Annotated in this window: 201 protein-coding genes, 4 pseudogenes and 1 riboswitch (2 of these 206 only partly in view); of the genes and pseudogenes, 103 read left to right on the top strand and 102 right to left on the bottom strand. The window is 45.8% G+C overall.

Going from position 1 to position 230,686, the window contains the following annotated elements; all coding sequences use genetic code 11:
- The 3 genes from fabV to F0U83_RS08555 form a co-directional block, all read left to right on the top strand.
- Window positions 1-793, top strand: partial view of an enoyl-ACP reductase FabV gene (gene fabV, locus F0U83_RS08565; protein WP_138987378.1) — the 3' portion only. The gene continues 404 nt to the left of window position 1, outside the view; 793 of the gene's 1,197 nt are visible here — the last part of the coding sequence; its start codon lies beyond the left edge, outside the window; it ends in the stop codon at window positions 791-793.
- A 222-nt stretch (window positions 794-1,015) separates the two neighbouring features.
- Window positions 1,016-1,456 (top strand): META domain-containing protein, encoded by a 441-nt coding sequence (locus F0U83_RS08560; RefSeq protein ID WP_170221788.1) that lies wholly within the window; start codon window positions 1,016-1,018, stop codon window positions 1,454-1,456.
- Between the two features lie 86 nt (window positions 1,457-1,542).
- Complete coding sequence (locus F0U83_RS08555) at window positions 1,543-3,753, top strand: YgiQ family radical SAM protein (RefSeq protein WP_138987376.1); 2,211 nt, start codon at window positions 1,543-1,545, stop codon at window positions 3,751-3,753.
- Window positions 3,754-3,776: 23 nt separating this feature from the next.
- Here F0U83_RS08555 and F0U83_RS08550 read toward each other — a convergent pair whose 3' ends face one another.
- Window positions 3,777-4,664 (bottom strand): LysR family transcriptional regulator, encoded by an 888-nt coding sequence (locus F0U83_RS08550; RefSeq protein ID WP_138987375.1) that lies wholly within the window; start codon window positions 4,662-4,664, stop codon window positions 3,777-3,779.
- A gap of 103 nt (window positions 4,665-4,767) precedes the next feature.
- On the opposite strand from F0U83_RS08550, the gene F0U83_RS08545 reads away from it, so the two are divergent.
- A complete protein-coding gene (locus F0U83_RS08545) occupies window positions 4,768-5,523 on the top strand; it encodes a DODA-type extradiol aromatic ring-opening family dioxygenase (RefSeq protein ID WP_138987374.1) in 756 nt (251 codons plus the stop codon).
- 38 nt (window positions 5,524-5,561) lie between these two features.
- On the opposite strand, the gene F0U83_RS08540 is transcribed toward F0U83_RS08545, so the two are convergent.
- Together F0U83_RS08540 and F0U83_RS08535 are read right to left on the bottom strand one after the other, a co-directional pair.
- The gene (locus F0U83_RS08540; RefSeq protein ID WP_138987373.1) at window positions 5,562-6,032 is read right to left on the bottom strand and encodes an LEA/WHy family protein; all 471 of its coding nucleotides are present in this window, start codon (window positions 6,030-6,032) and stop codon (window positions 5,562-5,564) included.
- A gap of 144 nt (window positions 6,033-6,176) precedes the next feature.
- On the bottom strand, window positions 6,177-7,514 hold the full coding sequence (locus F0U83_RS08535; protein WP_170221785.1) for an NAD(P)/FAD-dependent oxidoreductase: 1,338 nt from the start codon (window positions 7,512-7,514) through the stop codon (window positions 6,177-6,179).
- Window positions 7,515-7,741: 227 nt separating this feature from the next.
- Here F0U83_RS08535 and F0U83_RS08530 point away from each other — a divergent pair, with 227 nt between their 5' ends.
- A complete protein-coding gene (locus F0U83_RS08530) occupies window positions 7,742-8,953 on the top strand; it encodes a UbiH/UbiF/VisC/COQ6 family ubiquinone biosynthesis hydroxylase (protein WP_138987371.1) in 1,212 nt (403 codons plus the stop codon).
- Between the two features lie 116 nt (window positions 8,954-9,069).
- On the opposite strand, the gene F0U83_RS08525 is transcribed toward F0U83_RS08530, so the two are convergent.
- Window positions 9,070-9,522, bottom strand: coding sequence for a phasin family protein (locus tag F0U83_RS08525; RefSeq protein ID WP_138987370.1), 453 nt, complete (start codon window positions 9,520-9,522; stop codon window positions 9,070-9,072).
- A gap of 361 nt (window positions 9,523-9,883) precedes the next feature.
- Here F0U83_RS08525 and F0U83_RS08520 point away from each other — a divergent pair, with 361 nt between their 5' ends.
- The 5 genes from F0U83_RS08520 (at window position 9,884) to F0U83_RS08500 (ending at window position 17,081) form a co-directional block, all read left to right on the top strand.
- Window positions 9,884-12,799: an insulinase family protein gene (locus F0U83_RS08520; protein WP_138987369.1), complete on the top strand. Its 2,916-nt coding sequence runs from the start codon at window positions 9,884-9,886 to the stop codon at window positions 12,797-12,799.
- Window positions 12,800-12,831: 32 nt separating this feature from the next.
- Entirely contained in the window at window positions 12,832-13,698 is an 867-nt protein-coding gene (locus F0U83_RS08515; protein WP_246077719.1) for a DMT family transporter, read from the top strand.
- Between the two features lie 917 nt (window positions 13,699-14,615).
- Window positions 14,616-15,707 (top strand): hypothetical protein, encoded by a 1,092-nt coding sequence (locus F0U83_RS08510; protein ID WP_138987367.1) that lies wholly within the window; start codon window positions 14,616-14,618, stop codon window positions 15,705-15,707.
- A gap of 190 nt (window positions 15,708-15,897) precedes the next feature.
- The gene (locus F0U83_RS08505) at window positions 15,898-16,614 is read left to right on the top strand and encodes a hypothetical protein (RefSeq protein ID WP_138987366.1); all 717 of its coding nucleotides are present in this window, start codon (window positions 15,898-15,900) and stop codon (window positions 16,612-16,614) included.
- Complete coding sequence (locus F0U83_RS08500) at window positions 16,611-17,081, top strand: hypothetical protein (protein WP_138987365.1); 471 nt, start codon at window positions 16,611-16,613, stop codon at window positions 17,079-17,081. Before F0U83_RS08505 ends, F0U83_RS08500 begins: the two co-directional genes overlap by 4 nt.
- 10 nt (window positions 17,082-17,091) lie before the next feature.
- Here F0U83_RS08500 and F0U83_RS08495 read toward each other — a convergent pair whose 3' ends face one another.
- Together F0U83_RS08495 and F0U83_RS08490 are read right to left on the bottom strand one after the other, a co-directional pair.
- Window positions 17,092-17,316 (bottom strand): hypothetical protein, encoded by a 225-nt coding sequence (locus tag F0U83_RS08495; RefSeq protein WP_138987364.1) that lies wholly within the window; start codon window positions 17,314-17,316, stop codon window positions 17,092-17,094.
- 19 nt (window positions 17,317-17,335) lie between these two features.
- Entirely contained in the window at window positions 17,336-18,961 is a 1,626-nt protein-coding gene (locus tag F0U83_RS08490) for a methyl-accepting chemotaxis protein (RefSeq protein WP_138987363.1), read from the bottom strand.
- 309 nt (window positions 18,962-19,270) lie between these two features.
- Here F0U83_RS08490 and F0U83_RS08485 point away from each other — a divergent pair, with 309 nt between their 5' ends.
- The 12 genes from F0U83_RS08485 (at window position 19,271) to F0U83_RS08430 (ending at window position 32,060) form a co-directional block, all read left to right on the top strand.
- The gene (locus tag F0U83_RS08485; protein WP_138987362.1) at window positions 19,271-20,914 is read left to right on the top strand and encodes a fatty acid--CoA ligase; all 1,644 of its coding nucleotides are present in this window, start codon (window positions 19,271-19,273) and stop codon (window positions 20,912-20,914) included.
- A 127-nt stretch (window positions 20,915-21,041) separates the two neighbouring features.
- Window positions 21,042-21,264, top strand: a riboswitch (cobalamin riboswitch).
- A 131-nt stretch (window positions 21,265-21,395) separates the two neighbouring features.
- The gene (locus F0U83_RS08480) at window positions 21,396-23,195 is read left to right on the top strand and encodes a TonB-dependent receptor domain-containing protein (RefSeq protein WP_138987361.1); all 1,800 of its coding nucleotides are present in this window, start codon (window positions 21,396-21,398) and stop codon (window positions 23,193-23,195) included.
- A gap of 29 nt (window positions 23,196-23,224) precedes the next feature.
- Window positions 23,225-23,791 carry a hypothetical protein gene (locus tag F0U83_RS08475; protein ID WP_138987360.1) on the top strand — a complete coding sequence of 189 codons (567 nt, stop codon included), beginning with the start codon at window positions 23,225-23,227 and terminating at the stop codon, window positions 23,789-23,791.
- A 2-nt stretch (window positions 23,792-23,793) separates the two neighbouring features.
- On the top strand, window positions 23,794-24,417 hold the full coding sequence (cobO, locus tag F0U83_RS08470) for a cob(I)yrinic acid a,c-diamide adenosyltransferase (RefSeq protein ID WP_246077717.1): 624 nt from the start codon (window positions 23,794-23,796) through the stop codon (window positions 24,415-24,417).
- On the top strand, window positions 24,417-25,736 hold the full coding sequence (locus tag F0U83_RS08465; RefSeq protein WP_138987359.1) for a cobyrinic acid a,c-diamide synthase CobB: 1,320 nt from the start codon (window positions 24,417-24,419) through the stop codon (window positions 25,734-25,736). Before cobO ends, F0U83_RS08465 begins: the two co-directional genes overlap by 1 nt.
- A gap of 17 nt (window positions 25,737-25,753) precedes the next feature.
- Window positions 25,754-26,644 (top strand): CobD/CbiB family cobalamin biosynthesis protein, encoded by an 891-nt coding sequence (locus F0U83_RS08460; protein WP_246077715.1) that lies wholly within the window; start codon window positions 25,754-25,756, stop codon window positions 26,642-26,644.
- Window positions 26,629-27,663, top strand: a complete 1,035-nt coding sequence (gene cobD / locus F0U83_RS08455) for a threonine-phosphate decarboxylase CobD (protein WP_138987357.1) — start codon at window positions 26,629-26,631, stop codon at window positions 27,661-27,663. Before F0U83_RS08460 ends, cobD begins: the two co-directional genes overlap by 16 nt.
- Window positions 27,660-29,150, top strand: coding sequence for a cobyric acid synthase (locus F0U83_RS08450; RefSeq protein ID WP_138987356.1), 1,491 nt, complete (start codon window positions 27,660-27,662; stop codon window positions 29,148-29,150). Before cobD ends, F0U83_RS08450 begins: the two co-directional genes overlap by 4 nt.
- Entirely contained in the window at window positions 29,147-29,680 is a 534-nt protein-coding gene (gene cobU, locus F0U83_RS08445) for a bifunctional adenosylcobinamide kinase/adenosylcobinamide-phosphate guanylyltransferase (RefSeq protein WP_138987355.1), read from the top strand. The genes F0U83_RS08450 and cobU overlap by 4 nt, the downstream gene beginning before the upstream one ends.
- Window positions 29,677-30,744, top strand: coding sequence for a nicotinate-nucleotide--dimethylbenzimidazole phosphoribosyltransferase (cobT, locus tag F0U83_RS08440; protein WP_138987354.1), 1,068 nt, complete (start codon window positions 29,677-29,679; stop codon window positions 30,742-30,744). The genes cobU and cobT overlap by 4 nt, the downstream gene beginning before the upstream one ends.
- A 19-nt stretch (window positions 30,745-30,763) precedes the next feature.
- Window positions 30,764-31,324 (top strand): histidine phosphatase family protein, encoded by a 561-nt coding sequence (locus F0U83_RS08435; protein ID WP_138987353.1) that lies wholly within the window; start codon window positions 30,764-30,766, stop codon window positions 31,322-31,324.
- Window positions 31,317-32,060, top strand: coding sequence for an adenosylcobinamide-GDP ribazoletransferase (locus F0U83_RS08430; protein WP_138987352.1), 744 nt, complete (start codon window positions 31,317-31,319; stop codon window positions 32,058-32,060). Before F0U83_RS08435 ends, F0U83_RS08430 begins: the two co-directional genes overlap by 8 nt.
- Window positions 32,061-32,076: 16 nt before the next feature.
- Here the strand turns inward: F0U83_RS08430 and F0U83_RS08425 are convergent, their stop codons facing one another.
- The gene (locus F0U83_RS08425; RefSeq protein WP_138987351.1) at window positions 32,077-32,574 is read right to left on the bottom strand and encodes a DUF2867 domain-containing protein; all 498 of its coding nucleotides are present in this window, start codon (window positions 32,572-32,574) and stop codon (window positions 32,077-32,079) included.
- A gap of 129 nt (window positions 32,575-32,703) precedes the next feature.
- On the opposite strand from F0U83_RS08425, the gene F0U83_RS08420 reads away from it, so the two are divergent.
- Window positions 32,704-33,225 carry a TetR/AcrR family transcriptional regulator gene (locus F0U83_RS08420; protein ID WP_138987350.1) on the top strand — a complete coding sequence of 174 codons (522 nt, stop codon included), beginning with the start codon at window positions 32,704-32,706 and terminating at the stop codon, window positions 33,223-33,225.
- A 249-nt stretch (window positions 33,226-33,474) separates the two neighbouring features.
- On the opposite strand, the gene F0U83_RS08415 is transcribed toward F0U83_RS08420, so the two are convergent.
- From F0U83_RS08415 to F0U83_RS08400, 4 genes are all read right to left on the bottom strand, one after another.
- A complete protein-coding gene (locus F0U83_RS08415) occupies window positions 33,475-34,191 on the bottom strand; it encodes a hypothetical protein (RefSeq protein WP_138987349.1) in 717 nt (238 codons plus the stop codon).
- Window positions 34,192-34,354: 163 nt separating this feature from the next.
- Window positions 34,355-35,215, bottom strand: a complete 861-nt coding sequence (locus F0U83_RS08410) for a delta-class carbonic anhydrase (RefSeq protein WP_138987348.1) — start codon at window positions 35,213-35,215, stop codon at window positions 34,355-34,357.
- A 754-nt stretch (window positions 35,216-35,969) separates the two neighbouring features.
- A complete protein-coding gene (locus F0U83_RS08405; protein ID WP_138987347.1) occupies window positions 35,970-36,818 on the bottom strand; it encodes a hypothetical protein in 849 nt (282 codons plus the stop codon).
- Between the two features lie 138 nt (window positions 36,819-36,956).
- Window positions 36,957-39,596: a glycosyltransferase gene (locus F0U83_RS08400; RefSeq protein ID WP_170221783.1), complete on the bottom strand. Its 2,640-nt coding sequence runs from the start codon at window positions 39,594-39,596 to the stop codon at window positions 36,957-36,959.
- A gap of 196 nt (window positions 39,597-39,792) precedes the next feature.
- Here F0U83_RS08400 and F0U83_RS08395 point away from each other — a divergent pair, with 196 nt between their 5' ends.
- The 5 genes from F0U83_RS08395 to F0U83_RS08375 all read left to right on the top strand — a co-directional run bounded on the left by F0U83_RS08395 (window position 39,793) and on the right by F0U83_RS08375 (window position 47,008).
- The gene (locus tag F0U83_RS08395; RefSeq protein ID WP_138987345.1) at window positions 39,793-40,524 is read left to right on the top strand and encodes a response regulator; all 732 of its coding nucleotides are present in this window, start codon (window positions 39,793-39,795) and stop codon (window positions 40,522-40,524) included.
- A 94-nt stretch (window positions 40,525-40,618) separates the two neighbouring features.
- Window positions 40,619-41,926: an ATP-binding protein gene (locus F0U83_RS08390; RefSeq protein ID WP_138987344.1), complete on the top strand. Its 1,308-nt coding sequence runs from the start codon at window positions 40,619-40,621 to the stop codon at window positions 41,924-41,926.
- A 93-nt stretch (window positions 41,927-42,019) separates the two neighbouring features.
- A complete protein-coding gene (locus F0U83_RS08385; protein ID WP_138987343.1) occupies window positions 42,020-42,766 on the top strand; it encodes a MipA/OmpV family protein in 747 nt (248 codons plus the stop codon).
- A 61-nt stretch (window positions 42,767-42,827) separates the two neighbouring features.
- The gene (locus tag F0U83_RS08380; RefSeq protein WP_138987342.1) at window positions 42,828-43,934 is read left to right on the top strand and encodes an efflux RND transporter periplasmic adaptor subunit; all 1,107 of its coding nucleotides are present in this window, start codon (window positions 42,828-42,830) and stop codon (window positions 43,932-43,934) included.
- A complete protein-coding gene (locus F0U83_RS08375; protein WP_338036372.1) occupies window positions 43,931-47,008 on the top strand; it encodes an efflux RND transporter permease subunit in 3,078 nt (1,025 codons plus the stop codon). The genes F0U83_RS08380 and F0U83_RS08375 overlap by 4 nt, the downstream gene beginning before the upstream one ends.
- A 46-nt stretch (window positions 47,009-47,054) precedes the next feature.
- Here F0U83_RS08375 and F0U83_RS08370 read toward each other — a convergent pair whose 3' ends face one another.
- The 3 genes from F0U83_RS08370 to acnB form a co-directional block, all read right to left on the bottom strand.
- Window positions 47,055-47,474 carry an Hsp20 family protein gene (locus tag F0U83_RS08370; RefSeq protein WP_138987341.1) on the bottom strand — a complete coding sequence of 140 codons (420 nt, stop codon included), beginning with the start codon at window positions 47,472-47,474 and terminating at the stop codon, window positions 47,055-47,057.
- Between the two features lie 124 nt (window positions 47,475-47,598).
- The gene (locus F0U83_RS08365; protein ID WP_138987340.1) at window positions 47,599-48,024 is read right to left on the bottom strand and encodes an immunity protein Imm33 domain-containing protein; all 426 of its coding nucleotides are present in this window, start codon (window positions 48,022-48,024) and stop codon (window positions 47,599-47,601) included.
- A gap of 105 nt (window positions 48,025-48,129) precedes the next feature.
- The gene (gene acnB / locus F0U83_RS08360) at window positions 48,130-50,730 is read right to left on the bottom strand and encodes a bifunctional aconitate hydratase 2/2-methylisocitrate dehydratase (protein WP_138987463.1); all 2,601 of its coding nucleotides are present in this window, start codon (window positions 50,728-50,730) and stop codon (window positions 48,130-48,132) included.
- A gap of 322 nt (window positions 50,731-51,052) precedes the next feature.
- Between acnB and F0U83_RS08355 the strand changes: the two genes are divergently transcribed.
- Window positions 51,053-51,562 carry a hypothetical protein gene (locus F0U83_RS08355; RefSeq protein ID WP_138987339.1) on the top strand — a complete coding sequence of 170 codons (510 nt, stop codon included), beginning with the start codon at window positions 51,053-51,055 and terminating at the stop codon, window positions 51,560-51,562.
- 369 nt (window positions 51,563-51,931) lie between these two features.
- On the opposite strand, the gene F0U83_RS17410 is transcribed toward F0U83_RS08355, so the two are convergent.
- Entirely contained in the window at window positions 51,932-52,435 is a 504-nt protein-coding gene (locus F0U83_RS17410) for a histone H1-like repetitive region-containing protein (RefSeq protein ID WP_150036821.1), read from the bottom strand.
- A 993-nt stretch (window positions 52,436-53,428) separates the two neighbouring features.
- On the opposite strand from F0U83_RS17410, the gene F0U83_RS08345 reads away from it, so the two are divergent.
- From F0U83_RS08345 to F0U83_RS08325, 5 genes are all read left to right on the top strand, one after another.
- Complete coding sequence (locus tag F0U83_RS08345; RefSeq protein ID WP_246077713.1) at window positions 53,429-54,058, top strand: hypothetical protein; 630 nt, start codon at window positions 53,429-53,431, stop codon at window positions 54,056-54,058.
- Window positions 54,059-54,101: 43 nt separating this feature from the next.
- The gene (locus F0U83_RS08340; protein WP_138987336.1) at window positions 54,102-54,464 is read left to right on the top strand and encodes a roadblock/LC7 domain-containing protein; all 363 of its coding nucleotides are present in this window, start codon (window positions 54,102-54,104) and stop codon (window positions 54,462-54,464) included.
- A 12-nt stretch (window positions 54,465-54,476) separates the two neighbouring features.
- Window positions 54,477-54,920: a PAS domain-containing protein gene (locus F0U83_RS08335; RefSeq protein ID WP_138987335.1), complete on the top strand. Its 444-nt coding sequence runs from the start codon at window positions 54,477-54,479 to the stop codon at window positions 54,918-54,920.
- Between the two features lie 3 nt (window positions 54,921-54,923).
- On the top strand, window positions 54,924-55,670 hold the full coding sequence (locus F0U83_RS08330) for a phosphate/phosphite/phosphonate ABC transporter substrate-binding protein (protein ID WP_138987334.1): 747 nt from the start codon (window positions 54,924-54,926) through the stop codon (window positions 55,668-55,670).
- A gap of 128 nt (window positions 55,671-55,798) precedes the next feature.
- Window positions 55,799-56,407, top strand: a complete 609-nt coding sequence (locus F0U83_RS08325) for a MiaE family protein (protein ID WP_138987333.1) — start codon at window positions 55,799-55,801, stop codon at window positions 56,405-56,407.
- A 12-nt stretch (window positions 56,408-56,419) separates the two neighbouring features.
- On the opposite strand, the gene F0U83_RS08320 is transcribed toward F0U83_RS08325, so the two are convergent.
- Together F0U83_RS08320 and F0U83_RS08315 are read right to left on the bottom strand one after the other, a co-directional pair.
- Window positions 56,420-57,145 carry a UDP-2,3-diacylglucosamine diphosphatase gene (locus tag F0U83_RS08320; protein WP_138987332.1) on the bottom strand — a complete coding sequence of 242 codons (726 nt, stop codon included), beginning with the start codon at window positions 57,143-57,145 and terminating at the stop codon, window positions 56,420-56,422.
- A gap of 3 nt (window positions 57,146-57,148) precedes the next feature.
- Window positions 57,149-57,661: a peptidylprolyl isomerase gene (locus tag F0U83_RS08315; protein ID WP_138987331.1), complete on the bottom strand. Its 513-nt coding sequence runs from the start codon at window positions 57,659-57,661 to the stop codon at window positions 57,149-57,151.
- 196 nt (window positions 57,662-57,857) lie between these two features.
- Here F0U83_RS08315 and F0U83_RS08310 point away from each other — a divergent pair, with 196 nt between their 5' ends.
- A complete protein-coding gene (locus F0U83_RS08310) occupies window positions 57,858-59,552 on the top strand; it encodes a glutamine--tRNA ligase/YqeY domain fusion protein (protein WP_138987330.1) in 1,695 nt (564 codons plus the stop codon).
- A 107-nt stretch (window positions 59,553-59,659) separates the two neighbouring features.
- Here F0U83_RS08310 and F0U83_RS08305 read toward each other — a convergent pair whose 3' ends face one another.
- Both F0U83_RS08305 and F0U83_RS08300 read right to left on the bottom strand, forming a co-directional pair.
- Window positions 59,660-61,474 (bottom strand): autotransporter domain-containing protein, encoded by a 1,815-nt coding sequence (locus F0U83_RS08305; protein ID WP_138987329.1) that lies wholly within the window; start codon window positions 61,472-61,474, stop codon window positions 59,660-59,662.
- 109 nt (window positions 61,475-61,583) lie between these two features.
- Complete coding sequence (locus tag F0U83_RS08300) at window positions 61,584-61,859, bottom strand: HlyU family transcriptional regulator (RefSeq protein ID WP_138987328.1); 276 nt, start codon at window positions 61,857-61,859, stop codon at window positions 61,584-61,586.
- Window positions 61,860-61,971: 112 nt separating this feature from the next.
- Between F0U83_RS08300 and F0U83_RS08295 the strand changes: the two genes are divergently transcribed.
- Window positions 61,972-63,657, top strand: coding sequence for a GGDEF domain-containing protein (locus F0U83_RS08295; RefSeq protein WP_138987327.1), 1,686 nt, complete (start codon window positions 61,972-61,974; stop codon window positions 63,655-63,657).
- A gap of 202 nt (window positions 63,658-63,859) precedes the next feature.
- On the opposite strand, the gene F0U83_RS08290 is transcribed toward F0U83_RS08295, so the two are convergent.
- Window positions 63,860-64,228, bottom strand: a complete 369-nt coding sequence (locus F0U83_RS08290; RefSeq protein WP_138987326.1) for a hypothetical protein — start codon at window positions 64,226-64,228, stop codon at window positions 63,860-63,862.
- A gap of 107 nt (window positions 64,229-64,335) precedes the next feature.
- Window positions 64,336-64,815, bottom strand: coding sequence for a MarR family winged helix-turn-helix transcriptional regulator (locus F0U83_RS08285; RefSeq protein WP_138987325.1), 480 nt, complete (start codon window positions 64,813-64,815; stop codon window positions 64,336-64,338).
- A gap of 203 nt (window positions 64,816-65,018) precedes the next feature.
- Between F0U83_RS08285 and F0U83_RS08280 the strand changes: the two genes are divergently transcribed.
- Together F0U83_RS08280 and fahA are read left to right on the top strand one after the other, a co-directional pair.
- Window positions 65,019-65,561: a VOC family protein gene (locus F0U83_RS08280; protein WP_138987324.1), complete on the top strand. Its 543-nt coding sequence runs from the start codon at window positions 65,019-65,021 to the stop codon at window positions 65,559-65,561.
- 86 nt (window positions 65,562-65,647) lie between these two features.
- Window positions 65,648-66,958 (top strand): fumarylacetoacetase, encoded by a 1,311-nt coding sequence (gene fahA / locus F0U83_RS08275; RefSeq protein ID WP_138987323.1) that lies wholly within the window; start codon window positions 65,648-65,650, stop codon window positions 66,956-66,958.
- A 40-nt stretch (window positions 66,959-66,998) separates the two neighbouring features.
- Here the strand turns inward: fahA and F0U83_RS08270 are convergent, their stop codons facing one another.
- Window positions 66,999-67,856 carry an SDR family oxidoreductase gene (locus F0U83_RS08270; protein WP_138987322.1) on the bottom strand — a complete coding sequence of 286 codons (858 nt, stop codon included), beginning with the start codon at window positions 67,854-67,856 and terminating at the stop codon, window positions 66,999-67,001.
- 32 nt (window positions 67,857-67,888) lie between these two features.
- Entirely contained in the window at window positions 67,889-69,640 is a 1,752-nt protein-coding gene (gene ggt / locus F0U83_RS08265) for a gamma-glutamyltransferase (protein ID WP_138987321.1), read from the bottom strand.
- 205 nt (window positions 69,641-69,845) lie between these two features.
- On the opposite strand from ggt, the gene F0U83_RS08260 reads away from it, so the two are divergent.
- Genes F0U83_RS08260 through F0U83_RS08250 form a run of 3 tightly spaced genes read left to right on the top strand, consistent with a single transcriptional unit; the run spans window position 69,846 to window position 74,927 of the window.
- Window positions 69,846-70,706, top strand: coding sequence for a hypothetical protein (locus F0U83_RS08260; RefSeq protein WP_138987320.1), 861 nt, complete (start codon window positions 69,846-69,848; stop codon window positions 70,704-70,706).
- Window positions 70,707-70,732: 26 nt separating this feature from the next.
- On the top strand, window positions 70,733-71,866 hold the full coding sequence (locus F0U83_RS08255) for an exonuclease SbcCD subunit D (protein WP_138987319.1): 1,134 nt from the start codon (window positions 70,733-70,735) through the stop codon (window positions 71,864-71,866).
- A gap of 1 nt (window position 71,867) precedes the next feature.
- Entirely contained in the window at window positions 71,868-74,927 is a 3,060-nt protein-coding gene (locus F0U83_RS08250) for an AAA family ATPase (RefSeq protein WP_138987318.1), read from the top strand.
- A gap of 14 nt (window positions 74,928-74,941) precedes the next feature.
- Here F0U83_RS08250 and gap read toward each other — a convergent pair whose 3' ends face one another.
- On the bottom strand, window positions 74,942-75,946 hold the full coding sequence (gap, locus tag F0U83_RS08245) for a type I glyceraldehyde-3-phosphate dehydrogenase (protein WP_138987317.1): 1,005 nt from the start codon (window positions 75,944-75,946) through the stop codon (window positions 74,942-74,944).
- A 173-nt stretch (window positions 75,947-76,119) separates the two neighbouring features.
- Between gap and F0U83_RS08240 the strand changes: the two genes are divergently transcribed.
- From F0U83_RS08240 to F0U83_RS08225, 4 genes are all read left to right on the top strand, one after another.
- On the top strand, window positions 76,120-76,938 hold the full coding sequence (locus F0U83_RS08240; RefSeq protein ID WP_138987316.1) for a DNA-binding protein: 819 nt from the start codon (window positions 76,120-76,122) through the stop codon (window positions 76,936-76,938).
- Window positions 76,939-76,973: 35 nt separating this feature from the next.
- Window positions 76,974-77,411 (top strand): hypothetical protein, encoded by a 438-nt coding sequence (locus tag F0U83_RS08235; protein WP_138987315.1) that lies wholly within the window; start codon window positions 76,974-76,976, stop codon window positions 77,409-77,411.
- Window positions 77,412-77,486: 75 nt separating this feature from the next.
- Window positions 77,487-78,152 carry a response regulator gene (locus tag F0U83_RS08230; RefSeq protein ID WP_138987314.1) on the top strand — a complete coding sequence of 222 codons (666 nt, stop codon included), beginning with the start codon at window positions 77,487-77,489 and terminating at the stop codon, window positions 78,150-78,152.
- Window positions 78,153-78,226: 74 nt separating this feature from the next.
- Window positions 78,227-78,427 carry a hypothetical protein gene (locus tag F0U83_RS08225; RefSeq protein WP_138987313.1) on the top strand — a complete coding sequence of 67 codons (201 nt, stop codon included), beginning with the start codon at window positions 78,227-78,229 and terminating at the stop codon, window positions 78,425-78,427.
- A gap of 848 nt (window positions 78,428-79,275) precedes the next feature.
- Here F0U83_RS08225 and F0U83_RS08220 read toward each other — a convergent pair.
- Both F0U83_RS08220 and F0U83_RS08215 read right to left on the bottom strand, forming a co-directional pair.
- The gene (locus tag F0U83_RS08220; protein WP_138987312.1) at window positions 79,276-81,153 is read right to left on the bottom strand and encodes a UvrD-helicase domain-containing protein; all 1,878 of its coding nucleotides are present in this window, start codon (window positions 81,151-81,153) and stop codon (window positions 79,276-79,278) included.
- Window positions 81,146-83,602, bottom strand: coding sequence for an ATP-dependent nuclease (locus F0U83_RS08215; RefSeq protein ID WP_211343649.1), 2,457 nt, complete (start codon window positions 83,600-83,602; stop codon window positions 81,146-81,148). Before F0U83_RS08215 ends, F0U83_RS08220 begins: the two co-directional genes overlap by 8 nt.
- A gap of 316 nt (window positions 83,603-83,918) precedes the next feature.
- On the opposite strand from F0U83_RS08215, the gene F0U83_RS08210 reads away from it, so the two are divergent.
- Window positions 83,919-84,308, top strand: coding sequence for an MbcA/ParS/Xre antitoxin family protein (locus tag F0U83_RS08210; RefSeq protein WP_138987311.1), 390 nt, complete (start codon window positions 83,919-83,921; stop codon window positions 84,306-84,308).
- Between the two features lies 1 nt (window position 84,309).
- On the top strand, window positions 84,310-84,993 hold the full coding sequence (locus F0U83_RS08205) for an RES family NAD+ phosphorylase (protein WP_138987310.1): 684 nt from the start codon (window positions 84,310-84,312) through the stop codon (window positions 84,991-84,993).
- On the opposite strand, the gene F0U83_RS08200 is transcribed toward F0U83_RS08205, so the two are convergent.
- From F0U83_RS08200 to F0U83_RS17395, 12 genes and pseudogenes are all read right to left on the bottom strand, one after another.
- Window positions 84,983-86,485, bottom strand: coding sequence for a sensor histidine kinase (locus F0U83_RS08200; RefSeq protein ID WP_211343648.1), 1,503 nt, complete (start codon window positions 86,483-86,485; stop codon window positions 84,983-84,985). The two genes, F0U83_RS08205 and F0U83_RS08200, sit on opposite strands and share 11 nt — an antisense overlap.
- Window positions 86,478-87,179 (bottom strand): response regulator transcription factor, encoded by a 702-nt coding sequence (locus F0U83_RS08195; protein ID WP_138987309.1) that lies wholly within the window; start codon window positions 87,177-87,179, stop codon window positions 86,478-86,480. The genes F0U83_RS08200 and F0U83_RS08195 overlap by 8 nt, the downstream gene beginning before the upstream one ends.
- Before the next feature lie 65 nt (window positions 87,180-87,244).
- Window positions 87,245-87,943: a spondin domain-containing protein gene (locus F0U83_RS08190; RefSeq protein ID WP_138987308.1), complete on the bottom strand. Its 699-nt coding sequence runs from the start codon at window positions 87,941-87,943 to the stop codon at window positions 87,245-87,247.
- Between the two features lie 11 nt (window positions 87,944-87,954).
- Window positions 87,955-88,653 (bottom strand): spondin domain-containing protein, encoded by a 699-nt coding sequence (locus F0U83_RS08185; RefSeq protein WP_138987307.1) that lies wholly within the window; start codon window positions 88,651-88,653, stop codon window positions 87,955-87,957.
- A gap of 99 nt (window positions 88,654-88,752) precedes the next feature.
- Window positions 88,753-89,592 carry a DUF4198 domain-containing protein gene (locus tag F0U83_RS08180; protein ID WP_138987306.1) on the bottom strand — a complete coding sequence of 280 codons (840 nt, stop codon included), beginning with the start codon at window positions 89,590-89,592 and terminating at the stop codon, window positions 88,753-88,755.
- Between the two features lie 11 nt (window positions 89,593-89,603).
- Window positions 89,604-90,122, bottom strand: coding sequence for a DUF2271 domain-containing protein (locus tag F0U83_RS08175; RefSeq protein WP_138987305.1), 519 nt, complete (start codon window positions 90,120-90,122; stop codon window positions 89,604-89,606).
- Window positions 90,122-90,733 carry a PepSY-associated TM helix domain-containing protein gene (locus tag F0U83_RS08170; RefSeq protein WP_170221781.1) on the bottom strand — a complete coding sequence of 204 codons (612 nt, stop codon included), beginning with the start codon at window positions 90,731-90,733 and terminating at the stop codon, window positions 90,122-90,124. Before F0U83_RS08170 ends, F0U83_RS08175 begins: the two co-directional genes overlap by 1 nt.
- 56 nt (window positions 90,734-90,789) lie before the next feature.
- Window positions 90,790-92,736 (bottom strand): TonB-dependent receptor domain-containing protein, encoded by a 1,947-nt coding sequence (locus tag F0U83_RS08165; RefSeq protein ID WP_138987303.1) that lies wholly within the window; start codon window positions 92,734-92,736, stop codon window positions 90,790-90,792.
- Between the two features lie 90 nt (window positions 92,737-92,826).
- Window positions 92,827-94,248, bottom strand: a complete 1,422-nt coding sequence (locus F0U83_RS08160; RefSeq protein WP_138987302.1) for a sensor histidine kinase — start codon at window positions 94,246-94,248, stop codon at window positions 92,827-92,829.
- Entirely contained in the window at window positions 94,242-94,427 is a 186-nt protein-coding gene (locus tag F0U83_RS17405; RefSeq protein WP_420813355.1) for a winged helix-turn-helix domain-containing protein, read from the bottom strand. The genes F0U83_RS08160 and F0U83_RS17405 overlap by 7 nt, the downstream gene beginning before the upstream one ends.
- Window positions 94,428-94,588: 161 nt before the next feature.
- Window positions 94,589-94,691 (bottom strand): annotated as a pseudogene (locus F0U83_RS17400) (DNA-binding response regulator); the annotation flags it as partial.
- Window positions 94,671-94,973: pseudogene (locus F0U83_RS17395) on the bottom strand (response regulator); the annotation flags it as partial. The pseudogenes F0U83_RS17395 and F0U83_RS17400, both read right to left, overlap by 21 nt.
- Window positions 94,974-95,143: 170 nt before the next feature.
- On the opposite strand from F0U83_RS17395, the gene F0U83_RS08150 reads away from it, so the two are divergent.
- Together F0U83_RS08150 and F0U83_RS08145 are read left to right on the top strand one after the other, a co-directional pair.
- Window positions 95,144-96,625: an alginate export family protein gene (locus tag F0U83_RS08150; protein WP_138987300.1), complete on the top strand. Its 1,482-nt coding sequence runs from the start codon at window positions 95,144-95,146 to the stop codon at window positions 96,623-96,625.
- Window positions 96,606-97,928, top strand: a complete 1,323-nt coding sequence (locus F0U83_RS08145; RefSeq protein WP_138987299.1) for a serine hydrolase domain-containing protein — start codon at window positions 96,606-96,608, stop codon at window positions 97,926-97,928. Before F0U83_RS08150 ends, F0U83_RS08145 begins: the two co-directional genes overlap by 20 nt.
- Window positions 97,929-97,949: 21 nt before the next feature.
- Here F0U83_RS08145 and F0U83_RS08140 read toward each other — a convergent pair whose 3' ends face one another.
- On the bottom strand, window positions 97,950-98,714 hold the full coding sequence (locus tag F0U83_RS08140; RefSeq protein ID WP_246077711.1) for a substrate-binding periplasmic protein: 765 nt from the start codon (window positions 98,712-98,714) through the stop codon (window positions 97,950-97,952).
- 61 nt (window positions 98,715-98,775) lie between these two features.
- Here F0U83_RS08140 and F0U83_RS08135 point away from each other — a divergent pair, with 61 nt between their 5' ends.
- Together F0U83_RS08135 and F0U83_RS08130 are read left to right on the top strand one after the other, a co-directional pair.
- Complete coding sequence (locus F0U83_RS08135) at window positions 98,776-101,847, top strand: AraC family transcriptional regulator ligand-binding domain-containing protein (RefSeq protein WP_138987298.1); 3,072 nt, start codon at window positions 98,776-98,778, stop codon at window positions 101,845-101,847.
- A gap of 42 nt (window positions 101,848-101,889) precedes the next feature.
- Window positions 101,890-102,945, top strand: a complete 1,056-nt coding sequence (locus F0U83_RS08130; RefSeq protein ID WP_138987297.1) for a response regulator — start codon at window positions 101,890-101,892, stop codon at window positions 102,943-102,945.
- Window positions 102,946-102,983: 38 nt separating this feature from the next.
- On the opposite strand, the gene F0U83_RS08125 is transcribed toward F0U83_RS08130, so the two are convergent.
- The 5 genes from F0U83_RS08125 to F0U83_RS08105 all read right to left on the bottom strand — a co-directional run bounded on the left by F0U83_RS08125 (window position 102,984) and on the right by F0U83_RS08105 (window position 112,268).
- On the bottom strand, window positions 102,984-103,187 hold the full coding sequence (locus F0U83_RS08125; protein WP_138987296.1) for a hypothetical protein: 204 nt from the start codon (window positions 103,185-103,187) through the stop codon (window positions 102,984-102,986).
- 71 nt (window positions 103,188-103,258) lie between these two features.
- A complete protein-coding gene (locus tag F0U83_RS08120; protein WP_138987295.1) occupies window positions 103,259-108,052 on the bottom strand; it encodes an NAD-glutamate dehydrogenase in 4,794 nt (1,597 codons plus the stop codon).
- Between the two features lie 42 nt (window positions 108,053-108,094).
- Complete coding sequence (locus F0U83_RS08115; protein WP_138987294.1) at window positions 108,095-108,526, bottom strand: universal stress protein; 432 nt, start codon at window positions 108,524-108,526, stop codon at window positions 108,095-108,097.
- Between the two features lie 58 nt (window positions 108,527-108,584).
- Window positions 108,585-111,203, bottom strand: coding sequence for a TRAP transporter permease (locus F0U83_RS08110; protein ID WP_138987293.1), 2,619 nt, complete (start codon window positions 111,201-111,203; stop codon window positions 108,585-108,587).
- A gap of 72 nt (window positions 111,204-111,275) precedes the next feature.
- On the bottom strand, window positions 111,276-112,268 hold the full coding sequence (locus tag F0U83_RS08105; RefSeq protein WP_138987292.1) for a TAXI family TRAP transporter solute-binding subunit: 993 nt from the start codon (window positions 112,266-112,268) through the stop codon (window positions 111,276-111,278).
- 314 nt (window positions 112,269-112,582) lie between these two features.
- Here F0U83_RS08105 and F0U83_RS08100 point away from each other — a divergent pair, with 314 nt between their 5' ends.
- Window positions 112,583-114,163 carry a sensor histidine kinase gene (locus F0U83_RS08100; protein ID WP_138987291.1) on the top strand — a complete coding sequence of 527 codons (1,581 nt, stop codon included), beginning with the start codon at window positions 112,583-112,585 and terminating at the stop codon, window positions 114,161-114,163.
- Here the strand turns inward: F0U83_RS08100 and F0U83_RS08095 are convergent, their stop codons facing one another.
- On the bottom strand, window positions 114,164-115,144 hold the full coding sequence (locus F0U83_RS08095) for a TAXI family TRAP transporter solute-binding subunit (RefSeq protein ID WP_138987290.1): 981 nt from the start codon (window positions 115,142-115,144) through the stop codon (window positions 114,164-114,166). It abuts the gene before it with no gap.
- Between the two features lie 187 nt (window positions 115,145-115,331).
- Here F0U83_RS08095 and F0U83_RS08090 point away from each other — a divergent pair, with 187 nt between their 5' ends.
- Entirely contained in the window at window positions 115,332-115,886 is a 555-nt protein-coding gene (locus F0U83_RS08090; protein WP_138987289.1) for a hypothetical protein, read from the top strand.
- 36 nt (window positions 115,887-115,922) lie between these two features.
- Here F0U83_RS08090 and F0U83_RS08085 read toward each other — a convergent pair whose 3' ends face one another.
- Window positions 115,923-117,191 carry an HD domain-containing phosphohydrolase gene (locus tag F0U83_RS08085; RefSeq protein WP_138987288.1) on the bottom strand — a complete coding sequence of 423 codons (1,269 nt, stop codon included), beginning with the start codon at window positions 117,189-117,191 and terminating at the stop codon, window positions 115,923-115,925.
- A gap of 117 nt (window positions 117,192-117,308) precedes the next feature.
- Here F0U83_RS08085 and F0U83_RS08080 point away from each other — a divergent pair, with 117 nt between their 5' ends.
- The 5 genes from F0U83_RS08080 (at window position 117,309) to F0U83_RS08060 (ending at window position 122,387) form a co-directional block, all read left to right on the top strand.
- Complete coding sequence (locus F0U83_RS08080; protein ID WP_138987287.1) at window positions 117,309-119,000, top strand: GGDEF domain-containing protein; 1,692 nt, start codon at window positions 117,309-117,311, stop codon at window positions 118,998-119,000.
- Window positions 119,001-119,068: 68 nt separating this feature from the next.
- Window positions 119,069-119,878 (top strand): ion transporter, encoded by an 810-nt coding sequence (locus F0U83_RS08075; RefSeq protein WP_420813348.1) that lies wholly within the window; start codon window positions 119,069-119,071, stop codon window positions 119,876-119,878.
- A 133-nt stretch (window positions 119,879-120,011) separates the two neighbouring features.
- Window positions 120,012-121,082, top strand: coding sequence for an alpha/beta hydrolase family protein (locus F0U83_RS08070; RefSeq protein ID WP_138987285.1), 1,071 nt, complete (start codon window positions 120,012-120,014; stop codon window positions 121,080-121,082).
- A 55-nt stretch (window positions 121,083-121,137) separates the two neighbouring features.
- Window positions 121,138-121,728 (top strand): GNAT family N-acetyltransferase, encoded by a 591-nt coding sequence (locus F0U83_RS08065; protein ID WP_138987284.1) that lies wholly within the window; start codon window positions 121,138-121,140, stop codon window positions 121,726-121,728.
- Window positions 121,729-121,754: 26 nt separating this feature from the next.
- On the top strand, window positions 121,755-122,387 hold the full coding sequence (locus F0U83_RS08060; protein ID WP_138987283.1) for a TetR/AcrR family transcriptional regulator: 633 nt from the start codon (window positions 121,755-121,757) through the stop codon (window positions 122,385-122,387).
- A gap of 273 nt (window positions 122,388-122,660) precedes the next feature.
- Here the strand turns inward: F0U83_RS08060 and F0U83_RS08055 are convergent, their stop codons facing one another.
- Window positions 122,661-123,695: a hypothetical protein gene (locus tag F0U83_RS08055; RefSeq protein WP_138987282.1), complete on the bottom strand. Its 1,035-nt coding sequence runs from the start codon at window positions 123,693-123,695 to the stop codon at window positions 122,661-122,663.
- Between the two features lie 157 nt (window positions 123,696-123,852).
- On the opposite strand from F0U83_RS08055, the pseudogene F0U83_RS08050 reads away from it, so the two are divergent.
- Window positions 123,853-124,206, top strand: a pseudogene (locus F0U83_RS08050) (IS110 family transposase); the annotation flags it as partial.
- A 647-nt stretch (window positions 124,207-124,853) separates the two neighbouring features.
- On the opposite strand, the gene F0U83_RS08045 reads toward F0U83_RS08050, so the two are convergent.
- The 4 genes from F0U83_RS08045 to F0U83_RS08030 all read right to left on the bottom strand — a co-directional run bounded on the left by F0U83_RS08045 (window position 124,854) and on the right by F0U83_RS08030 (window position 129,144).
- Complete coding sequence (locus F0U83_RS08045; protein ID WP_138987281.1) at window positions 124,854-126,860, bottom strand: AAA family ATPase; 2,007 nt, start codon at window positions 126,858-126,860, stop codon at window positions 124,854-124,856.
- 102 nt (window positions 126,861-126,962) lie between these two features.
- Window positions 126,963-127,676 carry a hypothetical protein gene (locus F0U83_RS08040; RefSeq protein ID WP_138987280.1) on the bottom strand — a complete coding sequence of 238 codons (714 nt, stop codon included), beginning with the start codon at window positions 127,674-127,676 and terminating at the stop codon, window positions 126,963-126,965.
- A gap of 132 nt (window positions 127,677-127,808) precedes the next feature.
- Complete coding sequence (locus tag F0U83_RS08035) at window positions 127,809-128,237, bottom strand: DUF7832 domain-containing protein (RefSeq protein ID WP_138987279.1); 429 nt, start codon at window positions 128,235-128,237, stop codon at window positions 127,809-127,811.
- Window positions 128,238-128,514: 277 nt separating this feature from the next.
- Window positions 128,515-129,144 carry a glutathione S-transferase gene (locus F0U83_RS08030; RefSeq protein WP_138987278.1) on the bottom strand — a complete coding sequence of 210 codons (630 nt, stop codon included), beginning with the start codon at window positions 129,142-129,144 and terminating at the stop codon, window positions 128,515-128,517.
- A gap of 148 nt (window positions 129,145-129,292) precedes the next feature.
- On the opposite strand from F0U83_RS08030, the gene F0U83_RS08025 reads away from it, so the two are divergent.
- The gene (locus tag F0U83_RS08025) at window positions 129,293-129,772 is read left to right on the top strand and encodes a thioesterase family protein (protein WP_170221779.1); all 480 of its coding nucleotides are present in this window, start codon (window positions 129,293-129,295) and stop codon (window positions 129,770-129,772) included.
- Window positions 129,773-129,847: 75 nt separating this feature from the next.
- Here the strand turns inward: F0U83_RS08025 and ahpF are convergent, their stop codons facing one another.
- From ahpF to F0U83_RS08010, 3 genes are all read right to left on the bottom strand, one after another.
- On the bottom strand, window positions 129,848-131,422 hold the full coding sequence (ahpF, locus tag F0U83_RS08020; RefSeq protein ID WP_138987276.1) for an alkyl hydroperoxide reductase subunit F: 1,575 nt from the start codon (window positions 131,420-131,422) through the stop codon (window positions 129,848-129,850).
- A 90-nt stretch (window positions 131,423-131,512) separates the two neighbouring features.
- Window positions 131,513-132,082 carry an alkyl hydroperoxide reductase subunit C gene (gene ahpC, locus F0U83_RS08015; protein WP_138987275.1) on the bottom strand — a complete coding sequence of 190 codons (570 nt, stop codon included), beginning with the start codon at window positions 132,080-132,082 and terminating at the stop codon, window positions 131,513-131,515.
- A gap of 126 nt (window positions 132,083-132,208) precedes the next feature.
- Window positions 132,209-133,117 carry a LysR family transcriptional regulator gene (locus F0U83_RS08010; RefSeq protein ID WP_138987274.1) on the bottom strand — a complete coding sequence of 303 codons (909 nt, stop codon included), beginning with the start codon at window positions 133,115-133,117 and terminating at the stop codon, window positions 132,209-132,211.
- A 220-nt stretch (window positions 133,118-133,337) separates the two neighbouring features.
- Between F0U83_RS08010 and dctP the strand changes: the two genes are divergently transcribed.
- From dctP to F0U83_RS07995, 3 genes are all read left to right on the top strand, one after another.
- Entirely contained in the window at window positions 133,338-134,354 is a 1,017-nt protein-coding gene (dctP, locus tag F0U83_RS08005; protein WP_138987273.1) for a TRAP transporter substrate-binding protein DctP, read from the top strand.
- 83 nt (window positions 134,355-134,437) lie between these two features.
- Window positions 134,438-135,106, top strand: a complete 669-nt coding sequence (locus F0U83_RS08000) for a TRAP transporter small permease (RefSeq protein ID WP_138987272.1) — start codon at window positions 134,438-134,440, stop codon at window positions 135,104-135,106.
- Window positions 135,103-136,404 carry a TRAP transporter large permease gene (locus tag F0U83_RS07995; RefSeq protein ID WP_138987271.1) on the top strand — a complete coding sequence of 434 codons (1,302 nt, stop codon included), beginning with the start codon at window positions 135,103-135,105 and terminating at the stop codon, window positions 136,402-136,404. The genes F0U83_RS08000 and F0U83_RS07995 overlap by 4 nt, the downstream gene beginning before the upstream one ends.
- 72 nt (window positions 136,405-136,476) lie before the next feature.
- Here the strand turns inward: F0U83_RS07995 and F0U83_RS07990 are convergent, their stop codons facing one another.
- The 4 genes from F0U83_RS07990 to F0U83_RS07975 form a co-directional block, all read right to left on the bottom strand.
- Window positions 136,477-136,869, bottom strand: a complete 393-nt coding sequence (locus F0U83_RS07990; protein WP_138987270.1) for a hypothetical protein — start codon at window positions 136,867-136,869, stop codon at window positions 136,477-136,479.
- A gap of 261 nt (window positions 136,870-137,130) precedes the next feature.
- Window positions 137,131-138,621, bottom strand: a complete 1,491-nt coding sequence (locus F0U83_RS07985) for a CoA-acylating methylmalonate-semialdehyde dehydrogenase (RefSeq protein ID WP_138987269.1) — start codon at window positions 138,619-138,621, stop codon at window positions 137,131-137,133.
- A 36-nt stretch (window positions 138,622-138,657) separates the two neighbouring features.
- A complete protein-coding gene (gene aptA, locus F0U83_RS07980) occupies window positions 138,658-140,004 on the bottom strand; it encodes an omega-aminotransferase AptA (RefSeq protein ID WP_138987268.1) in 1,347 nt (448 codons plus the stop codon).
- Between the two features lie 136 nt (window positions 140,005-140,140).
- Window positions 140,141-141,124 (bottom strand): YeiH family protein, encoded by a 984-nt coding sequence (locus F0U83_RS07975; RefSeq protein WP_138987267.1) that lies wholly within the window; start codon window positions 141,122-141,124, stop codon window positions 140,141-140,143.
- Window positions 141,125-141,229: 105 nt separating this feature from the next.
- Between F0U83_RS07975 and F0U83_RS07970 the strand changes: the two genes are divergently transcribed.
- The 9 genes from F0U83_RS07970 (at window position 141,230) to F0U83_RS07930 (ending at window position 149,473) form a co-directional block, all read left to right on the top strand.
- Window positions 141,230-142,096, top strand: a complete 867-nt coding sequence (locus tag F0U83_RS07970) for a LysR family transcriptional regulator (protein ID WP_138987266.1) — start codon at window positions 141,230-141,232, stop codon at window positions 142,094-142,096.
- Window positions 142,097-142,206: 110 nt separating this feature from the next.
- Window positions 142,207-142,986 carry a DeoR/GlpR family DNA-binding transcription regulator gene (locus tag F0U83_RS07965; protein WP_138987265.1) on the top strand — a complete coding sequence of 260 codons (780 nt, stop codon included), beginning with the start codon at window positions 142,207-142,209 and terminating at the stop codon, window positions 142,984-142,986.
- Window positions 142,983-144,047, top strand: a complete 1,065-nt coding sequence (locus F0U83_RS07960) for an ABC transporter ATP-binding protein (RefSeq protein ID WP_138987264.1) — start codon at window positions 142,983-142,985, stop codon at window positions 144,045-144,047. The genes F0U83_RS07965 and F0U83_RS07960 overlap by 4 nt, the downstream gene beginning before the upstream one ends.
- A complete protein-coding gene (locus F0U83_RS07955) occupies window positions 144,040-145,323 on the top strand; it encodes an ABC transporter substrate-binding protein (protein WP_138987263.1) in 1,284 nt (427 codons plus the stop codon). The genes F0U83_RS07960 and F0U83_RS07955 overlap by 8 nt, the downstream gene beginning before the upstream one ends.
- A 76-nt stretch (window positions 145,324-145,399) precedes the next feature.
- Window positions 145,400-146,266: a carbohydrate ABC transporter permease gene (locus tag F0U83_RS07950; RefSeq protein ID WP_138987262.1), complete on the top strand. Its 867-nt coding sequence runs from the start codon at window positions 145,400-145,402 to the stop codon at window positions 146,264-146,266.
- Between the two features lie 8 nt (window positions 146,267-146,274).
- Window positions 146,275-147,111, top strand: coding sequence for a carbohydrate ABC transporter permease (locus F0U83_RS07945; RefSeq protein ID WP_138987261.1), 837 nt, complete (start codon window positions 146,275-146,277; stop codon window positions 147,109-147,111).
- Between the two features lies 1 nt (window position 147,112).
- Window positions 147,113-147,946, top strand: a complete 834-nt coding sequence (locus tag F0U83_RS07940) for an endonuclease/exonuclease/phosphatase family protein (protein ID WP_138987260.1) — start codon at window positions 147,113-147,115, stop codon at window positions 147,944-147,946.
- Window positions 147,946-148,782 carry an HAD-IIB family hydrolase gene (locus F0U83_RS07935; RefSeq protein ID WP_138987259.1) on the top strand — a complete coding sequence of 279 codons (837 nt, stop codon included), beginning with the start codon at window positions 147,946-147,948 and terminating at the stop codon, window positions 148,780-148,782. The genes F0U83_RS07940 and F0U83_RS07935 overlap by 1 nt, the downstream gene beginning before the upstream one ends.
- A gap of 37 nt (window positions 148,783-148,819) precedes the next feature.
- The gene (locus F0U83_RS07930) at window positions 148,820-149,473 is read left to right on the top strand and encodes a cupin domain-containing protein (protein WP_138987258.1); all 654 of its coding nucleotides are present in this window, start codon (window positions 148,820-148,822) and stop codon (window positions 149,471-149,473) included.
- A gap of 19 nt (window positions 149,474-149,492) precedes the next feature.
- Here F0U83_RS07930 and F0U83_RS07925 read toward each other — a convergent pair whose 3' ends face one another.
- From F0U83_RS07925 to panD, 9 genes and pseudogenes are all read right to left on the bottom strand, one after another.
- Complete coding sequence (locus F0U83_RS07925; RefSeq protein WP_138987257.1) at window positions 149,493-150,545, bottom strand: sensor domain-containing diguanylate cyclase; 1,053 nt, start codon at window positions 150,543-150,545, stop codon at window positions 149,493-149,495.
- Window positions 150,546-150,652: 107 nt separating this feature from the next.
- Window positions 150,653-152,809, bottom strand: coding sequence for a catalase/peroxidase HPI (gene katG / locus F0U83_RS07920; protein ID WP_138987256.1), 2,157 nt, complete (start codon window positions 152,807-152,809; stop codon window positions 150,653-150,655).
- Between the two features lie 119 nt (window positions 152,810-152,928).
- A complete protein-coding gene (locus tag F0U83_RS07915; RefSeq protein WP_138987255.1) occupies window positions 152,929-154,008 on the bottom strand; it encodes a serine hydrolase domain-containing protein in 1,080 nt (359 codons plus the stop codon).
- 26 nt (window positions 154,009-154,034) lie between these two features.
- Window positions 154,035-154,346 carry a cupin domain-containing protein gene (locus tag F0U83_RS07910; RefSeq protein ID WP_138987254.1) on the bottom strand — a complete coding sequence of 104 codons (312 nt, stop codon included), beginning with the start codon at window positions 154,344-154,346 and terminating at the stop codon, window positions 154,035-154,037.
- An 18-nt stretch (window positions 154,347-154,364) separates the two neighbouring features.
- On the bottom strand, window positions 154,365-154,832 hold the full coding sequence (locus F0U83_RS07905) for a glutaredoxin family protein (RefSeq protein WP_138987253.1): 468 nt from the start codon (window positions 154,830-154,832) through the stop codon (window positions 154,365-154,367).
- A 43-nt stretch (window positions 154,833-154,875) separates the two neighbouring features.
- Window positions 154,876-155,265, bottom strand: coding sequence for a 1-pyrroline-5-carboxylate dehydrogenase (locus F0U83_RS17390; protein WP_138987252.1), 390 nt, complete (start codon window positions 155,263-155,265; stop codon window positions 154,876-154,878).
- 147 nt (window positions 155,266-155,412) lie between these two features.
- Window positions 155,413-157,482 (bottom strand): 3-hydroxybutyrate oligomer hydrolase family protein, encoded by a 2,070-nt coding sequence (locus F0U83_RS07895; protein WP_138987251.1) that lies wholly within the window; start codon window positions 157,480-157,482, stop codon window positions 155,413-155,415.
- A 258-nt stretch (window positions 157,483-157,740) separates the two neighbouring features.
- Window positions 157,741-159,639: pseudogene (locus F0U83_RS07890) on the bottom strand (propionyl-CoA synthetase); the annotation flags it as partial.
- A gap of 294 nt (window positions 159,640-159,933) precedes the next feature.
- Complete coding sequence (panD, locus tag F0U83_RS07885) at window positions 159,934-160,368, bottom strand: aspartate 1-decarboxylase (RefSeq protein WP_138987249.1); 435 nt, start codon at window positions 160,366-160,368, stop codon at window positions 159,934-159,936.
- A gap of 241 nt (window positions 160,369-160,609) precedes the next feature.
- Here panD and metH point away from each other — a divergent pair, with 241 nt between their 5' ends.
- The 3 genes from metH to F0U83_RS07870 all read left to right on the top strand — a co-directional run bounded on the left by metH (window position 160,610) and on the right by F0U83_RS07870 (window position 166,838).
- Window positions 160,610-164,317, top strand: coding sequence for a methionine synthase (metH, locus tag F0U83_RS07880; RefSeq protein WP_138987248.1), 3,708 nt, complete (start codon window positions 160,610-160,612; stop codon window positions 164,315-164,317).
- Between the two features lie 347 nt (window positions 164,318-164,664).
- A complete protein-coding gene (locus F0U83_RS07875; protein ID WP_138987247.1) occupies window positions 164,665-165,690 on the top strand; it encodes a diiron oxygenase in 1,026 nt (341 codons plus the stop codon).
- A gap of 104 nt (window positions 165,691-165,794) precedes the next feature.
- A complete protein-coding gene (locus F0U83_RS07870) occupies window positions 165,795-166,838 on the top strand; it encodes a 2Fe-2S iron-sulfur cluster-binding protein (protein WP_138987246.1) in 1,044 nt (347 codons plus the stop codon).
- A gap of 36 nt (window positions 166,839-166,874) precedes the next feature.
- Here F0U83_RS07870 and F0U83_RS07865 read toward each other — a convergent pair whose 3' ends face one another.
- Window positions 166,875-168,491 (bottom strand): sensor histidine kinase, encoded by a 1,617-nt coding sequence (locus F0U83_RS07865; protein ID WP_138987245.1) that lies wholly within the window; start codon window positions 168,489-168,491, stop codon window positions 166,875-166,877.
- Between the two features lie 115 nt (window positions 168,492-168,606).
- On the opposite strand from F0U83_RS07865, the gene F0U83_RS07860 reads away from it, so the two are divergent.
- The gene (locus tag F0U83_RS07860) at window positions 168,607-169,422 is read left to right on the top strand and encodes a substrate-binding periplasmic protein (RefSeq protein WP_138987244.1); all 816 of its coding nucleotides are present in this window, start codon (window positions 168,607-168,609) and stop codon (window positions 169,420-169,422) included.
- A gap of 27 nt (window positions 169,423-169,449) precedes the next feature.
- Here the strand turns inward: F0U83_RS07860 and F0U83_RS07855 are convergent, their stop codons facing one another.
- On the bottom strand, window positions 169,450-171,711 hold the full coding sequence (locus F0U83_RS07855; RefSeq protein ID WP_246077709.1) for an FdhF/YdeP family oxidoreductase: 2,262 nt from the start codon (window positions 171,709-171,711) through the stop codon (window positions 169,450-169,452).
- A 15-nt stretch (window positions 171,712-171,726) separates the two neighbouring features.
- Window positions 171,727-172,473, bottom strand: a complete 747-nt coding sequence (locus tag F0U83_RS07850) for a formate dehydrogenase accessory sulfurtransferase FdhD (RefSeq protein ID WP_170247529.1) — start codon at window positions 172,471-172,473, stop codon at window positions 171,727-171,729.
- A gap of 154 nt (window positions 172,474-172,627) precedes the next feature.
- Between F0U83_RS07850 and F0U83_RS07845 the strand changes: the two genes are divergently transcribed.
- Window positions 172,628-173,692: a substrate-binding domain-containing protein gene (locus F0U83_RS07845; protein WP_138987242.1), complete on the top strand. Its 1,065-nt coding sequence runs from the start codon at window positions 172,628-172,630 to the stop codon at window positions 173,690-173,692.
- Here F0U83_RS07845 and F0U83_RS07840 read toward each other — a convergent pair whose 3' ends face one another.
- Together F0U83_RS07840 and F0U83_RS07835 are read right to left on the bottom strand one after the other, a co-directional pair.
- A complete protein-coding gene (locus tag F0U83_RS07840; RefSeq protein WP_138987241.1) occupies window positions 173,693-175,531 on the bottom strand; it encodes an ABC transporter ATP-binding protein in 1,839 nt (612 codons plus the stop codon).
- A gap of 56 nt (window positions 175,532-175,587) precedes the next feature.
- The gene (locus F0U83_RS07835) at window positions 175,588-176,877 is read right to left on the bottom strand and encodes an NAD(P)/FAD-dependent oxidoreductase (protein ID WP_138987240.1); all 1,290 of its coding nucleotides are present in this window, start codon (window positions 176,875-176,877) and stop codon (window positions 175,588-175,590) included.
- Between the two features lie 273 nt (window positions 176,878-177,150).
- Here F0U83_RS07835 and F0U83_RS07830 point away from each other — a divergent pair, with 273 nt between their 5' ends.
- Window positions 177,151-178,548 (top strand): FAD-dependent oxidoreductase, encoded by a 1,398-nt coding sequence (locus F0U83_RS07830; protein ID WP_138987239.1) that lies wholly within the window; start codon window positions 177,151-177,153, stop codon window positions 178,546-178,548.
- Between the two features lie 25 nt (window positions 178,549-178,573).
- Here F0U83_RS07830 and F0U83_RS07825 read toward each other — a convergent pair whose 3' ends face one another.
- From F0U83_RS07825 to pdxR, 9 genes are all read right to left on the bottom strand, one after another.
- Window positions 178,574-179,485: a multidrug transporter gene (locus tag F0U83_RS07825; RefSeq protein WP_138987238.1), complete on the bottom strand. Its 912-nt coding sequence runs from the start codon at window positions 179,483-179,485 to the stop codon at window positions 178,574-178,576.
- 70 nt (window positions 179,486-179,555) lie between these two features.
- Window positions 179,556-180,386: a phosphonoacetaldehyde hydrolase gene (gene phnX, locus F0U83_RS07820; RefSeq protein WP_138987237.1), complete on the bottom strand. Its 831-nt coding sequence runs from the start codon at window positions 180,384-180,386 to the stop codon at window positions 179,556-179,558.
- 11 nt (window positions 180,387-180,397) lie between these two features.
- Window positions 180,398-181,516 carry a 2-aminoethylphosphonate--pyruvate transaminase gene (locus F0U83_RS07815; RefSeq protein WP_138987236.1) on the bottom strand — a complete coding sequence of 373 codons (1,119 nt, stop codon included), beginning with the start codon at window positions 181,514-181,516 and terminating at the stop codon, window positions 180,398-180,400.
- Between the two features lie 79 nt (window positions 181,517-181,595).
- On the bottom strand, window positions 181,596-183,308 hold the full coding sequence (locus tag F0U83_RS07810; protein ID WP_138987235.1) for a putative 2-aminoethylphosphonate ABC transporter permease subunit: 1,713 nt from the start codon (window positions 183,306-183,308) through the stop codon (window positions 181,596-181,598).
- Window positions 183,305-184,375, bottom strand: a complete 1,071-nt coding sequence (locus F0U83_RS07805; RefSeq protein ID WP_138987234.1) for a putative 2-aminoethylphosphonate ABC transporter ATP-binding protein — start codon at window positions 184,373-184,375, stop codon at window positions 183,305-183,307. Before F0U83_RS07805 ends, F0U83_RS07810 begins: the two co-directional genes overlap by 4 nt.
- Before the next feature lie 66 nt (window positions 184,376-184,441).
- Window positions 184,442-185,467, bottom strand: coding sequence for a putative 2-aminoethylphosphonate ABC transporter substrate-binding protein (locus F0U83_RS07800; RefSeq protein WP_138987233.1), 1,026 nt, complete (start codon window positions 185,465-185,467; stop codon window positions 184,442-184,444).
- A gap of 99 nt (window positions 185,468-185,566) precedes the next feature.
- A complete protein-coding gene (locus F0U83_RS07795) occupies window positions 185,567-186,277 on the bottom strand; it encodes a UTRA domain-containing protein (protein ID WP_138987232.1) in 711 nt (236 codons plus the stop codon).
- A 133-nt stretch (window positions 186,278-186,410) separates the two neighbouring features.
- A complete protein-coding gene (locus F0U83_RS07790; RefSeq protein ID WP_138987231.1) occupies window positions 186,411-187,034 on the bottom strand; it encodes a LysE family translocator in 624 nt (207 codons plus the stop codon).
- A gap of 56 nt (window positions 187,035-187,090) precedes the next feature.
- The gene (gene pdxR, locus F0U83_RS07785; RefSeq protein WP_138987230.1) at window positions 187,091-188,560 is read right to left on the bottom strand and encodes a MocR-like pyridoxine biosynthesis transcription factor PdxR; all 1,470 of its coding nucleotides are present in this window, start codon (window positions 188,558-188,560) and stop codon (window positions 187,091-187,093) included.
- A 99-nt stretch (window positions 188,561-188,659) separates the two neighbouring features.
- On the opposite strand from pdxR, the gene F0U83_RS07780 reads away from it, so the two are divergent.
- Window positions 188,660-189,250, top strand: a complete 591-nt coding sequence (locus tag F0U83_RS07780) for a pyridoxamine 5'-phosphate oxidase family protein (RefSeq protein WP_138987229.1) — start codon at window positions 188,660-188,662, stop codon at window positions 189,248-189,250.
- Between the two features lie 35 nt (window positions 189,251-189,285).
- Here the strand turns inward: F0U83_RS07780 and F0U83_RS16960 are convergent, their stop codons facing one another.
- Window positions 189,286-189,459 carry a hypothetical protein gene (locus F0U83_RS16960; protein WP_170221777.1) on the bottom strand — a complete coding sequence of 58 codons (174 nt, stop codon included), beginning with the start codon at window positions 189,457-189,459 and terminating at the stop codon, window positions 189,286-189,288.
- A gap of 243 nt (window positions 189,460-189,702) precedes the next feature.
- On the opposite strand from F0U83_RS16960, the gene F0U83_RS07775 reads away from it, so the two are divergent.
- Window positions 189,703-191,010, top strand: coding sequence for a sensor domain-containing diguanylate cyclase (locus F0U83_RS07775; RefSeq protein ID WP_138987228.1), 1,308 nt, complete (start codon window positions 189,703-189,705; stop codon window positions 191,008-191,010).
- On the opposite strand, the gene F0U83_RS07770 is transcribed toward F0U83_RS07775, so the two are convergent.
- Complete coding sequence (locus F0U83_RS07770) at window positions 191,001-192,821, bottom strand: PHA/PHB synthase family protein (protein ID WP_246077707.1); 1,821 nt, start codon at window positions 192,819-192,821, stop codon at window positions 191,001-191,003. The genes F0U83_RS07775 and F0U83_RS07770 overlap by 10 nt on opposite strands.
- A 171-nt stretch (window positions 192,822-192,992) precedes the next feature.
- Here F0U83_RS07770 and F0U83_RS07765 point away from each other — a divergent pair, with 171 nt between their 5' ends.
- A complete protein-coding gene (locus F0U83_RS07765) occupies window positions 192,993-194,219 on the top strand; it encodes a TMEM143 family protein (RefSeq protein ID WP_138987227.1) in 1,227 nt (408 codons plus the stop codon).
- Window positions 194,220-194,223: 4 nt separating this feature from the next.
- Here F0U83_RS07765 and F0U83_RS07760 read toward each other — a convergent pair whose 3' ends face one another.
- The gene (locus F0U83_RS07760; protein ID WP_138987226.1) at window positions 194,224-195,123 is read right to left on the bottom strand and encodes an HDOD domain-containing protein; all 900 of its coding nucleotides are present in this window, start codon (window positions 195,121-195,123) and stop codon (window positions 194,224-194,226) included.
- A 64-nt stretch (window positions 195,124-195,187) separates the two neighbouring features.
- The gene (locus tag F0U83_RS07755) at window positions 195,188-196,645 is read right to left on the bottom strand and encodes a two-component system sensor histidine kinase NtrB (RefSeq protein ID WP_138987225.1); all 1,458 of its coding nucleotides are present in this window, start codon (window positions 196,643-196,645) and stop codon (window positions 195,188-195,190) included.
- Window positions 196,646-196,928: 283 nt separating this feature from the next.
- Between F0U83_RS07755 and F0U83_RS07750 the strand changes: the two genes are divergently transcribed.
- Window positions 196,929-198,644 (top strand): proline--tRNA ligase, encoded by a 1,716-nt coding sequence (locus F0U83_RS07750; protein WP_138987224.1) that lies wholly within the window; start codon window positions 196,929-196,931, stop codon window positions 198,642-198,644.
- Window positions 198,645-198,725: 81 nt separating this feature from the next.
- Here F0U83_RS07750 and F0U83_RS07745 read toward each other — a convergent pair whose 3' ends face one another.
- Window positions 198,726-199,112 carry a DUF2306 domain-containing protein gene (locus tag F0U83_RS07745; protein WP_138987223.1) on the bottom strand — a complete coding sequence of 129 codons (387 nt, stop codon included), beginning with the start codon at window positions 199,110-199,112 and terminating at the stop codon, window positions 198,726-198,728.
- 397 nt (window positions 199,113-199,509) lie between these two features.
- On the opposite strand from F0U83_RS07745, the gene F0U83_RS07740 reads away from it, so the two are divergent.
- Together F0U83_RS07740 and F0U83_RS07735 are read left to right on the top strand one after the other, a co-directional pair.
- On the top strand, window positions 199,510-200,313 hold the full coding sequence (locus F0U83_RS07740) for a hypothetical protein (RefSeq protein WP_138987222.1): 804 nt from the start codon (window positions 199,510-199,512) through the stop codon (window positions 200,311-200,313).
- Window positions 200,314-200,479: 166 nt separating this feature from the next.
- Window positions 200,480-200,986 carry a hypothetical protein gene (locus F0U83_RS07735; RefSeq protein WP_138987221.1) on the top strand — a complete coding sequence of 169 codons (507 nt, stop codon included), beginning with the start codon at window positions 200,480-200,482 and terminating at the stop codon, window positions 200,984-200,986.
- Window positions 200,987-201,066: 80 nt separating this feature from the next.
- Here the strand turns inward: F0U83_RS07735 and F0U83_RS17235 are convergent, their stop codons facing one another.
- The gene (locus tag F0U83_RS17235; protein WP_246077705.1) at window positions 201,067-201,648 is read right to left on the bottom strand and encodes a group II intron maturase-specific domain-containing protein; all 582 of its coding nucleotides are present in this window, start codon (window positions 201,646-201,648) and stop codon (window positions 201,067-201,069) included.
- Between the two features lie 158 nt (window positions 201,649-201,806).
- On the opposite strand from F0U83_RS17235, the gene F0U83_RS07725 reads away from it, so the two are divergent.
- From F0U83_RS07725 to F0U83_RS07705, 5 genes are all read left to right on the top strand, one after another.
- A complete protein-coding gene (locus F0U83_RS07725) occupies window positions 201,807-202,403 on the top strand; it encodes a thermonuclease family protein (RefSeq protein WP_211354940.1) in 597 nt (198 codons plus the stop codon).
- A 101-nt stretch (window positions 202,404-202,504) separates the two neighbouring features.
- The gene (locus F0U83_RS07720; RefSeq protein ID WP_138987219.1) at window positions 202,505-202,843 is read left to right on the top strand and encodes a hypothetical protein; all 339 of its coding nucleotides are present in this window, start codon (window positions 202,505-202,507) and stop codon (window positions 202,841-202,843) included.
- 306 nt (window positions 202,844-203,149) lie between these two features.
- Entirely contained in the window at window positions 203,150-203,971 is an 822-nt protein-coding gene (locus tag F0U83_RS07715) for a hypothetical protein (RefSeq protein WP_138987218.1), read from the top strand.
- Between the two features lie 158 nt (window positions 203,972-204,129).
- Window positions 204,130-204,654 (top strand): hypothetical protein, encoded by a 525-nt coding sequence (locus F0U83_RS07710; RefSeq protein ID WP_138987217.1) that lies wholly within the window; start codon window positions 204,130-204,132, stop codon window positions 204,652-204,654.
- Window positions 204,655-204,734: 80 nt separating this feature from the next.
- On the top strand, window positions 204,735-204,920 hold the full coding sequence (locus F0U83_RS07705) for a hypothetical protein (RefSeq protein ID WP_138987216.1): 186 nt from the start codon (window positions 204,735-204,737) through the stop codon (window positions 204,918-204,920).
- 507 nt (window positions 204,921-205,427) lie between these two features.
- Here the strand turns inward: F0U83_RS07705 and F0U83_RS07700 are convergent.
- Together F0U83_RS07700 and F0U83_RS07695 are read right to left on the bottom strand one after the other, a co-directional pair.
- Window positions 205,428-205,700, bottom strand: a complete 273-nt coding sequence (locus tag F0U83_RS07700; protein ID WP_138987215.1) for a Txe/YoeB family addiction module toxin — start codon at window positions 205,698-205,700, stop codon at window positions 205,428-205,430.
- A complete protein-coding gene (locus tag F0U83_RS07695) occupies window positions 205,681-205,953 on the bottom strand; it encodes a type II toxin-antitoxin system Phd/YefM family antitoxin (RefSeq protein WP_138987214.1) in 273 nt (90 codons plus the stop codon). Before F0U83_RS07695 ends, F0U83_RS07700 begins: the two co-directional genes overlap by 20 nt.
- A 198-nt stretch (window positions 205,954-206,151) precedes the next feature.
- Here F0U83_RS07695 and lepB point away from each other — a divergent pair, with 198 nt between their 5' ends.
- The 3 genes from lepB to F0U83_RS07680 all read left to right on the top strand — a co-directional run bounded on the left by lepB (window position 206,152) and on the right by F0U83_RS07680 (window position 207,812).
- Window positions 206,152-206,949 (top strand): signal peptidase I, encoded by a 798-nt coding sequence (lepB, locus tag F0U83_RS07690; RefSeq protein ID WP_170221773.1) that lies wholly within the window; start codon window positions 206,152-206,154, stop codon window positions 206,947-206,949.
- 334 nt (window positions 206,950-207,283) lie between these two features.
- Window positions 207,284-207,535: a type II toxin-antitoxin system Phd/YefM family antitoxin gene (locus tag F0U83_RS07685; protein WP_138987212.1), complete on the top strand. Its 252-nt coding sequence runs from the start codon at window positions 207,284-207,286 to the stop codon at window positions 207,533-207,535.
- On the top strand, window positions 207,525-207,812 hold the full coding sequence (locus F0U83_RS07680; protein WP_138987211.1) for a type II toxin-antitoxin system RelE family toxin: 288 nt from the start codon (window positions 207,525-207,527) through the stop codon (window positions 207,810-207,812). Before F0U83_RS07685 ends, F0U83_RS07680 begins: the two co-directional genes overlap by 11 nt.
- A 65-nt stretch (window positions 207,813-207,877) precedes the next feature.
- Here the strand turns inward: F0U83_RS07680 and F0U83_RS07675 are convergent, their stop codons facing one another.
- Window positions 207,878-208,156: an acylphosphatase gene (locus F0U83_RS07675; protein WP_138987210.1), complete on the bottom strand. Its 279-nt coding sequence runs from the start codon at window positions 208,154-208,156 to the stop codon at window positions 207,878-207,880.
- Between the two features lie 24 nt (window positions 208,157-208,180).
- Complete coding sequence (locus F0U83_RS07670) at window positions 208,181-209,401, bottom strand: YihY family inner membrane protein (protein ID WP_138987209.1); 1,221 nt, start codon at window positions 209,399-209,401, stop codon at window positions 208,181-208,183.
- Window positions 209,402-209,508: 107 nt separating this feature from the next.
- On the opposite strand from F0U83_RS07670, the gene arsC reads away from it, so the two are divergent.
- Genes arsC through F0U83_RS07650 form a run of 4 tightly spaced genes read left to right on the top strand, consistent with a single transcriptional unit; the run spans window position 209,509 to window position 212,532 of the window.
- Entirely contained in the window at window positions 209,509-209,859 is a 351-nt protein-coding gene (gene arsC, locus F0U83_RS07665; protein WP_138987208.1) for an arsenate reductase (glutaredoxin), read from the top strand.
- Window positions 209,860-210,459 carry an NAD(P)H:quinone oxidoreductase gene (gene wrbA / locus F0U83_RS07660; RefSeq protein ID WP_138987207.1) on the top strand — a complete coding sequence of 200 codons (600 nt, stop codon included), beginning with the start codon at window positions 209,860-209,862 and terminating at the stop codon, window positions 210,457-210,459. It abuts the gene before it with no gap.
- Window positions 210,459-210,860, top strand: a complete 402-nt coding sequence (locus F0U83_RS07655) for a DUF2069 domain-containing protein (RefSeq protein ID WP_138987206.1) — start codon at window positions 210,459-210,461, stop codon at window positions 210,858-210,860. The genes wrbA and F0U83_RS07655 overlap by 1 nt, the downstream gene beginning before the upstream one ends.
- Window positions 210,853-212,532: a SufS family cysteine desulfurase gene (locus F0U83_RS07650; RefSeq protein WP_138987205.1), complete on the top strand. Its 1,680-nt coding sequence runs from the start codon at window positions 210,853-210,855 to the stop codon at window positions 212,530-212,532. The genes F0U83_RS07655 and F0U83_RS07650 overlap by 8 nt, the downstream gene beginning before the upstream one ends.
- 1 nt (window position 212,533) lies before the next feature.
- On the opposite strand, the gene F0U83_RS07645 is transcribed toward F0U83_RS07650, so the two are convergent.
- Window positions 212,534-213,070 carry a DinB family protein gene (locus F0U83_RS07645; protein WP_138987204.1) on the bottom strand — a complete coding sequence of 179 codons (537 nt, stop codon included), beginning with the start codon at window positions 213,068-213,070 and terminating at the stop codon, window positions 212,534-212,536.
- 145 nt (window positions 213,071-213,215) lie between these two features.
- Here F0U83_RS07645 and F0U83_RS07640 point away from each other — a divergent pair, with 145 nt between their 5' ends.
- Window positions 213,216-214,133: a LysR family transcriptional regulator gene (locus F0U83_RS07640; RefSeq protein ID WP_138987203.1), complete on the top strand. Its 918-nt coding sequence runs from the start codon at window positions 213,216-213,218 to the stop codon at window positions 214,131-214,133.
- A 1-nt stretch (window position 214,134) separates the two neighbouring features.
- On the top strand, window positions 214,135-215,253 hold the full coding sequence (locus F0U83_RS07635) for a GNAT family N-acetyltransferase/peptidase C39 family protein (RefSeq protein ID WP_138987202.1): 1,119 nt from the start codon (window positions 214,135-214,137) through the stop codon (window positions 215,251-215,253).
- A gap of 6 nt (window positions 215,254-215,259) precedes the next feature.
- Here F0U83_RS07635 and F0U83_RS07630 read toward each other — a convergent pair whose 3' ends face one another.
- The 4 genes from F0U83_RS07630 to F0U83_RS07615 form a co-directional block, all read right to left on the bottom strand.
- Window positions 215,260-215,748: an MgtC/SapB family protein gene (locus F0U83_RS07630; RefSeq protein ID WP_138987201.1), complete on the bottom strand. Its 489-nt coding sequence runs from the start codon at window positions 215,746-215,748 to the stop codon at window positions 215,260-215,262.
- A gap of 34 nt (window positions 215,749-215,782) precedes the next feature.
- Complete coding sequence (locus tag F0U83_RS07625) at window positions 215,783-217,240, bottom strand: RimK family protein (protein ID WP_138987200.1); 1,458 nt, start codon at window positions 217,238-217,240, stop codon at window positions 215,783-215,785.
- Window positions 217,241-217,263: 23 nt separating this feature from the next.
- On the bottom strand, window positions 217,264-218,352 hold the full coding sequence (locus F0U83_RS07620) for a peptidase M42 (protein ID WP_138987199.1): 1,089 nt from the start codon (window positions 218,350-218,352) through the stop codon (window positions 217,264-217,266).
- 81 nt (window positions 218,353-218,433) lie between these two features.
- Window positions 218,434-219,273 (bottom strand): LysR substrate-binding domain-containing protein, encoded by an 840-nt coding sequence (locus F0U83_RS07615; RefSeq protein ID WP_138987198.1) that lies wholly within the window; start codon window positions 219,271-219,273, stop codon window positions 218,434-218,436.
- A 100-nt stretch (window positions 219,274-219,373) separates the two neighbouring features.
- On the opposite strand from F0U83_RS07615, the gene F0U83_RS07610 reads away from it, so the two are divergent.
- The 5 genes from F0U83_RS07610 to phaC all read left to right on the top strand — a co-directional run bounded on the left by F0U83_RS07610 (window position 219,374) and on the right by phaC (window position 224,467).
- Window positions 219,374-220,573: a YbfB/YjiJ family MFS transporter gene (locus F0U83_RS07610; protein WP_138987197.1), complete on the top strand. Its 1,200-nt coding sequence runs from the start codon at window positions 219,374-219,376 to the stop codon at window positions 220,571-220,573.
- Between the two features lie 22 nt (window positions 220,574-220,595).
- Complete coding sequence (locus F0U83_RS07605) at window positions 220,596-221,459, top strand: DMT family transporter (protein WP_246077703.1); 864 nt, start codon at window positions 220,596-220,598, stop codon at window positions 221,457-221,459.
- 26 nt (window positions 221,460-221,485) lie between these two features.
- Complete coding sequence (locus F0U83_RS07600; protein ID WP_138987196.1) at window positions 221,486-222,355, top strand: LysR family transcriptional regulator; 870 nt, start codon at window positions 221,486-221,488, stop codon at window positions 222,353-222,355.
- 68 nt (window positions 222,356-222,423) lie between these two features.
- On the top strand, window positions 222,424-223,416 hold the full coding sequence (locus tag F0U83_RS07595) for a poly(R)-hydroxyalkanoic acid synthase subunit PhaE (protein ID WP_138987195.1): 993 nt from the start codon (window positions 222,424-222,426) through the stop codon (window positions 223,414-223,416).
- A complete protein-coding gene (phaC, locus tag F0U83_RS07590) occupies window positions 223,397-224,467 on the top strand; it encodes a class III poly(R)-hydroxyalkanoic acid synthase subunit PhaC (RefSeq protein ID WP_138987194.1) in 1,071 nt (356 codons plus the stop codon). Before F0U83_RS07595 ends, phaC begins: the two co-directional genes overlap by 20 nt.
- A 57-nt stretch (window positions 224,468-224,524) precedes the next feature.
- On the opposite strand, the gene phaR is transcribed toward phaC, so the two are convergent.
- From phaR to serS, 6 genes are all read right to left on the bottom strand, one after another.
- Entirely contained in the window at window positions 224,525-225,016 is a 492-nt protein-coding gene (gene phaR / locus F0U83_RS07585; RefSeq protein WP_138987193.1) for a polyhydroxyalkanoate synthesis repressor PhaR, read from the bottom strand.
- Between the two features lie 59 nt (window positions 225,017-225,075).
- Window positions 225,076-225,333 (bottom strand): DUF6489 family protein, encoded by a 258-nt coding sequence (locus tag F0U83_RS07580; protein WP_138987192.1) that lies wholly within the window; start codon window positions 225,331-225,333, stop codon window positions 225,076-225,078.
- A 78-nt stretch (window positions 225,334-225,411) separates the two neighbouring features.
- Window positions 225,412-226,566 (bottom strand): MFS transporter, encoded by a 1,155-nt coding sequence (locus F0U83_RS07575; protein ID WP_138987191.1) that lies wholly within the window; start codon window positions 226,564-226,566, stop codon window positions 225,412-225,414.
- A gap of 15 nt (window positions 226,567-226,581) precedes the next feature.
- Window positions 226,582-228,870 (bottom strand): bifunctional diguanylate cyclase/phosphodiesterase, encoded by a 2,289-nt coding sequence (locus F0U83_RS07570; protein ID WP_138987190.1) that lies wholly within the window; start codon window positions 228,868-228,870, stop codon window positions 226,582-226,584.
- Entirely contained in the window at window positions 228,857-229,891 is a 1,035-nt protein-coding gene (locus F0U83_RS07565; protein WP_138987189.1) for a polyamine ABC transporter substrate-binding protein, read from the bottom strand. The genes F0U83_RS07570 and F0U83_RS07565 overlap by 14 nt, the downstream gene beginning before the upstream one ends.
- Before the next feature lie 144 nt (window positions 229,892-230,035).
- Window positions 230,036-230,686 carry the 3' portion of a serine--tRNA ligase gene (serS, locus tag F0U83_RS07560; protein ID WP_138987188.1) on the bottom strand. 624 nt of this gene lie beyond the right edge of the window, so only the last 651 of its 1,275 coding nucleotides appear in the window; the start codon falls outside the window, past its right edge; its stop codon occupies window positions 230,036-230,038.

The following is a 230,686-nucleotide window of genomic DNA, read 5'->3' as shown; positions in this document are numbered from 1 at the left end:
TATTTATTCTTTAGCATCTCCTGTTCGTAAGATGCCAGATACCGGTGAAGTGGTACGTTCTGCATTAAAACCAATTGGTGAACCTTACCGTTCGACGGCTATCGATACCAATAAAGATGTCATTATCGAAGCTGAAGTAGAGCCCGCAACAGAAGAAGAAATTGCCAACACGGTCACGGTTATGGGCGGCGAAGATTGGGAGCTTTGGATTAACGCACTGAATGAAGCGGGTGTTTTGGCACAAGGCTGCAAAACCGTTGCATACAGTTACATCGGCACAGAAATTACTTGGCCGATCTATTGGGATGGAGCATTAGGCAAAGCGAAGCAAGATTTAGATCGTGCTGCTAACGCATTGAACAACACCTTGTCCACCCAAGGTGGTCAAGCGAATGTTGGGGTGTTGAAGTCTGTTGTTACTCAAGCCAGCTCTGCTATTCCGGTGATGCCTTTATACCTTTCTATGGTATTTAAGATTATGAAGGAACAAGGCGTACATGAAGGATGTATGGAGCAAATTGATCGGCTCTTCCGTACAGGCCTTTATGGCGATAGCGGTTTGATTGATGAAGGTAACCGCTTCCGTATGGATGACTGGGAGCTGCGTGACGATATCCAGGACGAGTGTAAGGCGCTGTGGAAAGAGATCACTACGGATAATCTCTTTGAAAAAACAGATTATGCATACTACAAAGCGGAGTTCCTTAAGCTGTTTGGCTTTGGTGTCGACGGTGTTGATTACGATGCAGATGTTAGCCCGCTCGTTGAGTTTGACGTTATAGAGCTGTCGTAATATTACCGAGTACAGTAGGTATCAGTGATTTAAAGGCGGCTTTGAAATAAGCCGCCTTTTTTATCTTTGAGAGAAGGTAGTAATAGGTTTAATCAGATTAAAGTCCAGCGGGTGTATAGCAAAAAATAAACTAAAAATATCCACTCAAACCCAAAGGTTTATTGTTTTAATTTTTATATGTTCTATATTGTCTCTAACCTTTAACAAGACAGGATGTTCCCTATGCTAAGGACAGTTCTCATATCGTTATCAACTTCATTGTTGCTTGGCTGCCAGCCCATGCACAAAGGTGAGACTAATCCGGTGGCAGAACCGGTATCTTCATCGGTCTTGGCGGGTTCTGATTGGTCCATTCAAGCTATCGCTGGTCGTCCTGTTATGGCGTCTACGAGCTTGTCCATTCACTTTGAGCCTCAAGGCAAGTTATCAGGATTTGCTGGGTGTAACCGATTTATGGGCCGGTATGAATTATCAGGTACAAAACTGACAATCGGACCTCTAGCAACGACGCGTAAACTGTGCGCAGGACCGGCAATGAGTCAGGAGCAGTTGCTTTTGCTTGCCTTGGAGGAACCATTGGAAGTTCGCCATAACCCCTCTAAAAGCGGGGTTATTTCCCTGATTTCCGCGGAAAACGAGCAAACTTTGCTAGTTCTCAAATAAATTTCATTGTATTTGCGGCTTATTGACTAGGCCGCTCGGTCGGTTTCTGGGAGAATAGCAGGTTAACTAACCAGCTAGTGTTATCCATGATCAGAACTGCCCCCAATCTGTTTTCTTATACCCCTTATTGGGCCGAGTGCTATGGCACGGCTCCTTTTCTTCCGACTACGCGCGAGGAGATGGATCAACTCGGCTGGGATAGCTGTGATGTGATTTTGATCACGGGTGATGCGTACGTAGATCACCCCAGTTTTGGCATGGCTGTAATGGGGCGAGTTCTTGAAGCTCAGGGATTTCGTGTAGGTATCATTGCTCAGCCTGATTGGCGTTCAACAGCAGACTTCTCGGAGTTAGGTAAGCCTAATCTCTACTTTGGGGTAACGGCTGGTAATATGGACTCTATGATTAACCGTTATACGGCTGATCTTCGAGTTAGACATGATGATGCTTATACCGCTGATGGTGAGGAAGGGAAACGTCCAGACCGTGCTGTCATTGTTTACTCACAGCGTTGTCGGGAGCTTTATAAGGATGTGCCGATTGTTATTGGTGGTATTGAGGCAAGCTTAAGGCGCATAGCTCAGTATGATTATTGGAGCAATAAAGTTCGACGCTCTGTTTTATTAGATTCTGGCGCTGATATTCTGCTTTACGGGAATGCTGAGCGGGCTATTGTTGATCTAACTCACAGGCTTGCTCTGGGTGAATCTATCCGTTCGATTATTGACCTTCGCGGTACAGTGGTTGTACGCGAGCAGTTGCCTGATGGCTATGTCGAAGTCGATTCAACCCGAGTGGATTGGCCGGGCCATATTGATAAAATTGTTAACCCCTACGAATATATTCCAGAGCCTGCTAAGTGCGCTGAAGATAAAGCGAAGGCTGACCCTAACGCAGTTCAACCGATTCGCATTATTCCAGAGCCACTCAAAGGCAAGCAGCGTTTGGATGGGAATCGTACTTACATCCGGCTACCCGCTTATGAGCGGGTAGCAAAAGACCCTGTTCTTTATGCTCATGCTTCACGTATTCTGCATTTGGAATCTAACCCTCATAATGCAAAAGCTTTAGTGCAGAGGGATGGTAAAAAGGAAATTTGGGCAAATCCGCCTCCCATTCCGTTAGATACACCGGAGATGGATGCTGTTTTTGGGTTGCCATATCAACGTATACCGCATCCTCGCTATGGCAATAAGAAGATCCCAGCCTATGATATGATCCGTTTTTCGGTAAATATCATGCGTGGCTGTTTTGGTGGTTGCACGTTTTGTTCGATTACTGAGCATGAAGGTCGCATCATCCAGAGCCGTTCCCAAGAGTCGGTTATTAAAGAGATCGAAGAGATACGCGATAAAGTTCCAGGCTTCACTGGTATGATTTCTGATTTAGGTGGGCCAACATCGAATATGTACCACCTGAACTGTAATGACCCTGAAATACAAGCGTCTTGCCGCAAGCTATCCTGCGTTTATCCGGTCATTTGTCAGAACCTGAAAACTGATCATAGTGAGACGACCCAGTTATACCGTAAGGCGCGTAAGTTGGAAGGTGTACACACTGTTGCCATTGCCTCTGGCCTTCGCTATGACTTAGCGGTTGAAGATCCTGAATATGTTAAAGAGCTGGTGACTCATCACGTTGGTGGTTATCTGAAAATAGCACCTGAGCACAGTGAAGAGGGAACATTATCAAAAATGATGAAGCCGGGTATGGGAACCTATGACCGCTTCAAGAAAATGTTTGATAAATACTCTAAAGAAGCCGGTAAAAAGCAATATCTGATACCTTACTTTATCGCGGCACACCCTGGCTGTGAAGATGAAGATATGCTTAATCTTGCTCGTTGGTTAAAAGAACATAAGTTCCGAGTGGATCAGGTACAAACTTTCTATCCTTCACCGATGGCACTCGCGACGGCGATGTATCACTCTGGGCGCAACCCGCTTAAAAAAGTCAGCTATAAGAGTGAAAAACTCTATATCCCTCGAGACCTTGAACAGCGCCGTACCCAAAAAGCACTCCTGCGTTACCATGATCAGGATAATTGGCCAAAGCTGAGAAAGGTGCTTCAGGAGATGGGGCGTGACGATCTGATTGGGAGTGCTGAGTGGCAATTAGTACCTGCTGAAGAGAAGAAGAAATTTTCTAAACCTGCACCTGCCAAAACCGCTCCTGTAGCGCAACGAGCTGCCAAACCTTCGATGTCTAACAGACCGACCGCGTTAGCACGTAAGAAAGCAGCGGCTAAATCATCCAAACAAACACGCCAGAAAAGTGTCAAGAAGCGTGCTAAATAGCCTTTCTCCGAAGCAATGGGAGACTACTCGTTGGCAAAGCTGTCAGCGAGTGTGTCGATGAGTAAGCGGATTTTGGCGGGAAGGTGTTTCTTGTGCTGATATACAGCGTAAACACCCAAAGGCGGATTTTGAAACGTTTCTAAAAGGGGGACCAAGCGTCCCTCTTCTATGTCTTTATCTATGACAAATGAAGGTAGCATGCTAATACCTTGGTGGCTAACGAGTAATTCGCGGATAGCCCGTGCACTATTGATCTCTAATTGGCACTTAGGGGTAACAGTGTGCTTTCTTCCGTCGAGCATGAATGACCAACGTTTTTCATCCCTGCTGTTACTATCAAAAAAGCAGGTATGCTCTGTCAATTTATCGGGATGATTCGGTATTCCGTGTATTTTTAGATAGTCAGGGCTGGCGCAAAGAATCAATTCAATCTGTGTGAGCTTTCTCATCACTAAAGAAGAGTCCTCTAGCTGGCCTATTCGAATGGCGATATCAGCTTGCTCGTCCAATAAGTTTACAAAGTGATCAGATACATCTAACTGGATTCTAATCAGAGGGTGATCTATTAGAAACTGCTGGAAGACTGGCATAAGTTTTATCTCTGTAAATGAGACAGGCGCGCTAATCTTTAACAAGCCTCGTAGGTTTTCTTGCGCGTCCTTAAGGGAGTTATCCAGATCATCTAGATCTTGGATAAGGGTTTTACAGCGTTGGTAATAGAGTGCTCCACTATCGGTGATGGTTACTTGGCGAGTAGTTCGTTGGAGTAGGCGGGCGTTCAGATCGTTTTCTAAAGCGCTGACATATTTGCTTACCAGTGCTTTGGATATTCCACAGGATTTTGCAGCGGAGGTAAAGGTACCCGCTTCGACAACGGCAATGAATGTGCGTATGCAGGTTAGCTTATCCATATTGTCAACATTATGTATACAGTATTTAAATAATACAGGAGATTGTTCTTTGAAGTAATGCCAAAGATACTAAGCACATATTTAATGATTGAGGTATCTAATAATGCAGCCCTCTATTTTTGTTAGTCATGGCGCACCGGACTTACTTATTAGTGATGATTCTATATTAACCTTCTTTCGTGACTTTGGATTGGCACATCCTGCTCCGAAAGCGGTTGTCGTTGTTTCGGCTCATTGGGTTTCCACCACGGTGAAGATAGCGAGCCAAGCAGAATATGATCTTATATATGACTTCTCTGGATTTGCGGATGAACTTTACCAGACTAATTATCCCGCCAAAGGAGATAGCATACTGGCAAACCATCTTAAGTCGAGATTGGCGAATTTAGGGGTTGCCGTGCAGTGTACCTTTAATCGAGGCTTAGACCATGGGGCATGGGTTCCATTAAAAGTGATCTATCCGGATGCAAATGTCCCCATTATCGCTATCTCGTTACCTGATCAGTGGGACAATTGCATCGCCTTGGGGGACTTCTTAGGGACTCTACGGAAAGAGGGTATCATGGTCCTTTGTTCGGGTGGGAGTGTGCATAATCTAAGAGACCTGAATAGGCAGGGGGTCACTGAAGCGTGGGCTAAGACATTTACACAACATTTAACTACCGCTGTTGAACATGGGGGAACGCAGAAGCTTCAAGAGTTGATGACTGCAGAGCCATTACTTTTTAGAGCCCATCCAACATTAGAACACCTAACCCCTTTGTTGGTGGCCGCGGCGGCAGGTCAAGGTTGCCCGGGACGACTAGTTTATGACAGCTATACTTATGGAAATCTGGGTATGGCTTGTTATCAGTTCTAGTATCTGAAGGGGGTTATTCCCCCTCGTTAATCAGCAGGTTATCTTGGCGGGGTGAGCGTGATCTCTCCTTTTTCGCTGATCCTGATATCCGGTGTGAGCGTTCCAAGGTCCAACTTGGCATCTAAGGTATATGTCAATTTATCTGAGTTTTTCTGCATAAGCGAAGTAATTAATCTTATGCTATTCAAAAGGTTAGCACTTGCTTTTAAGGTGATATCCCCTTCGCCATAAGCCTCAATAACCGGTAGTTTATTCGAGACCCCAGTAAGTATTTTTTTATCTTCAACGCTCACACTGTAAGCGACTCCCTTAAGCGGTAATGAGATGCTGTTAGGATTGATGATATGTAAACTGATCTCAAACTGTGGTGCTACCCCTTCACTGGGTATAACGCGAACGGAGTTGACGGTAACGCTTGGGTCTTCAAAGTCTAGCGGTTTCAGTGTTGAGCAGGCTGATAATATGAAAAAAGATAAGCAAAAAAATAGAAAACGTAATGAGGGGTGCATAAAGGTCTCCAATAAGAAGCTGACAACAATGTAACCTGTCTTGGTCGGGATTGTAAGCATCCATAGAAGCACAGAACCTGAACAAAAAGCCCTCGGCAGAGCCGAGGGAAGCTTCCGGAGTGGAGTAACTTTAAAAGGAGTCGTTTAGCCCCGCAGAGCAAACTCAGGGAGTTGACCGTTAATCATTGCTGTATAGAGAGGGCCTAGTAGGTCGGTTTCCATTCGCCACCAGAGCCAGCGCTCTGTATTGGGGTCGCCAGGGAACGTTGGTGTAGGTACTTTCTCATAGCCAAACTCCCACAGCAGAACCTTTCCAATGCCTAGGATCATTGGGCATGAAGTATAACCATTCCACTGTTCATAAGGTGTTTTACCTGCAATGACCGCAGTAAGGTTATAGGCAACGATAGGAGCTTGGGTTTTCGCGCTTGCCGCTGTTTTGCCGATGGGTGTGCCAACTACGTCACCGATGCCAAAGACATTGGGATAGGTTTTATGTTGAAGTGTATATTTGTCGACATCTAGCCAGCCGCTATAGCTTTCTTGAGCTAATTCGCTTTCTCGGATGGCATCCGGTGCACTCATGGGGGGCACGACATGGATAAAATCGTAATCGGCCGTGACTGAGCCATCGGGGGTGTCAAAAGTCGCTTTGCGGGCATCCATATTGATACCACTTAGCACGTGAGAATAGTGAGGCATGATGTTACGACGTTGCCACCGCTTTTTAAGTTCTTGGTCAAACGCCGGTACACTGAAGAGTGTATTGTCATGAGCAAAATAATCCACCTGAATATTTTGGCGATTATTGATGAGCTGCGCATGATGCTCAGTTAGGTTTGTAACTTTCATGGGAGCGCCAGCACACTTCATATCGGTGTTAGGGCGAGTGAATACACCCTTGCCACCTTCTTTAATAAAGGTCTGTATCGCAGCCCACGTTGCTGCAGCGCCTTGAGGGCCTGCATAGACACTGCCGATACCGTTGATACCGATACGGGATATATCCAGCCCTTCAATATCCTGGTAATTGAGTTGGCATCCGGGTGCGATGATTAGAAAGTCGTAACTGACAGTATCGCCTTTGCTGAGGATAAGTTGATTCTTGTCGGGGTTAAAAGACACGACGTTATCTTGTATCCATTTTGCATTATCCGGCATGTGATCTTTGTTGTTAGAGATCACTTTATTGGGGCTTTTGTACACACCCGAAGCGACAAGCGTAAAGCCTGGTTGGTAATGATGCTCCATCTTTTTATCAATGATGGTCAGCGAGTGGCCGCTTAATAGCTTATTGAGCAGATGGGAGACAGCAAGTCCGCCAGCTCCGGCACCGATTACCACAATGTGTGCGTTAGTAGAAAGCTGGGTCGCCTGCGCTGTTTGGCTTACAGAAACCGCTGCAGCCGCAACGACAGAACTCTTTAAAAATGCGCGTCGGGTTAGTGTTTTTTTCATAGGCCTTTTTTCTTTATTGATCATACAAACCTCTTTCTTGTTTGCTTTGCAAACAGCAAATTTCATGCCTTAAATAAGAAGTTGCTAATATTTATAAGAAAATATAGTTGATTGCTGCACTAAAAAGCCTATTAAGAGAAAATTTGTCTGATAATTGTGTCATGTGTATGACATATGTGTCAGCTGGTGATTGAGTGGGTAACTTTACGCAACTCCGTTATAATGCAGCAAAATATGCGAAGAGAGTGGATATGCAGTCTTGTTATGATGTGGTAATTGTTGGTGGAGGCATGGTTGGCAGTGCGCTTGCTGCTGCACTCGGCAGCAGTGGACTAAGTGTTGCTGTGATTGAGAGTCGTCTACCCCAAGAGATTTGCCCGGATGAAGAACATGATTTGCGGGTATCAGCTTTAAGTGTGGCTTCTGAAAGAATCTTAAAAGCGATCGGTGCTTGGGAAGGCATAAAGCAACGTCGCTGCTGTCCTTATCGCCGTATGAAGGTGTGGGAATTTAGTGAAGAAAGCGCAGCAACACTTTTTGATTCGCAGCAGATTAACTATGACCATCTTGGGTATATCGTTGAAAATCGGGTAATCCAATTAGCTTTGCTCGATTCCCTTCGAAACCTAGATAATATCGAGCTAATCACACCTGCCATGACGAAAAATATCGATTTTTCTCCAGGCTCTACTCTGATCGAGCTGGATAATGGTCGCCAATTAGTTGCAAGACTGTTGGTGGCTGCCGATGGCGGGTACTCTAAAGTTAGGCAATCGGTAGGCATGGGTGTTCATGGTTGGGACTATGAGCAACATGCCTTAGTAGCTTCTGTTATTACCCATTACCCGCAGCAAGATATTACTTGGCAGCAATTTACGCCAACAGGCCCTTTGGCGTTTCTCCCGCTGACGGGTAATCGAGCCTCTTTGGTATGGTATAACACTCCCAGTGAGATAAAGCGCTTGAACGCGCTAGATGACCAAGCCTTTATGTCTGAATTAGTTGCGACGTTTCCTGATACGTTAGGCCGGATCGAAAGCTTACTGGAGCGGGGGAGCTTTCCGCTGCGTCGCCAGCATGCTCAAGCTTATGTAAAAGAAGGGGTTGCACTCATTGGTGATGCTGCACATATGATCCATCCGTTGGCCGGGCAAGGCGTTAACATTGGCTTATTGGATGCCGCAACACTAGCTGAAGTGTTAGCAGATGCTATGGTTGAGGGCCGATCGATCACCTCATTGGAAACCTTAAAAAGATATGAGCAACAGCGTCGTCAGCATAACTTTGTCATGATGCAGAGTATGGATTTGTTTTATCGAGTATTTAGTAATGATATTTTGCCCTTAAAAATCATTCGAAACATTGGCTTAGGGCTGGCGGGTAAAGTGACGCCTGCTAAAAACAAAGTCATGGCGTTTGCTATGGGGCTTGAGGGTAAGTTGCCTAAATTGGCAAAAGAGTGATGTAAAAAAGCCACACAGAGTGTGGCCAAAAGAAACTTTGGTTTAGGACTACAGATACGACTAAACCAGAGTAGAGAGTAAGGAGGCAGGAGACGCCTCCTTAACAGAGCGCTCGATTACGCAGCAGTTGTTTTGCGTGCTGGTTTAGCAGCAGGCTTAGCAGCTTCTGGCGTGAAAGCTTTAGTAGCCTCTTCAATTTTCTCTTGAGTAGACTGCATGAATTTAGTCATTTCAGTTAGCGCAGGTGCTTCAGCTAATTCAGAAACGCTTTTTTCAACGATTTCAGTTAACTGTTCTTTAGCCGCTGTCAGAGTAGCGATCTCTTTTTCAGCAACGTTAGTCAACTTAGCTTCCAGATCTTTAAAGTATTTGATCTGAAGTTCCATTGCCGCTTTTGGCTCTTTAACTTCTGTCAGGGCTTTCATTTGAGCCAAGCCAGAGTTGAATAGGTCAGTCAGGTACTCAGACTGTAGGGCAATTAGCTTTTCAGCAGTAGACTTGTTAACTTCAGCCATATCAGTAACTGGCTTCATTTTGTCCTGCATATCTTTCATCATATCTTCGTACATTTTAACGTCCTCGGTCAGCAGCTGTTAATTCAATGCTTTGTTGCATCGCAACATTTGGGGTTAATATAGTGTTCATAAAATGATCTGTCAATGCTTTTTTTGTGCGTTGCACAAAAAAATACTAAAAAATATTAAACCTAAATAAACGTAAGATTTTTAATGACTTTTCGGTCAAAAAAACACACCTTAAAATTGATCTGCGTCAATATATAAAGGTGAGTGACTTTCAATAACGCAGATGCATAATGAAGATTTTGGATACGCATCTGCTCATTAAGTGGTTACAATTCACGTATGCTTCAATAATATTCTGTACACACCTTGTGACAGAGTAATGACGACAAAAGGAATCAGAGCAAATATGTCTTCAACCCCATGCCACGCTAGTTTTGAATTTATCAGGGTAGAAACGATTGAGTCGTTGAACATCGATGTGGCTGAATATCGCCATAAAGAGACCGGCGCTATGCATTACCATATCGCAGCCGATCAAGACGAAAACGTCTTTCTTGTGGCGTTTCGTACGGTGCCGATGGATTCAACCGGCGTAGCGCATATCCTTGAACATACGGCTCTGTGCGGTAGTGAACGCTATCCAGTACGCGATCCATTTTTCATGATGACGCGTCGCTCGCTTAATACCTTTATGAATGCCTTTACCAGTTCAGACTGGACAGCGTACCCATTTGCCAGCCAGAACAGCAAAGACTTCTTTAATTTGCTTGACGTGTATTTGGATGCAACATTTTTCTCGCGATTGGATCCGTTGGACTTTGCCCAAGAAGGCCATCGCGTGGAGTTTGAAGAGGCCAATAATCCGAATTCGTCGCTGGTTTATAAAGGGGTAGTACTTAATGAAATGAAAGGGGCGATGAGTTCCCCAGTTTCTACCTTGTGGCAAACAGTGACAAAGCACCTCTTCCCGACGGTTACATACCACTTTAATAGTGGCGGTGATCCTGATGCAATAACGGATCTGAGCTATGACGATCTACTAGCGTTCTACCGTAGCCATTACCATCCGAGCAATGCAGTTTTTATGACTTTTGGGAATATTCCGGCGGATACCTTGCAAGAAAGGTTCGAAGCTCAAGCGCTCTCACGTTTTGAAAAGCTGGATGTCCACATCGAAGTGCCTGATGAAAAGCGTTATTTCGCACCGGTACGAGTTGAAGAAGCTTATGCGCTAACAGAAGAAGACACCACGGGGAAAACCCATCATGTTATGGCGTGGTTGCTAGGTCACTCTATTGATCTGAAAGAGCAGCTTAAAGCGCACTTACTTTCTCGTGTTTTACTAGATAACAGTGCTTCGCCTTTGCGTTTTGCATTGGAATCTTCCGACTTGGGAGCTGCCCCGTCGCCTTTATGTGGCTTAGAAGATTCTAACCGCCAGATGTCCTTTATGTGTGGATTGGAAGGCAGCGAGCCTGATAAAGCGATGGCGTTTGAGAACCTTGTGCTAGATACACTACAGCGTGTTGCAGAAGAGGGTATTCCTCAAGATATGATCGATGCCCAGTTGCACCAGTTAGAGTTAGGGCAGCGTGAGATTAGTGGGGATGGTTATCCTTATGGGCTGAGTCTGATCATGGCGTCAATATCATCCGCGATCCACCGCGGTGACCCGATTGCGTTGTTGAATCTGGATCCGGTGCTAGAAGAGCTACGTCAAGAGGTCAAAGACCCTGATTTCATCCCTTCCATGATCAAAGCGTTGCTATTGGAGAACTCCCACTATGTTCGCTTAACCTTGCGCCCAGATAGTGACATGGAGAAACGCAAAGAGCTGGATGAAAAAGCCCGACTGGAAGCGATTCACCAATCACTCAGTGAAGCAGAGCAGCAAGCGATTATTGAACAAACCGCAGCATTAGAAGCGCGCCAGCTGCAAGAAGATGATGAATCTATTCTGCCGAAAGTGACTTTGCAGGATGTACCTGCCACTATGCATATCCCTGAGAGTGAAATCAGTCAGATTGCTGCTCAGACCGTTGACTGGTTTGGTCAAGGGACGAATGGCTTATTGTACCAGCAAGTGGTAATTGACCTTCCTGAGCTAACGGAGGATGAGCAGCGCTTAATGCCGTTGTTTAGTCACTGTATGACAGAGCTTGGATGTGGTGAGCGTAGCTATCAGGAAAACCAGCAATATCATGTGCAAGTCTCAGGTGGTATTCATGCCTATACCACGGTTAGAGGGGCTACGGATGATGAGCAAAATGTCGCTGGCTATTTTGTGATCTCAGGTAAAGCATTGTTACGTAATGAGTCAGCCTTAACGGATCTGCTGTACGAAACCTTGAATGATGCTCGCTTTGATGAAGTTAAACGTATTCGGGAAATTATCTCACAAAGCCGTAGCCGCAAAGAGCAGAGCATCACAGGACAGGGACATAGCCTAGCCATTATGGCGGCGGCTGCAGGGCTGAGTCCTAGCGGTAAATTGGCTCATATGACTCGTGGCTTGGAGAGTATCAAGTTTATAAAAGAGCTTGATAAGCAAGTCAGTAGCGATGAAGGCTTAAGCAAAGTATCGGATATCCTAAAAGGTATTCATAACAAACTGAAACAAGCTCCGCGCCGTTTCCTTTTGATTGCTGAACCAGAACAGAAGCAGGCATTACTTGAAGCGTTACAACAACGCTGGGTGGATGCGCCGTCAGCATCGATTAGCCCAATGAGCTTAGCGCCTACGCGCGAATCGGTACGTCAGCTTTGGACGACCAGCACACAAGTGAGCTTTTGTGCGAAAGCCTACCCGACCGTGCCGGTCGATCATGAAGATGCAGCCGCTTTAACCGTGCTCGGGGATTTCTTACGTAACGGTTATCTGCATCGAGCCATCCGCGAAAAAGGTGGCGCCTATGGATCAGGAGCAGGGCAGGATAGCGGTGAGGCAGTATTCCGTTTCTTCTCCTACCGTGATCCTCGCTTGGGAGAAACCTTAGAGGATTTCGACCGTTCAATCGACTGGCTGCTGGAAACCGAGCATGACCCTGCCAAATTAGAAGAAGCGATTCTTGGTGTTGTCAGCTCGATTGATAAGCCAGGCTCGCCAGCAGGCGAAGCGAAAGGCGCTTATCACAGCGCATTGTTTGGTCGAACGGCTGAGCAGCGCCAGCAGTTCCGTCAGCGCATTTTGGCTGTCACTTTGGATGACCTAAAAACGGTTGCTAAGCACTACTTGCTACCCGAGAACGCCAGTATTGCGGCAGTCACCAGTGTTGAGAAAGCTCAAGCACTGAAAGACCAGTTCGAGGTTATCAGCCTGTAATCCGTTAGCTTAAGGAGTGAAAAGCACCCACTATGGGTGCTTTTTTATCGATGCAAGAAAATTTGATCAAAGGCGCTTTGTTGATCCTACTGTCCGAGCTTTTTTTAGTACTTTCAGGGACGGTGATTAAACAAATCGCGACGGAATTACCTACGGAGAGTATCGTCTTTTTCCGCAATCTATTGGGGCTTGTAATTTTGCTGCCTTGGTTAATGCGGGTAGGCGTGCAAGGCATTAAAACAGATCTATTGCGTTTCCACTTTATGCGGGCAGCGGTAGGTGTAACCGCCATGAGCTGTTTGTACTATTCGTGGGCACATCTGCCATTGGCGATGGCTGCGTTGTTAAAACAAACTGCACCTTTCTTTATGCCATTAATCGGCTATTTCTGGCTATCCGAGCGCTTAGGGCTCCGTACGCTACTGGCGATTTTTGTGGGCTTTATCGGTGTGTATGCCGTGTTGAATCCGCAAGAGGGCAGTCTGAATATGGCTGTCCTGATTGCGATCTTTGGGGCGGCGCTGGGTGGGCTAGCCAAAGTAACGATTCGGCGTATGAGTGGCAGCGAAAGTCCACAACGCATCGTATTTTACTTTGCGCTGTTCAGCACCTTGCTGGCAGCCATTCCTGCACTCAGGGTGTGGATGACGCCCGACTCTACCCAGCTGATGTGGTTGGCGCTATTGGCGGGCACCTCTACGCTGGCCCAGCTGCTGCTTAGCAAAGGTTACAGTTTTGCACCGGCTGGGCAGTTAGGTGCCTTTACCTATGGCTCAGTAGTGTTTGCAGCCTTACTGGGGTGGTGGTTATTTGCCGAAACCCCAGCGTTGCATACTTGTATTGGTATTGTGCTGATCAGTTGCGCGGGCATCTTTGCTATTCGAGCGCGAGGGCGCTGAGCAAAAGTGTTACCTGTTTGAACAAAAATGTAATTGCTGAATCACCTAAAACGTGTCGAAATAGGTGGATATACCTATTCTGGGAGAGCATCACAGGAAGGCTTTTTAGTAGACATTATAAAAACAACAGACAGGTCTTAAGATGAAAACACGTATTCTCGAATCCGCGAAATCGTCTACAGCGATGTGATGCGCTACAACTACCGGACGTTGAACGAGCGTATTTTCGGGTTAGCCAATGTGTTAGCCCATTTTCTCATGCAGTTGAACTTATTCGCTTTAGTTTATATGGGCAGCTGAATGTGACTTCACTGTTGTTGTATTAGCAGGATTTACGGTGTTCTTTTACCTTGCTGTTTTGGGATACGACCCACAGAAAGGGGCTGTATCTAAGAGAAAAAATAGTTAATGTAATTTTTTCAAAATGTTAGCAAAGCTTTTTAATGTGAAGTGCTTGTTTTACTGTCTTTGTTAACGATGAGGTTGGCCGCCTTTTGCACTGTTTTCGGATTCATCCTTTGCCTTCCTGTGGGCTAGGGCTTTTGCTCAATCACAGAAGCTGCAGAGGTCCAATCTTTGTAGTTGCGTTACATTAATAAAGTGTCTTATGTGTTTGAACGAATGAATACACTATAATACGTGCGGTGAGAATGTTCAGGGAGTGAATCGATGCTAAAACACCTTTTAGCGAAATTTAGCACAACCCTCTATATGCAAATGTGGGAAGACCGTTTAAAAGTGGTAGATGTCGTAACAGGAGCTAAGGCTCCTTTCGTAGCGATTGGGAGTAAAGCACAATTCCTTCCTTCTAACAGCCGTCTCCAAGTGGTTAACCCCTTTCTGCCCCCCCGAGCGCTGATAAATGCTTGTTTATTGATTGTATTTTATGTTTTTTACGTTGCAATGGAATGTGGCATATGTGGTTTTTATTCGGAATAATTTCTTTAGTTGTATATTCGGCCTATAAAATCTATAAAAACTTGGATGTTGCTTGGGAGGGAGAGTATAGGTTCTATAAAAATATAGACTATAAAATTGCATACAGTAATGTCCTTTTGATAGGGATAGATTCTAAAAATGGTTACGATTATCGTCTTAAAAGAGAGGTTTGGTTTGATCGTCTTTGTAAATATTTAGGTCTTATTGTTGAGTTTCAGGTGGGTGATCGTAAGTTTGATGATCTTGTATTTATCATGTCAGATAACGAACAGCTGCATCGCCAACTCGCCGAAAAAGAAAAAATCATACCGCTCGTTCTAGATATTTATTCGGCTGTTAATCAATACACCTTTTATGTTAAGGAAATACGACATAATTCTGGTCTTCTTTGGATAAAATTTACGACCTATAGTGTGTTTGATGAGCATGACATACAAGCGCTAGTACCTAAAGTTGTTCCACTATTGAATAAGCTGTCTAATGAAATAGAGAGTATCCCTGACAAAAAGGACGCTTCATGGACGGATCCTTTCACTTACAAAGCTGCAGCTCTTTTGGGCATAAGCTCAGCTTTAGGAATCTTCGGCTATTATCAGTTTGAGCGCCTAGTGGCGTTTGATTCATCTGTACTCATTGATGAGGCTACGCTTTTTTATGATGCGCTTTTATTAGGTTCTTTACTGCTAGCAATGTTGATAGGGAGTGTTTTATTGCTGTTGCGGCGCAGCTCTCGAAGACATCTGGTGTTATTGGAGGCGTTATTAATCGGAGGTTTTGGCTGTTTTGCTACCAGTTTTTTTGAGCTCAAAGATTATAATGCTGACTTTGATACGGCTGAACCGAAAATTTTTGAAGTATCTGTTTTCGATAAAAGATCATCTAGTAGTAGGAGGCGTGCAACTAGTTACTATTTGTATACTGAGGATTGGCTCAATGAGGGCACTCAAAGATCTATTCGTGTTGACTCAAGTATATACGTAGGAGCTTCGTCAGGAGATAAAGTTTATGTGTCACAAAAGTCAGGGGCTCTTGGTTACCGGTGGATTGAGTCGGTTGAGTTGAAACACTGATTTGATGGCAGTCCTCATCGTTTTGGTGAGCTTGTTTGATTTAAAATGAGCCTTACTGTCAATGGTATGAGAGTGGGGCGCTCTGCTAAGCGTCCACCTCACTAGGCCTACCAGCCTCCGCTCGGCTTTAGTCCAGCTGTCTTGACGTGTATCATGGGCTTTTAAGGTAACTCGCTGAATTTGAAGGAATATGAACACAAACTACCAAGCTTTGCCCGCAAAGGTGAAAAAACTGCTGCGCCCTATGGCTGATGGCTCTGGCATCAGCCTACATACTAAAAAGGGCATGATGATTAAGCTGGGCGGTGCATTTGTGCTGTTTTTATGTGCTCAAGCGCTGGTGCTAGGTGTGATGTTAGAAGGGAGTGAGGCTACTTTTTACCGTGTGCTGGCGATGATCAGCGCAGCGGTGGGACTATATCTGTTCTGCCAGTCGCATCGGCTGGTGTTTGATCGGGCAACCAATCGGGTGCTTGTGCAGCGCTCTGCTTGGTGGCGTGCTCCACAGCGGGGCGATACACAGCGCGCAGATACCGTAGAGGTCCTGCTAACCCGAATTGACAATAATCGCCGGTTGCAAGTAGGCCTGTTGAACCAGCTGTATGTGTTTGACCAGCCCAGTGATGCGCAGGCGTTAATGGCTTACCTGCAGCAGCAATTTCGTGTGGTAGCGCTTGAGCAAGTCAGCGATTGGCCCAATAAGCATCCTTGGCAGGCCGAAGATACACCCTCTGTTACTGCTAAATCAGTGCCTGCAAACACACCGGTAGACGTTGCAGAAACGCCGATGTCTGAACTCGGTTTAGTGGTTCCTATCTGGTCGCGTGGTGCGCTGTTAAAGCTTGCTCTGCCTATCCCCGTATTCTGTGTGCTGGCGGCACTGGTAGAGTATGGAGTGTTGTTATGATCTTGAAAGTGCACTCACCCAAGCGCGCCACCTATCGGCAATATCTGCTTTCGCATGTCCTACTCAGTGGGCTGGGTGTCATTATTTTGTTGGTAGGCGTGTTGAATATCTATTTTGCTGCAAGCCCCGGCGGTTTGCCATTTTGGGCGATTGGTTTAATTACCACATTGGGATGGCATGCAACCTTTGCTGGTTACCGAGTTAGGTTTGATCTTGATGCTCGCAAAATTGTACTGAAAGCCTCTAGTCTCTATCCGATTTTTAACCGCACTTATGACTTAAACGAGGTGTTAGGCTTTCGCTTGATAAGCCGAGGCGCTAAAAACTTGCCTTATCAAATTGTTATGGTGTGTGAAAACGGCGAGCAGGTCGCCTTAAGCAATATACGCTACCCCTCACATGCCAAGTACATTGCCCAGCAGTTTGCAGATTTTACTGGTTTGCCATTAACGGTGGATATGGTCTAAACCTTACCCCTCAGTGTTGCTTGGCGAAGTTTACAAAGGCTTGTAGGTACTCAAGCTCGCTGTCTTCTTCACGGATGCCTAAATGCAGTGTTTCTTGTTTCAGCAGTTCAGGAGTAATGTCGTTTAGCTGGCAGTGTTTATTGCTGTTGTGAATGATTATTCTACCTAAAAGAATAAAGTGCATGATCTCTAAGGTCATAGCGATCACCACCTCCATAGGAGGTGGTTTGGACATTGAAACAGAGTGTCTTTCTTTAAGTTTTAAAGTGCTCAACACTACCTTTTAGATCATTTGTATTACGTAGCATCTGCTCAGCCAGCGGCGTCAAATCAGATACGCTCTCCTCGATATTGACTGATAATAACTTGATCTTACTAATGTTCTCACTGATCTCATTGCTCACACACAGTTGTTCTTCTGTTGCTGAAGCCACCGTTGTGTGTAGTTTATGTATGTCAGTTACCGACAATTGAATAGCTCTTAGTGCATCGCCAGCTGTCTCTATGTTTTGTCGGGTGCCTTTCATCTTAAGTGTGCTGCTTTGAATTGTGCGGGTAGATAAGTGTGCCTTGTCTTGCAAGGCAGAGATCATAGACTCAATTTCTACCGTAGACTCCTGTGTTCTTTGTGCTAAAGATCTGACTTCGTCAGCAACAACCGCAAATCCTCGGCCTTGCTCTCCGGCTCTGGCTGCTTCTATGGCTGCATTCAATGCGAGTAGGTTAGTTTGTTCAGCTATGGCTTTGATAACCTCTAATACGTTACTAACGTTATTACTTTCATTGGCTAGTTCGGCAATGATTGAGGTTGTCTGCTGAAACTCGTTATCCAGTATTTCGAACTCGTGTTGGGTTTTGTTAAAGACTTCCAGTCCAGAGTTAGCTTCATGCTCGCTCTGACCCGCATGACTCTCAGCCTGACAAGTGCTTTCGGAAACACTGGCTAAAGCGGTTGTCATCTCCTCCATGGCCGTGGCAGCCATCAATAACTCATCGTTTTGTTGAGAGGACATTTTGGAGCTAGTTGAACTGACGCTTTTTATATTGCCAGCGATTTCAAATATTTCTGTATTGACTGAGAGAATTTTTTGAATCGTTTGGCGATATTGCTCCAGCAAATTGTTAATAGCCGTACTGATGGAGCCCACTTCATTTTTGCTCTCTGAAGGTAATCTAATAGAAAGGTCATGGCTATGATCAATATCGCCTAGTACCTTTGAAATATCAAGAATAGGCGCTGTTATCATTCGTGCAACAATAAAATAGCCTGCGACAGCGGTAAGCAGTACTAAAATCATGAGAATACTACCAAGCAACACATAGTTCTTTACTGCTTCAGTTGCTTTGTCCAATTGATCCTGTGTTCTGTGCTCAAGTTTCACGAAGAACTCATCTATAGGCTTCATGATTTTCGCTTTCTCGCTGTGATACTCGTTACTGTGTAGAAGCGCTATAGCCATGTTAGAGTCAGGATCTCCTCTGACTTCGTATTTACCACTTGAATTTGGGTAGATGCCCTTGGCTGCATTCATAGCCTTAACTTCCATATTGACCAGCCCATCGGAGTTAGCCTGTGCTTGAGCTAAAAATTCAAACTCTTCAGCCGAAAAGCCTAGTTCTTCCATGGTGGTTTTGAGTGCAATTGCCTCTCCATCAGGCTTTGGTTTATCACCGTAGTTTAGTACCAAGTCCCAATATATTGAGTGGTAATTTTCGGGGCGAGGTTTATCGCCATTTCGAATGGCAAGTATGTCCATATACATTTTTTCATATTTATCATCCCCCGTAACAACATAAGTTCGTCCTAAGCGTGTTAAATCATCGGAGCTTTGCCGTAACTCATCAGCCGTCTGATAAGACTGGTAACGAATCTTAGACATATTGTCCATGTTCGTAACGAGCGAATTAAGCTGGTTTATGTATGGCGTCCGTATCCGTCATACATCATCGATTATCAATCCTAGTTTTAATCTAGTAGATAACTTCGGTCTTATCTAATAAATAGCAGATATAACGCAGAGGTTATCAATGCGGCTCTAATATTAGCTTGACGCCTTTTGTTACTGTTCTGCACATATTTGTTATTGTGCATTGATTGAAAAAGCCGCCAGAATGAGGGAGTTTACTTAGAGGATGGTGACCCTTCAGGTCATGCTTACCTGCACAATAACAAAAACAGGCCATGGAACATGAAAACAAAAATACTACCTCCCGCAGAAGGTGCGCACTCATACCCGCTACTGATTAAAAGTTTGCTGCTTTCAGGGAAGCGTTATGAGCCTGATAATGAGATCGTATACAGTGATGTCATTCGTTACGATTACCGCACCCTTTACCAACGTATCTGTAAACTGGCGAATCTCTTAACGGAGTCAGGAATAGGTCCGGGTGATACGGTTGCTGTGATGGATTGGGATAGCCACCGCTATCTAGAGGCGTATTTTGCAGTCCCTATGATAGGTGCCGTGATACATCATGTTAATATTCGTCTAAGTCCCGAGCAAATTGTCTATACCATGGATCATGCCGAGGATAACTTGGTTTTGGTGCATGATGACTTTTTAGTGTTAGCCGAGCAATTACAAGGCAAGGTGCCAAGTATTCGTGGTTACATTCAGTTGTCTGATGATACGCAACCGGCTAGTACGGCTTTACCGGTATTGGGTGAATACGAAGCGCTGTTAGCGGCGGCATCAGATCAATACGATTTTCCGGATTTTGATGAGAACTCGGTAGCCACGACCTTTTATACGACAGGTACAACCGGTAACCCTAAAGGTGTTTATTTCTCCCATCGCCAATTGGTTCTACACACGCTGAATATGGCTGCAACGTTAGGGTGCTATAAAGGTCAACCGTTACTGCGTTCGGACGATGTTTACATGCCTATGACGCCAATGTTCCATGTCCATGCATGGGGCGTGCCTTATGTGGCAACAATGATGGGTATCAAACAAGTATATCCGGGACGTTATGAGCCTAATAAATTGGTGCAGCTGTTTGAAAAAGAGAAGGTGACGTTCTCCCACGGTGTGCCGACGGTGTTGCAGATGATTCTTGGTTGTGAGGCGGCTAAAACGGCTGATTTAAGCGGCTGGAAGATGTTGACTGGCGGAAGTGCACCAACCTTAGGTATGGCAAATCATATGGCAGAGCGTGGCATTCTCTTTTATACCGCCTACGGTATGTCAGAAACGTGCCCATTACTGACGGCTACCTACATGCATGATGATGAACTAGCGCAACCGATGTTGGATCAGATGCCACGCCGTATAAAAACCGGTGTGCCTGTGGGGCTGGTGGATCTGAAGATTGTCGATCCTGCTGGAAATGAAGTCTCGCAAGATGGTGAAGCCATGGGGGAAGTGGTCGTTCGGGCACCTTGGTTGACCCAAGGTTATTATAAAGAGCCTGAAAAAGGCGCAGAGCTGTGGCAGGGCGGTTGGTTACATACGGGAGATGTGGCATCTATCTCACCTGATGGCACGTTGGTGATCAAAGACCGTATCAAAGATGTGATTAAAACGGGTGGCGAGTGGATTTCATCCCTCGCGTTAGAAAACTATATCAGCCAGAGTGAAGTGGTATCTCAAGTGGCGGTTGTTGGTGTACCTGATGAACAGTGGGGTGAGCGTCCATTTGCGATGATTGTACCCGCCGAGGGTGCTCAGGTTGATGAAGTCGTTATTAAACAGCATTTACAGCAATATGTAGATAGCGGTGAGATAGCTAAGTGGGCGATCCCAGAGCGAATTAGCATTGTGGCGGATATCCCCAAAACCAGTGTGGGTAAAATCAATAAGAAACTTATCCGCGAGCAAGTACCTAACTAGGCTGCATAGCGATGCTCATCTAAGGAGAGCGGCGATTAACGCTGAATACTGTTTAGATGAGCGTGATTAATGTTTCCTGCGAATATTATTCAAGTGAATTCATGTTGACCCTGCCTAGCCAGGCACCTAGAATGCAACGGCTTTTGGTAGCTTACTGTAATAGTAAGTTTTAAACGGGAAGTTGGTGAGCAAAGTGTAAAGCACACTGCAATGCCAACACTGCCCCCGCAACGGTAGACGAGTAAAGCATCCTCAAACGCCACTGTGACCCGTTCATGGGAAGGTGAGCATGCTGGAGTTCAATAACTCAGCTCGTAAGTCCGGAGACCGGCCTTAAGCGTGAAGTCGGCATAGCGGTGGGCTATCGGAGCGGCGGTCATTTAGTCAGTCTTTCGGCTGGCCTTTCCCTGTTCTGTGTCTCATGTATGTGCCGTTTAATTTTAATTAGACGTGCGGCGGGCGCGTGCAGGAACCCCTATAAATGAAAACCTTTTCCCATTCTATTTTGGCAACGCTATGTTGCTACTCTACATTGGCCTCAGCTCAACAAGAGGCGATCAAAGAGATCGTTGTTACGGCGGCTCGCTCTGCACAAACCGTTGACGAAACCCTGGCCTCAGTTACTGTAATTGATCGGCAAGATATCGAACGCTCGCAAGCTACGACTGTAGCGGAAGTCATTCAAAAAACCCCCGGCGTCTCGATTACCAATGCTGGTGGGCTAGGCAAAAGTACAGGCGTTTATCTGCGAGGCACCGCAGCGAAAGATCTTTTGGTCTTGATCGATGGTATACGTGTTGGTTCGGCTACGCTGGGACAAGTTGCTTTTGAGGAGCTTAACTTGAGCCAAGTTGAACGTATCGAGATCGTACGTGGTCCGCGCTCCTCTTTATATGGCTCCGATGCCGCAGGCGGTGTAATCCAGATCTTTACCCGCAAAGGCGCAAAGAAATTTACACCATCACTTAGTGTTTCGGCCGGTAGTGATCAAACGCGATCTGCCAACCTTAATGTCCGTGGCGGCAACGAAACACTGTGGTATAGCTTAGGTGCTTCAGCGGTTTCTACCGATGGTTTTGATGCAAAAATAGGTGATGATGACGATAAGGATGGCTACAAAAATCAAGGGGCACATTTTCGTGTAGGTACTTATCTGGAAGGCGGTCATCAGGTTGAAACCTTCTTTAGCATGACAGATTCCGACAACGAGTATGATGGTTGGACTAACCAAGCAGACGCTCTTAGCAAAGTATTGGGTGTTCGAGGCTTGGTCAGTTTGACCGATAACTGGGCACTGAATGTCACAGCAGGTCGGAGCTGGGATAAAACCAAAAACAGCAGCAATGGCGTTTTCTCCAGCGCATTTAATACCCAGCGCGATAGCATCTCTCTACAAAATGATATCCACTTAGGCAGTAATCTGTTGGTTGCTGGGGTCGATCTGCAAAGAGATAAAGTGGAATCCAGTAACGATTATGCAGAAGACTCTCGTCTTAATAAGGCGATCTTTGCGCAATATATGTTAATGGCTGGCTCCTCAGATGTTGAGTTCAGCTTGCGCGCGGATGATAACGAGCAGTTCGGTACTCACACCACAGGTGGCGTCGCATGGGGAATCCCTCTCAATGACCGCATCCGCTTTGCAGCGAGTTATGCGACCGCTTTTAAAGCCCCATCCTTTAATGATCTTTACTACCCATACGGCGGTAATCCTGACCTAGTGCCTGAAGAGTCAGATACTTTTGAATTGAGTCTTAAAGGTGAATATGCACAGGTCAACTGGCAAGCGGCACTGTATCAGACCCGCTTTGATAACATGATTGCATGGACTCCTGATGCAGGTGGCAATTGGACGCCGTCCAATGTTAATGAGGCGCGTATTCGCGGGCTCGAGTTGGAAGCAGGCTACCAACTTAATGACTGGTTATTCAGCGGTAACGTTGCTCTGTTAGATCCCGAAGTCTCTTCAGGTATCAATAAAGGTAATCGTTTACAGCGTCGTGCCAGCCAGATCCTGAATTTAAATGTTGATCGCCAATTGGGAGCATTCTCATTTGGTGCAACCCTGCATGCTGAGAATCGCCGTTACACCAGTAATGCCAATACTGACCACTTAGGTGGTTTCGGTACAGTTGATCTGCGTGCTGCATATCAATTGACACCAGAATGGTTGGTTAAGGCTAAGGTGGCAAACCTGTTAGATAAAGGCTATCAAACAGTGAAGGGTTACAATCAGCCAGGTACTGAGTTCCTGTTAACGCTGGCTTATCAGCCACGTTGATATTCGATAGCTAACAGGAGAATCAGAAGATGCTGACACTACAATCTAAATCCCAAGCATGGATCGGCCTTGCTTTAATCCTGCTGATGGCGGTAACTCGTGGTCATCACTTTGCGTCGATTGATCATCTGCCGAGTGCCTCGTGGGCAGTGTTCTTTTTAGCGGGTGTTTACCTAAAGCCGCTTTGGAGTCTTCCGCTGCTTTTATTGGAAGCCTTTTTGCTGGACTTTGCCGCCGTTACTTGGGGAGGTGTCAGTAACTTTTGTATCAGCCCTGCTTATGTGATGTTAGTGCCTGCGTATGCTGCGCTGTGGGGGGCAGGTCGTTTTTATGCGCGCCTGCACCAGTTGCAATGGCACACGATCTTTCGCTTAGCTGCTTGCGTACTAGTGGGGGCTTTGGTTTGTCAGGTGATATCCAGCGGTAGTTTTTACTACTTCTCTGGCCGCTTTGCTGAGCCTACCTTAATGGAGTTTATCGAACGGCTCGTTAAATACACGCCCAGACAGCTTGAAGGTATCAGCTTCTATATCGCGATAGCTTATGCTTTGCAGATGATGTTTGGTCGTGCAATTACTCTCCAGAAAAGGGCTTAACGATGACAGACGCAAATCTGACAGAGGAGCAACAAAAGGAAGCGCGCCATAAAGCACGGATGCAACGTAAAAAAACGCTTATTGACGAAAAAGTTGCCAAAGCGGATCAGGATAAGGGTGTGTGCCTTGTTCTGACCGGTAATGGTAAAGGTAAAAGCAGCTCGGCTTTTGGCATGGTAGCAAGGGCACTCGGCCATGGTTTTAATGTGGGCGTGGTGCAGTTTATAAAAGGCTCATTTAGTACCGGAGAAGAGGCTTTTTTTCGTCGCTTTCCTGAGGTGGATTATCATGTCATGGGTGAGGGGTTTACCTGGGAAACTCAGGATAAGGAGAAAGACATTGCAGCGGCCCAGAAAGCGTGGGCACAAGCAAAGCACTTTTTAGAGGATGAGTCGGTCACTTTGGTGGTGTTAGATGAGCTGAATATTGCCATTAAGCTGAACTATGTTGATATAGATGAGGTAATTCGTGCGGTGGAGAACCGCCCGATAAATCAGCATGTGGTGATTACCGGCCGAGGTGCACCCAAACCTTTGGTTGAAATCGCTGATACTGTTACCGAAATGCAAGTGGTTAAACATGCTTTTCAGGCTGGAATTAGAGCGCAAAAGGGTGTCGAGCTGTAATGCAAATCTCCAGGCCTGCGCTATTCATCAGTGCGCCCGCATCCGGGCAAGGTAAAACAACGGTTACAGCTGCGCTAGCTCGTCTCTATACTCTAAGGGGGATGCGAGTCAGAGTGTTTAAAACCGGCCCCGACTTTCTCGATCCTAAAATTTTAGAAGTTGCTTCCGGTTTCCCCGTTGAGAATCTTGATCTTTGGATGGTGGGAGAAGAGGCTTGTCGACGCTTATTAGCAGAAGCAGCGCAAAGTGCAGATATTCTGCTAATTGAGGGTGTGATGGGGCTGTTTGATGGGGAGCCTTGCAGTGCAGACTTGGCGCAGCGCTTTGGTATTCCTATTTTGGCGGTGATTGATGCATCTGCTATGGCGCAAACTTTTGCAGCCATCGCCTATGGGCTTGTCAATTATCGGCCCGACCTTAACTTTGCAGGCGTATTAGCGAATAGAGTAGGCAGTGAGCGCCATGCTGAGATGTTAAGTGATGCCTTGCCTAATGACATTCCATGGTATGGCGCTATCCAACGAAGCGAAGAAGTTGTCTTGCCGTCCCGGCATTTGGGATTACTACAGAGCAGTGAAATTACCGACCTAGATCAGCGACTGAATGCCGCGGCGGCGATGATAGAGCAAACGGCAGGATCACACCTACCTGCCACCAGTTTGTTCTCATTGACGGCAAGTCAAACTAACGAAGAGGATCAGCATCTTGTCGCACAGCAACCATTAAAAGGCGTACGTATCGGTGTCGCCAGAGATGAAGCCTTTTCTTTTATCTACCCAGCTAATTTACGGGCGCTGCTCAATTTGGGTGCACAACTGGTCTTTTTCTCGCCCCTGTGCAGCACCTCGTTAGAGGATGTAGACGCGCTCTATCTGCCGGGAGGGTACCCAGAGTTATACCTTAAGACGCTTTCAGACAATGTTGCGCTGTTAGCGGCGATTCGAACACATGTAGCGGCGCAAAAGCCGCTGGTCGCTGAATGTGGTGGAATGTTGTACCTTTGCCGCTCTTTAACTGATAAAAACAAGCAGCGATACTCCTTAGTCGGTGCTTTAGCTGCCGATGCCTATATGCAATCGCGTTTATCGGCGCTGGCGTTTCAGTCGGTCACACTCGAAGAAGGGACATTAAGGGGGCATACCTTCCACCACTCCGTACTCGAAGCCGATGAAAATGAAACCGTTGCCCTTAGAGGCGTGTGTCCCAACGGCAAGCAGACAGCGGAAGCGGTGTATCGAAAAGATCGGCTCTATGCGAGTTATATCCATCATTATTTCCCATCATCGCTAGCGGCGACGGCTGCTCTGTTTAAACCCTGATGATATTGTCGGCGGTGGTGAGCGGAGCAATTATACTCGACTGGCTAACCGGCGAACCACAGCGGTTCCACCCTTTGGTGGGCTTTGGCATTGTGGCAGGAAAGCTTGAGTCCTCTCTGAACTCGGGTTCACCTAGATGGCGTAAAAGTAAAGGACTGGTAGCGCTGCTGATACTTGCCGTGCCCTTACCCTTGCTCTGGTACATCTATCAGCCTTATTCGTGGAGTTGGCTGGGCGATCTGTTGTTACTCTGGTTTTCGGTCGGGCATCGTAGTCTATATGATCATATACAGCCTATCGCAACAGCCTTAGACGCGGGTGATCAAGAGGTGGCTCGCACCTTAACCAGTCGTGTTGTGAGCCGTGATAAAGAAGCCCTCAATATTGAAGTTTCAGCCGTCGAGTCCACGTTAGAAAATGGCAATGATGCGGTGTTTGCTGCGCTGTTTTGGTTTGTGCTATTGGGTGGAGCGGGTGCTCTTTTCTATCGTTTTGTTAATACACTGGATGCCATGTGGGGGTATCGTAATCTGCGTTTTAACGATTTTGGCCGCTTTACTGCTCAGCTTGATGACCTCTTGAACTTCGTCCCTGCACGTTTAACCGCACTCTCTTTTGCGCTACTGGGGCACACTCGACAAGCATTGAGCTGTTGGCAAAACCAAGCCCACTTACTGGCAAGCCCTAACGGAGGCCCGGTGATGACTAGCGGAGCTGGAACATTAGGTGTGCTATTGGGTGGTGCAACCCGCTACCAAGGCCAATGGCAGGATAAACCTTATTTTGGGGCGGGGGAGCCGCCGGTTACTCAGGATATTCGACACGCATTGCGATTGGTTAGCAAAACGCTAGCGCTTTGGGTGGTGATCTTGTGGTGTACGGAGGGTTTTGTATGGCTACAAGCATGATGAGCGCTCCTGCACATGGAGGTCGGGTATTAGACGCCGCTGCCTATTTTGGGATACCTGAAGAAGAGTGGCTGGATCTATCAACGGGGATTAGCCCCTTTAGCTATCCCGTGCCACCGTTGCCTGTAACGGCTTGGCAATGTTTGCCTGACCATCAATATCGAGCGCTGCTATGTGTTGCATATGATTATTATGGCTCGCAGTCACTCTTGGCGGCACCGGGAAGTCAGTTTTTTATCGAGACGTTACCCCTTTTACGGCCAACATCAAAAGTGGCGATTCTATCCCCGACCTATCAGGAGTACGCCTATCAGTGGTCTCGACATGGTCATCACGTGCTAGAGCTGACTCAAGAAGCGATTGAGCTGGATCTCGAACAGTATGATGTCTTGGTGGTCGTACGACCTAACAACCCTACCGCAGAGCAGATAGACCTTACTCAGTTAAGAGATTGGCACCAACGCTTAGCCAAAAGAGGGGGCTGGCTGATTGTTGATGAAGCGTTTATCGAGCCGCTACTAGCAGATGGCGAGCCTTCGCTGATAACGCCTGAGCCGCTTGATGGTTTAATAGTACTGCGCTCAGTTGGTAAATTTTTTGGGCTAGCGGGTATACGCTTGGGCTTTATCTGGAGTACCTCTGAACTACTGGCGCAAATTGAGGCTAAGCAATCGCTCTGGTATCTATCTGGCCCTACGGTTTGGGCCGGAATTCATGCATTGCAGGATAGGTGCTGGCAAGCTGACACTTGCCAAAAGATCAAAACTGCCAGTACACGATTGCAAAGTTTGTTACAAAATAAGGGCTACAACGTGCACAACGGTGGCCTATATTGCTACATCCCTTATCAACAAGCCCGAACAGTGTACGAATATTTAGCCCAACGAGGTATTTTGGTTCGCTTATTTGAGCAGCCTGCAGCACTGCGGATTGGCTTACCAGCACAAGAAGCCGACTGGCAGAGATTAGACACGGCATTATCAGCGTTAAGTATACCGAATGTAGCGAGCGTGAAATGAATAACCAACAGCAAACCTTAATGGTCCAAGGCACCACCTCTGATGCAGGCAAAAGCACCTTAGTAGCAGGCATCTGCCGCGTACTATGGCGAAAAGGCGCAAGAGTGGTACCTTTTAAGCCGCAAAATATGGCCCTGAACAGCGCTGTCACACAAGATGGCGGTGAGATAGGTCGAGCGCAAGCTGTACAAGCACTGGCCTGTGATCTTGAGCCGCATACGGATATGAACCCCATTCTGCTTAAGCCCAATAGTGACACCGGCGCGCAGGTCATCATACAAGGCCGGGCAATCACTAATATGGAAGCCGCTGCCTATCATGATTACAAGCGTGTGGCGATGGAAGCGGTGTTGGATTCCCATCAGCGTCTTGAGGCGCAGTATGACTATGTCATTGTGGAAGGCGCTGGCTCACCCGCTGAAATTAACCTCAGAGAAAACGATATTGCCAATATGGGGTTCGCGGAGGCAGTGGATTGCCCTGTGATTATTATTGCTGATATTGACAAGGGTGGCGTATTTGCCCATCTAGTTGGCACCCTTTTACTGTTATCGGACTCTGAGCAGCAACGGGTAAAAGGCTTTGTGATTAACCGTTTCCGTGGTGATATCGCTCTTCTGCAAAGTGGTTTAGATTGGCTCGAAGAGCGCACAGGTAAGCCGGTCTTAGGCGTTTTGCCTTATCTGCATGGTTTTCATCTTGAGGCTGAGGATGCGGTTTCTGTCGAGCAAATCATAACCGATGCGCAGTCGACGCTTAAGGTGATTGTGCCAGTGTTCCCGCATATCAGTAACCATACCGATTTTGATCCATTACGGCTACATCCCTGTATTGACCTTCAGTTTATTGGCCCTGATCAAAAGATCCCGTCAGCTGATCTGATTATTCTGCCAGGCTCTAAGTCGGTGCGTAGCGATTTGTCATGGATGCAGGCTCAAGGATGGAATCAAGCGATAACGCGACACTTAAGATACGGTGGCAAGCTACTGGGTATCTGTGGCGGTTTCCAGATGCTAGGGGTGTCTATTCAGGACCCTGATGGCATAGAGGGGATCGCCGGTGACTCATCGGGGTTAGGTTTGCTAGATATGACAACTGTGCTTTATCCAGAAAAGCAGCTTACTCAAAGAATGGGAAGTCTTCGTTTTACAGAAGGAGAGGCAGCCGAGGTGTTCGGTTATGAGATTCACTGTGGCCTATCAAGCGGTGAGGCTTTACAGCACCCCTTAATCGCTTTTTCCGAGGGCGAATATGATGGCGCTATATCTCATGATAGACAGGTAGCTGGCACCTATCTGCACGGCTTATTTGAATCCACCGCCGTTATAGAGCAGTTGTTGGCTTGGACAGGCTATGAAGCAGAACCTCCTGAGTTTGATTACCGAACACATCGTTTAGAGGCCTTAGACCGTCTCGCCGATACGTTAGAAGCGCATATGGATATCGATACCTTGATGTCACTTTTTCAGCCGGAGACTGCAAGATGATTCGGCTGATTCTAGGTGGAGCACGTTCAGGCAAAAGCCGTTATGCCGAACAGATTGCCAGCGCATCGCAAAAACCTGTTTGCTATGTGGCCACAGCGAAAGCGCAGGATACGGAGATGCAAGCTAGAATAGAGCATCACCGACAATCCCGCCCTCCTAAGTGGCAGACACGGGAAGTGCCGATTCATTTAGGTGAGGTATTATCTGATAACAATCTCCTAACTTATTGTATTTTAGTGGATTGCTTGACGCTATGGGTCACCAATCTTCTATGTGAAGGGGAGAATATCGCTGAGTCTAGAAGTGATTTATTGGCGACGCTGCAACGCCTGCAAGCACAACCTGATACTGAGATTATTCTGGTGAGTAACGAAACCGGCCTTGGTGTTGTGCCGATGGGTGAATTGACACGTCGCTATGTAGACGAAGCTGGATGGTTACATCAATCACTGGCAGAAATCGCCGATGAAGTCATTCTGATGGTGGCGGGCATACCTGTACCCATCAAACCAAGAGTCAATAATTTATGAATCCGACGAACATAACCTCTTTTGAATGGTTGGCTCTACCGGCTAAAGCCTTAAGTGAAGATCACCACACACAAGCACTAGAACGCCAAGGTCAATTAACCAAACCTGTCGGCGCGTTGGGTAAGTTAGAAGCGATTGCGGTACAGATGGCAGCGATGCAGGCCACCGATCAACCCCAGGCAGAGCGTGTGCATATTACCGTTTTTGCCGCTGACCACGGTGTGACTGCGGAGGGTGTTTCGGCGTTTCCGCAAATTGTTACCACCGAAATGGTGAAGAACTTTGCCAGAGGGGGAGCTGCTATTAACGTAGCTGCACGCTTTTTAGGCGCATCTCTCGACGTCTGTAACTTGGGGACGATTACTCCAACAGAGCACTTAAACGGCGTAACCTACCAGCCTATTGCAGCACAGACCGCTAATTTTGTGGATCAGCCAGCCATGACTCATGAGCAACTTGCCACTGCGTTAGCTGCGGGTAGAACCCGTATCCAAACCCTCAAGCCCAATACAGATCTGTTTATTGGCGGGGAGATGGGCATTGGTAACACCACTTCGGCCAGCGCATTGCTCGCTTATCTATTGGATATTAGCTCAGCAGACGCCACAGGGCCGGGTACGGGGCTTAGTGCCGACGGCGTGAATCACAAAGCTGCCGTGATCGACAAAGCGCTACAGTTCCATCGCCCTTATCTTGAAACGCCTTTAGAGGCCCTGCGCCGATTAGGCGGCTTTGAGATAGCAGCCCTTTGTGGTGCCTATATCGCCTGTGCCCAAGAAGGACTTCCATGTTTAGTGGATGGTTTTATCGCTTCGGTTGCGGCGCTGGTGGCATGTCGAATCAATTCTAATGTAGAGGGGTGGCTGATATTATCCCACTACTCAGCGGAGCCTGCGTACGGCAAATTACTCAGCGCTTTCCACCAACAGCCTTTATTAGCGCTAGGTATGCGACTGGGCGAGGGTAGTGGGGCAGCGGCAGCTGTGCCATTGATCAGATTAGCTTGCCAATTGCACAACCAGATGGCGACCTTTGCAGAGGCCGCTGTATCAGAAAGCGAGTGAGGTAAAGAGGAGTCAGCCCATGAACAACGCTCTGGTGATCGACGCATTACGCCACGGCGAAACGGAATTTGGCCAACGCTACCTAGGTAAAACTGACCCTCCCTTAAGTGAAACAGGGTGGCTACAAATGCAAAGTGCTCTAAAGTTCAGAGCACCTACTGACTATGATGCCGTTTACTCATCCCTCTTAATCCGCTGTCATAGCTTTGCCCAGCAGTGGTGTTCAGATACTTTGCTCACCTTAGAGTCGCGTATTCAGGAATACGATTTTGGGGATTGGGATGGCAAAACCGCAGCAGAAATCTATCTAGAAGCTCCTGATGCTTTAGCTCGCTTTTGGGAAGATCCGATTCAATACCCACCCCCGAATGGGGAACCATTGCCACTATTTTTTGCCCGTGTTCAGGCCTTTATCGCGGAGCTTCAGCAAAGCGGCTATACAAAGGTTTTGCTCATCACTCATGGTGGGGTGATTAAAGCATTGCAATGTATTACAGAATCCAAACCCGCATCAGAGATGGCCTCGATGAATTCGCCTCACGGGAAAATCCAAACCTTCAGGATACCCACCCATGAATAGAATCAGCCAAACGCTACAAGCGTTTTTGGTGGCGGTACAGTTCCTTACTATTCTTCCTGTGCGTTTTAAGCGCTATCCCAGCCAATACGTGCAAGCGGCCTCGTTACTCTTTTATCCATTGGTTGGGTTATGTATGGGCGCTGGTTTGGCGCTGTTATTACAGTTGAATCTAATATCCTCGGCACCGCTTATGGCAGCGATGCTGTTGGTTATCTGGGTAGTGATTACAGGAGGGCTACACCTCGACGGTTTGGCAGATAGTAGCGATGGTTTGATGGGCGGTTTAGGGGATCGAGCCAAAAGCTTACGTATTATGAAAGACCCCTGCATTGGTGCGACAGGCGCTATTGTGCTGATCTTATACCTATTTTTGATGGGGGCTGCGCTCATCGTGGTGGTCGATCATCAACTACTCCTCCCTCTGATGATTGCTCCCGCATTGGCAAGGACCGCTGCCATTGGCTTATTAGCTACAACCCCTTACGTGAGGGACAAAGGCATCGTTGCTCATATGATCTCCCATATGCCTATTAAACCTCTACAGTGGCTGGTAGTGGGGGTATGCATTATAAGTGTGGTACTCGCGCCATTCATTATCTTGGCTGTTCTGTTAGTTGTCTATCTTGCGCGACGAGCGATGCTTACCCGCTTAGGAGGCACAACAGGCGACACAGCAGGCGCACTGATTGCGATGGTTGAACTAACGGTGATAACCGTAGCGGCGTTTAGCGTGTAAATGATTGATCTACCCGTTATATGCGGCCCGCTTTAAGTGCTTGTTTAATACAGTATTTAGCAATCAACTTATGAAATGGCTTGATAATGGTCATATAGACCTTACCCGTTTTTGTTTTTAAATTAACTAACGTCGAAACCGCAAACTCTTGATCTGATAGTTTTAAAACGGATAGCCACATATCCATATTAGGCTCATACGCACTACACACAATTTCTGATGGGTCGACGTGCTCTATCGTAAGAAATCCGGCTTTTTTCCCTATGGCTATCTCTTCGAGCGGGAGGCTCATTTCAGTATTACTTACCGCAAAACCCAAATGCTTAACAATCGCGTTGCGCAACGCTAAGGCGAGCTGTACGGGCTTTGGTAAAAAGCCAAAGATGCTGTGATAAACCTCTCTTGCTTCGAGCTCTGGTTTATTAACTATTACCCTAAAGGCGTCTCGATAATGGGATGCTGACTCTTTGCCATTAATTTTGGTTTCTGGCGGGAACACCATTTCCGATACCATTTTAGCTCTCCTGAGGTAGTGTTGTATTAGGGAATCGCATCATAAAATGAGCGCGCTCAATTTTCAACTTAATCTTTTAACGCCATAACAAAATTGATTTAATGGTGTATGTGATTCAGGAGTAAAAACGTGACCAAACGCGCGCAAACTAAGGCAAAAATACTCGGTACTGCTTGGCAGCTATTTACAGAAAAAGGTTACGAGCAAACCACTACCCGTGATATAGCGGCTCACGCACAGGTGGCGACAGGTACGGTGTTTAGTCATTTTCCCAATAAACTGGATCTTCTTAAAGCCGGTTTAGAAGGCAAGCTGGCTACGTTGCTGCAGCAAGCCAGCCAATCCGATCAAAGTACAAGCCCCACCGAGCGGCTACTCCATTACGCCCATGCGCTCTACCCATTCTATCTATCCCAAAGGGAGTTTAGTAAAGCACTGTTTAAAGCATTGCTATGGCAAAGCCAATCTCTTGATCCACAACTCAATGCATTTAAGTCACTCCTAGTCAACAACAACGAAGAGCAGCGCTTATATGCTGATCTAATAATGGATGTGTATTTTATGACACTACTAGAGGGGTTAAATGATGACGCTATCGATAGCGCTGCGCTGTTAACTCGGCTGGAATCAAAGTTAGGTTTACTGAGGTAGGGTAAAGGTCCTATTATTAAAAAATAAACTAGTCATATATGCCTTGTATCCTGTTGGTAATTTTGGTTGAAACAATACTGAAATTTAATAAGTAGCATAAGAATAGATGAAACTCCGCTCTACTACGCACTAGGCTTAGCAGAGTGGAGGGAAATATGGAAAGATCTAGTGCAACAGAACCGGCTTTCTGTATCAAATAACGCAGCTAGAAACATTCTTAGTAATCCAGTTAGTGAACTCTGTATTATGCTATCTAACGTTCCATAGTTCCTTAACCATTTTTACTCCTTCAGGATCGTATTTGGTTAATTTTCTTCGTTCGTAAGGAAAATAATCACCACCAACAAAGTACATCGCTGATAATTCGGCAAAGTACTCTAGGTTGTTCTTAAGCGCATATGCTTCAGGCTTTATTCTATTTTTGTAGTCTCTTACATTTCTATATAAATTTTTCTCTTTAGCATGTTTCCAAGGTGTTACTATAGCTCTATGTTTTTCAGGCCAGTGCATAATGTGCCACGCATGTGCCAGTTCATGAACTATAGCCTTTTTTGCCCACATTTCTGTTAAATACATTAAGTTTTCAGCACTATAGATTACTATAGAATTTTCCCATCTTGCATCATAATGTAGCCGTGTTATCGTTTCACCTTGTCTAACATATCTCATCCCACTATTTAACCCTCCTTTTGGGGATTTTTCTCCCCATAATAGAAAGATTTTTAATCTTTTAAGTTTTTTAATGGAATGTTTAGGTAGGTTTTTTTCAACTTTTTTAAGTATATCTTGTAGTTTGATTAATGAGTTTTTAGTTAGTTCAGGGTCTGTTTTTTGCATGTCTTCTTCATAGAATATATTCCAAGACTCTTTAATATTTATATAGTTCCTAATAGGATTTCTAAAGTCGATATTTGCTTCAACATAAGTCGAAAAAAATACTAATAGTATAGGAAGCAAGTTTTTCAAGCTATTCTCCTTTTTCTATAATGAACCTTTAGTTTGGGTATCAATGTATAAAAATCCTCATATATACAGCTCTTCTTCGTTCTTAGTTTATGCCTAACCCAAAGGGCATGTTTTAGCTTGCTGATAGTTTGTATCATCTGTTATACCCCGTAGGATAAAGTTATTATCTTGATAGAAGATCTGGGTTAACTACAAGGTTTCTTACGCCGTGTGCGTGATCTTCTTTAAACTCATTACCTTCGCACCATTTTCCGACGGATGCTGCATTCACCTTAGCTACTTTGGGACGAACACTCCAGCTAACTTGAAAGGGTGAGCCTTTCGTGTTGTAAGAAGGACCGGTGGTGGATCCCTCGTATTGTATCGGTGTCCCAGTATCGGAAGGAATATTGAGAGCTTGGTGGTATCCGTTTTTAAGGCCGTGTTTTGTCAGGTCTGAAAAATCACTAGCGTCACTGTCATTTACCAAGACAAAGACCTGAGCCTCTACGCGTAATTGGGGATTTGCGATTGCCTCACTTAGGCATGTACCCAGCGTTGGTCCAGGCACTGCCTGAGTGGATGAGTGGACATAATGAAGTTCTATTGTATCACCTGGCTTCAGGCTACCATGCTTACTTGGGCAAATTTCATAATCCGTTGGAGTCAGCTCAGCCTCTGACAACGTCCCCGAATATCGATAACCACTTCCATACCCTTGGCCATCACCATTTCCCGCATATAGGGTGAATTCCCCGCCTTTATGCTCAGCATTTTTATGGAAGTGGATATCACATAAATTCATTTCAGTATAAGGCGGTGCTTGATTAAAAGACCGCGCATTTGTACCGCTAACCTGATTGATATCCCGTGGTGATTGGGGCCCAAAACCTTTTCCCTTGGTGGCTTCCGCCAGTGCTTGGCGCTGCTGAGCTATGATGCTATCAGCTACCAAAACGGGAGCTTCAGAATGGGCTTCTTTGGCGGCTATACTGAGTGGCGTACATGCCGCTACGGTTAAAATAAAAAGAATTCTTGAATTCATGTTTTACTTCCTGTATTGATTTATAACTTGTGTAATGCTTTATGCTTATGCGAGCTATAATCGCAGCGTCCATTTAATTCTTTAAGGGTAAATATAAAAATTAAACTAATAAATTTGTTGCGGTTATATCATGTATTTATATTTTTCCATGGATGCTCTCACCTACGTGATTATAGATAGTTAACCCTTACATATGAGTTATCCGTTAGGCGAGCGGTACTCCTTTTTTGCGGTAAGGTTATTGATGCCTTATTTGAAAGAGGTAGAGGGATTATTTGAGTTTGTTGGTGGTTGTAATAGTGTTTGAGGTGTGCCATCCGTTGCATCCTGTAGAGTAAAGTCCTTTTGCTGAAGTTTAACTGATCGTGGCTACAAAGGCCAAGACCTATTGCTCTCGTTAGTAAGTCTAGTGGTTACCGTTGTGACCTTCGTCTTGGTTATGTAACAAAGCCACGAACTCCAGTAATCGACGCTACATCAGGCATTTATGCTGCAATTTCAGATGATAGCGCCTATCGATCTGGTAGGTTGACAAGCAAGTCATTACCTCATACTGATTCTTTTGGGGAAAATAATGATATCTGTGATAGAGATTATATAACTCTTGTATAGCTATACCAAATATTTCGCCAAGCCCCAATCTTAAAAAAACATAAATAGCCCTCAATGGCTAAGTTAGATTTCACCATGGTTTTGCTTTGGCTTGAACAGTCTAATATCGTTCAGAAACTCTACGATTCGATTAAATTGGTACTCATGCTGCGTATATTCTCTTTTCGATACCAATTAGCACTATTGAAAGCAATTGCTCATGAACCTTGTTGAAGTTATTCCAGTTATTTTCAGTCCAGTTTTCTTTCAATGTCATATGCTTTCCATGAGCTAGTATATTTCGGAGGATATGTTCATTATATGATTTTCCCAAATCGTGTCCTACACTTCTTACAAGTAAGTTAAAATCTTTCCTATCCTGCTTATCTATATAAACTTCTTCTAAGAGCGACTTTAGACTTTTATAGATATCGGTATTCCCGCTTCGGTTTTGAGCCCAATAATGTTCTACAAACGACCATAATGCTAATTCACCAACAAATGAGGGAGATGCTCTGATATCTCTTAGGTAGTCAAGAATTGAAAAAAAACAGTTAGTCTTTTCTCTGTTGATCGAGCGTAACTTTTCTGACAACTTGAAAATTCGTGTCAGATCATCTTCGTTAACAGTATCGAGTTTTATTGATTGGTAAGCTTCTACTTGAGGAGGTTGTATTGTAATAATCTCATTTGAGTTCGAATCTACAATTATTAATCCTGAGGATGACGCCCCAAAATTGTAGTACGATTCAGCAACGACCCTGAATATATCACTAAATGAATTTGCTTCTTCCTGGCTTTGAAATTCATCGTCCCTAAATACCCATAACGAATGATTGTAAAGCCCAGTAGATTGTTGCAACACGTCAAAGAATCGTCTTCCATCAGCCCCTAGTGAGCTTCTCTCGTTTACAATCTGTGAACTATCGCACACATGGTAACCACAAATATGCTCGTCTTTGATAGTAGATTGGACAGAGTTCAATAACCAATAACATTTGAATTTTCTCATTCACTTACCCAAAACATAACAACCCTATATGCGAATCCAATCTACTGGCGTCTATAGGCCTGTCATTCATGATTCTAACTAACTGATTTAACCCACTTCTGGCGTGTTTGCAAGCCGCCTTCTACTAAAAGGTGGCAATCATATTGTCAGCTTCATATCGGCCATAAGGGTGTGCATGATGCGTTCGCTGCTGTAGGTTTGGCTTTGGCCGTAGGCGGCTTGTCTCATCGATTGGTGCTTGTCTGTGTTTTGTAGATGCTGGTTGATGGTGCTGGCCATCGCTTCGCTATTGTCTACCAGATAGCCGCTAACGTTATGCTCGATGATGTCTTTAGGGCCTTTGCAGTTGTAAGCAACGACTGGCAGGCCGCAGCTTAGCGCTTCGAGTACGACACAGCCAAAGGTATCAAAGCGTGAGGGTAGCAAGAGCAGGTCGGTTTTTTGATAGAGTGCGGGTAGGTCTTTTTTGTCGACCCAGCCTAAAAATTGAGCGTCGGGTAGTTGAGCTTTTAGCTGTACTTCGGCGGGGCCGGTGCCTGCAAACCAGAGTTCTGCTTGTGGGTTGTTCCGCTTAACGGTTTGGTATACATCGATTAAGTCGTATACGCCTTTTTCTTCGCTTAAGCGGCCTACGTAGAGCAGTATTGGGTGGCGGTTTAGGGTGAGTAGATCCGGTTTTTGTTCGGTAAATACGTTGTCGGCCCAATGTTGGGTGAGTTTTACGTTTGATTCGGGGAGGTCCATTTCTGGGCTGGTCAGCCAGGCTTGATGTTCTTTATTCAGGGTGAAGATGCCTTCAAATTGGGCGTAGAATGCGCGTAATAAACGGCGTATGCGATCAGATTCGTGGTGGTTTAACTGGGTGGTGCGCTGGATAAACTCCATCCAGTCGGTATGCATAAAGAAGTATGCGGGCACAGAGAAGGCTTTTTTTAGATAGAGGGCTATCGCGCCCATGAGTAGTTCGGTTGAGCAGATAATACGGTCATAGCCGCCTTGTTCAAATATCCGCTGTAGTTCGAGTATATCAGGGATATAAAAGGCTTGCTGGCCTAAGCTTTGGACTTTAAAGCTGGAGACAGGGCGCACAACAACCAGATGATCTTGGGGTGCTAGGTCGGGGTGGCAGGTGAGTATATCAATGGGGTAGTCGTGGTTTTGTATCTCTATCAGGGTGCTTTGGAGTACGGAGGAAACACCGTTGTGGTCTGCAAAGGTATCGGTTAGCCATAAGGCTTTTTGCGGGTGCTGCGCTTTGCCTAGGGTATCGGCCAGTTCGTTTAGGAACTCACGGTTGTTATAAATCACTTGGCTGGCAGTAAAGGCGGCTCCCATGACGACGCCTGATGCCAGTGCAGGAAACGTCAATTCATCCAGCATTTTTGATAGGTTGAGCTGGGTAATATCTTTGGGTGCTACGCTCTTTTCTGCGCTAAACAGAGCACGGAATTGGGTAGGGATTTCAAAGCGGCGTACCAGTTCATCGGTGGTGAGTTCGGCTAGATGGCCTTTGTCCATTTTTTCCAGATGTTGATTGAGCCGGTCAAAAAAGATGTGGGTAACGACCTGATAAAGCTCAGGTATCGCCTCGCGAATGGTCTCTAAGAAGCGTTCAGGGTGTTTACGTTGTGTTTTGGCTATCTGTTTGATCACCTTGAGCGCAGGTTTAAACTCTTTGCTGACACCTAAACTGGTCAGTAAAGCAGGTTTGGTGCCAGAGAGTGATTCATGGAAGGTTTTAAGGAAGGTGAGCGTATATTTATGACGTTTGAGTTCCTGCATGGCGTTGCTTACGCCAAGACACATCAGCTTATCTTGTAGGCTGCCTTTGTGCAGCATCATGCGTAGTAAGCCGGGGTCTTGCATGTGGATGGCAACTTGCGAGAAATAATCGAGAAAGGTCACCGTGAGTTTTTCTTCTTCTCCTAACTCGCCATAGGGGGTGGTGCGGCCTTCGCGGATGGCGTCTAGCACCAGTGTTGCACGTGAGGTATGTTTCAGGCGGTTGGCTAGATCAGGGATATGCACCAGTGTGCCTGTGCGCCCGGCAAAGATACCGTTGTGGTCATCTGATCCACCTGTCATCGATTTTTGATAGGGATTCTCACAAAATTCAAAGGGGTCGAGCTGGTGTTTTTTTGCGTAATAATCGATTCGCTCTGGGGTTAAGCTTTCTACCCATCTCAGCGTTAGCAGGTTTTGCCAGTAGCCCCGTTGCCCGTTTAACACTTCAAAGCGCTGGAACAGCACAGCAAATTTTTCCAGTATGCTAAGGTCGGGCTTTTGGTCGTGAGTGTAGAAAAACAGCGGGTGCGGTAATACTGTGACTAAGTTGTGCAGGCGGGTAAAGCGTACAAAATCGAAGATGTCATGGCGCAAGGTGTTGAGTTGTTGTTCCTGCGTCGGTGTAAAGCCGTAGGTTAATACATGAATACTCAGGGTGGAGTCAGGAAAGTGACAGGTAAACTCTGTGCCCACTAATATATCTTCGCCTTTGTCCTTTAATGCCCAGCAAGAGCGTGCGTTATTGTGGTTGGTAACGGTGATAACGTCGGCGCCATTTCTGCTCAGTGTTTGTGCGAGCTGTTCTGTGGGCAGCCAGGTTTCGGGGAGGTTTAACAGTCGTCCCCATAATTCATCGGGTACATCACTGTTGTAATCATGACAATGCAGGTCGATTTTTAGGGTTTCTTCACTAGGGAAGCGTTGTTGCTGTGACCGCAGAAAACCATCATATTCTTGACGTATTTGGCGGAAAAAATCAGACGTTTTTATCATTGGCTTGGGTTTCTTCGGCTTGAGTGTCAGTGGTGCATCGAATAACGGCATCCTAACGCGCGTAGTTGTAGGAAATATGACAACATGGGTATTTTTACCGCGAAGGCGTGTAAGGGTGTGATTTACTAAAATTTGCCGTTATGATCTTCGCCTTAGGTATTATCTCTGTGTAACCGCTATCTAGGCCGCCTCGAAGATGTCAGAAAAAATCCTGCTCATTGAAGATGATGAAAAACTTACCCAGCTACTGAGTATGTATCTTACTCGTCATGGTTTTGAGGTGGCTGTGGGGCATCGGGGAGATGAAGCGTTGTCTTTGCTATCTGATGCTAACCCTGATCTATTGATCTTGGACTTAATGTTGCCAGGGATGGATGGTTTGAGTGTATGTCGTGAGGTCAGGGGCGTATTTGAGGGAAAGATTCTTATCCTTACCGCCAGTGATGATGATATGGATCAGGTGGCTGCATTGGAGATGGGGGCTGATGATTTTGTCTGTAAGCCTTTGCAACCGAGGGTTTTATTGGCACGAATTCGTATGCTGTTGCGTCGTCAGCTAGGCGTTTCTCATGATGCGGGTTTTGGACAAACGGAGGCGTTGCAAACTCAAGACGACCATCAGTTGCAGTTAGGTGGCTTGTCCCTTAATCAGCTCACTCAGGTATGCCATCTTGATGAACAGCGCGTTAGTTTAACTCCGGGGGAGTTTGACTTGTTATGGTTGTTGGCCAGCCATCGGGATGAGGCGCTATCACGGGAGATTTTAGTTAAAACTACCCGCGGGATTGATTATGACGGTGTTGACCGAACCATCGATAATAAAATTGCGATTTTACGTAAGAAACTAGGAGATGACTCCGCTTTGCCTAGCCGTATTATTACCGTGCGCGGCAAGGGCTATATGTTTGTCTCAAACCAGTGGGATTAGCCCATACATTTCCATACATACCAACAGGTGAAGCTGAGTGATTTCTTGTGCCAGAATGAGAAAGGTACTCGCTCACTAATGGGATAGCTCACTTATGGCTCGTCTTTTTATTACGCTCTATATTGGTGTCATTGCGGCATTATTTGGTTTTATTCTTCTTTTAGATCTTACGGCTGAAAAGGTGTTCAAGGACGCGTTTCAAGAGGAAGTCCGGCGTAAAGTAACAAGCTATACGAAGCTGTTTGAAGAGATTTATCAACTGGCTGGTGAGGAGGCAATGGAGAAGGCTATGTATCGCACTGCCGAGCTTGAAAACCAAGTGCTGACTGTATTGGCCTCTCCAGAAACACTTAATCAACCTGAAATTAAGGCGTTAAAAAGTTCAGGGCCTTTTTGGGGTGAGCTGGAGGGGGATGATGGTGAAGCTATGTACTTTTGGCTAAGTGTCAACGATAAGATATATAAATCCCATGATGACCCGAATTCTGATTTTGTTAAGATTCAAAAACTGGTTGATATAACGGCTTTTTGGGGCTTTTTTATTGTTACAGCGTTAGCTCTGGCTGCTTGGACTTATCTCTTGCAGCGCAAGCTGAAAATGTTGGAGACATCGGCTACAGCTATCGCTAATGGTGACTTTTCGGCTCGTGCGCCCATGGCCAGTAAGCATCGAGTGGGGGGGTTAAATCGTTCATTTAATTCAATGGCCGAGCGGATTGAACTTCTAATTGCCAGCCATAAGCGCTTAACTAATGCCGTTGCCCATGAGTTGCGAACCCCTATCTTTCGCTTACGTTGCCAGCTAACGATGTTGGAAGAAGATCTTGTAGCGCCTGCACAACAGCCTTTTCTGGCCGGTATGGAAGAGGATTTGGCAGAGCTGGATCAGCTTGTCGAAGAGTTATTAAGCTATGCGAAAATGCAAAGGTCGGGCACTATTGCAGCGTTTGAATCGCAGGATGTAGCACAGTGGCTAAAACAACAACAGCCCCTTTTGCAGCGTAGTTGTTTAAAGGAACTAGCCGTTATTGAATGCCCTTCGATAGCGTTAAAGTTTGACCCTCGTCTTTTATTAAGGGCATTAAGTAATTTAGTCCGTAATGCTGATATTCATGCCTATACCCAGATAGAACTACATGCACTGATTGAAGATGGTTATTTGGTCATTTGTGTTGATGATGATGGGCAAGGGGTACCGCTGAGCGAGCATGAACGTATCTTTGAGCCGTTTGAGCGTTTAGATGTCGCAAGAGCCCGAGATACCGGTGGGCACGGCTTAGGTTTGTCCATCGTAAAGGAGATCATGGATATCCATCAAGGAAGAGTGACGGTCTCTAGTGCGCCTATCGGTGGAGCACGCTTTTCGTTGTATCTACCACTCCCAGACAGAACGCAGACATAAGTCATACATTTCAATACACACTCTCACTATTGTCAGGGGTGTTACATCTAAATAATAGCCTTATTCAAATCACATATTGATGAGGCTAATTACATGAAAAACACGTCTTTAATTGCTGCCACCTGTTTACTATTGGGTTCAAGCTTTGTTGTTAATGCAGGTGATTTCACCATTGGGGCCGGCGGTGTTTCTTTTAAGTCACCCTATAAAGGCTATAAAGACAACAGTGATCCTTTAATTTTTGTTGAGTATGAAGGTGAGAATTTCTCAGTTGGTTCTACGGGCGCGCATTACCGTTTTATCGGCAGTGATGAGACACCGCTCAGTGTATACGCGACATTATCATCGGTAGGTTCAGATTTTAAGAGTAAGGACTCTAAATACTTTGCAGGCATGGATGACAGAGACATCAGTGTCGATATGGGTGTTACCGCAGTATATCGCTTGGGTGAAGCAGGGGAGTTCAGTGCATCTTTACTACATGATGTGGCTGGTGCTTATAAAGGATTCTTTGCTGATATGAGTTATAGCCATGCTATTGATGTAGGCGGTATGGCTATTTTTTCTCCGACAGTGGGTGTTAGTTTCTTAACGAAAGATTACGTCGATTATTACTACGGTGTGCGCGCTAAAGAAGCAACTGCAACGCGTGCTGCTTATAAAGGTGATGCAACGGTCGCACCTTATGTTGGCTATAACGTGATGGTGCCTGTCACTGACAGCTGGAGCCTTTTCCATTCGGCTAACTATACCTGGTTGGGTAGCGAGATTGAAAAGTCTCCGATCGTAGAGCGTGACAATACTTGGTCAACAACGTTAGGTGTCGCATACACTTTTTAAGTCTTCCCATACTCAAAGGGCCTATGGGCCCTTTTTCTATTTGTAACGCATGAGGTAGAAAGTGGATCGCTCAAAGCAGATTGCATTAGGGCTGCTTATATTGGCCTGTTTCTGGATTTTTACGGGGAATGTTCAATCAAGTCGACCTGTAGAGAATGATGTTCTCAGTAAACATGATCGCCATGAGGATGTGATCATCCAAACGCGTGTTTCCCATGCACAAACTATTGAAAAAACATTGGTATTAGCAGGACATGTAGAGCCTCATCGAACGGTAACAATTAAGGCAGAGACGGCTGGTAAGGTGGTTGGCATACCTGCTTCGCGTAGTCAGCGTGTAAAAACGGATGAGACATTAGTTCAGTTAGCGATGAATGATCGCAAAGCTCGCTTGAAGCAGGCAGAAGCGGAGCTGCGTCAGCGCAAAAGTGATTGGTTGGCTAATGTTAAGCTGCAACAAAAAGGATTGCGTGCTAAAACGAATGTCCTTAGTCATGAAGCGCTTGTTGCTGAGTCAGAAGCATCATTGGCTCAGATTAAAGAAGATATCAGCAATACTCAGATTAAAGCCCCCTTCGCAGGAGTTCTAGACCAAAGGCCGCTGGAGTTGGGTGACTTTGTTGATCGCGGAGATAGTGTGGCTGTTTTGGTAGATGACAGCCAAGTACGCATCAGTGTGCAGGTGTCCCAGCATCACTTAGCCGCCATCAAATCAGGCCAAAGAGTCACTGCCCGTTTGGTTACCGGCGAGGCGTTGACAGGTACTGTCTCATACATCGCGCATTTAGCTGATAAGGAAACCCGCAGCTTTAGAGTTGAGGTTCAGGTTTCAAATCCGGATCAAAAACCTTGGTTAGGTTTGAGTGCACGTGTAGAACTACCAATCGAGAGTCACCAAGCACACCTTGTGTCACCGGCGTTACTAAATTTGGACTATCAAGGGGAGCTATATGTTAAAGCCCTGAATAGTGATAACCGCGTGAAGGTATTCCCTGTATCTATCATTCGCCATGAAACAAGCGGCTTTTGGGTGTCTGGCCTACCAGAGTCGGTCTCTTTAATCACTCATGGGCAAGGCTTTTATCAAGAGGGTGATCAGATTGATGCGAGCTCTGTAAAAAGGCTAATTGCTGTTACCGCTGGGCAGGAGCAGGAGCAAGCGTTGTGATCACTTTCTTGATGGAACGCAGCCGTATGGTGCTGCTACTTTTATTATTCTTGCTGGTCTCTGGCGTTTCAGCCTTTATTTCCATTCCCAAAGAGTCTGATCCGGAAATCGCTATCCCATTTATTTACGTCTCGATGGTTCATGATGGAATCTCGCCGGAAGATGCCGAGCGCCTTTTGATAAAGCCTATGGAAAAAGCGTTAAGAAGCATTAAAGGGGTTAAAGAGATGACGGCATCTGCAACCCAAGGGTATGCCTCTGTTACCTTGGAGTTTGAAGCGGGTTTTGATGCCAAGCAGGCTTTACAGGATGTGAGAACTCAGGTGGAACAAGCCAAATCTCAACTTCCCAGAAGCACCGAAAGCCCCGTGGTGAACGAAATTAATACGGCGCTTTTTCCGGTGATGACATTAAGTATCTCGGCACCGATTGATGAGAGGGAGTTAATTGGTATTGCCCGCCAACTCAAGCGGGAAATTACGGCCTTGCCTAATGTGTTGTCCGTTGAGATAGGTGGGGATCGGGAAGAGGTATTAGAAGTGGCGATTGATCCGCTTTTGCTGGATGCTTATGAACTCGACTATGCTCAGGTTTTGGATATCATCAGCCGAAATAACCTGTTGATCGCCGCTGGGGCTTTGGATACAGGTATTGGACGATTAAATTTAAAAGTCCCCGGTGTCATTGAAAAGCTAGATGACCTCTTGCAACTGCCGATTAAAGTGAGTGGGTCGACTGTCGTCACCTTTTCTGATGTTGCAACACTGCGCAATACATTTAAAGATCCTGATGGCTTTGCTCGGGTGGATGGCGCGCCAGCTATTTCGCTTGAGATATCAAAGCGCTCAGGGGCCAATATTATAGAGACTGTGGCCCAAGTACAGGCTGTCGTTAAGATTGCTAAAACGCTGATGCCTGCCAGTGTTCAGGTCAGTTATATTCTCGATCAATCTGCCCAGATAAGTACCCTGTTGTGGGATCTGCTTAATAATATCCTCAGTGCTATGTTGATCGTGATGATTATCATCATTGCTTTCTTAGGGGTACGCTCTTCACTCTTGGTAGGGCTGGCCATACCGGGGTCTTTCTTGATGGGCCTTTTGTGTATCTACTTGTTGGGTATCACCCTCAATATTGTTGTTTTGTTCAGTTTGATTCTGGTTGTTGGCATGTTGGTTGATGGTGCTATTGTGATTGTAGAAATGGCTGAGAAACAGATGCGAGCAGGTGATACTGGTCAAGTCGCTTTCACCCATGCTGCACAGCAAATGGCTTGGCCTATCATTGCATCGACCTTTACAACACTGGCTGTCTTTATACCTTTGGCATTTTGGCCCGGCACAGTGGGTGAGTTCATGAAATACTTACCTATCACGGTGGTTTTATGTCTATTAGCCTCTCTAGCCATGGCTCTGGTTTTTTTACCTGTAGTGGGATATCTGTTTAATCGCACGGGATTTAAATCTGCTAAAAAAGTGGAGGCCCCAACGCCAAGTAAAGGCGCTAATCTTTACGCACAGTTGCTAAGCTTCTTCTTAAAACATCCTGTAAAAACCATAGCAACAACATGTGGCATGATGGTTTTGGTATACATCGTTTACGGCAGCTATGGTGCTGGTATCACTTTTTTCCCTGAAACAGAGCCAGAAACGGCAATGGTTCAGGTTCACGCCCGCGGTGATCTATCGGTTGTCGAGAAGGATAACTATTTAAAAGAGGTTGAAAAGAGAATTACAGGTGTGGCTGGCTTGGGAGCGGTGTACGCTCGGTCGTTTGCTCAGCCAGATGGCGAAGGAAAGGAGGATATTATTGGTGTTTTGCAATTTCGCTTGGAAGAGTGGCACCAGCGTGCGCCAGCAAACCACATACTCTCTATCTTGGCGCAAAAAATTAAGGGTATACCTGGCTTATATTTAGAGGTTATCGAGGAGGAGGATGGGCCGGCAGGCGGTAAACCCATTGAAATAGAGATTGGTGGTGTCTCTCAGTCCGATCTGATCAGTTCAGCCGATCAGCTCCTAGGGCTTATGAGGGATATCAAGGGCTTTATTAGCATCGAAGATGACCGGTCTTTGCCCGGTATCGAGTGGACCTTGGCGGTAAACCGACAAGAGGCTGCCCGTTACGGTGCTGATATTATATCTATTGGGAACGCTGTCCAGCTAATCACCGCTGGGATCAATCTTGCACAATACCGGCCGGATTACAGCGATGACGAGGTGGATATTCGTGCCCGTTTTCCGAAAGAGCATAGAACCCTACAGCAATTAGAGCAGTTAAGAATTAAAACAGCCCAAGGCATGGTGCCTGTCAGTAATTTTGTGGAAGTTTCACCATCCCCCAAAGTTTCAAGAATCAAGCGAGTTGATGGACGACAGGTCATATCTATCCGATCCGATATTCAAGAGGGACTATTGGTCGACAACCAACTTAAGGCCTTACAGGCTCGTATTAGCGAAACCGCTTTCCCGCAAGGGGTTGAGTTTAACTTTAAAGGTGAAGATGCCGACCAGAAAGACAGCATGGCTTTTCTGATCAAGGCGTTCATCGTTGCATTATTTATTATGCTGCTTATTTTGGTTACTCAGTTTAATAGCTTTTATCAGAGTGTTTTAGTGCTCAGTGCCATTCTTTTCTCTACAGCTGGGGTGCTGCTTGGGTTATTTTTGACGAACCAGCCCTTTGGTATCGTCATGGGAGGGATCGGTGTTATTGCTCTGGCAGGGATTGTGGTAAACAACAATATTATTTTGATAGATGCTTTTAATAAGAAAAGAGCAGAAGGGATAGCGTCATTGGATGCAGCCTTTATGACAGGAAGAGAGCGCCTGCGCCCTGTACTACTGACGGCTGTAACCACAGTGTCAGGGCTTATTCCCATGGCATATGGACTCAATTTAGATTTTATCGGGCGTAAAATTGCTTTGGACGCGCCGTCATCTCAAATGTGGGTGCAACTTGCCAGTACCATTGCGGGAGGTTTAGCCTTTGCCACTTTGCTTACCTTGTTCATCACACCTTGTATGTTGGTGCTAGGTGATCGGTATTTCAAAAAGGGGGCGGTTGGCGCTTAAAAAGGATGTAGTAGGGAAGCGCTGCTTCCCTACTTAGAGGTCGAGATTAATCTGTAATTTCGATCTGACGCGGTTTCATCGCTTCAGGAATCTCCCTGACGAGGTCAACATGTAGCAGGCCATTTTCTATAGTGGCTTTAACGACTTTGACATGGTCCGCTAGTTGAAATCTACGCTCAAAGTTCCGGGCAGCAATGCCTTGGTACAGATAAGTGCGCTCTGTTGTATCGGCTTCTTTTGCGCCCTTAATCGTCAGATTACCTTCTTCAGACTGAATCTCCAGTTCTGATTTAGAAAATCCTGCAATGGCCATGGTGATTCTGTAGGCATTTTCTCCCAATAATTCAATGTTATAGGGAGGATAGCTAGGTTGTTGCTCATTACGGTTAGCTGAATCAATCATATTGGCAAGTCGATCAAAACCAATGGCTGAACGGTAAAGTGGTGTAAGGTCAAATGTTCGCATTATCATATCCTCATACAAAGCAATATGTGAAAGTTGTTTACCTATCGTTTGATCAGGTAACGGCCGACACCTAAGGCTGTCGGCTTAACTTTTATGTAAGGGTGAACGAAGTTTTTTCAAGCCATTAATCGTCGATTTTAAATTCTGTATTGAATCGATCAATATCATTAGTGATACCGACATCAACGTTGGCAGCAGGAATTTTAAAGTCATAAACACGTTGCCAGCCGTCGCTCTCTGGCGTGCGCTCCCAGACGGTGCCTGCATTATAGGTCACTAAATCAGTGAGCGATGAGTCTATACGACACATCTTTTCAACAGGAACAGGCACCATGTTGGCCAGCTCATTCTCAAGGTATTCTTCAGATTCATAACCGGTATACATTCGCCACCCTGTATCGTTTAAGTGCTCAGGTACGGTTTTAAACATAAAGCGAATAGGTAGCTTCTCATCAAAAGTCATTTTAGAAACCAGCGCCAGAAAGCCATTTTTTGTTTGGTTGGTTTCATTTTCTTTGGAAGTAGGGGTGTCGATATCAGGTGTTTTCATAACTATTCCGGAACAGGTATAACGTCACTGTGACAAGAGGATTACTAAGATAAATAGTAACAAAAAAGCCCGTCACAGGGACGGGCTTTTTTACGCAGCGTAAAATTAAGCTTGAACTGTTGGGATAACAGTAGCAGCTTTAGCTGTGTAGTTTTCGATCTGGTCGAAGTTCAGGTAACGGTAAACGTCATCTGCCATCGTATCCAGTTTAGCAGCATACTGCATGTACTCTTCTACTGTGGGCAGCTTGCCAAGTAGTGCTGCAACCGCCGCTAGCTCCGCAGAAGACAGGTAAACATTCGCACCTGTACCTAAACGGTTAGGGAAGTTACGCGTAGAAGTCGACACAACGGTAGACTTGTCAGCAACACGTGCTTGGTTACCCATACACAGTGAACAGCCTGGCATCTCCATACGAGCACCGGCTTTACCGAAGATGTTGTAATAACCTTCTTCAGTTAACTGAGCAGCATCCATTTTCGTTGGTGGTGCAATCCACATACGCGTTGGGATAGAAGTGCCCGCTGCATCTAATAGTTTACCCGCTGCACGGAAGTGGCCGATGTTGGTCATACAAGAACCGATGAACACTTCGTCGATCTTATCGCCAGCAACTTCAGACAGTAATTTCACATCGTCTGGATCGTTAGGGCAGGCCAGAATTGGCTCTTTAACGTCATTCAGATCGATTTCGATAACCGCAGCGTACTCTGCATCAGCGTCAGCTTCCATCAATTCTGGGTTAGCTAACCACTCTTCCATACCTTTGATACGGCGCTCGATGGTACGAACATCGCCGTAACCTTCAGAGATCATCCATTTCAACATAGTGATGTTAGATGTCAGGTACTCTTTAATCGGTGCATCGTTCAACTTGATAGAACATGCCGCAGCAGAACGCTCAGCCGCAGAGTCAGATAGCTCAAACGCTTGCTCAACTTTCAGGTCAGGTAGACCTTCGATTTCAAGGATGCGACCAGAGAAGATGTTTTTCTTACCCGCTTTAGCAACGGTCAATAGCCCCTGCTTGATTGCGTAGTAAGGGATAGCGTTAACCAGGTCACGCAACGTGATACCTGGCTGTAGCTTGTCACCTTTAAAGCGAACCAATACTGATTCTGGCATATCCAGCGGCATAACACCTGTTGCAGCAGCGAAGGCAACTAGGCCAGAACCTGCTGGGAAAGAGATACCGATTGGGAAACGCGTATGAGAGTCACCACCTGTACCTACGGTGTCAGGTAGCAGCATACGGTTCAACCAAGAGTGGATTACACCATCACCAGGGCGAAGAGAAACACCGCCACGGTTCATGATGAAGTCAGGCAGCGTGTGGTGTGTCTGAACGTCAACTGGCTTAGGATAAGCTGCAGTGTGGCAGAACGACTGCATCGTCAGGTCTGCAGAGAAGCCTAGGCAAGCAAGGTCTTTCAGCTCGTCACGGGTCATTGGACCTGTTGTATCCTGAGAACCAACAGTTGTCATTTTTGGCTCACAGTAAGTGCCTGGACGAACACCTTCTACGCCACATGCTTTACCAACCATCTTCTGAGCAAGAGAATAGCCCTTGCCAGTATCTGCAGGTTGATCCGGCTTACGGAACAGTTCGGTTGGCTCAAGGCCTAATGCCGCCCGTGCTTTATCTGTCAGGCCACGACCAATGATCAGAGGAATACGGCCACCGGCACGAACTTCGTCAAGCAATACCTGAGTCTTCAGCTCGAAGTTGCAAAGCACTTCGCCAGTTTCAGCATTTTTAGCAACGCCTTCATATGGATAAACGTCGATCACGTCACCCATATTCATTTTTTCTACATCCATTTCGATTGGCAACGCGCCAGCATCTTCCATTGTGTTGAAGAAGATAGGTGCAATTTTGCCACCGAAGCAGTAACCACCAGCGCGCTTATTAGGAACGTGTGGGATATCATCACCGAAGAACCAAAGAACAGAGTTGGTTGCTGACTTACGAGAAGAACCAGTACCTACAACATCACCAACGTATGCTACAGGGTAGCCTTTCGCTTTGATCTCTTCGATCTGCTTCAATGGACCAACAGAGCCTGGAACGTCTGGGTTAATACCATCGCGCTCCATTTTCAACATAGCATTAGCATGCATTGGAATGTCAGGACGTGTGAACGCATCAGGTGCTGGAGACAGGTCATCCGTATTGGTTTCACCGGTTACTTTAAAGACAGTAACGGTGATTTTCTCAGCAAGCTCTGGTTTTGAAGTAAACCATTCAGCATTAGCCCAAGAATCAAGGATCTGTTTAGCGTGAGCATTACCTGCTTCTGCTTTTTCCTGTACGTCATGGAATGCATCGAATACTAATAATGTATGCGAGAGTGCCTTAGCAGCGGTCGGAGCTAAAGCTTCATTTTCTAAGCAGTCGATCAATGGCTGGATGTTATAACCACCCAACATAGTTCCTAGCAGTTCAACAGCTTTTACAGCGTCTACTAGAGGAGAGGTTGCTTCACCTTTAGCAACCGCAGCAAGAAAACCGGCTTTTACATAAGCTGCTTGGTCTACACCTGCAGGAACACGGTTAGTTAACAGGTCCAAAAGGAATTCTTCTTCGCCCGCAGGTGGATTTTTAAGTAGATCTACTAACGCAGCTGTTTGGTCAGCATCTAATGGCTTAGGTGGTACACCATCAGTGGCGCGTTCTTCTACATGTTTACGATAAGCTTCAAGCACGATATAGCCCTCATCAGTTATTTCCATCGGTCTTTGTTAACATACCCTGCCGACGGTGTGTTGAGATCTTGTCTCATTGTTGATATGGCGGGAGGATTCTATCTTAAGAGGCGCTCAAAGTTAAGTTTGTCGACAATCTGGCGCCTTAGACTTTGTATTTAACTATTTTAATGATTTAGGTCTATTTTTTTAAATTATATGGGTAAGAGACGTTGTTAGTCTGAACAGAAGCGGTATATGATTGTTCGGATCATGATAAAACACGATTTGTTGGCTATCCTCTACAATAACTAATGTTATTAATAAAAAGACAGATGCACCTATGATGCACTTGAAGGAAGACAGTAAAGTGAACTCGCAGATCTGGATGGCAATCTCAGACTGGGATCTTAATGAAGAGCTGGAAGGCGATCTTGCTGATCGTATTCAAGCCGCTTTTGAGACCAGCGAGCAAAAGTCGCTGATTTATCAGGGCAGTGTACCTAAATATGCTTTGACTAATCTGACGCGTCTTGTTGCGACACACCCTCAGGATTTGAAATATCATGTGAGACGATTTTATCTTGCAATGATTCATGGCTCAAAATCTAAGGTACTGGGTGCGCTAATCGATTTGATGATTATGTTGCGCTATAAGGGCAATGCACTGAGCCTTAGGCTTATTCGGCAAGCTGAGCCTTTATTGGGGGCTGAGCTGAGCGAGAATCTGAGTGAGATTATTGCGAGTAAGCGCATTAACCAGATAGCGAACTTGGATGTGAGGCACTCTGTCCTGATTAACGGACGTTCACTTCCAGCTGCAGCGGTTTCTAGTAAAAAGGAAGGTCTATAACATGGATCGTCGTACCTCTAACCATTCTCGAGTGCACTTTATCGGCTTTGAAGGTGCGGTTAAGCATACTCTGGAGTATTTTTTCGTATCTCACCGTGTAGGCAAACAATACAAAATTGTGGATTCGCCATCACGCGCTGATTGGGTTATTTTTAATGCCGACCAGCCCAGCTCAAAATCTACTTTAAAGAGTTACCTTGAAGAGAAGGTTGGCCTGCCAGCTCTGTTGATCTCAGTATCGGAGCTTGAATGGAATAACTGTATTACTGTTATAAAACCGTTCACTGCAAATGCGCTTGCAGAAGGTATTGAAGCGCTACAAAAACAAATTCAGGCTTCTATCGCCCCCGAAACTTCTGATCTTGATCGTTATCTTGCAGAGCAGGCAGAAGCCGAACGTTTAGAAGCAGAACGTCTAGAAGCAGAACGTTTAGAAGCAGAACGTTTAGAAGCAGAACGTCTAGAAGCAGAACGTTTAGAAGCAGAACGTTTAGAAGCAGAACGTTTAGAAGCAGAACGTTTAGAAGCAGAACGTTTAGAAGCAGAACGTTTAGAAGCAGAACGTTTAGAAGCAGAACGTTTAGAAGCAGAACGTTTAGAAGCAGAACGTTTAGAAGCAGAACGTTTAGAAGCAGAACGTTTAGAAGCAGAACGTTTAGAAGCAGAACGTTTAGAAGCAGAACGTTTAGAAGCAGAACGTTTAGAAGCAGAACGTTTAGAAGCAGAACGTCTAGAAGCAGAACGTCTAGAAGCAGAACGTCTAGAAGCAGAACGTCTAGAAGCAGAACGTCTAGAAGCAGAACGTCTAGAAGCAGAACGTCTAGAAGCAGAACGTTTAGAAGCAGAACGTTTAGAAGCCGAACAAAAACCCAAATCTAATGTGGCAGACCTTCAGCTGGCCGCTAAAAAACGTGCTCTGTTATTAGCGAAGAAAAAAGCATTGCTTAAAAAGGAGGGCGTTAATACGCCTGATCCAACAGGAGCAAGCGGCGTTCGTTCTACTGCCTCTATTGACAGTATTGGCCATGGTGGCGGCCCTCACCTAGGTGCCCGAGTCTCTAATGTCAGGGCGCAGGTAGTCGCGAAGCTTGCTGAAAGCAGCCCTTCTCAATCTAAACCAGTTGTTACCCCTGAAGTATTTGACCAGATAGTTCCGGCCTTAAAGCCAGCCATAGAAAAGAAACAAGCCCAGTATAATGAAGCTTTAATTAGTAAGCCTACGCCACAAAAGGCGACCAATATGGTGTCTGTTTTTGGTAACCTTCCTGAACTGGATTGGACCATTGAAGCGGACCGGCGCCGGTTATTGATTAATTTAGAGGGGATGTTGCTCCCTTGGATTCAGAAAATAGTTGAGAAAGGACGTAGCCAACGTACCTCTTTAGCTATTGATGGACTTCATTTAAGACTTGAATATTTACCTTGGACTGATTGTTTTGTAACGAATTTATCTGAAGAGGTTCTCTACACTGTTATGACAAGCCGTTTTGGCTTGGGCGAATTATCAATGAAGCCGGGCGATGTGATAGAGGATGATCTGCAGGAAGGGCTTGGCTTCTCAGAGCGGGTCATCACTGCCGAAGATCTTTTATGGTTAGCGGGCTTATGGACTGTTCAGGGGAGGGTCTTACCAGCAGACGATCCTTCCCGAACTCGGAGATTAACACGCTCCCCAGATTGCATTCGCGATATCGTTATTCCTGAAGTTCACGCTGTAATCAATTTATGGCAAACCCGTCCAATGACGGCTTTTCAGGTTATTAGTGAGTTAAACATTCCTCAGCGCTTTGTATTTGGGGTTATGGCGGCGGCTACCACAGCCCAGTTATTTGCCTACTAGCGGTTACGGATAGCGAGAGATATATAGTGAATTCGGAAAGCAAAATACGTTACCTGCAAGTTACTCCCAGCGGTGCTTACTATGCGACAGTGAACTCTCAGTCGGACGATGCTCGTGCTTTATTACTGCAATTGATGAGTAGCGATGCACCGATTGCTTACTCCTCAGAAGTCTTTGCGGAGTTGGCTGACTTAGATAAAGATATGGCAGACGCTCTGTTTCAAAAACTGATTGCCCGCCGTTTTCTCGTCTTAAGTGATAACCCTGCAGAGCCTGTTTCTGGCAGCTTAGAAACGATTCTTTCAAAGGTTTTGCCTGTATTATCCACAACGGGGAAAGTGGTATTGGGGGATGATCAAGGCTTTTGCTTAGGCTCGTCAGGATTTGATCAGGATCATGCGGATTCGCTGGCGGCTCTTGCGGCTGATCTGATCAGTATGCATCACCGCCATCACCAACTTCTTAATCGTGATTTAGAGTTGATGGGACAATCCTGGGGGTTGCTTGACCCGGTAGGGAATAGCTTATTAGGCACATGGATAATTCACGTTGGATCACAAATGTTCGCATTAGTGATCCACGAACAACCAAACTTAAACCAACACCAATTTGTTGAACTACTAAGTGCACTTGCGAGTCGCTACTTAGATTACTGATCCATAGATCGGACAAATATTACTATAATGGAGTGAAGTTGCTATGCGTTCTGAAATGATGGGGTCAATTCTTAGCGACCTGAATGGTACTTCAGCTGAGATTGAAGCCTCAGCCGTCATCTCAACCGATGGCTTGATGATCGAGGCTTTATTGCCTTCTAGCATGGATGAAGACAGGGTGGGCGCAATGAGCGCAGCAATGCTTTCTCTTGGAGAAAGAACAGCCCAGGAGCTGGCTCGTGGCGAGCTCGAACAGGTGCTGGTTAAAGGTGTCGATGGTTACATTTTGATGACTCACGCGAATCATGATTCAGTGTTAACCGTTGTGGCAAAACCCAACGCACGTTTAGGATTGATTTTTCTGGACGTAAAACGAGCGGCTGAAGCGATTGGTAAGCTGCTCTAAGAAGCAACGCTTATGTTTATCAAATATTTTGACGGTACTTCGAGAGAGGCGGTAATCGTTGATCAAGAAGTGCCTTATCCTGACGGGAAGCTTATTGTTTCCCGGACAGATACTACCGGTATAATTACTCACGCAAATCAAGCGTTTATTGATATGTCTGGGTATATGCTTGAAGAGCTGATTGGGACAAACCATTCTATTTTGAGGCACCCAGATATGCCATCTGCCGCCTTTAAGGATCTTTGGGATACTATTCAGTCGGGTAAGAAGTGGCATGGTTACGTTAAAAACTTGCGTAAAGATGGTGCTTATTACTGGGTCAAAGCAACAGTGATCCCTAATATTCGTAATGGCCAATTAATGGGATATACCTCAGTGAGGCGGAAGCCTTCTCGAAGTAAAGTGGACGAGTGTACCGCACTCTATAAAACGATGCTTGCTGATCAGGGAGCCTAGAATATGACCTGTACTTTATCGGTAAGCCCTGACTTCTCTCCTGACCATTTATCAGGCTGGTTTATTTTCAATACATGGTTACAGCGTCAACTGGAGATGCCTATGCATCTGGAGCTGTATGATGATTTTGAGGCGCAGCGGCGGGATATCCAACTCGACAAAATTGATCTAATTTATGCCAACCCTTACGATGCAGCCATGCTGGTTAGGGAAAAGGGTTTCAAAGCAGTTGTTAGACCTACCGGTAATTCTGATGAGGCCATCATTGCTGTTCCTGATGGGTCTCAATACCAGTCAATAGAGACGCTCCCGCCGGGTATTCGTGTGGCTACAACGCATGATCCTGATGTGCATATGATGGGCATGATCATGATTGAGCCGGCTGATTTAGACGCATCCAATGTAACAATCTCTCATGTTCATAGCTATGTCCTTGTCGCAAAGAGTTTGTTAAACGGTAGTGCAGATATTGGGTTTTTCCTGAAAGAAGCATTTGAAGATTTATCTGGTCTAACCAAAAATCAAATGCGTGTCTTGGTTGAAAGCCAAATTGATGTAATTCATCACGCCCTTTTAGCTGGCCCTCGTATTCAGCATTTAATTCCAAAGCTCAGTACTTGCTTGCTTGAGATGAAAGATGACCCAAAAGGGCAGAAAGTACTCGAGGCGATGCAGCTGGGAGGCTGGGAGCTGATGGATGAAGAGTCAACCGAGTTTATGATTGATCTCATTGATACGTTGATTGATTAGTTTAATGACGGTAGAAAGGCATGTGTCTTTCTACCCCGTTTTTTGGTGTCAGCCATTTTCTATTTAGCCGTTTTGTGCGGCTTCTCGAAGCGATATAATTACCTGCTTGATAACGAGGTAGGTAATTGATGGACGTCCTTAACGAAATTCATGAATTTTTAGGTTGTGAGACTCCCGATGCTTGGGTCGATGAGGCATTACGGCAGCCTGAGATACTTTTAATTGATCACGCACACTGTGAAAAAAAAGCGGCTTCGACGGCAATGACGCTTATGTTTCGCTATGTGGATCGTACAGATCTGCTCAATAAAATGTCGCGTCTTGCACGAGAAGAGCTAATCCATTTTGAGCAGGTTCTAGAGTTAATGGAAGCTCGTAATGTTACCTACTGCCACATGTCGCCTGCTCGATATGCCGGTGGGCTGCGTCAGCATATCAGAACCCACGAACCGGGCCGGTTGGTCGATACGCTTATTGTGGGGGCTTTTATTGAAGCACGTTCGTGTGAGCGTTTTGCAAAGCTTGCTCCTCATCTAGATGATGTACTGGCCAAATTCTATCGCTCCTTGTTGAAGTCAGAAGGTCGCCATTATCAAGACTATTTGGGATTAGCGGCTGATTATGCAGGCGAGCCAATCGATGAAAGGGTGGCTATGTTTCGTGAGGTTGAAGCGGAATTGATTTCTACGCCTGACACCGAATTCCGGTTTCATAGTGGAGTCCCAACGGCGGCCTAGTCAAAACGCTAGCTAACTAATGGGTTCATCGACCAAGTTGAGCCCATTGATATCACAACATAGATACCATAGGCTGTGGTCCCAATCGCCTAAAACAATCCGGGATCTGCAGTGGCCATCGATTGCGGTACTATGAATGTTAGGGCGATGGGTGTGTCCATGAATCATCAGGTCGACGTTCGCATTTTTGAACGCAGTTTCTACCGCCTGTGCATTAACGTCCATAATCTCATCCGCTTTTTCCATACCGCGTGCTTTGCTAGCATTCCTTAATTGTTTTGCAATTGCGATACGCTCTTTTAGAGGTTTGTCGATAAAATCTTGTTGCCATGTGGGATTTCTGACCATCTCTCTAAAAGATTGATACTCGATGTCATCGGTGCATAGCTGATCACCATGCATGAGGAGGGCAGGTCCTACGGGCAAGCTGACAATGGCTGTATCACTTAGAAGCGTTGCCCCGATACGTGCCATGAGCTGTTGGCCGACAAGAAAATCTCGATTTCCACATTGGAAATATATGTGGCACCCGCTGCTGCTTAGATTTTTTAGAGACGAGAACACGTGCTCAAATTCAGGTACAGGCATATCATCGCCAATCCAGGCTTCAAATAAGTCCCCAAGAATGTAGAGCTGCTTGGCTTGTTTTGCGGTGGTCTCAATAAAGTGTACAAACGCCCGAGTAATATCCGGGCGCTCTGCTTGTAGGTGAAGGTCTGAAATGAAAAAGACTGACATAGGTTAAGCTTGAGATTCTTCGCTCTCTACGACTTCTGCTTTTTCAATAACAACGTCTTCTTTGGGTACATCCTGATGGCCTGCGCGCATTGTGGTCTCTACGCCTTTAATGGTGTCGATAATGTCTTGTCCATCAACTACTTTGCCGAAAACGGCATAACCCCAGCCTTCTGTTGTTTTGGCGGTATGATCAAGGAAGCTATTGTCTGAAACGTTTATGAAAAACTGTGCTGAGGCTGAATGAGGGTCCATGGTGCGGGCCATCGCAATCGTACCTTTTCGATTAGATAGCCCGTTATCGGCTTCATTCTCAATCGATTCGCGAGTGTCTTTGGCGACCATACCTGGTTCAAAGCCGCCACCTTGAATCATAAATCCATCAATAACACGATGGAAAATTACACCATCATAAAAACCATCACGAACATATTGCTCGAAGTTTGCAGCGGTTTTTGGCGCTTTATCAAAATCAAGCTCTAACGTAATGTCGCCATGGTTTGTGTGGAGAATAATCATTGCTATTGAGTCCTTCTAATCATCGATCTTGTAATCTGCCTATTATACGCAAGTATGACTCCGCTGCACGGTATAGGTGATTATCTTTATAGAAATTTACCATTGACGGTTGTGTGAACTGGCTCTCTAAGTGTTTATAATGCCCCTTTGCTCAAGGCATAAAGCCTTGAAACCGGTTTGAATAGACGTAGAGAACATGTCAAATAACGAATCCAGCCTAAAACCGACCAATTTTATCCATCAGATCATCGAAGATGACCTAAAAAATAATGTACACGGAGGGAGTGTTGTAACGCGATTCCCGCCGGAGCCTAATGGTTATCTACATATCGGTCATGCGAAGTCTATCTGCTTGAATTTTGGAACCGCTGAGAAGTATCAAGGTGCTTGCCATCTTCGCTTTGATGACACAAATCCTGAAAAAGAAAGCCAAGAGTATATTGACTCCATTATCAGTGATATTCAGTGGCTGGGATATGAGTGGACTGGCGAAATCCGTTATACATCGGCGTATTTTGATCAGTTATATCTATGGGCAGTCCATCTTATTAAAGAAGGAAAAGCCTATGTGTGTGATTTAAGTCCTGAAGAAGCACGCGAGTACCGTGGTAGCTTCAGTGAACCTGGCAAAAACAGCCCTTACCGTGACCGCACCATAGAAGAGAATTTATCGTTATTTGAGAAAATGAAGAACGGTGAATTTGCAGAAGGTGAATGTGCTTTACGGGCAAAGATTGATATGGCTGCGCCGAATATGAATCTACGTGATCCTATGATCTATCGTATTCTGCACACTAATCACCATCAGACAGGCGATAAATGGTGTATCTATCCCATTTATGATTTTGCTCATGGGCAATCCGATGCGATCGAAGGTATTACGCACTCCATCTGCACATTGGAGTTTGAAGATCATCGCCCGTTATACGATTGGTTTATCAATAATTTACCGGTGCCTGCTAAGCCGCGTCAGTACGAGTTCTCTCGTCTTGAATTGAACTACACCATCACCAGTAAGCGTAAGCTGAAACAGTTGGTCGACGAGCAGATCGTTGCTGGCTGGAACGATCCTCGAATGCCAACCATCTCGGGTCTAAGACGTCGAGGTTACACTCCTGAATCGATTAGACGTTTCTGCGATATGATTGGAGTGACCCGCTCAAATGGTATTGTTGATATGGGGATGCTTGAAGCTGCGATTAGAGATGATCTGGATAGCTCAGCTCCTCGTGCCATGTGTGTAACGCAGCCACTTAAAGTTACCTTAACCAATATGGCTGAAGGGGTTGAAGAGTGGTTTGAACTACCTGCGCACCCCAAAGATGAGAGCATGGGTATGCGTAAAGTTGGCCTGACTCGCAATGTACTGATTGAGCAGGAAGACTTCATCGAAGAGAAGCCAGTCCCTAAAAATAAAAAAGATAAGTGGAAGCGCTTAGCTCCAGGTGACTCCGTTCGTCTGCGCGGTGCTTATGTGATCACCTGCAATGAAGTAATTAAAAATGAAGCGGGTGAGGTGATCGAGCTACTCTGCACATACGACCCTGCAACCAATGGTGCTAACCCTGAAGGCTATAAGCCTAATGGCGTTATTCATTGGGTATCTGAAGAGTTATCCGTTCCTTGTGAAGTGCGTATGTATGATCGACTGTTCACAGAAGCGAATCCTGATGGTGATAAGAACCGCAGTTTTATGGATTGCTTAAATCCTGAATCGTTGGTTGTCCTGAAAGAGGCGAGAGCTGAAACAGGGCTAAGGGATGCGCCTGCGGAAAGTCGTTACCAGTTTGAGCGGATGGGGTATTTTAGTGTTGATCCTGATTCTAGCAGCGAACATCTAATCATCAACAGAACGGTGACTTTGCGGGATTCTTGGTCGAAGAGTAACTAATAACCGACTTCACATGGAGTTGTTAGTCCTGCCAGCAGAGATAAGCCTTTAATAGAGGCTATTGGATCAGGGTATCAGTCTGGTACCCTGATCCAGATGGGTGGCATTTAGAATCTAATATTTGCCGATAGATTAAATCGGGTATCGTCTCGGCTATCATTTGCAAACGCATGGGTGATGCGAGCACTCAGAGACATGTTTTGCGTTAGTTTTCCGTCGACACCCAACGTGAGTTTCCCTGTCCCTTTATCCTGCTCGATAGTTGGGAGTGAGAACACGTTGCCGGGCAAGTTTACTAACGATGCCATTACAGAATCGGGATCTTCGGTTAGTATTTGCTCCCACTCAAGGCCACCATAAGGTTGCCACTGTGTACCTTTGCTGCGAATCTGCCATCCGGCCACAGCGGTTAAGCTGTCGTCCGTTTGTGCGCCAAAATGCATAGCCGTTGATGAGCCTGTCCCGACTTCCTCGGAGAAACCGGAAAGGCTCAAACGTTGGTAGCGAAGCCGCAGAGTAGGGCCATGATGAAAGGCTGCTGTTTCTAAGGGGTAATGAAGGCTGGCTTGGGCGCCAAAGTGGATACCATCGGTGCTTCCTTTGACAGTACGGGTAGCTGCACCAAGGTTAACTGTTCGTTGGGTATCGTAATCACCTGCAGATACCGTCAAACTACTGTTAAGCTGCCATTGGTTGATATCCCAACCACCATAAACCGTAAATGACGTTGTTGATGCATCCACATTGCCGCCTTGCATATCCGCATCGGCTTGGCTCAAGTGCAAACCAGCTCCCAGTGTTTGATGCTGATTTTGACGCACACTTAAACCAATCCCAAGGGATGTCGGGGAAGCCTCGACGACACCGTCTTGATTACCCATGCTACCACTGATCCAGAGTGAGGTTTCACCATCATTTTGCATTCTTGATTGGTTAAGCTGAGTATCGATTTCGTCGATGATAGCGAGCTGATCTAGACTGGCTGATACAAGCAAGCTTTGGGCGAAAGCTGGGGCATCTAAGATACTTTTGACATATTCACTGATGATTTTATGAGCCGATGAGGTTGGATGCACACCATCAGCAAACAGAAACGTTTGTTCTAAGCCAGAAGGAAAGTGCTCGCCTTCGACACACAGCAGAGAGCTCAGGGCTCCACAAACAGGCAGGGATACATTTTCAAAACCATATTGGTTTGGCTGGCTTTGGATCTCTTTTAGTAGTGTAAACATATCCGCCGTTATAACGGAGATATTATTAACCCGTAAGGCCTGCATTAAATTGTCATTATAGGTTTTCGACAACCGGGTAAGACCTTCGGCACCCGCAGCACCTTGAGATGTACCAAATGGGCTGGCACCAATATCAGGTAGTGTCGGCACAATAATATATTTCGCCCCGGCGGCTCTTAGGGCCCCAATAGCCTGGACTTGTCCTGTAATTGTGGTCGTTAGGTAGTTGGAAATATCAGCGGTGGCTACCTGTCCGCCAGCAATCCAAAAAATATCATTAGCGCCCCCCCAGAGTGAGTAGAGTGCATTTGGATCGGCCTTGCCACCGTTAGCAGCAAGGTAGGTCTGAACTTGTGTCAGGATAGGAGTAGCGCCCGTTGCAGGAAAGCTACCAACGCCAGGCTGGTCGATGATTCGAGCACCGCCTTCGGCATAATTAGTGCCACCCTGATTGGCAGGGGATAAGGCTACGCCATATTCAGCTGCTAGCACTTCTGACCAAACAGGCCCTGGGTTTGTTGTGAATTTCCCGGCCCCGTTGTAACTGGGGTTAGCCTGCAGGATAGGCAGAAATGAGCCGGAATCGGTGAGGCTGTCTCCAAAAAATAGTGTGTTACTGAACTCATTAGCGTGGGCATTTTGCAGTGTCAGTAAGCCAACCAGGCATGCCAGTGTTTTCTTGTGTGTCATAAAGAGGCTCTCGTTTTTATTGTTATAACGACAAGCCTATTAAAGAAAAGGATGTGGAAACAATGACACAATCCATCAAAGGTGCTGACATATGCGCTTAAATTGCAGGCTATTGCGGGTTAAATAGTCTATCTCCTTGTTGATCTATCATCACACGAGCTTTACGTAAGGTTTCCTGCTCACACGCTTCGCGTGAGGGTAATAGATCCGCTCGAATGAAGATGTGTTCATGCTCTCCTTTTTTAATAAGCCCATTAATACGGTACTGACCATCGGTTTCAACAGGATCAGCAATGATTTCAAAATCCTTATAATTCTCTTTCAAAGCAGGTTGTTGGACTTCTTCTACAGCAAACAGTGATTTTAGTTTGTGGAGTAAACTCATTCGTATTACCTACAGGAAACTATGTAAAGTGGTTAATAGATGGCGAAAAAAACCGCCTCTGCTACTATGTAATCTAAAGTTTAACCCGTTTTCGGGTTGAGGTCAGGGATGTATGGCAGAATGGTTTAATATCTTTCGCAGCCTCTGTGTCGTAAAGATGTTTCTAATATGCTTACTGTTTACGACGGATATAATCGCTAGGGAGAAGCAGGATACCGTAGCTGTTACTCTGCAATTACAGTGGAACCATCAGTTTCAATTTGCTGGTTATTATGCAGCGAAATTAAAAGGCTTCTATCAGGATGCGGGGCTGGATGTAACTATCAAAGATGGTGGTTACGATGAACATGGCCACGCAATTGTGCCAGAGTCTGAGGTGTTATTTCATCGAGCACAGTTTGGCACGACACGCTCGGATCTGCTTATCAATCACAGCCGTGGCTTTCCATTGGTCGTGCTGGCGAACATACTGCAGCACTCCCCCTATGTCTTTTTAACCACAGAAGATTACGGTTTTAATCGCTTAGAGGATATTGGCAATCAACGTCCTATTTCACTTAATTTACCCGGAAGTGGTGATCAGCGCATCGATGCGGAGGCGGTAGCAGCTCTTCTGGTTGCCGGTGTTGATTTGAGCTCGTTGAATAACCATTTTCCCACGTGGGATCTAAATGATCTGATACAAGGTAAAACACAGCTGATGCCCGCCTATATAACGGACTCCCCTTATTTTTTAAAGAAAGCGGGTAAAGCGCCAGTTGCCATTGAGCCTAGAGATTATGGAATCGATTTCTACGGTGACTTGCTATTTACCAGCGAGTACATGCTAAAGGAGCAAACTGAGGTGGTGAGCAAGTTTCGCCAAGCTTCGTTGGACGGTTGGCGTTATGCATTAGCTCATCCTGAAGAGATTGCCAGTCATATTTTCAATACATACAAAATGCGTGGAGAACAGTACGACAAAGCGTTTCTTCTGTATGAAGCGCAAGAGATGATGAAACTGATCAACCCCAGTGTCATCGAAGTCGGTTATATCAATAAAACACGTTGGGAAAGTATTGCTAAGGTTTATCAGCATCTGGGGTTGATAGATCACTATGACCTAGACTCATTTATCTACCAAAGCGATACGGGTGATGATTGGGAGCGTTTTAAGCGGTGGTTACAATTGTTATCTTTCCCCTTTATTTTATTAGTGGGGGCTATTTTCTACCTCTCGCTCATCACACTTCGTTTGCGCTATGAAGTGGAAAAAAGAAAACAAGCTCAGAGAGAACTTGCTAAGCAAGCAGATCTAGATTCGCTTACCGGTATAACTAATCGTAGGGGGTTTCAAAAAAGCTTAGATAGAGAGTTTAATCTTGCGAAGCGTTATGAAAATAATTTTACGCTATTAATACTGGATATTGACTACTTTAAAGAGATCAATGACTTGTATGGGCACCTAGCCGGTGATTTGGTATTGCAATCTTTGGTAATTACTACCCAGCGGTTACTGAGAAACACTGACCTTTTTTCTAGGTTTGGTGGTGAAGAGTTTGTGATTCTTCTACCCAATACACCAGTAGAAAAGGGGGTTTTATTAGCAGAACGAATTTTAACCGTGAATAGAGACAATATTGTTTTGTTTGAAGGTAAAGAAATCAATTATACGATCAGTATCGGAGTGGCCGAGATTGCTGACGAAGATGTAACTACCCATGATCTATTTAAGCGTGCCGATGCGCTATTGTATCAAGCAAAAGACTCTGGACGAGACTGTATTAGAGTTGAGGGTATACCTGCTAATAATGAATGATTATTTAGTGACTATATTCAAATAAATTACATTTTCTCTACTCAGATAATATCTGCACCTAGAGAAACAATTTTGTATCAAGGGATAGGGCTCTTAGGCGAGCAGACCGATCCACTAACGTGGGCTGGGCTAGCCGTATAACCGCTGGGGTGATACTGGCTAGCGGTTTTCGATTTTATGTCAGCCTGAAAAACGCATAAGATTAAGACTTATCTGATGGCAAAAGCGAAATAATCAATTCCGAAGGGGAGAGGTCCAGTTCGTCGGCTTCGGCGGTAATACGCTCGTATGCATCCTGAGTCAGTTTTAATGTTTGATCAGCCTTATGTGAGCGGTTTTTCTCGATAGAGCTCCAGAGCTTTTCGGTGTACTCTTCATCCAACCATTCATCACACCACTCCCTGACTTCTTTTGCATTACGAGTGCATTTTCTCCAGGCTTTTAAGGCTTTAAGGTGTTTTTTAGATGCTTTGGATGACTCGTCTTGATCAAAAGGAAACTTGTCATCTTTGGCTAGTTGAATATCGATCCACTTTTCTACCATTGCTACATTGCTTTTTTTGATCTTCATTCGCCGAGCCTCTCAGTTCATAAAATTTCAACGGGCGCATTGTGACAAAAAACAACATTCATTTATGTTAAGATTTTGTGACAGGTTAATGGCCCCAAGGCTATGGATTAGCCTAACTTCTTTAAGGTTTCCGCTTGATTCGCAATGCGGTCAATTAAAGCGTAGAGGAGCGTTTTCTCTTCGTCACTGAGTACTGAAAGCAAATAGCCTTCTCGTGCTGTCACTAGAGGGACGATTTGTTGGTAGACCTTTCTACCGTCATCCGAAAGCCTGAGTCTGGAGAAGCGGCGATCCTTACGATCAACTTCCTGCATAATCAGCCCCGTCGCTTTTAAGCTTGATATTGCGCGACTGACTTGCATTTTCTCAAGGCTTGTAAGCTGTGCTATCTCAGTAGCAGCCAGTTGCTCATTCTCCCCTAATGTCGCAACTACACGCCAAGCATGAGGCGTTAGATCGAAACGCCCCGAGTATAGCTGAGCAATCACTTCGCTAACAGAGGCATTCAGTTGGGATAAGCGATAAGGGAAAAACTGGTTGAGCTGAAGGGTGGCGGGTTTATCACTGGGTGGCATTTTACTGGTCATAGTGAGGTACTGCCTTGCTTTCGATGCCTTATAGTATGTCAACAATAGAGTAAAAAACAATTTCCTGTTAGGAATAAATAACTAAAATATTGACAAAGTCTATATAAAACAAATAGATATTAAAAAATATTGATCTTTGACAATGGTAACATATGTTACTAATATGGAGGCTATATCAAACAATAAATATCGAGGGTGCGGACATGATCAAGCTGGAACAGATTCACCATGTTGCTTATCGTTGCAACGACGCGAAAGAGACCGTTGAGTTCTACCAAAAGATGCTTAACATGGATTTTCTGGTAGCCATTGCTGAAGATCTGGTGCCTTCCACAAAAGAGCCTGACCCTTATATGCACCTTTTCTTGGATGCTGGTAACGGTAATATTCTGGCTTTCTTTGAGTTGCCGACAAAAGAGAAGATGGATCGGGATCGCAACACACCTGAGTGGGTTCAACATATTGCGTTCCGAGTGGCCAGTGAAGAAGCACTGATGGAAGCTAAAGCCGATTTGGAAGCCAAAGGTCTGGACGTTTTAGGCCCAACTAACCACGGCATTATTAAATCGATCTACTTCTTTGACCCGAATGGACATCGTTTAGAATTGACCTGTATTACAGGCACAGACGCACAGATGAAACAGCTCAAAGAGGTCGCACCGGCTATGTTGGAAGAGTGGTCGAAAACTAAGAAAGCACCTAAGCATGCAGCATGGTTACATGAAGAAGAGTTTGCGGACCAATAGTCAACTGTGACGCAGAACTAACCTTTTATAAACGGAAGCCATAATAGGCTTTCGTTTTTTCCGTTTTCAGGGTAGAGAGAAAATACATGATACAGTTAAACGAAACCCACGATGTAAATTTGAAAAGCTGGGTGGCATCTGCCAATAGTGAAGCCTGTGATTTCCCCATTCAAAATCTACCATTTGCCATTTTTCGTCGGGCGGGTAGTAACGAAACCTATCGCGGAGGTGTTGCGATTGGTGATCAGGTCATTGATCTTGCCAAAGTTGCTAGCCTGAAACTACTCTCAGGCGATGCTGCAGTAGCGGCTGAAGCGGCATCTGATACTACGCTGAACCGTCTTATGGGTTTGGGAAACCAATTTGCTTCAGCACTGCGTTTGGCATTATCTAAAGGGCTGCGTGAAGGGGCTGACCGGGCATTGGAGGCAGCTTTCGTACCGATGAGTGAGGTGGAGTATGAGTTGCCGGCTCACATTGGTGACTACACGGACTTCTATACCTCTGTTTTCCATGCAACCAGCGTCGGCAAACTTTTCCGACCTGATAACCCATTACTGCCCAACTATAAATGGGTGCCTATTGGGTATCATGGCCGTTCATCCTCTATTGGTGTTTCTGGGCAAACATTCCGTCGCCCCTTAGGCCAAACCAAGGCGCCTGATGCTGCTGAACCAAGCTTGGGGCCATGTAAACGCTTGGATTATGAGCTAGAGCTAGGTATCTATGTTGGTAAAGGTAATGCAATGGGCGATCGCATTCCGCTAGATGCTGCAGACGATCACGTATTTGGCTTCTGCTTGTTCAACGACTGGTCTGCTCGTGACATTCAGGCATGGGAATATCAGCCGCTTGGCCCATTTCTGGCGAAAAACTTTGCATCAACGGTTTCTCCATGGATTGTGACGCTGGAGGCGATGGCACCTTACCGCATATCCTGGACTCGCGATGAGGCCGATCCACAGCCGCTCGCTTATTTAGAATCCGCTGCGAACCGAGCGCAGGGGGCTTTTGATATTAAGCTGGAAGTTTTGATTCAAACGGAGCAGATGCGACGCAATAACCAGCCAGCGCAATCGGTTTCTTTTTCAAACTTTAGCCACTCTTACTGGACGGTTGCGCAGATGGTTGCCCACCATACCGTTAACGGTTGTAACCTTAAGCCGGGTGATTTCTTCGGCAGTGGCACCCAGTCAGGTCCTGAGCACAAAGAAGCCGGTTCGTTGTTAGAGCTGTCTAATGGCGGTAAGGAGCCGGTAGATCTGGGCAATGGTGAGACCCGCACGTTCTTGAATGACGGAGACACCGTTATCATGAGAGGTTTTTGTGCGAAAGAAGGGGCGGCACGCATTGGTTTTGGTGAGGTCAGTAGCACCATTTTACCCGCCGATTGCTAAATGCCACTGTCTGAAAAGTGCCCGCTGAATGCGGGCATTTTTACTTGTTCTCGTCGCTGGAGGCTTTGCGCAGTAACCAATCCAGTGCTTTTGTGGGTAGCAGGCGGCGTAAATAGGCAAACAGGTAAGTAGGTACGGTGACATAGTAACGGGGCTTAGGCTTTTTGGCTTCCAGTGCATGAATAACTTTGCCTAGTACTGCATCAGGTCCTAAGGTGAACAGATCTTTTTGTTCCGGATTTGGTTGTGCAGCCAAACGCCGTTCAACGGCTTCATAAACATCCTGATGAGCGCTGCCTTCAACTTCTATATTCTGTTTAAATTTTGCATAAGCATTTTTACGAAAATCACTGCTGATCGGACCAGGCTCAACCAATGAGACATGGATATGGCTGCCGTGCAGTTCTTGCCTGAGGGTATCTGTTAATCCTTCCAAAGCAAATTTACTGGCATTATAAGCGCCGCGATACTTTAGCGTAATCAGCCCGAGTACTGAGCTATTTTGGATAATGCGGCCATAACCTTGCTGGCGCATGACTGGGATGATTAAGTTGGTCAGCTCAAGCCAGCCAAACAGATTGGTTTCAAATTGTTGGCGAAGTACATCACGACTGAGATCCTCAACTGCGCCAGGTTGGCCATATGCGCCATTATTAAATAACGCATATAGCTTCCCATCAGTGAGTTGCAGCACCTGCTTAACGGCTTGCTGGATGCTTTGGCTGTCATCCAGATCCAATTGAAGAGCTTCTAGCCCTGCTTGCTGGAGCCGGACGACATCAGGTTCTTGCCTAGCGGTTGCTATAACCCGATATCCTCGGGCTTTTAATCCTACTGCTACATGGTATCCAATGCCGCTGGAGCAGCCTGTAATCAAAACCGTTTTATCGATGTGCATTTTCACTCACTAGCAAAGGTACATAGCTTGGGCTAATCCCCCATCGCTGTACCTTCGCGGCGAGGGTCGGCGCCTCCAATTAATTGATTATCTTTGAACTGAATCGCATGAAGACCAGAGTTTAAGTCTCTGATATTAACCTTAAAGCCCATCTCCTCTAGCGGTGCTTTAAACTGCTCGGCTGGTGTGCCTTGTTCAAGATCATAGGTGCCAAAACGATTGATCAAGTGAGGCATGTTGATCGCCTCTTGAATCGGCAGCCCCCAGTCTAAATGAGCAATTAGGGTTGAGGCAACATAACCAATGATTCTTGACCCACCGGGGGAGCCTATCGCCATATAGGGATTTCCATTTTCCATGACAATGGTAGGGGCCATGGATGAACGAGGCCGTTTACCCGGTTCTAAGCGGTTGGCAATAGGGTAGCCATCCTTGTAACTGGCGAAGGAAAAGTCAGTTAGCTCGTTGTTAAGCAAAAAGCCATTACTCATGACGCGGGAGCCAAAACCGTTTTCAATGGTGCTGGTCATAGAGACAATATTGCCATCTTTATCAGCTATCACGATATGGGTTGTGGAGGGTAGCTCAATGGACTGATCATCTGCCAAGGCGACTTTTTGTGACTTTTCCCAGCGAGGTTCACCCGCGGGTGATGTTTCCAATGCCTTACCGATTGTGATCAGCTTAGCACGCTCTGCTAAATAGTCAGGATCAAGTAAGCCATCCGGCATGGGTACAAAATCACTATCAGCCATATAGCGGCCGCGATCCGCAAAGGCTAACCGAGAAGCATCACCAATAACCTGCCATGACTGAGGGCTGTCAGGTCCCATGGATTTCAAATCAAAATGGCTGCTTATCCCTAAAATCTGGCCCACCGTCAAAGCGCCTGAGCTGGGTGGCCCCATTCCGCAGATATCGTACTGGCGGTAGGGAGCGCAGGTCGCTACACGCTCTTTTACACGATAGGAGGCTAAGTCTTGCAAAGACAGTAGGCCTGGGTTGTCCTCGATACTCTGCACTTTTTTAACGATAGCCTCACCAATGGGGCCTTGATAGAAAGCGTCAGCACCATCTTTGGCTAGTATCGCTAATGTTTTAGCGTACTCAGGGTTCTTAAGGCGTGAGCCTTCTGCCAGAGGCTCACCTTCGGGGGTGAAGAAATAAGCGCGGGTATCAGGGTAGCGGCTAAGTCGCTCTTTATCGTTGGCAATGGCTCCCGCCAGACGTGCAGATACAGTAAAGCCTTCACTGGCAAGGGTTTGTGCGGGTTTGAGCAGGTCCGCCCACGGTTGATTTCCGTAGCGTTTGTGCATCTCGGACATCAATTTTACAGTACCAGGCGTGCCTACAGAGCGACCACCCACAACAGCATCATAAAACGTTAACGGTTTGCCATTTTCATCCTGAAATAACTCCGGTGTGGCAGCCATTGGTGCAGTCTCACGACCATCAAAGGTTGTGATTTTTTTGGATTTCGCATCGTAGTAAACCAAAAAAGCGCCACCACCTAAGCCTGAAGACTGTGGCTCTACTAACCCCAGCATGGCTTGCACAGCAACCATGGCATCCATCGCGCTACCACCGGCTGCTAGCGCTTCGTAACCTGCTTTGACAGCCAACGGGTTAGCTGCGGCCACCATATAGTTATTGGCGATAACGCTTTGCTTTGCGGTAAATCCGCTCGCAGCTTCAGGATCGATCGCGTCCGTCGTTTGTGCGGCATAAAGGTTGGTGGTAAATAGCGCACAGGCTACTAACCAAGAAGACGTCTTTAGTAACATAAGTGAATCCTTTTCTTATAGTTGATGGTCTGCACGATATGTTTATTTAACGTGCCAATGGATAGTGAGTGAGCTGCATGAAAAAATACACGCTCTAACGTGCCATTCAAACCTTCTTGTGCGCCAATGCAATTGATTCGTGCCTGTGTTGTCTCCTTTTTGGTATTCTTAGCTGAGGAAATCTTATGACCTCTCAGGAGAGCCAATGCGTTTCAACTCGTTATCCGTTGCCGTTAGTCTTTCGATGGCAGTATTTGTTAACTCGGTTATGGCTATTGAAGCCACTTATGAAGGGCCTGAATCGATTCCGCTGTTTCATCCGCTGTGTTTGCAGCCACTTAAAAATGCGCAAGACAATGGCGGCGCTTTTGATATGGATGAGTGCTTAACAGCTCATGCCGACATTGAAGTAAAGCGCACGCCGGATGGCGGGTATTTTGCGAAGCGGCCTGTTGATTTAGAAGGAACCCCACAAGGCTATGTTGTTTATAAACCGATAGGCACCTTAGATCGCTCGATGGAGCTATTGCTAGTTCATGATAAGTCGGCGGGCAGTGAGTTTCCTGATGCTTCTGTGTATGTCATTGGTCGATTACCCGGGACACCGAGTGGTAGAGACTTTCTAACGCGTATAGAGGCGCAGGGGAATCGCTGTAATGGTGGTATCCAATCCGCACGGCTTGTCTCCGAAGCGATATTGGAAGTCGATCTGAACGTTAATCCTGCAACCTTGATGTCGTTATTGAAGCCCGGTTTTGAACAAACGGGAACAACTCGGGGAAAAGGCGGTTTATCGACCCTCAGTCTGAAGCCTATTAGCACGTTAGATAACCGCCCGACGACCTGCATAGGTACGCTGACAAAGACTTATGACCTCATAAAAAACAAGGAAAGCTATGCATGGGTTAAGTTTTTTAAAGAAGGCACACTCATTGCGGTAGAACCTTATCAGCAATGTTTTGACCAATTGGTAAAAGATTTTGTAAAGCCGCCTAGTACGCTAAGTATTCCCGAATTTGAGGTTTTTGCTCAGCTTCTCGAAGATGAATGCAAGAAAATAAAATAAAAAACAAATACTTGGGTGGTCTTTGAGTGAAAATACTTCATACCTCTGATTGGCATATTGGACGTCAATTTCATAATGTTTCTTTAATTGAAGATCAGCGACATGTGCTTAATCAAATCATACAGATTGCAGAGCAAGAAAAGGTGGATGTTGTTCTCATTGCGGGGGATATCTATGATCGGTCGGTGCCGCCATCACAAGCCGTTGCGCTCCTAGACGAGGTATTGGATCAGCTTCACCAGCGCCATATCACGGTTATTCTTATCAGTGGTAACCACGATGGGGCTGAAAGATTACGCTTTGGAGCCAGCCAGATGGGGCAGGTGGGCGTGCATATTCTTGCAGACCTAGAGCAATTAACCCAGCCCGTTATCTTGCATGATCAGTTTGGAGATGTAGCATTTTATGGCATTCCCTATGCTGATCCTGTCACGGTAAAACAAGCCTTTGCTACTGAAGTCTCCAGTCATGATGAGGCGATGGCATGCCTAGTTAACAAGATAGAAAAGAGTCTAAGTACAAAGCGTAACATACTGTTAAGTCATTGTTTTATTGATGGTGGGCAAGCCTCTGAGTCAGAACGTCCGCTCTCTATTGGTGGTGCCGAGTGTGTTTCTTACCAGCACTTTTTACCCTTTGACTATGTGGCTTTAGGGCATCTCCATGGTCGTCAGTATAAGGGAGATGAAAAGATTCGTTACTCTGGCTCTATACTCAAATACTCCTTTTCTGAAGAGAAGCAGATTAAATCGGTTGTCCTAGTTGAGTTGGGTGAACAGGATGTTGAACACCTACAGCAGATACCGCTCACGCCGCTGCGGGATATGCGCTCTATCACTGGCTCATTACAATCGCTTTTGCAACAGGGGCTAACGGATCCAAACAAAGATGACTACCTGTTGGTTCAGCTAACTGACTCCCATGCCATACTAGATATCATGGGCAAACTTAGAGAGGTTTATCCTAATGTGCTGCATTTAGAGCGGCCGGGGCTTATCAGCCATCAGCCAAGTGGTCACGCAGGCAAGGAGCAATTAAAAAAGGGAGAACAGCAGATGTTTAGCGACTTTTTTGAGCAGGTAACAGGCGAGACAATGGACGATGCTCAAACCGAATACTTAAACAAGGTTCTGCAGCAGATCCATAGAGGCGAATCCTAATATGCAGCCGTTAGTGTTAGAAATGAGCGCTTTTGGCCCCTTTGCTGCACAAGAGGTCATCGACTTTAAACGTTTAGGTGAGCGGCCGCTCTTTCTCATCAATGGCCCGACTGGGTCAGGAAAAACCACCTTACTGGATGCCATCTGCTTTGCCTTATACGGTAAGACCACAGGTGATGAGAGAGAAGGGGCGCAGATGCGTTCTGATCTTGCTAATGCTGAGCAACTCACAGAAGTAAGCTTTACCTTTGCGCTTTCTGGACAAGTATTTCGAGTTCGTCGTGTGCCTGAGCAGGCACGGCCAAAATCCCGAGGTGAGGGATTTACCCAGCAATCGGCTGAAGCGCAGTTATGGCAACTAGCAGAAGATGGAACAGAGCTGCGCTTGATTGTAAGTAATAAAGTGACCGAGGCCACGCGAGAGATTGAACAACTGCTTGGATTGAATGTGGATCAGTTTCGCCAGGTAATGGTGTTACCTCAAGGCAAATTTCGCCAGCTTTTAATGGCCGACTCAAAAGATCGCGAGCATATTTTTAGTCAGCTTTTTCAGACACAAATCTACAAAAAACTTGAAGATGAGCTAAAAATACGTTCAGCAGAGATACGCCGCGAAGCCGATAATTTAACTCGCCAAAAGACAGTACTGTTAGAGCAAAGTGGTGCTAATGGAGAGGAATCTCTAGTAAAAAATCATTTAGAAATCAAAGAAAAAACTGATTGTTCTTATAAGAAACTTGAAGAATGTCGCCATCAGGAAAATCAGACAAGAGAGTACTTACGCCAATCTGAAACTTTGCTTGCGCGCTTTGCTCAGCTGGATGAGCTAAGAAAATCAATCCTAATATTGGCGGAGCAATCTCACTCGATTGAAGCCGATAAATTACGCTTACAGCGAGCCAGCGTAGCCAGCCAACTCCAACCTGCTTATGATCAGTATCTGCAAACGCAGCAGCGTTTATCGCAAGCAGAACGTCAGTTAACGCAGGCCGAAGAGCTGTTGAACGCCAAGAAAACACAGCAAGCGCTGTTAGCCGAAGAGACGCAAAAAATACCCCACTTACAACAGCAAATAAATGAGTGGGGTGCACAAAAGCAAGAGGTTGCTCGTTACCTTGAAAAATCAAAGCAACTTCAAGGAGTAGAGAAAGCCAGGCTTCAGGCCCAACAAGCTTGCCAAGCTAAGCGGCAGCAGAACGCAGTAGCCAATGCTGAGTTGGATCATAAGAAGGCGGAACTGGTGAAGTTGGACGAAAGCTTGGCTCAGCTCCGCTTCAATATTGAGGAAAACGGCGACCTACCCATTGCTGTGGATCGCGCTAAACAGCAGGTCGAGCAGGCGAAACGCTTACAAGAGGCACAAATCAAATCTGCTGAGCTAACGCAAAAATTAGCCACTTTAAAGCAAACAGGCATTGCGCTAAATGAACGAGAGCAAGCCGCTTTGTCGGATGCTAATCGTATAGAGCGGGATTGGCATCTGGGGCAGGCTGCGATTTTGTCACGAAGTTTACAGTCAGGTCAGCCTTGCCCTGTGTGCGGTAGCGATAACCACCCATCACCCGCTGTCAGCGAGATAGAGCCGCCAAGCCAAAATGATGTTGCTCAAGCGAGAGATAAGGCTGCTGAGCTGACTCAGGAGTTGAGCCTAAAGCGCGAAGCATACTCCTTAACTAACAAAGACTTGGAAAATATTACTAATGTAATAACCGAAGTCAAAGCTCTGCTGGGTGACGAAGAGAATCTAAGTGTAGATGCACTGGAACAGCGGTATCTTGAGATAAAGCGACAGTGTGATATTTGGATGGAGCAGCGCGCATCTCTTAAAGGACTTGAGAGCAAAAAAGCCGAACTTAGCGCATCAATTGCTCAATTAGAACAGCGTTTAGCGCACCACAAGGCTGAATTTGATCATGCCGACAAAATGCTAACTGAAATAGAAAAGGAATATGCATTAGTCGTAGCTGAGCTACCAGAAGCTTACCGACAGAGTGACGCGGTTCAGAAAGCGTTAACAAGTCTGGAAGCGCAGATGGTCACGGCAGATGACCAAGTTAAGTCACTGCAAAAACGCCAAAGCGCCATGCAAAGCGCACTGGATGAAGCAACTGCGACGCAACGTATAAGAAAAGAATCTTGTGAAGCATTAAAGGTGGAATTTGAACACCAGCTATCGAGTTGGCTATCGGCTTTATCGAACAGTGTTTTTAATGATCAAACCGACTTTTTGAGTGCTATTTTAGATTCGGAACAGCAGCATCAAGTTCAGGAGCGCATTCAGCGCTACGAGTCTGACAGGCTAAAGAAGCAGGGGGCTTTGACCGCCATTGAGTCTGAATTAAAGAACCAAACACCGCCTGATATGGCCACCGTAGAAGCGGTATGGCATGCCGCTAAATTGCAGCTTGAGCAAGCAGAGCAACAATGGCGAGCCTTACATAATCAGCAAATTGTTCTAGAGGAAAAACTCAAAGGGCTTGAGCAAATTAAACGGGAGACCGAGGCCTTACAGCAACAATATGCCGTTGCAGGCACACTGAGTGATGTAGCTAATGGGCAAACAGGAAATAAAGTCAGTTTGCAGCGCTTTGTGTTGAGTGTTCTATTGGATGATGTACTCATTGAGGCGAGCCATCGCTTATCGCTGATGAGTAAAGGGCGTTATCGACTGCTGCGCAAAGAGGATCGCGCCAAAGGAAATCGCGCCTCTGGTTTAGATCTAGAAGTTGAAGATGCATACGCGGGGCGCATTCGAGCCGTTGCGACATTATCTGGCGGTGAAAGTTTTATGGCGGCGCTGGCGCTGGCGCTTGGGCTCTCAGATGTTGTGCAGGCTTATGCCGGAGGCATTCGTTTAGATACGCTTTTTATCGATGAAGGTTTCGGCAGTCTAGACCCTGAATCGCTTGATTTGGCTATTCGTACATTGACCGATCTGCAACAAAGTGGCCGTATGATAGGAATTATCTCCCACGTTACCGAGCTTAAAGAACAGATACCGCTCCGAATTGATATTCTCTCATCGGAGCGGGGGAGTCGAATCTGCTGGCGCGACTCCTAATCTGAGCAGAGCGGTTACACTCTGCTCATCGCCAGTGCGGTATCCAGCATTCGGTTTGAGAAGCCCCATTCATTGTCATACCAAGCAAACACTTTGACTAAGCTATCGCTTACGCGTGTTTGTGTACTATCAAAGATGCATGAAGCAGGATGATGGTTAAAATCGACTGAAACAAGGGGTAGCTCGTTGTATTCCACTATACCGTTCAAGCTACCTAGGCTTGCTTCTTTCATTAAGTGATTAATTTCATCCACACTGGTTGCGCGATTAGGCGTAAAACTTAGGTCAACCAGTGAAACATTGGCCGTTGGTACGCGAACCGCTAAGCCTGAGAGTTTACCTTTTAATTCGGGTAGTACTAAGCCAACCGCTTCGGCGGCACCTGTTTTCGTAGGGATCATCGAAAGGGTAGCGGCCCTTGCCCGATAGATGTCATTGCTATAAACATCGGACAAATGCTGATCATTGGTATAGGCATGAATAGTTGTCATCATGCCTTCATTAATACCAATATGGTTATTTAGCGTTTGCGCCAGCGGCGCAAGACAGTTGGTTGTGCAAGATGCATTAGAAACGATCTTATGCTCGGGTGTCAGCGTTGTGTGATTAACGCCATAAACAATAGTGGCGTCAGCGCCTTTAGCTGGAGCTGAGATCAGCACCTTCTTAGCACCTCGTTCGAGGTGAATGGCAGCAGCTTCGCGTGTTGTAAAGTGCCCAGTGCACTCAAATACAATATCGATATCCAACGCACCCCAGTCTAGATGGTTTGGATCGCGCTCGCTAAAGATCTGAATGGCATCGCCATCAATATACATCTTCCCATCACGGGCAGAGACGGGGCGGCGAAAATGCCCATGCACAGAATCAAACTCGGTTAAGTGCGCATTGACCTTAGCGTCACCAAGATCGTTGATAGCAACAATATCTATCTGCTCTCTAAGACCGCCTTCATAAAGCGCACGCATTATATTTCTGCCGATACGGCCATAACCATTAATTGCAACTTTAATAGACATACGATCACTCCTTGTGGGCTCCTTTACTTAATCATAGGACAAGTTTTTTAGGATGATGTGTGCAATAGGGGAGAAATATTTACATAAAATCACTAAACCACTATCAATGAGCTATCTAAAATAGAATAAATGAGGTTATGATACGTATCAAATAATACGTATTGTGTATTTTTATGCCAAGAAAATCAGACACTCGAGAAAAAGTATTTGAAGCTGCGGATGCGCTGCTACAAGCTGGAGTCAGGCCAACCCAGCAAAACGTGCGTGAGCATATAGGTAGCGGTAGTATTACAACTATTAATTCTGCGCTGAATCTATGGTGGGCGTCGCTCTCTGAGCGCTTATATCGAAAGGATCAGCACCCAGAACTGCCTGAGCCGGTCATTACAGTGGCAAGTCAGCTGTGGGATCAGGCGCTGGCATATGCGCACCATGCCCTCAAAAAAGAGCGTGATGAGATTGAGCAGCTAATTAAAGAACGTAAGAAAGAAGGTGTGGAGCAATTGGAGGTTCTGCGCGCTTCCGTTGATCGCTTGCAAGCACAAAATCTGGATGTTCGCAGCTCAAATGATGAGTTGCGCAATCAAGTGCAGCAGCTTAGCCAAAAACTGTTGGAGTCGGAAAGTCAGCTTATTCGAGCCTCCTCTGAAAGAGATGACTTTAGGCGGCAAGTCAGGCAACTTGAGATTGTCCAAGAACGTGGCGCAGGAGCAGAGATCCGCTCACCTGTAGATAGTGAAGCCTTGTTTAATGCCAAAGTGGAGGCGAAGGTAAATGCCTCTAAAATCAAGGAGCTTGAGCTTGCTCTTGAGCAGCGAGATCAAGAGTGTGTGAGACTTAGAGAGACGCTTTTGGCGCAAGAAAAAGAAGCCTTGCAACAAAGACATCGTCTCGAATTGGTGATAGCGCAGCAAGACGCGCGTTACGATGATGCGATAAATGCATTAACTGATTGCAAAAAAGAGCTATCTCTGGCAAAAAGTAATCCTTAAGAATCATATTCTTAGATAAACTATCGGAAATGGACATGGATACTGATCTACCGGCGGGCGTGAGTGCAGAAACGATTCGTTCAGCTCTTAGGGCGTGTACGCCGGGTGCAGCCATTAGCTGCCGTACGGAGCAGGATTTTGCTCGCGCCAAGATATTGCTTGTCAAAGAAAAGATAACGGATATCAGTATTCAACTGGTTGATAGTGATGGCTATGTTGTTCGTCAAGTGACTGGCAAGCGACGCAGCGAAGTAGGGGATGGGGAGTTTAACGACCGTCAGTTAGCCGTCATAAAAGCCCTTGAGAAGGTGCTAATGCACTGCAAGCAGGAAGGAATTAAGTTAGTAGGCTATAGTGATGAGCTAGTAGCGTATCCTGCTCGCTGTAAAAATCTCGAGCAAGCCTCCGTTTACGCGTTGGATGTTGATACAAGTGATGCCTACAGTGGTGCAGACTCGGGTGTTGATTTATAAATAGATCTTTTGTTCTAAAGACAGACGTCTATACGTATGACAGCATTGGTTAACTGATCGAGATAATGACGACGTATGATAAAAACAGCAAAAGTTCTACTGGTTGATGATCACGATATTGTTAGGGCTGGTTTTCAGCAATTGCTGGATAAGCACCCGCAAATTGAGATCATAGCTCAGGCGAACAATAGCGAACAAGCATTTGAAATCTATAAAAAAACACTCCCTGATGTAGTGATTATGGATCTCTCCATGCCCTCTGATTCTGACTCACTAGATGCGACATCAGCTCAAGGTGGAATCGATGCGGTGCAGCGCATTCTCGGTTATGACGCTAGAGCTAAGGTGATTGTGTTGACCGTTTGGGAGTCAAACCCTTATCCGGGGCGCCTTGTAAAAGTAGGCGTAAAGGGCTACCTAACTAAGCGCTGTGCGCCGGAAGACCTAGTCAAGGCAGTGCTTGCGGTTCATGAAGGTGGTGAATACTTCTCTGAATCAGTTAAAGCAGTAATTGATGGGTGTGAAGAAGAAAAAAGCCCATTAAATCAAATAACTAGCAGAGAATTGCAAATATTTACTTTATTAGCAGAGGGTCAGTCTGCAGCTCAAATAGCTGAGGCTATGTTCCTGAGCCGAAAAACAGTTCACGCTCATCGAGCCAACATTCTCAGAAAGCTCAATCTAGCCAATAACTCAGAATTAGTTCATCTAGCGATACGACATGGTGTCGTAAGGCCTTGATACACGAACAGAACATCAACTTATTGGTTGACTCAGAATTCTTTTGGTACAGCCTAGAACCTGGCGACAAAATCATGCTTGAAATGGATTATCACATCCAGGACAAGCTAGTCCTGCGCCAAGGTGAAGCCTATGAAGTGCTCGCCAAAACAGAGGTCAGCGTAAGTGATATTGCCTTTGTAGTCCTCTCTGATATCACTGAAGAGCTAGTCTCAGTCCATCCATTTTTAGTGAGCGATTATCTAGTTAATCCTGTAAAAGTTCTTCAAAACTAATCATTCCAGTGATGATTAGCTCGTTGCGAAAGCCTTTCTAATTCGCCTATATCTATCCGCTCATCGCCAAGATGGGGCAGGGGAAATACGCAACTGTCCTCTAGAATGCGTCTAGCGGTAAAGCACGTAAACCAGCGAGCCTATCAAAATAACGTTCAATGTTACTGACATATAAAGCAATGAACTTTTGCTGAGTGGTTCCGGTGCTTTTGTGGTGTTTGGGCGTTGTCTAGTTACCTCAGCGGCCTTGCTTACTGGCTTGTTCGGCTTTGCGCTGCTCCATCTGCTTTCATTTTTAGCGCTTCCATTGTTTTTCCTTTCTTTGTGGTACTCTCTGTACCAGTCTCGATCCTCGATACCCAAATCTCGCTCCTTAACGCTCCAGTGAATGCTATTCAAAGCCACAAGGTGTGACTGCCTGTCTTTATAGCTTCTCAGTCTGTTTCTGTAAATCTTTGAAAACTATTTGTGTGGTGATCCGTGAAAATTGCCGAATATATCAATGATTTTATTGTGTTCATAAAAGATTAAAAGTAAACGCTTACAGATTTTAAATATCCTGTTTTTGTAGGATTTATTGCGCATTATTAACTTCGCATAATATATATTATGTTAAACTGTATATAAAAATACTCACAGTGTCTTTCCTTATCCTGTTAATAGAACTTAGGCGTGAGATTGATCTCACAAGCCAAGTAAAAACTCAAGAATAGTTCTGGTCTGCTCTAGCTAGTAAGCTATATGACTGGAAAGTGAGATGCTCACTCTTCTTGCCCCAAAACACGAATTAATTGGGGTGGTCGTTATGGCTGGCCCAACACGGAAACAACTTCGTAGAAAAAAATCATTCATTGCATTACGATTTCATTTTCAATAAACCATCCCTTAGACAAAACACTTTGCTTTAATCTACTAGGATCTCGGGTGTAAGCAACTAGCGCTAAGCTTTTCTCAGCCCTAGTGCAAGTGACATAAAACAACCTTCGTGTTCTATCAACCCCCGATTCTTTACCACTTGTTATGTTCTCTCTATCTCTTTTGGTTAACTCTTGAACACCAAAAAGCTTTTCATATGAGAACAGGAACCCGCCAGCATCTTCGTCATCCATAACGACTAACACCCGTTCAAATTCTCTCCCTTTTACACCCTGATGAGTATCAAACGCCCCTTCCCCAGAAACATAGGTACTGTATGCCTCTATCTGTTGATAAGGTGTTTTTAGAAAGGCGAGAAGAGCTTCAATACTAGAATCATCAGCTTCATTTAGGTCTGATTCTTCTTCGGCCTTATTTTCATTAAATTGAACATCGATAAACGCAACCAAACTATGAGGTATAGAAAACAGATTATGAGTTGCTACGCATTGAAGGATCTCTAGAAATGCTATTTTTGGATCAGAGTCAATCAACTCTACCAGCTTTTGAATGGCTTCTCTGACGGGCTGAAGAGGTGTGGTAGCAACTTGGGATTGCAAGTATTCTTTACTTATCAAAGGTGACTTTGTTCTTCTTAAGTGAGTCATCACAGCATGACTCATTCCTTCTTTTACCAGCTTATATAGAGGGTGTACGTATTCAGAAAACACTCGAACTGAAGTCAACTCTCCGCTTCTCAAGCCAGTTTGAAAGTGACTTGATTTACTCAATGCTGAATACATTGGTTCAAAATTCATTCTTTTTGCCGCCATCTTATGTTCGAGCATAAGATGTTTAGTATTTTCTTGATTATTCCACAATTCATCTCCTGTAATTTCAGCCATTTGCCTTTCAACTGTTACCTCAAATTGAGGCTTATTTGGGATATCAGAATTGGCTATAAAGAGACGAACAAACCCTTCCGGCTTACCATCTGGTACTTTTTGAATCTGCTGATCAGTTTCGTGTCGTATATCATTAGCGAGAGAAACTATCCTACTTGGGCTTCTCCAATTCATATGCTTGATCGGGTTAGCCCAGCCTTCAGGGAGAGCGGCTCCCAAGTCTGCTTTTCCGTCACCATATATTCTCTGCATCATGTCTCCAATGAGTCCTAGAGCAAAAGTTTCATGGCGTTTCTCAACTTCAAATAACGCTTCGATAAAATCCTTATTTGTATCTTGGCTTTCATCAATAAGCATAAATGGATATCGACTTACTAAGATTTGCTGGAAAGACGGCTTGGCTACTAAAAAATACGAACAAATCTTTATGACTTGTGAGTGAGAAAGTGATGCCATACCCTGGTTGTCGCCATTAGGGTTATAAGTAAAAACTTTCTTGGCGTTTAACCATTCGATGTATTTCTTTTTATCAGCAATTTTTCGTCGCCTTACTTCAGATGCCTTACCTCCTCTGCCTTTGGCTTCTTGCTTCTCTAGTTCTAGTATTTCAATTGGTATCTCACTTAGCAAATACTCGCGAATTCCATCATGGAAGCTTTTTATTAATATCCAGCAAAAACTGTGAATTGTGCTTATGTGAAAAAGAGGATTTCCTTTTACTCTTTCTGTGATTTCATCACAGGCAGCATTGGTATATGTAATGACAGCTAACTTTCTTCCTTCTCGCCGGTATTCCTCCCCATATGATTTTTCAAAAGCTTCAAGTGCTTTGACTAGCGAGTACGTCTTACCGGAACCAGCTCCTGCGTATAGAAAAAATGAATGAGGAGAAACGGGGTTGAGACAATGTGAGATAACTAGATCAACATCAGTATCTGCAAGACCGACCAAACATTTGCTAACCATTTGAGTCACCTGCTTCTGCTAGAGGGCTCTCAATCGTTTCCTGAAGTTTTTCATCTAGCCACTTTAAACCAGCTGCTATGTACTTGGGCGGAGTTAAATTTGTTCCTTCATCGATGGCTAGAAGGCACTCAATAGCAAATTCAGCTTTTTCAGCGTTGTTTACTATTTCAAATATCTCACCCTCTAATTCGAGTTCCTCACCAGCATCTTTCCTATCTAGAAGCGCTTTGATTTTTCGGGTTGTTAAGGATTCTTCTATCTCTCTAAGGCTATCAAAATTTTCATAAATCAATGCATCCTCGAATGTTCTTGGTATGAGCATCTCTTCAGGGTTATTTGGGTTAGTTACCTGTTTCTGATATGCCACGTATAAATAATAGTTTTCATCTACACGAATACTGTGATGCTGATCTGACAACTCAAGCAATTCATCGATTTTTTCTAACTTCGGGTGCCATGCTTTCAGCGTTGGGTTTGTTGTAACCTGACCATCTGATTTAGCTGGCGGTACTTTTTTTGTTCTAGTTGTTTCCCCACCCCCTGTCTTGGGTACTTTGGTTCGAATTCCTGCATCCAAATCAGTGATAACTAAGGAGGTAAGCCCTAATGCCTGTATTAATGGTTGGAACCTTCTAGCATTTGATCCACCAATATCGATCAAGCTGATATATCGCCCCCACAGATTCTCAAAGTGCTCTCTGATGAAATGTGGTACGAGGATACGTTCTGCCTGACCCTCTACGAATATTGCACCGTCAGCAAAAAAAAGGTCGCAATCTGTAGCTTTTATGTATCTTTTTACAAACCTATAAGTTTTTTTATCCTCACCATATATATTGGATAAATCCACAACTGTGGATGTGGCTGACTTCCCTTTTTCTGACGGTAAGAGTCGACGAAAATACCTCAGATTGGAAAAGTCGACCTCATGAGAAACATGACTAGAATGAGTACTTACGAGCAGCTGGGTTGAGTACGGTGATGTCTCTGATAAATCTTTATGGTTTCTTAGAACTGTATATGCTTTCTTGATAAAAACCTGCTGAACTTGTGCATGTAAATGAGCTTCTGGCTCTTCAATCATTACAAGCTGAATTGGAGCAATAGCAACTTCTTCGCTATCTGAATGTTGAGGCTCAATCCAGTCTTGCCTAAACCTGATTAGCATAAAGATCATTGCAATTAAGTTTTGGTAGCCTAATCCAGCATATGATTCAGGTAAGAATTGATCTCTTTCATTATCTACAGGCTCAGAAACACGATACTGTACGACAGAATCATGACTTAAACCATCCAACGATTTAAATTTTGGATTAAAAACGATGTTGGGATTATTAACTCCGGGCACTCCTAAGTCTTCAAGCTCTTTCAAAACATGAGAAAGGCCATGTTTCAGGCGCTGATCAAATGCATTCTCCGCTTTTTGTATGGCCCCAAATGCATTGATGTCATCTTGGTTAATGTTATCGGCGCTCTCGATATGCTTTTCATAGTACCCCCTAATATGACCAGATAGCGTACCTGTCATTCTTTCGCTCTTTGCAGGTTTACCATCGGCATAGGCACTTTTACCATCAGAAAAATCCCTAAGTGCGGGTATCTCACGTATGTTAATCAATCCTTTGAAAGGGTTACTTGCAAGCTCAAGTGCATCTTCTTCGAGCTGCTGCATTTGGGCTGCCCCTTTACTGTCTGGCCCAACAAGCTTTGCTGTATCTAATGAGTAAGCTTTTAATGTTGTGTAGATCGAAAGCTTTGTATGTAAGAAATCAACAAGGCTTATTGGCTCAATTGATGGCTTGGCGTGGGCATCCTCATCAGGGCTATATCCAGTTTCTATCTCTTTAGCTTTTTTTCTGGCCGCTAGAAAATCTTCTTTTAGCTTGTCTAAACTTTTCAACTCGAATTGAAGTCTGACCCCAATATTTCCGCCATCCCAATCGACACTTGGTAATATGTGTACTACATGGTGTATATTCTGAAGAGGAACATATAGCCAAACATCGAGGGAAGGTAAAAAGTCACTGAGATCTTTTTCTGAGTTTTCCCCATTTTCCCAATCACTTCCAATACCATCAATGTGAGTCCAATTACTGATAGATACATCACGGACTTCAATATCTTCAGGAGATAAGAGAAATTTTCTAAGGGCAACCATTGCAGAAGTTTTGCCGCTATTGTTAGCCCCAACCAACAGGGTTTTTTCGGAATCAAAATCTATTCTACAGCGCTGTAGCTTTCGGAAATTTTTTACTTCAACAAAGTCAATTTTCATGCGACTCATAGTTTTTTGTATCCCTACTCTCTCTTCATCTACTAATTCACCCAAACCCTTAACAGCCCTGCAGTGTGGGCATGTTATGTTTTCATCTATCAAGCTAACTCTAAATGGGTGTTCTACATGCTCATCATTAAGGTTGAATGCATGGATAATTTCTTCAGTTGTCATTTTATACATCCTTTGTGGTGCTGTGACACCTAACGAAATGATCGCGTCCCATTTAAATAGAAAGGAGCAATACATCTCTAAGGTTATATAACAGTTGCTGTCTTACGTCCACGTGCTGAATTTAGCTTCTCGAACTAAGCATACCCATCACAGCTCTCTTAGTTTCAACATTACATCGCATTAACAGAGCCGCTCCTAGCACGTGTTATGTAGAGATACGACACTATAAAATCTCATTAGAAACATATTTGTATTTATATCTAGATAGAGACTATAATCAAACCGCTAATACTTATCATATTACGAGGCGGCAGCTATGCACTCACCCACTCAAATTTTACAAGAAGCCGATCCTAAGCGTGTTTCTAGTACTGCGCTTAAGGTGTTCTTTAACATCACCCGGGGCTGGGGTTTGTCGGCTCAGGATGAGATGTGTTTATTGGGTGATCCGGCGCGTTCTACGTTTTACAAGTGGCGTAGTGGTGATGCTCCTGCGCTGCCTAAGGATACCCTTGAGCGCATCTCGTATGTGATGGGGATTTATAAGGCGTTGCGGTTGTTGTTCCCAACCGAGGCGCAAGCTAATGCGTGGCCGTTTAAGCCTAATCGGGATTTTGGGGGCGAGTCGGCGATTAATGTAATGCTCAAAGGTAGCTTGGTTAATCTCTCGGATGTGCGCCGTTATCTTGATGGCATGAGGGGTTAAGATGCGCTTGCCAGTTGAGGTGTTGCCCGATTGGGGTCAGTTGCATCGTTTAGTGCCTAGCCACTTCCCCCCTATCGGTTTGTTTGAGACGGTCGCCGACCCCGAAGATCTGGATTTAGTGTATGCAATTGAGTCGCTTACCAACGACCGGCTACGGGATGAAGTGGGTAATCTCTGTTTGTTATCACCTGATGAACGGGTGTCTGGGCCTGGCTCAACGCCGGTGATGGCTGCCTTTACCCATATTGGTGTGGCGAGCCGTTTTACCGATGGGCGCTTTGGTGTGTATTACGGGGCTCGGGATCTGAATACCGCCATTGCGGAGACGGTCTACCACCGGGAGAAGTTTTTATCAGCTACCCAAGAGCCTGATACTGAGCTGACGATGCGCCAGTATATTAACCAAGTCGCCCTGCCCTTGCATGATGTGCGTGATGCTGAGTATGAGACGTTACATGATCCTGATGATTATTCAGCGGCACAGGTTTTTGCTAAGACCATGAGGGATCAGGATAGCAATGGTTTGTTATACCGCAGCGTGCGAGATAGCGGTGGCGAGTGTGTTGCGGCGTTTCGGCCAAAAGCGGTGACGATTCCGCGCCAGGGTAAGCATTTTCGTTACGTCTGGAGCGGTTATCATCAAAAGATTATTGCTGTGCTTACAGTGTCTGAGGTTACGCTTTAGCCGCTAAAGAGAACTCAAAGGTGGTGCCTTGGCCTATCGCACTTTTCACGGCGATCTCTGACTGGTGTAAATCCAAAATCTTTTTAGTGATGGCTAAGCCTAAACCGCCATGGGCTGTGTTTTCCCTAACGCTGTTCTGCGCTTTATAGTGGGGGTCGAACACATGGGGGATGTCGGCTTCTGGTATACCTATTCCGGTATCGGTGACTTCGACCGATACCAGCCCCGAGCTGTTAATCAGCTTTACGGTAATTGAGCCGCCTTCGGGGGTGTGACGAATCGCGTTTTCAATCAGGTTAGTAAAGACTCTTTCCAGCTTTTCTATATCACCACAGACGCAAATGCTGCTGTCTTTCGGTGAGATATCTAGGTGTATTTGCTTTTGTTGCGCTTCTATCTGGAACTTTTGCAGGACGTCCTGAATCAGTTCAGCGATGGAAAAGTGCTCTTTATTCACTTGTACGTTGCCACTATCAAGGTAAGCCAGTTCAAAGAGCTGCTCGATTAATAAGGAGATCTTGTGGGCATTCTTTTTGGCGATATGTATATATTGGCGGCTTTCTATGGCTGATACTTTGCCTTCGTTTAGCTCCCAAGTCTCTAAGTAGCCCAACAAGGAGGCCAATGGCGTTCTGAGGTCGTGTGATACGTGTGATAGCAGCTCTTTTCGGAGTTCATCTACCGTGACTACATTTTGGTATTGCTCATTGAGCTGCTCTAATAGCTCCCTAAAGGCACTCCCTAAGATGTTCACTTCATCTTGTGTGCCCTCTTGCCATTGCTCAAGCCGTTCTATCACCTGTATGTTCTGCACAGATTGTTTTGATAGCCCTGTTTGTTGCACCGTTTTGACTTGTGATGTGAGCAGATGCAGTGGTTTGGTAATCAATCCTGTAATCCATAGGGCTGACAAAAGCGCGAAAGCAAAACCTGCGGTAAGCAAACCCAGCCCCCATTGTAAGATCTGGCTGCTCAGTACCATATCGGCAATTTCGTCATAGATTTCACTGCCTAAAATCACATAAAGATAGCCTTGCACTTGGTCATTTTGCTTGATGGTGGCAACGCTGAATATCTTCTCACCAGTGAGTGACCTTGGGTCTTGCCCATGTATGGGCTGATCTAAAATGGAGGTGTTTAGGTACGTTTGGATTGGCGCTAGGCTGACCTTTTCGCGTTTTATTTTTGCAGGATCGGTTGAATAGGCCAGTATTTTGCCACTTGTATCGAGTAAATAAAATTCAAAATTTGCGCCTAAATACATGAGGTTATGGAAGGTTTCTTTAGTGCTTTCTATGTCTGGCTTATCACCTTGATAAAAACGGTATTCTTCAACCACATGGGTGGCTAGCTCTTTGTGCATGAGCTGAGTGATCTCTTGCTGGTAAGCACGAGACGAGTAAACAAACAGCATAATTGCAAAAGCGCCAATGAGTAGAAAGCTGCCAAACAGCGCCAGCGATAAGCGAAATCTAAAACCTTGTCTATTCACTGAACTTATATCCTACACCCCAAACCGTAAGCACAAACTGTGGGTTGGCTGGGTCTTGCTCTATTTTTGCGCGTAAGCGGTTAATATGAGAATTGACGGTATGTTCATATCCGCTGTGTCGGTAGCCCCATACGGCATTGAGGAGTTGTTCGCGGCTAAAAACCTGACCAGGAAAACTCACCAGATACAGCAATAAGTCAAACTCTTTAGCGGTCAGGTTAATCGGTTGCCCCGCTAAAGAGACCACACGTTTGGTTTTATGAATCTGTAGTTGCTTAACCGTAATGTCGTCAGCACTGCCCTCTTCTGTTTGCTGTTGCTTATTAAACTCCATCCGTCTCAGCAAGGCTTTAACGCGTGCTTGTAGCTCTAATACACTAAAGGGTTTTGTTAGGTAGTCATCTGCGCCTACTTCAAGCCCGACCACTCGATCCGCCTCACTTTTACGGGCGGTTAACATCAATATCGGTGTGAAAAGGTTATTTGCGCGAAGAATTTTGCAGATTTGCAGCCCATCGATACCCGGTAGCATCACATCGAGGATAATAAGATCGAATTCGCCATCTTGTGCTTGTTGTAAACCATCCGTGCCATTGAGCGCGCAGCTTACTTGGTAGTTCAGTACCTCTAGATTCAAGGCGATCAGTGCATTGATATCTTCTTGGTCTTCGACAATCAGAATTCTTTCGTGCATGGGGTGTTCCGTTGGTGGTACAAGGATGGTGAAAGCCACCATCCTTTTTGTCAATCTAGCATAGATTACTGAGTACGGACTACGCTAACTAACATGGCGCCTTGATCAAAACGGTGCGCTTCGGTCAATGCTGAGTCTGCATAACCATCCGCTTGGGTAACGACACCGGGGTGGCGTCTGACTTGATCATGACTTTCCCTTGCAGGGTTATAGCCTTCTCCACCAGCAGCAGGCCCAGGGATCGTTGCGGCAAGCTCGTCATTGGTTTCGGTGCCCGCATCATAGATAGGCATCAGCATCTGCTTATGCTCGCCAACGGCCAAGTCACCCACATGCCATCCTGTTGTGCCGGTAAAAGCATCATTGGTATTCACCAGCATCGTCGCGACGGTTAGTTCAAGATCGCTTGACCATTCACCCGATAGCATCAACGACATCATGGCTCCAGGTACAACAACGCCACTCCCTGTGGTTTGTGCAACCGTAGAGGCCGCTTCGGCCACCAGATCAGCTGGCGACCCTGATTCTGCAAGGGTTTCTAACCCAGCGCTAGCCGATGAACCTATCGACCATGCCATATATTGCCCATCATGCAAAATAGCGGCAGGTGGCGATAGTGGTTGACCATGGGTGGCGTTGGTAATTTTGATTTCATAGTTTGCCATCACCTTTTGTACGGGTGAGTCGTTGTTGCTACCACTACAGGCTGTGAGCAACCATGGCAAAGCGATTAAGGCAGGAAACATTATGTACTTCGTGTTCATCGTCTCCTCTCCTATTCTACAGTCACAACCAGTTTAGCAACCGGGTTTAACCAACGGTGAATGCGTGAGTCTAAATCACTTGGCCCGCTGAACTCTTCCGTATCTCCTAATACACCACGGTGGATATGGACCGTCTGATTCGCTTCTGTGCTCGTCACGCCGGTAGCGCCAGTTCCGCCATTAGCACCGGGGTTAGCAGGAATGCCCGGTGCTCCAGGTGCGCCACCGCCGTTAACGATCTCATCATTGGCTTCGGTGCCAGCGTCATAAGCATTGAGCATGACCGTGTATTTGCCTTTTGCTGTGGGGATTTTCCAGCTGTTAAGACCGACAAAACCATCGTTAGACGGTAGCACCATACCCACAATGCTGAGATAACCGTTCGAGCCGGTATCCCACTGCATTACGCTGGTTTTAGCGCCGGGTGCCAGTAAGCCTCCCGCAGGGTTGGGCATGTTAGAGGCATTAGCAGCACTGGCTAGGGCAACGAGCCCATCAATACTACCGCCTTCAGCCATCGCTTGAAGCTCAGGCGTCGCCGCTGTCCCGACATTGAACAGATGGAGGTTATCGCCATGGGCTGTTAATAATAAAGGGGTGAAGTAACTGCCGTGGGTAAGGTTGGTAACTTCAACGGAGATGACCTCTGCAAAGCTTGGTGCTGCGGCAACAGATAAAGCCATACCGGCTAGTAGCGTTTTTATTTTCATAGCGTAACTTCCCAGTTGTATTAATGGTTACTGGGAAGTCTATGGGTGAGAAGTCATGGGTTAATCACGCAATTGTAAAATAAGTATCACAATTGTTGGTTACTGCACTTGCACCTCCAATGTTAGATAAAGCAGGTGGGCCTCCTTGTCAGCGTCTGGTGATGGGATGGTGTATTCAGTATGAGCGCCGACCAACCACGGCCCTGCGAGTGAGGGCGTAAAGCTGAAATAGCCTTGAGCGTCGGTACGCGCATGTATTTCCATTCGGTCATCGCGATACAGGGTGTTGCTTGGCGTCGCATCAACATCAATATTGGCAGCAGGTTTACCGTTAAGAAGAAACTGTAATGTCACTTTCTCCCCTGCTACCAAGTCATTAGGATGAGTTTTTGCAACCAGTTCTAGCCCTTTCCCTGTGGTTTCTAACACCTTCCCAGATGGCGCTCCCCAAGTTACATAGGCGTGTGTAGCGGTGTGATATAAGGTTGTTGTGCCAAGTTTAGCATCGTTAGGTAAGCGTTTTTTCGCGTCTGTTTTAGTTGCGAAGATTCGATTTTTTTCGCCGTTGTGCTCATAGTAAGTAATATGTGTGGCTGGGCGCGAGGCAGATAACTTCCATGTCCCCTCTTGATCTAACTGCAGATCGAATACACTCCGGCGTTGGCCTTTAAAATAGGTGCCAACTGGGCGTGTCTTTCCATCGGGGGAGGCTATTTTGGCGCGCTCCAGCGGTATGCCATGATCATAGATAAAAACATGGTTAGAAGCAGATGCATCGACAGTGATCCATACTGGTTCCTTACTGGAGAGTACAAACTCACTAGGCAGCAGCCACACAGGGTGAGCTGTCGCTATGCTTGACGATGCTCCTAAGAGTAACGCCAGTGAGAGTGCTTTGCGGTGCTGCCAGAGCACCTTGGGGTTAACGATATGTTGCATATGTTGTCCTTTTATTCCTGTGTCACTTTGAGGTTTACGCTACCTAGTTCCCCTTCGGGGGGATGGCTAATATCCAGTGCTTTGAGGGGTACGCTTATTGGCACTTCGCGCAATGTGCGTCCCCCATGCTCACGAACCACCTCAATTTGGACAAAATAGCTGCCCTCAGGTAATAGGTTGCCTTTGGCATCCTTTCCATCCCATACCAGTTGATAATGTCCAGGGGCTCGGGTCGCTCCAGTAACAGCATCTGTTTCAGCTTGCCCATAACGCCCGGCTTTGCGCCACCATCGACGTATATCTTTTAGCCATTCGGCATCTTCATACCAGAGCGCTATCTGCCGAACTGGCTGGTGTTTTTCGTTCTCTACCCAAACCGCTACATAGGGGCGATGGTATGGGCCTTGTGTAAACTCGGGTAGCTCAATGTTGACTTGTAACACGGCGGCTTGAGCCGTGGCTGCACTCAGTGTTAAGCCAACACCTAACCCCGCTATGCACAATTGGCGCAAGATTGTTTTTCTGAGCATTAAATACTTCCTTTATAAAGCAGCACCAGTGCCAAGGTTCCCGCTAGTGCGATTCCAAGCAGGCCTTGACGTCTTCGTTTTTGCGGTAAAATCAGCCAGAAACCACTTAAGGTAAACAGCAGCATGATCAGCGCTGAGATATCGATAAACCATTTCCATATCTCGCCTACGTAGCGCCCTTTGTGTAGATCATTTAACACCTGTACCCAGCTCCCCAGACGTTGCTCGATCACAACACGGCCGGATGTTAAGTCGACTTCAACTAGAGCAAACCCTCCCGGTTGTTGTATATCAATCAACAATAAGGAGTCTGCACTATCCCAATCGATCTCGATCTTCTTGCCATGGATATTCTGCTCTTTCTTTAACCAATCCAAGACAAGCGAAGGGGGGGCTTGCCCTGGGTCGGTAATCGTAAGAAATTGCTGAATTGGCTCGGGTAAAACCTCCTCCCGTAGGGTTGATTGATGTTCACTAAACCAATCTGGATGGTTCAGTGTGATGCCAGTGAATGCAAAGAAAAGCATGGCGGCCAACATCAAGGTTGCTGAGTAAAGATGAATCGTCCGCATTAGGCGTGGCGATACCCATTGCGCTATCGCATCCAGCATTTTTATGCCCTCACCGCACCGGAGGTGAAACCTCCGGTTCGTCATTAAAAATAGAATCAGAAACTATAAGCGGCTGTGAGTTTAATGTTGCGACCTGGCTCAGAGTCATCTAACACTAAGTGTCCGAAGCGTGGGTGATTCGACTCCCCAATACGGGAAACATGAGAGACATAATACTCATCAAAGATGTTCTCAATTCCGGCGGTCAGCTCAAGCCCTTTAACCGATTTAGGTGCCCAACGTGCAGAGATGCTATGCACGTTGTAAGCAGGCTTGTTGTAATGTCCCTCTTCCATGATCCATTGTGATTCCCACGCCAAGGTGACTTGCTGTGGGAAGGTGTAATCTACAGTTAATGAAACGCTATCACCGGATTGATCTGCTATAGGGTTGCCTGTCAGTTTGTCTTCTGTATCAGTTTTTGAGTAGCTTGCTAAAGCGCTAAATGAGCCTTTTTCTACGCGTGCGCTGGCCTCAAAACCTTTTAACTCAACCTTATCTTGGTTGAACCAGCTGCCTCCACTACGGCTCCAGGCGATACGGTCGTTAATGGATGTATGAAAGGCCGTGAAACCTACGTTAACTTCATCAAAGCCCCCAAGTTGCTGTTGGCGGAAGCGGATTCCAACTTCACGGTTTAAACCTGTTTCAGGCTTCAGTGAGGCGTTGTTTGAGTTAACATAATCCGCATAGAACGCCTCTTCTAGATTAGGCCCTTGGAATAACCGGGTTGCAGCCGCTCGTAATGTCCACTGTGAGTTCAGATCCATCTCTGCTGCAAGGCCCCATGTCCACTCGTTGTAGCTTTTATCAGCTGCGGTAGCATCTATATCATAGAAGTTATACCGTAGCCCCGGTGTGATACGAATACCATCAAAATCCAGCGTATCCTCAGCATAGAGAGCCAAGCGAGCAGCCTCTTCACCGCCTTTGTTATGGCCATCTTTGTACATACGCGTTTTTTGGAGATTGTATTCGCCGCCATAACGTAAGGTTTGATTAAACGTCGCATGTTCCAGTAGGGTCTCAGCTAAGACTTTACCGCCAATATTCTTTGTAACGCCCTCTTTTACCGCATATTCCTCGGCATCTTCACGGCGTTTTAAAGCGAGTTCGTTGTGGTATAGATTTGCTCTTAGGTATAGAGCATCCCCCTTATCCAGTTCATAGCCCACTGTGAAGGTATCCCGTTGGTAATCGGTAGGATAGAGGCGATCTCCTGTAATAGCCTGATTAGTCCCTACACCCATATCGGCACGAAAAGGATAATCTCCTTCATCCTTGTAGTGGTCATATGCCACCTCAAGGCGCTGCTCATCTGTTAGTGCAATACCGGCCTTGAGCAGGCCATTCATGATTTTCCCATCATTACCTAAGCTTTCTCGTCCTTTACCATCATCAGGGTTATCACGATCGACCTGATTGATATAAGCAAGAAAATCTAAATTCTCGCCTAAGCGCCCAAATCCGGTAAATGAGGTTCCGAAGTACTTATTGCTGGCTACTTGACCCTGAATTCGTCCGCCAACTTTTTGGCCTGGTTGAAGTAAGTCAATAGCATCTTTTGTTTCGAAAGCGACATTCCCCCCAAGACCTCCCGTCAAGACTGAGTTTGCACCCACTTGTATATCTACCGCTTTTAAAATATCTGGGTTGATCAGCAGGTTGCCCGCGTGGTGATAAACATAAGCTTGTTGGTTAGCACCATCGATCGTGATATTCAGGTCTGTGTCATCCAGACTACGAATACTGATCTTTTGTACGACGGAGTGTGTTCCACCAACCTCAACACCCGGCAGCATACGCATTAAGTCGCTTAAATGGTCGGCTTGTTTAAGCTGAATATCATTATCGCCAAGGTATTCAGATGAGCTTGATATTTGTGTTGCCCAAACCTCTAGAGGTTGTAACTCTTTGGCTTGTCCTTCTGCCATAACCGCCCCACTTGCGGCACTGATCGCTAAGGCTAGGGGTAATTTTTTCAATAACGAAGCTGGAGTCATTTGGCTAAACCTGTATTACGAATGATAATTATTTACATTAGTGGCTAATCTCTCATATCAAGCCAGCTTCGCGTAGCAAATTTACATTCTTTACAATTCGTTTATGTGCTCCAGTTCAGGAAAAAACAGGCAGATAGCAAACCCTTTATCAGGTAGGCTTCGCACCCAAAGCGCCCCTTGTAACTGCATTATTTGCTGACGGACAATGGGTAATCCTAATCCGCTGCCGCCATGACTTCGTGATCGCGACTTATCAACCCGGTAGAAAGGCTCAAAGATATGGTTCAACTCATTTAAGGCAACGCCCGGCCCTTGGTCCTGTACACAGATGAAAACACCTGGGTTTGACGATTGATGATCAACCACTGTAGTCCATTCAGAGGCGTTAAAACGGGATAGATCTGAGCCTTGATCGCCCTGCCATGCTGAAACATATACGCTATCATCCGAATAAAGCATGGCATTCCTGATGATATTTTCCATAGCTCTTGTCATACCAAAGGCTGACCCACAGCAGAGCATTAACTCAGGTTCGATAGCGGTCACTATCTCCCGATCTGAAAATTCGAAGTTAACATCGTCCAACACCATCGTGAGTAAATCAGAGACGGGTACAAGACCAAAAGAGTCTAAGCTGGCTGCTTCTGGTTCAATATCCCAGCGGGCTAACAACACTGCGTTATCAAGCAGGAGTTGCATCACTGAGATTTCATGCTCCAAGCGCTTGCGTCGTTCGGCATCGGGTAAATGGGAGGATAATAGTAAGCGAATACGTGTTAGTGGTGTCCGTATCTCATGGGACAGATCTCCGATGAGTTGTCGTTGGCTTTTTACCAGTTGCTGTATACGGCAAGCCATATTATCAAAGGTGTCAGCTAGCTCACTGAGTTCATCTCGTCGATTACCAAATAGCGGTCTTACTTGATAATCCAATGTTGCTGTAGCAAGTTGTTTAGAGGCTTCTTTGAGTGTGCGTAGTGGCCCAATAATATAGCGATACAAAAAATGCGTGAGTAGCAGTAAGGCTGATAAGGGGATCAGCATCGTCAGTATAAATTTTAAACTACCTAAAGAGGGCTTAGGATGCATGTGATCGGGCAAACGTACAACGAAGCTCGCTTGCACATTATTAAGTGGAATACCGATCAACACCTCATCCCAATGTGAGTGAACAGGCCAATCTAACTGCCGTTGAAAATTCAGTTTCCCCAGCAACTCTGGCGGTATAGTCAAGCCAGAGAGGGGTTGCAGTTGATGGGTTAGGACAAACGCTGCTACTTGCTGATCTTTATTCAAATAAGCCAGGTAATGCTCTAACTCATGATAATCGTTGGATGTAAGGTAAGACTCTGCTTTATCTGCCCATGTTTGTAACTGAGCCTGATGGGCGCTATCTATTAAAGTGAGGGATTGTGATATCCGATCATTAGCCCAGTACAATAAAGCAAATAGCAGTAGGCTACCTAATGCCACGCTGGCTATTAATACCCAGTAAAGTTTGCCTTTTACCACAGACGATAACCTTTACCCCGTATCGTAATCACCCATTCTTGAGTTGGGGCGCTGTCACGCAATTTGCTGCGCAAGTTACTGATATGAACATCCAGACTACGATCAAATCGAGCATAATTGCGCCGTAACACGGCTTGGTATAGGTATTCGCGGGAGTGGACTTCATCAGGCGATAACATTAAATACCAAAGAAGATCGAACTCTGCTGGCGTTAATGTCTCGATCTCAAACCTAGCAAAAGGACTTGTTAATTGCTGCTCAACATATACCCGACGAGCACGCTTATCGATTCTAAGGGGGCCAACCTTTAATTGGTGTGTTTCTAATACTTTCTCTTGATAACAGCGACGCAAAACAGCCTGAACTCTTAACAGCAGCTCTTCCATACAAAAGGGTTTAGGTAGATAGTCATCCGCACCATAATGTAAACCCGTTATACGATCTTGCTGCTGAGTGCATGCTGATATCACGATAACGGGGGTTCTCTCGCGCACGGCTTTGAGTTTCCGTAACAGCTCCAAGCCATGGAGTTGAGGCAACATCAAGTCCAGCAATATCATGTGGTAAGGATGTTTAAGTGCCTGCTCCAGACCTTGATCCCCGGCTATACAATGATCAACGCTGTAACCTTGAGCTGATAAACCGGATTTAATTAAGCTGCTAATCGTATCGTCATCTTCGACGAGAAGCAGTTGATACGACGGAGGGATGACTGTTGCATTCATATTATTAAATAGTAATCATTATCAATACTATTAATAATAACATATATGAGACAAGTGTTGCCTAAATATATTTAGCAGGCTGGCGCGGTGAATTTACAATTCGTATCTAACAGCGTAGGCTTCAACACTAAGAACCAAGAGCCACTCATGCTCTTCGTGGGAACTTTTATATGGATCAATTAGCTCACTATGGATCGTGTAACCTAACGGAAGACATCGTTCTCAAAAGCATACGAAATGCTAAGATTCGTTGTGCTAAACCTCGGTCGTTACTAACAGTCGCTGCCATCCTCGTATTTAACTCCCCTAGCTTTGCCCTAGCACAAAATACACAATGGCTTTCCCATTTCCAAGCTGGGGTGAATGCGGTCGCAGAGACCAACTTGTTCTGGAACTTCTCAGATCAAGTAGCGCCAGACGCAGGTTTTGACTCAGATACTGAGTGGTTAGAGTACTACGTAAAACCCGGTATCAGCTTTCAGTCCCCCACAGGGGGTGGCATATTCTACGGAAAACTTTCAGGGGTGTTTTCTTATACTCAAGGTACTGATGCCTATGATGCCAACGATACAGGCAGAGTGACATTAGAAGAAGCTTACCTTGGCTATCAACAACAACTTGAAAATAAAGCAGCCATCGATCTTTCCCTTGGCCCTAAGGAATTAAAACTTGGCTCAGGCATGCTGATTGCCAACGGTGGATCTAGCGGCTTTGAACGAGGCGCACTGAAATTTGGGCCTAGAAAAGCATGGGATACGGCTGCAATCGGGCAGTTCAAGCATGCTCATACAACCGGCACATTGTTTTATATTAGCCCCAATGAGTTGTCGTCTAACGATAGTAACAATCGCTTAGCAGGGTTTGATTTTCGTCATCAAACTTCAATCGTTGATTATGCAGGGCTAAGTTACATTAAGGTTTTGGAGTCGCAATCTCCATATGCTCAAGCGGCTTTCGGTGGTGTTGGCGCTCCAACTATTTTACCGGGAGCGCGTGAAGGCACAAACGCGCTTAACATCTATGCGCTGAACTCTTCTATGGGGAATAATCAGAACTTAATGTTTAGTGCCGATATTGCCTATGAATGGAATGACCGCATAGACCTGAGTGCTTGGGCAGGAAGACTCCAAACGGGATATGCGTTCAAAGATCTAGCTTGGTCGCCTCTTCTAATCTTGTCTTATCAAACTTTCTCAGGTGATGACCCTGATACTGATAAGCTAGAGCGGTTTGATCCCCTATATTATGAAGGCTCCCCGAGCGCATGGGCGACAGGATCTAAATCATCCATGACGTTCATTAACTCAAATGTCCAAGCCTATAACGTTGCTTTGCGTATTCAGCCATCAAAACAGGATACACTGACACTGCGGTACTCCCATATTCGTGCAAATGAGCTGAGGAGCCCTATTCAATTCGGGCAGGCCACGCGTGTAGAAACCGTTGGTAATAGCTCAAATGTTATTTCTGGCGTCACCCACGCACATTTATCGGACGATCTTTTTCTGGAGTACAACCGTATTGTTTCCCAGAATATTTTTTTAACGGCTGGTTTGAGTGTTTCTTTTCCAGGTAAAGGAATAAGAGACACCTTTGGTGGTTATGTGCCTAATTGGACAGGAGGATTTGTCAATGTTGTCGTTAACTACTAGAAGATTACTGGCTTTTTGTGGGGTGACATTAGTCTGCACCACTTCGGCGCTTGCCCAATCAAAACCAGGCGCATTGACTGCCGCTGACTCAGACCCTGTTACGTTGGGTTGGATGAACGGTTTCCCCCCCTCTCCTGATAAATTAATCATGCAGCCTGACTCCAACTTTTTTAGCTTCCCTAAAATGCGATGGAGTGTCTGTCATCTACGTGAGCTACTGCCAACAGAGCAGGTTAGCCGAGGCTTAGGAGCCCCTATTCCGTTGGAGTATGCACTTGATGGTTCAATAGATGCTGTTTCTTTCTTGCCCATTGGAAGTGACTCTGCAATAACGTGGGAAGCATCTTTGGCCAAGAATTACACTGATGGCATCCTTATCATGCATAAAGGAAAAGTTGTCTATGAGTACTATTCTGGCTGCTTGAGTGATGCGGGAAAACATGCCGCAATGTCGATGACAAAATCAGCTACAGGGCTTTTAGCTGAGATTTTAGTGGCAGAAGGTGCCCTTGATGACACAGCAAGGGTATCTGACATTATCCCTGAACTATCCAGCAGTGCTTTTGGTTCTGCTTCGGTCCGCCAAGTCATGGATATGGTGACAGGACTTGCCTACAGTGAAAACTATGCTGACCCTAAAGCCGATATTTGGGCATATAGTGCTGCGGCTAGTCCGCTCCCAAAACCCAAAAATTATACAGGACCTGTTGGTTACTTTGAGTATTTACAAACGGTAAAACCTGATGGGGAGCATGGGGATGCATTTCATTATAAAACGATAAACACGGATACATTGGGCTGGATCATCTCCCGAGTGACGGGTCAGGAGATTACCGAACTGCTTTCGGAACGAATCTGGAGCCGCATGGGCGCTGAGCAAGATGCCTATATGACAGTAGATGCCAAAGGCGTACCTTTTTCTGGAGGCGGTCTGAGCGCGGGGCTTCGCGATATGGCGCGTTTTGGGCAGCTAGTTCTCAATAAAGGTATGATCAATGGGAAACGTTTATTCCCCAAAGCTGTTATAGAGCATATTCAACAAGGTGGAGATAAAGCCGCTTTCGAGAAAGCAGGATACCAATATCTCCCTGGGGGTAGTTATCGAAGTATGTGGTGGGTGTTCCACAACGCACACGGTGCTTTTGCAGCTCGCGGCGTACATGGCCAGACTGTTTATGTTGACCCTACCGCTGAGATGGTTATTGTGCGCTTCGCCTCGCACCCTAATGCGGGCAACGCCGCTATTGATCCAACTTCCCTTCCTGCCTATCAAGCTGTGGCAGAGCATCTATTGAAAAAGTAACGGGAGAGATCATATGGTGTGTTATTTACCTGTACCACAAAGGTATTTGCACACCAATTCTTCCAACTTACCCTCCTCTTCTAACCGCTTGATGCTGTTATTCATTAGGGGTAATAGCGCGCCTTTATTTCGGTGCAGCCTAAACGTTACTGGTTTACTCGCGTACGGAAGCGAGGTTTTGTAGTTCAGGTTTTCAGAGTGCTGATAATGTAAAGCAACAGCCTCTTTCATTAAGCCGATATCGTTCCAGCCGCGGTGTACCCGTTGTGCAATCTGCCATTCATTTGTGAGATCCTCTCGAATAAGATAGTAAGGCACGCTAGTCCCTCTGACCGTTGCAACGCGCTGCCCTTCCAAATCTCTCAGGATAAAGACCGGAAAAGATAACTCAGGACGATAGATAATTACCTCATTAATGACACTAAACGGACGGCTATAGCGGGAGACCTCCTTTAAAGCGGAATCTTCGGGTTCGTTCATTGGAACCCCCATCTCAATATCCAATTTGCCTACCGTGAAATGGCGCCTGATGCGTGCTTGGGAAAGCGGGATAAATTCGAGATCAACCTGTAAGTCTTTGGCAATAAGCCGCAAGGTGTCTGGATAGATACCTTGATACTCCCCCCTATCATCTAGCCAAAAAAATGGCTTCTGACCGGGTGTCGGAACCCCTACTTTTAAAGTCGTGGGTAGATTGGCAGCTTCTACATTGAGACCATAGGCAAGTAGCAAGCTTACCAAAACCGACATTAATACATTGAGAAAATAAGTGGCACGCAAGGACATATTTTTACAGGGCTCTGTGATAATCTTGTGTCAGAACTCAAAGGATAGTACTACTCTTCCCATGCCAATGACTACCGCTTCTGCCAAACTGCTTGAACCTGTGATGCATCTGGCCCAACACTACCGGCTCGCACCAGCACGGATATTGGAGGCAGCATCGCTGTCGCAAAGCGATTATAGCAAACCGGGGGTGCGTTTTCCGACACAACGCTATGCCGATGTATTGAACCTCTTGGTAGAGGCATCAAATAACCCTCATATTGCACTCAGCCTAGCCGAGGCTACCCAACCAAGGATGTTGGGCTCTATCGGTTTTCTGATGTCCACATCAGCGACATTGGGCAAAGCTTATCAAACGTTGATTGATTACCTTCCCCTTCTGATGGAGGGTGCTGTGCTTCAGATGGAGCCGGTGAGTGATGGTGTGCTTCTAACATTAGAGCTAAATCACCCCCAACTGCAGCCGGTTGAATACCTACTTGGCTGTTTAATCAACTGGTCTCGCTGGCTGACCGGGCAGCAAATTCCTGCTTGCTGTGTTCGTTTTGCGTTTCCTGAGCCTCAGGATATCCAGCCATACCAACGCTTTTTTGCGGCAGAAGTTGAATCTAATGCCCTCAGAAATCAGTTGTTATTACCCTCCGACTATCTTTCGTTGGCGTGCCTGGAAGCTAATGAGGAGATGCATCAACTGCATTTAGAGTTTGCAGACTCCTTGCTCAGTAAGATGAATCAGCAAGGGGCGCTCATTGCACAAACACGCAATTTGATTCGCCGTCAATTAAATGAAGGTGGCGGAACGGTCAGGCGCGACGAGGTGGCCGAAACGCTGGGTATGAGCTTACGTACTTTGCAGCGCAAGTTAGGTATTTTGGGTACCAGCTTTCAAGATGTATATGACGTAACACGCCGCGATGTCGCTTTACAGTTGATTCAGCGGGGGCAAATGAGCTTTGGCGAAATTGCTTTCCAGTTAGGCTTTTCAAACCAGTCCGCTTTTCAAAAAGCGTTTAAACGTTGGATGGGGGTTGCCCCTAGCCTGTACCGGCAACAGGTCAACCCTATCTCGTTGGTTGTGCCTGACGCTCTGCTACCGGATCACATAACAGAACAGGTGCTGAATGTATCCGATATTAGTGAAGAAACGATTGATCAACGCCTGTCATCCATCAATGACTTCTCATTATCATTGCTAGAATGGGCTGCATTGTTAGGCGAGTGCTTTGATTTACAAAGCTTATCTGAGATCACACATAACCCTGTAGCACGTTTGGCGATCCATCTTTGGCCTGTTGAACAACAAGGTCTTATTCAGCAGGTAAAATCCTCAGCGGATGATGTCGGACGCTATCGATTTAACCACCCTGATATTCTTGCTCGTATCATACAACGTCTAAACAAGCAGCAACGCGAAGACAAACATCGCACAATGGGTGAGCGATTACTCAACGTACTGCAAGATAACCCCATCACTAGCGATTCACTCCCGTTGGTTGAAACCTGTTTACATCATCTTAATGCGCTCGCACTTAAGCCTTCAGACCCATTATTTGAACAAGTCACTGGCCTGAATCTTCGAGCTTCTGAATTGGCAGAAGCGCTGCATAAGTTTAAAAAGTCTGCTAACTATCTTTCCTATCTTATTGAATGTAATGAAAAAGAAGAGTGCTTTGCATCAAGTTCTAAGCGAGAGTCACTGCTATCTCATCAAGCTCATTTATGGTTTCGTGCAGGCGAGATAGATAAAGCTCAGGTATGCTTAAATAAGTTAAAGGAGGCCAATACATTACCGGCATTAGCGCAGCGTGCCTTGTTATTGGCTCAGATTCATCAACAACAGAACAACCCTGAGGAAGCACTGTCGCTTCTGATGCAGGCTTTAGCTGATATCGACCAACCGCTGCCTAGCACAGCCAAAACTCAACTCCCTTATCTACTGACACAATTGGATGCCATTAGCGTACGTTTTAATGGAGAAGCGTTACAAAGATTAGCGGTTGAAGTGGCACCTGATGAGCTTTTTAGACTCTCCCTTTTAGAACAGATTCTATTGATGGCTACACAATCAGGCCAACCCCTTCTCGCTGCTTGCGCTGCGGGAAGAATGACTCAGCTTAGTTTGGAGCAAGGGCGATCTAGTCTAACGCCTTTTGCGTTTATTAGTTATGCCTGGGTGGCCTCATGGGTTTGTGGGGATTACCCGTTAGCACGGTTATTTGCCGCTCAAGGTGTACAACTTGCTAACCGTTATGGCGGCCTCAATCATCCGTCTGGTGGTGATCCAGATGAAGCCGCCCTTCATGCGATGCTGCTCTATGCAAGTCGTGTTCAGCACTGGTTAGCGCCATTAGATGAGATACGTCACCATGTTGAAAAATTAGCGCTGCTGGCACGGGAAAACCAATTTCCAACGGTGTTGCAGGAATGCAATTTATTGCATTATCAATTACGTTTACTTGGCGCAGAATCGCTAGAAACTATCGGTGTTGATAGGGATAACGCCTCATCAGCAGCTTTATCAGGTATTCTTGATCTCCCCGCGTATTTACTAGGCCATAAGGCACCATCTGAGCCAGATACCCTTGAGTATCAAAACGGTTGGCAAGCAATGAGCCACGTGATTGCCGCCCTACTGCTTGATCAGCAGTGCTATTGGAATACTTTCTACTTGTGGGAAGGGCGTGTAGAAAACGAAATGTCTGGTTATTTCAGTGTCAGTGAGCTGCTTTTTTGTACAGCGATGATGCGATTGATTCAAGGGCATCAGAATAATGGCTTGGGGCCAAGGCGCAAACTGGAGGTGGAACAGATTTTGTCCCGCTTTGAACTTTGGCGTGCTGAATCTCCTGATAACTTTAGTTTTCACTACAGCTTATTGGTAGCAGAAAATGCCCGCTTGCAAGGAGACAGCCCAACGCTAGCTTTCGAAGAAGCTATTCTGATGGCAGAGAAGCAAGAGGGGCTATTTCATAAAGCATTGGCTTATGAACGTTATGGTGACTACCTACACGTGGCACAGCAGAGACGTTTAGCGCGCTTTTGTACAGAAGAGGCACTTACCCTTTATCGTGATTGGGGCGCTTCTGAAAAAGTGAAACAACTGGAATACAAACGTGTTTTACTGGCAGAATAGCCCTGCTAATGATAACTATAAAACTTATAAAATGAAGCACATATGGCAACCTGGAAGATACTTGTTGTAGATGATGAAGAGGGCATTCATGGCATTACGCGCATGATATTTCGCGGCTATGAATTTGAGCAACGCCCTATTGAACTGATCAGCGCCATGAGTGGTGCAGAAGCCCGGCAAAAGCTGCTTGAGCACACTGATATAGCCTTGGTGTTGTTAGATGTCGTGATGGAGACCGATCATGCGGGGCTACAGTTAGTTGAGCATATCCGTGGCGAGCTAAATAACCATGATGTGCGTATCATTCTACGCACCGGACACCCCGGTTATGCGCCCGAAGCTCAGGTAATTGTCAATTACGATATCAACGATTATCTGAGCAAGGCTGAACTATCGGCCTCGCGGTTACTGACTTCTGTGGTTGTGGCTTTGCGCTCTTATCGGGATATACGCAATGCACGCATCCAGCAGAGTAGTTCATCAGCTTTGTTACCAACCGCTCATCATGACGGTGTGCTTACCGAATCGATACAAGAGCGACTATCCCCTCTTCTTCGCCAGTCTCAGCGGCTTGAGCAGATGAGCCTAAACCCAGTTGCCAAAGATGCCGTAACGAATTTAAGCGCGGCTATCGATCGTTTAGCGGCCTTACTTGACTTAGCGAACACCCCTGCGAGCAGTCCAGAGCGTACCCGCTTTAGCCCCTCTCAACTAATGGATGATATCCTCGGACTATTTTTACCCGAGAGTCGCCAAAACGGCTGGTTGCTGGACTATGTGTTAGACCCAAGCTTAGCCACATCGATTGAGGGCAATTACACGCAGTTAAGGTGCTTGATAGTTGGCATAGTCGAATTAGCGTTACTCAGTGCCGATGGTAATGATTTACGCATTATGATATCACCTGATGATGAGGGTAGCTGGCGTGTTTCTTTGGAGCTAACCTCTGGGCACCCTGTATTCTCTCAACAGAGATGGGCTGATCAATTACAGTACTACATTACTCAATCTATTTCACAAAACGGACTGCCCCAAGGGATTGAGCATATATTAAGTGTGGATGACCAAGGGGCCATCCACTGCAAAGTGCCGGTATAGTAAACCGTCCGGTACTTCTACCGCTTAATCATTTACGTTTAAGCTTGATCCGCTATTTGAACATCGATCCACGCTTGCGCTTTTTGCTTATCCCGAGCAAAGAACACAACCCGTGGGATCGGTGCTTGTACCCCATGGAAGCCGATCTCGTAGCGGTAAACCCACCAACTGTTCTCGTCCACTTCTCTGATTTTAAAAACGCTACGCTGAGCCGAAAAAGCCTGAAAGTTTGCTGTACTCATGGTCCTACATTATCCAATGGTTGGAGTGTTTAAATGAAGCAGCGGCCTTAACCACTGCTCCAATATTTTCGTTAAATATCATTTGCCAGTGCTTGCAGCTCGCGAATAGCAACTGTGTAGATAGCAAAGTCTTGCTGGCCGCTATTACTGATCTCGTTGAGCAGTGATTGCCAACGATCCATTAATAACGATTTACCAGACAACCAGCTTTCAAGCAGTACTTCAGGCTCTGCTTGGGCATCATCGACATTCAATACGTTCTCAGTGATCGACTGTTGATGATTGGTAAGATCTTCCCTAAAGCTGTCTCTTGCCATTGTTTCCCAATGGCTTACCGCTTCAATCTCTTTCATCTGTAGGTCAAACCAATAGAGTTTGAGGCGATCGCCTAAGCGGAAATGGACCTGAGCAACCCGTTGCAGTGGTTGGCTGGTACGATCTGCCGCTTGAATAATACTTAGCAGGGAATAGAGATTGTCAGCACCGGCAATAGACGCTGCCAAACTCGCTGGAACTCCGGCATTAATCAGTTGCTGCTGTTTTTCGCTCCAGCGCTCTTGGGCTTCGCCACTGAGCAATTCATCCCACTGCTGTGTGATCAGCTCAACAGCTGGACGGAATTGGCTGACAAGCGCGCCAATATCACCACTTTGTTGGTGGTGACGTAAGAACCATTGAGTCGCACGGCGTACAACACGAATCAGATCGGCCATCATCTGTTGTTGTAATCCGGAGTCTATTTGGTTATCGAGCGCTTCGATTTGAGAGCGTAGCGTGTCGATATCAAATACGTCCCTTGCGATCACCCAAGCCGCTGCAATATCAGCAAACGCATATCCGCTCACTTGGCTAAGTCGCTCAGCAAAGGTAATCCCCATGCTGTTAACCATACCGTTAGCCAGTTGGGTTGCGATTATTTCTTTGTGCAAACGGTGTTGGCTGATCTCTGCAGGATAGGTGTCGACCAACTTGGCAGGAAATGCTGTTTTGATCTCTTGGCTTAAATAAACATCATCCGTGATCCATGAGTTGCTCAAGGATTCTTTTAGCTCCATTTTTACATAGGAGATCAGTACCGAAAGCTCGGGGCGTGTCAGCCCAGCGTTATTACTTTTTCGCTCCTGTAACTGGTCATCACCTGGTAAGAATTCAAGCTCACGATTTAGTTTACCAACGCTCTCTAACCTGCTGATTAATCTAATGTATTCATCTATAGATTTTCGAGCATGTTGGAGCGATATACTAATCGCCTGCGCTTGTTGGTAGTTATTGTTTAATACCAATTCGGCGACTTCATCAGTCATTTCCCGCAGTAAAGCGTTACGGTGCTTGACGGTTAAATCTCCGTTCGCTACCACTTCATTGAGCAGGATTTTGATATTTACCTCATGGTCGGAGCAATCCACACCACCGGCGTTATCAATAAAGTCGGTATTAGACTTGCCACCCTTAGCGCAAAATTCGATACGGCCTAATTGAGTAAAGCCTAAATTACCGCCCTCACCCAATACTTTACAGCGTAAGTCGTTACCATTAACGCGTAAACTATCGTTGGCTTTATCGCCCACATCACTGTGACTTTCATGGCTGGCTTTAACATAGGTGCCAATACCGCCGTTCCAGATCAGATCGACAGGCGCTTTGAGTAATGCGCTGATCAGATCATTCGGAGATAGACGGTCTTCAGTGATACCAAACCGGACTTTCATCTGAGACGAGATCTCAAGCCATTTAGCTGCCCGGGAGAAAATACCACCGCCGCTTGAGATTAGATCGGCGCTGTAATCTTCCCAGCTGGAGCGTGGTAGATTGAACAGGCGTTGGCGCTCAGCAAAGCTGCTTGCCGCATCAGGGTTAGGATCGATAAAGATATGCAGGTGGTTAAAGGCAGCACAAAGCTGAATATGCTCGGATAGCAACATGCCGTTACCAAACACATCCCCTGCCATATCACCTATACCAATAACGGTAAAATCTTGAGTTTGAGTATCAATGCCTAATTCACGGAAATGCAGTTTGACCGACTCCCAAGCACCGCGGGCGGTAATACCCATACCTTTATGGTCATAACCTTGTGACCCACCGGAGGCGAAAGCATCACCCAACCAGAAACCACGAGACTCGGCAATGGAGTTGGCAATATCTGAGAAAGTCGCGGTACCTTTGTCAGCCGCTACCACGAAGTAAGGATCATCTTCATCATGACGAACGACATCAACCGGTGGTACAACCTCACCGGCAACCAAGTTATCCGTTACATCCAGCAAAGCGCTGATAAAGATTTTATAGCTGGCAATCCCCTCTTCCAGCCAAGCCTCACGGCCACCGCTGGTGGGTAACTTCTTAGCAACAAAGCCACCTTTTGCCCCAACAGGCACAATGACTGAGTTTTTAACCTGCTGCGCTTTTACTAAGCCTAGTACTTCGGTTCGGTAATCTTCTAATCGATCTGACCAGCGTAGACCACCACGAGCCACCTTGCCGCCACGTAGATGTACCCCTTCAACCCTTGCGGAGTACACAAAGATCTCAAACATCGGTTTAGGGAGTGGCATACCCGGTATGGCGCGCGGATTAAGCTTGAAGGCAAAATACTCTTTGTATTCACCCTCAGCGTCTCGTGTAAAAAAGCTGGTGCGTAACGTGGCTTTAATCAGATCAAGGAAGCGGCGCAGAATCTGATCTTCGTTGAGATTATCCACCTTATCCAAGGCCTCAACAATACTGTTTTCTAAACGACTCGCCAGTGCATTAACCTTTTCACTACCTTGTCGTTGTGGCTCAAAACGAGCACGGAAAAGCGCCACCAACAAACGGGTGATATATATATGACGGGCCAGTGTTCCAGCGATATAAGGCTGGGAGAAACCTGCACGGATCTGCTTACTATAGCGAGCATAAGCACGTAACATAGCCACTTCTCGCCAAGTCAGGTTGGCTCCAATCACTAGGTGGTTAAACTCATCGTTCTCGGCACGACCACTCCAGATGTTTGCAAAAGCATCTTGGAATACGTCTTTTACCTCATCCAGTACAACTGGCTCTTTACCCTGATAAATCAGCGTAAAATCATGGATCCAGAAGCTCTGTCCATCATTGCGTACCACCTCATAAGGATGCTCGCCTAATACCTGCATCCCTAAGTTTTCTAATACCGGAATCACATCAGAGAGAATCAAGGGGCGCGACTTACTAAAGAGCTTGAAGCGCAAAAGGTGCGATTCCTGTTCCAGTACGCGATAAAAGCTCATTGTCACCGGCGTTTCAGGGCTTAGTTCTTCTATACGCTGCACATCAAATACTGCGCTTTCAACTCTAAAGTGCTCACGATAAGCACTGGTAAAGCCGTTACGGTAGCTGCTTTGCAGGCGGTTACCTTGCTCTTCACCAAACGCTTCGGTCAAAGCGGCATGAAGCTCGTCTTTCCAGTCCCTTGAGATTTGGCTAACTTGATTTTCGAGTGCTGCAATATCGGGAATAAGCGGATTTTGCTGGTCAATTTTGACGACAAAGTGCACCCGCGCCAGTACTGACTCACTAAAGCGTGTCGTAAATTGAGATTCGCTTGCATTGCAGGCTTTTTCAAGGATCTCCTGCACTTGAATACGCAGTGCTGTGGAGTAAATATCACGCGGCACATAATATAAGAAATTGACAAACTGCTGGCAGCGATCTGTACGCATCAGTAGACGAACTTTGCGTCGATCTCTAATGCTGAAAATCCCAATCGTGGTATTCAGAAGCTGCTCTTCCGTGGATAAAAACAGCTCATCCCTTGGCAAATCATTCATGATTTGCAGAAGCTCTTTGCCATTATGGCTACGGCGCTCAAAGCCCGCTTTTGCCAGTACCGCCTGCGCTTTCTCATGAATCACAGGGATAGAAGATGCAGGTTCAGAGTAAACCGGTGAAGTGTACAAGCCGTGAAAACGGCGCTGGCCTACCAGCTGGCCTTGCTCATCAAAGCGGTTCAGGATTACACGATCTAAGTAAGCCGGACGATGCACCTTGGAGAAATGGGCGTCTTTAGCAAACACCAGCACTTCTTGTGACAGGTTTTCTTTCTCAGTAGCCGACAGCAGATTGTCTTGCTCACCTTTACGCTTTTTATAGAGCTTACTGATACCTAACGACGCTTTAGGGTCACGCTTGACGGTTTCCCCTTCAATGATCAGTTCATCGTACCCTAAGAATGTAAAACGATCATTAAGCATCCAACTTAAAAACTCGCTCACCTGCGAAGTGGTGTCACCATGAAGCTCATCTTGCATTGTACGCGCTTGATTTTGCATCGCTTCAAAATCAGCGACGGCAATATGCACCTGCTCCAGCACTTTCTGAATCGCTGTATGGATTACCTTGAGTTCTTGGCTATCACTGGTGCGATCCACTTCTAGATAGATGCTGGACTCATATTGGGAGGCATCACTGCTTTCATTGACTAGGTTTTGTAGGTTGCCTTGAGCGTCTCGTTCGACACGGAGAATAGCATTGTGAATCGTATGAATAACACGATCTCGGCGGTTTAGCTCCATTCGGATAGAATCCACAAGGAAAGGGATATCCGGCTGGAGGATTTCGATCACGGTGTGCTGCGCACGCCAGCCATGCTGCTCCAGATCAGGATTGTAGACACGAATCTTAGGTTGGTTATCCGGCAGTTTTTGTAAAAACTCCCAGCTCGCGATAGTAGCACCATAGAGGTTATCAGGGCTGCGCTCACTCAACTCCTCATAGGTTGAGGTCTGATAATACTGGCGAGCAAAGGAAGAGATTTGCTCTACAGCATCGGGTGACAACTTCTCCTTCAAACGTTGGTTTAAGGAGTCTAAAATTTCACAGTTATCATAAGATCGGTCAGGCATGGCTTTTTGTTTTTAAACCTGTAGGTTGGGTTTAGGTTAGGGTTAATTCTTAATCAATAGCACAGAACAACGAGAACGCTCTGCTACGCGCGCTGACACAGAGCCCAGCAAAAATTCATCCACTGGATTTCGATGGTGTGCAGACATAATAACGAGGTCGATCTGTTGTTTTTTAATGTACGCAACGATCTGCTCTGCGGGCGAGCCTTCATATACCTTGAGCACACTCTTTACGCCCTCAGGCACATGAGAGCTGGCATACTCTTTTAGTTTTTGAGCTAGCTCTTTCACCGCTTTTTTATGGGTACTCTCACTAAAGTAAGAAGCCACATAAGAGTTCGTAAAGCCCGGAACAATGGCAATCAAATGCAGTTCTGAATCTTGGTCATCCATCTCTCTTAAAGCCAAGGCCATCGCTTTCTCACTGAATGCCGGCTCATTTAGATCAACGGGTACAAGTACTTTTTTAAACATATTGTGTTCCTCTTGCGTCAGGCCAGCCATTTCAGGCCGGCCTGTCTACTCAATTGATTTAATTAGCCGATGCAGCGCTCAGTTGAGGGGTTGATCTTCGTCTTCTCTGCATAAAGACAATCAATGCCAATAACGCCAACGCAGGAAAATACATAAACTCTTTTGCCGGCTGCGATTGTGGAATTTCAACCGATGTTATGAGTTGATCAAATGCAAGACCTGCTTTTTCTGCTGGGCTGTCATACCCCACCATATCGATAATGGTTTTTCCGTTATTGGTAACCAGCTCGATGCCGGAAGAGAACAAGCGATCCTCACCATTACTGCCCTCACCTAATGGCAACAACGTTAAGAAAGAACGGTGATTACCCACGTCATCTTCCCCATCAATCCATAGGCGCAGCTCAGTTCCCTCTTCCATCTGACTTGCCATTTCGACCAGTTGCGCAGGCTCGATAGTCTGATGCGGCGGTACAACCCGATCCATCCAGAATCCAGGACGGAAGAGTGAAAATGCCACCAACAGCATTAAGACTGTTTCGTACCAACGATTGCGGGTGATAAAGAAGCCTTGTGTCGCTGCAGTAAAGATTAAGATAGCAACGGTAGAGATAATGAACACCTGAATGCCGCCAATCCAGCCGACATCAATCAATAGTAAGTCAGTATTGAAGATAAATAGGAATGGCAGTGCAGCCGTTCTCAAGCTATAGGCAAACGCAACAAACCCTGTACGGATAGGGTCTCCGCCAGAGACAGCCGCCGCGGCAAATGATGCCAAGCCCACAGGTGGTGTCACATCGGCCATAATGCCGAAGTAGAACACAAATAGATGCACAGCGATCAATGGCACGATCAGGCCAGACTCTTGACCTAATGAAACCACAACAGGCGCTAACAGTGAGGACACGACAATATAGTTAGCTGTTGTAGGCAAGCCCATGCCGAGTATCAGACTCAAAACCGCTGTTAGCATGAGCATCAGCAGAAGATTACCCATCGATAAGATTTCAACCAGATCAGCTAAAACCGATCCTACCCCTGTTTGGGAAACTGCACCGACAATGATGCCTGCGGTAGCGGTCGCGATGCCGATCCCGATCATGTTACGGGCACCAACAATTAGGCCGTCAACCAATTCATTAAAGCCACGGCGTAACTGATGCGCTAGCCCTGACTGACCACGGTAAAAAGAGATCAGAGGTCGTTGAGTGACCAGAATAAAGATCATCAAAACTGTAGCCCAGAAAGCCGATAAGCCGGGTGACAGACGCTCGATCATCAAACACCAGACCAACACGACAACCGGTAGCAAGAAGTGCAGGCCTGACTTAACGGTAGGCGCAACTTCTGGTAGCTCTAACATTGGTGCATTAGGGTCGTCTAATTTCAGGTCAGGCACTTTAGAGGCAAAGCGAATCAAATAAAGATACGTTGCAGCCAGTAAAGCGGCAATGATAAAGCCTGCCATTTCACCAAAGGTTGGTTTGATCCACCCGATGCCATAATACACCAGCGCTGCAATACCTGCGGTGACAATAAAACCACCGAGAATACCCATTAGGCGCAAGTGCCAAGGCTTGATAGCACCTCGACGAGGCAGGCCTTGCATGTCCATTTTCAGCGCTTCAAGGTGGACGATATAAACCAATGCAATATAGGAGATCAAAGCAGGCAAGAAAGCATGGGTAATGACTTCGACATAGGATATACCGACATATTCAACCATCAAGAAAGCCGCTGCCCCCATGACCGGTGGCATAATTTGCCCATTGACTGAGGATGCCACTTCTACCGCACCGGCCTTCTCCGAAGAAAAGCCCACACGCTTCATCATAGGGATTGTAAAAGTGCCCGTTGTCACTACGTTTGCGATAGATGAGCCTGAAATAAGGCCAGTCAGACCAGAAGAGACCACAGCGGCTTTTGCTGGCCCGCCACGCATATGGCCTAACAGCGAGAACGCAACCTGAATAAAGTAGTTACCCGCTCCTGCTTTATCCAATAGCGCACCAAATAAAACAAAGAGAAAGACAAAGTTAGAAGAAACACCAAGCGCAATACCAAAAACGCCTTCCGTCGTCAGCCATTGGTGGTTGACAAGCTCTTTCAGTGTAACGCCTTTGTGTGCAATGATCTCTGGCATGTATGGGCCAGCGATGGAATAAGTTAAAAAGACGATGGCCACAATCATTAACGGTGGGCCCAAAGTGCGTCGTGTTGCTTCCAACAACAGTAACAGCCCGGCAATAGCAACAACTAGATCTTGAGTATTAGGCAGTCCAGGACGGCTTGCCAGCTCTTCATAGAAGATAAAAATGTAGGTCGCACTAAAGGCCGCTGCAAAGGAAAGCACAATATCGTTGAGCGGGATATGGTGGCGTGGCGAGCTTGATAACGCAGGATAAGCGGTAAAGGCTAAGAATACAGCAAAGCCTAAATGGATAGCACGGACTTCGGTGTCGTTGAAAATGCCAAAACTGCCAATCAGTGGCCAGTCATAAAAAGGTAGTGGTGATGCTATCCACAATTGAAATAGTGACCAGCATAATGCGGCCAGAAGTAAAACCTTTCCCTGCCATCCATGGGGGATTCGCGCGCCAGTATCGGAGGCAGCGACCATCTCCTGTAGTTCTTGTTCGTTCAGAGGTGAATTCTTGTTTTGCAGGTTCGTCATACCCAGCTCCCAAAATACAATCAGGAAAATAAAGAAGGGATGCAAAAGCACCCCTTCTCAGTCAGGTCGGGATTACATCCAACCTTTTTCTTTGTAGTAACGAACAGCGCCATCATGCAGTGGTGCAGACAGACCGTTTTTAATCATCTCTTCAGGCTTCAGGTTAGCAAATGCTGGGTGTAATTTCTTGAAGCGATCGAAGTTCTCAAATACAGACTTAACAACAAGATAGACAACGTCAGCGTCAACTTTAGCTGAAGAAACCATCGTTGCAGCATTACCGAATGTGAGTACATCGTTGTCAGTACCGTTGTACATACCGCCTTTGATTACAGCCGGTGCGTAGTAATCGTTTTCAGCGATCAGTTTGTCGATCTCTGCGCCAGTCACCGGAATAACCTTCGCTTCGCACGATGTTGTCGCTTCTTTGATAGCACCTGATGGGTGACCAACAGAGTAGATCATAACGTCTAGTTTGTTATCACACAGCGCCTGAGCCTGCTCAGATGCTTTTAGCTCAGCAGCCAGCTTGAACGTATCATTCGTCCAACCTTTTTCAGCCATGATCACTTCCATTGTGCCACGTGTACCTGAACCTGGGTTATTCAAGTTAACACGCTTGCCGACTAGGTCGTCGAACGTTTCTACGCCTGAGTCAGCACGGGCAACAACGGTGAATGGCTCGTTATGAACCGAGAACAGCGCGCGCAGATCTTCAAATTTACCCTGCTCAACAAACGAATCATGTTTAGAACCGTGTAGAGCGTGGAACTGCCAGTCTGATTGCGCCATACCCATATCTTGCTGGCTTTGGCGAATAGCGTTGATGTTAGCAACAGAACCACCGGTTGATGGTGCTGTACATTTCACTCCGTGCTCTTCCGTGCCACGGTTAACCAGACGACAGATTGACTGACCTACAACGTAGTAAACACCTGTCTGACCACCGGTTCCGATGGTGACATAACGTTGATCAGCAGCGACAGCTGAAGCAGCACCGAAAGTCGTTGCCATAGCAACAGCGGATGAGAGAAGTGTAGTTGCGATTTTATGCTTAAAAGACATGGTAATCCTTCTTATCGTTATATTCCCGTCACGGGAGTTATCGAAGTGCGTTTACATCAGCTTTATGAGCGAGCTTTTAATTTCTTAAGTTAAAAGCCATATCACAAAAGCAGACCGTGCTTACAACATACGAGAAAGATAGCAAACCCTGTACCGCCTACCATGCCAATAAAACCTCCTAGCGTGCCAAAAGCGTTTTTTTTACTCCTGTAGCTGGGAATAAACGTTTATTTGTCACAAACCAGCCTGCAACACTTTTGATTCATAGCGGAGTTAGTATGATAGGTATTTGATTAATAGACTGAAGCACTACGATGAATCTCCCCTATTCATTTCGACAAATGCTTAGCCAAAAGCCGCTTGGCGTTAGGTTACTTGCCTCTATTCTCTTGTATAGCTCGGTGATCACGCTAGTCGCCACAGGCTTGCAGCTCTGGCTAGATTACCGTTACGAACTGTCTGCCGTGGATGAGCGCCTGACTCAAATTGAAGCCAGTTCATTAGATAGTCTAGCCAACAGTCTTTGGGAAATTAGTCCAGCACAAGTGCAGGTGCAGTTAAATGGCTTACAGCAACTACCTGATGTCAGATTCGTTGAGATCACCTCCCCTTTTGGGGATTACTACGCCGCTGGGTCGCGACCAACTGAAGGGTCTATTATTGAACGGCATTACCCACTGAACTACCTAAACAAGCAGCAAAATGTTACCCATGTCGGGGATCTAACTTTGATACTTACGCTGGATGAGATTTACCAGCGCCTTGCCGATAAAGTATTGGTTATTCTGACAACTCAGGGTATCAAAACTTTTCTGGTCTCCATTTTTATACTAGCGTTATTTAATCGCCTGATCACACAACACTTAGGCACCATGGCTGCTTATGCTCGACGATTAAAGTTGGATCAACTTGATACCCCACTGACATTAAAGCGCCACCAAAAGCATAAAGATGATGAATTAAGCCAAGTGGTAGATTCTATGAACAGTATGCGCCAGTCGATGCTAACGGATATGCAAAAGCGCCAAGAAGCCGAACGCTCTCTGGCTTCCTTGAATGCAGAACTGGAGCAGCGGGTTTCTGATCGTACTCGGGAACTGGAAGAACGTAACGAGGAGCTAAAACAAACATTAGATACGTTACAAGCTACCCAACAACAGCTCGTTGAGTCCAAAAAACTAGCTGCGCTGGGTGCACTCGTATCAGGTGTCGCCCATGAAATAAACACGCCCATTGGTATCGGTTTTACGGCGGCATCTTATTTAGCCGACCAAGCACAGTGGCACCAACAAACCAGAGCCGATGACCCTTTGGTCGCAACGGCTATAGAAAGTAGCCAGTTAATTTGTCAGAACTTAGAACGAGCCAACCAGCTGATTAGCGCCTTTAAATTGGTTTCTGTTGATCAATCCAGCGAGCAACGTAGGCCGTTTGATCTGATGCAATATCTTAATGAGATTTTAATATCACTAAAGCCCAGACTTAAACGTTGTCAGCCCGAGATCACTATTACTGGCCCAGAGCACTTGATGATTAATAGTTATCCCGGTAGCTATTATCAGGTGTTTAATAACCTGATTATTAATTCATTAATCCACGGATTTGAAAACCAACCAGGGGGCGAAATCACCATACAGTTATCACTACAAGGAGAGCAGCTGGTAATTGATTATCGGGATAACGGCGTTGGCGTTGCCGCTGACTGGCGCGAAAAATTATTCGAACCCTTCATGACGACAAAACGAAGTCAGGGTTGCAGTGGCTTAGGTATGCACATTACCTACAATATTGTCAGCCAGCTCTTACAAGGAACAATTGCATGTTTAGAGAGTCGCCAAGGCGCTCACTTTCGCTTAGAGCTGCCCATCACCTTAAAAGAAAACGACGCTGTATGATTATTCTTGAGGAATAAATTGATCGAGGCCTACTTCTTGATAATAGCGTAATGCCCCAGGGTGCAATGGCGCAGCTAATGGCTGAGACAACATCTCCTTCGGGGTCAACCCAGCAAATGCAGGATGCATCCGTTTGAAATCTTCAAATTGTGTAAATAAAGATTTCACAATGGCATAGGCGGTCTCCTCGGGCAAATCCGCTCGACTGAACAACGTAGCATTAACACTCACCGTGCGAATCTCTGTGTCTGATAAGCCGTATAGATCTCCCGAGATGGCACTTTTTGAGTACTTTGAGTTCTCTTCAGTCAAGGTAGTTATATCTTGATCAGACAGGCTCACCAATCGACTATTACAATCTCGAATAGCTTCTTTAATCGCGCCACTCGGATGCCCTACCATATACAATGTGGCATCTATATGACGATCACACAACGCCGCGGCCTGCTCTTCAGGTTCCAGCTCCAGCACAGCTGAAAAATCCTTAACGCTCCAATTTCGCCCCTCCATTAAAATCCCTAGCGTTTGGCGTTGGCTACTGCCGGTCTTTCCTATATTGATTCTTTTTCCCTTAAGATCATTAGAACTCTCTATATTCGCATCGTTATTGACTAACACAGAAAGGTATTCAGGATATAAGCTCACTAGCGTGGTTAGTCGATCACCTGCGGTCTTCTGCTTGTTAGACCGAACATCATGGTAAAGCTGTGCAGCCTCAGCAATTGCAACATCTAGTTCACCTTTGCTGACTTGTTCGAGATTGGCGATTGAACCCAGCGTATTACGTACTGCGCATCGAATTCCATGATCTTGTCGAGTTTGGTTGATAAGGCGGCATACAGCGCCCCCTGTAGGATAGTAGAGCCCCGTTGATCCGCCGGTTCCTAAGGTGATGATACGATTTTCTGCTAACGTCACGGCAGTCGTGCATAAACATCCAAACAAAATGCCCACTGACAGCGGGAAACGCCAATCTTTCATTATTCTTTTTTACTTCTTGGATAGGACGAAGGAGTCAGTAGAGGTTAATCGAAAAAGGTAATACTGTACACTCAGATAAGCATGAGACTTACCCTCGGTAAGATGATTACTGCTTGTTTAACATTATTTTGTCATATTTTATCGTTATGGTTCGGCGCTGACTTTCAATCAATCAGGAAACGATAAAATGAAAAAGCACTTAGCAGGAATTCTTGTAACCAGCGCGCTCATCGGTTTGTCTGGCTGCCAGTCAGCTAACGTGAAAGAGGCTGACACCAAGCCAAAAATGAACAATCAAGACCTTTTCGAAGTTGCGCATGAAGGCCGCTACTATATCTTTGATGACTTCAAGGTTTATCAGGAGTTTCTCACGGTTGGTGAAACATCTTATCGTAAAGTGATCATTGGTGGAGGCCCTAAAGGTGAAACCTTAGTGTACGGTTTGCGCAGTGAAGACAAGAAGAAGCTAAGCGGCATCGCATCCGAAGAGATGTTTAAGGGTACAATGTTAGCGGCAGAAGAGTTTTATGGTGAGATACGTGCTGAAGATGGGCGTTTATATGTTTTTGATAGCCTTGATGACATGAAAGCCATGCGTATGGTTGGTGAAGCTCCCTATCGTTATACAGATATTGGATCTGGCCCTGAAAAACAGACGGTTGTTTATGTACTAAATAAGCATAACAAAAAGCACAAACCTGTGATGCTTATGGAAAAATTTAAGAAGCATTACGGCCTGTAAAGTGTAAAGCATAGGGCTAGGGTTTTGGACCATGATTCAAAACCCTCCCTTTCTGGACACAAAGATCTCAAATATCTCGTTCAGGTTAAACTCCATCTCTCTTATTCTCTCGATCAAAACCCCATCTAAAGTTTGGTCTGCACTAAGCAAAAGTATTCCTGAAGCACTAATCAAGTCACGACTTAAACGCATATTCGGTGTTAAATCGATACTCGTGATGCGCTGATCTGAGATTGCTTCGCCCTGTTTGGCAAGTGCACTAATAGCTTCAGTCAGGAAACCAACAAGTGTTTGGTTATAGCGCTCCGTTGCTTTTTCACTAAGATAATCAATTGCTTCATGAGTGCTATAAACCCGTTCAGAATACAATCCTGTAATTAACTCAACGTAGTCATTCATCAGACAAATAACTTGTGCACGAAGATCAATCTGCTCAGCCACCAAGCCTTTCGGGTAACCGCTTCCATCTAAGTATTCTTTATGCTGAAGGATTATTTTACCTGATAAATAAAGCGGCTTTACCATCATACAAGCCGTCTGGGCAAAGACAGGGTGCTCTTGAAACGCCCTTTGCTGATTTGGGCTAAGCAGTAGATACGGGGTGTGTAATAACTCATCAGGGAAGCTCAACTTACCGATATGACGCAGCTGCCATGCATAGAACAGGCGCTTTAAGTCCTTTCCCTCAATACCTGCTCTTTTTGCGACCTCAAGCAGCATCTGGTTAAGTTGCATGTTTAGTTGTGTCACCTTAACGCCCATGCGCCTCGCTGTTAGCGTCGAAAACATACGAACAACGGAGCGATAGCTGTTTTTAATTTGCTCGTTAGCATTTTTAAGCTGCTGGGTACGTTCCGTAATCTTTGCTTCAAGTGTCTGATTGAGTTGCTGTAGCTCTTGATGCTGCTTTTCAACCTCCCTTTTAAGTGCAGCCAGCTCAAACCCCTTAATCACGACGCGTTCAACTTGAGCCGCATCTAAAGGCTTCAGTAAAAACCGACTCACTTTCCCTTTGTTAATAGCATCGATGATCGATTGAGAGTCTGAGTTTGCAGTTATGACCACACGCTCTGTATCAGGATAGCGTTGAGATAACTCTTCAAGAAAACACTCCCCTTCCATTTCATATAAATGAATCTCACTTAAAATCATATCAGCAGGTGATGATTCCAAGAGTTTCAAGGCTTCTAGTGGCGAAGTCGCCGATAAAATCTCGCACCCTAAAGGTGTAAGAAGACCAATTAAAAGGTCGAGTACAGACTTATCTTCATCAACAAGCAGCAAACGGTTATTCTGATAATCCATCCTGATTTACATCCTACTTTCGAGAGCATTCAGCTTGCATTCACAAACTGTCTCCGTTTGGTCTACACTTATCAAGCGTCACTCAACAGCTTCTAAAACATCAGGGGTGAAAGCTCAATGCGTCAAGGTAGACAATGGTTTTTGGTGGTCATGTTGTTAATCCCCTTCTGTTCAAGTAAAGCAGAAACGGCGAGAATTACCCCCTATAAGGTGCTAATTATCAATTCATGGAGTAAGGAACTACCTTGGCAGCTGAGCGTAGAGAACGGCATACGCGCCGAACTGGACCGTCGAGAGCAACCCTACGAAGTTTTCGCCGAATATCTCGATGCCGACCGATTTGATCAGGCCTTTAATCATGATGCCCTCAGTACCTTTTTAAACAGCAAATACCAGACTTCCTCAATCAACCTAATCATAGCCGACAGCCTGCCTGCGGTTTCGTTTCTGATAGAGCACCCTTCTCTGCTCCCAGGTACTCCCCGCGTATATCTTCCTGATAGTGATTTTATTTCGGAAGATAGCATCGGCGAAAACGATGTAGTGATTCCAGTGAAAGAGGATTACATAAACTCGGTAAATGAAGCTATTCGTCGCTCTGGCGCTACACAGCTTTACGTTGTGGGAGAGTCCTTCTCAGAAGGCGGTAAGAACCAGCTGCGACGTTTTAAGCAAGCCTTTAGTAATACTGATTTAGATATTCGGTATCTTGAAAACTTATCGATGCCGCAGCTCATTGAAAAAACCGCTAAGTTGCCACCCAAGAGTGCCATCTTCTATTTACTCGTATTTAAAGACAGCTTAGGTGTGAGCTATATCCCCTATCAAGCAGCCAATGTGCTGGCACAAAACGCCAATGCACCTATATTTTCACTGTGGCGCTCGCTTGTGGGTAGCGGCATAGTGGGTGGATATCTGCTCTCAGGAGAACGCTTAGGCGCGATGGCTATTCGCCATGCTTTCTTAAAAGCTCACAATATATCCCTAGAACCCAATTTATCAGACGCCTATGGCTACTATCTCGATGAAAGGCAGCTTAAAAAACATCAAATTTCTACACAAACACTCCCTGAGACAACCACTCTGCTCTTTTCTACCCCCTCATTCTGGAAAACGCACCAACTTGAAATAGCGCTTACCCTGTTTTTACTCATCCTGCTCTCCGTGCTGACAAGTATCTTGATTGTCGTGAATAGAAAGCGGCAACGCGCTATTAAAGCCCTCATGCAAGAAAGGCGACTGCTAGAGCAGCGAGTAGCTGATCGCACCCAAGCCTTGCATGATGCAAAGATACAAGCCGAAACAGACGCCCGCACCGACGTACTCACTGGATTAAATAATCGCCGTGCGTTTTATGAGCATGGCCGTTTCCTGCATGAACAGGCAACTCGCTACCATAATACCTACAGTGTTCTTTTGATCGATATTGATCTGTTCAAAGAAGTAAACGATGTGTATGGGCACGATGTAGGAGATCGTGTACTCAAACAGATAGCGAATATCATTCGGGAATCCATACGCAACAGCGATATCCCAGGGCGTATCGGAGGTGATGAGTTCGCCGTATTACTTCCTCATTCTGCAGCGCATAAGATGACGGAGTTTGCCGAGCGTATCCGCTCAGCTGTTGCTCAGAGCAGCATTACAATAGATAGCAAAGTAATTAAGCTCACCGTGAGTATCGGGATAGCTGAATTTCACTCAGCCGAAGAGATGTTAGATGGCGTTATCAAACGTGCCGATGTAGCGTTATACGAGGCAAAAAATAACGGCAGAAACAATATAGCCTTATACCACGAAACTAAGTGATTTAGCCTCTACCCTTTATCATCAAATATCAGTAAAGTGCAGTCCGTTTTAACAGCTTGATGATGTGGATGATGAACTACAGCAAACTTCAGGATAATTTCTTCCGCTTACGCAGTAATAAGTTCTTTGAGCTTTTTGTTGTCTCTGTCATTTTGTTTTCTGCTCTGGTGATCGGAGCTAAAACCTATGATATTCCCGAGCACGTTCTTACCGCCATTGGCTGGTTAGACACAGGGATCACGCTGTTTTTCTTAGTCGAAATATCCATTCGATTTTTAGGTGAACCAAACAAACGCACCTTTTTTAAAGACCCTTGGAACCTCTTCGATACACTGATTGTTGTTGTCAGCATCATCCCTATCGAAGACAGCGAAATGGCCCTCATTGGGCGTTTGATACGTATTTTCCGCGTGCTCAGAATGGTATCCATCATACCGGAGTTACGTTTATTGCTTAACTCCCTTCTTAAAGCATTACCTCAACTTGGGTATGTTATCTTATTGATGTTTATCATCTTTTATATCTATGCAGCAGTAGGCGCATCGTTCTTCGCCACGATCAATGAAACCTTGTGGGGCGATATATCGATTGCCATGCTGACCCTCTTCCGCGTAATGACATTTGAAGACTGGACCGATGTCATGTACGAAACCATGGCGGTTTACCCTTTCAGTTGGCTCTACTACCTGACCTTTATCTTCTTAACCACATTCGCTTTTTTGAACATGGTAATCGGTATTGTCGTCAGCGTAATGGAAGAGGAACATGCCCAAGTGCGTAAGGATCAAGCACTTGCCGATGGTGAACTAACCATCGAAGACCTATCCCAACAGATCAACGAACTCAAAGCGATGGTACAAAAGCTTTCACAGAAGTAACGCTTTATCCATATAGGCTTTTTTTGCCTTAGCAAATAGATAGTCTGAAACTGACTAAAAACAAAACGCTTGTCTAACAGGTCATTTGTATCATACATTTGACCTAAAGATACTTCTCTAAAAGGAATGTACGATGACAGCCAAGCGCCGCTCCCCTATAACGACTCGCCTGCTTACTGGCTTAGCAATCGCAGTTCTCGCTCTGGGGGCGCTCACCACAGTTGCCGAAGAGGAACCCTTTGAGCGACGGGAAATCCGCTTTATGCATGGCGGAAACACGCTGCAAGGTGTACTGATCTTACCGGCTACCATCAAGGAGATAACTTCCTGCATGGTCTTTGTGCATGGGTCTGGTAATACGCCCCGCGATGCATATGGCTACTACGAATCCATCTGGCGCTTGTTTGCACGAAAAGGCTGGTGCTCTCTCTCATGGGATAAACCGGGTGTTGGTGGCTCTGGTGGGGATTGGCGATCGCAATCAATGGAAGACCGCGCTACAGAAACCTCCTCCGCTATTGAGTTTTTACGCAATACAGCTGGGTTTGAAAGCGTAAAAATCGGCCTTATTGGATTCAGCCAAGCGGGTTGGGTTATGCCCAAAGTGGCCAACCAACGTGAAGATATCGCCTTTATGATCTCCGTTTCGGGGGCTGTAAATTGGATGGAGCAATCCCGTTATTCGGGGCGTAAGCGTATGGAAGCGGAAGGCATGAGCGAGCAGGAGATCAAAGCGGAAGAGCGCGCCGCCGCAAGCATCGACGCCCTCCTCCAAAACGATGCACCCTATCAAACCTATCTGGCTCATATCGCCGAAGACTCAAACACAGAACCAATGAGTGAAGCTTTCTGGGGTTTTGCAAAGCGTAACCAGTATGTTGATGTCCGTGCAGATCTACGAGCTATCAATGTACCCGTGCTGGCCCTGTTTGGGTCACATGATGCCTATGTCGAACCGGTTTCGAGCGCCGCCACCTATCGTGCCGAACTCAACCGATCAGCAGCGCCCTTCTTTGAGGTTAGGATATTTGACCGCGCCGATCACGGCCTAATGAAGACAAATGACATCAAACCCGCACACCAAGGGATTGAGGCTTGGTTCAAGCTGCTTAGTATTTGGTTTGGCGGTGACGACATCTTCGCGGAAGGCTTTCTGGATAGTATGGCCGCTTGGCTAGACCGGTTCGCCGATCAAGAAGGCTAATTACCCATCTAGTTATGAGCAACCGTGAAAATATACGACCTGCTAGGAAGACAACATGAACCTACAATACCTTGCCAGCCTACCACCAGAGTATAAAAAAGCAGCCCTAACGCTTTATACTGAGGCGCTTAGAGATAAACTCCAGCCTATTCTTGGCGACTCAAAACGGGCAGCGAAGGTGCTTATGCATGGTATGGCCGCGAATCGCTGCCTAGTGGCTATTGATAAGCAAAAATTGGTTGGCGTATTGGGGATACAGACCGTTGCAGGCGGTTTTCTTAACCCCCCTATCCGTTCAATAATAAGAGAATATGGCTGGGCTGGAGGCTTATACAGATTTGCAGGCTTGAGCTTACTCCATCATGAAACTGCAGAGGATGAATGCTACATCGACGGAATTGCAGTGGATGAATCCATGAGAGGAAAAGGCACCGGAACGCAACTGCTCGACTATCTCGAAACAGCTTCGAAAAACCATGGCATTCGGCGAATTACACTTGAAGTGACAAGCACCAACCACCGAGCCAAAACCCTCTATAACCGCTTAGGCTTTGTGGAAAGCAAACAGACCTCCCTTTGGCCTTTCGATGATCTTTATGGGTTTCCATTCTCATCGGTGACGGTAATGGAAAAACAGCTGTACTAACCACATAAAAACGCAAGAGGAAAAATATGGGAACCCTACGAGATTCTGAACGAACACGCGGCAAACTCATCGAAGCCGCAGGCCATCTTTTTGCAGAAAAAGGGTTTAACGGCGTAACTGTTCGGGATATCGCTAAAGCAGCGAATGCCAGCCTAAGTTCATTGAACTACCACTTTAGAACCAAAGAAGCCCTATACCACGAAGCACTGATGGATGCCTGCCAAGCAGACTCGGTACCAGACAAGGATAAAGCAGCGTTATTAAAACTCGACCCCAAGGAAGCGCTGTTTATCCTCGCGAAAGAAGCACTAAAAGAATACAGAAAACAAACCACATCAAACTGGAGAACGGCACTGATCACAAGAGAGTGCCGAGAACCGAGCCACGAATTTAAGGCAGTATCCGAAAAGCACCTCACACCCGAAACACACTTTTTGGCAGAGATTATCGGCCGCGCCGCCAACAAACCCGCCACCGATTACCATGTTCGCTTTGCTGTTATCACCCTGATCTCATTGCTAGAAACATTCGGGCTTTACCGGCATTTGATAGATGAAGTATCACCGGGGCTTGATGACTTTTTCAAACCGAAAGATGGGCTAGCTCAGCATATTGTTCATCTTGTGCTCGAAGCGGCAAGAAACGATACAGCTACATGAAGTAAACGGTTTTGTAGATGAAATGCGCAGGGCTTTATTCATTACGTGATGGTTGGATCTCACTTCACTATCCTAAGTGAAACGCCCGTGCGAACCATAGTTGTACTTTCGGAATGTGTCACTTCCTGACTTTTCCCTTTTCGGTTCAAGCCCCAGAGGATTAGCTTGATTCAAATTATCAGCATCCATTTCCAATCCTTTTTAATATTCACTAAAGCCGACCAAGCGTATCGCTGCATTTAGCAGCTTGTCCGCTGCAATACCTTGATCTGTTTACTCACTCCACTCTGGTGTCATAGCTCTTAGAGCCTCATTTACACCAAAGCATTCATATATTGGGTAACTCGCCTTAAGGTTAGTAATATTAAAGTAAGCGTAAAGCCGGAACTCATATTCTTGTTTTACATATACTCCATACCGCAATCCATCAGTCACTATCAATCTACGGCAATTATCTTTTCCTTTCGCGTAGGATTGAGCTTGTGAAAATGCAGTTAAACAAGAGTTTCCTTTCTTTTTTGCTTCCACTACGACACTTAAATTGGAGTCTTTTCTTGGTAGACTCTTAAATAAGGCTATATCTACTTTATTCCACTCAATTGCCATTTTTTGAGGCGTCCAACCCAGCGCTCTAAGTAACGGAACCGCCAAATAGGAAACAGTTTCAAACTCCGATGGGTTGTCATACTTGTTATACCATTTAGCAATCCTTACCAATTCATCGATTTCTTTATTTAGAATATCGATCGAATTGCTAGAAACCCCATTGTCGAATAGAAACTCTGAAACAGAGTCAAAGTTAACAGTGTTACTTTCGTATATCGGCAGTTCGATTAGTGGTGGAGCATTGTCGAAATCAAGTGCCAATGATTCAATCCAATCAGTGACAACCGGCGAATCAAGTTTTTGTGTTGTATCACCTTGCTTAAGAGTATAGGTCTCAAAGTTTTTAGGTGAATCAAGTCCTTTCCATAACCAACTTACTCTACGAACATGCTGTAAACCCCATCCATCTACATCACCAAATAAATCAAGCCACTCATAATCACCTACAACAACACCTACACCAAGTATTGTTGAAGTTCCTAAACGGAGAACAACAATATCACCATCTTTAATCTCTTCCGAAAACCTCTTAAGGTCTGTCACTTTCCTAGAGGAGCATTCATCGCTTCTTAACTTCTTAGCGCAGTCTGGCCATGAACCAGCGTAACCAGGACCATTTAGTATGACGTCCCACTTGAGGCATATCGCAGCATAATTTCTATCTGTATCACCAACGGCTTGCTGCCAATAGCTTCTATTCAAAAGTTAATCTCCATACTATTTGGAAGCCTTACACCTCAAACACCAGCACAGCTTGCAGCGTCCGAGTTCTTTGAATTGATACTCATTGAGCCTTCTCCCTCAGCCTAGACAGATTGACTAAGCTGAAAGGCGACGAAACCAAAAAGGAGAAGACCCAATGAGATTTTATACTACACAACATCCGTACTATTGTGGAATAGATTTGCATGCACGATCCTTGTACGTCTGCATTCTGGATGATACCGGTGAAACCATCCTGCACCGCGAAATCAAAGCACGACCCGAACCCTTGCTGGACTTATTAACGCCCTATATCGGCAATATTGTTGTCGGTGTTGAATGCATGCATTGCCGGTACTGGGTTAGCGATTTCTGCACTAAACATAACATCGACTTTATTCTTGGTCACGCGATTTACACGAAGGCTATCCATGGCGGTAAAGCCAAAAATGATCGCATTGACTCCTATAAAATCGCTCACCTGATCCGTGGTGGCAATTTCCCATTGGCCGTTTTAGCACGGTACAGGACTTTGCGTCGTACAGCCGGCTTATCAAGTGTAAAGCGGAATCAGCAGGCAAGAGCTACGGCACCCAAGGCAATAAAATTGGTCGCTGCGTGTACTACATGCTGAAAAATCAAAAGGTATTTGATGAAAAACGCTTCCTAGCCAGTTAAGTCGCGGGGCAAGGTGAGCTGAACGTCTAACTGGAACACCCTGGCTGATGCTCAAATGAAGATTGGGTTACCCTTTGCACATAAGCTGAATCACCTATCTTCTAGCACACTGTCGTAGCCTGAGCGCTTTGATTAGACACCTTGCCGCCGCGCACTACCATCTGCAAGATGGTTTGCACCTGTGCTGAGCCTGAAACTAACTGGCTTTAAGCCCGACGCCTTGAATAGTGCCAGTAACGGGTTAACCGGTGAATGTCTGGTGTTTCTTCTATTAGTACGGAAGTTTAAATCAGTAGGCGCTCATTGAGCATGAGATAAGAGAGTCCCGATATGTGTTTGTTGCAGGCTATCGCTTGGCAACCATGATGACAGATGAAGCAGTCTATCTTGCTGATGGATAACAGACTGGCCGCTGACGCGGCCAGAAGAGCGGTTTTATCTATTGACTCCGGAGAGGCTCATATGTGTTATGTGCATGTCTTACTTCAATGCTTTGTTGATAGCTGCTATCAGTTCTTTCCATTGTTCGCGCTCATATTCAGATAGAGCGCTAGAATCATTTGACCTAGTCCAGCGTATGTATGCCTTGGCTAATTTATACTTAGAAAAATTACTTATTTCATCACTAAATATATTTACTATTGGACGATCTGGCTGCTGAGCTGCTGTTGCGGAAACGTCCACTGAGAACGTTTCATTCGCCACAGTAATTAGTGTTTCTCTAAGCAAATCTTCTATCTCTGCTTTTTGAATTGAACAATAGTCTTTAGTACGTAAAATATTTTTATTGCCTAGGGTGTGAACCAAAGCTTCCTGTTGTGCAGCCTGATCACCTGCTGAATCAGAATCCAGCAAAGCGGCCACCTTTAAATTATGCGCGTGTAAAATTGTCGCATAATAAACGACTTTTCCAGCAGTATTGGAAAAAACTAATGCAATTTTTTCGTTAAGATTGGATTCTAAAGATGCGCGAAGCATTTCTGCAGTTGCCTCCACGTACCAGTAATCAGTAATTCCTTCCAATATTAAATTTCTTTGTTGAGAGAATAAGCTATGAGCTAAATCGTATCCAAGAGCTTCTTGCAATGGCAACAATCCGGCTGGATCATCTGAAGATATAGTTGTATGAACCTTAGTCCCTGTTGCCCGATCCTTCATTTCAACAACTCTAACGATATCGAGCTCGTCAGGGCCTACAAGGAATGGAGAATGGGTTGTAAATAACGTTTGATTATTTTTGGCAAGCCTAGATATGGTTTCCCGGAAATCTCGTTGTTTAAGAGCATGCAAGCTCATCCCGGGCTCATCAAGGAGTAATATGGCATTTTCATGTTTATCCATAGCCTCTGAAAAAAATACGATAAAGAATGAAACCAACCATTGGAACCCTTCAGAACGTTGATCTAATTCAATGTCTACACCAAGGTCATCTTCGACAACAACTTTTAAATACTGACCATCTGCTGCTACTTTTAGCTTATCGGCTTCCGGTCTATCAGGGTTCGGCATCCATACTTGTCTAATCTCATTCGTGAGTCGAACACTCGCAGCGTTTAGCTGGTAACTTCTTTTATCTAGTCTATCTCTATATTCTTTAAGCGCATTTGTATCATTAATATTTGGGCTTTGTGTCGCCCCCAAATCAGATAGTTCTCTAGCGGTAAACCCCAAGAGTTTAAGCAAACATTGATTTCCATAGTCATAATATTCATCATCAAGAATATTTTGTTCAATCCTTTGCGCAAGGTGACCGAGATGGATAGTTGGTTTGACCTTGAAATAGTTATTAAAGAGAATAAAGACAGGGGTTCTTGAATCGAGAGTTTTTAACACTTTATCCCGCTTTAGATTAGTCTTTATTTTTTCTAGTAATTCTGAGTGCCTATTTTCTTCAGTAGCATTGCCCTCTTCAACATATTCATAGTGATCATTCAGCCACTTCTCTAAAGTTGTAACTTCATCCCCACTAATAGGTTTTGAGTCACTCCATTCAGAGCTCAAATCATTTAGTGCTTCACTTGGCTTCTTATTGCCTCCCGTTAAAATGTAGTTTTTATCCATATGCGAGGCCATACGAATAAAAGGCTTTTTAATATCGGAATAATGAAGTAGCTCTGGCGCATTAATTAAAGAGTGATAGCCTTTGTTGTTTAGGTTTCTGTATAGTTTGTATTGGCACTGATGAAATTCTTCTGGTATCAGTTCCTTATCCTCATCTTCTAACTCAAAATAGCCCGTAACAACAGTAATATTCTCAGGCTTTGCCTTCCCCGTTGTGATGTCATTATATTTTGATCTTGGGTAATCTCTTAAAGGATCAAAGCCACCGATATCAGCTGGTTTGCTTAGCTGTTGAAGGGCTTGGAGAAGTACCGTTTTACCAGCCTCATTCGGGCCAACAAGAATTGATTTTAGCTTTTCGACATCAAACTCGCCCGTATCAATTATGCTTCGGTAGTTCTGAACTCTTGCTTTTACCAATCTCATTTTATAATTCCTTACTCTTTCGCTTTGTTCTCAGGAATAAACACATAACGTTTGAATTCACCGGCCTGCGCAGCTTTTCGCGCAGGCCGGTGGAATAAGTTGTTAGACCTGATTGCTGCATGTGTATTCGGCTCGAATTCGACTCAATTCAGCATTAAAACTGGCTGTGTCTGCCGCATCGAGGTTTAGCAGGAAGGCACATTTATTTCCAAGTCCGTTAAATGAGGTACCGACAACTAATGCGTCTCCGCCATCTCTTAACCAGACGCGGTCGTGCACTTCTTCTTGATGAAACACCTCGAGTTGGATACCGCGCGTTGTGCAAAGCTGATTGAACCATGTGGCAATGCTGGCCTTATGGTACTTCTGTGTTCTTGGGCCGATGAACAGTTCAATTTTTTTCAGCGACAGGGGTAGTAACCCTTGAAGTGAATTTTTATAGTCTGCCTCGGGAATGGACCCTGAATTCTTGATGAAATACGGGTCTGCGATGGTGATCTCGGTTGGACTGTTCATCCAGTCGGATAGGTATTTGACACCTTTTGCCCTCTCCAATGGACCGTGCCCCATCATTAGCTCCGTAACCCTTTCACCATCTGAACTTGCCATGCGGCAAGAAGCCACTGGACGGTCAATCAGGCTATCAATCTTCTTCTCGATACTGTGTAGGCGATATTCGAATTCGTCATCCAAAAAAGGGGAGAACACTCTGAATCGCCGGATAGTTCTGTATATGCTCTCATCAGTGTTTTCGCTCTCTCTCAGCTCTTGAGTGAGCTCTTCAAGGAATCGAATCAGATGTTCTTTGCTACTCATGGGATACCCCGAGTGAATAATGGAAAGGTCTAACGCTAAGCTAACGGGCAAATACGTGGGGCGTGAATGGCGAAGCCGCCCCGCGTATTTGTCCCAGCGGTTTGCGCAGCAAACTGCGTGTTAAGCGCCTTGTTATCCTTCAAGTGCCTGCCATTCCTTAAAGCGCTTTTGAAAAACTGGTTCTAACTTTTCATAAGTTTCCCAGCTATCTGGGGCATGATAGAGGGTTTCCAAATCATTTCCTAACGCGGCTTCGTAATCTGAGTAAAAAATAGCGTCTTCAGAATCGTAGTATTTTTGAGCGAATTGGTTTCCTATCTGGTTTAGATCTTCATCTGTGAATTTTTCGTCGCAATTATTCAAAAACCAATTTGTAGGGGTTGTTTTTCGTAACTTGAGTTCTTTCAGAGCTTCGGGAAATTGGTCGGTATGGATGGAACCAGCAAGATTGTTTAATAGGCACCAAGTTACGAACATTCCAATATGAATAGCGCCATTTTCTATTGGTAAGTCAGAAGGGAAGTCACCACCATAGTGCCAAGATGCATCATCATATTTCATTAATTCCTCCTTGAAGGATAACACTTTATTCATCAGAATGCGCGATATCATTCCTTACTTAAAAGTCAGAAACTTCTCTAACACACTATTTTTAATAAGCTTTTTGGAAGGAGTAATCAGGAGGCTTCCCTGTATATGCGCATGCTTAATATCATTCTCTCGCACGCGTGTTGTCTTCCTTGAGCTTTACACTATTAGCCTGATTCTAGACCGGTTTGGCACGTTGTCCAGCAGAAAAGCTGCGAGTCATACTTAAGATATAGCGCGCAGTGGGTGGCTATTCTTGGCTTGTGCCCTCTTCCCATGGTTGGTACTTGTGCATGATGCTGGCAAATAGCTCGCTGCCTAGCAGCTTGTCTAACCATGCTTGTAAGTGGGGGTAGTTGGCTGCATAGAACCATGTTCGGTCTACATGGGCACATTGGCGGATAAAGGGTAGCAGCGCCCAATCCGCAAGGGTTGCGCTTGCTCCTAGCAGATACCCATCATGCTGCTTGAGGGAGGATTCCAGTGTTGCGAACCATGCTTCACACTGTTCACGGTAGTAGGTCATGGGGTGTTCGGGGTAACGGTCGGCATACTTGTAGCGGTCTAGCCATGGTTTAAATTCATGGTCGTTTTGCCATATAAGCGTGCTTATGGCTTCCCTCTGTTGGCTGGGGAGCCAAGATGCTGGGTCTTGCTGGCTCAGTGCCCAGCGCATGATATCGGCGCTTTCATCGATTACGGTATTTCCAATCACTAATACCGGCACGGTGCCTTTTGCGGATGCCTCGAGCAACGCAGCGGGTTTGTTCTTTAACACCACTTCTCGATGCTCAACCTTCACACCGCTATAGGCCAAGGCTAAACGGGCACGCATCGCATAAGGGCAACGGCGAAACGAGTATAAAACCGGTAATGTCATGCTGATTAGTCTCCGTTTTGAGCCAATTTAATATAGATAAATGTTATGGGATTAGATTATTTGCTGGTAACATAGCGCCGCGCCTGAGATGGGTATTTACCCTTATTTTGTCACCCTTCAGGTTGCAGATAATAAGAAGGATTCAACCATGCTGAAAACCCACTATGCCCCAGTTCCCGAAAGTTACTGTGACTACAATGGCCACCTTAACGAAGGCTACTACTTAGTGATGCTGTCCTTGGCGACAGACACTGTACTTGATGCCGCTGGGCTGGATGCTGAATCCCGCAATGCGTTGAACTTCAGCGCCTTTACTGTACAAAATAACCTGCGTTATTTCAAAGAGATATACAAGGGTAAGCGTTTAACGGCTTATTCCCGTGTGCTATCGAGCGACAAAAAACGCCTACGCATATGGCATGAGTTGCGTAACGAAGAAGGTACAGAAACCTACGCAGCGGTTGAGTGCCTTTTGGTGGGTGTCGATATGGCATCACGTAAGAGCGCGGTATGGCCTGCTAAGGTAGAAACCATTATTCGTGAGCTACAAGCAAGCCACGAACAATACACATGGCCAATGGGCGCAGGTAATGCCATAACCCAACCGGCGCAAGGTGCATCTGTTTAATCTGTTTTTCCTCAATGCATAAAAAAACACCTGAAGGCCGTGATGGCTTTCAGGTATTTTTACTTCGCTTACGGGTTAGGCCGCTTGTGTTTCTGATGCGCTAACCGGTGTGCGGATCAAGTGATCAAAGGCACTTAATGCCGCTGTGGAGCCTGCTCCCATTGCGATAATAATCTGCTTGTAGGGTACGGTTGTAACATCACCGGCAGCAAATACACCCGGCAAGGATGTTTGCCCTCGGCTATCAATCACAATCTCACCATGCTGGCTTAGTTCAATGTCTCCTTTGAGCCAATCGGTGTTAGGGATTAAGCCAATCTGCACAAAGATACCGGCCACGGATAGCAGGTGGGACTCATTGGTGGCTCGGTCGGTGTAATGAAGCCCTGTTACCCGCTGCCCATCACCGATAACTTCGGTGGTCATCGCTTGCGTGATGATCTCAATATTACCCATGGATCGCGCTTTGCGTTGCAGCACTTCATCAGCTCGCAAGGTTTCTGCGAACTCTAAAACAGTGACATGCTCAACAATACCGGCAAGGTCTATTGCCGCCTCGATACCCGAGTTACCACCACCAATCACAGCGACCTTTTTACCCTTAAACAAGGGGCCGTCACAGTGTGGGCAGTAAGCTACGCCTTTGCCGCGATACACCTGCTCACCGGGGACATTCATCTCACGCCAGCGGGCACCGGTTGCCAAAATTACTGAGCGGCTTTTAAGCACAGCGCCGTTTTCCAGTGTGACCTCCACCCCATTATCAACCGATAACTTTGTGGCTTTTTGGCTGTTCATCAGGTCTACATCATAACTTAAGACGTGCTGTTCTAGGTTCGCTACCAGTTTGGGGCCTTCGGTCTCTTTGACGGAGATGAAGTTCTCAATCGATAGCGTATCCATCACCTGTCCGCCAAAACGATCGGCAACGATGCCGGTACGGATACCTTTTCGTGCAGCATAGATAGCCGCCGATGCCCCCGCAGGCCCACCACCTACGATCAAGACGTCGTAAGGGTCTTTTGCCGATAGCGCTTCTGCCTGTTTCTGGCTAGCGCCGGTATCAACTTTGTTGAGTATCTCTGCCAAGGTCATACGGCCTTGGCCAAACAGTTCACCATTTAAGTAAACTGAAGGCACCGCCATAATATTGCGGGCATCTACCTCATCTTGGAACAGTGCCCCATCAATCATGGTGTGTTGGATGTTGGGGTTTAGTGCAGCCATTAGGTTAAGCGCTTGCACCACATCAGGGCAGTTTTGGCAGCTTAGTGAGATATAGGTCTCAAAATGTAATGTCTCGGTAAGACTTTTTGCTTGGTCTTGTAATGCCTGCTCCGCTTTGGAGGGATGGCCACCGGCCTGCAATAAAGCCAACACCAAAGAGGTAAATTCATGCCCCATCGGAATACCGGCAAACGCTACTCGGGGGGCAGAGCCTAGCGCACCTATCGACATTAAGGGCGCACGGTCTTTTGGGTTGTCATCAACGCTGAGGGTGATTTTATCGGATAATTCCGCGATCTCTTGCGCTAACGACAGTAATTCTTTTGATTTATCACTGGTATTCACTGACACAGCAATTTCGATCGGATTCACGATATTTCGAAGATAGGTGTCCAATTGCTGTTTAATATTTGCATCTAACATAATCGTATCCTGATAACTGTGCGTCGGATGTAAGGTGATAAATGCCGACTTCAAACTAACTGAAGAAGTCGGCATAAAGGTTTGATAAAATTAGATTTTACCTACCAGATCTAACGAAGGTGCTAATGTTGCTTCGCCTTCTTTCCACTTCGCTGGGCATACTTCGCCAGGGTGAGCGGCAACGTATTGAGCTGCTTTGATTTTACGTAGTAGCTCGCTTGCATCACGGCCAATACCGCCTGCGTTGATTTCGATGATCTGAATTTTTCCTTCAGGATCGATAACAAAGGTTCCACGCTCAGCCAGACCCACTTCTTCAATCATCACACCGAAGTTGCGAGTGATAGCACCGGTAGGATCGCCGATCATTGGGTAGTTGATCTTGCCGATGGTTTCAGAAGAATCGTGCCAAGCTTTGTGCGTGAAGTGGGTATCAGTCGATACGGCATATACCTCAACACCAATCTCTTGCATCTGGCCGTAGTAGTCCGCCAGATCTCCCAACTCAGTTGGGCACACAAACGTGAAATCCGCTGGGTAGAAGAAAATTACAGACCACTTACCCTTAAGGTCTGCATCAGAGACATCAATAAATGCACCGTTGTGAAACGCAGTGGCTTTAAATGGTTTTACTTCAGTATTGATTAGCGATTGTGACATTGTATTTCTCCTTGAAAACGGATTGTTGTTCAACGAGAGTCATCATAGGTAAGGGGCTTGGTAAGTTGAAATTGAACCTTACTAAGCGGTCGATTAAAAATATTTATAACGCTCTAAAGGCGGTCTCTATTGCTGTTGTTTTAATTGCTCTAGGTAGGTTTCGAGCACTAGATTTGAGCGTGCGCCTTTGCGCGTGATCACAGAGAAAAATGTCTCATATCCGTAACGCTCAGGCGCAATGGCCCGCATTTTCCCCTCACTCACCCAACGCTCTGCTAAGTGATCGGGTAAGTAGCCAATGTATTGGCCTGTCAGGATAAGAAAGGCGATACCTTCTCGGTCGGTTGCAGTGGCAGTAGCATTCAATTGCTGATAACAAGTTTTGATCTCGGGGGTTTGTGCATAGGCAGGAGCCACCGCGTCCCAGACGTTTAAATCAATATTACTATCTGCCTGATCAAACAGCTGATGGCCTGCAGAGCAATACAGCTTTGATTGCTCCTCATACAAAGGAGTGTAGTTCAGCCCTGCAAGACTGCGAAGCGTCGGGACCACACCCACATGGAGCTTGCCATCTAAAACACCCAGCTCAATTTCATTGGGCGCAATCATGCGGATGTTAATAGCTACCCCTGGCCCTTGCTTTTTGAGTGCGGCTAAGGCGTTGGTAATCTTCATTTTTGGCATCGTGACCAGATTATCTGTGATGCCGATATTCAACTCACCAATCAGCTGCGTGTGCAGTGTATTGACCTGTGTACGGAAGTTCTCAATAGAGGACAACAGCTCCAGTGTGTATTCGTAGACCTGCTGGCCTTCATCGGTCAGGGTAAATCCAGAACGCCCCCGCTGGCACAGCGTGAACCCTAGTCGTTTCTCAAGATCCGACATAGAGATACTAATAGCCGAACGGGTGATATTTAGCTCCACCTCTGCTGCAGAAAAGCCGCCGCACTCAACCACTACCTTAAAGATACGCAGCATCCGAAGGTCGATATCACTGAGTTGCCCTGTAAATTTTTTCTGCTTTTTCATAGATTTTGCTGCTAACTAAACGGCCAAATATCAATTGCGGTATCAACTAGATTACACCGTTTTCCTCATATTTTAGTTAAGTATTTACTTACCTTAATTAAAGTTTTTTCAAATTTAATTAAGCAAATTGCCCCTTCATAGTGACTACTAGCCACCAGAAATCCCTAAACCGTTTTCGGTAGGCTGATTCTGACCGCCACAAAAAAAACTAGAGGTCACTATGACAATCAAAAACTCTCTAAAAACCCTATTCACTGGTTGCACACTGGCTGCATCTATCGCGCTAACCCCTCTGTCCAGCTACGCAGGTGAGGATTTTATCCTTGCCCAAGCGATGACAACTGACCATATCTTCCATGCCTCATCAGAGCAATTTATGGAAAACCTGAAGGCTCAGCAATCCAGATATAACGTTGAGTACCACCCCGGTGGTGACTTAGGGGATTGGACATCACAGTTTGAGCAAGCGATGCAAGGTGTGATCCCAATGACCATGACGTACGGTGCATCTGAATTTGATGGCCGCCTTGATCTGACATGGCTGGGTTATGTCGTTGATAGCTGGGATTCGGCTCGTAAAGCTTATGGCCCTAACGGTCCGATGCTAGATGTTTATAACAAAATTTTGGCAGAGAATGATCTCGTCGCACTCGGCTTAATACCTGCCGGATTCGGCTCTATTACCATTCGTAAAGGGGTGGGTAAAGTTCCGACCAACTTCCCAGAAGATGCCGCCGGTATCAAGATGCGCGTTGTACCAACGCCTCTGGCGATTGAACGCTTCAAAAACTGGGGATTCTCCGCTGTACCCATGCCTTTTGCGGAGCTTTACACCGGCTTGCAGTTAGGCACTGTCGATGGCCGCGCCTTTGGTCCTGCTGTCGAGATCTGGCAGATGCGTGATGTGTTGGAAAGCTACATCCTTACCCGCGATTACTTCGAACACGCGTTCTGGCTGGTGAATAAGCAGTGGTGGGATGACCTACCAGCGGATGAGCGCAAAAAAATGCGTGCCGCAGCCGACCAAACCCTCGAATGGGCGTGGAATGAAGCGGAAAAGATCGACAGTGATTATCTGAATAAGGTACGCGACTACGGCATAGAGATTGTGGAGTTAAAACCACAGGAGCTGGAAAAAGCCAAAAAGACCCTATACGCCCATGAATGGCCTTACATGGAAAAAGTGGTCGGCCCTGAAATCATGGAGATGATGCGCAAAATCGCCGGTATCAACTAATCGGCCTTTTCTGCGCAGCGGCCTTCCACCTCGCATGTTATGGGGTGGAGGCTGCTTGTCGGCATTAATACAGGATCATCACTATGCAAGAGCCACATGTTTCTACCGCACCGGTGCAGCCGGAATCTATCGGTAAAACCAAAATCTACAATTATGACCCCGATCTAAGCCAGCATCCCCTTCCTCCCCATCTAAGCGCGATACCCGATAAAGAGAGCACAGCACTTGGGCGTTTTTTAATTCGCTTTGAACAAGTTCTCAACTGGATATTTCGGAGCCTCATGCTCTGCGCAGGACTGGGGTTAGCCTTTTTAATGTTCGGGCAGATCATCATGCGTTATGTGCTCGAATCCCCTTTTACCGGCATCGAAGAGGCTGCCGTACTGTTAGGAGTTTGGATCTACTTTTTAGGGATGGGTTATGCCACCCGCGAGCGAGAACATATTCACGGCGGAGTTGTCAGTCTGATGGTCAGTGACCCGGTAAAAATCAGCCTGATTCGTTTAGCCGGCTCTATCGTCAGCATGCTAGCTGCCTGTATTTTTGGCTACTTTGCCTGCAAATATGCGTTGTTCGTCATCGAAAAAGGCCGCATGAGCATCAACCTTCAATGGCCTCGGGGGCTATGGAGCGGCAGTATGATCGTCGGCTTTGCGATGATGGTGGGCTACTTCCTGCTAGAGTCCATTAACGAATATCGGGATCTACTACGGTTACGCCGCACCCGCCAGCAAAGGGAGTGCACCCTATGACGCTATTCCTAATCGCCATGCTTGTCGTCGTTGTATTAATTCTGATCGAGATCCCCGTTGCGTTTGCCTTCGGGATTGGTGCCGTCCTATTTGCTTACACCACGGGTAATAATATCTCTTTTTTGATCCCTCACGGTTTTAAAACCGCCAGTGGTTTTGCGCTTCTCGCTTTACCGTTATTTATCTTTGCCGGTTTATTGATGGCAGAAGGCGGTATCTCCGAGCGGTTGTTAAACTTTGTGAATGCCTTTGTTGGGCGGATTAAAGGCGGCTTAGGGGCCGTTACGGTTTTAACATGCGCGCTGTTTGGCGCGATATCCGGTAGCTCATCTGCTGCGATTGCCGCTGTGGGGCAGATCATGATTCCTCGTATGGTGCGCGAAGGCTACCCTGCTGGTCATGCAACCGCATTGGTTGCCTGCTCATCCGTTCTTGCATTGTTGATTCCACCCAGCATCCCGATGATCGTCTTCTCTATTACCGGTGGCTTATCGGTTGGTGCAGCGTTTCTCTCAACCATCATCCCTGGCATTTTGCTAACGCTGATCTATTGCGGGCTCAATATCTGGTTCTTGAGAGACAACCCTAATATCAAGGTAGAAGCGCCACTACCTATTAAACAAGCCACGATCAACATCGCAAAAAGTGGCTACCATGCGGCTTTTGCTTTGCTGATGCCATTGATCATCTTAGGTGCTATCTATAGCGGCATTGCGACCCCAACCGAAGCGGCGGCCATCGCCGTGATCTATGCGATCCCTGTGGGGTTATTTGTCTACAAGGGCTTGTCGTTACGTAGCTTAGGGGCCGTTACCGTACGTGCCGTTACCATGACAGGCTCGATCATGGCTGTGTTGTTCTTCCTGTTTATCATGAGCCGCGCCATGATTATGGAGCAAGTCCCCAAAGAGCTAGCCGAAGCCTTGCTAGGCTTCTCGGATAACAAATTGGTGATCCTGTTCTTGATCAACATCCTACTGCTGCTGATCGGCATGATCGTTGATGATATCTCTGGCAGCGTATTGGCCGCTATCATCTTCCTACCTATCATCAACCAACTAGGCATAGACCCTATTCACTTTGCAGCCGTGGTTGGGGTAAATCTGGGTTTAGGTAATGTCTCACCGCCCTGCGCACCTATGCTCTATATGGCAGGCGGTGTGGGTAAGCTATCACTGGATAAATACATCACCCCTACCCTCAAATTTCTGTGTTTAGGCCACCTACCGATCGTATTTTTAGTGACCTTTGTACCGGAACTCTCGCTATTCCTACCGAGACTGTTACTGGGATATTAGCTAAACCCTTTCCATCCGCTCAGCCCGTCTGAGACCTTTGCGCCATACTCGAATTGGGTACTGGCGCTTTTTTTACTTAACTTGGGCTAACTCCACACTCCTGCTTTCATCGCCAAAAAAGCAAGCATCAACAACACCTTTCGCCTCAACACAACTAATAAGCCTACCCCCTCTCTTTACTATGAAATATTCAGATAGCGCATTGAATTTAAAGGAGAATAGCATCCAAGTTATAATATGTGAGAGAAGTAGCCAATAAGGGTAATGACTAAACTCGATTAGACTGAAACCCACCTCAACAACCACTGCAAAGATAGCTATTTGCCATTGCTTTTTTAGCAATGCATACAAGATTGGTCCTAAAGGGAAAGAAAAAATACTTAAGAGGAATAGAGGCCAACAAAACCCTCTTTTAATGGCTTCTAACTTACCATCTTTAGACTGATACACAGCAAACGTTTTCATGTCATATCCCTATATACAACGCAAGCTATATCTTTCCCACGAGCATCCAAATGATTGAATGTCGTTCTAACTTCGCGGCCTACGTAACGACACTATTCTAGGCCTGTTTCAGCTATTGTCCAACTGTGAAGTACTTTGGGAATAAAAAAGGCAGGTTCGGTGTAATCCGATACCTGCCGAAGGAAAGCGCTCTTTGTCACGCATTGTTATCAGCGTTTAGGAGCAGCCCTGACGGAGAACAAGCAAGATATTGCGATGTGCTTAACTTGGGAACGCGAACGATACCCCTTCACGTACGCCGCTGGAGGGCCATCGCTGGGTAATGGTTTTACGCTTGGTGTAGAAGCGTACCGAGTCTGGCCCATAGGCGTGTAAATCGCCGAACAGTGATCGTTTCCAGCCACCAAAGCTGTGATATGACACAGGCACTGGCAGTGGTACGTTAATGCCGACCATGCCTACTTGGATATTGTCGGAGAAGTAGCGCGCCGCCTCACCGTCGCGGGTGAAGATGCAAGTGCCGTTGCCATATTCATGGTTGTCGATCATCTGCATCGCTTCTTCCATGCTGTTTGCGCGTACCACTTGCAGCACAGGGCCAAAAATCTCTTCTTGGTAGCTTTGCATCTGAGTTGTGACGTTATCAATCAGCGTAGCGCCGATATAAAACCCCCCTTCGTGACCCGCTACGTTAGGGTTGCGGCCATCAACCACCACTGTTGCACCGTCAGCTTCGGCACTGTTGATATAGTCTCTGACCTTTTCTTGATGAGCGCGGGTGATCACAGGGCCAAAGTCGTTTTCGCGGTCGCTGTACGCACCCACTTTTAGTGGTGCCATAGCTTCTTTAAGTTTTGCTACAAGCGTATCGGCGGCTTGATCACCGACAGCGACAGCCACCGATAACGCCATACAGCGCTCGCCTGAAGAGCCAAATGCCGCACCTAACAGTTGGTTTACCGCGTTATCCATATCTGCATCGGGCATCACAATAGCGTGGTTTTTAGCACCGCCCAGCGCCTGACAACGCTTGCCATTAGCATTGGCCGTGCTGTAGATATATTCGGCAATCGGTGTCGATCCTACAAAGCTGACCGCTTTGATATCAGGATGGGTCAGCAATACATCAACTGCTTCTTTATCACCATTCACCACATTGATTACACCATCGGGTAGCCCTGCCTCTTGCAGTAACTGTGCAATAAACATCGTTGATGTTGGATCGCGCTCAGAGGGTTTGAGCACAAAGGTGTTACCACAGGCAATCGCCATCGGGTACATCCACAATGGTACCATCGCCGGGAAGTTGAACGGGGTAATTCCGGCTACCACTCCTAAAGGTTGGAACTCGCTCCACGAATCAATACCGGGGCCTACATTACGGCTGTGCTCCCCTTTTAGCAACTGTGGTACACCACAGGCGTATTCAACGTTTTCGATACCCCGTTGCAGTTCACCCATTGCGTCATGATGAATCTTGCCGTGCTCTTCCCCAATTAATTCACAGATTTTATCAGCGTGCTGTTCTAGTAAGGCTTTAAAGCGGAACATCACTTGGGCACGCTTAGCCGGTGGCGTGTTACGCCATGCGGGGAAAGCGCGTTGCGCCGCGGCAATTGCCTGTTCGACAGTATCAACGGAGGCGAGCGCTACCTGCTTTGATGGTTCACCCGTTGATGGGTTATAGACATCTTGCATACGAGTGATGTCGGCTTGGATTGTACCGTCGATCAGATGGCCAATAATTGTCATGTTAGATCCTCTGTATTCTTATTGTATCAAGGGGGTTTAGTCTAGCTCGTTAATAGAGTCGCCTAGGGCATTGATCAGGCGATCAATCTCGTCAATTTCAACGGTAAATGGCAAGCCTAGCTGAATAGTGTCGCCGCCGTAGCGTACGTAAAAGCCTTTTTCCCAGCACTTCATCGCAATTTGGTAAGGTCGCAGTGCAGGCTCACCCGGTGCTGATTTAATAGTGAGCGCCCCCGCTAGGCCGTAATTGCGAATGTCCGCCACATATTGGGTATTCTTCAAGCTGTGAAGCATCTCCTGAAACTGAGGTGCTACGCTGTTTACGCGCTCGACTAGCTTGTCTGTTTGCAAAATATCAAGAGCTGCCAAACCCGCTGCACAGGCAACAGGGTGTGCAGAATAGGTGTAGCCATGCGGGAGTTCGAGCATGTAGTCAGGGCCGCCCGTCTCCATAAAGGTGTCGTAAATCGCTTGTTTTGCAACCACAGCACCCATAGGTACAACGCCATTGGTTAGCTGTTTAGCCATGGTCATCATATCAGGCGTTACACCAAACGCTTCGGCACCCGTATTAGCGCCCATACGTCCAAATGCAGTAATTACTTCATCAAAAATCAATAAGATATCGTGCTTATCGCATAACTCACGTAAACGTTTTAAATAACCTTGTGGGGGTGGAATAACTCCCGCAGAGCCAGCCATTGGCTCGACAATCACCGCAGCTATGTTTGAGGCATCATGAATCGCAATAAGGCTTTCCAGCTCATCTGCCAAGTGAGCCCCCGTTTTCGGCATCCCTTTTACAAAGCGGTTCTCTTCCAACATGGTGTGGGGTAAATGGATAGCATCAATACCTGAGCCATACAAGGCGCGGTTTGGGCCAATGCCACCAACGCTGATGCCACCAAAGTTCACGCCGTGGTAGCCTTTAGCGCGACCTATTAAACGCGTTTTACTTGCTTGGCCTTTTTTGCGCCAGTAAGCACGGGCGATTTTCAGTGCAGTATCAACGGATTCAGAACCTGAGCCTGCAAAGAATACCCGGTTTAATCCTTCAGGCATCAACTCAGTAATACGATGAGCCAGCTCAAAGGCTTTAGGGTGGCCAAACTGGAAAGCTGGCGAGTAGTCTAATTCGCGTACCTGCTTACTGACCGCTTCGGCAATTTCGGGGCGGCTATGACCTGCACCACACGTCCACAGGCCCGACAAACCATCAAAGATCTGTCTACCATCAGCGGCTGTGTAGTAATGCCCTTCTGCCGAGACGATCATACGTGGATTTTGCTTGAATTCTCGGTTGCCGGTAAAGGGCATCCAGTAGGCTTCTAGCTGCTGTGCAGAGAGGCCTGTTTGTGCCAGCGTTTCATTTTTATTATTCATGTACCACCTCATCAATTCTGTCGTATTGATCTATCGATACAATCCATTATGAAGGGCTTTTAATTGAGTTAAATTCAAATGTTCTGACGTTCTGTTTAGCAGTTACTTAACTATCAACCATATAATTGCTATCCACTCAGATGATCCAGCTGTTAAGCAACCAACCTCCGCCGATCAACATCATAAACAACACCAACGCCAGCAATATCGGCTTTGTACCGGCTTCTCGAAGCAAACACCAGCGGGTTTGCATACCGAGAGCGGCCATCGCTAATGCGAGCAGAAACTGGCTAAGCAGCGCGGCATTTTGCTTTAGTAGCAAAGGTACTTCCCATAGTGAATTAATCGCTGCCATCGCGATAAAACCCAGTACAAACCAGGGGATTACGAATGTCGTCCCTCCCTGCTCAGCCGTTTGGTTATGCCGGGTAAGTATGCTCCCTAAAATCAATATAAAAGGTGCGAGCAACATGACGCGAATCAGCTTAGTAATCACCGCGTGGTTTAGCGCATCTGGGCTAATGGACTGTCCGGCTGCAACGGCTTGTGCGACTTCATGCACTGTACTGCCGATATAGATGCCAAACAACGCATCACTCATGCCGGCGTAAGGAAAAATAAACGGGTAACTGAACATGGCTAAAGTGCCAAAGATCACTACCGTAGCCACTGCCACCGTTACCTGTTGCTGTTTGGCCTTAAGTGTAGAATCTGTGGCAAGGATAGCGGCAGCACCGCAAATCGCACTACCAGCTGAGATCAGTATCACCACATCCCGTGGTAGACCCAGCCAACGAATGCCGACCCACAGCCCCACTATGATAATCATGCTGATGATGCAGATATTTAATATAACCGCTTGCCAACCAACCGCCGCAATCTGCTGAAAGCTCAGACTTAAACCAAACAGAATAATCCCAAATCGTAAGCAGCGTTGTTGGCAAAATCGCGTCACCTTTTGGCCAAAAATATCCGGTGGTGATTGCCAGATATGCCCTGCCATAATGCCTAGTAAAATAGCCAGCACCAATGCACTTAAACCTATCTGCGCAAACCAAGGTAGCGATGCAAGTTGCATCGCCATCATAGCAATACCGACAAGTAGCAATAAGCGTGGCATAACGTTTCCTCAACACTGGGTGACTGAATAGGTTGAGATCTTCCGCTTATTTTATTTATAAGTATAATGGATATATTTAATATAATTGATTAGATAAATTGAACCATGAGCCTCTCTATCCGCCAACTAAAGGTGTTTGAAGCCACCGCTCGCCTTCAACGGCTCACATTGGCAGCAGATGAACAAGCGCTAAGCCAATCGGCTGCCAGCCAATCCCTTAAAGAGTTAGAGCAAACACTCAATTGCCCTTTATTTATGCGTGTAGGTCGTGAGTTACAAATCACAGATGCGGGGTTAGATTTATTACCTAAAGTTCGGCAACTTTTGGGAGTCCTTCAACATATTGAAAACCCCAGCAGCGAGCAATATCAGGGAACATTACGAATCGCGGCCAGCGTTACCATCGCGTGTTACTTACTGCCTAAATTGATTGCTGACTTCTTGCAGGATTACCCTGCGGTTATCCCTGATATTCAGATCGCCAATACACAAACAGTAATCAGCCAGCTGGAGAAAGGTCAGGCACATGTGGGGTTGATTGAAGGCCCCGCATCCGCCACTTCATTAACTATCACGCCGTGGATAGAGGATCAATTGTCCCTTTTTTGCCATCCAGAGCACCCTCTTTCACATGCTGGTTTTATCGCAGTAGAGGAGATACCCCACTATCGGTGGATCCTCAGAGAAACAGGTTCAGGCACCCGAAATGTATTTGACCAAGCGCTTCAGCAAGTAGGAGGCCATATCAAGAGCCACTTGTCGCTCAACCGCCAAGAAGCCATTAAACAGTCGGTACGCGCAGGTTTAGGGATCGGCTGTTTATCCCGCATGGCAATTCAAGAAGAGCTAGATGCGGGCCAGCTTAGACAACTTCGCTCGCCACTCAATCTTAACCGCCGCTTGTCGATTGTAACCAACCCTACACCGCATCCGCTTGGTTTGGCATTTATAGAACGCCTAAGAGTCTTCTAGGCTTTTGCTTCAAAATTAATTCGTCATCGCGATGTCATCTTGCCGTCATTCAATTTTCATACGAAAGGTAAATAATTTCGTTCGAAATGAATTGAGTAATGAGTTCGGGCATGATGCAACTTTCAGAACGGCAGGAAATAATTCTTCAGCGGCTTCGGGATGAAGGCGGTACATTATCAAGTGCCGTTATCACCGATCTATTTGACGTTTCTATACAAACGATTCGAAAAGACCTGAATGACCTGAGTGATTTAGGCTTGGTTAAGCGTGTGCATGGTGGTATCACACTCCCAGTGCAAAGCCACAACCTGTCGTTTAATAACCGACAAATTATTAACCTGAAAGCCAAACAGGCGATTGCTCAAAAAGTAGCGGCCAGCATCCCTGAAGGTTCAAGTCTCTTTTTAGGGATTGGCACAACACCTCAAGAAATTGCACGGGCGCTACTTGGTCACAATCACTTAACAGTGGTAACGAATAACCTCAATGCGGCTATTACCCTTTGCCAAAATGCCAATATAGAAACCTACTTATGCGGCGGAAAGCTGCGCCCTTCTGATCAGGATTTGATGGGAGAGGACGCCACACGATTTTTACGTAAGTTCCAAGTAAATTTCGGGATTTTTGGCGTCGGTGGCTTAGCAGAAAATGGGGCGCTTCTGGATTTTTCTCCAGAAGAGTCACATATTTCATCAGCCATTATGGATAACAGTGAGCATCGCATTCTGGTTGCAGATAAAAGCAAATATCTGCGTAGCGCACCTATTAAAACCGCCATGCTCAGCGATATTGATAGCTTCTATATTGACCAGATCCCTGATGACCTGCGCCCTATTTGTGAAGCCTCTTCTATTGATGTCATCGAGTGCTTAACAGGAGCACTATCATGAGTTTTTTAACTATTCAGGGTTTATCTAAGCAGTTTGCCAACGATTATGTCGTAGATGATGTTAATTTTGATGTTCAACAAGGTGAGTTTATTGCTCTGCTTGGCCCGTCAGGCTGCGGAAAATCAACCACACTGAAAATGATCGCGGGCTTAGAAACCCCAACAAAGGGGCAGATCTTTTTAAACAGTAAAGAGATCACGCACTTTAGTCCGGGAAAGCGTCAGCTGTCCATGGTGTTTCAATCCTACGCTCTTTTTCCTCACCTTACGGTACGGGAAAATATTCTATTTGGTTTAAAAGCCCGAAGTGTTGCAACCGCTGAACAACGTAAACGCCTCTCTCACGCGGTTGATCTGGTAGGCCTTGGCGATCAACTTACCAAAAAGCCCTCTCAGCTGTCAGGGGGGCAATGCCAGCGTGTTGCACTGGCGAGAGCTATCGTTTCCCAAGCTCCACTTTGTCTGATGGATGAGCCACTCTCTAACCTTGACGCCAAACTACGTAACGAGATGCGAACAGAGATTCGCGCCTTACAGAAACAGCTAGGCTTAACCGTACTCTACGTCACCCATGATCAAGTAGAGGCCATGAGCATGGCAGACAGGATATTGTTACTCAACGCAGGTCGTATTGAGCAAATAGGCACGCCCAAAGCGCTTTATAACGAACCGGCTAGTCAATTTGTTGCAAACTTTATCGGACACCCCCCGATGAACCTCATACGTAAAGAGCATATCAGCGTAGGCATTCGACCAGAGCATATTCATCTAAAACAGCAAGTAACGAGCACCCCTAATGCCCATGTCGTACTTTGTGATTATCAGGGTGCTGATACCTTGATTACCGTAGATTACCGGGGGAAGTTACTGCTGCTGAGTCTACCGGGACATCATCTACTACCCGAAAAGCACCCACTCAATATCGGCTGGAAACCTCAGCATGAGCATCATTTTTCATTAAAAACCGGCCTGCGTGTGGAGAATCCGCATCTGGCTGTCGCACTAGAAGCTCGACCAAGAGATCCTCAAACCTACCAACCGAAGGAATGTTCTTATGTTTAATTGTGGCAAAAAGCGTTTGTTGGCAGCCGTACTAGCAACGGCAGTATCCAGTGTTGCACAGGCAAAAACCGAATTAACCATGTACTACCCCGTTGCTGTGGGTGGGGCGCTTACCAAAGTGGTTGACGCTATTATTGCCGACTTTGAAACACAAAATCCCGATATTGATGTCACAGCCATTTATGCAGGTAACTATAACGATGCACGCGTAAAAGCATTAGCTGCGTTACAAAGTGGGCAGCCGGCACAACTGTCAGTCATGTTCTCAATCGATGTCCATGAATTGATGGATCTAGATGCGATTATTCCATTTGATGAAGTGGTAACCAGTGTCGAAGACAAAGCTTGGTTACAAAGCTTTTATCCTGCGCTTATGAAAAATGGCCAAGTAAATGGCAAAACATGGGGCGTGCCTTTTCAACGCTCTACCATTGTTATGTATTACAACAAGGATATGTTTCGCGAAGCAGGCCTCAATCCTGACCATGCGCCAGCTACATGGACAGAGTTGGTCAATATGGGTAAAAAGCTAACTAAGCACGATGTAAATGGCCAAACAACCCAATGGGGGGCAATGATCCCATCGACGGGTTACCCCTACTGGATGTTTGGTGCATTAGCTAAACAAAACAGCCAAGTGCTGATGAACCAAGCAGGGACTGAAACCTATTTTGATAAGCCCGAAGTGATAGAAGCCTTAGCATTTTGGAAGTCACTGGGCTCAGAACACAAAATTATGCCTGAGGGCACGATTGAGTGGGGTACGCTGCGTCAGAATTTTCTTGAGCAGAAAACAGCCATTATGTGGCACTCAACTGGTAACCTAACTAGCGTTAAGAAAAATGCCACGTTTGATTTTGGTGTATCCATGCTTCCTGCGAACACAGAGATGGGTTCACCAACAGGGGGCGGTAACTTCTACCTGTTCAAAAAATCTACGCCAGAAGAGCGCCAAGCGGCATTGAAATTAGTGAAGTTCATGACTGCCCCAGAACAAGCCGCGAAATGGAGTATAGAAACCGGCTACATGGGCGTAAGTCCTGCTTCTTATAATACAGAAGCTCTGAAAAACTATGTGAAAAGCTTCCCACCTGCTGCGGTTGCTCGCGACCAACTCGAGCATGCGACAGCGGAGCTTGCTACTCATCAAGCTGGCCGTGTTCGTAAACTGCTGGACGATGCTATTCAGTCAACCCTGACTAATCAGCAATCTGCTGAAGAGGCTTTGAAGTCCGCTCAGAAACAAGCTGATCGCATTCTGAAACGTTACAAGTAATTTAAGCCCATGGAAATAGGCGTCGTTTGCGGCGCCTATTCTTTAGTCTGTCATCGAGAGTTATTGGTTAATCACCATGAGCCGAAACCAACAAATATATGCGTGGCTGCTACTTCTACCTGCGCTTTCATTACTGGCAGCCTTTACCCATATTCCTATGATTACAACGTTCTGGCGGAGTTTTACATCCTCCGGCATGCAAAATAATACGGGGTTTACATGGGAGAACTATCGTTATCTTTATGAGGATGACGTGTTTTGGCAGGTGTTATCTAATAGCCTTTGGTATGCCGCTATTACTGTTCCCGTATCAATGTTTTTGGCACTAGGTATGGCGCTTTGGGTCAATAGTAAGATCCACGGTAAAAGCATACTCCGGCTTGCGTACTTTACGCCAACCATCCTACCTATGATTTCTGTTGCCAACATCTGGTTATTTTTCTATACACCCGAAATTGGTCTCTTCAATGAGCTACTCAGTTGGTTCGGCCACCATGGTTATAATTGGCTGGGGGATCCAGATCTTAGCTTATATAGCTTGATGCTCATGACCATTTGGAAAGAAGCGGGGTTTTTCATGATTTTTTACCTTGCGGCCCTTCAGACAATAAGCCCTGACCTTTACCAAGCCGCTTCCATCGAAGGCGCGAGCCGTTGGACTAACTTGCGAAGAATCACCTTACCTTTACTCATGCCAACCACGTTATTTGTATTAGTAAATGCTTTTTTAAACGCGTTCAAACTGGTAGATCACCTTTTTATTCTTACCAAAGGCGGCCCCAATAACGCGAGTAATCTACTGCTCTACTACATCTATGAGAACGCTTTTAGCTTTTTTGACACAGCTTATGCCGCCGTATTAACCGTGGTCCTGTTAATCCTATTGATTGCACTTGCCGCACTCCAATTTGGAGTGATCGAACGTCGCGTTCACTACCGTTGAGATTGATCATGTTTATTACTAAACTTACTCCTCTTCTTAACCATACAGCGAGTGGTCTCTCTACACTGCTTGCTTGGCTGCTTGGGATTTTTTGGATCTTCCCTCTGATTTATGCGCTCTGGGCTGCTATTCATCCCCCTGAATATGCCACCCGATTCGCCTTGAACGCTCCACTCTCTATGGAGAATTTTCATGCCGCATGGGAACAAGCTCCTTTTGTTAGCTATATGCTAAATACCGTGGCTATCACACTGTTGATATTGGTCTTTCAATTAGTGCTTTGCACTTTAGCTGGCTATGCTTTGGCTAGAATCCGTTTTCGGGGACGAGGTTTGGTGTTCGCGTTAATTCTGATGCAGCTGATGATCGTCCCTGAAATACTGATTGTCGAAAACTACCAAACGCTTGCTTCGCTGCAAGCCATAGACACTTACATTGGGGTCGGTTTACCCTATTTGGCTAGTGCTTTTGGTATCTTTTTACTCCGTCAAACATTCAAAACGATACCGCAAGAGCTTGAAGATGCAGCACGAATAGAAGGGTGTTCTAACCTTCAAATTATTTGGAAAGTCTATGTCCCTCTTGCTAAACCGACGTACTTAGCCTTTTCTTTGGTATCGATTAGTTATCATTGGAATAACTTTCTCTGGCCACTTGTGGCTACAAATACCGAAAATAGCCGCCCCCTCACCGTTGGAATGGCTATTTTTGGTGCCCCAGAATCCGGCGTAGATTGGTCGGTTATTTCTGCAGGCACACTCATATCCGTTGCTCCCTTACTGATCGTTTTTTTGGTTTTTCAACGTCAGTTTGTACAGTCTTTTATGCGGGCTGGAGTTAAATAACATGAATATTTTGAGCTGGAATATACAGGCAACAAAAGGCTGCGACGGAATCTATAACTCACAACGAATAATTGATGAAATCAGGCAATACGAGCAACTTGATGTTATCTGCTTACAGGAGTTATCGAGATTCTTTCCAGATATGGGGAATATTGACCAACTATCGGTACTACAAGAGGCGTTCCCAGACTATGAAGCGGTTTGGTCTGCAGCCATAAGCTGGCGGCAGGATAGCGGTCTCAGAAAGGAGTTTGGGAATCTCACTCTGGTAAAGCAACCGCTTTTGGAAGACTATCACCTTCACACATTACCTTGGCCACCGGCTCAAGGGCTATGGCAAATGCCAAGAACTGCCATTGAAACGCTGATTCGAGTCGATCGTGGTTTTCTTCGTATCATTAATACCCATTTGGCTTACCACAATCCTGTAGAGCGCCAACTGCAGCTGGGTTATCTCAGTGCTCTCAACCAACGAGCCATTGCACGATCCTTATCTACTAAGGCCATAGATACCTTCGGTTGCTATACTCCAGCGCCTTCTACTAATACCACAATACTCTGTGGGGACTTAAACCTAGCGTCAGACTCTGGGGGGTATCGGGATTTTATCTCCACAGCGGATTGGGTGGATTGCTGGCAACATTTGAACCGCTCAAATGATACTCGAACACCAACGTGCGGCTGCTTTGATCGCCAGCAGTGGCCACAAGGCCCGCATTGCCGCGATTATTTCCTCATCACATTCGGATTTGAGCACTACCTGAAGTCCATGCACATTAATACACAAACAGACGCTTCAGACCACCAGCCTATCATGCTAAGGATAGATATTTGATGATAAATTTTGCCACTATGCGCAAACAACTTTTGCCATTACCAGATCAATTCGAAAGACCAATCAAGGTACTCTTTACTGATGTTGATGACACATTGACATGGGAAGGCAAGCTCCCTGTGGAAACCTTTATCGCCCTGCAACAGCTGAAAGATGCAGGCGTGATTGTTGTGCCAGTCACAGGGGCCAGCGCGGGATGGTGCGACTGTATAGTACGCACCTGGCCGGTAAATTGTGTGATTGGTGAGAATGGCAGTTTTTGGATGGCACAAGATGCATCGGGTCTTGTCACTCGGCACTTTCGAGAAACATTTATTGCCAGAGAACAGAACATCGAGCGTCTCTACCAGCTTGGTGAAACGCTTAAACACCGGTTCCCTGATATTGGTTATACCCAAGACCAACCGTTCAGACTGACAGACATTGCATTTGATATCGGTCAACAAGTCCAGATTGAGCGTTCGATAGCTCAGGCAGCAACGCAATGGTTACTTGAACAGGAGGTATCAGCAAGGCTTAGTTCAATACATATTAACGCTTGGATTGGCAGCTACAGTAAAGCTGATACAGCCAAAACTTGGTTAGAGACTACATATCCTGACTTACCTCTAGAGCAATGCATCTTCATTGGCGACTCCCCCAATGATGAGTCAATGTTTGAGCACTTCCCAGTTTCGGTAGGCGTATCCAATATTTCGCGTTTTGTAGAACAGATGGAACATACCCCAAACTACATTACCAGCAAACAAGGGGGCTACGGTTTTATTGAGCTAGCTACAACCCTGTTAAATTATCCAAGCGCGTCACCAAGTGCTTTAAATACGCTGATCAAATGAGTAGAGTGTCTTAAACCCATACAAGGTAGCCTCCATTATGCTGAACATGGACTTTTCAAAACACGTCATCATTAATACCCAAGAGATGGATTGGCTACCTAGCCCCGCTAAAGGGGTTGAGCGAAAACCTCTTGCTAGGGAGGATAAAGAATCCGGCCATGCCACGAGTATTGTCAGGTATGCAGCGGGTTCACGCTTTGCGCGCCACCCTCACCCTTTTGGCGAAGAGATACTCGTTCTCGAAGGCGTCTTTTCAGATGAAACCGGTGACTACCCCGCTGGCACCTATATTCGTAATCCTCCTGGTAGTAGTCACGCGCCTTTCAGTGAGAATGGGTGTACGTTGTTCGTCAAACTAGACCAGTTTCCCCAAGGTGATGATCAAACAGTCAGAGTCGACACTCAATCGACGCCTTGGTTACCAGGACAAGGCGGATTAGAAGTGATGCCTTTACATAGTTTCGAGGGCGAGCATACCGCATTGGTTAAATGGCCAGAGAATGAGCGTTTCCTTCCCCATCGGCATTTTGGCGGTGAAGAGATTCTGGTTTTATCGGGCACGTTTAGAGACGAACACGGAGACTACCCTACGCTTACCTGGCTACGTAGTCCCCATATGAGTGAGCACTACCCTTTTGTGAAAGAAGAAACCATTATCTGGGTAAAAACGGGGCATCTACCGGTTGATTAAGCATCACCTTCAGCGCTTTCTATGGGGTTGGTGATGGCGATAAAACCCTTATTGGAGGTTGATAATTAGAGTAGGCTTCAACACGGTTACGGCCATTGTTTTTCGCAACATATAATGCCGTGTCTGCATGATCAAACAGATCATCAAACTGACTACTGGTCGAGGCTACCCCGATGCTGACTGTGAGCATACCGTCATACTGTGAATGCACATGCTCAATGCGCTCATCCATAATACGCTGGATAATCTTCTCAGCCGTAATTTCTGCTCCCTCAAGGGTAGTGAAGGGCAAAAGAACAACGATCTCTTCACCGCCATAGCGCGCTACAAAATCCGTTTTTCGGGTTAAGACGCTTTTTATCGCTTGAGCAACTTTAAACAGTGCTTCATCACCCTTTTCATGGCCATAATAATCGTTATATTTCTTGAAATGATCTACGTCGATGATCAGAAGTGAAACGGTATTTTGAGAACGTTTAGCACTACCTATAATACTGAGAAATCGTTCTTCGTAAGCACGTCGGTTAGGTATTTGAGTCAGTGAATCAACATAGCTAAATGCCATTAGCTTCTTATTGGCCGCATCTAGCTTAGCGATATACTCTTTTTTATCTGAGATATCCAAATGGGTGCCAATCATTCTCTTTGGCACGCTTTTACTTTCCCACTCTATCACTTTCCCGGTGTCATAAACCCACACCCAATGGCCGCGCTTATGCTTCATCCGGGTTTCGAAAATATAGCATTCAGTTTTGCCCGCCCAATGCTTTTCTAATAAGCGGTTAGACTCTTTGAGATCTTCTGGATGAGCATACTTCATCCAAGTATCTATGCTCACCTCGCCTAATTCTTCGAGGGTATAGCCGATAATATTAGCCCATCGCTCATTAACGACGAGTTCACCCGTTTGTACTTGCCAGTCCCATATACCAACCGCTGTAGACTCAATAACAAGCTCTAGCTGTTTTTCATGAAACTTTAACTCCAGAATCCGGGATTCAAGTGTTTTTATTTTATCCTGTAAGGACTCTATCGTATTTATCATCGTCAATAAGTAAGTATCTTCAGCCATTAGCTATTAACAAAGGAACCGTACCACAGTTTTTTTAGGCCTAGTAACCTAATGTTTAAGCAATAAAATCCCCATACCACGATAGCCGCAGTATGGGGTCGTAAAAACTAGCTTAGATCGAAGCGATCCGCGTTCATCACTTTATTCCATGCAGCAACAAAGTCATAAACAAACTTCTCTCTGCTATCATCCTGAGCATATAACTCAGCATAAGCCCGCAGTACGGAGTTGGAGCCAAAAATCAGATCGATGCGTGTTGCCGTCCATTTCACCTGATCTGTTTTACGATCACGAATTTCATAGAGATTCTTGCCAGCTGGCTTCCATGTATAAGCCATGTCCGTCAGATTCACAAAGAAATCGTTCGTTAACGCACCTTCTCGCTTCGTAAAGACCCCATGCTTACTGCCTCCGTGATTACAACCAAGCACGCGCATGCCTCCGACCAAAGCGGTCATTTCGGGTGCCGTTAGGCCAAGTAGTTGAGTACGGTCTAGAAGTAATTCTTCGGCACTGACAACATAGTCTTTTTTCAGCCAGTTCCGATAGCCATCAGCAACTGGTTCCAGTACTTCGAAGGATTCGGCATCAGTCATTTCATCCGTTGCATCGCCACGCCCGGGGGCAAACGGCACAGTGATATCAAAGCCTGCGGCCTTCGCTGCCTGTTCTATAGCGACATTACCCGCAAGGACAATAATATCCGCTATGCTAACGCCGTTTTTCACAGCAATAGGCTCAAGTACCGCTAATACTCTGCTGAGTCGTTCAGGTTCGTTGCCTTGCCAATCTTTTTGTGGCGCTAAGCGAATACGAGCACCATTAGCACCACCGCGTTTATCTGAACCACGGAACGTTCGTGCACTGTCCCACGCTGTGGCTATTCGATCACTGATGCTTAAGTCACTGGCAGTAATCTGCGCTTTTACTGCCTCTACATCGTATTGGTCGTTACCTGCAGGAACAGGGTCTTGCCAAATCAGCGACTCCGGCGGCACGTCAGGGCCGATATAGCGCGATTTTGGCCCCATATCACGATGGGTTAATTTGAACCATGCACGGGAAAAGACTTCAGAAAAGTAGGCTGGGTCTTTATAAAAGCGTTCAGAAATCTTGCGGTATTCTGGATCCATTTTCATCGCCATATCGGCATCGGTCATGATCGGATTATGGCGAATATTCGGGTCTTCGACATCAACCGGCTTATCTTCATCCTTAATATCAATAGGTTCCCATTGCCATGCACCTGCTGGGCTCTTTTTAAGCTCCCACTCATAATTCAACAGCAACTGAAAGTAGCCGTTGTCCCACTGCGTCGGATGGGTTGTCCATGCTCCCTCAATGCCACTAGTGACGGTGTTCCGGCCTATGCCGCGTCTGGTTTTGTTGAGCCACCCAAAACCCTGATCTTCTATTTCTCCACCTTCAGGCTCAGCACCTAGTAGAGCTGCATCACCATTACCATGCGCTTTACCAACGGTATGGCCGCCTGCTGTCAGTGCTACGGTTTCTTCATCATCCATTGCCATACGCGCAAAGGTTACACGCACATCATGGGCGGTTTTTAGTGGGTCAGGCTTACCATCCACACCTTCCGGGTTTACATAAATCAGGCCCATCATCACCGCAGCGAGTGGGTTTTCCAGATCACGCTCGCCTGAGTAACGACTCCCTTCGCTGTCACTCGGTGCTAGCCACTCTTTTTCAGATCCCCAATAGGTGTCCTTTTCAGGGTGCCAGATATCTTCTCGACCAAAGGCAAAACCGTAGGTTTTTAGCCCCATCGACTCATAAGCGATAGTTCCTGCATAAGCGATCAAGTCAGCCCAGCTCAGCTTATTGCCATACTTTCGCTTGATTGGCCAAAGCAAACGACGCGCTTTATCTAAATTACCGTTATCAGGCCATGAATTAAGGGGAGCGAAACGCTGACTGCCGGAGCCTGCACCACCTCGACCATCAGCAATGCGATAGGTACCTGCAGCATGCCAAGACATACGAATCATCAAGCCGCCATAATGCCCCCAGTCGGCTGGCCACCACTCTTGGCTATCTGTCATCAACGCAGTGAGATCTGCCTTGAGTGCTTCGAAATCAAGGGTTTTAACCGCTTCTTGATAGTTGAAATCTTCCCCTAGTGGGTTAGTTTTACGGTCATGTTGATGCAGGATGTCTAAATTGAGGGTCTTAGGCCACCACTCCATATTTGACATCCCTATCTCTGTCGCACCGCCATGCATGACAGGGCATTTGTTGTTTGACATGGTTATCTCCTGATCGGTTGTTTCGCTGTTAGTTAAGCCTATTGGCTGGTACAAACGAGTATTGATCGAACCTGCAAACTAAGAAAATCGTTTATCTTTATGAGTCTAATAGATCTGTGCTATTGACTGCATTCTTTTTCAGCCTTAAGAAATGGATTTACAAATTCCAGAATAACTTTTAACGGTAGCTTCCATGCATCATGCTCGTTATAGCGACCCGCAAAGCTGACAACAACGGTACGACTCTGAGGAGCAACCGTCAGGCGTTGTCCGCCATTACCGAATCCGGCTACCCAAGTCGGTGGTAAGTTGTCGGGCGCTAGCCACCACTGAAAGCCATAACGCAAGCCATCTAAAGTTGCGCTGGGGGTTAGCATCGCTTCAATCCAGCTTGTCGGAGCGATTTGCTGCCCATTAAGCAGCCCTTTATTCGCTACAAGCTGTCCAATTTTTGCTAAATCATGGGTGGTTAGCCGTAAACCTGAAGCGGCGGATGGTTCTCCATCCCGTCCACCGACCCATTCATAACGGCTAATGCCTAAAGGTTTAAACAGCTTCTGATTCGCATATTCATCCAAAGGTATTCCTGCACCCTTCGATATTAAGCGGCCGATAATCGCGGTTGCGCCACCATTATAGGTCCACCAGTCTCCAGGCGTATTAACCATGGGCCGATCTAATACAAAGCGATAGCGATCCTTAGCCATTTCCATTGCTATCTCGCTATTCTTTGGGTCGCTGTAGGGTAAGTCTTCATTCCACTGCGTCCCCATTTTCATCGACAAGGCATGGCGAATTAAAATCGCGCGCCTATCAGGGTCTTCAGCAAGATCAGGATACTCTGGAAACTGTGCAAGTAATGGCTCATCTATCGAAGGGACTATCCCTTCGGCAAGGGCAATGCCGTACAACAGGCCTACAACACTCTTAGTGACGGAACGTAAATCATGCAACGTATCAGGGCCATGCTTTACTTCACCTAGTGGATCGCCCCAGCGCTGATCTTCACCCGTAAAATAGGCTTCACTGAGTACTTTGCCATCCCGCATAACTAAAACACTATGCAGACCTGATAATTCACCTAATGCATACGCAGCCTGTAATTTTTCTTCCATGGTATTAGTCTCTGCCCAGGCGCCCGTTGTCGTTAAACTCAACGCGACAGCAAGGTTGCACCAGAGTGTTCGCATATTAAACATTTCTCTTCCTAAATCATTCTTGCCTATTAGACACTGCCTTCTTTCTCTATAACGAGAATTCGTGCCTCTCCTATTGGATGCGCCACATGCTCAGTACCTACACAAGCGTAGAAAATATCTCCCGTTTCTAGTATTTCTGAGAATGCCTGTCCATTCTGTCGATAGAACATTTCCACTTTACCGTCTAGTACAGCAAATACTTCTTCTCCATCATTGATATGCCATTTGTAGGGCTGATCCGTCCAGTGGAGGCGAGTGGTCACACCATTCATGTTAGCGATATCTCTAGCTCCCCAGGCTCGCTCCGCCAGAAACTGTTTAGATCTGATAATTTCCATAGTCATACTCGAATAGGGTTAAGATTTATTCTGATAGATCCGCTCAAATCCTGACTCGTTAAAGCCATTCATTCGTTTCTCGCCCACTAGGATAACGGGAACACCTTTTCCATTAAGCTTGTCATACTGGGATTTTGCACGAGCGTCTTTTTCAATATCGTATTCAACAAAAGCGATATTGTTCTTTTTAAAGTATGCACGGGCTTTTTTGCAGTAACCACACCACGAGGTAGAGTACATGACGACTTTTTCATCAGACACAGCTTTAGGGCTAGACGCTGATGAAACTGCATACGCATTGCTTGATCTCTCAAGCTTAACGCCTGTTTGAGTGAAGGTATTAACTTTGAATGTTTCTGCAGCCGTTGTTGCAGGTTTACGGTCACTGTAGTGAACACGCCCGTTGGCATCTGTCCATTTGTAGATCTCTGCCTGAGCATGTAAAGATGCAAGCAGGAGTATGGTGGTAATAGCTTTGAACTTCATAGTGTTTCCATCCGATGGAGTTTAGGGCTTAGGCTAACATCCCTTAGCCTTTAGTATCGAGCTTTTCTTGCGCCTCGATGACTGAAAGTTCCTTCCCTACCCAAATGACAACTTTGCGAGCGCCAGCACCAAGCGCCAACTCTCTAAAAAGCCTATCTTCTACCTCACTTAATCCCCCTTCTGTCATATCCATCGGCTGAATTAGCACACGGGGGGATGGTGTTAACCATTTTTTTGAACAAAATACTTTAATAGCGTTTTTGAGCACGCTCTCACCAACAGAGAATCGGCCCACTAATAAGCGCTCTGTTGTAAAGGCGTCTGGCGACTCGAAGGTTTGCTCAGGTGCAGCGGGGTTAGTTATGTCACGAATAATATATTTGTTCGCGTAGATTCTTATATATAGATCTACCGAGAAAATCTGTTTGATCATTCATCATCCCTTGTAAGCGTGAACATCCATTGCTGTATTGGAGCCTACCTCTCTATAGATTACAAATTTTTTCACCTCATCTGCATGTATGTGAGACTCAGAAAAATGTATACGCTCAAAGCGCCATCCCTGGCTTGTTAAATCGCTTTATTCCGGCACGACTAAGTTGCCATCCTCTATCGTAATGAGATCAGGTGCCAAAACATTAATATCGGGCAGATCTGCTTGCTGTAAGTTACCTACGGGCGCGTGTGCATTGACGACTTGACTAGGGGGTAAAATCGTACCATTAGTTAGATGCTCGTACATCAGATCCATGGCTTGTTTAAAGTAGTAATCGATCGGTACATAGTTCATTCCTACGCTTGCATAGAGTTGGTTCAATGAATCCAAATGTTGAGAGTTTTTTACCTCATAGTAGCGAAGCTTGCTATCAGCCCCCTCTTTTTGCTGATTGAGCACATAGTATGGGCGAGATGAGTGATTCACCGGTATGAGTGCATCGCTGCGTCCATGAACAATAATGGTTGGCTTACCTTGCAGATCACCGTTTGCCTTAACTTCCTCTATACCTTGTTTCAAACGTGCATGTAGTGGATTTGCGGCGTTCATATAGAGGTCGTACCAACACAGCGCGCCTTCAGCGTTGTAGTCTGCGGTTCCATTGTTTGAGCTAGCGAGTATTTGAAGCGTAGGCCCTCCCATTGCGTCATCTTTTATTAGATAGATATTGGAGGTTCTGGGAATACCATTACTGGTCGCAGATAGTGTTGCCACTGTATCATTAGTCCCCGGTGTAAGCGTCCCAGTTGGTACGTGAGCCATGCTGACATGACATAAGCTATCGACAACAGAGCTTCTCGTATAGGCATTACCATAGGTAGCCAGTAATGACTGGAACAGATCGATGCCTGCATAACCGACCAGTAGTTTGTTTGATTCTGGCAGAAAGCCTGCTGCATTAAGTTTGGCTTGGGCTTGTGTGCCCTCCTCTTCGTAGGTGCCATCTGTCAATAACCCCGCAGCAACTAGTGCATCACAGCGAGGTTCAACGCTACCACGAAGTTCAGCAAAGAGCGCTCCTGCATTCTCCGGTGCCTTGCTTGCACAAGCAGCGTATAGCTCTGCCAATGCAAAGTACTCATAGGCTGGTTTACTGTGATCCATCACAACAGAGTCGCCCATTTTAATACTAAAAGGCTCAGTAGCAGGCTTCGGGTTGATATTAGGCTCCCCAACGACAACGGCGTCGATCAAGGATTCACTATCTTGCTCTGCGGCCCTAAGGGAGGCAGCACCCCCATTCGATACGCTGGCAGCGATTACAAGCGTGTTGTCTGGCATGATCGCTTCAACATAATTTTCATTGAGTTGCTGAAACGCAAACTTAATCGCTTGTAATGTGTGAAGTCCCCAATCCTTTTCTATGTTCTTCTGGGAATGCGCATGTTTAAACGCATACCGATTTGGATTCGATGCAATAAACTCATCTACCTGTACAGCGGTTGGCAAAGCCACACCGGCATATTCCTCACTAGGGCTACTCACATTAGATTGCGTTGGCACACGAAAGCTCAATTCCGCTTCACTACTCAAATCAAGCGGTTCCATTTGCAAGCCAAAGCCTTTTTTCTGGCTCAGATCAACAGCCCCCGTGCCTTTATTAGCATCGGTATAAGCGATAGCACAGCCTTTTTCTAACCCCCAACTTCCAGAGGTTGCCACTGCACCATAAACGCCACGAGAACCCGAAGAGGCCGCAGCTACAATACAGGGCGCTTTGGGGTTGAAACTATCAGGAATTTGCACCATTAACGTTGCGCGATTAAGCCCTTCGCCAACAAAGGCCAAATACTCCTTTCCAGCAAAGGTAGTATCATCCATAGGGCCATAAATACGCCCAAATCCTCCGGCATCGGTCTTATCAACCAACGCCGTATAGTTGAGGAAAAGCGTATGACGGCGTAGTTCTTCTTTTGTTGGGTTCATAGGATCAGCATAGGAGGGTGCGGTGCCTTGAATACCGCTCAGCCCCAACGCAGCCAAGAGCCCATCACTTACGCCATCGTAACTGTTGGAGATAACCTCACCCAGCTTGAACGGTATGGTTGCAGGAGGGTTGGTATTGCTGTTTTTGCTGTTATTACAGCCACCCAATATAAGTAAAGCACCGGTAATGGGCACACCCATATATATCCATGGTTTTGAGAATTGCATCAGAAATCCACCTCAGTTTTTGTTTTTGTTTTAAGGTTTGCGCAGGTTGATAAGCGCTGGATAAAATGATGCAGAAAGTAAGCCGATAATAATTTATCCATTAGAATTAATAAGTTGAAGATGGCTTACTATAAAAAGTGTCTGTTACCTGTCAGGTTAAAAATACAAAAATGTATAGCACAAGACAGACATAAGAAGAAAAAAGGCAGCCACTAGGGCTGCCTAAGACTACTACTAAGGGTCTTCAGGGTGAGGTGCTTATGGAGTCGTCACGAGGCCATGACGGTCCATTATCTCCTCTATTTCCGGTAAGCTGGCTGGGTCATCAATAGTAGAAGGTACTGAATATTCATTACCGTCCGCTATTTGACGCAACAGCTTACGCAGAATCTTGCCAGAACGTGTTTTGGGTAGACGCTGCACAACAATCGCTTTTCTGAAACAAGCAACAGCGCCAATCTCTTTACGCACCATAGCGACTAACTCAGCCTCAAGCTCTGATTCGTCTACCTCAACACCATTTTTGATAAGCACAAAGCCTATCGGTTGTTGGCCTTTCAGTGGGTCATTAACGCCTATTACACAGCACTCTGCCACCGCAGAATGTCCAGCAACAATCTCTTCCATCTCGCCAGTTGAGAGACGGTGCCCAGCAACGTTGATGACATCATCGGTGCGGCCCATGATGAAGACATAGCCCTCTTCATCTTTATATCCACCATCACCTGTTGAGTAATAACCTGGGAACTCCGTCAAGTAGCCGGTCCGAAAACGCTCGTGATCGCCCCACACCGTTGGCAAACAACTTGGTGGTAATGGCAATTTCATCGCGATATTACCCTGCTCACCGGCTGCAAGCTCATTGCCTTCTGAGTCAAGAATTTGCACATTGAAGCCTGGCATAGGTACTGTTGAAGAACCCGGCTTAGGCTCTAACATTTCGATGCCCGTCAGGTTACCGCAAATAGCCCAACCCGTTTCAGTTTGCCACCAGTGATCAATAACCGGCTTACCAACCGTATCTTTCGTCCAGTGATAGGTCGGCGGATCAAGGCGCTCGCCCGCCATAAAGATAGTTTGCAGCGCTGACAGATCATAAGGCTTGAGCAATTCTGAATCTGGATCTTCTTTACGAATCGCACGAAAAGCCGTTGGTGCTGCAAATAACGCTTTGACTTTATACTCTTCGCAAACACGCCAGAACGCACCCGCATCCGGTGTTTTAATAGGTTTACCTTCGTAAACAACCGTAGTACAACCCGCCAGTAACGGCGCGTAAACGATATAGGAGTGACCGACAACCCAACCTACATCAGAGGCAGCCCAGAAAACCTCACCAGGCTCCATGTTGTAGATCGCTTTCATGCTGTATTTTAATGCAACAGCATGTCCACCATTATCACGCACAACGCCTTTAGGTTTACCTGTTGTACCTGATGTGTAGAGGATATAAAGAGGATCTGTCCCCTTAACGGCTACGCAATCGGCTGGTTCCGCTTTTGACATCGCGTCAACCCAATCCAAATCACGCCCTTCAATCAGTTCGGCTTTGACTTGCGGACGCTGGAATACGATGCAGCTGCTTGGTTGGTGTGCGGATTTTTGGATTGCTTCATCCAACATCGGCTTGTACGGCAGTACTTTTGCAATTTCAATACCGCATGATGCAGTAACCACAACTTTAGGCTCAGCATCATCAATACGAACAGCCAATTCGTGCGGGGCGAAGCCACCAAACACAACGGAATGAATTGCCCCCAAACGTGCTACGCCTAACATGGCGATAACCGCTTCCGGAATCATGGGCATGTAGATAACAACACGATCGCCTTTCTCAACACCTTGTGCCTTTAATACGCCGGCAAATTTTGCGACTTCGTCACGCAGCTCTCGGTAGGTATAACGCTTTTTGGTATCCGTCACTGGGGAATCAAAGATGAGCGCGTCCTGATCGGCACGGCCATTCTCTACATGGTGATCCAGCGCCAGATAAGCCGTATTCATTTCGCCATCGGCAAACCAGCGGTAAATTCCATTTTCATCCTGACTAAGGACAGTTTCAGGTTTTTTAAACCAATCAATCGCTTCGGCTTTTTCGCCCCAGAATAGTTCTGGCGTTTCAACTGACTTTTTATACTCTGCTTGGTAGGACATAGCACGGGCCCTTTTGCTTGTGGTTAATTTTCAGGACTACGTCAATTGGGTCTTTTATAATTATTGTTGACACTCAACCCTGTTGGATTGGCTTACTTTAACCAAAACCTTAGGGGATTTAACTAAGACATAAGGCGAATATGGCCTAAAAGTGCTGTTTTTAGTGAAAAATCACCTTTTATATAAAATACCAAAATCACAGATTGTCGACAATCTTACCGTTTCGTATAGGTATTAGGTCTTATTTGAGGCACAAAAAAACCGCCTTCGGCGGTTTTTCGTAACACTCATGCTTAATTAACGATTATCTTCTTGTACCGGTATGGCATTCTTTATACCTGTCAGCACATTGCGCGTATGTAGCTCATCGTCCGTGGCACCCGCACCACCATCCGCTTTAGCGTTTTCGAAATAGCACAGTGTCGGCTGATGATCATTCACCTCTTGCTCATCTAACTGTACATAAGCAGCAATGATTAATAGATCACCTTTGCTGGCCCTGTGAGCTGCCGCCCCATTAACCGAGATAATCCCGCTATTAGCTTCTGCACTGATAGCATAGGTCGTAAAGCGCTCGCCATTGTTAATGTTGTAGATGTGAATCATCTCATATTCACGAATACCAGATTTTTCCAGTAATACGCTATCAATCGCGCAAGAGCCTTCATAATGAAGTTCAGCGTGCGTCACCGTCACACGGTGCAACTTTGCTTTAAGAAATGTTTGCAGCATAACTCGTCAAAACCTACGTTTATTAGCATCTGGCTGAATCTGCTATTCAGCGTGATAAACGGCGCATTCTATCACTTCATATTCCGAATCCCACGTAAATTGAGTAGCCATTCGTCGCAGTAGGCGAATTAATTGGTATTTTTATGAGGGTAATTCATCCGTAATTGAAATCATCTCAGGAAAACTCATAGCAAATTGGATTATCATTAGCACCTTTGTAACGGTATTGGGTAAGCAGTTCATGGCACAGACACTCGCACAGCAACTAAAGACAGCGCTGAAACAACGCATCATGATCCTTGATGGCGGCATGGGGACAATGATTCAGGGCTATGGTCTTGAAGAGGCAGACTACCGAGGCGAGCGTTTTGCAAATTGGCATTGCGATGTTAAGGGTAACAACGACCTGCTGGTGCTATCACAGCCTGACATCATTAAAGCAATCCATCGGGAATATCTTGATGCGGGCGCAGATATTCTCGAAACCAATACCTTTAATGCCACCACCATTGCCATGGCTGATTACGAGATGGAATCTCTCAGCCGCGAAATCAACGTGGCCGCTGCACGACTCGCCCGCGAGGTGTGTGATACCGTCACTGCCGAAACGCCTGATCGCCCCCGCTATGTCGCAGGCGTGCTTGGTCCAACTAACCGCACCTGCTCCATCTCACCAGATGTAAATGACCCTGGATTTCGTAACGTCACCTTTGATGCTCTCGTTAAAGCCTACTACGAATCTACCGATGGTTTAGTTGAAGGCGGCGCAGACATCATTCTGATCGAAACCATTTTCGACACACTGAATGCCAAAGCTGCTATTTATGCAGTTGAGCAATACTTTGATGACAAAGGCATCCGATTACCCGTTATGCTGTCAGGCACCATTACTGATGCCTCAGGCCGTACCTTGTCAGGCCAAACCACAGAAGCCTTTTGGAATTCGGTACGTCACGCCGACCCCATATCTATCGGCTTGAACTGTGCTTTAGGCCCTAAAGAACTACGCCAATACATAGAAGAGCTGTCCCGTATTGCTCAGTGCCATGTTTCAGCGCATCCAAACGCCGGTTTACCGAATGCCTTTGGTGAGTATGACGAGTCACCTGAAGAGATGGCCAAAGAGATCAGCGAGTGGGCGGCATCTGGATTTTTAAATATAGTCGGCGGTTGTTGCGGCACCACACCCGATCATATTCGAGTGATCAGAGAAGCGGTCGAGCAACACGCACCGCGCACGATTCCTGAATTGCCTGTTGAAGCGCGTTTAGCAGGCCTTGAGCCTATGAATATTGGCGCCGATACGCTATTTGTTAACGTGGGGGAACGTACCAATGTCACCGGCTCAGCCATCTTTAAACGCCTGATAAAAGAAGGCGATTACGAAACAGCATTGGATGTGGCTCGCCAGCAAGTAGAAAACGGCGCACAGATCATTGATATCAATATGGATGAAGGGATGCTGGATGCGGAAGCAGCCATGGTGCGCTTCCTGAATCTGATCGCTTCTGAGCCTGATATCTCGCGTGTGCCTATTATGATCGACTCCTCCAAATGGGAGGTACTCGAAGCAGGTCTTAAGTGCATTCAGGGTAAAGGTGTCGTCAACTCCATCTCCATGAAAGAAGGTGTTGAGAAATTTAAAGAACAGGCTAAGTTAGTTAGACGTTACGGTGCAGCCGTTATCGTTATGGCATTTGATGAAGTAGGCCAGGCTGACACCTGCGCTCGTAAGATCGAGATCTGTGAAAAATCCTACCGTATTTTAGTGGATGAAGTAGGCTTCCCACCTGAAGATATTATTTTCGACCCTAATATATTCGCAGTAGCAACCGGCATCGAAGAGCATAACAACTACGCTGTCGACTTTATCGAAGCAACCGGCTGGATCAAGAAAAACCTGCCTTATGCGAAGATTTCTGGCGGTGTCTCTAACGTATCCTTCTCTTTCCGGGGCAACAACCCAGTCCGTGAAGCGATTCATTGCGTCTTTCTTTATCATGCTATTCAACAAGGCATGGATATGGGTATCGTCAACGCAGGCCAGCTGGCAATCTACGATGACCTGCCCGAAGAGCTTCGCGAGCTGGTTGAAGATGTCGTACAAAATCGCCGCGATGACGCGACAGAACGACTCTTAGAGGTTGCCGAAAAATACCGAGGTGATGGTAGCGCTCAAGAAGCACCCGAAGCACAAGAGTGGCGCAGCTGGGAGGTTAACCGGCGACTGGCCCACGCTTTAGTTAAAGGTATCACTGAGTTTATCGATGACGATGTAGAAGAAGCCCGCCAAACCTTCGAGCGCCCAATTCAGGTTATCGAGGGGCCATTGATGGATGGTATGGGCATCGTCGGCGACCTATTCGGCTCTGGCAAAATGTTCCTGCCTCAAGTGGTAAAATCTGCTCGTGTTATGAAAAAAGCGGTCGCCTATTTAATGCCTTTTATTGAGGCTGAAAAAACCGGTAATGAATCCAGCTCTGCTGGCAAAGTCGTGATGGCAACCGTTAAAGGTGATGTACACGATATCGGTAAGAATATTGTTGGCGTAGTCCTCCAGTGCAACAACTTCGAAATCATTGATCTGGGTGTGATGGTTTCGGCGGAGAAAATCCTCACCACCGCCCGGGAAGAGAATGCCGACCTGATCGGTCTCTCTGGCCTTATCACTCCCTCACTTGATGAGATGGTACACGTTGCCAAAGAGATGGAGCGCCAAGGCTTTAATATTCCCCTGATGATTGGCGGTGCAACAACCTCAAAAGCCCATACAGCTGTGAAGATCGACCCCGCCTACAAGCGCGACCAAGTAGTCCATGTGACTAACGCATCTCGTGCTGTTGGTGTTGCATCCACCCTGCTTTCAAAAGAAAGAAAAGCCAATTATGTCAAAGAGATACAAGACGAATATAAAGCAGTGCGAGAACGACATTTAGCGCGCCAAAATGAGAAACGCCGTGTTTCACTGGATGCCGCTAGAGCTAACAAATATCAAATTGACTGGGACAACTATACGCCGCCTGCGCCTAAGCAATTAGGTATTCATGTGATTGACGACCTAGATCTAAATATCCTGCGTGACTACATTGACTGGAGCCCGTTCTTCCACTCATGGGAGCTAGCGGGCCGCTACCCACGCATCCTTACCGATGAAGTGATTGGTGAAGAAGCCACTAAGCTATTCGCTGATGCTCAAGTCATGCTAGATGATCTCATTAACAACAAGAAACTCAAAGCAAAAGCCGTATACGGGCTATTCCCTGCTAATAGCGTGAGGGATGACGATATAGAGCTTTATACCGACGATACCCGCAGTGAAGTACTGATGACGCTCCACCACCTTCGCCAGCAAACAGAAAAGATCGCCGGTAAAGCCCACATGTGTCTGACGGACTTTATTGCACCAAAATCCAGCGGCAAAGCCGATTACTACGGTGCATTTGCTGTCACTGCCGGCATCGGCGTTGATGAACTGGTGGCGGTTTATGATGCAGACCATGACGACTATCACAGCATTATGGTCAAAGCATTAGCAGACCGCTTAGCTGAAGCGTTCGCTGAATATCTGCACGCTGTCGTGCGTAAGGAAACCTGGGGCTACGCAGCAGATGAAACCTTAGATAACGAAGCGCTGATTCGAGAAAAATACCAAGGTATACGCCCCGCTCCAGGCTACCCAGCTTGTCCCGACCACACAGAGAAAGGCTTGCTATGGAAGCTACTGGATGTGGAAAATCGCGTAGGTATTACTATTACAGAATCCTACGCCATGCTACCTACAGCCGCTGTCAGTGGCTGGTATTTTAGCCACCCAGAGTCTCAATATTTCGGGGTAGCCAAAATCAGCGAAGACCAAGTAGAAAGCTACGCCAAACGCACTGGCATGGAGATGCAAGTCGCCGAGCGCTGGTTAGCGCCTAATCTGGGATATGAACCAGAAGAAGGATAACAAAAAAGGGATACCAAAATTATCAAATAAATAGATTTTGCGTATCCCTTTTAAAAACACACCAGAAAATCACACCAAAAATAGAGCGCATTTTGTACAAATCTCACCAATAATAGATCAATAAATATACAAAAAAACCAATTACGTTTTTATTGATCCATATCAATATTTAAATAAGCATATGTTTTTAAAAGTATTAATATCAATTTAAAGGCCATTTCACGCTTAAGCTCGCTAACAACCCTCAATTAACGATACTTTTTAATAAAATTTAAATTGATTAAATGTATCACTTTTAACTATTCTCGGTTTACCAAATAACAATAACAGAAAACCGAGAGGTATGTATGCACGACAAAATCGCTCAAACAATGGAGTTCCCACCAGAGACACCACAACCTAATGTCTACCCTCTTCGCTGGGAAAATAAATCATCCAAAACGGAAGAAATTTGGGATGCCTCTTTGCGAGAAGCTTGGAACCCTAAGGACCTCCCTTGGGATACTTTTGACCCATCAAGTTATACATGGGAAGAGCGGGAAGCCATTGCTTATTGGTGGACATTGCTTTCAGTTTTTGACGCTTCTGCACCACCCGTTTTTGCCGAGGCTTTCATCAAAACCTATGAAGACCATGAAGAAGATGCTATTCGTCGATGCTTCTTCTCGGTTACTCGTGATGAGCAAAACCATGAACAGATGTGCGGCATGGTCATCACAAAGATGCTGGAATCCCCTAGCCCTCTCGAATATGAGCCGAAAACTGACTTAGGACGCCGTTTACAAAAGAATGCTCGTTGGTTGTACTACAACGGTGGTCGCTACTGGAACGGCTACAAAAAGGCAGTGCCTAAATACAGCTTGGCAGTACTGTTTAGCTCTTTCTTAATGGGAGAAATTGCAGCGGCAACAATCTTCAAACAAATGTCTCAAAGCTGTGAAGAAATGGTTTTCACGGAAGCTTTTAAAAACATAGGTCGTGATGAAGGCCGCCATATGGCGATCTGCTTAGCCTTAATGGAAAGGGATTATCCAACCCTGTCGCCTGAAGATAAATCAGTGATCACAAAGCAGATAAGAGCAGGTTACCTCTTCCTATCAGCTGTATTGTTTGAGCCACCGGCTGAGTTTTGGGACTTGCCTGATGACTTCATCAGCAACCAACGTGAAGCCGAAGCGCTAGCAAGAGAGGCTGGTTTTGGTATCCCAACCTATGAAGATAAAAAAGAAAACTGGCGCAACGCCATGCTCAATTTAAAAGCCGTATTGGATAAATATGATACACCGTTCCCTGCAATTCCTGAGGTTGATATTTCAGGCGAAGAGGTAACACAGGCTGACCTAGATGCTGCGGATATCATTCCTATCTTCTGATAATTGATAGCTTTATATGATATCAACGAGCCAAAGGTCATGCCTTTGGCTCACTTCTATCTAGCCGCCCAGCTTTTGTATTGAAAACCCTTAGGAGCTTTTAAATGAGTAAAGTCCGTTTATATCCATCAGGTAAAGAGGTTGAGTCCAGCCCAGGTGAAACCGTTCTAGCAACACTGGAAAATGCTGGCTACGCACTTCCAAACAATTGCCGCGCCGGTGCATGCGGTGAATGTAAGGTCAAGGTTAGATCGGGTGAATTTGACCAAGGCATGGTGCTCGACATGGCATTATCTCAGGAGGAACGAGAAGCCGGATACGGGCTAATGTGCATGGCTAAGCCTCTCTCAGATATAATCGAAATCGAATGGGGAACAGAGGATGCACAACCTAAACTCTTCCCCCCAAGAGAAAATGTTCGATGTGTGGTAATTGATCGAATAGAAAGAACATCACGGATCACGGAACTTCGCATCCGCCCAGTCGGCGAAGCACTCCGCTTTTGGCCGGGTCAGTATATTACAGTGACGGATACCGACAGAACGATCACACCCCGCTCATACTCTATTGCAAATGCACCAAGGAATGACGGTGAGATAATCTTACAGATCACCCGAGTACCCGAAGGAAAAACAAGTAATTGGGTACATGATCAAGTACAGGCAGGCAGCATGATCAACATATCAGGCCCTTATGGGACTTTTATTGGCGATCCAACAACCGAAGGCCCAGTACTCTGTTTAGCAGCCGGCACAGGCTTAGCCCCCATTTTGGCACTCAGCGATGCGGCTTTACGTCGCGGCTTCAAGCAGCCTGTTCATTTAGTGTTCTCTGCACGTACCGAAGATGAAATATACGATAAAGGCCTTATGGCATACTGGAATGCCAAGCACCGCCGCTTTAAATTTATTCCCACACTGACTCAAGAGGTAAAAGACGGCATTCAGCAGGGTCGAATTCCGGATATACTTAAAGACCTTTATCCTGACCTCTCTAAACATGCTATCTATATTGCAGGCAGCCCCGATTTCGTTGATGCATGTATCGCATCCGCAAAAGCCTTAGGCGCACACGATGATATGATTCATACAGAGGGCTTTTTTGATCAAGCCTTACCCGTTGAGCCGCCTAAAAATCGCTTGGTATAAAAAACCACCGTCTGGGTATGCTCCTCAGGCGGCAGTTTATGACTCATTGGAAGGCAGCAGATAAGGTAGCTCAATGTCGAAGGTGCTCCCTTTTCCTAATTCGGAACGACAGTGAATTTTTCCACATAGTTTGTGAGTTACAATATTTTGAGCTATGCAAAGCCCTAAACCCGTTGCACCTTCATTTTTAACCGTTGAGAAGAACGGCGAGAACACCCTTTCAACTACATCTTGTTCCATACCACTACCATTGTCTTCAACAAAAATTGTGATCGTATTTTCACCAGCCTCAACTTTAACGTTAATATCCCCAGATTCGCTTCCTTTAAAAGCGTGTTTCTCGGCATTAAGCACAACATTAAATATCACTAATGATAAAAGATAAGGATAGGTTTCTATGTAATATCCTTCGCTAGTTTCATTATGCAGGTTAACTCTATCACTTACCTCTTCGTTCTTTATAAGCATAAAAACATCATCAACCAGAGCGTTGATACTAACTCTTTCTAAGTTATCTATTTGATTATTCATAGATAAAGATTTGAACTGACTAATAAGCTTATTTATTTTCCTCATGCTTTTTAAGATAGAGTTAGAGCACGAAGAGAGATCATCAACCATAGAGGTAAATTGCAAACGTGTTAATTTATTTTCTTCGAAGTTGTAACGGAACTCATTGAGTATATCAATTTGAGTCGTTGATAATGTAACAGCCACGCCAACGGGAGTATTAATTTCATGTGCAACTCCTGGAATCAACTCCCCCATAAGTTTTATTTTCTCTAGCTCAAGCAGTCGAGCCTGAGACATTTCCAATGTTTCATAGGCATTATATAACTCTTTGTTTTTACTATTAATCTCATCCTCTTTGGCATTCACATTGAGCTCTAAAGTGTTTATTTGCTCTTTCTTAATGAGGTAGTCTGAGTACATTCTCAAAAAAGTAATCACTAAGAGTGCTATCAGCGATGCATAAGCGATATAAACTTGTGCATTGTGCTTTTTTCTAATCCCCGCTAATTCATCATCCATTCTTTGATTAATTGTATCGATAAAATCTTTAATAGGGCCCATGATTCTAGATTTTTCAGTAAAGTATTTCTGGCTGTATAACATACCAATGGCAGACTGTCTGTCTCCAAGCTCAAATAGCCGGAACGCTTCTGCCTCCATAGCTATCAACTCATTACTATTATCCTCTGCCGTAGCCATCAGAGCATTCTCTTTTTCTTTTAAACTTAATGCTTCTATTTTTTCCCGTAACGACTGAGTGTTTATATGCTTTTTTTCTGGTTGATGACCAGATACAACCGCCAAATCCCAATAGCCCTGCCCATAGTTAAGCGGCATCGCTAACTCTCCGTTGCGAATTTCAGAGATATACTCAAAATATTCCTTAAACTTTTTATCTCCAGTCACAACATAGCTACGAGCCATTGAGGTTAAGTCGTCTGAGCTTTCCTTTAATTCAATTCCAAGCTGTACAGCGTGAATACGTTTAGCTTCCGCCCTCTCTAGTTCATGACTCGATGTAAAGGAAAGCAACACAAAGCTCACGGAAAGAAGAACAGCTATAGCTAAAACAATATTCAACACCTTCGAGACAAAAAATTTATTATTTATTATCAATGAGTTAACATATAACGCACTCATGCGAACCTCGAAGCCATGTGTTGGTTACTTTAACCATAGTTAATAAAACCCAAATCGGCCAAGTTAAGTATTCGCTTGGTCTATACTGAGAACAACTTTATTGGGATGCACAGCCATGGGAAAACGAGTCGCAGCACTGTTGCTGGCATGTGTTATGAGCACATGTTTAGCTAATGATACCCAGAAGATAGTTATGGGATATCGAACTACCGAAAAGCCACCTTCGATTGAGCAAGCTCCCAGTAATGCCGGGTATTTCAAGGATATCTATAGCGAAGCAGCCAGACGATCAGCTCTAGAGTTAGAGATCGTGAGAATGCCCAAGAAACGCATCTTGGAGGGGTTAAAGTCAGGAGAAATTGATTTTTATCCTAGTTTTGTTTTTACAACACGGCGCTCAACCTATGCCTACTGGTTTGATAGTGGCCGATCACAAAAGAACGTTGCTATATCGCTTTCTACATTAAGAGACTTAAAGTCATCTGATGATCTCAAGGGTCTGACTCAACTGGTATCAATCGGCAGCCCTGATTATCTAGCGGGGTTTGATAAGTCACAGCTGCTGGAAAACAAAATGACGGAAGTCAGTATAGAAAGGGCACTCTCCCTACTGAAATCAGGCCGAGCAGATTTTTATATATACCAAGAAGATGCCTTGAGGTACCACTTAAAATCCAACAAACTGTCAGGCTATAAAATACACTCCCAACTGCTTAATGAAAGTATTCCTGATTATATAGGTTTTTCAAAAATGTCAGCTTTATTTAATGCAACCCCAAACCCTGACTACGACTCAGGACGCCCTTTGGCACCCGATAATCTACCCGAAATCCCTCACCCAAATGCACATGTACATCGATTTAATGATGCATTAAAGGCAATGTCTGCAGATGGCACGACCCAAAGGATCTACCAGACCTACTTTGAGTGAGGTTCATCGGCTTAAAACCTTTTATCTTTACTCTTTAGTGAGCCTCACACTTATAGACTTATAGGTCGGTGTTCCACAGTCATCAGCAACACTTTCCAGTGGGACTAAAGGATTGGTCTCTGGGTAATAGGCAGCAATACATCCCTTGGGAATCTGATAATTAACCACTTTGAAACCACTGACATTGCGATTTATTCCATCGTTGCTTACGGTTGATATTGTCACTTTATCGCCATCAGATAATCCTAAGTTTTCAATATCTGCTTCGTTCATAAAGAGAACACGGCGCTCGCCTGATATCCCCCGATAACGGTCATCCATACCATAAATGCTGGTGTTATATTGATCATGGGAGCGTAGCGTTTGTAACGTTAGAACGTCTTCACTTACCTCATCCAGACACTGAGGAAGAGGGTCATCAGAAAAGCAAGCTTTTCTGCTTGGTGTGTCCCATGTTCGCTCGGCGGCAAGGTTCTGCAAATGAAACCCTCTACCCTGCTCTATACGCTGGTTATAGCCCTTAAACCCTGGGATCACCGATTCAATTTCATCACGAATCCGTGAGTAATCATCGGAAAGCGCTTTCCAATTAATCTGTTCATTCCCAAGCGCTGCTTGGGCAATACCTGCCACAATTGCCGTTTCAGATCGCAGCAACGGCGAGGCTGGATCATTTTGCCCTCGGGAACTATGCACCATACTCATAGAATCCTCTACGGTAATACACTGCTCCCCTGATGCTTGGTGATCCACTTCGGTGCGCCCCAGACAAGGCAAGATTAAAGCGTGCTTACCAGTTATGACATGGCTGCGATTGAGTTTGGTACTGATATGTACGGTTAAGTCACACTGGCTAAGTGCTTTATAGATTCGATCAGTATCTGGCGTTGCGGCTGCAAAATTACCTCCAAGCCCGATAAACAGCTTTGCTTTTCCATCCAGCATGGCACGAATGGACTCTACGGTATTCATCCCGGCTTTTTTAGGGGTAGTCAAATCATATCGCTGATCAAGGGCGGCTAGGAACGCTTGCGATGGGTGCTCATTGATCCCCACGGTTCGATTACCTTGCACATTTGAATGTCCACGCACAGGACAAGCTCCCGCGCCAGGCTTACCAATATTGCCTCTTAATAACAGCACATTGACCAATTCACGAACAGTGGCCACCGAATGGCGATGTTGGGTAATGCCCATCGCCCATGTAAAAATCACCTTTTTGCTGTTTGCATAGATATTCGCCATCGTCTCAATATCCTCTATCGAGAGACCGCTTTGTTTAGTGATCACCTCCCAAGGGGTCGCTTTGACGACAGCTTGATAAGCTTCAAAACCTTGGCAATGCTCAGCGATAAAGGCTTGATCAATAGCTGAACTATCGGTTTCTGACCTTTCTAGCAACCGTTTTGCAATACCACGGGCGATTGCCATGTCGCCGCCTAACTTGGGGGTGAAATACTGTTGGCTGATGGTTGTGCTGCTGGCAATTAGCATCTCTTTAGGACTTTGAGGGTCAGAGAAACGCTGTAAACCACGCTCTTTCAAGGTATTAATTGCTACAATTTTGGCACCTCTAATCGATGCTTTACGTAGTGTTGCCAACATTCTTGGATGGTTAGTGCCGGGGTTCTGGCCAAATACAAAGATGGCATCTGCCTTTTCAAAATCCTCCATGATCACTGTACCTTTACCGGTGCCGATACTGCGGGTCAGGCCAACGCCTGACGCTTCATGGCACATATTGGAACAATCGGGAAAGTTATTCGTGCCATATGCGCGCCCAAATAACTGATACAGATAGGCGGCTTCGTTACTGGCTCGGCCTGAGGTATAAAAGAGTGCTTCATCTGGATGATTAAGTTGGTTTAAATGCGAGGCGATCACGGAAAAAGCCTGCTCCCAGCTTACTGGGCGGTAGTAATTATCGACGCCATCATAGAGCATCGGCTCAGTCAAACGGCCACTTTTCTCTAAGGAATGATCATCCCATAGGCGCAGCTCATCCAATGAATGGCGCGCAAAAAACGCCCTATCGACTCGTTTAGCCGTAGCTTCCCAAGCAATCGCCTTTACACCGTTTTCGCAGAAGTCGATCTTCTTTGCATCAGGCTCATCCCCCCAAGCGCACCCCGGGCAATCAAAGCCTCCCGGCTGGTTGGCCTTTAATAAGGTTTTCACACTTTTAACCGCATCTTCACTCTGCATAAGATGCTTTGCAGAGCTTTTTAGTGCCCCCCACCCACCAGCTGGATGCGCATAAGGGACTTTATTTTTATGAGTATTTGACACGATAAACTCCAAGGATCAGGCAAAGCGTTTCAGGCTTTTTCGCACAAAACAGAATAGGGGCAACTCAACAGAGCGGGCGGATGTAACCGCCATCGTTGTTGGTTGCGAGAGCGTTACTAGCGGTAGGGGAAAAGCGCGTATAAGCTTAGCAACTAGGTCATGGCTACAACGACTGGTGAGCATGATAAATCCACTACTCGAAGGGGTACCTGTTTGCAATATAGCCCCCAGTAGCTTATCCAAAGCGGAGTGACGTCCCACATCTTCTCTAATCAGCTGAAGTTCCCCTTTAAGGTTAAAAAGAGCAGCCCTGTGATGCCCGGATGAGCCGAGCATGGTCTGATTCAAAATAGACTTGGCTGCATAAAGGCTGCCCCGTTCGGGTAACACAAAGGATGTGGGTATACCGGGTTTTACCTCAAGCGCGGCAGCGGTTTTAAGGGAGTCTAAACCACATAGACCACACCCTGACGGCCCAGCCATAAGGCGGCGACGTGTCTTAACGTTGCGCTCTTGTGCTGCAGTGACTTCAATATTGAGGCTAATACCTTCGGGGTGATACTCGACATCCACACCGATTACCCCTTGAATTGACTCTAGCAGGCCTTCACTCACCACAAAGCCGAGAGCAAAGTCCTCTAAGTTGCTAGGACTAGCCATCATCACCGCTTGAGAGATGCCATTGATACAGATGGCGACCGGTGTCTCTTTTAGCCCCGCCTGCGGCAAATCAAGCGGGGTATGCGTAGTGTTACTTATCATAGAGAATGCTTGATTTGACGAATTCATATATGAAATTAAATTCCTATATTTTATTTATTATCAGCCAATTGTTAGTAAATAGTAGCACTACTGAGATTATTCAAAAATATGCATTTTTATGCCAATATATACAATCTATAAATCAGGTAAACGTATGGCTAAGAAAAAGATAGTAATAGAGCCAAGTTGGTCTTTTAAAGATGAAACCGGTCAACGGGTTGACCCTCGCTTATTTCAGCTGCTCAAGGCCATTGATAACCATAAAAAACTAACGGAGGCCGCAAAATATATCGGCCTCTCCTATCGTCATGCATGGAACCTGATCAGGCGATGGTCTGACTTTTTTGGTGTGGATCTGGTCAAACTGGAAAAAGGGCGTGGTGCTCACCTCACCCCTTTGGGCGAAAAGCTGGTCTGGGCAGAACAGCGAGTTATGGCAAGATTTCAGCCACAAATGACGAACCTAGCCTCCGAACTTAACAAAGAGATCCAACACTCATTAGCCAGCATTGAGCCCCTACTGACCCTACAAGCCAGTCACGGGTATGCAGTTGAATTGCTGCCTGCACTAAGCCAGTCCATTAATATACAACTGGATCTACACTACAGCAGCCCGACCGAAGCCCTTATCGCACTCAATAAAGGGCGATGTGATATTGCAGGTTTTCATAAGCCTGTCGACATAGACGTACCTGCACAGCTTGCCAAGTATCAACCCTATCTCAAGCCCCGCTCTCATAAGCTGATTCGATTTATAACCCGCCAGCAAGGCCTAATGGTTAAACCCGACAACCCTTTTGCTATACACGCAATAACCGACTTACAAAGAGAAGACATTCGCTTTATCAACCGCGAGGACAACTCAGGTACTCGCGCCCTGTTTGACCAGTTGTTACAAAATGCCGGTATCGCACCTCAAGATATTCAGGGATACGATAACCATGAGTATACCCATTCAGCGATTGCCGCTTATATAGCAGCCGGTATGGCGGATGTGGGTTTTGGCGTTGAGCAAGCTGCGGTACAGTTTGGACTGGATTTTATTCCCATTTGCCGGGAGGAGTATCTATTGGTTTGTCACCAGCAAAAACTGAAATCTGCTGTGGTTCAAGCCTTTATTGAAGGGCTAAAAAGCGATGTATTTAAAGCGCAAGTGTCACAATTGGCTGGTTATAGTGCCACCGACAGCGGCACTATAACCGACCTGATCGACATCTAATTAATCGTCGGTATCCAGACCTAAGAACCCACCGGTCTGATGTGCCCATAATTGCGCGTAGATCCCCCCTTGCGCTACTAACTGTGCATGAGTGCCCTGTTCCACAATCTCGCCTTTATCCATCACAATTAAACGATCCATAGCCGCAATGGTCGAAAGACGATGAGCAATAGCAATCACCGTTTTGCCCTGCATTAATTTATTAAGGCTATGCTGGATGGCCGCCTCCACTTCTGAATCCAGAGCAGAAGTTGCTTCATCTAATATCAGCACGGGCGCATCCTTCAATAACACCCTAGCGATCGCGATGCGCTGCCGTTGTCCACCCGAGAGCTTTACACCTCGCTCACCTACTTGGGCATCAAAACCGCGATTGCCTTTAGGGTCGGTGAGTTGTTGAATAAACTCGCTCGCTTCGGCTTGCTCAGTGGCACGTATCAATTCAGCCTCTGTCGCATCGGGACGGCCATAAAGAATATTATCGCGAACCGATCGGTGCAGCAGCGAGGTATCTTGCGTCACCATGCCAATATGCTGCCTGAGGCTCTCTTGAGAGACTTCGCTGATATCCTGCCCATCTATCAAGATTCGGCCACTCTCAACATCATAAAAGCGCATGAGCAAGTTTACCAAAGTGGATTTACCCGCTCCGGATCGACCGACCACACCAATTTTTTCACCAGGTCTAATGGTCAGGTTTAATCCATCGATCACCCCCGAACCTTTACCATAATGGAAACCAACTTGATCAAAAACAACCTCACCTTGTGTCACGGTAAGATCAGAGGCGCCCGGCTTATCAGCAACCTCCTGCGGCTTCGATAACGTCTGCATACCATCAGCGACTGTACCGATGTTCTCAAACAGTGCGCTCACTTCCCACATAATCCACTGGGCCATGCCGTTAATACGCAAGGATAAACTCACAGCAACCGCGATAGCCCCCACGGTAATCGCGCTTTGCGTCCATAACCAGATCGCAAAAGCGGCCATGCAAAAAGCTAAAAGGTAATTGATAAACTGCACACTAAAGCTGATACCCGTTACCAGTCGCATCTGCCGGTAAACAGTATCTAAAAAGCTGTTCATTCCCTCTTCAGCGTATTCCGCTTCCCTTGCCGTGTGTGAGAACAACTTGACCGTTTGGATGTTGGTGTAGCTATCTACAATGCGCCCGGTCATCATACTGCGAGCATCGGCTTGCTCGGTGGAAACACGCTTGAGCTTAGGCACAAAGTAAAGCTGAATAGCAATATAGATCCCCATCCAAATAACCATAGGAATAATCAAACGGATATCTAATTGTGCAACCAGTACGATAATGGCAATAAAATAGACCAGTACGAACATCAGAACGTCCAGCAATTTCATCACCGTTTCACGGATAGATAGGGATGTTTGCATCACTTTGGTGGCAATTCGCCCCGCAAAGTCGTTGCTATAAAACGATAAGCTTTGTTTGAGTAAATAACGATGTGCCATCCAACGGATGATCATCGGGTAGTTGCCCAACAACGTTTGATGCACTACCAAACCGTGCAGCAAAACCAAGGCGGGTAGCAGTATCAGCACAACAAACGTCATGAAGAGCAAACGCCCGCCTTCCTCTGCAAACAGCGTGTCGGGCGTTTGTTGTGTAAGCCAATCTACCAGCTCGCCCATAAAGCCAAACAACATCACTTCGGCAATAGCAATGGAGGCGGTGAGCAGCGCCATAAGTATCAGGTAGGGTTCACAACCACGGGTATAGTGGCGGCAGAACGCAAAAATCCCTTTAGGCGGTTGATCGGGCTCTTCTTGTGGAAAAGGCTTAATCAATCGCTCGAAAAAAGCAAACATAAGAGTTCCTTAAAAAGTAAGCATCTCGGATCGGATCACGACCCGAGATGATACCATTAATGAAGCTTCATTTTTGGTTTTACGCTGTTACCAATTTTCTGCGCCAACATCACAGCCGCAGCCCCTAGCCACCCATGAATAGCCATTTGGTGCATGCGATAAAGCGAGATATAAACCAAGCGTGCAACCCGCCCTTCTACAAACATAGAGCCCTTAGTCAGATTACCCATTAGGCTGCCAACCGTGCTGTATTTACTTAGATTTACCAATGAACCGTGATCTTTATAAATATAATTAAGCTGCGGTTTGTCTTGGCGTTTAAGTAAAATATTCTTATAAACCATCGAAGCCATCTGATGGGCTGATTGTGCCCGTGGTGGAACCCAAGAACCATCGGGCTGCTGGCAAGCGCAACAATCACCAATCACATAGATATCATCATCGGTTGTGGCTTGCAGTGTAGGCTTAACCATAACTTGACCAATTCTATTGGTTTCCAATGACTCAATACCTCGCACAAAATCAGGCGCTTTTACTCCAGCCGCCCATACTGTTAAATCCGCATCAATGCGTTCACCATCGGCTGAGATAAAGCCTTTAGCATCGGCCTCAATCACTCGGGTGTTCTCTAAAATCGCTACGCCTAGCTTTTGCAGCTCGCGTCTAGCCGATAGCGCGATACGCTCAGGCAATGCAGGCAATATGCGTGGCCCCGCCTCGATCAGGGTGATTTTAAGCCGGGCGGCCGATATATTGGGCATACCATACATTTTCAGCAAACTCGCCACATGGTAAAGCTCGGCCGCCAACTCCACACCCGTTGCACCCCCGCCAACGATGGAAAGGTTCAACACACACTCCGATGCTTGCTGATTCAGCCGTAAAAAGTGATTTAACAAGGATTGGTGAAAACGCTCCGCCTGACGGTGAGAGTCTAAGAAAAAACTATGGGTGCTAACGCCCGGTGTACCAAAATCGTTACTAACACTACCAACCGCCACCACAAGAGTATCGTAAGCCACGTGTCGGCTTGGCAATACTTCTTGCCCTTCATCATCTAACAGCGGTGCTAAGCGAATGCGCTTTTGCTGGGTATCAAGCCCCTCCATCGTCCCAATTTGAAACTGGTAATGGTGTCTTCGAGAGTGTGCGCGGTAGATAACACCATCGGTTTCGCTATTAAGCGAGCCGGTTGCCACTTCATGTAGCAGCGGTTTCCAGATATGGGTTTTACCACGATCAATGAGAATAATATCCGCTTTCTTCTTTTTTCCAAGCCGATGCCCCAATCGGGTTGCTAACTCAAGGCCACCGGCGCCGCCTCCTACAATAACAATGTTTTGCATGTTCAATATCCTCAAAAAGTATCAGGTCACCACTCAGCACTTATGGCCTGTGCTAAGCGGTCACCTGACCTTTCTGGGTACTTCAGATCGTTTTATTCACCCTGCAGTGTCATTCAACAACAAGAAGGAAACAATACGACAAAATAAGCTAAAAGTACCGCCTTTAGTCTAATAACTTACGCCTTTTTTCCGGTTATTTTTCACTACATTGTCACAATGTTGTCATAGGAGATGAGCTAATCTATCTGGTATATACCAAAATGAGTAACTAACATGAAAGACTACCAACCCTTCTGGTTTAAAGATGCCCTGCAACGAGAAGGCGATCTACACACCATTACCTTATCGACTGACATCAGCATGGACCTCTGTATTGTAGGAGGCGGTTATACTGGCCTCTGGAGTGCTATCAAAATTAAAGAGGTCTGCCCCGAGCTGGATATTACCCTAATCGAAGCAGGCTTGTGTGGGAGTGGCGCATCGGGCAGAAACGGCGGTTGTATGCTGACCTTCTCAACCAAATATCCATCTATGACTAAGCTCTTTGGCACTGCAGAAGCTAAACGTCTGGTCAGCGCCTCCGAAGAAGCCGTTTTTGAAATGGCGGAGTATTGCAAGCAACACAACATTGATTGCGATATACGTATTGATGGCACCTTTTATACGGCTACTAATCCTGCACAACAGGGCAGTATGGAAAGCACTATTCAGCAGCTATCGGTAGCGGGAGTTAATCGTTGGAAACAGATCCCTACGGCGGATGTGCAAACCTTAGCAGGCTCAAAATTGCACCTAGAGGGGCATTTTAGTGGCGCTGCCGGTAGCCTACAGCCTGCTCTATTAGCCCGCGGACTACGCAAGCGGGCAATCGACTTAGGGATTCAGATCTTTGAAAACACACCGATGCAACAGCTGATAGAGGGACAACCGGCTAAAGTCATCACCCCCCAAGGCACCATCACCGCTAATAAGGTGGTTCTAGCAACCAACGCGTGGATGGCGCGCCAGTTTAAAGAGTTTAGGCGTACCATCGTGCTCGTATCATCGGATATGGCTATCACTCAACCGATCCCTGATGCACTCAACGCTACCGGCTTAACCTCGGGCGCTGCCGTCGTAGACTCAAACACCTTCGTACATTACTACCGTTCAACACCGGATGGCCGCTTAATGCTAGGTAAAGGCGGAAACCTGTTCGCCTTTGCCAACAAGATGTTAAAAGCGTTTGATGAAGAGAGCCGATTCAAACCTATTCTATATCGCGCTTTTCGTCGCTTTTTTCCTGATATTTCAACCGACAAAATTGAAACCACATGGACAGGTGCCAGCGATCGCTCCGTAACCGGCCTACCCTTCTTTGGCTTCTTTAGAGGTCATAAAAATATCGTCTATGGCTTGGGCTACTCGGGTAATGGCGTAGTGCAAACCTATCTGGGCTCCGAAGTTATCCGCTCATTGATTCTTGAAAGACAGGATGAATGGTCACAATCCGGCTTAGCAAAAGGCCCACGCGGACGCTTCCCGATTGAACCGTTCCGCTGGACTGGCGCGATGCTGGTGCGTGGCGCTATTCGCCGCAAAGAAGCCGCAGAAGACAACCATCAGCCACCTTTTTGGATAGATAAGCAACTCGCAAAACTCGCTGCAGCGGCCGGTAAAGCAGATAAATAAGCGCCTGTATAGGCGCTATAAAACACTATAGCGCCAGCATTACACCCAACGTAATCAAGAAGATACCTAACCAACGCGTCACGCCCGCGGGTTCGCGGAACACCCATATCCCCAGAATAGCGCCGATTGGAATGCTTAGCTGCCGCAAAGCGACGATCAGGCTAACATTATCTGTCATTTGCATGGCCCAAAGTACCAGAACGTAAGTGGCGTTGACGGCTAAGCCGGTTATCACCGCCCATTTTAAGCTCGTGTGGGCAAGGGACTTTAGCTGCTGGGTTTCGATGGGTTTAAGTGCCACATATAACCCCATAAACACGCAGGCAGATACTCCTTCTAACCAGATGTAAAAGAGTGCAACCTCAAACCCGCTTAACTCGGGATAAAGCTGAGCAAGTTCGGTCAGCGCGGCTTTGTCGGCAAACGTATAGACCGTTGTGCCCAGCGCGGCCATTAACGCATAGGCGGAGGTTCGGTTAAGGTAGTTTACCCAACGAAAATCCTTGAGGTGGCGCATCGGTAGAATAAAGCAGCCAACGATCAATAAACCGATGCCCACTATTGCTATCCAAGAGTCTAATGTCTCGATGCCCCACCAGAAGCTAAAGATCACAACAAAGAGCACGGGGGCGGCTCTGGCCAACGGGTAAGCTTGTGACATGTCCCCGGCGGCATAGGCGTAAGCTAAGCCATTGCAGTAGACCATTTGGGCTATACCGGCTATCAGGATTGCACTCCATAATAACAAGGTGAAACCACTATTGTGCATCACCACCGGCATGAACAATGGTAGTGCTATCGGTGTTAATACGGCAGTACTACAGAGAAACGCCAGCAGAAAAAATGCGGGCGTAGGGCTGACTTTTTTACCAAACAGATTCCATGACGCGTGCAACACTGCGGAACAGACAACTAATATAACCGCCAACCAAACCATCGTTTGTATCTCTTTAAAATAAAAAAGGCGGTTGCATCACAACCGCCTAACCATCGCCTTAGTCGATAAACTAGGGCTGTTCACCTATCGATAGACGAGCTTCGATATCCTCAATCACTTGTGGAAGATCAGCGATACTATCAATTACATAATGTGCCCCTGCTGCACGAAAACGGCGATAGGCTTTCGCTTTGTAGTTCAGTTGCTCAGACTCGCTCAATGCTTGCCACTCAGGGAAGTCGAGGCCTACTTCATTACCACTAACGGCAACCCCTACCGTCCAACAGCCCGCATTCAAGCCTTCTTCAATACCGGTTATCGTATCATCGACTTTAACCACGCCCTGAACCGCTCCAACCTCAAGTTCAAGCATATTTTTTAAGGTCATATGAGGATAAGGTCGCCCGCGAGGCACATCGGTTGCGCAAACATTGGATGCCGGTTGGTACCCCTGCTCTGCAGCTAACGGGAGCAACTCAGCTACCATTTCTTGACTGTAACCGGTATTGGCACCGATCTTTATGCCGTTATCACTAAGGTATTGGAACGTGGCTTTGGCACCCGGAATCAAGGTTGCCCGGTTTGCTATCGCTGCAATCTGTACCGGCACAAAATCGTTATAGAGTCGATCAACCAGCGACTCGTCTGGGGTTTCACCATGGGTATCGATCCATGCTTGACGTACTCGTGGCATGGCTAATAATCGAGCAATGTGCTCACGCTTTTCTGCGCCCATTGGCTCTCTTGCTTCAGCTAGCGTGATAGGAACACCATTGGTTTCGAACAATTGACAGAAAGCATTAATCGGTGCGAGCGAGCCAAAATCAATCGTTGTACCTGCCCAATCAAAGATGACCGCTTCTACAGGGCCGGCATAGCTACGGGAGTAAAGGTAGTTCATTTTTCAGCTCCTTATGCTGTTTTTTTAAGCGTGATATTCATGGCTTCGAGGACTTCCTGAACAGCCACTATAAGCTGATCGATCTGCTCATCATGCAGTTGACCGATACAACCTATTCTGAAACTTTCGGCCTCAGTGAGCTTGCCAGGATAAATAATAAAGTTTCTTTCTTTCAGTAAGTTATAAAACGTTTTGAAATTAAATTCTTCAGCCTCAGGGCTAAAAAACGTGGTGATAACCGGAGATAACCACTGATCTTCCAAGAGTGTTTTAAAACCAAGCGCCCGCATCCCCGCCACCATACGATCACGGTTGCGGCAGTACCGCTGGTAGCGCCCTTGCACGCCACCCTCCTCTTCATGCTCTTTCATAGCTTCCAAAAATGCAGCCACTACATGGGTCGGAGGTGTGAAGCGCCATTGGCCGGTTTTTTCCATATAGACCCACTGGTCATACAAATCTAAGCATAGAGAGTGGGCGCGTCCTTGGGATGCTGCTAACACCGGCTTTTTGATAATGGCATAACCAAAACCTGGCACCCCTTCAAAGCACTTATTAGCCGCCGAAATTAAGGCATCAAATGGTAAAGTCTGCGCATCCACTGGTAGAGCACCAAAAGCACTCATCGCATCAATAATAAGGCTTCTTCCCGCGGCGTGGACAACCTCTGCAATCTCCTGCACTGGGTTCAAAATACCGGAGCTAGTTTCACAATACACAACGGCGACATGAGTAATAGCCGGATCTTCGGCAAGTATTTTTTCAACCTCTTCCCCTCTGGGTGGCTCATAATCTCCCTTGTCCAACGCGACGAATGCTCGCCCCATGTAATCCAAGGTCTTTCCCATACGCTGCCCATATGCACCGTTCATTAAAACGAGAACTTTTCCCTCTTTAGGCACTAAGGTGCCGAGGGTAGCTTCAACTGCAAAGGAGCCACTCCCTTGTACCGGTACACAAACATGGGTCTCCTCTGCATTTGCAGCTTTGAGCAAGCGCTCTCTGACTTGTGCTGTTATCTCGTTAAAGTCGTCATCCCAAGAACCCCAGTCATGAAGCATGGCTTTTTTGGTTCTCATAGACGTTGTAATTGGGCCAGGTGTTAGCAGGTAAGGTTCTTGAGTATCCATCACTTATCTCTAAATATGACTGATTATTTTGGTATATACCAGTTATTTACATGTAAAAAGTATCTATTCACGGTTGCCATTACCCTTTCAGGCTACGCCAACGCTGAGTTCGGTTGATAAACCCGTGACTAAGGCTCCAGTGTAAGCACTTAACAAAAATACAGGTCACCATAAGCAGTACGCCCATCGCGGCAGCGGGTGCAATATCCCCTGCATCATCCATATTAAGCACAGCAACCGAAGCCAGCGTTGTATTGGATGAGTAGAGAAACACCACGGCTGACACGGTATTCATCGCATTCACAAAGAGATAGATGCCTATCTCCATTAAAGCGGGGAGACACAATGGCATGGTTACGCGCATAAATGTGGTGTAAAAAGGCACTTTCAAAGAAGCAGACACAAATTCAAATTCACGATCTATCTGCTTAAGTGCCGTCACTGCGGTTAGATGACAAACGGTGTAGTAGTGTCCTATGGTGCAGATCACCAAGATGGCCATCGTGCCATACAGCGAGTTAAATGGATTATTAGGATTATTGAAAAAGAAGATATAAGCCAAACCGAGCACTAACCCAGGTACAGCTAACGGCACCATCGCAAACAGATGAACTAGTGTCCTTAACCCTTTGAAGCCATTAACTTTCTCAACCAGATAGGCGTTTGTGAAAATCAGTAGCGTACCCAATATAGCCACATAGAACGCCATCTCTATCGAGTTAAAGTAGGCATCCCAACCTCCACCATCCATCAAGTCGAATTGGTAGTTATTCAGCGATAGCGTCAGGTTGTATGGCCAAAAGGTAACAAAAGAAGCGTAAACCGCCATACCTAAAATACCGAGAATCACGCCCAAAACGGGCAAGCAAAGTAGCAGCATCAGGCTATCTTTTCTCAGATTAGGTTTAGGGCGCATAGGTTCTGCTCTAGCAGTCACCAACGCCACTTGTTTTTTCTGTACCCAGCGATCAGCGGCAAATGCCAGCATCGCCGGTAAAAGTAGAATGACAGAAACCACCGCCCCCATTTGGAAATTCTGTTGGCCAATAACCTGTTTATATATATCGGTTGCCAAGACATTGTACTGCCCGCCGATCACTTTAGGTGCACCGAAATCGGTAATCACTAGCGTAAACACAACGAATGACGCACTAATCAAACCGTACTTGATAGATGGCAAGGTGATCGTTAAAAAGGTTCTCAGTCCACTGGTACGCATAGCGCGAGCTGTTTCATAAAGCCTAGCGTCTGTGTTGCTCAGCGCGGTCACTAAAATCATTAACGCATGGGGGAAACACCAAAAAGACAAGCTGATAATAATGCCTATAGGCCCATAGATACTCTCACCCATGAGCCAGGATTTAAGAACGCCTTGATTACCAAATAGATAAACCAGTGAGATAGCAGGCAACAATGATGGTGCAAAAATAGGCCCCATCATTAATACACGAATCACCCCTTTAAACCGCATACAGCTACGCGTTAGTGCATAGGCCACAGCCAGCGCTAAGGTAATAACGATTAGGGTTGTAGAGCCTGCAATGATTAACGAGTTTGTCACTGAGCTGGATAAAGATGGGGTGCTCGCATACTCAATAAAGTTTTTCAGGCCAACAAAGGTGCCGGACTTGTCTTGCACGCTTTTCGATAGAATCGCGTATAAAGGCAAGATCATGGCAAACAGCAAAAACACCGCCGCAATAACCAACCCAACCACTTGTAATAGCCGGTCGCTACCAAAACGTTCTATAAAACTCGATGCATTGTTATTTGCCAGAGCAGGATTACTCATCGTGCCCCCTCAAATAGATGTAAACGGTGTTTCGGAAGATCCAGCTGCACCTGTGCACCCGGCAAGATGTTATGGTCCCGGATGTCATTCATAGAAAAATCCGCGATAACCGGTTCCAGAATGCCATCAACATTTAGTTCCGTGCGAGCAAACGAACCTAGGAACTCCAAATCATTAACCGTCGCCTGAAGCACATTCGTAGCATCACCATTAAACCGTACACGGATATCTTCAGGGCGAATCGCTAAGGTTACAGCTCTTGAAGCTTGATCTGGCAAGCTCGCATCACATTGCAAATAGGTCTCACCTACCTGCACTTTGCCATTGTCACTCACATAACTATCTAGAAAGTTCATCGTGCCCACAAAGGCAGCCACAAACGCACTCGCGGGTGTAGAGTAGATCTCCTCAGGGGTGCCTATTTGCTCAATAACACCGTGATTCATCACCACAATCTTATCGGCCATCGAGAGTGCCTCTTCTTGATCGTGGGTGACCATAATGGTCGTCACGCCTAGTTTGCGCTGGAGTTCTTTTATTTCTCGTCGAAGATGTAGTCTCACCCGCGCATCCAGAGCAGATAGGGGCTCATCAAGTAACAAAAGCCCTGGCTTCGTCGCAATCGCTCGTGCCAGTGCTATACGCTGCTGCTGGCCACCTGATAGCTGTGATGGATATTTTTTACCCGAATCCGGCAAGCCGATCAGTTGCAACAGCTCATCAACACGTTGATCGATACTCTGGCGATTAGCTCTGCGATTTTTAAGGCCATAAGCGATGTTGTCAGCTACAGTGAGATTTGGAAAAAGCGCATAAGACTGAAAGACGATGCCAAAATCACGCTTTTCAGGTGGCAACCAAGAGATTTTTTTTAACCCCTGAATAATCTCACCCTCGGTTTGCATATCCAAACCGGCGATAGCACGCAATAATGTCGTTTTACCACACCCCGAAGGGCCCAAAAAACAGACAAAGTCGCCCTCTTCTATATCCAGTGAAATGTTATTCAACGCAGTAAAATCACCAAATGACTTGCTTAAATTTCTGATGGTTAAATACTGATTCATCCTAGCCCCCAAAATAAAAGTGCGGTACTTGTGAACCCCTCAACATGAGGGGTCCATTTACAACGATTACTTCTTAGGTTCAGATTTACTATCGTAACGACCCTGCCACTCTTTTAAGATCGCTGCACGATTTTTGGCTGCCCACTCAAAATCGTTATCAATCATGAGCGACTCTGGATTCTCTGGGAAATGCTTAACAGGTTGCGCTAGCCCTGGAATTGCAACTACCGCAAAGCCTTTGTTATAAGCACGGTTAGCCTCTTCAGACACAGCGAAGTCCATCAGTTTTTTAGCGGCGACTGTATTTTTAGCCCCTTTAATAATAGCGGCAGCTTCCATATCCCAGCCTATACCCTCAGACGGGAAGATCAGCTCCAGTGGCGCTCCTTTGTTTTTCAGTTTGGCACCACGAAAGGCAAAGGAGATACCAATAGCGGTTTCACCTGATGCAGCCAGTTTGCATGGCTTAGATCCTGAATGGGTATAGCGGGAGATGTTATTATGCAACTTATCCATGTATGCCCATCCCTGATCTTCACCAAACATTTGCAGCCAAGAAGAAACATCAAGGAAGCCAGTACCTGAGGAACTTGGATTAGGCATAATCACATGGCCTTGATACACCGGCTTGGTCAGATCTGCCCACGATGTGGGTTTTGGCAGATTATGCTTTTCAGCTTCAATCGTGTTAAAGCAAATAGACGCCATCCATGCATCCATACCCACCCATGATGGAGTCTCGTCTTTATCGTAGAACTTCGGGGATAGTTTCTCTAAACCCTTAGGACGATATGGTTGGAGCATATCTTCAGCTTTCAGCACCAATAAAGAGGTCGCTGCTAACCCCCATACAGCATCTGCCTGCGGGTTATCTTTCTCTGCTAATAGTTTTGCCGTTACGATACCTGTCGAGTCACGCACCCAGTTGATTTTAATATCAGGGTTTTGTTTATTAAATTCTGCCGCATAGCGTTTTAGATCTTCGGCTTCAAAGGCGGTATACACCGTTAGCTCAGATGCGGCTTGCGCTGAACAGGTTGCAGAGATAGCTAATGCCCATCCTAGTGACTTCATTTTGGTGATTGTTTTCATGGATCATCCTTAGATTCATATCAATATTGGTATAGACCAGATTTATAAAACCTATAGTACGAGCCAAAATTGACAAAACTGTGACAGTTTTAAGAAAGTTTATTGGTCGATCGAAAAATTGAGACTTAACACATCATGCCGCCAGTATTCCAAATCATATTCAAAGACTTGTTGATGCTGGTTTTTAACCGTGCGGCTAATGGTGAGACAATTGAAATTCAAAGGGGCATAGAGCTGCGCAGCCTGATCATCAGACAAGGTACCCACACGAATATCAAAATGGTTGGCAGCATACTCAAAGGCGTAGTGCCCTTTGACGACTTCGCTGACCGAGCGAGATAAGTCGCATTGCAAAATATCGGGCAAAAGTGCCATATTTAAGTAGATGGTTTCTACATAAACAGGTCGGCCGTCTACCCCCCTTATGCGACTCAAGCGGGCAATAGGCGTGCCTTCATCTATACCAAAAATGCTTGCCAGCTCAGCATTGGCAGAGACTTGTTCAAAGCTCAGCTGTTTGCTGAAAGGAACAAAACCCTGCTCGGCCACATAGTCCATATAAAAGCCGGAGCGGCTGGGGTTATAGGAGATCCTCCTTGTATTGACGAACCACCCGCGCCGGTTTGATCGAAAAATCAAACCGTCAGATTCGAGTGTTTTAAGCGCTTCGCGAATCGTTACTCGGGTTGTACCTAACTGCTCGCTCAGCACGCGCTCAGAGGGTAGCTTGTCACCAGAGTCCAATTGACCTAGCTTAATTGCACTTTGCAGGTGGCGAACAACTTGTTTGGCTGTGACATTCTTCTGCAATTTTCACGTAGCTCCTATTAACTGTTAAGCAGCGTTACACTTTGAAAATCCTAGGGTTTCAGTTTACCTCAATAGGATATTTCAGTATTGTGAAAATTATATGACTACTTTTAGGCCAAGCCAGATTACATGATTATCCCAATGCTAACCACACGCCAACACCAACCATTAGCGTTCCTGCGATACGGTTCATCAGGCGTACATTACCACTTTTTTGGAGAAACTTTCTTAAGGTACGCCCACCCATGGCATAACCGAGTAGGCAGGCAAACTCTACAAGTAAAATAATAGACACCAGCCACATGAGTTGCATTGCCAGCGGCGCTTCTGGGTTAATAAAGGGAGGCAACAGCGAGACAAAAAATGCCCAACCTTTGGGGTTTGCGATAGCCGTTACAAAACCTTGTAAGGCTAATTCAAAACGGCTGGCGGATGATTGGCTGTTATCAAGATCGGTAACGGCCATCTTCCCGCGGGATTGCCACATTTGGTATCCCAAGAATATGAGATAGGCACCGCCTACGTACTTAAAGATAGTAAAAATGCTCGGATAATTAAGCATCAGTGCAGCCACACCAATAACAGCGGACACAGCCACAAGCCCCACACCCAGAAGCTCACCCCACATCATCCATAAGGTTCTTCGTACGCCAATCGTCATACCCATCGTCATCGACAGGGTCATGCACATACCAGGGGTAGCGGACACAAAGAAAAAAGTTGGCAAGAACACAGCCAGCAGGGATAGCTCAATCATACTCATGCTCTAACAGTTAAGATTTTAAAGCGGTAATGTATCACCAAGCTGACTTGTTAGTCAGAGATTTGATGAATTATTTCTCTTAATCGAATGATAGCCGAGGGCAACTGCTCTTCGCTGGTGCCGGAAAAGCCAATGACTATCCCCTGCGCTTGCAGATTTTGTTTTCGCGAATAGGAAGAAAGTGCCCGTATACCCAAACCTTGTTGATTAGCACAGGTCGTGATTGCCTGATCATCGCCCCCCTCTGGGAGCATGAAAACCTGATGCATACCACCGTAATGAGGCAAAGAGATCAGTTCTGGCAAATGAGCTGCGACGACCTCCGAAAGCCGCTGCTGACGCGCTTGGTAGCACTTTTTCATACGCCTCAAGTGGCGCGCATAATCTCCTGATTGCATAAAACAGCCAATAGCCGAAGGGACTAAACTGCCTATACCTCCATCGACAAGCGCTCGATAGCGACTGAATATCTCTACTAAGCATTCAGGTAGTACCAAATATCCTACTCTGACACCCGGAAACAGCGTGCGGCTGAATGTACCGGTGTAGATGACTCGCTCACGCTTATCCATTCCTTGTAATGAGGCAATAGGCTGCCCTTTATAAAGAAACTCACTGTCATAATCATCCTCCAGAATCCAGCTATTAGTCTGGTCTGCCCAATTAAGCATAGCCAATCTACGTGCCAAGGAGAGCGTATGCCCTACCGGAAAGCTTCGTGACGGTGTCACAATCATGAGACCTGCGCCCAGTGTATTTAGCCCTCTATCGACTACCATACCCTCATCATCGGTATCCAGAACAACACGTCTGACCCCAGCAGCGGTTAATAAGCCATCAACTCCTTGATAGCCATAATCTTCTACATAAACGTTTTCTTTTGGGCCAACCAAAAGGTCAATCACCATGGAGAGTGCTTGCTGTGAACCACTGGTTATCAAGATCTGTTCAGGCGTCGCCTTTACACCACGTGTCATGCTCAGGTGATCAACCAATTGTTGCCTGAGTATCGCCGGCCCTTGAATATGCTTGTCACTAAGAAACGTCCTCTGGCGCACTGCCCGGTTGAGCGCTGTATGCCAATCGTCTAGTGGAAAGCGCTCAAGTGCTGGTTGCGCCGGTAATAACAGCGTACCCGTGGTATTTATCTGGACGGGTTTATTGACTCTCTCTCCCAACGGAGAAAGTTTGGGCGTTCTTTTATACTGCTGATCTAACGTCATCTCCGCCGTCAGTAAAGGCGGAATAGCAGCGGCGGCAGAGACAAAGCTTCCTGCCCCATGGCGTGTTTCTATGATCCCTTCAGACTGTAATATTTCGTAGGCCATCACTACGGAATTTCGCGCCACACCTAGCTGCTTAGATAAAGCCCTACTGGATGGCAGCTTATACCCCGGCTTTAACTGCCCATTTATGACCGCCTGACGAAAGCTATCAGACACCCACTCATATTGATGCTGATCTTTTTTATGATGGCTAAAGAAAGGCAGCAAACTATCTAAGGCGTCATTGCGTGGCATCAAAGTGGCTCTATCAAAATATTTATTATTGGATCTTAAGTAGAACCAATACTGACGATAATCTACTTAAAAGACAACACCAGATAAAGGGACAGCGAAATGCAGCCTACGGAAAAAACTCGCGTCAAACGGGGCCCTAAAAGAGCCACATATGATACTGAAGCAATCTACGCCATTTTAGATGAGGCATTCATCTGTCATATTGGCGGAACCATTGAGGGCGCACCCGTTGTGCAGCCAAACTTACATTGGCGCATTGGCAATAAGCTTTATATCCACGGTTCAGTAAAAAATGGACTTATTCGTTCCATTTTACAGAGCGGCCAAACCTGTATCACAGTCTCGCTAATGGATGGATTAGTGATGGCTAAATCCGCCTTTCACCATTCCGTGAACTACCGATCAGTGATGGTGTTTGGAAAGCCTGTCATCGTAGAAGACCCATCTAAAAAGATCGCTGTTTTAGACGCTTTACTTGAAAAATGTATGAAAGGAAGGTCAAAGGAAGCCAGAGCAGCCAACGATATCGAGCTAAAGGCCACTACAGTCATCGAAATAGCAATAGATGAGGCCTCAGCTAAAATCCGCACCGGCGGCCCCATTGATGATCCGGAGGATGAAGCACTACCCATCTGGGCTGGCGTTCTACCCTGTGAAACACGATGGGGTGACGCAATCACCTACCCCTAAATTAAAAGAACCTGCGCAATGCAGGTTCTTTGTTATCAGTTAGCGGTAATATCTGGCTGGAAGAGCACTCGGATTGCATCTAGATACCAATGCGATGCACTGAACCACTCTTCAATACTGCGTGATTCAAACACACGCTCGATATAAGTATCAAGCAGCGCTTCTTGTCTTTCCAACCACTCTTGCGGATCACGAATCTTTGAATACATATCTCACCTTTATATTCATTTACTGCCAGAAGCAGCCCTATCCTTACCCTAAGATAGGTATCTAAAAAAGATTCATCTCTCCCCTGAACCTAATACTTGAGTAGTTTACATAGGTTTATTGTGCACCGCAACATTTTTTACTATAGTATTAATCCAAAAGTATAACCCATGAATAATAAGGGTATTGCCCAACTCTTCTGCTACACTTAAAAGCCGTAGCCAACTTTTATATGCATATAACCAATGCCTGATACCACTCCTGTAATGTCGCCAGAAGCGCTGTGTGAGTTTTACCTTAACCTCAGTGATGCAATCTATGTCATTGATCCTGTCAGCTCAAAAATTCTCGATGCTAACAAGGCGGCCTGTGAGGATTTAGGAATGACAAGGGGGGAGCTTCTGAATCAAAGTGTCCTCTCTCTCAATGTCGATGTCGTTGGAGAAGCACAGTGGGGCGAAATTGCGGGCGTTATTCGCCAAGCAGGAAGTTTTTTATTCGTAGGACGCCATAAACGAAAAGATGGTAGTGACTTTCCTGTTGAAGTGCGTACAGATCATATCTGCTTCGAGGGTAAGGAGTTTTTTGTTTCTGTAGCACGCGACGTTACGCCAAGATCGCTTCAGCATGATGAACTAAAAAGCAATGACTTTATAAGGGCTTTTGCGCTGAATGAAGCCAGCGATGGCTTGTGGGATTGGGATATTGCCAACGGCACTCTGTTTCTTAGTCCACAGTGGTATCGCATGATGGGGTATGGCCCTCACGAAATTACTGATCCCACACTCGAACTTTGGAAAAGCGCTATACATCCCGATGATGCCGACAGGGTAATGGGGCTAATCGATCTCCACCTCAAGGGGAAAAGCTCCCGATTTGAGGCAAAGTATCGACTTAAAAATCGCAATGATCATTATATTTGGGTACATGATCGTGGATTTGTTGTACAACGGGATAACCAGAATAATCCTGCGAGAATGATTGGTCTGGTACTAGATATAACTCAATCACAAGTGCTCGCCGAAAGGCTGGTAAAGCACTCACAAGAGGATGACTTAACAGGGTTATATAATCGAAGAACGGGTTATGAGCTCTTTGAGCAGCACCTCAAAATTTGCCAGCATGAAGGCGCCGAACTTCAGGTCGCCATGCTGGATCTGGATCACTTTAAGCTAATCAATGATAACTATGGCCACTCAAATGGCGATAAAGCGATCAAGCACTTTGCTCACTGCGTACGCCAGATGATTCGTAAAAGTGACATGTTATTTCGTTGGGGAGGCGAAGAGTTCCTGCTGTTATGCCCCGATATGAGTCAACAATCCATGTGCAACTTTGTGGCTCGCATACTGGAAAATCTGACTCTTCATCCTTTCGTAACGGACGACGGCATCCAACTTCACATCAGTGCAAGTGCAGGTGTCAGCAGTTACCCAGAGCATGGCTCTACGATTACCGACTTAGTCCGCATAGCGGATGCCGCCATGTATGAGGCCAAGGTACAAGGCCGTAACCGTTTGTACCTTGGCACAAGAGCTAAACATCAAACTTGATGGACATAAGTCCCAGGTGCATCACATAGCGGTTTGTATTTAGCCTGCTTACCCGGCTCCCTTGCATCAACCTCACCAGATGAGTTTGCTACTAACCACTGGTGCCATTCTGTCCACCATGAACCTTCTTTAATTGGCGTATTCACCAACCAGTTATCAGGATCGATGTAGCGCTCCTGATCTTTTTTCGCACTGATTCGGTAATGGCGATGTTTATGACCCGGCTCGCTGACAATGCCTGCATTGTGGCCGCCACTGGTCAGTACAAAGGTTATCTCTTCACTATCGGCAATAAGGTGTAACTTATACACCGAGTGCCACGGTGCCACATGATCTTGTTCAGTCCCCACCGAGAAGATGGGCACATGTATATCACTAATGGCTATAGGCTTATCATTAACCAGATAACGGCCTGATGCTAACTCATTGTTAAGAAACATACTTCTGAGATAGTGGGAATGCATCTTATAAGGCATACGTGTCAGATCACTGTTCCATGCCATGAGATCATTCATATGATCCTTTTCACCTAACAAATAGTGGTGAACCATTCTTGACCAAATAAGGTCATTGGAGCGAAGAATCTGGAAAGCTCCTGCCATTTGGGAACCATCAAGAACCCCTTGATCCCACATCATTTTTTCAAGATAAGATATCTGGCTCTCATCGGTAAATAGCATCAACTCCCCTGCCTCACTAAAATCCACTTGCGCGGCAAAATGGGTCATCGTTTTAAGTCGGTCATCCCCTTCCCTAGCCATAGTTGCCGCCGTAATTGATAGCAAAGTGCCACCTAAACAATAACCCGCTGTATGGATTTTCTGTTTAGGGCAAATATCACTTATGGCATCGATTGCGGCCATGACGCCCAGTTGACGATAATCATCCATATCCAAACCTCGATCTTTGGGTGTTGGATTCAACCAAGAGATCATAAAAACGGTGTGGCCGTTGTCTACAAGATACTTCACCATCGAATTATGCGGCGATAGATCTAAAATATAGTATTTCATAATCCATGCAGGCACTATCAAGATGGGTTCCGCTTGCACGGTCTCTGTTGTAGGTGAGTATTGGATCAACTCCATCAGATGATTGCGGTAAACCACTTTACCGGGTGTGATGGCAACCTGTTTGCCCGGAATAAAGTTTTCTACGCCAACCGGTGGTTTATCCGACAACTGGCGCTGCATATCTTCTAAAAAGTTCTGAAATCCATTGATCAGGTTTGCGCCGCCTTGGTCGGCAGTCGTCTGTAACACTTCAGGATTGAGCCAAGGGATATTACTCGGTGAATAGTGATCCAACATCTGCCTAGCAATAAAGGAAAGGCCGTTCTCCTCAGCTTTTGATAAGCCATCAATATCCGTGGTTGCGTTATGCCACCACTGCTGGGTGAGCAGGAAGTTTTGATAGATTTGGCTGAAGGGCCATTGCTGCCAACCCGGATGAGAAAAACGTCGATCCTGAGGTAAAGGCTCAATACAAGTACCCTCCTCACCCGGAGACGCGGACGCCAGCATATGACAGAACGATTTATAGCTTTTGCGTAGTGCTTTTTCATTCAACCGGACTTGCTTACCCGGAGACATCGAAAGGTGTGCTGCCCATGTGCAGTACAAACTAACAAGCCCTGCGGGTGAGATACCTCCCGTCATACGCGCCATACCCGCTTTAAACACATTATCCAGCGCGGTTACAGAAAATAAACCCGTATCGGGGAAGCTTTGCTGCATAGCAGCGCGGATCTTATCCGCATCATAAGCGAGGCTAGCCTCTTCTGCTTTCTTCTGCTGCGTCTTATTTACCATGTTCGCCTCTTAATTAATCCCTTTACTCTATCTAGTTATTATGACCCTACTCAGACCTTACCTCGTTGATAAGGGTCATCATCCCATCAAAATAAGCACTTATTAACCCTTATGCTTTGCCTGCGCTACTGTTAGAATTGCCGCCCTTTAAAATGCAAGAACAACGGTTATATGTCATCGCAAAAAATTGAACCTCTTCGCTTTATCCCCTTTCGCAAGTCCGACGTTGTTGAGATGTGTCTGGCAAAGGGAGGGCTGGATAAAGCGCAACGACAGCAGTTTAGAGCGCTTTACCGCCTCATTGAACGGCATTTTCATCTTGAGTTTCATGAGCGCGTTGAGTCGCTAAAAGATAGCTTTGCTCATATAAATCCCGATGCAGATACACTAAAGGTAGACTTACCCTCGACTTTACCCATCGATTGTGAACCTTTTGCTACTCAGCTTTCATCGCTGTTGGAAAAAGCGAATTTTGAACGTATAGACGAACAAACCTTGCAGCTGGCACTCAGCCGCGACTCATTATTTAAAGTACGTTTAGCCGTTGATATGCACGACTTCGCCGATGTTCTGCTTTACGCCAGAGGAAAACAGGAACGGGAAGAAACACTCTCCACCCTATTTGGTTTACGTAAGCAAACGATCCGCTTTATTAACTATGAGCGCGTCGCGATCTATATTCGACTGAATGAGCATTTAGACATAGACCGACAAAAACAATTCAACCTGCAACCCGGTGGTATCGTCCTTAAACTCTTCAAAAACGTACCCGAAGCCGATTTAGAGATGCTGTTTCCAAATACGGAAATCCGCATGCGCCTTATTGATAAAGTCCTCATCGGTGTACCGGCGGCTATCAGCGGCGGCATTGTTATCTCCACGAAATTAGGAGGAACATTACTGCTCTTAGCCTCGCTTTTCGGCTTTTGGCTTGGGCTGCACAACCAACCCGTAGAGCTGGATAAAGCGGCGCTTATTGCACTATTTGCAGGTTTTGGGGCATTAGGTAGCTATCTTTGGAAGCAGTTCAATACGTTCAAGAACAGAAAACTAAAATTCGTACAAAGCCTGACACAAAACCTCTATTTCAAAAACCTAGATAACAACGCAGGGGTATTCCACCGGTTGATTGATGATGCCGAGGAAGAGGAGTGCAAAGAGGCGATTCTTGCTTATTATTTCTTGCTCACATCAGAGAGAAAACTGACAAAGCCTGAGTTAGACGGCTTAATCGAGCAATGGTTTAAAGAGAAGTGGCGCTGCACTATCAATTTTGAGATTGAAGATGCACTACACAAACTTAAAAAGCTTGGCTTAGTGCAGGAAAATCATGACGGCTATCTAACAGCAACAGCACTAGAACAAGCAGAGAGCCAAGTAAGAAGTAGCGGTTTGTAATGCTTCAAACCGCACAGATAGATTCCAGTAAGTGCTGAGAGTTTTTCATCAATGAAGGCAACGCATCTGACAATGTCGCCACAGGAAAATTAACGCCCGCAAATTCAGGCCGAATACAATGCGAGACTATATTTTCCTGTAACTCTTTATCTGACCACTTTATCCAACTGGGGTTTTTCTCTATTAAGATACTCAAGCAGTCGGAAAACTGAATAATGATGACGAGTTCTTGAAGTAACATCGCAATATTACTTCCCCACACTTTGTGATTATGATGATACCGAATGGCATTGCATAATAATTCAGGGAGCTTCAGCTTTTTCGCCGCCAAATATCCGACTTCTGCATGACTAAAGCCCAAGGATTCACTTTCTGAGCCATAAAGCTCATCAGGGTCCGACCACCCTTGCTCTTCGATCTCTTTGAACGAGTCAGGAATAATGCTAAACATCGTGAAGCGGCCAATATCATGCATCAGCCCAGCGATATAAGCGGTTTCTGGATCCAGCTCAAAATCAGACATTAATCGGCAAACAAAAGAGCTGATCACCGCCACCTCAATAGAGTGCTGCCAGAGTATTTTAAATTCGTCGCTGTTTGGTACAAACACTTTTGCAATAGATTTAGCAGTAAGCAGATTGACGATGCGATGAGCCCCCACACGCGTGAGCGCTACTTTAATATCGGTTATATGCTTGTTAGGTGCAGAGCCTGCAGAGTTAGCATAACCGATAATAAAACTTGCCAAAGGAGGGTCTGCACGTGAAAGTTCTAGGACTTTTTCGTAGTATTTTTCATCGTTCTTATCGTGGCGCATCAACTCAAAAAGCACTGCTGGAAGCAGAGGTAACCGCTCTATATGTTGATTAATCCGCTGCAACTCAGCTTTCGAATCTTGCCGCATCTACGTATCCTTTCACATCTACTCTAATGAGTGTAGCACAGAAGATACAGTTAGCCTTTAGACCTTACTCTATGGGCAACTGCATATGAAAAGTAGAGCCGATACGCAGGTCAGAAGTTACCGCCATATGCCCTTGATGCTGCTCGGTAATGATGTAGTAGGAGAACGAGAGTCGCTGCCCTGCATCAAAATCCTGCTCAGGTGAGCGCTGGCTAAAGAAAGGTTCAAACAGATACATCTGCTCCTCGTTGGTAAGACCCGTGCCGTTGTGTTGTATTTTAACCCAAAGGCTGTCGTAGCACTCCGCTAACAGCAATTTGATCACCGGCTTATAATCAGCATCCTGTTGTTTGCGCGCCTCAATCGCCTGCACACAATGGCGAAACAAACTGATAAAGACTTGCTGCAACTCGGTCACGTAGCACGGAACCAAAGGAAGATCGTTGCCAAAGTGGCGCTCTATATGGATATCACTAAATGCCAAGGTTGGAGAGGCAACCACATCATTCGCAATACGAATTGCATTCTCCATAATATCGACAGCGTTTACCCACTGCTTTTCCTGTTTACGGCTTCTCGCAAACGCCAATAGGTTACTGATAATAGAGGAAACCTGATCCCCTTTTTCAGACATATCCTCTAAGATCGTCTGTAAACCACGCGCCTGCTCTGCCTGACCATTAGTATAGGTTGCAGAGCTTTCAGCAAGAATACGCTGGAAGCTCTTAAGATCTAGAAGAATGGTTTGTAAAGGGGCATTGATATCATGAGCCATGGTCGAGGCCAGCTCACCCATAAATGACATTTTGTCATTATGAATAAGCATATTCTCCGCGGCTGTTTGCTTGGTGACATCATCCACCAGAATCACAACGCCGGGTTCTGCCTGCTCTTTGAGTGGATAGATGGTGATGTCGTAATGGGACACGCTGCGTAAGCTCTGCTTTAGATGGATCGTATTTTGGTTTTCTATCGCATCTTTAATCTGTTCTGGCGAAACAGTCACCGTTGGATACGCTTCCCATAACGTACGCCCCAAAGCCTGATCAGCAGGAATGCCAGATACCTCTTCGACTCGCTTATTCCATTGTGTTACCCGACCCTCTTTATCTAAACCAACCAACATCATCGGCATCGATGTCAGAATATCCCGGATGTAGGCTTCTGAGGACTTTAGGCGTTCTGACGTTTGCACATGTCTGCGCACTTCCTCTTCTAAGGAGGTATTACTCTGGGTGAGCAAACGGTTAGACTCATCCAATGTCGCCGTGCGTTCTTTTACCCGCGCTTCTAATTCGCGACGAATCTTATCCAACTCTCGATTGGCCTTGTGTGCCCGTCTTCTTGCTACAAACAAACTGACCACCACAATCGACAGCAAGATAATCAGGGTTCCACTGGTCCAGTTTGCCAAGATCTGCCAGTTGGTCTTTCCATTTTCATCTTTAAAGATAGAGGTAATCCCAGCGTACGCCCATAGGGGGGATAGCATCATAATAAACGCGGTAAAGTACTTATACATACCTAAAGAGACTCAACAAAATATGATTAACAAACAAGATCTTAAACGTAACCGATAGGACATAGATGATGATCGGCACTAAGGTAAGAGCTTACTCTTTTCCCTTCGAGCTTCATAGATGAAAATCATGACAATAGCCGCTTTTCAGTTGTTATAAAGTGACAGTTTTAGAAAGCGACATGAATAAATCGTTCACTTATCTAGGTATCTCACTTGTTCAGCGCAGAGCATATCCCTAGAATAAGGCGGTTTTTAAGCGAACTTTGTAAAGGTTTATATCGCCATGCGCGCAAGTCAATTTCTTATCGCTACCCAAAAAGAGACTCCTTCCGATGCAGAAGTCATCAGCCATCAGTTGATGCTTCGCGCCGGAATGATTCGCAAAGAAGCTTCAGGCCTCTACTCGTGGTTACCTATGGGCTTGCGCACTTTGCGTAAAGTTGAACGTATCGTCCGTGAAGAGATGGACAAGGCCGGAGCACAAGAAGTACTCATGCCTGCGATCCAGCCAGCTGAATTATGGCAAGAATCGGGACGTTGGGAGCAATATGGCCCTGAACTGTTACGCCTGCATGATCGGCATAATCGTCCTTTCTGCGTGGGGCCAACCCATGAAGAGGTCATCACCGACTTAGTTCGCCGTGAAATTAAAAGCTACAAACAGCTACCGACCAATTTTTACCAGATTCAAACGAAATTCCGAGATGAAATTCGCCCTCGTTTTGGCGTAATGCGCTCTCGTGAATTCATCATGAAAGATGCCTACTCGTTCCACATCAATCGAGACTCCTTGGTAGAAACCTATCAAGTGATGCATCAGGCCTACACCAACATCTTTACCCGACTCGGTTTAGATTTCCGCCCAGTGATCGCCGATAACGGCTCGATTGGTGGCTCCGGCTCCCATGAATTCCATGTACTAGCTGAATCCGGTGAAGACGATATCGCATTCTCAAACAGCAGTGACTACGCAGCCAATGTTGAGATGGCTGAAGCCTTAGCACCGGCTGGTGAGCGCCCTGCCCCAACCGCTGAGATGACACTGGTTGATACACCCAACGCTAAAACGATTGATGAACTGGTATCCCAGTTTGGTTTAGCGATTGAGAAAACCGTTAAAACACTGATCGTTGCTGCATCTGAAGCTTGCGAAGCTGACTTTGTCGCACTACTTGTGCGTGGCGATCATGAACTGAACGAGATCAAAGCCGAAAAACTAGCCGAAGTTGCCGAACCATTCCGCTTTGCGACAGAAGAAGAGATTCGCGGCATCCTAGGTGCAGGCCCAGGCTCGTTAGGCCCGGTTAACCTACCTATCCCCTGCATCATTGATCGCAGTGTCGAGAAGATGTCAGACTTCGGCGCTGGTGCAAACATTGATGACAAACACTATTTTGGCATCAACTGGGAACGTGACCTACCAACCCCTAAAGTAGCGGATATCCGTAACGTGGTTGAGGGTGACCCAAGCCCATGCGGACAAGGCACCTTGCAGATTAAGCGAGGAATCGAAGTCGGCCACATCTTCCAGTTAGGCACCAAGTACTCTGATGCAATGAATGCAACCGTACTGGATGAAAACGGCAAAGCGGTACTGATGGAGATGGGCTGTTACGGAATTGGTGTTACCCGCGTGGTGGCCGCCTCTATCGAGCAAAACCACGATGAGAATGGCATCATCTGGCCAGCATCATTAGCGCCTTTCCAAGTAGCGCTGGTAACGCTGAATTACGATAAGTCAGAAGAAGTACGCCAAGTATCGGATCAGCTCTATGCCGACCTGCAAGCAGCGGGTATCGATGTATTGCTAGATGACCGTAAAGAACGCCCTGGCGTCAAGTTTGCCGATATGGAACTGATGGGCCTACCCCACAGACTGGTTATTTCGGATCGGGGCATTCAAGCTGGCACCTTCGAATATAAAGGCCGCCGCGACACCGATAAACAAGACGTACCAGCCGAAGGTATTGTCGACTTTATCAAAGCCCAGATTGGCTAATCCCTATTGAATTAGCGGCTCTAACCCAAAAGGCTGATGCTAAAGCATCGGCCTTTTTCACAACAGCACAGCATTAATCGGTTATGCAATCAGCCATGTATGCAAAAGCCTACCGGGTGTAAAGGCAAACGCTCCAGCGACTAACAAGCCACCCACATAAACACCAATCATATTACCTCTATGCCGTTTTAGATTCCCATTCCTAGCACTTATATACGCAACGGGTACTTCATATAAAACCAGCACGCTAAATAAATGAATAAACCCGAAATGCCCCAACAATGAAGGCCCAACCATCGCCGGCATAAAAAGCGTAATCACCGCAGTGACCAGCATCAAAACCATATAAAACTTGCCAAGTAATCGATGGCTCGGCGTGCCTTTTCTGTTTACCAGTAGAAAAGTCCCGATGAAGAATGCCGGCACAACGGTAGCAAGATGTAAGTAAGCCAATTGAAGATATGTCATTAAAAAGTCACCGATTAGCCACGATAAGCAATGCCGCCAAGGTTACACCGCCCCACGCCTGAGCGCTATCTCACAAACATTAAACCAACCTTGTTGGTTGATACCGTCTACTTTACAAAGGACAAAAGTCTTGCGCACTATGTCTAACCCCAATGCACACTTTTATGCTGGACAACCCCTACAACTCCACTACAATCAGACGGATAGAATCAAGCTCAAGGAAGATAACGCGCACACGCAAAAATGATATGGCGCGTGCGTATTTACAGGGAAGCCACCTGATCACTCCTTCCAAAAAGCTTATTACAAATAATATATTAGAGCGGTTTCTGACCTTTAAGTAAAGAATGATATCGCGCACGCTGATGAATAAAATGTTATAAGCAAAAGGGAAATTATGAGTAAAGTTCTTGTTCCTCTATTATCGATCATCTTGTTTCAAAGTATATTATTTTTACTTTCAGGTGTGTCATCAGTATTCAAAGATGTGAGTAGCGGGTTTACACTATTTATCGACACAGCCTCTAAAGGTGCAACAGTTGCAGTATTTATTTGGGCTGTATTTTTATTTCTTGAGCAAAGGAAAGATAAAAAAGAAGATGTAAGTCTTCAACGTTTGAAAGAACTTAGTTTTCGTCTTATTGATTTTGTAGGGAACGCTAATTTTTTATTGAATAAAAATTCTGCGAACATACTCATCACATATCTATCTGCTTTGAAATCGGAAGCAGAAAATAAAGGCTCAACAACAGCTCATTTGAAAGAGTACAAATTAGCTTTAGATATAGTCTATGAATCGTTAAAATCAACAAGTCTAGTCGATATTATTGGAGTGGAGAGTCCTGAAAGTTACCATGATATAATTGATACGTTAACTAGCTATTATTCTAATAATGAGAAGCTCATTAAAATTGATGTAGATCTTATTCAACGAATAGAGAATGGTTCTATTAATAACACTAACTTTACTATTAATGTACCATCGCACGGTTTACGTTTATCGCAAATAGAAAAAATTATGAGTTATCTACTTGAGGTAAAAGAAGATGATATCAAAAAAGAGCTTGAACGTAAGCCAAACTCAACCATAGATCGTCATCACCACTTTCCAACACTGTATGCATTTTATTATTTCTACACTGTAGGTATTTTGCATGTATCTAAAAATAAAGATTTCAGTTTTTCAACTGGTGGTCTTTGAATGGCATGTGAGCGCTAATTTGCTTATAACAAATGCATCAACACGATTTGCTACATTCGGCGTTGTAGGTTTGCCTTTAGTTTCAGTGATTAAGGCGTTTAAATTCAGCTAGGTCTGCATAGTAGCAAACGTGTTATGCAGGCGTTAGCAGACAAGAGATTAGAAAATGATTATCCGTAACGGCTTAAGTACTTTTCTACTATTGGTTTTCTCAACTCTTTCTTTTGGCGGGGGAAAAGATGTCCAGTTACTGTATCTAGGAAATGGTGAGAGCGTTCGTATAAAGGAAATATCAGTAAGAGATGTCATTCTTCCAGAGGAATTTCAGCGCTATCTACTAGAGTCCCCAAAAAGAAATGGAGTAATGGTGGAAGCTAATATAGCCAAAGAGAATAAGCAGGAAAGCGGATTCGACAAAATCCTGATCCTGAGTTTCTACACTAATCAACATCCTTCCGAAAAGTCGAGAATTGATAATGAAGTTAATTTAGTCCTTCCACATGCGGTAGACTTGGCAGATGGTAAACAGATTAAGTTGATTAGCGTCAGACCAGTAATTCGATCCATTCAATATATCGAAGGAGCGGATGAAAATACTCTAGATATGGAAAAACGCCTGTTTTTCTACAAAGCATCTGATGGAAGCTGGCTTCCTGATGATGTTAACCAATAAAAAAGCAGCTAATCGGGTAGCCGAGGGTCTCTAACCCTCAGCCCCCACAACACCCTGCATGCGGATCCGCACAGGGCGTTTCACTGAGAATGGTGAAGCTTGATCCAACCATCACGCAATTCATAAAGCCCCTGAGATTTTAAATAGGCATTGGATAATGCCTGATTAATCCCCGGTGTTTTAGAACTGCGCCATGGGCCCTTACTTGTAATACCACACGCAACGGCAGCCTGTACGTGGACGCCTCGATTCATCAGGTTTCTTACTTTGGTTCGAGGCTTTCGCCACTGCCGCCAGTAAGCCATCCGCACTCTGCGCCGAATCCAATGATCTAGATCGACGCACAGTTGATAACAGGTGGCGATACCAAAATAATTAATCCAACCACGTATAAATTGGCTGGTTTCGAAGAGCTGATATTTCATCGACACTCCCCAGTTACGATTCGTTAACAGTCGAATCCGCTGCTTGAATTTGAGCGGTGTTTTCGAGTGCCATTGAATACGACTGCTCTTGAAGGTAAACCCCAAGAACTGACTCTCACTGGTTTTAACGACGCGACTTTTATCGCTATTTACGACCAGCTTGAAGCGGTTTTGCGTCCGGATTCCTTCAGACCGGACCTCGCGGTCAAGCCCTTGCCATTCGCTAGTAGTTAACATCTAATAACGATCATAAATCACTAAGGATGGTGACCTTCCTGCAGAGGACTTTCACCTCATTAGTTCATGCCCATACTGGGCGTACACAATAGCAAGCATACGGAACACTTTTCCGCTACGCTCCAAATTGTCCGATGTTGCGGGTATTAGGGCTCACTATGAAGTTCAGTAATACAGATAAAAAAACAACGATCAAGTGTTACCTCAGCCCTTTTAAGAAAAAATCAACATGGAGGATATTTCAGGAGAAGGTCGGCTTGTTAATATTAGGTGGCGTAGCCATAGCGGCACTTTTCGCAATCATGTTTAGCAAAAATGAAACCTCAAGCACGGAGCCAACAAATACACAAAGGCAGATGGTTGAAGTCATCGACGGTGATACGATTGATGTAGATGGAATGCGTATCCGATTGCACGGAATTGATGCGCCAGAGCGAGGACAGCCATGCACAAAAAATGGAGCTCAATTTAATTGTGGGTCAGCCGCTAAAGACCACCTTACTTATCTTCTAATAGGCGAGAGGGTTAACTGCACAGCAGCTTCTAAGGATCGTTGGGGACGGCAGGTTTCTATCTGTAAGATTGGGAAATTGGATATTGGCAGGCAGATGGTTCGGCAAGGGTGGGCTATTGCCTACGCGGAGTATTCATCTGATTATGTTGAAGATGAGCAGTTTGCCCGCACTAATGAGTTTGGAATGTGGTCAAAGGATTTCGCACCGCCAAAAGACTGGCGTAAACAGAAGGGGAATTAGGTTATGACTGAAGAAAAAAAGAATCATGAACTGCAAAAGCTGGGCGGCAGTCCTGTGCCAACTACTATCGATCTTACACCAGGAACATCGATGGATATCTCGTGGCTGCCAGAGGCAGAACGAAAAGCCCTTACTATGCCTCTGGTGTATTGGATATCAGCAAAAAAGCCCAAGAACTCCATGTTGATTCGGCGGCGCTAAAGAAAACCCTAAATGACCTATCCGATACTACGCGTGATGTGGCTGAAAGCGGTAATGCAGTAACGGTAAGCCATACTCAGACCACCTCTGTTGGTAGGACTGAAGTAATAATGGGGAATACAGAACAGGCCCAAAGCGGCAAGCTTTCCAAATCACAAACTGGTGAAAATGACTTTAGTCCTTATTATATCTTTGGCGGCATCTTAGCGCTCATCATCATTGTGGCTCTGATGAACTGATGAACTGATGAAGAGTTTTATTGTACATATCTCGCATCATTCAAGTGCAGCTCAAAAGACATTGGCACTTCGCCAAAAAGTCAGTTCATACGTGCATAGCGCAGAAGATCAACTGGTGATGGAGGAAGCCGAAAAATGCATATACGATTTAGAGTCTCGCGCTCAGGCTCAGCATTCTGTAGGAACCAATATACAAATAAGTAAATCATTTAAGCTTTCATCTGTAGAGTTTACGGTATCACTTCAGCACCCCCCAAAAGTCAGTTTCGTAGAGAGGATTAGGCGGAAACTTAGAGGCGATGTTTAGTGGCGCGATATAATCGATCGTATAGAGGCCAGCGTTCAAGATATTCGGTAGGGCGAGAGCTAGCCTTAGAGCATATTCGGCAGGCTGAAAGCCTATCTCGAGAACTTGGCGGAACTGATAAAGATGTAAAGTCATATTTCTTTTCACTCAATAAAGAACAGCTATCGAGAGTATTGGATGAATATGAACAATTACATGGTCGACCTGCAAGCGAATATGCGAGAAAAACCCTAGCCAAATGGCAATCAGGAAGTGTTCATATGAGCGGAATGGTTGCAGAGCGTCTTTTCGCTTTGCTGCCTAAGCACATGCCTATAGAAAAAAAGTTTCAGCTGACTGAGAGTCTCTGGCAGCACCTAGGTCCTAGCTCTTCACGTAACCTGTATGTTAATCCAAGCGTTAGTTTCGATGAAGTATCTGCGGCCGTGAAATCACACTTGGAGGTGGATGTTCTCTCGTACAAGATTCCTGAGCAAATGGAAAGACGTTTTGAATGGCTATCCCAAGGTGACATTGAAGTTAAACAGGAGCTTTTAAACTTTCTTAGATCAAAGGAAAAAGAGCTTGCAGGTGAATCGTTACGAATCAATTTGCCAATACTTTATGATCATATCAACACAGCCGAGGGCGATAACACCCATCACTTAGCCCATAAACTTCAAATTGGAAGGAACGAGATCGTAGTTAATATCACTAATGCTGTAGATGGAATAACAGAGGTCGCTCCAAGAATCGCCACATCAAGTTCGAGTGATACAGATTGGATCTGGCTCTGGTGGATTATCGGAATAGGCTTATTAATTGTACTTTTCAATGGGTGAACCCTAACAAGCGGCTGTAATCGCCATGCAAAAAGCGCATGGCTGAGACGGCTTTCCATTGTTTGTTTAATTGCTTATCGCTACGCTAGCAAAAACAACTCCAAGTCCGCCCCTAACTAAGCCGGGCGTTGGCCGTATCGAAATCGAAGGATGTAGCCATGGAAAGCGCATTAATTGCTCTAGCTGGTGTATTAATAGGAATCTTGTGCAATGAACATTTCCGACGACGAAATCGTATTGAATTCTATTCACAAAAAATTTTCGACAAACGGTTATCTGTCTACGAGAACCTCTTCGTCATGCTTCAGAATGGGTATGAAATAGTGTGTGAAGTTATGGAAGATGAAGACTCAACTGAAGATGAGCGAAAAGATGCAATTCGCGCAGTGATGGCTCCCTTGGCTGAATTATTAGACACTAATGCATTTTATCTGGACGAATATGTGACCGTTCACGCTCTTGTTGCATTTGTTGGCGCGTCTGAGGTCATGAATCATTCGGAGGAGTTGGAGCGAGAAGCAGCAAGGTCTGGGGTTAGGGAGAGTTACAGGGAAGTCAAAGAGTTGATTATTTCTGAATCAGGTGCAACAGAAGTTTTTAAACACTTCAAAGCTATTTCAAAATCTAAGCCTGATACCGCAATAACTCGACGCATGAAGGAATTGAAAAAAAATCGAGTGTAAGCGGCTAATACAAAGCGTTTAAGAGGGATTAGTACCTTTGGTATACTGTGATTTTTGTGGTGCACACCGAAGGCTTAAGAATGGCTCAGTTACGATGCATCGAGACAAAAGACGGCGACACTTGGTCAAGTGTGAGTAGAGAATTTGGTGATTGGCTTAAGGAAAGAAACTTAACTGAAAACTTCGGATGGAGTGAAGGCGATATTCTTACCGTCGAAGAAGCTTCTTCATTCTTCTGTTTCAGCTTTCCTGATCATCACGGATGAGAAAGTTAAGTATTTCGAAGAATGGGCGCAAAGCACGGAAAAGCTATACGGTATTAAGTCAGAACGTACTGTGGTGTTCCCTGACAACATAAAGCTAAGTGTGGTGATACCACCTGAGAAAGAAGTTGAGGTCCCACCGTGGTTAAAATGAGTACGCGCCCAAGTCGGCCTTGTAACACCTATGAGCCTTCACCCTGTCATAGGCATTAGTTGCGTCTGCGGCCAATACCAAGCCCCTGAACCAGCGATCCTGCTTTATACTGTCATCGTTGGCTGTGAATGACTTACAGCAAACACCTATTGAGGCTCACTTAACGTGGTTGTTAACCACTGCTAGGCCAGATTTCTCCTTGCAGGTTGGTCTGGGGCACCAGACATTCATCGGTTAACCGGCCTCTGCCCTATTCAAACAGCGGGTTACCTTTCAGGCTCAGCACAGGAGCAAACCATCTTGCTGATGGTAGTGCGTGGCGGCAAGGTGTTTAATCAAAGCGTCAGCTATGGGCGCTAAATCTGATCGTAGTGACCACCAATAGCGAAGATATAAATGGATTTTTCGTCAAATCGATATATCAAACGATCTCTGTGTGATATCCGCTTAGACCAAAGGCCAGAGAGGTTGTGCTTAAGTGGCTCAGGCTTTCCTAAACCGGAAGCAAGGTCGTTTGAACGCAGCATTTCTTTGAGTAATTTACACAAAGCCTTATGCAATTGTTTGTCCTTCTCGCGCATAGTTTCATACGCTTCCCAGGTATTGCCTTCAAATACCAGTGATCTCATTCATTTGCTCTTCAGTCGGTATATAGCCTTTACCACGGTTATGTGTTTCAAGGGAGTGGGCAATCTGTTGCATGAGGCTCTGGCTTTGGAGAACATGAAGTGTTTCTTGCTCTCGCTCCCAGTCCTCGGCGCTCATTACAACGAATGCCTCTCCGGCTCGTCGAGTTACCTTAAGTGGTTCATGCCTGCTAACCACCTCTTCCACAACGCTCTTCAGGTTGTCTCTAAATTTGTTTACACTGATTGTATCCATGATGGCACCTTGATGTACGGAGTTTCCGTACAAGTATACGTTAAGTGCCCTAGCAAGGCCAAGCTTAGCAACAGCTTTGTCGTTGCGGCTTAGCCCCCACAACACCTTGCACGCTGGGCGTACACAAACGCATGTTGTCGGATTGGTTTTCCGCTACACTCCAAACCAGCCGAAAATGATGAGAAAAGGCGAAGGACCGTGAAAAAGAAAAGAAATGCATGGATAGCAGGTATCGCTTCATTTTTTGTGCCGGGGCTTGGTCACGTGTACGCAGGAGCACCATGGGCTGGCTGGCTGATTCTTAGCGGCTTCGTCACAGCCTTGCTCATTAGTGGAGTGTTCGGCGTCTTTTCAACGTTTTACGGGCTAGCGGCATTCGTGCTGATCAGCCTCTTGTTTTACGTGACTCTCATAATCAGCTCGGTGCGAAGCGCCCGGCGCAATAATAACTACGAGCTTCGATGGTTTAATCGTTGGTACTGGTATGTCGCTGTTCTTATCCTCGTTCCTGTTGGGTTCCAGCTTCTCTTCGCATACCGTGGCCTTGTTCTTGGTTACGAAACGTTCCATATTCCGAGCGGGTCAATGGTGCCGACGCTAGAGGTCGGAGATGTCATCGCCGTAAACACACGTTATCGAGAGGCGGTAGTCGGCGATGTTGTTGTCTTTCCTTCCTTGGATCCGAAGTCCTCGTACGTAGCGCGCGTCGCTGCAGTTGGCGGTAATTCACTAACGATTGAAAATGGAGCAGTAATTGTAAATGGGGTAGCACAGGCGCAATTAGCCGTTCCATCGAGCAATAGAATGCGCGAGTTTTCTGTTACCATGCCTGTGCGCCAAATACCCCAAGGCGAGTTTTTTGTGCTTGGCGATTGGCGCGATAACAGCAACGACAGTCGCTTCTGGGGCACGGTCCCTATGGACAATCTCATCGGAAAAGTCACCTACATTTGGTTTTCCGACGATTTGGAGCGAATCGGAACCTATGTGCGGTGACGCGCGCAAGTGAGGTAAGTTGATATTTTCCGCGGTGCTTCGCTCTACGCTATGCTTACTCAAAACCTTATCCCTAAATGGCATTAGCGTTGGCTACTCTGATCTCGTAGTAGAAGCAACCGTCAAAGAGGACCCAGTGAACGGCACAATAACTGATTTCGACAAAGGAATTATCTATTGGTTAAAGAATCGAAAGGTAAAACAAATAGTTATTGCCCACAAAATACGGAAGCGCTAATCATAAAACCTGATTAGTTTCTCATTAAAACAGCTAGCCAAGGCCTATAATAAGATCTAAAATTAGCACTTATTTAAGTACTTAATTGGTGATTTTATGAGACAAGTATTAGCAGATTGCTCCGCCAGTATTTCTGAGCTAAAGAAAAACCCTACAGCATTGCTAAACGAAGCAGATGGTTCCGCTATTGCGATTCTAAACCACAATAAGCCAGCTGCTTATCTTGTGCCAGCTGAAACTTACGAGCTTCTAATAGAGATGCTCGACGATTACGAGCTTGCAAAGCTAGTTGAAAGCCGTCGTGGCGATCTATCTGAGGCTGTGGAAGTTGATATAGATGACTTATAAACTTAAATTTCTACCGGCTGCACAGAAAGAATGGAGCAAGCTAGCCCCACTAATCCAAAGCCAGTTTAAAAAGAAACTTAAGGAACGCCTCGAAAACCCGCATGTCCCATCTTCCAAACTCCGTGGATACGACTCGGTGTACAAGATCAAATTGCGTACAGCTGGCTACCGTCTGGCTTACGAAGTCATTGATGATGAAATTATTGTATACGTACTGGCTATTGGGAAACGTGATAAAGATGCAGCGTACAAAAAGCTAGCGTCAAGGATCACATAACAACGATATCAACGCCCGCTTTGGCAGACTTTTTCACAGTGGCTTAACAGGAGGGATAAAAAGGTTTACCCCGTAATCAAAAAGCCTTCGTGTTGTTCTTCATATTCCAACACTTCTGACTCAACATCAGCCACACTGGCTAACTTTGGTCCGCTACTTAACCAAGACTCTAATTGGCGAACCGCTTTCTCCTCTCCATACATCATGGTTTCCACCCGGCCATCCGGCAGGTTTCTCACCCATCCTGTAACGCCCAAAGATTCCGCTTGTTCTACCGTCGATTGTCGAAACCAAACACCCTGAACACGCCCACTGACCCATGCATGAATACAAATTTTTGCCACTATGCACCCACTCCTTACTAAAAATTATTGGCTATGTGTCTCAACAAACAACGCTTCTAGCGAGATATTCAATTCATCTTCTTGAAATGTTCTCACCTTATCTAAACGCAGGTCTAAATCGTGCTGCCAACCTTTTTGATGCCCCACACCACCGGTGGGTAACGGCCAAGGTAGGCGTTCACACAATTCGTGCAGTGTCAGTGTACCTAAATCACGAGATAGCAGTAACCCGCCTTGCTGTGTACGGCAGATCATACCCTCTTCTTGCAACAATTGAACATACTGATCCCAGCGGTTTTGATCCAGTCCAACGACTTGGGTTAGCAACATTTCGTCAGATACTAAATTTCCGGTCTGCTGCGCCTGCCATAGACGATGCAACACGCCTAATACCGTATGCAAATGGGAGGACTCACGCTGTTCATCCAACGTTTGGTAAACCGTCAGCGCTCGCGTTAATTCGCACCCCATCAAAATAATAAACCACGTGATAAAGATCCAAACCAGAAACAGCGGAACCGCCGCAAACGCACCATAAATTAATTCATAGGAAGGAAATTGCGTAGCAAAAAGTGCGAATCCGCGCTTGGCTGTTTCAAAGAGGATAGCCACGACAACGCCTCCTGCAAAGGCATATTTCAAAGGCACCTTGCAATTAGGCACAGCGGCATACAGCAGTGTAAAGGCGGCACAAGACATCACCATAGGTAACATCGATAACAAACGCCCTCGCCCAACTAATTCAGTCGCATCGCTAATAAACGGCAAGGATGCGATATAGGATGAAACCAGCAATCCCAAGCCAATAAGAATAGGGCCCAAGCTCAATACTGCCCAATAAAGTAAGAAGCTCGCCATCCCTTTACGTTGTTCACTTACCCGCCAGATGCGATTGAAGGCGACCTCTATGTTGCGCATCATCATGATCGAGGTTACGACTAAAAAGCCAATACCTACTGCCGTTAGTTTTTGGGCTTGAGAGGTGAAGTCGCGTAAATACTCCTGCACGACAGCGCCTGTTGTCGGTACGAAGTTTGAAAAGATCCAACCCTGAACCTGTTCGCCCACCCCCTGAAAAGAGGGAATCGCAGCCAACATTGCATATGACACGGTCATTAACGGCACAACGGCAAATAATGAGGTATAGGTCAGCGCCGAGGCGTTAATAATGCCTCCGTTATTTAGGAATTGGCGAAATAAGTAGTACAAAAATTGGAAGATTTTTAGCTCCGAAATAACATGCATGCAATAAATCCTTACAGGTAAACTTTGTTGCGCCATCCGAGACGTATACAATAGCAGCTTCTTTACGTTTATCAGCTGTTTTACAACCGTTTTTAAGGGACACTATTATGAGCCAAGTCACTATTTATCATAACCCCCGTTGCTCAAAATCACGACAGACCCTTGAGCTGATTCGTGAGCAAGGTATCGAACCTGTGGTTCGTGAATACCTGAAAGAGGCCCCGTCAGAGCAAGAATTAAAGCAAGTTTTAGCTTCGCTGAACATATCACCAAGAGAGCTTCTGCGCACCAAAGAAGCCGAATATAAAGAAACCGGATTAGATAATCCGGCACTAAGTGATGCAGAAGTGATTAGCATTATGGTTAAGACACCCAAGCTGATAGAACGTCCTATCGTTCTTAAAGATGGCCAGGCGCGTATTGGTCGCCCACCTGAGTCTGTGCTGGAGATTCTGTAAGTGGCTGCGCCCTATATTCTCGTGCTTTATTACAGCACCCACGGTGCTACCAAGGAGATGGCGCGACAAATTGCACGAGGTGTCGAGCAAACCGGTATGGAGGCGAGACTTCGTACCGTTCCGCCGGTTTCGACGACCTGCGAGGCGACGGCACCGACAATTCCTGATGAAGGAGCGCTCTATTGCACCGAGGCGGATCTGAGCCACTGTGCTGGGCTTGCTCTGGGCAGCCCGACTCGCTTTGGCAATATGGCAGCGGCTATGAAGTACTTTATCGACTCAACGAGCGGTATTTGGATGTCGGGCGCATTAATTGGCAAACCTGCCAGTGTGTTTAGTTCTACCTCCAGCTTACATGGCGGGCAAGAAACAACCTTGCTTAGCATGATGCTGCCTTTACTGCACCATGGCATGCTAATCACGGGGCTGCCATACAGCGAGACAACCCTGCTTTCTACTACCACAGGTGGCACACCTTATGGTGCAACCCATGTAGCAGGCAAAGATAATCAGCGCCCATTAGATGAAGATGAGCGCATCCTGTGCCAGGCACAAGGTAAAAGACTCGCTGAAATCGCTAAAAAATTACAGGACCGTTAATGGAAACCCTACACAAAAAAGTGCGCCTTAGCCGATCACTGACCCTCTTGAGTTTCTTTGGTTTGTTGCTCTTGTTCACCCTATGGTATCTGATTATTCATCCTTTAGAGACCGGTAAGCCGTGGGTCATTTGGTTAGTACATATGCTACCCCTCGCTTTTTTTATTCCTACGATGAAGTCGGGTAATCCACGCAATCATGCTTGGTTATGTTTTGTGTTGATTCTATATTTCAATGAGGCGGTGCTAGCGGCCACCACGCGAGTAGACACCCGTACCTTTGGTATCATCTATGCGCTTTTGGTTGTCGTTCTCTTTACGGCAGCGATGATGTATGCACGCTGGGCTAGCCAGTACGCTCGCCTTAGCCGTGAACAGGACTCAAACGCATCACATGTTTGATCCAAAAAAGATTCGTCGAGATTTCCCGATTCTCTCCAGCCGTGTGCATGGCGAGCCATTGGTATATCTGGATAATGCTGCCACTACTCAAAAACCCCGTCAGGTTATTGAAGCCCTGAGCCGTTACTATAAGCTTTATAACAGCAATGTTCACAGGGGTTCCCACTCGCTGTCTAATCAGTCAACAGCGTTGTTTGAGTCTGCGCGAGATGAAGTAGCAGACTTTATCGGGGCAAGTAGTCCTAAAGAGATTATTTGGACTCGCGGTGCAACAGAAGCGGCTAACCTAGTCGCCTATAGCTATGCGGATGCGGTGCTATGTGCAGGCGATACGATACTTGTTTCGGTTTTGGAGCATCACGCTAATTTTGTTCCTTGGCAACAGATCGCGCTCAGAAAAAGTGCCTCCGTCGTCCCTATTCCTCTAGGGGCAGATCTCACTATTGATTTAGAAAAGCTTCAGCAGTTGTTAGCTGAACATCAGCCCAAAATCGTTGCCGTCACTCATGTATCCAATGCACTGGGTGTGATTAATCCGATCAAGGATATTACTCAACTCGCCAAGTCCTTTGGTGCAACTGTGGTGGTCGATGGCGCGCAAGCTATCGCCCATGAACCTGTAGATGTCCACGAGCTTGGCTGTGATTTTTACTTTTTTTCTGCGCATAAATGTTATGGCCCAACAGGCATAGGTGTCCTATGGGGGCGAGAAGCGCTCTTAGAACAGATGCCACCTTGGCAATTTGGTGGTGAGATGATTGAGTCGGTCAGCTTTGAAAAGACAACCTTCAATACCCTCCCCTTTAAACTAGAAGCAGGGACGCCACCTATCGCCGAGGCCATCGGTTTTGCGCAGGCCCTTACATACTTAAACAGCCTTGATCGCCCTGCCGCATCTCTACATGAGAAATCGCTACGCACACTCGCTATCAAGCGTTTATCAGAAATTGAGGGCGTTAGATTAATCGGCGTCGATGCTGATAATGTGGGCATTTTATCTTTTAGTGTTGATCAGGTTCATCACCAAGACCTTGCTATGATGCTGGATCAATCGGGAATTGCGGTACGTAGTGGACATCACTGCACAATGCCCTTGATGACCTATTTAGGCGTAAGCGGCACCCTCAGAGCATCGTTTGCTTTATATAACACTGAAGAAGAGGTCGAGCGTTTTGCACTTTGCCTAAAGGAAGCCGTAACTGCCCTGACAGAAACCACTTCGAAGCATCCAGAAGCAGGCTCTGCAACAATCACTTTTATCTCCCCCGATCTATCAGAACTCACTGTAACCCTACAATCAGCCTCTAACTGGCAAGCTCGCTTAGCCACACTACAGCAATGGGCAGAGCAACTGCCTCACTTACCTGATACCCTGCGCCAGCCTGAACGGTTAGTGAGAGGTTGCGAATCTCTGGTTTGGCTGCATTCAGAGCAAACTGACGAGCGTTTCTGGCATTTTGCGATCGACTCCGATGCCCGCATTATGCGAGGCCTAGCCTATTTATTGCTGGCGGCTTTTCAGGGAAAAACCTCAAAAGAGATTCACAGTTTTGATGTTTCAGCCCTGTTATCAATATGTCAGCTCAACCAGTTTTTAAGCCCATCACGTACCAATGGTGTTTATGCCATGGTCGATGCGATTAAAACTATCACGAAAGGCACCAGCCTCTGACTCAGCTTTCTTCGGGGATAAAATATAAAAGATCGGTTAGGCCAATATCAAAACCTTGTTGATACAGCAGGGTCGATAATTGGCCACGATGATGGGTCTGGTGGTTAAAAAAATGCATGATCAAGGCACCCATCTGGCGATGTGACGAGACACCTTTCATGCTACTGTATTCAAGGCAGTGATCCAGATCTTCTGCTTTTAGCTCTCTTGACCAACTAACAATGACAGCATCAAGAATTTGCCGCTCTTGCCACAACCCCTCCATCGTTGAAAACAACTGCTGCTCCAAAGCTACAGGCGCCTCCGTGGCACGTATAGGATTAAGGGCAACATGCTGCGCCGGGTGGCCTGCAAAGCGCTTTAACCAGATTAAATCTCCGACCATAAGATGATTTAGAGTCCCGAGTACTGAGCCAAAAAAAGCGCCTCGATGTTCAACCAAAGATTCGTGATTCAGCATCCCAGCAGCTTGGCACACTTGCTTATTTAACTGCTGGTTATAATCTGCCATAAGTCTAATATGATTAAGTACTTCCATCATCGTCTCCGGCCTTGATCTTTGCATAACAATAGCAGAAGATTCTATCCAATGCTTTTTAACCAGTAACGAATTAAACTATAAATCAACCCGTTACTGGTAATTTGGCAAATCAACACCCTCTCTGATTATTACGGCCATATCTATGAATCTCAACGATGTCAGCCTATTTATCCGGATAGTTGAAACCGGAAGCTTCACCTCTGCTGCAGAAAGCTTGGGGATTCAGAAGTCGACTATTAGCCGGCGCATCGCTCAACTAGAGGACGACTTGGGCGTTCGATTACTGCAACGAACAACCCGAAAACTGAAGCTTACTGATGATGGTGAGGACCTGTTCGCCCGCTGCCACCCACTTATTAACGAATTAGAGTCTGCAAAAGATTATTTATCTGCCACACAAGATAATCCCCGAGGCCGCTTAAGGATAACAATGCCTTCAGAGCTAGGCGTTTTTATGATGAACGAAGTGGTGGGCACCTTTATGCGCCGGTATCCGCAGATATCGCTAGAGGTAGAACTCAGCACGCGGGTTATTGATCTGATTGAAGAAGGGATTGATCTCGCCATTCGTGTAGGTGAGCTGGCAGATTCCAGTCTCATTGCTAGGCGCGTTGCGACCGTATCTCGCGGTCTGTACGCCTCACCCAATTATTTGCAGCAACATGGCACCCCCACCACTCCGGAGGATCTCTCTGACCACGAATGTTACGGCATTTTAAAGTCAGTTGAGCATTGGGTATTTGATGGCTGGGGTGAAGCTATCCCAGTGAAAGGCCAGCTAAAAGCTAACAGTATTAGTTTTATTCGCGAGATCCTATTACAAGATATGGGTATCGCTCGTATGCCAAGAGTCTTTTGTCGTAACTGCGTACAGCGAGGAGAACTGGTTGAATTACTCCCTGATTACCCATCACCACCGATAGAAGTTAATGCGATCTACCCTAGCCGTCGTCATCTAAACCCCAAAGTGCGACTTTTTATTGACCACATGATGGAGATGATCGGTGATCATCCGTGGGTTAATGAACAACTCGTTACACCTATTGAGTCATTAGCATAATATGTCATCAATTTCGATTCGCCCTGCATCCTCTGACGATATTGAGCCGCTATTTGCACTAGAAAACAATGCATTTCGTGGTGATAGATTAAGCCGTCGCAGACTCCAACATTGGCTCAAAGCGGCCAACGGCATCTTATTGGTTTGCGAGTCGTCTGATCAAGTCGTGGGCTACGGTTTGGTTATTCTCCACAAAGGAACGCGTCTGGCGCGTTTGTACTCGTTAGCCGTTAGCGCTGAAGCCAGAGGCTTAGGGGTTGGCAAAAAGATCCTCTCGGCCCTTGAGCAGGCAAGCTCAAAACAAGGCCGTTTGTTTATGCGCCTAGAAGTTGCAAAAAACAATCATGTAGCGATAAAGCTTTATGAAAGTATGGGATATCGTGTCTTTGATGAATATACAGACTATTACGAAGACCATAGCGATGCCCTACGTATGCAAAAACGTATCCGCTCTGCTGATACGGCCTTTTATACAAAACAGACCCCGTGGTATCAACAAACAACGGAATTTACCTGTGGGCCAGCCTCGTTAATGATGGCCATGGCATCACTGCAACCGTCCATAAAACCTGATGCTATGCTGGAGCTGGATATATGGCGTGAGGCCACAACGATTTTCATGACATCAGGCCATGGCGGATGCCACCCCATAGGTTTGGCATTAGCTGCTCGCCGTCGTGGATTCAATGCAGCAGCCTGCATTAACACCGCTGCTCCTTTGTTTATTGAAGGGGTCCGCAGTGAGCATAAAAAAGAGATCATGACGCTGGTCGATCGACAGTTCCACCAGCACGCTCAGGAAGAGCATGTTGCCTGCCTCATTCAAGATATTACTCAAGAAAAGATACAAGGCTGGCTAGCAGCCAATTGCGCAGTCCTCGTCCTCATCAGCACTTATCGAATGGATGGGAAAAAAGCACCCCATTGGGTTGCTGTCACTGCGATAGATGATGACTGCCTCTATGTTCATGACCCTGATACCGACAAGGATCAAATCCCGATGGATTGCCAATATATGCCAATCTCCCGTGAGGATTTCAGCAAAATGTCGGCCTATGGGTCAGAGAGAATCAGGACAGCGGTTGTGATTTCGAAAGACCCGCTGCCTGAGACCCTGTAATTTTATTTACTTCTTATCACGATAGTTTTGCACTTTCGCATGAACGCCTCGGCTAAAGGCTTTGGTATGCGTCTCCAAGAGATCAATACCATGCAAAATCACGATGACTAAAATAGAGACTTTAATAGCGATGATTAAATGTCCTACGGAAATAATCACGCCAATAGCCGCAAGCACCCAAATAGTAGCCGCCGAAGTCACACCTACGACGGCTCCATCTTTAGCCAGCATCACCCCTGCACCCAGAAAGCCTATGCCTGTGATAACTTGTCCAATGACACGAGAAGGGTCAATGATGGATTCACTCAACTGGAAAGTGGTCGCTAGAAACAGATAAGTCCCCAGAATAATCAGCGACGAGGTACGTACCCCTACCGGCTTACCTCGCAGCTGTCGCTCTAAACCAATGAGTGTCCCGCAAAAAAGCGCTGTTCCTATCGCAGCAAGATCATAAGGAGCCACATCCCACAATGTGTGGAGATCAATTGCTTCCATAACAACTCCTTAAAAGCTTATATCTGTAAACCACTTAACGCCCTCTTTTCTCCAAACGGTCTGCAAACTCCTGCATGACTAGCATATAGAGTTCATTACCGAGATAGAGGTCTTCGACCTTGTGATCAATACTTGGGTTATCGTTAACCTCTATGACATAAACATGGCTGTCTTTTTGTTTAATATCCACACCATACAAGCCTTTACCAATCATAGCGCTGGCTTTAAGGGCCGCATCCAGTACTTTTTTGGGTACTTCAAAGGTTGGTAAGGTTTCAAACCCGCCCGAATTAAACCGTTTAGCGTCATGGTTATATATCTGCCAATGGTTACGCGCCATATGGTAACGGCACGCATAAATCGCTCTTCCATTAAGCACCCCTACCCGCCAATCATAATCGGTGTACAGATACTCTTGCACCAATACCAAGGCGGTATCAGCAAACAACTCTTCAAGTTTCTCTTTAAGCTCCTGACGATCAGCAACTTTGTAAACGCCTTTGGAGAAGGAGCCTTCTGGCATTTTTAGAACGATAGGATAAGTAAATTCAGCCTCTATACGCGTGAGGCTCTCCTCATCTGCGTTGATAACCACATGGGTTTTAGGTGCCGGTACACCGTTATAACTGAAGGCATCATGCAAATACACTTTGTTACAACAACGTAAAATAGAGGTCGGATCATCAATCACTACCAAGCCTTCTTGCTCTGCCTTGCGCGCCAAGCGATAGGTGTGGTGGTCAATAGCAGTTGTTTCACGGATAAAAAGCGCATCAAACTGAGAAATATGATTAGCCTGTTCAGCCGTAATCGTCTCAGCGTGGATACCGACTTTTTCTGCCGCTTTAATAAATCGTTTTATCGCTTCTTTATCGCTGGGAGGCTGTGCTTCATCCGGGTTAACTAAAATAGCCAGATCCCACCGCGGAGATTTTTTGCTGGCAGCATTTGACCAAACCTCTTTAGAAAAGCTATTTAACTGGTTGTTAAATTTGATTTTTTCTATTTCGTTGAGACTACTATGAGCATAGCGTTTCACGCTCATTCGGATGCCAGAAGCATCATGCGTCACCATCAACTGCAGTATTGGCGCTGAGTACTTTTCAAAAATCTGCTTGGCCAGCTTCCTCCAAGGTTCTTGCTCTGTCCACCCTAGATAAATGAACATCTCTACCTGTTCACCCTCATTTATTCTAAACACTGAAGAGGGAAGATTAAGGCGGATACCCGTAGATAGTTCCGTTGATAGTGCACGCAGATCATTGATCGTGCTGACACTCGGTAACACTCGATGCTTTCGTGCCTCAGCCAATAAAGAGCAGTAATAGCCTCGGCTTAAATAATGCTCGGTATCACATAAGTTAAGTAGCCGCGTTTTAGGTTCGTTCTTTTTAGGATAAGCCGAGAGATACTCTTCAAAAGTGACGATGGTGTAGTCAGTTTCGCTGATTCCGTGGTCTTGGCTATCCACCACGATAATAGTTTTATACATCTAATTTTTTACCTAAACCTGTATTAATTCAGTGTAGCCAGATCTGTTAACACTTTGAGAAAACCAGCAACCGATTCCACAGGTGCCGATTCGGATAATGTATGGTAGCCCGAAGTGGGTATCTGAAGGGTTGTGCCATCGACCAGCCCGTTCGATGCAGAGATGATCCTGCCCATTTCGGTAGAGCCTAATGATGCAGGTTCATCCCCTCTCTGTTTTGCGAGCACGTTTTGCTGTTCTACATATTTATCTTTAAATTGATAGGTAAAGTGATTAGCTTCACAAATATCAACCAACTTACGCGTCAGCTCGGTATTAAATACAGCGTTGGCATCCCTGTTACGCAAAACCAGCGTTTGTTGTTTAGCTGTTTCGAAGTCAGGATAGGGGCTGGTGTCTACAACGATTAATTGGTTAGTAGAGTGACCAAACCGACGAAACCATTCTAGTAAATACCGCCAACTTTTACCGGCCTCTTCTTGCGCTGTGAAAAAGGCAGTGCCCTTAAAACCTAGCTCAAACAGGTACACCAATGCCGCTGCCGTAATCACGTTATCCAGCTGGCCAATCAAGGCACCCTTTTTATTTTTAAGGTTATCTCTAAAAGCCACTGGCGTGCCTGCAACTAAATGATCTAACCCTTTAAGTTCAAAGATTAAGTTATTACGAAACTCGCAGATGTAAGCACGATCAATCAGACCTTGCCCCCGATAAGCACCTGACCAAGGCTCATAGGCGTACACTGACTCAGATTCAAAGCGGTTTACAATTTTCTTCATCAACTGTTCGCTGACCGAGTTCCCTAATAAATCAGAACGGGCACCCGATACAAAAGCGGCATATTGAAATTCATTCGGTCCCGTACAGATCAAACCATGCCGGTCGATATGGGCTGAAAACATGACACTATTTGGCTCATCACCCTGTGCAACCAAAACACCTTCATACCAAGTTACGTTAGCGCCACGTTCTTCAAGCTCCCGCTGCAGTACACGAAAAAAAGAGTGCTCTGCCCCGACAACACTCGGGCTACGAATCATTGACGAGAGAAGATGAATAAATCGGTCCGGCAAAGCAACTGCCGAAGGGGCATGGGATGTAACATCGTTCATGATAAGCGATCCAAGAAATAAGCCTCTATACACAGAGGCTAGAAAGTGCTTAATAGCATGAAATCAACCGTTTATACAATGCTAATTTAAAACACCCAAAGGCTGTTGCAACACCTCTACTCCCAACAACCTCGATAGTCGCTTATGACGGATCAATAACGTGGGAATACAAGCAAACTGTTGGTCTATTTCTTCATAGATTAATTGTTCCCGATGTTGGCTTTTTTCTACAACCGATACGGGCATCAACGTAACGCCTAAACCAAAGGCAACGCATCCAAGAATCCCTTCCAGTGTTCCCATCTCCATAAGGTCAAATGACGTTCCATAGGTTCGCTGCCAACGGTGAGCCCTTTCACGGTAGGCACAGCCTTCTCGAAATACGATTAATGTGTTCACACAATGGAGTGTTTTACTTTTAACGAGTACAAGCTGCTCTGTTGCAACTTCAGTGCAGATCAAGTCATCGTGCTCAAACGGACCACCAATATATGCACAATCTAATTCGTGACTTAGCACCATACGGATCAAAGATTCACTGGTATCCGTTTGAATTCGGGTCTCCACTTTAGGACACTGTTGCCTTAAGCGAAATAGCAAGTCAGGTAGACGGACGGCAGCAAAACTCTCCATCGTGCCGATGCGCACTTCTCCTGCTTCATCTGCCAGTTGCTTTACGGCTTGCATCGCTTGGCGCTCTAATTGAAGCATTTTCCGAGCATAGCCCAGCAACACTCGCCCTGCGGGAGTCAAAGATAAGCCTCGTCCTTTTCTAAAGAAGACTTTAGCTCCGAGTTCCTCCTCTAGCCGCTTAATCCTTGTAGTAACATTAGACTGCACGGTATGTAAGGTCCGTGAAGCGGCCAATACACCGCCTTCGTCGACCACTGCGCAAAATGTTTCCAACCCCAAAAGATCCATTAGACCTCCAAAACAGAACGGTTTGTTCTAAAAATATCAATTGTTTTGATACTAAACTAGGTTTAGCCTCTATAAAAAACAATAATACGGATTATCCCTGATGCCCAACCGGTCTCTGCAACAACAAAAATACTTCGTGCTTTCTGCTGGCGTGATTAGTTTAGTACTCTTGGTAGGTGTTGCCCGATTCGCTTACACACCGTTAATCCCTGTTATGCAGTCCGAGAGTATCCTAACCGACCTTAGTGCCGGCTGGTTAGCGGCTATTAACTACATTGGATATCTTTGTGGCGCGGTGATCGCAGCCTCTGTCAGCAGTTTGATGCTTAAAGACACTCTGTATCGGCTAGGCCTGATCGTTGCCGTGTTAACAACAATCGGCATGGCATTAGCTGAAAATACGTTTTTGTGGGCTTTCATGCGCTTCATGGCAGGTTTAAGCAGTGCAGCTGGCATGTTGATAGGATCGGGATTAGTGCTTAATTGGCTGATGCGCCACCATTTTCGCAGTGAATTAAGCATACACTTTATGGGTATTGGGTTGGGGATCGTTTTTACTGCGATTGCCGTAGATCTAATGGTGGATGCTTATAATTGGAAAGAGCAATGGATCATTTTAGGGATAGCAGGGGTGGTGTTGGCAGTTCCTGCTTGGCGCTGGCTGCCACGGCCTCATAACGGTAGCTTAACGAACTCGGGCACTGCGCTAGAAGACCGCCCACCTTCTAAGCGCTTTTTCTGGCTAATGCTGGCGTCCTATTTTTGTGCCGGGTTTGGCTATGTCATCAGTGCGACATTTACCGTTGCTATGGTGGAACGACAGCCTGGACTGGCAGGCTCCGGAGAGTTGGTCTGGCTGGTTCTGGGAATCACTGCGGTGCCGGCGGTTCTATTTTGGGAACATGTCGCCCGAAGGATTGGCACCCTGTATACATTGATGCTCAATTACTTAATCCATATCATTGGTATTCTAGTGCCCGTATTCTATGATTCGCTCGCAGCAGCCTTGGTAAGTGCCGTTCTCTATGGGAGTACATTCATTGGCATTGTCAGCTTGGTTCTGGCGATGGCTGGACGTTTCTATCCTACTAAACCTGCAAAATTAATGGGTAAACTCACATTATCCTATGGAGCTGCGCAAATCATTGCTCCGGCGCTAGCGGGCATGATGGCAGAACAAACCGGGCACTACAGCGGCGGGCTCTTGATGGCTGCCGGCATGATGGTAATTGGTACTCTGCTACTCGGCGTTCTGATCGTGACGGAACGAGGCAGCTTGAAAACATTAGATGCCACTTAATTTTATAGGAGTCTCCACTATCGTGCCCGCCTCTTTGATCAACTGGATCTTACTGTTATTTCTCGTGGCGATGTGGGGCACATCCTTCCTTTTTACATCCTTGGCCTTAGAAACCTTTGAGCCCATTTTCATCACACATATTCGCTTAGTCATGGGCGCAATGGTGTTAACACTGTTCGCGTACCTAAAAGGTTTACGCTTACCGAGTAACTTAAAAAGTTGGGGGATTTTTCTACTGTTGGGCTTTTTTGGTAACGCCCTGCCTTTCTTTTTAATCGCCTGGGGACAGCAAGCCGTTCCTTCAGGTAAAGCAGGTGTGCTGATGGCCGTGATGCCGATGGTCACTTTAATATTGGCGCATTTCTGGGTTTCTGGCGAACGGCTTAATCGCTATAAAATATCCGGGGTTATTGTCGGGTTTATGGGTGTTGTATTATTGCTTAATCCCGCTCTTCAAGCCGCCTCATCTCTCCTCAGAGAGCTAGCCATTTTGTTGGCCGCCAGTTGCTATGCCCTGAATGCTATCCTCGTAAGGAAGCTTTCTAGCTTTCATCCTGTTATAGGGGGTGCAGGTATGCTGATTGGTGCCAGTTTATTGATGCTACCGCTGTTTTTGTCTCAAACTTTCCAATTTACTTCGCCTGCTCCATTGCAGTGGTTTTCGCTGATCTGGCTAGGCGTCATATCAACCGGCGTGGCGTCGTTGGTCTATTTTTTCATTATAGTAAGAGCAGGACCTAGCTTTTTGGCCAATATCAACTTCCTAGTCCCGGTTGTCGCTTTTTTTACTGGCGCAATCATCCTGAATGAAGCCGTTACACTTTCTAGTTTATTAGCGCTTGTCGTAATATTAAGCGGCATCGTTTTAACCCGATATCGCGTTTAGCATTCATGGAGAGTTAAAAATAAATAATGGATACCCATACGCTTTCAGCCTTTATTGCCGTTGCTGAAACTGGTTCTTTTTCACAAGCGGCACAACAACTCTATATCACCCAATCCGCGGTTAGTAAGCGTATAGCCTTGCTTGAAAACCAATTAGATAGAAAGCTGTTTGATCGCATCGGCAGGAGCGTTGGATTAACTGAGGCAGGATTGGCCTTGCTTCCTCGTGCAAAAACCATCCTTATTGCGATACAAGATGCCAGCCGCGCGATGGGGAATCTAAGCGGCGAAGTTCATGGAAAGCTAACACTAGCTGCCAGTCACCATATCAGCTTGCACAGATTACCCCCGATATTAAGGAAATTTTCCCAAACCTATCCCGATGTACAACTCAATTTGAAATTTGACGAGTCCGAAGTAGCCTATGATGGCGTACTTCATGGTGATTTGGAACTTGCCTTAATCACATTGGCACCGCAACCAAACGCAGCGATCCACTCCCAAACCATTTGGGTCGATAATTTACAGTATGTGGTTTGCAAAGAGCACCCACTTGCCAACGAAACTCATGTGACATTAGAGCAGCTAACCCATTATGCTGCTATCTTGCCCGGCACCCAAACGTTCACACAGCAAATAGTTGCAGAGCAATTCAGACGCAAGCGCTTAGACTTAAATGTTGCCATGTCCACGAATTATTTGGATACCATCAGAATGATGGTAAGTATTGGGCTGGGATGGAGTCTATTACCTGAGACCATGATCGATGATACCTTAACGGTACTGAACACTGGTTCAGAGCCTATTCAGCGGGAGCTAGGCTATATATACCACCGTGATCGCACTCTCTCTAATGCCGCTAGTCGTTTAGTCGACATGCTAACTTATTCCGTGTGATACTTCATAAACCTGCGAAGCTCCATTAAACTGCTTATAGATTTTTGTGTAGGCGATGAGGTAACTGCGTGCCAAATGATATCAACGAGCAAATGCAAGCGATGTTCAGGCAGCAGCATGCGCTATTCAAGCAATGGATAGAGCAAAACGATGCAAGCAGCTCCAAGCACGAATTTTTTGCACAAGATCAGGCCCGTGCCGCAGCAATCATGACAACCCATGCCGCCGAATTTCTGCAGTTGGGAACAGCTTTACTGGCACAACTTAAAAGCACCACGGAGAAAACAGATCTTGCGACATTGCTAGATCTGTTCTGTGATCAGGTACAGCAGAAGACTGGAGAAGCGCTTCTTAGTCAATGGCGTATACCTGAGCATCTTATTGATCTCTTTAAAACCCATAGCTTTCAGGATGATCTATTCCTAGAAAATCCCGTTTTAAAAAGTGTTAAGGCCCTCTTTAACTTTCCACCTGCCGGAGCAGTCCATCAGTATCAGGAAAACCTGCAGGACGGTGCCAATTATCTCTCTGAATATCAAGCCGCGTTAACAGAATATATTGACCACTACAGTCAGATAAACCTTGAGGCAAACAGTGGATTGCTCTATGAGTTAACCGAAGGAGAGAACACGATTGAAACACTCAAGGGGCTACATGATCTTTGGGTCGAGTGTTATGAAAAAGTTTACATTAAGACACTTCACACCCCATCTTACCAAAAGAGCCATGCCAGAATATCTAATGCGGTCATGAGATTACGAAAATACTCTTATGATATACGTGATATATACTTCGAAGCAGCCGGGCTTGCCACCCGCAAAGGATTAGATACTGCATTAGAGCGACAACACCTGTTACGAAAACAGATGCGGCATGTTGATAGACGCCTAGCCGCGCAAGAAGAAGATTTTAACCTTCCCCTGTTTGAGCAATTGCATAAAACCGTAATCAGTTTGTCGGATGAAATAGATCATCTTCGTAGCGAACTAACTACGCTTAAACAATCATCTTCTGTTTCATCTAACAACAAGGTAACCATGCGTGAAAAACCTGAAGCTTAACCCTGAAAAAATCGAGGTCGAGTTATCAGACTTTAAACAAAAACTTCAAAAGAGCTACCAAGCACTCAAAGAGGTGCAGCAAATAGATGTTGCCCAATCAGAATACGAAGTAATTTTCACTCAGGACAAACTTCGTTTACTGTATTTCCCAGGCAACCGAGAAGTAGATGCACGTTGTAAAACGCCTTTACTTATCACCTATGCGCTCGTCAATCGCTGGTATATGATCGATTTAGAGCCTGAGCGCTCTTTACTGAAATCACTCATTAGCACCGGACAGGATACCTACGTAATTGATTGGGGGTACCCCGAAGCAGCTGATCGGTTTCTAGACTTGGATGACTACATTAACGAATACCTGAACAACTGCGTTGATCAGGTCACTCAACACTCTGGAGCAAGTTCAATTAACCTTCTGGGGATCTGCCAGGGAGGCACCTTAAGTCTTTGCTATTCAGCCATCTACCCGAAAAAAATAAAAAATTTAATTACGATGGTCACGCCTGTCGATTTTCATACACCTGATAACACCCTCAGCTTACTGGCACGGTACATAGACACAGACCTTGCTGTGTCTGCATATGGTAATATTCCAGGCGAGCTGCTTAATGACGCTTATAAAGCCTTAATGCCAATGCGTTTAGGCGTACAGAAAAGCTTAGACATCTCCAACTATCTAGATAGTGCACAGAAAGCATTAAGCTTTTTACGGATGGAAAAGTGGATTTATGACAGCCCAAACCAAGCAGGTGAAGCCTTTAAGCAATTCATTAGATGGTTTTTTCAAGAAAACAAGCTGGTTAATAATGAGATAATCATTGGCGGCAAGCCTGTTAATCTCAATGCTATCAGTCAGCCCGTTTTGAATATCTATGGCGCTTATGATCATTTGGTTCCACCAAGTGCCTCGCTTCCACTAGGTAAGTTGGTCAATAGTAACGACTACCAAACCTTGGAGGTAAAAGCTGGGCACATAGGCGTTTTTGTTAGCGCCAAAGCTCAACGCATTGTGCCTACGGCAATAACCGAGTGGCTAATGCAAAGGGATTGATCCGATAAAGCAATAACAGCCGCAATGCGGCTGTTATTTAGAAGATGACTAGAACACCTACTTTTTATCTTTGGGCGACTTCTCTTCAGGAGAAGCTTCTTCGGTAGTCTCAGTAGTTGCTTGACCGGCCGGGGGTTTAAACATGCTCCACACAGCCATGTTTTGATCAGCAATTTTATTCATCATAGTCAATGGGTTAGCGACTCCCATCATGGTTTGCATCTGCTCACGAATACGGTCTTGGTGTTCAAGAAATGAAGCGATGCTTTGCTCCAGATACTGGCTCATCATCCCTTGCATACTGTCTCCATAAAAACGGATCAGCTGCTGAAGAACCTGGTTAGTTAACAGGGTTCCGTGTCCTTCTCCTTCCTGCTCGCTAATAATCTGTAGCAGAATGTTTCTTGTCAAATCGTTACCGGTTTTAGAGTCTAGCACTTGAAAGGGTTCGGCACTCAATACAAGCTGCTTTACATCTTCAAGCGTGACATAGCAGCTTCGTGACGTGTCATATAATCGTCGGTTCGTATATTTTCTTAGGATGCGCAACGTATTTTCTCTCTCTGAATCTATTTCCTGACCATGTAGCTTATGGTTATCAGGTACTCTTAGTTCTTCTTATTATTTGATTGATTAGTATAGCCACTCATCATAGATAACATGAGCTTCTGGAAAGCTTCCATAGAACCTACTCCATTAGTTATGTAGGGCTTCAATAAGGTCAGTGGATCATAACCCTCTACCCCTGCTTCCATCTGCTCTCGGATCTTTTTGATCATCTCATCCTGAAGCGCAGATACATCGGGTAAACCTAGCACTTTACGTAGCTCTTCAGGTGTCATATCCACATCTATTCTAAAGTTCATACGCGAACCCTTTGTTATTTCGAAGGATATAAAGACGCTCTATAACTATATAGCGATAGCTATCGCAGTGCAAAAGGTTCAATACCTATTTTGGTGCACTTTTTCAGGATAAATCCAAATATACGCTACCCAAAACGCAACGCCTGCAGCGACCGCCGCAACACTAAAACTTACCAGTGCCCCATAGTCCCACAGTATGCCGGAAACAATTGCCCCGAATGTTCCACCTACACCAAAGCCTATGCTTGAAAAAAGCGCCTGTCCCCTTCCCTGCATCGTATCAGGAAAATAGTGATGCACTAGCGAAATGCCGACCGCATGCAGACAGCCAAATGAAGCGGCATGAAGTAGTTGCGCCAAAATAATCACGCTTAAATGTTCGGAAAATAAACCGGTCAAAACCCACCTAACGGTGGTTAAGAAAAGACTTATCAGTAAAATCTGGCGACATCCAAAACGAGACAATAGCGTTGGCATCAGTATAAAAATCAGCACCTCGGCCACAACGCCAAGCGCCCACAACATACCAATAGATGTGCTCTCGAAACCTTGCTCCTGCATTAAGACACTGAAAAACGTGTAGTAAGGGCCATGGGAAAACTGCACTAACAATGTAATAACAAAGAAAGCGGCAACTTGTGGCTGTTTTATAATGGCCCACAGGGAGTGATCTTGTCCTATTTGAGGAACGCTAGGAGCTTTTTTCTCGGTAATGAGCAAAGTATTACCCCAGATTAAAAGCATCAAGAGTAAGAGAATAAAAGGTAAATTATGAATTCCGACAAACTCCAAGCCCCAGCCAACAATCAGCACCGCCATGATAAAACCAATTGAACCCCATAATCGAACCCTGCTGTACTTTTGTTTCTCCTCTTCAAGATGCTCAAGTGTTATGACTTCGAACTGTGGCAAAATCGCATTCCAAAAAAAACTATAACCCAGCATGATCAGGCCAATGCCCAAAGCCCCTTCCTGCCAAAAAATACCCAGAAAGATTAGACTGGTCAGTGCCGCACCTATCCTTACAATACCAATACGGCAGCCTGTAATATCAGACAGCCACCCCCATAAAGTAGGTGCAAAAATACGTGAAAAGTGAAATACCCCCATCAGAATCCCAATGGTTGATGCACTAAACTTTTGATTTTCTAGAAAGAGCGACCAATACGGAATCATTGCTCCCAAAAGAGCAAAGTAGAAGAAGTAGAAGCTAGATAAACGAATGTAGGGCAACGGGAGCTCTTAAAACTAATAACGATTAAGTAGTGCGGATAAACTCATAGGCTGAGAAAAATAATAGCCTTCCAAGCCACTACACCCCGCCTCTTTGAGAAGCTCGACTTGAGCGCTTGTCTCCACACCTTCAGCAACCACATCAAGACCTTGGGAGCGACAGAACTTAATGAGGCCAAGGATTCTATCACGTTTCATTTCATCAGACAGGTTATCAACAAACTGACTATTCAACTTCACACAATCAATAGGATACTCGACTAACTGCGCAACAGAGATGTGGCCCGCTCCAAAGTCATCTAAGGACAGCCTAAAGCCTAAGTCCTTTAGCATTTTCATCAACCCTGTATCTTTATGTCGCGTATAGCCACTAAAGCTTTCTGATATCTCCAGCTCAAAGCTTCGCGAATCCACCTCATACTGACACATCAGCTTAGAGAGAGTCGCCATAAATGAAAGGGAGCTCAACTGAGCAGATGATATATTTATACAAACCCTAATATCATCACCAAGGCGAGACTTAATACTCGGAAAATCCTTGAATACTTGCTCAATCACCCAAGCATCGATATCTTCGAACAGCCCCATGCCTTCAACCGCCGACATAAAATCTTCTGGTAATAACGGCCCTAAGTCCGGCGAATCCCATCTCAACAATGCCTCTACGGCATAAACCGTTTCAAATGCTTCCGTCGTAAAAACGGGCATATAGAGTAGCGATAGATCAGATAAATCGAGTTGCCTTAAAGCAATATCTAAAACTTTCTCATTTTGGCTTTTTTGTTGTAGTGCTTCGGTATAGAAAGATACTTTATTTTTACCTGTGCCTTTAGCATCGTACATGGCTTCATCTGCATGCTTCATGAGGTCATCAACCGAGTTCCCGGAATCCGGAAAAAACGCAACGCCAATGCTAAGAGAGATAGGATAAGTTGTTGTACCTATCGTAAAACCGGCAGGACATATATTAAGTAGCCGTTTACAAGCTAACTCTATCTCCGCTCTATCTTGAATACTTGAGATTAGAACTGAGAACTCATCACCTGCCAACCGAGATAGATAATTATTATAACCTGGTACATTGAGTAGGGAGATCTCACGCTCTAAATGACGAGAAAACGATTGTAGTAGAAGATCCCCAACATCGTGCCCGTAGCTATCGTTTACATACTTGAAATTATCAATATCCAAATACAATAGTACTAAGCCCCGCTTGTCTAAATTTGCTTGTGCAATCTCTTCTTCAATCTTCTCTTGAAAAAAACGCCTGTTGTACAACTTGGTTAATGGATCTCTTTCTGCTAATTCTTTAGTTAACGAATATGATGCAATAAGGCTCTCATAGAGTTTGTTAAATGTTCGACTAAGTTCACCAATCTCATCTTGCTTCCCTGAGGGTCTAAAGTTTAATCCTTTTTCCAGATTCACCCGAGATAATTTTTGCTGTAGTTTTTTAATAGGGCCTGTAACATATTGGCCAATTAGAAACATCAGTATGAGATAACTAGCAAAGGTTACTAAAATAAATCCAATAGCTAAATTAAACTTCAACGTATTTAACTTATCCTGAATTCTATCTTCCGACGCTGAGATCCTAAGATGGCCAATGGTGGATACAGGTAAGTAACTGGAAACTCCACTCTCCACGCCTTTGCTAATATCTGGCCAATCGACGAGAAGACCAGTCGTTTTCAGATCCTCCAACTTCTCTTTAAAAGCCGTTGGGTCAACGATAATAGCAATGGCCACACTGGTAGAATTATCAAAATCGACAGGTGTCTTAAAAGTATATTGATCAATAATTCTGACCATTAAAATTTTATTATGCTCTTTATCGTATATTGATTTATAAAAATCTTTTTTATTTTTAAACAATTCTACAACTTTAGCTATTTTTTCATCCGATATACTGGCGAAAGGGTCTAAACTATCCTCATAGTAATACTCGACCGAACCCGAGCTTCTAATTAGTGCAATAGACCAAAAATCAGAACGAAGTCGATTTAAATCATCAATTGAACTTTTTAAACCTTTCTCCAACGATAGTGCCTTAAAGTGTTTATCATTACTATTAAAGTAATTCATAAGACTATTACTATGGAGTAAAGAGTTAATAAAACTATTTGTCACCAACAAATAACGCTCTATAATCGCGTTGGACTCTGCAAGATGCAGATCAAGACTACGTTTTTCTAGCTGAAAAACACCATTTTTTTGAGTCGAATAAACACCAAGCGCAACGACTAAATAGCTACACAAGAGAACAGGAAAAATAAGATAGCTGACGCGCTTATTGAGCTTCATGTTGCTTTAAAACCGCATTAACTATTCGCCCTCTCAAACTCATATTATCATCTGATAGTATTCTATACAGCTGACTACTAGCCATTATATCATCGCTTGGATAAGTACTTTCATCATCTCTAAGTTCGGGTGGCAGTAACTTTTGAGCCTCTAAATTTGTTGTAGCCACACCCACCTCTACACTGTTTTCAGCAGCGTTTTTAGGTTGGTTGATAAACTCAAGAAAGTTAAGCGCTAATGCTTTATTAGGCGAGAAATCCATAATGGAGAAACAGTCTATCCAAATACTGCTCCCCTCTTTGGGAGCGACAAAGCCCCATTCATCACCACCAAGCTCATTTAACGTAGACTGGTCACCCGAGTATCCAAGGGCCATATATACATTTTGATCAACACTTTTATCCTCAACATAAGAGATAACATACTCGTAGCTAAGCACGGCTTCTGCTTGATCCCTCATGGTATTAAAAGCGTCTTTGAGTTCTGCTTGATCTTCAGTATTCACATTCTTATGTTGATACAACAGCGCCGGTGCTAACGTATCAACACCATCAGTCAGCATAACTATTTTATTATGATATTTTGGCTCAGGTTTGAGTATGTCTGCCCATGATGTCGGTGCAGGAACTACCTTGTTTTTCTTATACAAAATGCCCAGACTTCCCCACAGATAAGGTAAGCCAAAGTTTCCGCAGCTATCTCTCCATTTTGGATCAATAAATTTCAGTGAAGGCAGGTTGCTATGAGATACCCCGTAGAGCTTGTTATTTTTACCAAATAACTGGGCTGCAACCGTATTCATAATGGTAAGATCGAAAGCTTTTGCGTTGTCAGAACCTAGCACAGCATCACGACTTTCTTCATTATCGAAATAGGTCAAGGTCACCTTATGGCCCGTTTTCTGCTCCCAGCGTTGAACCAATTGCGGAGAAATATAATCTTCCCAAATATATATTTTCAGCTCATCTGCAGCCGTAACTGACGAGAATAGCGTTAGAAGGTAAGCAATAGTTTTTTTCATCGGCAAGTCCAAAACAGAATAACTACAACAAGTTAGACGCTAATCCTTCAACGTTTACTTAAAGCATAGACAAGAAGTGAGATAAGGCAAGAAGAGAGTAAAGCAACGGCCAGAGGGAAGTTGGCCGTTGCGAAAGGGTGGTCTTTATAGCTCGGTTACGCCGCCCATATATGGCAATAGCGCTTCAGGTACAATCACGCGCCCGTCGGCTGTTTGGTAATTTTCTAATACAGCGACCAATGTTCGGCCAATCGCCAAACCAGAACCGTTAAGCGTATGAACTAACTCAGGTTTACCTGTTTCTGGGTTTCTCCAACGCGCCAATAAGCGACGCGACTGGAAATCTGTCATATTAGATACAGAAGAGATCTCACGGTATTTGCCCTGCCCCGGCAACCACACTTCAATATCGTACGTTTTTGCGGAGCTAAAGCCTAAATCCCCACCACATAATGCAACAACACGATAAGGTAAGTTTAGCTTCTGAAGAATCGCTTCAGCGTGGCCTGTCATCTCCTCTAGCGCTTCCCATGACTTTCCAGGCTCAACAATCTGCACCATTTCAACTTTTTCAAATTGGTGCTGACGAATCATACCGCGGGTGTCTTTACCGGAAGCACCCGCTTCTGAACGAAAGCAAGGCGTATGCGCTGTGAACTTCAACGGAAGCTTAGCTGCATCAACAATTTCATCCCTGACAATATTGGTCACAGGCACTTCTGCCGTTGGGATCAAGTAATACTGGCGATCACCGAATGGTACTTTAAACAGCTCTTCACCAAACTTTGGCAACTG

The sequence above is a fragment of the Neptunomonas concharum genome, from assembly GCF_008630635.1.
Lineage (GTDB): Bacteria > Pseudomonadota > Gammaproteobacteria > Pseudomonadales > Balneatricaceae > Neptunomonas > Neptunomonas concharum.
This window is presented reverse-complemented; position numbering and strand designations above follow the sequence as displayed.

Excerpts from the sequence above, each read along its gene's own strand:
- F0U83_RS07760 (WP_138987226.1), bottom strand. The coding sequence starts at position 195,123 with ATGCGGCAAGATTCGAAAGCTGAGTTGCAGCGGATTAATCAACATATA.
- F0U83_RS08325 (WP_138987333.1), top strand. The coding sequence starts at position 55,799 with ATGGACGTCCTTAACGAAATTCATGAATTTTTAGGTTGTGAGACTCCC.
- F0U83_RS07835 (WP_138987240.1), bottom strand. The coding sequence starts at position 176,877 with ATGCAAAACATTGTTATTGTAGGAGGCGGCGCCGGTGGCCTTGAGTTA.
- F0U83_RS07685 (WP_138987212.1), top strand. The coding sequence starts at position 207,284 with ATGAGACAAGTATTAGCAGATTGCTCCGCCAGTATTTCTGAGCTAAAG.
- F0U83_RS07895 (WP_138987251.1), bottom strand. The coding sequence starts at position 157,482 with ATGCAATTCTCAAAACCATGGATATATATGGGTGTGCCCATTACCGGT.
- F0U83_RS08280 (WP_138987324.1), top strand. The coding sequence starts at position 65,019 with ATGATCAAGCTGGAACAGATTCACCATGTTGCTTATCGTTGCAACGAC.
- F0U83_RS08530 (WP_138987371.1), top strand. The coding sequence starts at position 7,742 with ATGCAGTCTTGTTATGATGTGGTAATTGTTGGTGGAGGCATGGTTGGC.
- F0U83_RS08165 (WP_138987303.1), bottom strand. The coding sequence starts at position 92,736 with ATGACTCCAGCTTCGTTATTGAAAAAATTACCCCTAGCCTTAGCGATC.
- F0U83_RS07930 (WP_138987258.1), top strand. The coding sequence starts at position 148,820 with ATGCTGAACATGGACTTTTCAAAACACGTCATCATTAATACCCAAGAG.
- F0U83_RS07705 (WP_138987216.1), top strand. The coding sequence starts at position 204,735 with ATGGCTCAGTTACGATGCATCGAGACAAAAGACGGCGACACTTGGTCA.
- cobD (WP_138987357.1), top strand. The coding sequence starts at position 26,629 with ATGGCTACAAGCATGATGAGCGCTCCTGCACATGGAGGTCGGGTATTA.
- F0U83_RS07670 (WP_138987209.1), bottom strand. The coding sequence starts at position 209,401 with ATGCATGTTATTTCGGAGCTAAAAATCTTCCAATTTTTGTACTACTTA.
- F0U83_RS08405 (WP_138987347.1), bottom strand. The coding sequence starts at position 36,818 with ATGAGAAAATTCAAATGTTATTGGTTATTGAACTCTGTCCAATCTACT.
- F0U83_RS08105 (WP_138987292.1), bottom strand. The coding sequence starts at position 112,268 with ATGTCTTTTAAGCATAAAATCGCAACTACACTTCTCTCATCCGCTGTT.
- F0U83_RS08410 (WP_138987348.1), bottom strand. The coding sequence starts at position 35,215 with ATGAATTCAAGAATTCTTTTTATTTTAACCGTAGCGGCATGTACGCCA.
- F0U83_RS08000 (WP_138987272.1), top strand. The coding sequence starts at position 134,438 with ATGCAAGAGCCACATGTTTCTACCGCACCGGTGCAGCCGGAATCTATC.
- F0U83_RS08320 (WP_138987332.1), bottom strand. The coding sequence starts at position 57,145 with ATGTCAGTCTTTTTCATTTCAGACCTTCACCTACAAGCAGAGCGCCCG.
- F0U83_RS07875 (WP_138987247.1), top strand. The coding sequence starts at position 164,665 with ATGCACGACAAAATCGCTCAAACAATGGAGTTCCCACCAGAGACACCA.
- F0U83_RS08145 (WP_138987299.1), top strand. The coding sequence starts at position 96,606 with ATGTTGTCGTTAACTACTAGAAGATTACTGGCTTTTTGTGGGGTGACA.
- F0U83_RS07905 (WP_138987253.1), bottom strand. The coding sequence starts at position 154,832 with ATGAAGTTCAAAGCTATTACCACCATACTCCTGCTTGCATCTTTACAT.
- F0U83_RS08500 (WP_138987365.1), top strand. The coding sequence starts at position 16,611 with ATGATCTTGAAAGTGCACTCACCCAAGCGCGCCACCTATCGGCAATAT.
- F0U83_RS08340 (WP_138987336.1), top strand. The coding sequence starts at position 54,102 with ATGCGTTCTGAAATGATGGGGTCAATTCTTAGCGACCTGAATGGTACT.
- F0U83_RS08305 (WP_138987329.1), bottom strand. The coding sequence starts at position 61,474 with ATGACACACAAGAAAACACTGGCATGCCTGGTTGGCTTACTGACACTG.
- F0U83_RS08335 (WP_138987335.1), top strand. The coding sequence starts at position 54,477 with ATGTTTATCAAATATTTTGACGGTACTTCGAGAGAGGCGGTAATCGTT.
- F0U83_RS08540 (WP_138987373.1), bottom strand. The coding sequence starts at position 6,032 with ATGCACCCCTCATTACGTTTTCTATTTTTTTGCTTATCTTTTTTCATA.
- F0U83_RS08110 (WP_138987293.1), bottom strand. The coding sequence starts at position 111,203 with ATGACGAACCTGCAAAACAAGAATTCACCTCTGAACGAACAAGAACTA.
- F0U83_RS07800 (WP_138987233.1), bottom strand. The coding sequence starts at position 185,467 with ATGAAAACAATCACCAAAATGAAGTCACTAGGATGGGCATTAGCTATC.
- F0U83_RS08435 (WP_138987353.1), top strand. The coding sequence starts at position 30,764 with ATGAACAACGCTCTGGTGATCGACGCATTACGCCACGGCGAAACGGAA.
- F0U83_RS08010 (WP_138987274.1), bottom strand. The coding sequence starts at position 133,117 with ATGAAAAAGCAGAAAAAATTTACAGGGCAACTCAGTGATATCGACCTT.
- aptA (WP_138987268.1), bottom strand. The coding sequence starts at position 140,004 with ATGAATAATAAAAATGAAACGCTGGCACAAACAGGCCTCTCTGCACAG.
- F0U83_RS07655 (WP_138987206.1), top strand. The coding sequence starts at position 210,459 with ATGGAAACCCTACACAAAAAAGTGCGCCTTAGCCGATCACTGACCCTC.
- F0U83_RS07580 (WP_138987192.1), bottom strand. The coding sequence starts at position 225,333 with ATGAACTTTAGAATAGATGTGGATATGACACCTGAAGAGCTACGTAAA.
- F0U83_RS07935 (WP_138987259.1), top strand. The coding sequence starts at position 147,946 with ATGATAAATTTTGCCACTATGCGCAAACAACTTTTGCCATTACCAGAT.
- pdxR (WP_138987230.1), bottom strand. The coding sequence starts at position 188,560 with ATGCCACGCAATGACGCCTTAGATAGTTTGCTGCCTTTCTTTAGCCAT.
- F0U83_RS08225 (WP_138987313.1), top strand. The coding sequence starts at position 78,227 with ATGCTTGAAATGGATTATCACATCCAGGACAAGCTAGTCCTGCGCCAA.
- F0U83_RS07825 (WP_138987238.1), bottom strand. The coding sequence starts at position 179,485 with ATGGTTTGGTTGGCGGTTATATTAGTTGTCTGTTCCGCAGTGTTGCAC.
- F0U83_RS08295 (WP_138987327.1), top strand. The coding sequence starts at position 61,972 with ATGGCAGAATGGTTTAATATCTTTCGCAGCCTCTGTGTCGTAAAGATG.
- F0U83_RS07680 (WP_138987211.1), top strand. The coding sequence starts at position 207,525 with ATGACTTATAAACTTAAATTTCTACCGGCTGCACAGAAAGAATGGAGC.
- F0U83_RS08185 (WP_138987307.1), bottom strand. The coding sequence starts at position 88,653 with ATGAAAATAAAAACGCTACTAGCCGGTATGGCTTTATCTGTTGCCGCA.
- F0U83_RS08230 (WP_138987314.1), top strand. The coding sequence starts at position 77,487 with ATGATAAAAACAGCAAAAGTTCTACTGGTTGATGATCACGATATTGTT.
- F0U83_RS07975 (WP_138987267.1), bottom strand. The coding sequence starts at position 141,124 with ATGCCACGCTTATTGCTACTTGTCGGTATTGCTATGATGGCGATGCAA.
- F0U83_RS08175 (WP_138987305.1), bottom strand. The coding sequence starts at position 90,122 with ATGCTCAGAAAAACAATCTTGCGCCAATTGTGCATAGCGGGGTTAGGT.
- F0U83_RS08480 (WP_138987361.1), top strand. The coding sequence starts at position 21,396 with ATGAAAACCTTTTCCCATTCTATTTTGGCAACGCTATGTTGCTACTCT.
- phnX (WP_138987237.1), bottom strand. The coding sequence starts at position 180,386 with ATGAACTACCTTTACTCCCGTAGCTATGCCGGCCCTGTAGAAGCGGTC.
- F0U83_RS07955 (WP_138987263.1), top strand. The coding sequence starts at position 144,040 with ATGTTTAATTGTGGCAAAAAGCGTTTGTTGGCAGCCGTACTAGCAACG.
- F0U83_RS08025 (WP_170221779.1), top strand. The coding sequence starts at position 129,293 with ATGCTGAAAACCCACTATGCCCCAGTTCCCGAAAGTTACTGTGACTAC.
- dctP (WP_138987273.1), top strand. The coding sequence starts at position 133,338 with ATGACAATCAAAAACTCTCTAAAAACCCTATTCACTGGTTGCACACTG.
- F0U83_RS07860 (WP_138987244.1), top strand. The coding sequence starts at position 168,607 with ATGGGAAAACGAGTCGCAGCACTGTTGCTGGCATGTGTTATGAGCACA.
- F0U83_RS07745 (WP_138987223.1), bottom strand. The coding sequence starts at position 199,112 with ATGACATATCTTCAATTGGCTTACTTACATCTTGCTACCGTTGTGCCG.
- arsC (WP_138987208.1), top strand. The coding sequence starts at position 209,509 with ATGAGCCAAGTCACTATTTATCATAACCCCCGTTGCTCAAAATCACGA.
- metH (WP_138987248.1), top strand. The coding sequence starts at position 160,610 with ATGGCACAGACACTCGCACAGCAACTAAAGACAGCGCTGAAACAACGC.
- cobU (WP_138987355.1), top strand. The coding sequence starts at position 29,147 with ATGATTCGGCTGATTCTAGGTGGAGCACGTTCAGGCAAAAGCCGTTAT.
- F0U83_RS08235 (WP_138987315.1), top strand. The coding sequence starts at position 76,974 with ATGGATACTGATCTACCGGCGGGCGTGAGTGCAGAAACGATTCGTTCA.
- F0U83_RS07870 (WP_138987246.1), top strand. The coding sequence starts at position 165,795 with ATGAGTAAAGTCCGTTTATATCCATCAGGTAAAGAGGTTGAGTCCAGC.
- F0U83_RS08395 (WP_138987345.1), top strand. The coding sequence starts at position 39,793 with ATGTCAGAAAAAATCCTGCTCATTGAAGATGATGAAAAACTTACCCAG.
- F0U83_RS08250 (WP_138987318.1), top strand. The coding sequence starts at position 71,868 with ATGCAGCCGTTAGTGTTAGAAATGAGCGCTTTTGGCCCCTTTGCTGCA.
- F0U83_RS07985 (WP_138987269.1), bottom strand. The coding sequence starts at position 138,621 with ATGACAATTATTGGCCATCTGATCGACGGTACAATCCAAGCCGACATC.
- F0U83_RS07755 (WP_138987225.1), bottom strand. The coding sequence starts at position 196,645 with ATGTATAAGTACTTTACCGCGTTTATTATGATGCTATCCCCCCTATGG.
- F0U83_RS17390 (WP_138987252.1), bottom strand. The coding sequence starts at position 155,265 with ATGATCAAACAGATTTTCTCGGTAGATCTATATATAAGAATCTACGCG.
- F0U83_RS07640 (WP_138987203.1), top strand. The coding sequence starts at position 213,216 with ATGAATCTCAACGATGTCAGCCTATTTATCCGGATAGTTGAAACCGGA.
- F0U83_RS08065 (WP_138987284.1), top strand. The coding sequence starts at position 121,138 with ATGAACCTACAATACCTTGCCAGCCTACCACCAGAGTATAAAAAAGCA.
- F0U83_RS07965 (WP_138987265.1), top strand. The coding sequence starts at position 142,207 with ATGATGCAACTTTCAGAACGGCAGGAAATAATTCTTCAGCGGCTTCGG.
- F0U83_RS08130 (WP_138987297.1), top strand. The coding sequence starts at position 101,890 with ATGGCAACCTGGAAGATACTTGTTGTAGATGATGAAGAGGGCATTCAT.
- F0U83_RS08330 (WP_138987334.1), top strand. The coding sequence starts at position 54,924 with ATGACCTGTACTTTATCGGTAAGCCCTGACTTCTCTCCTGACCATTTA.
- F0U83_RS08390 (WP_138987344.1), top strand. The coding sequence starts at position 40,619 with ATGGCTCGTCTTTTTATTACGCTCTATATTGGTGTCATTGCGGCATTA.
- F0U83_RS07740 (WP_138987222.1), top strand. The coding sequence starts at position 199,510 with ATGAGTAAAGTTCTTGTTCCTCTATTATCGATCATCTTGTTTCAAAGT.
- F0U83_RS07815 (WP_138987236.1), bottom strand. The coding sequence starts at position 181,516 with ATGGATACTCAAGAACCTTACCTGCTAACACCTGGCCCAATTACAACG.
- F0U83_RS08385 (WP_138987343.1), top strand. The coding sequence starts at position 42,020 with ATGAAAAACACGTCTTTAATTGCTGCCACCTGTTTACTATTGGGTTCA.
- F0U83_RS07565 (WP_138987189.1), bottom strand. The coding sequence starts at position 229,891 with ATGAAAAAAACTATTGCTTACCTTCTAACGCTATTCTCGTCAGTTACG.
- F0U83_RS08475 (WP_138987360.1), top strand. The coding sequence starts at position 23,225 with ATGCTGACACTACAATCTAAATCCCAAGCATGGATCGGCCTTGCTTTA.
- F0U83_RS08525 (WP_138987370.1), bottom strand. The coding sequence starts at position 9,522 with ATGTACGAAGATATGATGAAAGATATGCAGGACAAAATGAAGCCAGTT.
- F0U83_RS07845 (WP_138987242.1), top strand. The coding sequence starts at position 172,628 with ATGGCTAAGAAAAAGATAGTAATAGAGCCAAGTTGGTCTTTTAAAGAT.
- F0U83_RS08075 (WP_420813348.1), top strand. The coding sequence starts at position 119,069 with ATGATGAACTACAGCAAACTTCAGGATAATTTCTTCCGCTTACGCAGT.
- F0U83_RS07695 (WP_138987214.1), bottom strand. The coding sequence starts at position 205,953 with ATGGATACAATCAGTGTAAACAAATTTAGAGACAACCTGAAGAGCGTT.
- F0U83_RS08520 (WP_138987369.1), top strand. The coding sequence starts at position 9,884 with ATGTCTTCAACCCCATGCCACGCTAGTTTTGAATTTATCAGGGTAGAA.
- F0U83_RS08555 (WP_138987376.1), top strand. The coding sequence starts at position 1,543 with ATGATCAGAACTGCCCCCAATCTGTTTTCTTATACCCCTTATTGGGCC.
- F0U83_RS08120 (WP_138987295.1), bottom strand. The coding sequence starts at position 108,052 with ATGCCTGACCGATCTTATGATAACTGTGAAATTTTAGACTCCTTAAAC.
- F0U83_RS08365 (WP_138987340.1), bottom strand. The coding sequence starts at position 48,024 with ATGAAAACACCTGATATCGACACCCCTACTTCCAAAGAAAATGAAACC.
- F0U83_RS08315 (WP_138987331.1), bottom strand. The coding sequence starts at position 57,661 with ATGATTATTCTCCACACAAACCATGGCGACATTACGTTAGAGCTTGAT.
- F0U83_RS08485 (WP_138987362.1), top strand. The coding sequence starts at position 19,271 with ATGAAAACAAAAATACTACCTCCCGCAGAAGGTGCGCACTCATACCCG.
- F0U83_RS08215 (WP_211343649.1), bottom strand. The coding sequence starts at position 83,602 with ATGACAACTGAAGAAATTATCCATGCATTCAACCTTAATGATGAGCAT.
- cobT (WP_138987354.1), top strand. The coding sequence starts at position 29,677 with ATGAATCCGACGAACATAACCTCTTTTGAATGGTTGGCTCTACCGGCT.
- F0U83_RS07805 (WP_138987234.1), bottom strand. The coding sequence starts at position 184,375 with ATGAATCAGTATTTAACCATCAGAAATTTAAGCAAGTCATTTGGTGAT.
- F0U83_RS08465 (WP_138987359.1), top strand. The coding sequence starts at position 24,417 with ATGCAAATCTCCAGGCCTGCGCTATTCATCAGTGCGCCCGCATCCGGG.
- F0U83_RS07765 (WP_138987227.1), top strand. The coding sequence starts at position 192,993 with ATGTCATCGCAAAAAATTGAACCTCTTCGCTTTATCCCCTTTCGCAAG.
- F0U83_RS08515 (WP_246077719.1), top strand. The coding sequence starts at position 12,832 with ATGGGTGCTTTTTTATCGATGCAAGAAAATTTGATCAAAGGCGCTTTG.
- F0U83_RS08095 (WP_138987290.1), bottom strand. The coding sequence starts at position 115,144 with ATGAAAGATTGGCGTTTCCCGCTGTCAGTGGGCATTTTGTTTGGATGT.
- F0U83_RS08100 (WP_138987291.1), top strand. The coding sequence starts at position 112,583 with ATGAATCTCCCCTATTCATTTCGACAAATGCTTAGCCAAAAGCCGCTT.
- F0U83_RS07725 (WP_211354940.1), top strand. The coding sequence starts at position 201,807 with ATGAAGTTCAGTAATACAGATAAAAAAACAACGATCAAGTGTTACCTC.
- F0U83_RS07770 (WP_246077707.1), bottom strand. The coding sequence starts at position 192,821 with ATGGTAAATAAGACGCAGCAGAAGAAAGCAGAAGAGGCTAGCCTCGCT.
- F0U83_RS08510 (WP_138987367.1), top strand. The coding sequence starts at position 14,616 with ATGTGGTTTTTATTCGGAATAATTTCTTTAGTTGTATATTCGGCCTAT.
- F0U83_RS07645 (WP_138987204.1), bottom strand. The coding sequence starts at position 213,070 with ATGGAAGTACTTAATCATATTAGACTTATGGCAGATTATAACCAGCAG.
- F0U83_RS08545 (WP_138987374.1), top strand. The coding sequence starts at position 4,768 with ATGCAGCCCTCTATTTTTGTTAGTCATGGCGCACCGGACTTACTTATT.
- F0U83_RS08400 (WP_170221783.1), bottom strand. The coding sequence starts at position 39,596 with ATGATAAAAACGTCTGATTTTTTCCGCCAAATACGTCAAGAATATGAT.
- F0U83_RS08355 (WP_138987339.1), top strand. The coding sequence starts at position 51,053 with ATGATGCACTTGAAGGAAGACAGTAAAGTGAACTCGCAGATCTGGATG.
- F0U83_RS07850 (WP_170247529.1), bottom strand. The coding sequence starts at position 172,473 with ATGATAAGTAACACTACGCATACCCCGCTTGATTTGCCGCAGGCGGGG.
- F0U83_RS07960 (WP_138987264.1), top strand. The coding sequence starts at position 142,983 with ATGAGTTTTTTAACTATTCAGGGTTTATCTAAGCAGTTTGCCAACGAT.
- fahA (WP_138987323.1), top strand. The coding sequence starts at position 65,648 with ATGATACAGTTAAACGAAACCCACGATGTAAATTTGAAAAGCTGGGTG.
- F0U83_RS07910 (WP_138987254.1), bottom strand. The coding sequence starts at position 154,346 with ATGGAAATTATCAGATCTAAACAGTTTCTGGCGGAGCGAGCCTGGGGA.
- F0U83_RS08495 (WP_138987364.1), bottom strand. The coding sequence starts at position 17,316 with ATGTCCAAACCACCTCCTATGGAGGTGGTGATCGCTATGACCTTAGAG.
- F0U83_RS08070 (WP_138987285.1), top strand. The coding sequence starts at position 120,012 with ATGACAGCCAAGCGCCGCTCCCCTATAACGACTCGCCTGCTTACTGGC.
- gap (WP_138987317.1), bottom strand. The coding sequence starts at position 75,946 with ATGTCTATTAAAGTTGCAATTAATGGTTATGGCCGTATCGGCAGAAAT.
- F0U83_RS08060 (WP_138987283.1), top strand. The coding sequence starts at position 121,755 with ATGGGAACCCTACGAGATTCTGAACGAACACGCGGCAAACTCATCGAA.
- F0U83_RS08425 (WP_138987351.1), bottom strand. The coding sequence starts at position 32,574 with ATGGTATCGGAAATGGTGTTCCCGCCAGAAACCAAAATTAATGGCAAA.
- F0U83_RS07710 (WP_138987217.1), top strand. The coding sequence starts at position 204,130 with ATGGAAAGCGCATTAATTGCTCTAGCTGGTGTATTAATAGGAATCTTG.
- F0U83_RS08450 (WP_138987356.1), top strand. The coding sequence starts at position 27,660 with ATGAATAACCAACAGCAAACCTTAATGGTCCAAGGCACCACCTCTGAT.
- F0U83_RS08150 (WP_138987300.1), top strand. The coding sequence starts at position 95,144 with ATGGATCAATTAGCTCACTATGGATCGTGTAACCTAACGGAAGACATC.
- F0U83_RS08535 (WP_170221785.1), bottom strand. The coding sequence starts at position 7,514 with ATGATCAATAAAGAAAAAAGGCCTATGAAAAAAACACTAACCCGACGC.
- F0U83_RS08195 (WP_138987309.1), bottom strand. The coding sequence starts at position 87,179 with ATGCACGAAAGAATTCTGATTGTCGAAGACCAAGAAGATATCAATGCA.
- F0U83_RS08090 (WP_138987289.1), top strand. The coding sequence starts at position 115,332 with ATGAAAAAGCACTTAGCAGGAATTCTTGTAACCAGCGCGCTCATCGGT.
- F0U83_RS07990 (WP_138987270.1), bottom strand. The coding sequence starts at position 136,869 with ATGAAAACGTTTGCTGTGTATCAGTCTAAAGATGGTAAGTTAGAAGCC.
- F0U83_RS08180 (WP_138987306.1), bottom strand. The coding sequence starts at position 89,592 with ATGCAACATATCGTTAACCCCAAGGTGCTCTGGCAGCACCGCAAAGCA.
- F0U83_RS08550 (WP_138987375.1), bottom strand. The coding sequence starts at position 4,664 with ATGGATAAGCTAACCTGCATACGCACATTCATTGCCGTTGTCGAAGCG.
- F0U83_RS07970 (WP_138987266.1), top strand. The coding sequence starts at position 141,230 with ATGAGCCTCTCTATCCGCCAACTAAAGGTGTTTGAAGCCACCGCTCGC.
- F0U83_RS17235 (WP_246077705.1), bottom strand. The coding sequence starts at position 201,648 with ATGTTAACTACTAGCGAATGGCAAGGGCTTGACCGCGAGGTCCGGTCT.
- F0U83_RS07940 (WP_138987260.1), top strand. The coding sequence starts at position 147,113 with ATGAATATTTTGAGCTGGAATATACAGGCAACAAAAGGCTGCGACGGA.
- F0U83_RS08430 (WP_138987352.1), top strand. The coding sequence starts at position 31,317 with ATGAATAGAATCAGCCAAACGCTACAAGCGTTTTTGGTGGCGGTACAG.
- F0U83_RS07700 (WP_138987215.1), bottom strand. The coding sequence starts at position 205,700 with ATGAGATCACTGGTATTTGAAGGCAATACCTGGGAAGCGTATGAAACT.
- F0U83_RS07650 (WP_138987205.1), top strand. The coding sequence starts at position 210,853 with ATGTTTGATCCAAAAAAGATTCGTCGAGATTTCCCGATTCTCTCCAGC.
- F0U83_RS07840 (WP_138987241.1), bottom strand. The coding sequence starts at position 175,531 with ATGTTTGCTTTTTTCGAGCGATTGATTAAGCCTTTTCCACAAGAAGAG.
- F0U83_RS08040 (WP_138987280.1), bottom strand. The coding sequence starts at position 127,676 with ATGAGTAGCAAAGAACATCTGATTCGATTCCTTGAAGAGCTCACTCAA.
- F0U83_RS07810 (WP_138987235.1), bottom strand. The coding sequence starts at position 183,308 with ATGAGTAATCCTGCTCTGGCAAATAACAATGCATCGAGTTTTATAGAA.
- F0U83_RS08505 (WP_138987366.1), top strand. The coding sequence starts at position 15,898 with ATGAACACAAACTACCAAGCTTTGCCCGCAAAGGTGAAAAAACTGCTG.
- F0U83_RS16960 (WP_170221777.1), bottom strand. The coding sequence starts at position 189,459 with ATGTATTCAAAGATTCGTGATCCGCAAGAGTGGTTGGAAAGACAAGAA.
- F0U83_RS07780 (WP_138987229.1), top strand. The coding sequence starts at position 188,660 with ATGCAGCCTACGGAAAAAACTCGCGTCAAACGGGGCCCTAAAAGAGCC.
- ggt (WP_138987321.1), bottom strand. The coding sequence starts at position 69,640 with ATGTTACTAAAGACGTCTTCTTGGTTAGTAGCCTGTGCGCTATTTACC.
- F0U83_RS08240 (WP_138987316.1), top strand. The coding sequence starts at position 76,120 with ATGCCAAGAAAATCAGACACTCGAGAAAAAGTATTTGAAGCTGCGGAT.
- ahpF (WP_138987276.1), bottom strand. The coding sequence starts at position 131,422 with ATGTTAGATGCAAATATTAAACAGCAATTGGACACCTATCTTCGAAAT.
- F0U83_RS08125 (WP_138987296.1), bottom strand. The coding sequence starts at position 103,187 with ATGAGTACAGCAAACTTTCAGGCTTTTTCGGCTCAGCGTAGCGTTTTT.
- F0U83_RS08210 (WP_138987311.1), top strand. The coding sequence starts at position 83,919 with ATGCACTCACCCACTCAAATTTTACAAGAAGCCGATCCTAAGCGTGTT.
- F0U83_RS07945 (WP_138987261.1), top strand. The coding sequence starts at position 146,275 with ATGTTTATTACTAAACTTACTCCTCTTCTTAACCATACAGCGAGTGGT.
- F0U83_RS08035 (WP_138987279.1), bottom strand. The coding sequence starts at position 128,237 with ATGAAATATGATGATGCATCTTGGCACTATGGTGGTGACTTCCCTTCT.
- F0U83_RS07735 (WP_138987221.1), top strand. The coding sequence starts at position 200,480 with ATGATTATCCGTAACGGCTTAAGTACTTTTCTACTATTGGTTTTCTCA.
- F0U83_RS07865 (WP_138987245.1), bottom strand. The coding sequence starts at position 168,491 with ATGAGTGCGTTATATGTTAACTCATTGATAATAAATAATAAATTTTTT.
- F0U83_RS08080 (WP_138987287.1), top strand. The coding sequence starts at position 117,309 with ATGCGTCAAGGTAGACAATGGTTTTTGGTGGTCATGTTGTTAATCCCC.
- F0U83_RS08370 (WP_138987341.1), bottom strand. The coding sequence starts at position 47,474 with ATGCGAACATTTGACCTTACACCACTTTACCGTTCAGCCATTGGTTTT.
- F0U83_RS07625 (WP_138987200.1), bottom strand. The coding sequence starts at position 217,240 with ATGTATAAAACTATTATCGTGGTGGATAGCCAAGACCACGGAATCAGC.
- F0U83_RS07620 (WP_138987199.1), bottom strand. The coding sequence starts at position 218,352 with ATGAACGATGTTACATCCCATGCCCCTTCGGCAGTTGCTTTGCCGGAC.
- cobO (WP_246077717.1), top strand. The coding sequence starts at position 23,794 with ATGACAGACGCAAATCTGACAGAGGAGCAACAAAAGGAAGCGCGCCAT.
- katG (WP_138987256.1), bottom strand. The coding sequence starts at position 152,809 with ATGTCAAACAACAAATGCCCTGTCATGCATGGCGGTGCGACAGAGATA.
- F0U83_RS07950 (WP_138987262.1), top strand. The coding sequence starts at position 145,400 with ATGAGCCGAAACCAACAAATATATGCGTGGCTGCTACTTCTACCTGCG.
- F0U83_RS08285 (WP_138987325.1), bottom strand. The coding sequence starts at position 64,815 with ATGACCAGTAAAATGCCACCCAGTGATAAACCCGCCACCCTTCAGCTC.
- F0U83_RS07925 (WP_138987257.1), bottom strand. The coding sequence starts at position 150,545 with ATGGCTGAAGATACTTACTTATTGACGATGATAAATACGATAGAGTCC.
- F0U83_RS07600 (WP_138987196.1), top strand. The coding sequence starts at position 221,486 with ATGGATACCCATACGCTTTCAGCCTTTATTGCCGTTGCTGAAACTGGT.
- F0U83_RS07830 (WP_138987239.1), top strand. The coding sequence starts at position 177,151 with ATGAAAGACTACCAACCCTTCTGGTTTAAAGATGCCCTGCAACGAGAA.
- F0U83_RS08205 (WP_138987310.1), top strand. The coding sequence starts at position 84,310 with ATGCGCTTGCCAGTTGAGGTGTTGCCCGATTGGGGTCAGTTGCATCGT.
- F0U83_RS08170 (WP_170221781.1), bottom strand. The coding sequence starts at position 90,733 with ATGCTGGATGCGATAGCGCAATGGGTATCGCCACGCCTAATGCGGACG.
- F0U83_RS08560 (WP_170221788.1), top strand. The coding sequence starts at position 1,016 with ATGCTAAGGACAGTTCTCATATCGTTATCAACTTCATTGTTGCTTGGC.
- F0U83_RS08300 (WP_138987328.1), bottom strand. The coding sequence starts at position 61,859 with ATGAGTTTACTCCACAAACTAAAATCACTGTTTGCTGTAGAAGAAGTC.
- F0U83_RS08490 (WP_138987363.1), bottom strand. The coding sequence starts at position 18,961 with ATGTCTAAGATTCGTTACCAGTCTTATCAGACGGCTGATGAGTTACGG.
- F0U83_RS08115 (WP_138987294.1), bottom strand. The coding sequence starts at position 108,526 with ATGTTTAAAAAAGTACTTGTACCCGTTGATCTAAATGAGCCGGCATTC.
- F0U83_RS08045 (WP_138987281.1), bottom strand. The coding sequence starts at position 126,860 with ATGAGATTGGTAAAAGCAAGAGTTCAGAACTACCGAAGCATAATTGAT.
- F0U83_RS07995 (WP_138987271.1), top strand. The coding sequence starts at position 135,103 with ATGACGCTATTCCTAATCGCCATGCTTGTCGTCGTTGTATTAATTCTG.
- F0U83_RS07775 (WP_138987228.1), top strand. The coding sequence starts at position 189,703 with ATGCCTGATACCACTCCTGTAATGTCGCCAGAAGCGCTGTGTGAGTTT.
- F0U83_RS07635 (WP_138987202.1), top strand. The coding sequence starts at position 214,135 with ATGTCATCAATTTCGATTCGCCCTGCATCCTCTGACGATATTGAGCCG.
- F0U83_RS08290 (WP_138987326.1), bottom strand. The coding sequence starts at position 64,228 with ATGAAGATCAAAAAAAGCAATGTAGCAATGGTAGAAAAGTGGATCGAT.
- F0U83_RS08135 (WP_138987298.1), top strand. The coding sequence starts at position 98,776 with ATGCCAATGACTACCGCTTCTGCCAAACTGCTTGAACCTGTGATGCAT.
- F0U83_RS17405 (WP_420813355.1), bottom strand. The coding sequence starts at position 94,427 with ATGTTATCGCCTGATGAAGTCCACTCCCGCGAATACCTATACCAAGCC.
- F0U83_RS08085 (WP_138987288.1), bottom strand. The coding sequence starts at position 117,191 with ATGGATTATCAGAATAACCGTTTGCTGCTTGTTGATGAAGATAAGTCT.
- panD (WP_138987249.1), bottom strand. The coding sequence starts at position 160,368 with ATGCTGCAAACATTTCTTAAAGCAAAGTTGCACCGTGTGACGGTGACG.
- F0U83_RS07750 (WP_138987224.1), top strand. The coding sequence starts at position 196,929 with ATGCGCGCAAGTCAATTTCTTATCGCTACCCAAAAAGAGACTCCTTCC.
- F0U83_RS07610 (WP_138987197.1), top strand. The coding sequence starts at position 219,374 with ATGCCCAACCGGTCTCTGCAACAACAAAAATACTTCGTGCTTTCTGCT.
- F0U83_RS08310 (WP_138987330.1), top strand. The coding sequence starts at position 57,858 with ATGTCAAATAACGAATCCAGCCTAAAACCGACCAATTTTATCCATCAG.
- F0U83_RS08260 (WP_138987320.1), top strand. The coding sequence starts at position 69,846 with ATGCGTTTCAACTCGTTATCCGTTGCCGTTAGTCTTTCGATGGCAGTA.
- F0U83_RS07630 (WP_138987201.1), bottom strand. The coding sequence starts at position 215,748 with ATGGAAGCAATTGATCTCCACACATTGTGGGATGTGGCTCCTTATGAT.
- F0U83_RS07790 (WP_138987231.1), bottom strand. The coding sequence starts at position 187,034 with ATGATTGAGCTATCCCTGCTGGCTGTGTTCTTGCCAACTTTTTTCTTT.
- F0U83_RS07915 (WP_138987255.1), bottom strand. The coding sequence starts at position 154,008 with ATGTTTAATATGCGAACACTCTGGTGCAACCTTGCTGTCGCGTTGAGT.
- ahpC (WP_138987275.1), bottom strand. The coding sequence starts at position 132,082 with ATGTCACAATCGCTAATCAATACTGAAGTAAAACCATTTAAAGCCACT.
- F0U83_RS08190 (WP_138987308.1), bottom strand. The coding sequence starts at position 87,943 with ATGAACACGAAGTACATAATGTTTCCTGCCTTAATCGCTTTGCCATGG.
- F0U83_RS08030 (WP_138987278.1), bottom strand. The coding sequence starts at position 129,144 with ATGACATTACCGGTTTTATACTCGTTTCGCCGTTGCCCTTATGCGATG.
- F0U83_RS08140 (WP_246077711.1), bottom strand. The coding sequence starts at position 98,714 with ATGTCCTTGCGTGCCACTTATTTTCTCAATGTATTAATGTCGGTTTTG.
- F0U83_RS07615 (WP_138987198.1), bottom strand. The coding sequence starts at position 219,273 with ATGGATCTTTTGGGGTTGGAAACATTTTGCGCAGTGGTCGACGAAGGC.
- F0U83_RS08270 (WP_138987322.1), bottom strand. The coding sequence starts at position 67,856 with ATGCACATCGATAAAACGGTTTTGATTACAGGCTGCTCCAGCGGCATT.
- F0U83_RS07570 (WP_138987190.1), bottom strand. The coding sequence starts at position 228,870 with ATGAAGCTCAATAAGCGCGTCAGCTATCTTATTTTTCCTGTTCTCTTG.
- F0U83_RS08220 (WP_138987312.1), bottom strand. The coding sequence starts at position 81,153 with ATGGTTAGCAAATGTTTGGTCGGTCTTGCAGATACTGATGTTGATCTA.